The sequence below is a fragment of the Flavobacterium sp. FlaQc-28 genome (assembly GCF_044007415.1).
Lineage (GTDB): Bacteria > Bacteroidota > Bacteroidia > Flavobacteriales > Flavobacteriaceae > Flavobacterium.
Genome location: NZ_JBIPCM010000005.1, coordinates 173015 through 380953, shown reverse-complemented (window position 1 = coordinate 380953; position 207939 = coordinate 173015). Strand labels below are relative to the sequence as shown.

At 34.1% G+C, this 207939-nt stretch carries 218 protein-coding genes, 1 tRNA gene and 1 pseudogene (1 of these 220 running past the window's edge); 133 read left to right on the top strand and 87 right to left on the bottom strand.

Going from position 1 to position 207939, the window contains the following annotated elements; translation table 11 throughout:
• The 3 genes from istA (ACHRVL_RS15550) to ACHRVL_RS15540 all read left to right on the top strand — a co-directional run.
• On the top strand, positions 1–1347 hold a 1347-nt coding region (gene istA, locus ACHRVL_RS15550; RefSeq protein WP_395414195.1), incomplete at its 5' end, for an IS21 family transposase.
• Between the two features lie 12 nt (positions 1348–1359).
• Positions 1360–2097 (top strand): IS21-like element helper ATPase IstB, encoded by a 738-nt coding sequence (gene istB, locus ACHRVL_RS15545; RefSeq protein ID WP_395414193.1) that lies wholly within the window; start codon positions 1360–1362, stop codon positions 2095–2097.
• A gap of 169 nt (positions 2098–2266) precedes the next feature.
• Positions 2267–4489 (top strand): cation:proton antiporter, encoded by a 2223-nt coding sequence (locus ACHRVL_RS15540; RefSeq protein WP_395414204.1) that lies wholly within the window; start codon positions 2267–2269, stop codon positions 4487–4489.
• 205 nt (positions 4490–4694) lie between these two features.
• Here ACHRVL_RS15540 and ACHRVL_RS15535 read toward each other — a convergent pair whose 3' ends face one another.
• From ACHRVL_RS15535 to ACHRVL_RS15525, 3 genes are all read right to left on the bottom strand, one after another.
• On the bottom strand, positions 4695–5273 hold the full coding sequence (locus ACHRVL_RS15535; protein WP_289877092.1) for an alkylphosphonate utilization protein: 579 nt from the start codon (positions 5271–5273) through the stop codon (positions 4695–4697).
• Positions 5274–5400: 127 nt separating this feature from the next.
• Complete coding sequence (locus ACHRVL_RS15530; protein WP_395414190.1) at positions 5401–5997, bottom strand: class I SAM-dependent methyltransferase; 597 nt, start codon at positions 5995–5997, stop codon at positions 5401–5403.
• A gap of 914 nt (positions 5998–6911) precedes the next feature.
• Positions 6912–7310 (bottom strand): BON domain-containing protein, encoded by a 399-nt coding sequence (locus ACHRVL_RS15525; RefSeq protein WP_289877090.1) that lies wholly within the window; start codon positions 7308–7310, stop codon positions 6912–6914.
• Positions 7311–7725: 415 nt separating this feature from the next.
• On the opposite strand from ACHRVL_RS15525, the gene ACHRVL_RS15520 reads away from it, so the two are divergent.
• From ACHRVL_RS15520 to ACHRVL_RS15495, 6 genes are all read left to right on the top strand, one after another.
• A complete protein-coding gene (locus ACHRVL_RS15520) occupies positions 7726–8127 on the top strand; it encodes a hypothetical protein (RefSeq protein WP_395414188.1) in 402 nt (133 codons plus the stop codon).
• A 2-nt stretch (positions 8128–8129) separates the two neighbouring features.
• Positions 8130–8819 carry a VIT family protein gene (locus tag ACHRVL_RS15515; RefSeq protein WP_289877088.1) on the top strand — a complete coding sequence of 230 codons (690 nt, stop codon included), beginning with the start codon at positions 8130–8132 and terminating at the stop codon, positions 8817–8819.
• A 113-nt stretch (positions 8820–8932) separates the two neighbouring features.
• Positions 8933–9370: a thioredoxin family protein gene (locus ACHRVL_RS15510; protein ID WP_289877087.1), complete on the top strand. Its 438-nt coding sequence runs from the start codon at positions 8933–8935 to the stop codon at positions 9368–9370.
• A gap of 40 nt (positions 9371–9410) precedes the next feature.
• Entirely contained in the window at positions 9411–10304 is an 894-nt protein-coding gene (locus tag ACHRVL_RS15505; protein ID WP_289877086.1) for an FAD:protein FMN transferase, read from the top strand.
• On the top strand, positions 10301–10534 hold the full coding sequence (locus ACHRVL_RS15500) for a DUF4266 domain-containing protein (protein ID WP_223705957.1): 234 nt from the start codon (positions 10301–10303) through the stop codon (positions 10532–10534). The genes ACHRVL_RS15505 and ACHRVL_RS15500 overlap by 4 nt, the downstream gene beginning before the upstream one ends.
• A 17-nt stretch (positions 10535–10551) precedes the next feature.
• Positions 10552–11736, top strand: a complete 1185-nt coding sequence (locus ACHRVL_RS15495; RefSeq protein ID WP_289877085.1) for a DUF3570 domain-containing protein — start codon at positions 10552–10554, stop codon at positions 11734–11736.
• A gap of 407 nt (positions 11737–12143) precedes the next feature.
• On the opposite strand, the gene ACHRVL_RS15490 is transcribed toward ACHRVL_RS15495, so the two are convergent.
• Both ACHRVL_RS15490 and ACHRVL_RS15485 read right to left on the bottom strand, forming a co-directional pair.
• Positions 12144–12536 carry an MFS transporter gene (locus tag ACHRVL_RS15490; protein WP_255596546.1) on the bottom strand — a complete coding sequence of 131 codons (393 nt, stop codon included), beginning with the start codon at positions 12534–12536 and terminating at the stop codon, positions 12144–12146.
• Entirely contained in the window at positions 12533–13267 is a 735-nt protein-coding gene (locus ACHRVL_RS15485; protein WP_346429613.1) for an MFS transporter, read from the bottom strand. Before ACHRVL_RS15485 ends, ACHRVL_RS15490 begins: the two co-directional genes overlap by 4 nt.
• Positions 13268–13305: 38 nt before the next feature.
• On the opposite strand from ACHRVL_RS15485, the gene ACHRVL_RS15480 reads away from it, so the two are divergent.
• The 6 genes from ACHRVL_RS15480 to ACHRVL_RS15455 all read left to right on the top strand — a co-directional run bounded on the left by ACHRVL_RS15480 (position 13306) and on the right by ACHRVL_RS15455 (position 17047).
• A complete protein-coding gene (locus tag ACHRVL_RS15480) occupies positions 13306–13644 on the top strand; it encodes a hypothetical protein (RefSeq protein WP_276173703.1) in 339 nt (112 codons plus the stop codon).
• 508 nt (positions 13645–14152) lie between these two features.
• Positions 14153–14668, top strand: coding sequence for a hypothetical protein (locus ACHRVL_RS15475; RefSeq protein ID WP_139261751.1), 516 nt, complete (start codon positions 14153–14155; stop codon positions 14666–14668).
• A 73-nt stretch (positions 14669–14741) separates the two neighbouring features.
• A complete protein-coding gene (locus tag ACHRVL_RS15470) occupies positions 14742–15602 on the top strand; it encodes an AraC family transcriptional regulator (protein WP_223705962.1) in 861 nt (286 codons plus the stop codon).
• 101 nt (positions 15603–15703) lie between these two features.
• Positions 15704–15997 (top strand): putative quinol monooxygenase, encoded by a 294-nt coding sequence (locus tag ACHRVL_RS15465; protein WP_395414181.1) that lies wholly within the window; start codon positions 15704–15706, stop codon positions 15995–15997.
• 159 nt (positions 15998–16156) lie between these two features.
• On the top strand, positions 16157–16477 hold the full coding sequence (locus tag ACHRVL_RS15460; RefSeq protein WP_179003776.1) for a hypothetical protein: 321 nt from the start codon (positions 16157–16159) through the stop codon (positions 16475–16477).
• Between the two features lie 132 nt (positions 16478–16609).
• Complete coding sequence (locus ACHRVL_RS15455) at positions 16610–17047, top strand: biotin/lipoyl-binding protein (RefSeq protein ID WP_218651408.1); 438 nt, start codon at positions 16610–16612, stop codon at positions 17045–17047.
• 123 nt (positions 17048–17170) lie between these two features.
• On the opposite strand, the gene istB (ACHRVL_RS15450) is transcribed toward ACHRVL_RS15455, so the two are convergent.
• Complete coding sequence (gene istB, locus ACHRVL_RS15450; RefSeq protein ID WP_256871094.1) at positions 17171–17845, bottom strand: IS21-like element helper ATPase IstB; 675 nt, start codon at positions 17843–17845, stop codon at positions 17171–17173.
• Positions 17846–17919: 74 nt separating this feature from the next.
• Positions 17920–19473 carry an IS21 family transposase gene (istA, locus tag ACHRVL_RS15445; RefSeq protein ID WP_179003775.1) on the bottom strand — a complete coding sequence of 518 codons (1554 nt, stop codon included), beginning with the start codon at positions 19471–19473 and terminating at the stop codon, positions 17920–17922.
• Between the two features lie 153 nt (positions 19474–19626).
• Here istA (ACHRVL_RS15445) and ACHRVL_RS15440 point away from each other — a divergent pair, with 153 nt between their 5' ends.
• The 7 genes from ACHRVL_RS15440 to pgl all read left to right on the top strand — a co-directional run bounded on the left by ACHRVL_RS15440 (position 19627) and on the right by pgl (position 26338).
• The gene (locus ACHRVL_RS15440; protein WP_395414178.1) at positions 19627–19842 is read left to right on the top strand and encodes a hypothetical protein; all 216 of its coding nucleotides are present in this window, start codon (positions 19627–19629) and stop codon (positions 19840–19842) included.
• 332 nt (positions 19843–20174) lie between these two features.
• Entirely contained in the window at positions 20175–21062 is an 888-nt protein-coding gene (locus tag ACHRVL_RS15435; RefSeq protein ID WP_179003771.1) for a helix-turn-helix domain-containing protein, read from the top strand.
• A gap of 284 nt (positions 21063–21346) precedes the next feature.
• A complete protein-coding gene (gene hxlB, locus ACHRVL_RS15430; protein ID WP_179003770.1) occupies positions 21347–21913 on the top strand; it encodes a 6-phospho-3-hexuloisomerase in 567 nt (188 codons plus the stop codon).
• Between the two features lie 38 nt (positions 21914–21951).
• Positions 21952–22590 carry a 3-hexulose-6-phosphate synthase gene (hxlA, locus tag ACHRVL_RS15425; protein ID WP_179003769.1) on the top strand — a complete coding sequence of 213 codons (639 nt, stop codon included), beginning with the start codon at positions 21952–21954 and terminating at the stop codon, positions 22588–22590.
• A gap of 82 nt (positions 22591–22672) precedes the next feature.
• Positions 22673–24082, top strand: coding sequence for an NADP-dependent phosphogluconate dehydrogenase (gndA, locus tag ACHRVL_RS15420; RefSeq protein ID WP_179003768.1), 1410 nt, complete (start codon positions 22673–22675; stop codon positions 24080–24082).
• Positions 24083–24099: 17 nt separating this feature from the next.
• Positions 24100–25635 (top strand): glucose-6-phosphate dehydrogenase, encoded by a 1536-nt coding sequence (zwf, locus tag ACHRVL_RS15415; protein ID WP_179003767.1) that lies wholly within the window; start codon positions 24100–24102, stop codon positions 25633–25635.
• Positions 25619–26338: a 6-phosphogluconolactonase gene (gene pgl / locus ACHRVL_RS15410; RefSeq protein WP_179003766.1), complete on the top strand. Its 720-nt coding sequence runs from the start codon at positions 25619–25621 to the stop codon at positions 26336–26338. The genes zwf and pgl overlap by 17 nt, the downstream gene beginning before the upstream one ends.
• Here pgl and ACHRVL_RS15405 read toward each other — a convergent pair whose 3' ends face one another.
• The gene (locus ACHRVL_RS15405; protein WP_179003765.1) at positions 26339–26950 is read right to left on the bottom strand and encodes a TetR/AcrR family transcriptional regulator; all 612 of its coding nucleotides are present in this window, start codon (positions 26948–26950) and stop codon (positions 26339–26341) included. It lies immediately after the preceding gene.
• 469 nt (positions 26951–27419) lie between these two features.
• Here ACHRVL_RS15405 and ACHRVL_RS15400 point away from each other — a divergent pair, with 469 nt between their 5' ends.
• Positions 27420–27554 (top strand): hypothetical protein, encoded by a 135-nt coding sequence (locus ACHRVL_RS15400; protein WP_256871092.1) that lies wholly within the window; start codon positions 27420–27422, stop codon positions 27552–27554.
• A gap of 13 nt (positions 27555–27567) precedes the next feature.
• Here ACHRVL_RS15400 and ACHRVL_RS15395 read toward each other — a convergent pair whose 3' ends face one another.
• Both ACHRVL_RS15395 and ACHRVL_RS15390 read right to left on the bottom strand, forming a co-directional pair.
• Complete coding sequence (locus ACHRVL_RS15395; RefSeq protein ID WP_129022526.1) at positions 27568–28233, bottom strand: IS6 family transposase; 666 nt, start codon at positions 28231–28233, stop codon at positions 27568–27570.
• A 330-nt stretch (positions 28234–28563) separates the two neighbouring features.
• Complete coding sequence (locus ACHRVL_RS15390) at positions 28564–28812, bottom strand: hypothetical protein (RefSeq protein WP_089057894.1); 249 nt, start codon at positions 28810–28812, stop codon at positions 28564–28566.
• A 345-nt stretch (positions 28813–29157) separates the two neighbouring features.
• On the opposite strand from ACHRVL_RS15390, the gene ACHRVL_RS15385 reads away from it, so the two are divergent.
• A complete protein-coding gene (locus tag ACHRVL_RS15385; protein WP_395414172.1) occupies positions 29158–31332 on the top strand; it encodes a TonB-dependent receptor in 2175 nt (724 codons plus the stop codon).
• A gap of 111 nt (positions 31333–31443) precedes the next feature.
• On the opposite strand, the gene ACHRVL_RS15380 is transcribed toward ACHRVL_RS15385, so the two are convergent.
• Entirely contained in the window at positions 31444–32424 is a 981-nt protein-coding gene (locus tag ACHRVL_RS15380) for a linear amide C-N hydrolase (RefSeq protein ID WP_395414169.1), read from the bottom strand.
• Positions 32425–32793: 369 nt separating this feature from the next.
• Positions 32794–34272: a DUF1254 domain-containing protein gene (locus ACHRVL_RS15375; protein ID WP_395414167.1), complete on the bottom strand. Its 1479-nt coding sequence runs from the start codon at positions 34270–34272 to the stop codon at positions 32794–32796.
• A gap of 196 nt (positions 34273–34468) precedes the next feature.
• On the opposite strand from ACHRVL_RS15375, the gene ACHRVL_RS15370 reads away from it, so the two are divergent.
• A complete protein-coding gene (locus ACHRVL_RS15370) occupies positions 34469–36076 on the top strand; it encodes a class I SAM-dependent methyltransferase (RefSeq protein WP_395414165.1) in 1608 nt (535 codons plus the stop codon).
• Positions 36077–36177: 101 nt separating this feature from the next.
• On the opposite strand, the gene ACHRVL_RS15365 is transcribed toward ACHRVL_RS15370, so the two are convergent.
• From ACHRVL_RS15365 to ACHRVL_RS15350, 4 genes are all read right to left on the bottom strand, one after another.
• Positions 36178–36624 carry a hypothetical protein gene (locus ACHRVL_RS15365; protein ID WP_089055617.1) on the bottom strand — a complete coding sequence of 149 codons (447 nt, stop codon included), beginning with the start codon at positions 36622–36624 and terminating at the stop codon, positions 36178–36180.
• 103 nt (positions 36625–36727) lie between these two features.
• Complete coding sequence (locus ACHRVL_RS15360; RefSeq protein ID WP_395414163.1) at positions 36728–37366, bottom strand: hypothetical protein; 639 nt, start codon at positions 37364–37366, stop codon at positions 36728–36730.
• Between the two features lie 325 nt (positions 37367–37691).
• On the bottom strand, positions 37692–38177 hold the full coding sequence (locus tag ACHRVL_RS15355; RefSeq protein ID WP_395414161.1) for a MarR family winged helix-turn-helix transcriptional regulator: 486 nt from the start codon (positions 38175–38177) through the stop codon (positions 37692–37694).
• A 3-nt stretch (positions 38178–38180) separates the two neighbouring features.
• Positions 38181–38672 carry a GNAT family N-acetyltransferase gene (locus ACHRVL_RS15350; protein WP_089057908.1) on the bottom strand — a complete coding sequence of 164 codons (492 nt, stop codon included), beginning with the start codon at positions 38670–38672 and terminating at the stop codon, positions 38181–38183.
• Positions 38673–38893: 221 nt separating this feature from the next.
• Between ACHRVL_RS15350 and ACHRVL_RS15345 the strand changes: the two genes are divergently transcribed.
• The 11 genes from ACHRVL_RS15345 (at position 38894) to ACHRVL_RS15295 (ending at position 49038) form a co-directional block, all read left to right on the top strand.
• Positions 38894–40204: a DUF389 domain-containing protein gene (locus ACHRVL_RS15345; protein ID WP_395414159.1), complete on the top strand. Its 1311-nt coding sequence runs from the start codon at positions 38894–38896 to the stop codon at positions 40202–40204.
• A 95-nt stretch (positions 40205–40299) separates the two neighbouring features.
• A complete protein-coding gene (locus ACHRVL_RS15340; protein ID WP_395414157.1) occupies positions 40300–40713 on the top strand; it encodes a VOC family protein in 414 nt (137 codons plus the stop codon).
• A 19-nt stretch (positions 40714–40732) separates the two neighbouring features.
• The gene (locus ACHRVL_RS15335; protein WP_395414154.1) at positions 40733–41275 is read left to right on the top strand and encodes a helix-turn-helix domain-containing protein; all 543 of its coding nucleotides are present in this window, start codon (positions 40733–40735) and stop codon (positions 41273–41275) included.
• A gap of 86 nt (positions 41276–41361) precedes the next feature.
• Positions 41362–42300, top strand: a complete 939-nt coding sequence (locus ACHRVL_RS15330) for a hypothetical protein (protein WP_395414152.1) — start codon at positions 41362–41364, stop codon at positions 42298–42300.
• Positions 42301–42451: 151 nt separating this feature from the next.
• Positions 42452–42841, top strand: a complete 390-nt coding sequence (locus tag ACHRVL_RS15325) for a VOC family protein (protein ID WP_395414150.1) — start codon at positions 42452–42454, stop codon at positions 42839–42841.
• 176 nt (positions 42842–43017) lie between these two features.
• Positions 43018–43581, top strand: a complete 564-nt coding sequence (locus tag ACHRVL_RS15320) for a Crp/Fnr family transcriptional regulator (RefSeq protein WP_395414148.1) — start codon at positions 43018–43020, stop codon at positions 43579–43581.
• 74 nt (positions 43582–43655) lie between these two features.
• Positions 43656–44456 (top strand): MBL fold metallo-hydrolase, encoded by an 801-nt coding sequence (locus ACHRVL_RS15315; protein WP_395414146.1) that lies wholly within the window; start codon positions 43656–43658, stop codon positions 44454–44456.
• A gap of 243 nt (positions 44457–44699) precedes the next feature.
• Entirely contained in the window at positions 44700–46157 is a 1458-nt protein-coding gene (locus tag ACHRVL_RS15310) for an FAD-dependent oxidoreductase (protein ID WP_395414144.1), read from the top strand.
• Between the two features lie 140 nt (positions 46158–46297).
• Positions 46298–47326 (top strand): helix-turn-helix domain-containing protein, encoded by a 1029-nt coding sequence (locus tag ACHRVL_RS15305; RefSeq protein ID WP_395414142.1) that lies wholly within the window; start codon positions 46298–46300, stop codon positions 47324–47326.
• 103 nt (positions 47327–47429) lie between these two features.
• On the top strand, positions 47430–47885 hold the full coding sequence (locus ACHRVL_RS15300) for a nuclear transport factor 2 family protein (protein WP_395414141.1): 456 nt from the start codon (positions 47430–47432) through the stop codon (positions 47883–47885).
• Positions 47886–47907: 22 nt separating this feature from the next.
• Positions 47908–49038 (top strand): nuclear transport factor 2 family protein, encoded by a 1131-nt coding sequence (locus ACHRVL_RS15295; RefSeq protein ID WP_395414139.1) that lies wholly within the window; start codon positions 47908–47910, stop codon positions 49036–49038.
• 144 nt (positions 49039–49182) lie between these two features.
• Here the strand turns inward: ACHRVL_RS15295 and ACHRVL_RS15290 are convergent, their stop codons facing one another.
• Positions 49183–50388, bottom strand: a complete 1206-nt coding sequence (locus ACHRVL_RS15290) for a PQQ-binding-like beta-propeller repeat protein (RefSeq protein WP_395414136.1) — start codon at positions 50386–50388, stop codon at positions 49183–49185.
• A 224-nt stretch (positions 50389–50612) separates the two neighbouring features.
• On the opposite strand from ACHRVL_RS15290, the gene ACHRVL_RS15285 reads away from it, so the two are divergent.
• Positions 50613–51281 (top strand): hypothetical protein, encoded by a 669-nt coding sequence (locus ACHRVL_RS15285; protein ID WP_395414134.1) that lies wholly within the window; start codon positions 50613–50615, stop codon positions 51279–51281.
• Between the two features lie 147 nt (positions 51282–51428).
• Here ACHRVL_RS15285 and ACHRVL_RS15280 read toward each other — a convergent pair whose 3' ends face one another.
• Complete coding sequence (locus tag ACHRVL_RS15280) at positions 51429–52544, bottom strand: nuclear transport factor 2 family protein (RefSeq protein WP_395414132.1); 1116 nt, start codon at positions 52542–52544, stop codon at positions 51429–51431.
• Between the two features lie 113 nt (positions 52545–52657).
• Entirely contained in the window at positions 52658–53623 is a 966-nt protein-coding gene (locus tag ACHRVL_RS15275) for a helix-turn-helix domain-containing protein (protein ID WP_395414130.1), read from the bottom strand.
• 446 nt (positions 53624–54069) lie between these two features.
• Here ACHRVL_RS15275 and ACHRVL_RS15270 point away from each other — a divergent pair, with 446 nt between their 5' ends.
• Complete coding sequence (locus ACHRVL_RS15270; RefSeq protein WP_395414128.1) at positions 54070–55587, top strand: amidohydrolase family protein; 1518 nt, start codon at positions 54070–54072, stop codon at positions 55585–55587.
• A gap of 291 nt (positions 55588–55878) precedes the next feature.
• Here ACHRVL_RS15270 and ACHRVL_RS15265 read toward each other — a convergent pair whose 3' ends face one another.
• The 4 genes from ACHRVL_RS15265 to ACHRVL_RS15250 all read right to left on the bottom strand — a co-directional run bounded on the left by ACHRVL_RS15265 (position 55879) and on the right by ACHRVL_RS15250 (position 61164).
• Positions 55879–58257: a DUF262 domain-containing protein gene (locus ACHRVL_RS15265; protein ID WP_395414125.1), complete on the bottom strand. Its 2379-nt coding sequence runs from the start codon at positions 58255–58257 to the stop codon at positions 55879–55881.
• A complete protein-coding gene (locus ACHRVL_RS15260; RefSeq protein WP_395414123.1) occupies positions 58254–60152 on the bottom strand; it encodes a DUF262 domain-containing protein in 1899 nt (632 codons plus the stop codon). Before ACHRVL_RS15260 ends, ACHRVL_RS15265 begins: the two co-directional genes overlap by 4 nt.
• Positions 60153–60269: 117 nt before the next feature.
• The gene (locus tag ACHRVL_RS15255) at positions 60270–60899 is read right to left on the bottom strand and encodes a hypothetical protein (RefSeq protein WP_395414122.1); all 630 of its coding nucleotides are present in this window, start codon (positions 60897–60899) and stop codon (positions 60270–60272) included.
• A 13-nt stretch (positions 60900–60912) separates the two neighbouring features.
• The gene (locus tag ACHRVL_RS15250; RefSeq protein ID WP_395414119.1) at positions 60913–61164 is read right to left on the bottom strand and encodes a hypothetical protein; all 252 of its coding nucleotides are present in this window, start codon (positions 61162–61164) and stop codon (positions 60913–60915) included.
• A 277-nt stretch (positions 61165–61441) separates the two neighbouring features.
• Here ACHRVL_RS15250 and ACHRVL_RS15245 point away from each other — a divergent pair, with 277 nt between their 5' ends.
• On the top strand, positions 61442–61708 hold the full coding sequence (locus tag ACHRVL_RS15245; protein ID WP_395414117.1) for a hypothetical protein: 267 nt from the start codon (positions 61442–61444) through the stop codon (positions 61706–61708).
• 552 nt (positions 61709–62260) lie between these two features.
• Here the strand turns inward: ACHRVL_RS15245 and ACHRVL_RS15240 are convergent.
• Together ACHRVL_RS15240 and ACHRVL_RS15235 are read right to left on the bottom strand one after the other, a co-directional pair.
• On the bottom strand, positions 62261–62605 hold the full coding sequence (locus ACHRVL_RS15240; RefSeq protein WP_072959210.1) for a DUF2019 domain-containing protein: 345 nt from the start codon (positions 62603–62605) through the stop codon (positions 62261–62263).
• A 157-nt stretch (positions 62606–62762) separates the two neighbouring features.
• Positions 62763–63158, bottom strand: coding sequence for a hypothetical protein (locus ACHRVL_RS15235; RefSeq protein ID WP_395414115.1), 396 nt, complete (start codon positions 63156–63158; stop codon positions 62763–62765).
• Between ACHRVL_RS15235 and ACHRVL_RS15230 the strand changes: the two genes are divergently transcribed.
• A complete protein-coding gene (locus ACHRVL_RS15230) occupies positions 63157–63645 on the top strand; it encodes an alpha/beta hydrolase family protein (protein ID WP_395414202.1) in 489 nt (162 codons plus the stop codon). The genes ACHRVL_RS15235 and ACHRVL_RS15230 overlap by 2 nt on opposite strands.
• A 78-nt stretch (positions 63646–63723) precedes the next feature.
• Here ACHRVL_RS15230 and ACHRVL_RS15225 read toward each other — a convergent pair whose 3' ends face one another.
• From ACHRVL_RS15225 to ACHRVL_RS15210, 4 genes are all read right to left on the bottom strand, one after another.
• Positions 63724–63990 (bottom strand): DUF6520 family protein, encoded by a 267-nt coding sequence (locus tag ACHRVL_RS15225; RefSeq protein WP_248728364.1) that lies wholly within the window; start codon positions 63988–63990, stop codon positions 63724–63726.
• Between the two features lie 88 nt (positions 63991–64078).
• Positions 64079–65593 carry a MauE/DoxX family redox-associated membrane protein gene (locus tag ACHRVL_RS15220; protein ID WP_395414112.1) on the bottom strand — a complete coding sequence of 505 codons (1515 nt, stop codon included), beginning with the start codon at positions 65591–65593 and terminating at the stop codon, positions 64079–64081.
• Between the two features lie 133 nt (positions 65594–65726).
• A complete protein-coding gene (locus ACHRVL_RS15215; RefSeq protein ID WP_395414110.1) occupies positions 65727–66641 on the bottom strand; it encodes a helix-turn-helix domain-containing protein in 915 nt (304 codons plus the stop codon).
• A gap of 27 nt (positions 66642–66668) precedes the next feature.
• Positions 66669–67049 carry a hypothetical protein gene (locus tag ACHRVL_RS15210; RefSeq protein WP_068840778.1) on the bottom strand — a complete coding sequence of 127 codons (381 nt, stop codon included), beginning with the start codon at positions 67047–67049 and terminating at the stop codon, positions 66669–66671.
• Positions 67050–67284: 235 nt separating this feature from the next.
• On the opposite strand from ACHRVL_RS15210, the gene ACHRVL_RS15205 reads away from it, so the two are divergent.
• The 3 genes from ACHRVL_RS15205 (at position 67285) to ACHRVL_RS15195 (ending at position 75677) form a co-directional block, all read left to right on the top strand.
• Positions 67285–69711 (top strand): aminotransferase class I/II-fold pyridoxal phosphate-dependent enzyme, encoded by a 2427-nt coding sequence (locus tag ACHRVL_RS15205; RefSeq protein WP_395414107.1) that lies wholly within the window; start codon positions 67285–67287, stop codon positions 69709–69711.
• A gap of 217 nt (positions 69712–69928) precedes the next feature.
• Positions 69929–70363 carry a DUF1896 domain-containing protein gene (locus ACHRVL_RS15200; RefSeq protein WP_068840776.1) on the top strand — a complete coding sequence of 145 codons (435 nt, stop codon included), beginning with the start codon at positions 69929–69931 and terminating at the stop codon, positions 70361–70363.
• The gene (locus ACHRVL_RS15195; RefSeq protein WP_395414105.1) at positions 70350–75677 is read left to right on the top strand and encodes an N-6 DNA methylase; all 5328 of its coding nucleotides are present in this window, start codon (positions 70350–70352) and stop codon (positions 75675–75677) included. The genes ACHRVL_RS15200 and ACHRVL_RS15195 overlap by 14 nt, the downstream gene beginning before the upstream one ends.
• 8 nt (positions 75678–75685) lie before the next feature.
• Here the strand turns inward: ACHRVL_RS15195 and ACHRVL_RS15190 are convergent, their stop codons facing one another.
• Both ACHRVL_RS15190 and mobC read right to left on the bottom strand, forming a co-directional pair.
• A complete protein-coding gene (locus tag ACHRVL_RS15190) occupies positions 75686–78028 on the bottom strand; it encodes a hypothetical protein (protein WP_395414103.1) in 2343 nt (780 codons plus the stop codon).
• A 167-nt stretch (positions 78029–78195) separates the two neighbouring features.
• Entirely contained in the window at positions 78196–80220 is a 2025-nt protein-coding gene (mobC, locus tag ACHRVL_RS15185; RefSeq protein WP_395414101.1) for a conjugal transfer protein MobC, read from the bottom strand.
• 202 nt (positions 80221–80422) lie between these two features.
• On the opposite strand from mobC, the gene ACHRVL_RS15180 reads away from it, so the two are divergent.
• Positions 80423–80980 (top strand): hypothetical protein, encoded by a 558-nt coding sequence (locus ACHRVL_RS15180; protein ID WP_395414099.1) that lies wholly within the window; start codon positions 80423–80425, stop codon positions 80978–80980.
• 25 nt (positions 80981–81005) lie between these two features.
• Here ACHRVL_RS15180 and mobB read toward each other — a convergent pair whose 3' ends face one another.
• From mobB to ACHRVL_RS15165, 3 genes are read right to left on the bottom strand one after another with little or no spacing between them, the layout of a single operon-like run.
• Positions 81006–82304 (bottom strand): conjugal transfer protein MobB, encoded by a 1299-nt coding sequence (gene mobB / locus ACHRVL_RS15175; RefSeq protein ID WP_395414096.1) that lies wholly within the window; start codon positions 82302–82304, stop codon positions 81006–81008.
• Position 82305: 1 nt separating this feature from the next.
• Positions 82306–82743 (bottom strand): conjugal transfer protein MobA, encoded by a 438-nt coding sequence (gene mobA, locus ACHRVL_RS15170; RefSeq protein WP_395414094.1) that lies wholly within the window; start codon positions 82741–82743, stop codon positions 82306–82308.
• A gap of 11 nt (positions 82744–82754) precedes the next feature.
• Positions 82755–82970, bottom strand: coding sequence for a hypothetical protein (locus ACHRVL_RS15165; protein ID WP_395414092.1), 216 nt, complete (start codon positions 82968–82970; stop codon positions 82755–82757).
• Between the two features lie 523 nt (positions 82971–83493).
• On the opposite strand from ACHRVL_RS15165, the gene ACHRVL_RS15160 reads away from it, so the two are divergent.
• From ACHRVL_RS15160 to ACHRVL_RS15070, 19 genes are all read left to right on the top strand, one after another.
• Entirely contained in the window at positions 83494–84261 is a 768-nt protein-coding gene (locus ACHRVL_RS15160; RefSeq protein ID WP_068840770.1) for a ParA family protein, read from the top strand.
• 4 nt (positions 84262–84265) lie between these two features.
• Positions 84266–84682 carry a DUF3408 domain-containing protein gene (locus tag ACHRVL_RS15155; protein WP_068841428.1) on the top strand — a complete coding sequence of 139 codons (417 nt, stop codon included), beginning with the start codon at positions 84266–84268 and terminating at the stop codon, positions 84680–84682.
• Complete coding sequence (locus ACHRVL_RS15150; protein WP_254796602.1) at positions 84657–84956, top strand: DUF3408 domain-containing protein; 300 nt, start codon at positions 84657–84659, stop codon at positions 84954–84956. The genes ACHRVL_RS15155 and ACHRVL_RS15150 overlap by 26 nt, the downstream gene beginning before the upstream one ends.
• 2 nt (positions 84957–84958) lie before the next feature.
• Positions 84959–85594, top strand: coding sequence for a conjugal transfer protein TraD (locus ACHRVL_RS15145; RefSeq protein ID WP_395414089.1), 636 nt, complete (start codon positions 84959–84961; stop codon positions 85592–85594).
• Between the two features lie 41 nt (positions 85595–85635).
• Complete coding sequence (locus ACHRVL_RS15140; RefSeq protein WP_395414086.1) at positions 85636–86454, top strand: hypothetical protein; 819 nt, start codon at positions 85636–85638, stop codon at positions 86452–86454.
• Between the two features lie 199 nt (positions 86455–86653).
• Complete coding sequence (locus ACHRVL_RS15135) at positions 86654–86959, top strand: DUF4134 domain-containing protein (protein ID WP_395414085.1); 306 nt, start codon at positions 86654–86656, stop codon at positions 86957–86959.
• A gap of 9 nt (positions 86960–86968) precedes the next feature.
• Positions 86969–87301 carry a DUF4133 domain-containing protein gene (locus ACHRVL_RS15130; protein ID WP_149207330.1) on the top strand — a complete coding sequence of 111 codons (333 nt, stop codon included), beginning with the start codon at positions 86969–86971 and terminating at the stop codon, positions 87299–87301.
• Positions 87298–89805, top strand: a complete 2508-nt coding sequence (locus ACHRVL_RS15125) for a TraG family conjugative transposon ATPase (RefSeq protein ID WP_395414083.1) — start codon at positions 87298–87300, stop codon at positions 89803–89805. The genes ACHRVL_RS15130 and ACHRVL_RS15125 overlap by 4 nt, the downstream gene beginning before the upstream one ends.
• A 25-nt stretch (positions 89806–89830) precedes the next feature.
• A complete protein-coding gene (locus tag ACHRVL_RS15120; RefSeq protein ID WP_395414081.1) occupies positions 89831–90463 on the top strand; it encodes a DUF4141 domain-containing protein in 633 nt (210 codons plus the stop codon).
• 3 nt (positions 90464–90466) lie between these two features.
• A complete protein-coding gene (gene traJ / locus ACHRVL_RS15115) occupies positions 90467–91468 on the top strand; it encodes a conjugative transposon protein TraJ (RefSeq protein WP_395414079.1) in 1002 nt (333 codons plus the stop codon).
• Between the two features lie 16 nt (positions 91469–91484).
• Positions 91485–92108, top strand: coding sequence for a conjugative transposon protein TraK (gene traK, locus ACHRVL_RS15110; RefSeq protein ID WP_068840762.1), 624 nt, complete (start codon positions 91485–91487; stop codon positions 92106–92108).
• Between the two features lie 11 nt (positions 92109–92119).
• Positions 92120–92551, top strand: a complete 432-nt coding sequence (locus ACHRVL_RS15105) for a hypothetical protein (protein ID WP_395414078.1) — start codon at positions 92120–92122, stop codon at positions 92549–92551.
• 20 nt (positions 92552–92571) lie between these two features.
• The gene (locus ACHRVL_RS15100) at positions 92572–92862 is read left to right on the top strand and encodes a nitrogen regulatory IIA protein (protein ID WP_395414076.1); all 291 of its coding nucleotides are present in this window, start codon (positions 92572–92574) and stop codon (positions 92860–92862) included.
• Positions 92849–94174 carry a conjugative transposon protein TraM gene (traM, locus tag ACHRVL_RS15095; protein WP_395414073.1) on the top strand — a complete coding sequence of 442 codons (1326 nt, stop codon included), beginning with the start codon at positions 92849–92851 and terminating at the stop codon, positions 94172–94174. Before ACHRVL_RS15100 ends, traM begins: the two co-directional genes overlap by 14 nt.
• A gap of 24 nt (positions 94175–94198) precedes the next feature.
• Positions 94199–95098, top strand: coding sequence for a conjugative transposon protein TraN (traN, locus tag ACHRVL_RS15090; RefSeq protein WP_395414072.1), 900 nt, complete (start codon positions 94199–94201; stop codon positions 95096–95098).
• A 25-nt stretch (positions 95099–95123) separates the two neighbouring features.
• Positions 95124–95684: a conjugal transfer protein TraO gene (locus ACHRVL_RS15085; RefSeq protein ID WP_395414070.1), complete on the top strand. Its 561-nt coding sequence runs from the start codon at positions 95124–95126 to the stop codon at positions 95682–95684.
• A 10-nt stretch (positions 95685–95694) separates the two neighbouring features.
• On the top strand, positions 95695–96135 hold the full coding sequence (locus tag ACHRVL_RS15080; protein WP_395414068.1) for a DUF3872 domain-containing protein: 441 nt from the start codon (positions 95695–95697) through the stop codon (positions 96133–96135).
• 522 nt (positions 96136–96657) lie between these two features.
• Positions 96658–97110 (top strand): response regulator transcription factor, encoded by a 453-nt coding sequence (locus ACHRVL_RS15075; RefSeq protein WP_068840755.1) that lies wholly within the window; start codon positions 96658–96660, stop codon positions 97108–97110.
• A 78-nt stretch (positions 97111–97188) separates the two neighbouring features.
• Positions 97189–97743, top strand: coding sequence for a sigma factor-like helix-turn-helix DNA-binding protein (locus ACHRVL_RS15070; RefSeq protein WP_395414066.1), 555 nt, complete (start codon positions 97189–97191; stop codon positions 97741–97743).
• Between the two features lie 262 nt (positions 97744–98005).
• Here ACHRVL_RS15070 and ACHRVL_RS15065 read toward each other — a convergent pair whose 3' ends face one another.
• From ACHRVL_RS15065 to ACHRVL_RS15030, 8 genes are read right to left on the bottom strand one after another with little or no spacing between them, the layout of a single operon-like run.
• A complete protein-coding gene (locus ACHRVL_RS15065) occupies positions 98006–98812 on the bottom strand; it encodes a PRTRC system ThiF family protein (RefSeq protein WP_149207307.1) in 807 nt (268 codons plus the stop codon).
• On the bottom strand, positions 98809–99534 hold the full coding sequence (locus tag ACHRVL_RS15060) for a PRTRC system protein B (RefSeq protein ID WP_149207306.1): 726 nt from the start codon (positions 99532–99534) through the stop codon (positions 98809–98811). Before ACHRVL_RS15060 ends, ACHRVL_RS15065 begins: the two co-directional genes overlap by 4 nt.
• On the bottom strand, positions 99531–100706 hold the full coding sequence (locus ACHRVL_RS15055) for a hypothetical protein (protein WP_149207305.1): 1176 nt from the start codon (positions 100704–100706) through the stop codon (positions 99531–99533). The genes ACHRVL_RS15060 and ACHRVL_RS15055 overlap by 4 nt, the downstream gene beginning before the upstream one ends.
• An 18-nt stretch (positions 100707–100724) precedes the next feature.
• Positions 100725–100943 (bottom strand): PRTRC system protein C, encoded by a 219-nt coding sequence (locus tag ACHRVL_RS15050; RefSeq protein ID WP_149207304.1) that lies wholly within the window; start codon positions 100941–100943, stop codon positions 100725–100727.
• A gap of 17 nt (positions 100944–100960) precedes the next feature.
• The gene (locus ACHRVL_RS15045) at positions 100961–101590 is read right to left on the bottom strand and encodes a PRTRC system protein E (protein WP_395414062.1); all 630 of its coding nucleotides are present in this window, start codon (positions 101588–101590) and stop codon (positions 100961–100963) included.
• Between the two features lie 42 nt (positions 101591–101632).
• On the bottom strand, positions 101633–102028 hold the full coding sequence (locus ACHRVL_RS15040) for a hypothetical protein (protein WP_149207302.1): 396 nt from the start codon (positions 102026–102028) through the stop codon (positions 101633–101635).
• 53 nt (positions 102029–102081) lie between these two features.
• Positions 102082–103155 (bottom strand): DUF932 domain-containing protein, encoded by a 1074-nt coding sequence (locus ACHRVL_RS15035; RefSeq protein ID WP_149207301.1) that lies wholly within the window; start codon positions 103153–103155, stop codon positions 102082–102084.
• Positions 103156–103199: 44 nt separating this feature from the next.
• Positions 103200–103577: a single-stranded DNA-binding protein gene (locus ACHRVL_RS15030; protein WP_149208506.1), complete on the bottom strand. Its 378-nt coding sequence runs from the start codon at positions 103575–103577 to the stop codon at positions 103200–103202.
• A gap of 426 nt (positions 103578–104003) precedes the next feature.
• Between ACHRVL_RS15030 and ACHRVL_RS15025 the strand changes: the two genes are divergently transcribed.
• The 57 genes and pseudogenes from ACHRVL_RS15025 to ACHRVL_RS14745 all read left to right on the top strand — a co-directional run bounded on the left by ACHRVL_RS15025 (position 104004) and on the right by ACHRVL_RS14745 (position 148956).
• Positions 104004–104276, top strand: coding sequence for a DNA-binding protein (locus ACHRVL_RS15025; RefSeq protein WP_245178996.1), 273 nt, complete (start codon positions 104004–104006; stop codon positions 104274–104276).
• The gene (locus ACHRVL_RS15020) at positions 104273–104569 is read left to right on the top strand and encodes a hypothetical protein (RefSeq protein ID WP_315242510.1); all 297 of its coding nucleotides are present in this window, start codon (positions 104273–104275) and stop codon (positions 104567–104569) included. Before ACHRVL_RS15025 ends, ACHRVL_RS15020 begins: the two co-directional genes overlap by 4 nt.
• 479 nt (positions 104570–105048) lie before the next feature.
• On the top strand, positions 105049–105822 hold the full coding sequence (locus tag ACHRVL_RS15015; protein WP_149207299.1) for a hypothetical protein: 774 nt from the start codon (positions 105049–105051) through the stop codon (positions 105820–105822).
• Between the two features lie 11 nt (positions 105823–105833).
• Entirely contained in the window at positions 105834–106025 is a 192-nt protein-coding gene (locus tag ACHRVL_RS15010) for a hypothetical protein (protein WP_149207298.1), read from the top strand.
• Between the two features lie 212 nt (positions 106026–106237).
• Positions 106238–106726, top strand: coding sequence for a hypothetical protein (locus ACHRVL_RS15005; protein ID WP_149207297.1), 489 nt, complete (start codon positions 106238–106240; stop codon positions 106724–106726).
• A gap of 9 nt (positions 106727–106735) precedes the next feature.
• Positions 106736–106954 (top strand): hypothetical protein, encoded by a 219-nt coding sequence (locus ACHRVL_RS15000; RefSeq protein WP_149207296.1) that lies wholly within the window; start codon positions 106736–106738, stop codon positions 106952–106954.
• A 38-nt stretch (positions 106955–106992) separates the two neighbouring features.
• Positions 106993–107664, top strand: coding sequence for an HNH endonuclease (locus tag ACHRVL_RS14995; protein WP_149207295.1), 672 nt, complete (start codon positions 106993–106995; stop codon positions 107662–107664).
• Between the two features lie 202 nt (positions 107665–107866).
• Complete coding sequence (locus tag ACHRVL_RS14990; RefSeq protein WP_395414058.1) at positions 107867–108568, top strand: hypothetical protein; 702 nt, start codon at positions 107867–107869, stop codon at positions 108566–108568.
• A 380-nt stretch (positions 108569–108948) separates the two neighbouring features.
• Positions 108949–109407, top strand: coding sequence for a peroxiredoxin (locus ACHRVL_RS14985; protein WP_187775437.1), 459 nt, complete (start codon positions 108949–108951; stop codon positions 109405–109407).
• Positions 109408–109476: 69 nt separating this feature from the next.
• Positions 109477–110457, top strand: coding sequence for a bifunctional methionine sulfoxide reductase B/A protein (locus ACHRVL_RS14980; RefSeq protein WP_149207292.1), 981 nt, complete (start codon positions 109477–109479; stop codon positions 110455–110457).
• A 16-nt stretch (positions 110458–110473) separates the two neighbouring features.
• The gene (locus ACHRVL_RS14975; protein WP_395414054.1) at positions 110474–111859 is read left to right on the top strand and encodes a beta-propeller fold lactonase family protein; all 1386 of its coding nucleotides are present in this window, start codon (positions 110474–110476) and stop codon (positions 111857–111859) included.
• Positions 111860–111880: 21 nt separating this feature from the next.
• Positions 111881–112174 carry an antibiotic biosynthesis monooxygenase gene (locus ACHRVL_RS14970; protein ID WP_149207290.1) on the top strand — a complete coding sequence of 98 codons (294 nt, stop codon included), beginning with the start codon at positions 111881–111883 and terminating at the stop codon, positions 112172–112174.
• Positions 112175–112897, top strand: coding sequence for a hypothetical protein (locus ACHRVL_RS14965; RefSeq protein WP_395414050.1), 723 nt, complete (start codon positions 112175–112177; stop codon positions 112895–112897).
• A gap of 16 nt (positions 112898–112913) precedes the next feature.
• Positions 112914–113357: a hypothetical protein gene (locus ACHRVL_RS14960; RefSeq protein ID WP_149207288.1), complete on the top strand. Its 444-nt coding sequence runs from the start codon at positions 112914–112916 to the stop codon at positions 113355–113357.
• 26 nt (positions 113358–113383) lie between these two features.
• Positions 113384–113665 carry a DUF427 domain-containing protein gene (locus tag ACHRVL_RS14955; RefSeq protein WP_223121594.1) on the top strand — a complete coding sequence of 94 codons (282 nt, stop codon included), beginning with the start codon at positions 113384–113386 and terminating at the stop codon, positions 113663–113665.
• 1 nt (position 113666) lies between these two features.
• Positions 113667–114269, top strand: a complete 603-nt coding sequence (locus ACHRVL_RS14950) for a hypothetical protein (RefSeq protein ID WP_149207286.1) — start codon at positions 113667–113669, stop codon at positions 114267–114269.
• Positions 114270–114284: 15 nt separating this feature from the next.
• Complete coding sequence (locus ACHRVL_RS14945; RefSeq protein WP_392389471.1) at positions 114285–114851, top strand: uracil-DNA glycosylase family protein; 567 nt, start codon at positions 114285–114287, stop codon at positions 114849–114851.
• Positions 114848–116002 (top strand): ergothioneine biosynthesis protein EgtB, encoded by a 1155-nt coding sequence (egtB, locus tag ACHRVL_RS14940; RefSeq protein ID WP_149207284.1) that lies wholly within the window; start codon positions 114848–114850, stop codon positions 116000–116002. Before ACHRVL_RS14945 ends, egtB begins: the two co-directional genes overlap by 4 nt.
• A 27-nt stretch (positions 116003–116029) precedes the next feature.
• The gene (locus tag ACHRVL_RS14935) at positions 116030–116485 is read left to right on the top strand and encodes a DUF2007 domain-containing protein (protein WP_149207283.1); all 456 of its coding nucleotides are present in this window, start codon (positions 116030–116032) and stop codon (positions 116483–116485) included.
• A gap of 108 nt (positions 116486–116593) precedes the next feature.
• Complete coding sequence (locus ACHRVL_RS14930) at positions 116594–117817, top strand: bifunctional alpha/beta hydrolase/OsmC family protein (protein WP_149207282.1); 1224 nt, start codon at positions 116594–116596, stop codon at positions 117815–117817.
• 14 nt (positions 117818–117831) lie between these two features.
• The gene (locus ACHRVL_RS14925; protein WP_149207281.1) at positions 117832–118143 is read left to right on the top strand and encodes a phosphoribosylpyrophosphate synthetase; all 312 of its coding nucleotides are present in this window, start codon (positions 117832–117834) and stop codon (positions 118141–118143) included.
• On the top strand, positions 118130–119527 hold the full coding sequence (locus ACHRVL_RS14920; protein WP_149207280.1) for a VCBS repeat-containing protein: 1398 nt from the start codon (positions 118130–118132) through the stop codon (positions 119525–119527). The genes ACHRVL_RS14925 and ACHRVL_RS14920 overlap by 14 nt, the downstream gene beginning before the upstream one ends.
• Positions 119528–119574: 47 nt before the next feature.
• On the top strand, positions 119575–120273 hold the full coding sequence (locus ACHRVL_RS14915) for an alpha/beta hydrolase (protein WP_149207279.1): 699 nt from the start codon (positions 119575–119577) through the stop codon (positions 120271–120273).
• A gap of 957 nt (positions 120274–121230) precedes the next feature.
• Complete coding sequence (locus ACHRVL_RS14910; RefSeq protein ID WP_149207278.1) at positions 121231–121692, top strand: carboxymuconolactone decarboxylase family protein; 462 nt, start codon at positions 121231–121233, stop codon at positions 121690–121692.
• A 7-nt stretch (positions 121693–121699) separates the two neighbouring features.
• Positions 121700–122101, top strand: a complete 402-nt coding sequence (locus ACHRVL_RS14905; protein WP_395414043.1) for a hypothetical protein — start codon at positions 121700–121702, stop codon at positions 122099–122101.
• Positions 122085–122705, top strand: coding sequence for a lactate utilization protein (locus ACHRVL_RS14900; RefSeq protein WP_149207276.1), 621 nt, complete (start codon positions 122085–122087; stop codon positions 122703–122705). Before ACHRVL_RS14905 ends, ACHRVL_RS14900 begins: the two co-directional genes overlap by 17 nt.
• Positions 122706–122707: 2 nt before the next feature.
• On the top strand, positions 122708–123034 hold the full coding sequence (locus tag ACHRVL_RS14895) for a DM13 domain-containing protein (protein WP_149207275.1): 327 nt from the start codon (positions 122708–122710) through the stop codon (positions 123032–123034).
• 37 nt (positions 123035–123071) lie between these two features.
• Complete coding sequence (locus ACHRVL_RS14890; RefSeq protein WP_149207274.1) at positions 123072–123365, top strand: GNAT family N-acetyltransferase; 294 nt, start codon at positions 123072–123074, stop codon at positions 123363–123365.
• Between the two features lie 4 nt (positions 123366–123369).
• Positions 123370–124821 carry an aldo/keto reductase gene (locus ACHRVL_RS14885; protein ID WP_149207273.1) on the top strand — a complete coding sequence of 484 codons (1452 nt, stop codon included), beginning with the start codon at positions 123370–123372 and terminating at the stop codon, positions 124819–124821.
• A gap of 1 nt (position 124822) precedes the next feature.
• Entirely contained in the window at positions 124823–125587 is a 765-nt protein-coding gene (locus ACHRVL_RS14880; protein WP_262410435.1) for a DUF1223 domain-containing protein, read from the top strand.
• Between the two features lie 4 nt (positions 125588–125591).
• Positions 125592–126962: a mercuric reductase gene (locus ACHRVL_RS14875; RefSeq protein WP_149207272.1), complete on the top strand. Its 1371-nt coding sequence runs from the start codon at positions 125592–125594 to the stop codon at positions 126960–126962.
• 209 nt (positions 126963–127171) lie between these two features.
• Positions 127172–128068, top strand: a complete 897-nt coding sequence (locus ACHRVL_RS14870) for a M43 family zinc metalloprotease (protein WP_149207271.1) — start codon at positions 127172–127174, stop codon at positions 128066–128068.
• A gap of 207 nt (positions 128069–128275) precedes the next feature.
• Positions 128276–128572: pseudogene (gene trxA / locus ACHRVL_RS14865) on the top strand (thioredoxin); the annotation flags it as partial.
• A 9-nt stretch (positions 128573–128581) separates the two neighbouring features.
• A complete protein-coding gene (gene msrA / locus ACHRVL_RS14860) occupies positions 128582–129103 on the top strand; it encodes a peptide-methionine (S)-S-oxide reductase MsrA (RefSeq protein WP_149208504.1) in 522 nt (173 codons plus the stop codon).
• 97 nt (positions 129104–129200) lie between these two features.
• On the top strand, positions 129201–129548 hold the full coding sequence (locus tag ACHRVL_RS14855) for a hypothetical protein (protein WP_149207270.1): 348 nt from the start codon (positions 129201–129203) through the stop codon (positions 129546–129548).
• Positions 129532–130461: a VPGUxxT family thioredoxin-like (seleno)protein, type 2 gene (locus tag ACHRVL_RS14850; RefSeq protein WP_149207269.1), complete on the top strand. Its 930-nt coding sequence runs from the start codon at positions 129532–129534 to the stop codon at positions 130459–130461. The genes ACHRVL_RS14855 and ACHRVL_RS14850 overlap by 17 nt, the downstream gene beginning before the upstream one ends.
• 46 nt (positions 130462–130507) lie before the next feature.
• Positions 130508–131518: a sodium:calcium antiporter gene (locus ACHRVL_RS14845; RefSeq protein WP_149207268.1), complete on the top strand. Its 1011-nt coding sequence runs from the start codon at positions 130508–130510 to the stop codon at positions 131516–131518.
• A 22-nt stretch (positions 131519–131540) separates the two neighbouring features.
• On the top strand, positions 131541–132086 hold the full coding sequence (locus ACHRVL_RS14840; RefSeq protein ID WP_149207267.1) for a hypothetical protein: 546 nt from the start codon (positions 131541–131543) through the stop codon (positions 132084–132086).
• Positions 132052–133536 (top strand): BCCT family transporter, encoded by a 1485-nt coding sequence (locus ACHRVL_RS14835; protein WP_149207266.1) that lies wholly within the window; start codon positions 132052–132054, stop codon positions 133534–133536. Before ACHRVL_RS14840 ends, ACHRVL_RS14835 begins: the two co-directional genes overlap by 35 nt.
• A complete protein-coding gene (locus tag ACHRVL_RS14830) occupies positions 133533–134783 on the top strand; it encodes an acetyl-CoA C-acyltransferase (protein ID WP_149207265.1) in 1251 nt (416 codons plus the stop codon). Before ACHRVL_RS14835 ends, ACHRVL_RS14830 begins: the two co-directional genes overlap by 4 nt.
• A gap of 6 nt (positions 134784–134789) precedes the next feature.
• On the top strand, positions 134790–135734 hold the full coding sequence (locus tag ACHRVL_RS14825; RefSeq protein ID WP_149207264.1) for an L-histidine N(alpha)-methyltransferase: 945 nt from the start codon (positions 134790–134792) through the stop codon (positions 135732–135734).
• Entirely contained in the window at positions 135731–136396 is a 666-nt protein-coding gene (locus ACHRVL_RS14820) for an aspartate/glutamate racemase family protein (RefSeq protein WP_149207263.1), read from the top strand. Before ACHRVL_RS14825 ends, ACHRVL_RS14820 begins: the two co-directional genes overlap by 4 nt.
• Positions 136397–136415: 19 nt before the next feature.
• Positions 136416–138047 (top strand): L-glutamate gamma-semialdehyde dehydrogenase, encoded by a 1632-nt coding sequence (pruA, locus tag ACHRVL_RS14815; protein ID WP_149207262.1) that lies wholly within the window; start codon positions 136416–136418, stop codon positions 138045–138047.
• A gap of 9 nt (positions 138048–138056) precedes the next feature.
• Positions 138057–138887: a helix-turn-helix domain-containing protein gene (locus ACHRVL_RS14810; RefSeq protein ID WP_149207261.1), complete on the top strand. Its 831-nt coding sequence runs from the start codon at positions 138057–138059 to the stop codon at positions 138885–138887.
• Positions 138888–139088: 201 nt separating this feature from the next.
• A complete protein-coding gene (gene msrB, locus ACHRVL_RS14805; protein WP_392389470.1) occupies positions 139089–139544 on the top strand; it encodes a peptide-methionine (R)-S-oxide reductase MsrB in 456 nt (151 codons plus the stop codon).
• Positions 139545–139560: 16 nt separating this feature from the next.
• Positions 139561–140016, top strand: a complete 456-nt coding sequence (msrA, locus tag ACHRVL_RS14800; RefSeq protein ID WP_149207260.1) for a peptide-methionine (S)-S-oxide reductase MsrA — start codon at positions 139561–139563, stop codon at positions 140014–140016.
• A 20-nt stretch (positions 140017–140036) separates the two neighbouring features.
• The gene (msrA, locus tag ACHRVL_RS14795) at positions 140037–140576 is read left to right on the top strand and encodes a peptide-methionine (S)-S-oxide reductase MsrA (protein ID WP_149207259.1); all 540 of its coding nucleotides are present in this window, start codon (positions 140037–140039) and stop codon (positions 140574–140576) included.
• On the top strand, positions 140548–141165 hold the full coding sequence (locus ACHRVL_RS14790; RefSeq protein ID WP_262410434.1) for a peroxiredoxin: 618 nt from the start codon (positions 140548–140550) through the stop codon (positions 141163–141165). The genes msrA (ACHRVL_RS14795) and ACHRVL_RS14790 overlap by 29 nt, the downstream gene beginning before the upstream one ends.
• Before the next feature lie 99 nt (positions 141166–141264).
• The gene (locus tag ACHRVL_RS14785; RefSeq protein WP_149207258.1) at positions 141265–142335 is read left to right on the top strand and encodes a bifunctional methionine sulfoxide reductase B/A protein; all 1071 of its coding nucleotides are present in this window, start codon (positions 141265–141267) and stop codon (positions 142333–142335) included.
• Positions 142335–142610 carry a GNAT family N-acetyltransferase gene (locus ACHRVL_RS14780; RefSeq protein ID WP_262410433.1) on the top strand — a complete coding sequence of 92 codons (276 nt, stop codon included), beginning with the start codon at positions 142335–142337 and terminating at the stop codon, positions 142608–142610. The genes ACHRVL_RS14785 and ACHRVL_RS14780 overlap by 1 nt, the downstream gene beginning before the upstream one ends.
• A gap of 15 nt (positions 142611–142625) precedes the next feature.
• The gene (locus tag ACHRVL_RS14775; RefSeq protein WP_149207257.1) at positions 142626–143507 is read left to right on the top strand and encodes a transglutaminase-like domain-containing protein; all 882 of its coding nucleotides are present in this window, start codon (positions 142626–142628) and stop codon (positions 143505–143507) included.
• A 47-nt stretch (positions 143508–143554) separates the two neighbouring features.
• Positions 143555–144529: a glycosyl hydrolase gene (locus ACHRVL_RS14770; protein WP_149207256.1), complete on the top strand. Its 975-nt coding sequence runs from the start codon at positions 143555–143557 to the stop codon at positions 144527–144529.
• A gap of 175 nt (positions 144530–144704) precedes the next feature.
• Complete coding sequence (locus ACHRVL_RS14765) at positions 144705–146261, top strand: YdiU family protein (protein WP_395414026.1); 1557 nt, start codon at positions 144705–144707, stop codon at positions 146259–146261.
• A 44-nt stretch (positions 146262–146305) separates the two neighbouring features.
• A complete protein-coding gene (gene ytxJ / locus ACHRVL_RS14760; RefSeq protein WP_149207254.1) occupies positions 146306–146665 on the top strand; it encodes a bacillithiol system redox-active protein YtxJ in 360 nt (119 codons plus the stop codon).
• 9 nt (positions 146666–146674) lie between these two features.
• Positions 146675–146956, top strand: coding sequence for a DUF427 domain-containing protein (locus ACHRVL_RS14755; RefSeq protein ID WP_149207253.1), 282 nt, complete (start codon positions 146675–146677; stop codon positions 146954–146956).
• A gap of 16 nt (positions 146957–146972) precedes the next feature.
• Complete coding sequence (locus ACHRVL_RS14750; RefSeq protein ID WP_395414022.1) at positions 146973–147851, top strand: M43 family zinc metalloprotease; 879 nt, start codon at positions 146973–146975, stop codon at positions 147849–147851.
• Positions 147852–148161: 310 nt separating this feature from the next.
• Positions 148162–148956 carry an alpha/beta hydrolase family protein gene (locus tag ACHRVL_RS14745; RefSeq protein WP_395414019.1) on the top strand — a complete coding sequence of 265 codons (795 nt, stop codon included), beginning with the start codon at positions 148162–148164 and terminating at the stop codon, positions 148954–148956.
• 687 nt (positions 148957–149643) lie between these two features.
• Here the strand turns inward: ACHRVL_RS14745 and ACHRVL_RS14740 are convergent.
• From ACHRVL_RS14740 to ACHRVL_RS14610, 27 genes are all read right to left on the bottom strand, one after another.
• Positions 149644–149808: a hypothetical protein gene (locus ACHRVL_RS14740; RefSeq protein ID WP_163409605.1), complete on the bottom strand. Its 165-nt coding sequence runs from the start codon at positions 149806–149808 to the stop codon at positions 149644–149646.
• An 11-nt stretch (positions 149809–149819) separates the two neighbouring features.
• Positions 149820–151964, bottom strand: coding sequence for an ArdC family protein (locus ACHRVL_RS14735; protein WP_395414016.1), 2145 nt, complete (start codon positions 151962–151964; stop codon positions 149820–149822).
• A gap of 1 nt (position 151965) precedes the next feature.
• Complete coding sequence (locus tag ACHRVL_RS14730; protein ID WP_395414014.1) at positions 151966–152436, bottom strand: hypothetical protein; 471 nt, start codon at positions 152434–152436, stop codon at positions 151966–151968.
• Positions 152427–152963, bottom strand: coding sequence for a hypothetical protein (locus tag ACHRVL_RS14725; RefSeq protein ID WP_395414012.1), 537 nt, complete (start codon positions 152961–152963; stop codon positions 152427–152429). Before ACHRVL_RS14725 ends, ACHRVL_RS14730 begins: the two co-directional genes overlap by 10 nt.
• A gap of 108 nt (positions 152964–153071) precedes the next feature.
• Positions 153072–153374 (bottom strand): hypothetical protein, encoded by a 303-nt coding sequence (locus ACHRVL_RS14720; RefSeq protein ID WP_395414011.1) that lies wholly within the window; start codon positions 153372–153374, stop codon positions 153072–153074.
• Between the two features lie 10 nt (positions 153375–153384).
• On the bottom strand, positions 153385–154098 hold the full coding sequence (locus ACHRVL_RS14715; RefSeq protein WP_395414009.1) for a glycoside hydrolase family 19 protein: 714 nt from the start codon (positions 154096–154098) through the stop codon (positions 153385–153387).
• On the bottom strand, positions 154098–154241 hold the full coding sequence (locus tag ACHRVL_RS14710) for a hypothetical protein (RefSeq protein WP_395414008.1): 144 nt from the start codon (positions 154239–154241) through the stop codon (positions 154098–154100). Before ACHRVL_RS14710 ends, ACHRVL_RS14715 begins: the two co-directional genes overlap by 1 nt.
• On the bottom strand, positions 154241–154951 hold the full coding sequence (locus ACHRVL_RS14705) for a peptidoglycan-binding protein (protein ID WP_395414007.1): 711 nt from the start codon (positions 154949–154951) through the stop codon (positions 154241–154243). Before ACHRVL_RS14705 ends, ACHRVL_RS14710 begins: the two co-directional genes overlap by 1 nt.
• Before the next feature lie 2 nt (positions 154952–154953).
• Positions 154954–155376: a hypothetical protein gene (locus ACHRVL_RS14700; RefSeq protein ID WP_395414005.1), complete on the bottom strand. Its 423-nt coding sequence runs from the start codon at positions 155374–155376 to the stop codon at positions 154954–154956.
• Between the two features lie 2 nt (positions 155377–155378).
• Positions 155379–155876, bottom strand: a complete 498-nt coding sequence (locus tag ACHRVL_RS14695; RefSeq protein ID WP_395414003.1) for a hypothetical protein — start codon at positions 155874–155876, stop codon at positions 155379–155381.
• A 214-nt stretch (positions 155877–156090) separates the two neighbouring features.
• Entirely contained in the window at positions 156091–156285 is a 195-nt protein-coding gene (locus tag ACHRVL_RS14690) for a hypothetical protein (protein WP_395414001.1), read from the bottom strand.
• A complete protein-coding gene (locus tag ACHRVL_RS14685) occupies positions 156282–157091 on the bottom strand; it encodes a hypothetical protein (protein ID WP_395413999.1) in 810 nt (269 codons plus the stop codon). Before ACHRVL_RS14685 ends, ACHRVL_RS14690 begins: the two co-directional genes overlap by 4 nt.
• Position 157092: 1 nt before the next feature.
• A complete protein-coding gene (locus ACHRVL_RS14680; protein ID WP_395413997.1) occupies positions 157093–157392 on the bottom strand; it encodes a hypothetical protein in 300 nt (99 codons plus the stop codon).
• A 1-nt stretch (position 157393) separates the two neighbouring features.
• Positions 157394–157768 carry a hypothetical protein gene (locus ACHRVL_RS14675; RefSeq protein ID WP_395413994.1) on the bottom strand — a complete coding sequence of 125 codons (375 nt, stop codon included), beginning with the start codon at positions 157766–157768 and terminating at the stop codon, positions 157394–157396.
• Positions 157769–157824: 56 nt separating this feature from the next.
• Entirely contained in the window at positions 157825–158388 is a 564-nt protein-coding gene (locus ACHRVL_RS14670) for a hypothetical protein (protein WP_395413991.1), read from the bottom strand.
• Positions 158389–158425: 37 nt separating this feature from the next.
• Positions 158426–159082, bottom strand: coding sequence for a hypothetical protein (locus ACHRVL_RS14665; RefSeq protein ID WP_395413988.1), 657 nt, complete (start codon positions 159080–159082; stop codon positions 158426–158428).
• An 11-nt stretch (positions 159083–159093) separates the two neighbouring features.
• Positions 159094–159828, bottom strand: a complete 735-nt coding sequence (locus ACHRVL_RS14660) for a hypothetical protein (RefSeq protein WP_395413985.1) — start codon at positions 159826–159828, stop codon at positions 159094–159096.
• 11 nt (positions 159829–159839) lie between these two features.
• Positions 159840–160694, bottom strand: coding sequence for a transglutaminase-like domain-containing protein (locus tag ACHRVL_RS14655; RefSeq protein ID WP_395413982.1), 855 nt, complete (start codon positions 160692–160694; stop codon positions 159840–159842).
• 173 nt (positions 160695–160867) lie between these two features.
• The gene (locus tag ACHRVL_RS14650) at positions 160868–161563 is read right to left on the bottom strand and encodes a hypothetical protein (RefSeq protein ID WP_395413979.1); all 696 of its coding nucleotides are present in this window, start codon (positions 161561–161563) and stop codon (positions 160868–160870) included.
• A 21-nt stretch (positions 161564–161584) separates the two neighbouring features.
• Positions 161585–162022, bottom strand: a complete 438-nt coding sequence (locus ACHRVL_RS14645) for a hypothetical protein (protein ID WP_395413976.1) — start codon at positions 162020–162022, stop codon at positions 161585–161587.
• A 34-nt stretch (positions 162023–162056) separates the two neighbouring features.
• Positions 162057–163040, bottom strand: coding sequence for a hypothetical protein (locus ACHRVL_RS14640; RefSeq protein ID WP_395413974.1), 984 nt, complete (start codon positions 163038–163040; stop codon positions 162057–162059).
• Between the two features lie 135 nt (positions 163041–163175).
• Positions 163176–163445, bottom strand: a complete 270-nt coding sequence (locus ACHRVL_RS14635; protein ID WP_395413971.1) for a hypothetical protein — start codon at positions 163443–163445, stop codon at positions 163176–163178.
• A gap of 225 nt (positions 163446–163670) precedes the next feature.
• Positions 163671–164012 carry a hypothetical protein gene (locus ACHRVL_RS14630; protein ID WP_395413969.1) on the bottom strand — a complete coding sequence of 114 codons (342 nt, stop codon included), beginning with the start codon at positions 164010–164012 and terminating at the stop codon, positions 163671–163673.
• A gap of 238 nt (positions 164013–164250) precedes the next feature.
• The gene (locus ACHRVL_RS14625) at positions 164251–166017 is read right to left on the bottom strand and encodes a hypothetical protein (RefSeq protein WP_395413966.1); all 1767 of its coding nucleotides are present in this window, start codon (positions 166015–166017) and stop codon (positions 164251–164253) included.
• Positions 166018–166148: 131 nt separating this feature from the next.
• Positions 166149–166430, bottom strand: coding sequence for a helix-turn-helix domain-containing protein (locus ACHRVL_RS14620; RefSeq protein ID WP_149207252.1), 282 nt, complete (start codon positions 166428–166430; stop codon positions 166149–166151).
• A gap of 406 nt (positions 166431–166836) precedes the next feature.
• On the bottom strand, positions 166837–167736 hold the full coding sequence (locus ACHRVL_RS14615) for a hypothetical protein (RefSeq protein WP_395413963.1): 900 nt from the start codon (positions 167734–167736) through the stop codon (positions 166837–166839).
• A 303-nt stretch (positions 167737–168039) separates the two neighbouring features.
• On the bottom strand, positions 168040–169257 hold the full coding sequence (locus ACHRVL_RS14610; protein ID WP_395413960.1) for a tyrosine-type recombinase/integrase: 1218 nt from the start codon (positions 169255–169257) through the stop codon (positions 168040–168042).
• 268 nt (positions 169258–169525) lie between these two features.
• On the opposite strand from ACHRVL_RS14610, the gene ACHRVL_RS14605 reads away from it, so the two are divergent.
• The 10 genes from ACHRVL_RS14605 (at position 169526) to ACHRVL_RS14560 (ending at position 182689) form a co-directional block, all read left to right on the top strand.
• Positions 169526–170482: a hypothetical protein gene (locus tag ACHRVL_RS14605; protein WP_149207245.1), complete on the top strand. Its 957-nt coding sequence runs from the start codon at positions 169526–169528 to the stop codon at positions 170480–170482.
• Between the two features lie 471 nt (positions 170483–170953).
• Positions 170954–171811, top strand: a complete 858-nt coding sequence (locus tag ACHRVL_RS14600) for a phospholipase D family protein (protein WP_149207244.1) — start codon at positions 170954–170956, stop codon at positions 171809–171811.
• A 185-nt stretch (positions 171812–171996) separates the two neighbouring features.
• Positions 171997–172464: a hypothetical protein gene (locus ACHRVL_RS14595; protein ID WP_149207243.1), complete on the top strand. Its 468-nt coding sequence runs from the start codon at positions 171997–171999 to the stop codon at positions 172462–172464.
• A 155-nt stretch (positions 172465–172619) separates the two neighbouring features.
• The gene (locus ACHRVL_RS14590; protein WP_149207242.1) at positions 172620–174203 is read left to right on the top strand and encodes a hypothetical protein; all 1584 of its coding nucleotides are present in this window, start codon (positions 172620–172622) and stop codon (positions 174201–174203) included.
• A 168-nt stretch (positions 174204–174371) separates the two neighbouring features.
• Positions 174372–175151: a hypothetical protein gene (locus ACHRVL_RS14585; protein WP_149207241.1), complete on the top strand. Its 780-nt coding sequence runs from the start codon at positions 174372–174374 to the stop codon at positions 175149–175151.
• 562 nt (positions 175152–175713) lie between these two features.
• Positions 175714–176091 carry a hypothetical protein gene (locus ACHRVL_RS14580; protein WP_395413955.1) on the top strand — a complete coding sequence of 126 codons (378 nt, stop codon included), beginning with the start codon at positions 175714–175716 and terminating at the stop codon, positions 176089–176091.
• A 120-nt stretch (positions 176092–176211) separates the two neighbouring features.
• Positions 176212–178590, top strand: a complete 2379-nt coding sequence (locus tag ACHRVL_RS14575; RefSeq protein ID WP_149207240.1) for a TonB-dependent receptor domain-containing protein — start codon at positions 176212–176214, stop codon at positions 178588–178590.
• 6 nt (positions 178591–178596) lie between these two features.
• Positions 178597–179397, top strand: coding sequence for a DJ-1/PfpI family protein (locus ACHRVL_RS14570; RefSeq protein ID WP_149207239.1), 801 nt, complete (start codon positions 178597–178599; stop codon positions 179395–179397).
• 49 nt (positions 179398–179446) lie between these two features.
• Positions 179447–181579, top strand: a complete 2133-nt coding sequence (locus tag ACHRVL_RS14565; RefSeq protein ID WP_149207238.1) for a TonB-dependent siderophore receptor — start codon at positions 179447–179449, stop codon at positions 181577–181579.
• Between the two features lie 21 nt (positions 181580–181600).
• Positions 181601–182689 (top strand): PepSY domain-containing protein, encoded by a 1089-nt coding sequence (locus ACHRVL_RS14560; protein ID WP_149207237.1) that lies wholly within the window; start codon positions 181601–181603, stop codon positions 182687–182689.
• Positions 182690–183012: 323 nt separating this feature from the next.
• On the opposite strand, the gene ACHRVL_RS14555 is transcribed toward ACHRVL_RS14560, so the two are convergent.
• Both ACHRVL_RS14555 and ACHRVL_RS14550 read right to left on the bottom strand, forming a co-directional pair.
• The gene (locus tag ACHRVL_RS14555; RefSeq protein WP_149207236.1) at positions 183013–184323 is read right to left on the bottom strand and encodes a site-specific integrase; all 1311 of its coding nucleotides are present in this window, start codon (positions 184321–184323) and stop codon (positions 183013–183015) included.
• Between the two features lie 267 nt (positions 184324–184590).
• Positions 184591–184668, bottom strand: a tRNA-Val gene (locus ACHRVL_RS14550).
• Positions 184669–184934: 266 nt separating this feature from the next.
• Between ACHRVL_RS14550 and ACHRVL_RS14545 the strand changes: the two genes are divergently transcribed.
• A complete protein-coding gene (locus ACHRVL_RS14545; protein ID WP_395413949.1) occupies positions 184935–186725 on the top strand; it encodes an ABC transporter ATP-binding protein in 1791 nt (596 codons plus the stop codon).
• A 72-nt stretch (positions 186726–186797) separates the two neighbouring features.
• Here the strand turns inward: ACHRVL_RS14545 and acs are convergent, their stop codons facing one another.
• The 7 genes from acs to ACHRVL_RS14510 all read right to left on the bottom strand — a co-directional run bounded on the left by acs (position 186798) and on the right by ACHRVL_RS14510 (position 197456).
• A complete protein-coding gene (acs, locus tag ACHRVL_RS14540) occupies positions 186798–188705 on the bottom strand; it encodes an acetate--CoA ligase (protein WP_395413946.1) in 1908 nt (635 codons plus the stop codon).
• 504 nt (positions 188706–189209) lie between these two features.
• A complete protein-coding gene (ilvC, locus tag ACHRVL_RS14535) occupies positions 189210–190679 on the bottom strand; it encodes a ketol-acid reductoisomerase (protein WP_129053830.1) in 1470 nt (489 codons plus the stop codon).
• A gap of 87 nt (positions 190680–190766) precedes the next feature.
• On the bottom strand, positions 190767–191288 hold the full coding sequence (ilvN, locus tag ACHRVL_RS14530) for an acetolactate synthase small subunit (protein ID WP_089056006.1): 522 nt from the start codon (positions 191286–191288) through the stop codon (positions 190767–190769).
• 86 nt (positions 191289–191374) lie between these two features.
• Positions 191375–193063 carry a biosynthetic-type acetolactate synthase large subunit gene (gene ilvB / locus ACHRVL_RS14525; RefSeq protein ID WP_395413943.1) on the bottom strand — a complete coding sequence of 563 codons (1689 nt, stop codon included), beginning with the start codon at positions 193061–193063 and terminating at the stop codon, positions 191375–191377.
• Between the two features lie 73 nt (positions 193064–193136).
• Positions 193137–194810 (bottom strand): dihydroxy-acid dehydratase, encoded by a 1674-nt coding sequence (gene ilvD / locus ACHRVL_RS14520; RefSeq protein WP_395413940.1) that lies wholly within the window; start codon positions 194808–194810, stop codon positions 193137–193139.
• 270 nt (positions 194811–195080) lie between these two features.
• On the bottom strand, positions 195081–196199 hold the full coding sequence (gene leuB / locus ACHRVL_RS14515; protein WP_395413937.1) for a 3-isopropylmalate dehydrogenase: 1119 nt from the start codon (positions 196197–196199) through the stop codon (positions 195081–195083).
• An 81-nt stretch (positions 196200–196280) separates the two neighbouring features.
• Positions 196281–197456: a 2-isopropylmalate synthase gene (locus ACHRVL_RS14510; protein ID WP_089055993.1), complete on the bottom strand. Its 1176-nt coding sequence runs from the start codon at positions 197454–197456 to the stop codon at positions 196281–196283.
• Positions 197457–197611: 155 nt separating this feature from the next.
• On the opposite strand from ACHRVL_RS14510, the gene ACHRVL_RS14505 reads away from it, so the two are divergent.
• Positions 197612–199156, top strand: a complete 1545-nt coding sequence (locus ACHRVL_RS14505; RefSeq protein ID WP_395413936.1) for a hypothetical protein — start codon at positions 197612–197614, stop codon at positions 199154–199156.
• Positions 199157–199204: 48 nt separating this feature from the next.
• Here ACHRVL_RS14505 and ACHRVL_RS14500 read toward each other — a convergent pair whose 3' ends face one another.
• The 5 genes from ACHRVL_RS14500 to ACHRVL_RS14480 form a co-directional block, all read right to left on the bottom strand.
• The gene (locus ACHRVL_RS14500; protein ID WP_129053834.1) at positions 199205–199411 is read right to left on the bottom strand and encodes a hypothetical protein; all 207 of its coding nucleotides are present in this window, start codon (positions 199409–199411) and stop codon (positions 199205–199207) included.
• Positions 199412–199709: 298 nt separating this feature from the next.
• A complete protein-coding gene (locus ACHRVL_RS14495) occupies positions 199710–201365 on the bottom strand; it encodes a M1 family metallopeptidase (RefSeq protein ID WP_395413935.1) in 1656 nt (551 codons plus the stop codon).
• A 196-nt stretch (positions 201366–201561) separates the two neighbouring features.
• Positions 201562–201798 (bottom strand): hypothetical protein, encoded by a 237-nt coding sequence (locus tag ACHRVL_RS14490; RefSeq protein WP_395413934.1) that lies wholly within the window; start codon positions 201796–201798, stop codon positions 201562–201564.
• Positions 201799–201860: 62 nt separating this feature from the next.
• Positions 201861–202865, bottom strand: coding sequence for an SPFH domain-containing protein (locus ACHRVL_RS14485; protein WP_395413932.1), 1005 nt, complete (start codon positions 202863–202865; stop codon positions 201861–201863).
• Positions 202866–202975: 110 nt separating this feature from the next.
• Positions 202976–204223 carry a hypothetical protein gene (locus tag ACHRVL_RS14480; RefSeq protein WP_395413930.1) on the bottom strand — a complete coding sequence of 416 codons (1248 nt, stop codon included), beginning with the start codon at positions 204221–204223 and terminating at the stop codon, positions 202976–202978.
• Positions 204224–204548: 325 nt separating this feature from the next.
• Between ACHRVL_RS14480 and ACHRVL_RS14475 the strand changes: the two genes are divergently transcribed.
• Positions 204549–205007: a carbohydrate-binding family 9-like protein gene (locus tag ACHRVL_RS14475; RefSeq protein WP_395414199.1), complete on the top strand. Its 459-nt coding sequence runs from the start codon at positions 204549–204551 to the stop codon at positions 205005–205007.
• Positions 205008–205151: 144 nt separating this feature from the next.
• Here ACHRVL_RS14475 and hisIE read toward each other — a convergent pair whose 3' ends face one another.
• The 4 genes from hisIE to hisH all read right to left on the bottom strand — a co-directional run.
• Complete coding sequence (hisIE, locus tag ACHRVL_RS14470) at positions 205152–205748, bottom strand: bifunctional phosphoribosyl-AMP cyclohydrolase/phosphoribosyl-ATP diphosphatase HisIE (RefSeq protein WP_089055996.1); 597 nt, start codon at positions 205746–205748, stop codon at positions 205152–205154.
• Positions 205749–205792: 44 nt separating this feature from the next.
• Positions 205793–206548 (bottom strand): imidazole glycerol phosphate synthase subunit HisF, encoded by a 756-nt coding sequence (gene hisF, locus ACHRVL_RS14465; RefSeq protein WP_395413928.1) that lies wholly within the window; start codon positions 206546–206548, stop codon positions 205793–205795.
• 82 nt (positions 206549–206630) lie between these two features.
• Positions 206631–207356 (bottom strand): 1-(5-phosphoribosyl)-5-[(5-phosphoribosylamino)methylideneamino]imidazole-4-carboxamide isomerase, encoded by a 726-nt coding sequence (gene hisA, locus ACHRVL_RS14460; RefSeq protein ID WP_395413927.1) that lies wholly within the window; start codon positions 207354–207356, stop codon positions 206631–206633.
• Positions 207357–207455: 99 nt separating this feature from the next.
• On the bottom strand, positions 207456–207939 hold the 3' portion of the coding sequence (hisH, locus tag ACHRVL_RS14455; protein ID WP_395413924.1) for an imidazole glycerol phosphate synthase subunit HisH. The gene runs 98 nt beyond the window's last position; the window shows 484 of its 582 coding nt (coding positions 99–582); its start codon lies beyond the right edge, outside the window; its stop codon occupies positions 207456–207458.

Here is a 207939-nt window from a genome sequence, read left to right as displayed (position 1 = left end):
TCCCAAAGCACAGAAGAGGTTACGACTCCAAGGATGCAAAAGGTCTATGAGTTTTTCCCCCAAATGGAACGGGAATTAAAGAAAACAGGCGTAACCATGTATGGCATGTGGGAGCGTTATCTCTCTTTAAATCCTGATGGATTTAGAATCTCTCAATTTAGATTCCACTACTTCAAATGGAGTAATAAAGTCAATCCTGTGATGCATATGATTCACAAAGCCGGAGATAAAATGTATGTGGATTATGCCGGAAAGACACTCTCAATTATTGACAAATCAACATCTGAGATCAAAGAAGTACAGTTTTTTGTAGCTATTCTTGGAGCAAGCCAATATACTTATGCTGAAGCTTCTATGAGCCAGCAAAAAGAAGATTTTGTTGCTTCAGTAGAAAATGCGATACGCTTTTTTGAAGGTACTCCTGCTGCAATTGTGCCGGACAATCTAAAATCTGCCGTAATCAAAAGCAGTCGTTTTGAACCCACCATTAACGAAACTCTTGCAGATTTAGCAGAACACTATGAAACTACCATTCTGCCTGCTAGAGCCTATAAGCCAAGGGATAAATCTCTGGTTGAAGGAGCGGTTAAAATACTCTACAGAAGAATTTATGCAAATTTAAAAGACATAGATTTTTTCAGCATAGAAGAGTTAAATCAAACTATATGGTACTTACTTGATGATCATAATAAAAGAAAGCTCACAGGACGTCCATACTCTCGTTTTGAGTTATTCATTGAAGACGAAAAGCATGAATTACAACCACTTCCTCAAGAGCGTTTTGAAATTAGATATCATTCAATGGCAACAGTTATGCAAAACGGACATGTTCAATTAAGCCAGGACAAAAACTACTACAGTGTGCCTTATCAATATATAAAGAAAAAAGTAAAGCTGTTGTACACAAAATCAACCGTTGAAATCTACTTCAAATACAATCGTATAGCTACTCATAGCAGAAATCCCAAGCCTTACATCTATACCACAAACCGGGAACATCTTGCAAGCACACATCAATTTGTATCAGAATGGAGTGCCTTTAGATTTATTGAATGGGCCAACAGCATTGATCCGGCAGTAGGAGAATATATTATGCAAATAATCGACAGCAGAAGCCATCCTGAACAGGCATACAAAAGCTGTTTGGGAATATTATCTTTTGAAAAAAAAGTAGGTACAGAAAGATTAATAAATGCCTGTAAACGCGCACTTGACTTTAAAATTTACAATTTTAAAACTATAAATAACATCTTAGAAAACAGTCTGGATAAAATACCTATTGAACAGGAGAAAGAGCAGGATCTTCCTGAGCACAATAACATTAGAGGGAAACATTATTTTAATTAAAATCAACAAACAATGAATGAATCTACCGTAACAAAAATGAAGCAAATGAAACTTCATGGAATGCATAACGCTTTTAAAACAGCCATCGAAAGTGGCAAAACTGATCATTATACGCTCGATCAGTTTATATCAATGATGATAGATGCCGAATGGGATGAAAGACACAACAGACGTATTGAACGAAGTATTACAAATGCACGCTTCCACTACAAATCCAATATTGAGAGTATTAATTTTGATGAGTCACGCAATATTGACAGAAACCTTATACTTCGTCTTGCAGAGTGTAGTTTTGTTGAAAAGAACGAAAATGTCCTAATAACCGGAAGTACTGGTGTAGGTAAAAGCTTTTTAGGAACAGCTCTGGGTTATCAGGCTTGTATAGAAGGATATAAAGTAAGTTATTTTAATACTTCAAAACTGTTTGCAAAATTAAAAATGGCAAAGGCAGACGGCACGTACTTACGAGAACTTATTAAAATACAAAGGCAGGATGTTATAATTCTTGATGATTTTGGACTGCAGGCGCTCGACAATCACAACAGAATTACACTCTTAGAGATCATTGAAGACAGGCACAATAACGGTTCTATCATCGTAACATCACAAATACCAGTTCAGGGATGGTATGATATCATTGGGGAGAAAACCATAGCAGATGCAATCTTAGACCGGTTAATACATCAATCGCACAGGGTTGAATTGCACGGAGAATCTATGAGAAAGAAAAAAAGCATAAATAAGGGATAATTATTTATCTATATTTGAATATAAATTAACAAATGAAAAAAGTAGTTTTTTGAAATAAATGGAGGTGCTCACTTTGCACCGAAAATAGGTGGTCAATTTAAACCGAAACTAGATGGTCAATTTAAATTGAAAATAGGTGGTCAATATCACTGGTTTTTACACTATTTTAATGTATTGGATTATTTTATTGGGTGTAAAACTTGAAACAGGAAGAAATATCACTATTCCGAAGTCAGAGAAAAGTCATTGGAGCGAATTTATGAGTTCACTTCTGGACAACCTGCAGCATCCTTTGGCGCTGCTGCTGGCACAAATTGTTACCATCATTTTTGCTGCCCGTATTTTCGGCTGGATCTGTATAAAAATAAAACAGCCCGCAGTAATAGGAGAAATGATTGCAGGGATTGTAATGGGGCCTTCCCTGATAGGGATGTATTTCCCGGGGTTTTCCACAATTTTATTCCCTTTGGAATCCTTAGGAAATCTTCAATTCTTGAGTCAAATTGGATTAATTCTCTTCATGTATATTGTAGGGATGGAAATTGACATGAAAATATTAAGAAATAAAGCCCATGATGCCGTAGTGATTAGTCATGCCAGTATCATCATTCCGTTTGTTTTAGGAATGGGACTTGCTTATTTTTTATATAATGAGTTTGCCCCTGTGAATGTTCAGTTTATTTCTTTTGGATTATTTACCGGTATTGCCATGAGTATAACCGCTTTTCCGGTCCTGGCAAGAATTGTGCAGGAACGAGGTATACACAAGACCAGATTGGGTACTATCGTTATTACTTGTGCGGCGGCTGATGATATTACTGCCTGGTGTATATTGGCAGTGGTTATTGCTGTCGTAAAGGCCGGTTCCTTTACAAGTGCTGTCTATACTATTATTTTGGCATTGGTATATGTTGTATTAATGATAAAGGTCGTTCGCCCATTTTTAAAACGAATAGGTGATCTATATACAAACCAAGAAAAATTAGGCAAACCAATTGTTGCTATATTTTTTCTGACTCTTGTCCTTTCCTCTTACTTAACAGAAATAATAGGGATTCATGCTTTATTTGGAGCTTTTATAGCTGGGGTAATCATGCCTGAGAACATCAAATTTAGAAATCTTTTTATAGAGAAAGTAGAAGATGTAGCCTTGGTTCTCCTGCTTCCATTATTTTTTGTGTTTACGGGACTTCGAACACAAATAGGTTTATTAAACGAGCCTTATTTATGGAAAATTGCCGGACTTATTTTTCTGGTTGCCGTGGCAGGCAAATTTGTCAGCAGTGCTTTGGCTGCAAAATTTGTAGGACAGAACTGGAAAGACAGCTTATCTATAGGAGCATTAATGAACACAAGGGGATTGACCGAATTGGTTGCGTTAAATATTGGGTACGATTTAGGGGTATTGAGTCCTGAATTATTTTCTATGATGGTAATAATGGCTCTGGCAACTACATTTATGACAGGACCAGCCTTAGATTTGATAAACTGGATTTTTAAATCCGATCAGGTCAAGGTCAAAAATGATGCGCAGCTGACCCATAAATATAGAATTTTATTATCATTTAATAAACCAGAATCTGCAAAAGCATTATTAAAATTAGCAGACAGCCTTACTCATAAACGACAAGATAATTCTGAAATTACGGCCATGCACCTGCTGCCTGTTGATGAACTGCATCATTACGATACTGAAGTTTATGAAACAGAAAGTTTTAAGGATGTTATTGAACAGTCAAGAATTCTAAAAAGGCATATCACTACTATGTTTAAAGCCTCTTCAGACATTGATAATGAAATTGTAAATGTAGCTAATAAAAGTAATTATGATTTACTTCTGATTGGTTTAGGCCAATCTATATACGAGGGCAGTTTATTGGGTAAAGTACTAGGATTTACAACCCGAATGATCAATCCTGAAAAACTGATCAATACCGTTACAGGAAAAGAAAATATAATTGACAGCTCACGTTTTGATGAAGGCACAAGACAAATAGTATCCAAATCGCAAATACCGGTAGGTATTTTTATCGATAAAAATTTTACAGATACTTCACGGATTTTTATTCCACTATTTGATACCAAAGACTGGGATCAGATTGTAATTTATATTCAGAAGTTTATTTATAATAGCCCTGCAGTAATAATAGTTCTAGATGTGGAAGGACAAATAATGGCAGATTTACCAGCCATGGAAAAAATACATTCGATTGAACAGAGTACTCCAAATCAATTTACATTTAAGAAGAAACAAACAATTGAGAAAGATTTTTTGGTTCAGCAAAGCCTTATGCTGATAGGCGCAGAAGGCTGGAGACATTTGGTTAATACAAAAAGTTCCTGGTTATCTGATATTCCGTCAACATTGATTATTGCAGACGAAAAAAGATAAAAACTTCCAAAATAAATTCATCCCTATATAATAAATATTCCTAATCAATACAGGGATGAATTCTTTAATCAAATCTTAAACCTTTTCCATTTCTATATATTAATTCTAATATCATCTTATGAAAAAGGGCTGATCTAGAACAATTTTAATATACAAGGGTTTATAATCATTTATGTTATAGCAAACCTATAAACATATAGTAATATTATTTCTTCACAAATTTAGTTAGAATTACTATTGCCTGCCCGTCTATTTTTCCTTCAATTTGCTCATGATTGTCATGAACTAAACGAATATTTCGCACCGCTGTACCAACTTTTGCATTTAAAGACGAGCCTTTTACATCCAAATCTTTGATAAGCGTTACCGTGTCGCCGTTTTGCAGGATATTACCATTGCTGTCTTTATGGAAATTAATAGATCCGTCACCAGTATGGTCTCCGGTTGCTTTTGCCCATTCCAGATTTTCATCCTCCAAATACATCATATCCAGCGCATCAGCAGCCCAGCTTTCATTACGAAAACGGTTAAGCAGACGCCAAGAAACCACCTGTACGGCCGGCACTTCACTCCACATAGATGTCGATAGAAAATTTTTCCAGAAAACATCATCCAATTCCTCTTTCTTTTCAATTTGGCGAAGGCATTTCTCATTGATTAAAATCCAACTGTCCACACCTTTATTTTGAGCAGGCGGAACTTCATAAGCAACTAGATTTTCACCGATACCGCTTAATTCACATACATTTCCACTTCTCTTTTTTAATAATTCCTCTAATTTCATTTTATTTTATTTTATTTGGAAATAAAGTTTAAAGACTTCTCAGAACATATTCTAAATCCATATATCCTTCACCGTCCCTATTTTAATTGATTTTATTTGGCAGCGTTTATAGATTTAATGCTCCAATTTAAGCCGTTTTTCTCCAGAAGCTTAATATCCCGCCGTGCGAAACGGATTCTAGGCTGAAACTTTTTGGAACCTCTCTGCAATTGCTCCAGTAGGTAACCAGTTTTGTGCCAATGGGAGTTTTCTCCAGCTGGTCTTTAAGATAAGCTGTATATAGATTATATAGTTCCTCACTTGGATCAATTGATTTGTCAATACGGGCCGTCAAATCTATATTTTCCTGAAATGAATTGAAAAAATAGAAAGCGTCATAATCCAACAAAGATATCTCCATAATATTTGAGTGTATGAATTCTGCATTATCAATCTTATATTTTTTGGCAATTTTTCGCGATAATTTTATAAGCGATTCCCTTTGCTCCACCCCATAAAAAATTCCACTTGTTAAAGCGGCCCCCACAAGGCAGAATTTCCCAGCCCCCGAGCCTATATCCAATACCCTTTTATTGGGTTTGTCCACCAAAAAAGCAGCTGCTTTTCTGGCTATTTTTACGGGGGTCCAATGACGGGCCGCCAGCTTCTTTATCCTAATAGGGTACACTTGGTTAAACTCGTTATCATCAATAGATTTATTTTGCTTGAGTTGTTCAAAAATCATTTTATAAATACTTTTGCATTTGCTGCAGTTGGCTTAATTTTCCCTGTTAAATGGAATAATTTAACAAGTAGCAAAAGTATGGAGAGTCCCAATATATTTAACTGATTAATATCTTTCTAAAATTTGATTTAAATCAAAAAAAAAAAGCAGGGACAGAAAATATAATTTTAATAGATAATTATAACAAGCTGCTTCATCAGGTCAGACGTGCCGTCTGCCAGTTTGAAAAAAAAAAAAATACTGGCATATTTTCCGTTGGGAAGATGCCCCTGATTTTTCAGGTGGGCCCTAATGGTAAGAGCACAAATAATACATCAGAATTACCCGCTAAAAAATCTATTCTAAAGTTTGCATATCAAAATCAAATGCCCATTTTAACATTAATATGACTAAGAATATATCCTTAGAGACACAAAACTTTAGATATAGCCATTTTTATAAAAACATCAAAAATATGCGTCTAAATCAAAAAGATCAGATTTACTTGATTTAAATCAAATTTCTATTTCATAATTTAATTGTAAATTTGCCACTAGAAATTTTAATTAAGCAGCTGTTTATTGAAGATAAGTATAGGGAATATATTCTTGGATCTAATAATTTAAAAAGCCAGAGGTTTGCTGCTTTGCCTCTGGTTTTTTTATTTTTTATCAGTATGCAGGACGAAAAACAAAAAATATCCATTATTCCATCCGCAAAAAATAGTGCCTTTATATAAAACTGGCCTTAAGACTGTTGATATTTGGCAGGTAAATCAAAACTGCCCAAAACATTGAATTGATCTCATTTTTTCTGACTGTTTTTTTGCTATCTGACACCCAGCTGTGGCGAAGTGCCTTTTCAACAATTTCTTTCTCAATTTCATTTTTGATCTCAGCTTCTATTTTGATCTCATCAATAAGCCCCTCACTCCATTAATAGCGAATTGCCTCATCAGTTGTTTTTCTCTGGAAATTCCAGTGTAGGATTCCTTTAAGAGTAACCCAGCCGTCTTTTACTGTAATTGTTAATCTATGGTTTGGGACTGCCCAGTTTTCCTTTAGGGTTTTAATGACTAAATCTGTTATCTCCTTGTCACTTCTAATATCTGATGTAAACAAATCAACTTTTACATTATTAAACACATCCCTAACCCCTGGAATTTTTTTAACAACATGTTCCGCTTCCTTTTTCTGAGCATAGGTATCTACAGTCCCTCCCAGATCAACTGCACCTTCGTTGACATGCACATCAATTTCAGTACTATGTAAAATAGGCTCCCATTTTAGGGCTTCTTTTACTTCTTTTCTTAAAATGTCATTATTCTTTTTCATGGCGCTTTTTAGTTTAAAAAATTAATTCAGTGCTGCAGATCAAACCTCTACAGCAAACCTCCTGTTTGTGATAAAACAAAATTGATTAAAGAATACGGGGAAAAAAATGATGTACATCAATCTCAAAAATGACCTAAATCATTATTGGAATTGTTACTTTTTTTTTACCACAAAAAGTTAACACGGTTCTTTAATTTTTTGGAAATTCTAAATTTTAGTCAAAATCTTAGCACAACGAATTATAAAAGCAGAAATTCACCTAAAAAATAATCAAAGAGATCAAAATACTAATAAGCAACATGCTGTAATTGAATGCTAAACAAAAAATAGAAAATAAAAATTTAGAATCATTCTAATGCAATTGCTCTAAAACGGAAGGCATTTTGAGTTAAATTTACTTGGAAAAAAGATTGAAATGAATGTCATTGATAAAGAGCTCTTAGAAGGCACACTTAAAAACATTGATAAAAAAATTGACCGGCTAAACAATCAAAAAATAACAGCTTTTTTTGAATCTCTGGCATTAGACAAGAGAAATGATATTAGCAAGGACTATCTGAATTGGGAAAATATACTGATAGTGGTTCCCAGCCGCAGTATTTTGAATGAAGTAATAAAATATAAAGACTTAATATCACGGATTTCTTTTATAACAAATCCAAATGCAGTAGAAATTCATATTTATGATTTCAATGATTGGAAAAAAAGCACCAAGAATAAAACAAAATTTCAAATTAGGGAATTGCTGAAAACAAATTTTGGAGGTACCGAAAAAATGGCTGAAAAGCGTGACTGGGTTAAACTGTTATTCAAATAAAAATGCACGTAGAAAACCATTTCATCAACAGAAGCGGCTGGTTAAGGGCAGCGGTCCTTGGAGCTAATGACGGGATTTTATCCACTACCAGTTTAGCAATCGGCGTGGCTGCCGCCAGTGTTTCCAGAGAACCAATTTTGCTGGCATCAGTCGCAGGGCTGGTTGCTGGTGCACTTTCAATGGCTGCTGGTGAATACGTATCGGTAAGTTCTCAATCTGATATTGAGACAGCAGATTTAAAAAGAGAAAAACTGGCGCTTGAAACCCAGCCGGAAGAAGAACTGAAAGAACTAACGGATATTTATATCCAAAGAGGATTAAATAAAGAATTAGCCCGACAGGTTGCCGTCGAATTAACAGCTCATGATGCACTTGGAACCCATTCAAGAGATGAACTCGGCATTAATGAAATAACGCAGGCCAATCCGCTTATGGCTGCTTTTGCATCAGCAATATCTTTTACCATCGGAGGATTATTACCGCTCTTGGTAGCCATTTTCGCTCCTATAAAGCAAATGGTCTTTTATCAATATGGGTTTTCAATTGTATTCCTTGCATTTTCCGGCTTTTTAGCTGCACAGGCAGGAGGTTCAAAAATATTTACCGCAGTTCTTCGTATTTGTATCTGGGGAACTTTTGCAATGGTGATGTCAGCATTGGTAGGTTATATCTTTGGTGTTCAGACCTCATAAGATAGAATGTGCTTTTTAACTAATTAAAAAATTAATTCAATCTTAAGCAATAAAAGAAAATAAGACCACTAACAATCCGTTATTTCGTAAATATCTAAAAACTAAACTCTGAAATGAAGCTCATTAGCCTGTTCCTTTTATTAACAACAGCAATTACCATAAACTGGGAACCTGATTTTAATAATGCTAAAAAAATTGCAAAGGAAAAACACGAATTGATTCTATTGAACTTCTCAGGCTCAGACTGGTGCGGTCCATGTATAGTAACACGTAGAAACTATTTTGAAAGTGAAGTTTTTACTGCCATGGCCAATGAAAATCTAGTGCTGGTTAATGCTGATTTTCCAAGAAAAAAGAAAAACATTGGAACTCCTGAGCAGGTTAAACGAAACGAGGATTTAGCAGAAATTTATAATAAAGACGGAAGTTTTCCTTTAACACTTCTTTTGGATGCTGATGGCAAAGTAATCAAAACCTGGCATGGAAAACCAGAAACTACTCCTGAACAATGGACTGCCGAAATAAAAGCGATCTGTGACAGCCGAAAATAACATACTGCAGAAACAAAAATATTCGCAATCCCTGAAACTCATGGGGAACAACTTTACTATAACAGTTGTTGCTGAAAATGAAAAAGCTGCAAATGAATATATCAATCTGGCTATTGAAGAAATCAGACGGATTGAAAAACTTTTAACTACCTATAAAGAGGACAGCCAAACCAATCTGATTAACGAAAATGCAGGAATCAAGCCTGTCAAAGTAGATTTGGAAGTTTTTAATCTTATCGAAAGATCTATGGGAATTTCGAAAATTACACAGGGAGCATTTGACATTTCGTATGGAAGCATTGACAAAAATTTATGGAATTTTGACAAATCCATGACTAAATTACCAGATGCCGAAACAGCATTAAAAATGGTATATCTCATTGATTATCGAAATATTATCCTTGATAGAGAAAACACAACCGTCTTTTTAAAAGAAAAAGGAATGCGTATTGGTTTTGGAGGTATCGGAAAAGGATATGCCGCAGAAATGGCAAAGCAGATTCTTATAAAACATAATGTACAAAGCGGTATTATTAATGCCAGCGGAGATCTTTGCGCATGGGGACTGCAACCGAACGGTAAAAAATGGACAATAGGTGTGGCTAATCCTGATGCGCCAAATGCGGCATTTTCGTTTATGGAAATATCCAATAAAGCAGTGGCAACATCAGGCAACTATGAAAAATTCGTGACCATTAACGGAAAAAAATATTCGCATACCATTGATCCAAAAACAGGACTCCCGATAACAGGAATAAAAAGCGTCACCATTATCTCCTCAAATGCAGAATTTGCAGATGCAATGGCAACTCCAATTGCGGTTATGGGAATTAAAGCAGGCTTGTTTTTAATAGATCAGATTCCTGATTTATACTGCATAATAATTGATGACAATAATAAAATTTACACATCCAAAAACATCCGTCTAAAATGAAAAAGCCAAAGCAAAAAATTCTCGTATTGTTATGCAGTACTGCTCTTGCCGGCCTGCTGCTTACCTCCTGCACTTCGGTTAAGGAATACCAAAAGGGGAAACTCAACGATTCTGAAATGGTGCTTTCTAACAGAAAAATTGAAAAGACAGAACTCAGTTTTCAATCCTACCGTGAAGGAGCTTCCGGAGCAAATTCAGGAAAAAGTGGTGGTGGCTGCGGTTGTAACTAATTTTCATACTATAAAAAATGAAAAGAATATTCATAACAGGATTTGCTTTATTGGCATTATTTCAGACAAGGGCGCAAAATGTTCCCACCGATTCTACCAGTTATAAAAGCAAAAAATTAAAATTGGAAGAAGTTAATCTAGTTTCGAGCTATTATAAACAAGATGGAGATAATTCAGCCGTTACGGGCGGAATTGGTTCTGAACATTTAACCGATATTGCAAACACGATCGATGTTAAACTGGTAAAGTACGGCGAAACCGGAATCAAACATACTTTTGATATAGAAGCCGGAATTGATCATTATACCTCCGCGTCGTCAGATATGATTGATTTGAGTGCGAATTCATCTGCTTCTTCATCTGATAACAGATTTTATCCTTCATTGACTTATTTAAGAGAAAATGAAGAAAAAGGAAGAACCTATGTCTTTGGGATTTCATCATCAACCGAGTTTGATTATCAGTCTTTTGGAGGAAATATTGCTTTCTCGCAAAAAACAAAAGACAAAAACGGGGAATTTACCGCTAAATTCCAAACTTATATTGATCAGCTTAAATTAATTGAACCCATTGAACTCCGTACACCAGGAAACGAAGGGTATGATAGTGCCAACAGAAACACTTTTGCCGGAACTTTAAGTTACTCACAGGTGGTAAACAAAAATCTGCAGTTGATGATCGTAGGTGATGTTATCAGCCAAAACGGGTATTTAAGCCTTCCTTTTCATAGGGTTTATTTTACTGACGGTTCTGTTCATCAGGAGAAAATGCCTGATACAAGACTTAAAATTCCACTGGGAATAAGAGCTAGTTATTTCTTTAGTGATAATGTGATTATCCGCGCTTATTATAGATATTATACAGACGACTGGAGCCTGAAAGCACATACTGCTGATCTGGAGATTCCTGTAAAATTAACTCAGGCATTTTCATTGAGCCCTTTTTATAGGTATTATACCCAAAGTGGAACCAAGTATTTCAAACCTTACGGCGAACATACTGCAGCCGATGAATTCTATACCAGCAACTATGATTTATCAAAGTTTGACAGCAGTTTCTTTGGAATGGGAATGAAATTTACTCCTCCAAACGGTATATTTGGTTTAAAACACTGGAACACTCTAGAAATACGCTATGGTCATTATACCAGAACCACTAATATGACTTCTGATATTATCTCCATTAATATAAAATATAAATAGTCAAAGTTAAAAAACGCCAGCATCAAGTACATTCCTATCCTAAACAAATTTTGCTATATATTTTCTAAAAAGTTTTATATTATTTTAAATATTATTTGAATCAAATTCTTGCAATAATAAATCAAATAATCTTATAGATTTTAATCTAATAAATATTCTTTAGAGATTCAATTATATTTTAAAAATAGCCTTTTTAACATTTAACCTCTACGATACATACAAACCGCTTCCTAACAAAAATTTAAAATAATTATCTTACAAATTTACTTGAAAGTAAGCCAATTTCTTTAAATCATTCATAAAATGGTTTGTAAATTGTATCTTTGAGGTCACAAAGCCAAATGGCGCCAATTGAAGACAATTTGACGCCATTTTTTATTTGTTTGAAATGATTCGCTTTCTTGGCGTTAAAAACCAGCCACTCTTTTTTCTCTTTTATGTTTCGCTTTCATAATTGCAAAAGCCCCGAGAACAATTAGAAGCATTGGAATTGCAGCTATGTTTACTCCTTTCCATCCCCACCTGCTCAGAAGGTCTCCTGCTGAAAGACTCGAAATGCTCATGATAATGTAAACAAAAAAATCATGAAAAGCCTGGACTTTTTCTTTTTCATCTTCTCGATATACCTTTGACAATAAAGTTGAGCCGCCTACAAACATAAAGTTCCAGCCTATTCCAAGAAAGATAAGACCGGACACAAAATGAAGAAAATCAGTGCCTGTCAGAACCAGATATAAATGCAAAAACAGTATGCCTACACCAGACAGAATTATTCTGCCCGTGCCAAATTTCTCAATCAAAGTGCCGGTAAAAAAAAAGGCACATACATTCCAAGCACATGCCACTGTATCACAACAGACGAATCATCGCCGGAATAGCCGCAGTGGTGCATTGCCAAAGGTGTTGCGGTCATAATCATTATCATCACGGAATATCCTACTGCCGAGGATAATAAAGCCAAAATGGTTTTATTCTGTCCCATAATTTCCCCCAGCGGTGTTGATTGCTTAAACTGAAAATCCTTCTGCTGCGCCGTTATACGTTTTTTCTCTTTTAGACCAAAAATAACCAGAAAAGAAATGATACTCAAAAAAGAGATGGATAAAAAGGAATAGGCAAATGAAACCGCGCCAATATTCTGGGTAGATCTGACTAAGGCCGGTCCCGCAATTGCGGCCACAACTCCGCCTCCGATCACAAATGATATTGCTTTTCCTTTGATCTTCTGAGGAACCGAATCGGCGGCGGCAAAACGATAATATTGTGTAAAAGCCTGGCAGACTCCTATAAGGGTGTTTCCTAAAACAAATAGAACAAATGAGTTTTTTAAAATAGCGTAAAATGAAAGCATTCCCGCAAGCACGCCGATGATTGTCCCAATAAGAAATGCTTTTCTCTGGCCCATCTTTTTAATAATAAGAGAAGCGAGAATCATCATAAGAACGGTTCCAACTGAAATCATAGCAATGGGCAGCGTAGCCAGACTTTTCTCTGGCGCAATCTCTAAACCGACAAGACCAGATAAAGCCATAACCAATATAGAGCCCGTCTGAAAAAGAGCTTGGGCAGATGAAAACAATAAAACTGTACTCCATCTTTTTTTTATTTTATTCCTCATACTTTTTTTTAAAATTAAATGACAGTTCCGCAAAAAGCGATTCCCCGCGATCATTGTTGTACCAGTTTTGCAGAGCAGCCTTTCCAGTTTCAAAACTGGCATTCTCAGCTTTCATCTTTTCCATAGGTTGGGATATATCTGGCGAAATTGTAGAAAAAACGGTTGGTGCCGATGGTTTTGAAGTAGGCGAAGCGGTTTTTGCACTTTCACCAAATGCCCGTGGCTATGCCGAATATGTAGCGGTGAAAGTCGATTTTTTAGCTAAAAATATTAGGAGAAAGCAAAAATAAGCAAAACGGTTAAGACCGTTCATATACAGTGGTTTATAAAACGTGAGGCAAAATTTGGAAGTAGGTGTCCGACAAGTTTTGGACTTAAAATGACAAGGTTAGGTTACTAAATCGTTCAGGCAAATCGGTTTCTTACACCAATGCCGCCCCAACAGAGTTTATCGAAAAACTAAAGCAGTTTGGCGTTCCCGAATTTGCCATTTTACTAACCGCCGGTTTTGCCGAAGATCAGAAAAACCACCAGTTTGAAGAGGTAACAAACGATCTGGAAAACCTTTTGGGAAGAAAACCTTTGGCATTGAAAGAAGCATTAAAAGAAATCTATGAGTTGTAACAGCCCATACGACCTCATTAATGGTAAAATCTTACACCACCACACTCAGAATTTGCCGGGTGTGGTGGTGTATTTTAGACTGTTTTTTTTTGTTAGTTTTGCATATATAATTCATCTGACAGATTGATTAAGAATATCCAATATTTCGTCCCAGGTCAGATGCACATAAAAACGATGCAAGATTTTGAGTACATAAAAATTGTTCCTGACAAACGGCTCTCCGGTTTTGTGGAGAGTTTCCTGCTATGCGCCAATCATACCGATGAAGATAAAGAAGTCATTATTTTTCCCGATGGAAGAGTGGACATTATGTTTAGCTGTACAGATCAGGAACCATTGGTAGCCGAATTATTTAATCTGGATAAAAAAGCAAGGCGGTATATTTTCAAAAAGCAAACAAAGCTTTTTATGGTATGTCTTACCTTGCTCGGTGCCGAATACCGGCTCGGATACAACGGGACAGATTTTGGAAAAGATGAGATTCGGCTTCCCGCAGGTTTTTGGGATATTTCTAAAGAAGACCTTACAAGCTTAGATAGCTTTGCAGAAAAGGTTTCGGAAAAACTTTTGGAAATATTCCCGAAAAAGATGGATGAAAGAAAGCAACAGCTTTTTGAGCTTATCTATTCGTCAGGTGGTAAGGCGTTATCAAGTACCCTCCTTACAGCAAGAAAAAACTCAAATGGCTAAAATCGCTTTTGGAACGAATTTTTTAATGACACAACCAAAGAACACTCCGTAAAAAATCAATTTAATTTTGACGATGGACATTACAAACCTTCCCGAAGATCTATGGGAACATAACGAAACTCATACTTCGGATTTGCAAATTTTCAATTACGAAGTGTATAAGAACGGTTCTAGAAACAGGATTGGCCTGAATAAAAATGTATTCAGTTTCTTATTGGATGGTCAAAAAAACATTCACTTTTCTAATGATATCATTTCAATCAATGAAACACAATCGCTACTTATCACATCTAATAATGTTTTGGTTACCGAACTGGTAGGTGTAAGCTCATACCGTTGTTTACTCTTCTTCTTTTCTCACAAAAACATCACCGATTTTTTATTGAAACATTCCCATTCTTTCAGTCAGAATGCCTCAGATAAAAAGATAACGGATATACCTTATTTCCTCTTAGAGAAAGACAATTTTATCATCCATTATATTCATTCGCTCCAACAGATTTTTGGTTTGCAACAATCTATCTCTCAAAAGATTTTGGAACTGAAATTTGAAGAAATAATGCTTTATCTGGCTGATAAATATGGGACGGTATTTTTAGATTACTTACATTATTTACTAATCAATGAAAGAGAATTATCATTTAAAATGGTAATTGAAAAGAACCTTTATACGAACTTGAATATTGACGAAATAGCCTTTCTGTGCAATATGAGTGCCTCTACTTTTAAGAGAAAATTTATAAGTATATACCAGAAATCTCCAGGGAAATGGTTTCAGAAAAAACGGCTTAACAAGGCCAAAGAATTGTTACATAATAACCAAGTCACACCTTCCGAAATTTTTATGGACTTTGGCTATGGCAGCTTGTCAAATTTTAGTGCAGCCTTTAAAAATGAATTTGGGTATAGCCCCAACCACATCCACTCTAATTGACCTCTTTTCATAACTTATTGAACCAAACTAATAAACGAAGCAGCACTGGTTTTTTCTAATTTTGTCTGATTAAAGAATTGTTTAACTAAAAAATAAAAACAATGAAAAAATTAGGATTGTTAGTTCGGTTGGAAGCAAAGGCCGGCCAAGAAAAAAACGTTGAAGATTTTATTACAAGAGCATTACCGCTTGCTCTTGAAGAAGCCGGTACCGTTACGTGGTATGCATTCCGTATTGATGCTTCTACCTTCGGTATTTACGATACTTTTTCAAACGAAGAAGGCAGAGAGGCACACCTTGGCGGTAAGATCGCAAAAGCATTAATGGAAAATGCACCAGACCTATTGGCAACACCTCCGTCTATTGAAAAATTGGACATTTTAGCTGCCAAATAGCCTAAGATAATACCATTATATTTAAGGGAGGATTTTGCAAAAACTCAGCAAAATTCTCCCTTAATTGTTCAAAAAAATATCTTCTCTTCCTCATTTTTTAGGTATTTAAAAAATCAACCCAAAAAAGCTTACGTCCTTTGCATTATCAAATTTAAAGAGATGCAAAAGGTAAAAGAAACCACGGATAAACACCTTGTCCTCGTTGCCGACAGCGATGGGATCAATACCGTTTTCCTGATGCTGGTGGAGCGGCTCAAAGATGACCGTTTGTATGGGGAGCATTTAACGCTGCTCTATGTTTCCGACAATTATGGGTTTGTCTTCAAAGAAGAACTGGATATCCTGACCAAACGTTTTCCAACTCGTTTTTTGACCTGCTACGAAAGTTCCCACCGACAGGAAACACTGGACCCTATTATCAATACCAACACCAAAAAACAAATGGAATTCCATCTTGATCTGGCAGAGGAAGAAAGATAGAGTATATGTTCCGAACTCCACTTTCTCGGCATTGACAACCGCAACATTCATATCATTACCCATCAATTATATCAAAATCATTAAAAAAAATAAAAATGAAAGCAAGATAAAGCAAGATTAGGTTATATCTCCTTGATCGTAGGTTCTATACTGACATTAGGTTCATGTAAGAACAAAGAAGGAGACACAAAAGAGGAAACGAGCCCCTTTTCGGTAGTTGCCCAGAAAATAGAGGAAAATTCATATGCCTCCAATATCTCTGTAAGCGGTAACATCGAAGGAAACAAGACGGTACGACTGGGCTTTATGGTTGCCGGGAAGATTGACAGGATCAACGTGAACGAAGGACAGAACGTCGGACAGGGACAACTCATCGCAACACTCGATCCTTCCAACTACAGCATTGCCAAAGAGATTACCGATGTACAGGTGAACCAGGCAAGCGATGAGTACAGCAGGCTTAAACTCATGCACGACCGAAACAGCCTTAGCGAAAGCGATTTTAAAAAAATCGACTTTACCCTGCAAGGTGTAAAACTCAGTGATATTGACCACCTGATTACAATTTAAAGTGACCACCTTGTTTTGGTTTAAAGTGACCATCTAATTCCGGTGCAAAGTGAGCACCTCGATTTATTTCAAAAAACTACTTTTTTTCGTGTGTTAGTTATTATTTCAAAGATAGATAAATAATTATCCTTTGTTTATGCTTTTTTTCTTCCTCATTGATTCCCCATGCAGTTCAACTCTATGTGATTGATGTATTAGTCTGTCTAAGATTGCATCTGCTATAGTTTTCTCGCCAATTATATCATACCATCCCTGAACCGGGATTTGCGAGGTTACGATAATTGAGCCGTTGTTATGTCTGTCCTCAATGATCTCTAAAAGTGCAATTCTGTTGTGACTGTCAAGAGACTGCAGGCCAAAGTCATCGAGTATGATAACATCCTGTCTTTGTATTTTCGTGAGTTCTCTTAGATAAGTGCCGTCTGCTTTTGCCATTTTGAGCTTTGCAAACAATTTTGCGGAGTTAAAATAACTTACCTTATAACCTTCTATGCAGGCCTGATAGCCAAGTGCTGGTCCTAAAAAGCTTTTGCCGACACCCGTGCTTCCTGTAATTAAGATATTCTCATTCTTTTCTACAAAACTGCACTCTGCAAGCCGGAGTATAAGATTTCTGTCGATGTTTCGGGACTGGTCAAAATTGATGCTTTCAATATTTGATTTGTAGTGGAATCGTGCATTGGCAATACTCCGTTCTATACGTCTGTTGTGTCTTTCATCCCATTCGGCATCTATTATCATTGATATAAACTGATCAAGGGTATAATGATCAGTTTTGCCACTTTCGATAGCTGTCATGAAGGCATTGTGCATTCCATGAAGCTCATCTGCTTCATTTTTGTTACGGTAGATTCATTCATTGTATATTGATTTTAGTTATAATAATTTTTTCCTCTAATATTATTGTGTTCGGGAAGATCCTGTTCCTGTTCCATTTCGTGTTCAATAGATATTTTATCCAGACTGTTATCTAAGATGTTCTGTATAGTTTTAAAATTATAAATCTTAAAGTCCAGAGCGCGTTTACAGGCATTTACTAATCTTTCTGTACCTACTTTCTTTTCAAAAGATAATATCCCTAAACAGCTTTTATAGGCCTGCTCCGGGTGGTTTCTGCTTTCGATTATCTGCATAATGTATTCTCCTACTGCCGGATCAATACTGTTGGCCCAATCAATAAATCTTAGGGCATTCCATTGGGATACAAATTGATGTGTGCTTGCCAGATGTTCAGGATTTGTAGAGTAGATGTAAGGCTTGGGATTTCTGATGTGAGTAGCTATACGATTGTATTTGAAGTAGATTTCAACTGTAGAGTTTGTGTAGAGTAGTTTTACTTTTTTCTTTAAATATTGATAAGGTACACTGTAATAATTCTTATCCTGGCTTAGTTGAACATGTCCATTCTGCATAACTGTTGCTAGAGACTGGTATTTAATCTCAAAGCGTTCCAGAGGAAGCGGTTGCAGTTCATGTCTTTCATCTTCAATAAAGAGTTCAAAACGAGAGTAAGGTCTTCCGGTAAGTTTCTTATTGTTATGAGCATCCAGAAGAGTCCATATCTCCTGATTTAGTTCGTCTATACTGAAGTATTTAGTGTCTTTTAAGTTTGCATAAATTCTTCTGTAAAGTATTTTAACCGCACCTTCGACCAAAGATTTATCTCTTGGTCTATATGCTCTTGCTGGGAGAATAGTAGTCTCATAATGTTCTGCTAAATCTGCCAGAGTTTCATTAATGGTAGGTTCGAAGCGGCTGGTTCGGATTACAGCAGATTTTAAATTGTCTGGTACTATTGCAGCAGGTGTTCCTTCAAAAAAACGCATTGCATTCTCTACCGAAGCTACAAAATCTTCCTTTTGCTGACTCATGGAAGCTTCTGCATAAGTATATTGGCTTGCTCCGAGTATAGCTACAAAAAACTGCACTTCTCTGATCTCTGATGTGCTTTTGTCTAAAATTGAGAGTGTCTTTCCAGCATAATCTACATACATTTTATCACCAGCCTTGTGGTTCATATGCATCACAGGATTTACTTTATTACCCCAGTCCCTGTAACGGTTTCTGAATTGGGTAATTCTCAAGCCATCGGGATTTAAAGCGATATATCTCTCCCACATGATTTGTATGGTAATGCCGGTTTTTTTTAATTCCCGTTCCATCTGTGGAAAATAAGCATAGAGATCCTCGATTCTTGAGGAAAGAACTTCTGCGGGGCCTGGGGAAAACAGTTCATCTAATTCAGTATCGGTTTTCTTGTTGACAGACTCAAGGCTTAATCCAAGCACTTCAAATAAAGAGATGTATTTTTTTACTGTGTTTCCGGAAAGCGATAAATACTTGCTTATAAACAGCTTGTTTTTGCCGTTACAATGTAATTTAATAACTTTTCTAATTTTATTCATGTCTAGTTTGTTATTTGCCATAGCCTGTAGTTTTTATATAGATCCATGGTTTAACAACATGAAAAAGAAGTAGTTTTTAGTGGTCAATTTGAACCGAAACTATGTGGTCAGTTTAAATTGAAAAGTGGTGGTCAGTTTGATCCGAAAGCGGTGGTCACTTTATGCTGAAAAAGCGTGGTCAATTTGACCGTTTTTTCCAGCCAAAGGCTTGCAGATAAAAATATACGTGTTACCCCGCTGCATCCAGGATGGGTACAAACCAGAATGGGGGGCGATACAGCTCCGGTAACTCTTGAGAAATCGGTAAATGGCATCTACAAAGCAATTACTGAAAACACCCAGACAGGAAAATTCTGGAATATTGAATTGGACGCGGTTGAAGAATTTTAAGGGCTGATCAGAATAGATTCCTTTTATAAAATAGGATATTTTCCATATCTCAATTTTAACAAATGAAATTAAAACCTGAAATAATTCTGTTTCGGGTTTTAATTTTTATGCCTGTCTGCGCAAAGCCAGTCTTTTAAATATTCTTAATGTAGTTTAAGATAAATTCTTAAACTGGATCATTCCTGTAAAAATCAGAAAAGCGTACTTTTGTCCTTTGCTTTTTTTAATTGAATTAGCAATGCTTCATTAGTATGGCCAAACCTAATTTTTAAAAAGTAACAATTTGATTTACCCCCTTGAGGGTTGCCAGTTCAATAACACAAAAATATCATATGGATTTAATGCGGTTAGAAATTAAGAAAAATATTCAAAAATTGGAAGATACAAATTTGTCATTCCGGGTTTTTGACTTGACCCAAGCCAATATTGAACAATATCTGCAGCCCCATAAAAAGGATCATTTCTGTATTATTTTAGTCGAATCCGGAGATATCAGCATACATATTGAAGACAAAATTTATGCATTAAACTCGGGGAAAATCTCAATTGCATTTCCTGAACAGATACACTTTCTTTCCAATTACAGCAATGATATTACAGGTAAGATCATTTTGTTTGAAGAAGTATTATTTTGTTCGGACATACTTAAAAATGAACTAAGCGCTTACAACGTTAACCTATCGGCACACCTTAACTGCACTGCACTTTCAAAGCCCGAATTCGAACAGGTGCTTCCCATTGTTCAGAACATCCACGATATATATAATATTCCAAGCCTTGTCAGGAAAGAACAGGCACGTTTTTACATTAAAATTTTCCTTCTGGGTCTTATTGAATCCGTTCATGGCCAGCACCCTGTACTCAATCAGGAGTCTGCTTTGACAAACCAGCATCTTTATATCGCTTTCAAAAAATTACTGAACCAGAAGTATAAAACCCAGCGCACCGTTCAGTATTATGCACTGGAGCTTGCAGTCAGCGCCAAAAAACTCAATGCAATAACCAAAAAGCACTGCGGTGAAACTGCCATAAACGCCATCCATAACAGAATTCTTACTGAAATCAAAAGACAGTTACTATTTTCTCACCTCTCACACAAAGAAATTGCATTTGACCTGGGATTCAGCTCCCCCTCTGCCCTAAATAAATTTGTAAAGGCAAAACTAAAAGAAACTCCAACAGATCTTCAAAACGAACTGGCGCAAATTTATACCGCATAGTCCTGTTTGTATAACATCCATCCTTTTCTCCTGTCCTATCTTTGCATCAGTAAATACTACTGTTTCAAAGATGTACAAATTCTTATTGCCTTACAGGCACTGCAGCTTAATTATTTTCTTTAATTCTACTGATCAGGAATTAAAATTATAATTCAAACCTGCCTGTAAAACTGGCAGTATCCATAATCAGAAAATCGCACTAGTATCATTCATCTAACCTTTCCAAAGGGTAAGCTATTTGAATGATAGCAGGCATTTATACGCTTATTTTTAAATAATAAAATATGAATTTCAATAGTTTGATAAAAGAAAACCTGCACAAAATTTTAGAGGAAAACTTAAAATTAGCAGACCAGCTCGACCCTCAGCAGATTGATGCATTGGTGAGCAATATTAAATCAGCCAACCGAATCTTTGTAATGGCAGCCGGCAGAAGCGGACTTGCCTTAAAAATGGCTGCAATGCGTTTTATGCACTTAGGCTATAGTGTATATGTAGTTGGTGAAACTGTTACCCCTGCTATCCTTGAAGGGGACCTGCTGCTTGTAGCATCAGGATCCGGTACGACTTCAACAGTTTTATCCGCGGTAGAAAAAGCAGTAAAACAAAAAGCCGGCGTTGTAGCCATTACCGCCGATGCAGACAGCACCCTGGCCAAATTAGCAACAAATATTCTGCTGATTAATGCTGCCACAAAAACAGATTTTGGCGTATCGGTTTCTAACCAGTATGCAGGAAGCCTTTTTGAACAATTTACATTATTTATACTCGAAAGCGTTTTTATGACTCTTTGGCAGGAATCTGGTTTAACCAAAGAAGACCTGTGGCCGAAACACGCTAACCTTGAATAACTTTTTTTTACAATTAATTTTTTTAAACATTTTTAGACATGACAAAATTACAAGTCGCAATTGATTTACTTACTACAGAAGCAGCATTAGAACTAGCAGCAAAAGTAGCACCTTACGTAGATATTATCGAATTGGGTACTCCCCTTATTAAAGCTGAAGGCCTTAGTGTTGTAACAGCGATGAAAGCAGCATTTCCGGACAAATTGGTTTTTGCTGACATGAAAACTGCCGATACCGGTGCATTGGAAGCAGAAATGGCATTCAAAGCTGGGGCTGACCTTGTAACAGTTATGGGGGCTGTCGATGATGCAACCATCAAAGGAGCTGTAGAAGCAGCAAAAAAATACGGCAGAAAAGTAGTCGTTGATACGATCGGGGTTAAAGGCAGAGTGCAGAGAGCAAAAGAAGTTACTGCTTTTGGAGTAGCTTTTGTTGAATTACACGCAGGTCTTGACGAGCAGGCACTGCCTGGGTACTCTGTACAAACACTGATCAGTGAAGGAAGAGAAGCAAAAGTTCCATTTTCTGTTGCTGGTGGTGTAAACATCGATACAATAAAAGATGTTGTAGCCGCAGGTGCAGATGTAGCTGTAGCAGGTGGTGCAATTTATGGCGCTAAAGACCCGGCTGCTGCCGCAAAAGCATTAAAAGATGCTATAAACAGTGTAACTGTATAATACTTTATCCTTTAAGGCTGGACTATATCTATAGCTTCCAGCCTTAATTTTTCAATAATAAATTTAGATTACTATAACCATTATGAACAATACATTCGATTTTGGCATTGTTGGCTTAGGTGTAATGGGCCGCAATCTGCTGCTAAATATGGCCGATCAGAAATTTGCTGTTGCAGGCCTGGATTTAGATACAGAAAAAGTGTTGTCCCTTACTAAACAGGCAGACGCACAACAGCTCATTAAAGCCACAACAGAAGTGCAGGAATTTGTTTCACTCATCAAGCAGCCCAGGGCAATCATGCTGCTGGTACCCGCAGGAAAACCTGTAGATAATGCGATTGAAAACCTGCTGCCCTACCTTGATAAAGGCGACATCCTTATCGACGGGGGAAATACTTACTTCACCGATACGGACCGCAGGTTCACAGAATTATCATCCAAAGGCATTCATTTTTTCGGGATGGGAATTTCAGGAGGTGAAAAAGGGGCACGATTTGGTCCAAGCCTTATGCCCGGCGGTGACAGAAAGGCTTATGAAAGACTTCGTCCTGTTTTTGAAGCCATAGCAGCAAAAGTTGATGGCGAGCCATGTGTAGCTTATCTGGGTAACGGATCGGCAGGCAACTATGTAAAAATGGCTCATAATGGTATTGAATACGGCATCATGCAGCTTATTTCAGAGATATACGATCTTATGAAACGCGGCTGCAACATGGACGACGATACCATCCAAAAAACATTTGAAGACTGGAATGGCACTGAACTTCAATCCTACCTTATTGAGATCACAGCAGATATTCTTAAAAAAACAGATACCAACGGAAAGAAGCTTATCAATGTAATATCTGATTGGGCTAAATCTAAAGGAACCGGAAAATGGACCTCACAAAATGCGATGGACCTGCAGGTGCCCCTGCCTACGGTAGATGCTGCCGTGGCCATGCGTGATATGTCCAAAAACAAACCCGAAAGAATTCTTGCTGCCCAGAAATTGGTTTGGAATACACCGAAAAGCACTACAGATCTGCCTTTGTTGATTGAAGAACTTAAGGGAGCTTTGCATTTTTCCATATTAATTACCTATGCGCAGGGACTGGCATTGCTGACCACGGCCTCACAAGAATACAAGTACGGGCTGAACCTTGAAACAGTTACAAAAATCTGGCGTGGCGGCTGCATAATCCGTGCCGCAGTTCTGGAAGATTTCAGACTGGCCTATTTGAGAAATCCGGAGCTTCAAAATATACTCCTTGATGACAATATAGCCTCATCACTGAATGATAATCAGATCAGCATCCGAAATACCATACAATCAGCAGTTCAAAAAGGCATTCCTATTGCCGGGCTCATGAACTCATTGGCCTATTTCGATGCTTACAGATCAGAGTATCTGCCTACAAACCTTATACAGGGACAACGCGACTACTTTGGGGCACATACGTACGAACGTACTGATCGTCCGGGTATATTCCACACGCAGTGGAATGACTAAATTTTAAACGCAGCAAAATGAATAACGTCAATACTATAAAGCCAGCCATCATAATTGTTTTTGGAGCAACCGGTGATCTGGCTAAAAGAAAGCTTTTCCCGGCTTTTTACAACCTTTACCTTGATGGCCGTATGCCGGAAGAATTTAAGATCATTGCATTGGGAAGGGCCGAAAGCTCCGATGAGCAGTTCCGCGCCTATGTCAATGAAAACCTGACAGCGTTTTCCAGAAATAAAATAGATTCCCCGGAAAATTATCAGCAATTCGCTTCCCATATCACCTATCTCCAGAATGATATTAATCAGCAGGAATCTTATCAGGCCTTAAAGCAAGACATAGATCAGACAGACAAGGCATTTGGCAAGCGCGCCAACAGGCTTTTTTACCTTTCCATTGCGCCATCTTTTATCGCGGCGATATCAAATAACATCAAGAAATTAGACCTGGCTTCCAATGCTGACCAGGACCGCATTATTGTTGAAAAACCTTTCGGTTACAATAAAAGTTCAGCCGTGCAGTTAAACAAGCTATTGTCGCAGACTTTCAAGGAAGAACAGATATACCGCATAGATCATTATCTGGGTAAGGAAACAGTCCAGAATATCCTGGCTTTCCGCTTTGGCAATTCCATGTTTGAGCCTCTGTGGAACCGCAACTTCATTGATTCTGTTCAAATCACCGTTGCAGAAGAAGTCGGGGTTGAAGATCGAGGCGGCTTTTATGAGGATGCCGGTGCATTAAAAGATATGATACAAAACCACCTGATGCAGATTTTGACTATGGTGGCCATGGAAGCCCCTACATCACTGCAGGCAGATGAAATACGAAACCGTAAAGCTGATGTTTTAAAATCGATCCGCCGGATTACACCTCAGGAAGTCGAACATTATACTGTCAGAGGCCAGTACGATAATGGTGCTATTAAAGGAAAGTCTGTAAAGGGGTACCTTCAGGAAAACGGTGTTGCGCACAATTCTGCCACCGAAACTTTTGTGGCCATGAAATTTTACCTGGATAACTGGAGATGGCAGGGTGTGCCTTTTTATGTTCGTACCGGTAAAAGAATGAAGGAAAAACAATCCTCTGTCGTAATTCAGTTCAGGCCTGTTCCCCATTCTACCTTTTCTTTTGGAAAAGAAGGATTAATGCCAAACCGCTTAATTATAAACATTCAGCCCGCAATGGATATAAGACTGCAGTTTATGACTAAAAAACCAGGGCTTTCCTTATCGCTTAAACCGGCTGAGATGGTCTTCGACTACTTCTCATGCTCGGCCAAATCCCCGGAAGCTTATGAAACGCTGATACTTGATGCGCTGCTTGGAGACCCTACTTTATTTATGCGCTCAGATCAGGTCGAAGAAGCTTGGGACGTAGTGACAACAATTCAACAAGCATGGGAAAATGATAAGTTCTTAAACCTGCATAAGTATGAGGCCGGAAGCTGGGGTCCGCAGCAGGCAGATGCTTTGCTTGCACGTCAGGGACATGCCTGGATATCAAATACCTGTAATGAAGTCAAAGAAAAAGTAACAGATGATCAGTATTTTTAACAATAAGGAAGAGATGACGATACCTGCAGCTGAAATTTTTATCGCTGCGGCACAAAATTCAATACAGCAGCGCGGCCGATTTGTAACTGCCCTTACAGGCGGCACATCTCCTGCAGCCATTTACAAACTTTTGGCGACAAAATCCTACAAGGAAAAAATAGACTGGAATAAGGTCTTTGTATTTTGGGGTGACGAGCGATGGGTGCCGCTGGATAATGAGATGAGCAACGCAAAAATGTCTTCTGATTACCTTTTAAATCATGTAAGCATACCCAAAGCAAATATATTTCCAATGTACAGCTCTGGTGTGACAGCTGAAGATTATGCCTTTCAATACGAACAATTCATTAGAAATGTTTTGGGAGAGGACGGAAAATTTGATTTTATATTTTTAGGAATGGGAGACGACGGACATACGGCTTCACTTTTTCCAGATCAGGAGGTTTTGAAAGAAAATACGAAATGGGTATCTGCCTATTATCTAAAATCTCAAAATATGAATCGTATTACCCTGACAGCTCATTTAATTAATAAAGCCAGAGAGATTGTGGTACTCACTTTCGGGGAGAGTAAATCACAGGCACTGTACGAGGTTTTACACGGAGAATATAATCCGCAGAAATATCCAATGCAGTTAATTAAACCTGTAGATGGAAAACTTTTGTTCCTGACTGATAAAAACGCCGCACAAAAGTTTTCATAATTATCCGTTGCGCAGAATAGTATAAAAATAGTCCTTTAATTCTGTATATACTGTCTGCTTATCGCGGAGTTCTGATTCCTGCCAGTCAAGCAGATCCGTGATAAATGGGCTTCCCGAAAAAATCCTGGGTACAAAGGCTATTATATTGAGTGTTACAACATCGACATTTACCGTTTTAAAAAGACCCTCTGCCATACCCTCAAGGATTATAGTTTTAATCAGTTCATACTTTTTGCGGGTAGCCTGCGTAATTACTTCTTTAATCGAATCGTGATGTAAAAGGGTTATCTCCCGGCTAAGCAGGCGATGGAAGCTGCGATGGCTGTCAATATAGCTGCCATAAATTTCGAGGAAAGCATCTAATTTTTTATCTGCAGGTTTGCTGTTGTCCATTTTTGTGAGTGCCAGTTCATAGGCCGAAAACCTTCTCTTAAAAATAGTAAGATACAAATTCTCCTTCGAGCCAAAATGATAGTTGACCAAAGCCAGGTTCACACCTGCTGCCTTTGCTATGTCCCTAATGGAGGTATCGCTGTAACCTCTATCTGAGAATAAAGATTCGGCAGTTTCCAGAAGAACTTTTTTTATGGCCGTAATATTGTCTTTTTCCATGTTATTGTTACTTGTAAGGTCTCAGATCAAACTTTTTTTCAAATGTTATCACAATGTTTTTTTAAATAAGCATCTAAAAATGCCCTGAATAATAAGAAATACTACTGTGAGGCTAAGTTAAGGCGATATCAGACAGGTACCAATAAACTAGATTAAGAAAAATTCAAATAACATCCTGTAAAAACGAACAGATTTGAAGTACAGAAAAGCCTTGTATAATAGATTTTCCTTAAGCTAGATTAAGACTTAATCTTAAAATAGTTTAAGCACCAGCAGTTTATGATTGCTTAATTTTGAAGCATTAGAGTTACACTGGATAATTACAGGGATTTTAACTGAATTCCATGAATAAGTACAAATACTCAAGTACATCTAAAGTGGTTCAGATAAGCGTCTCAACAAGTTTAAGCTGCTCCTTATGCTTTAACTCTGCAAAAAAAATAAACTAAAACTAATAGGAATTAATTAAATGAAACGTAAAGAAAATATTGTGATCATTGGTGGGGGATTTGCAGGTGTAAATGCTGCTAAAAAAATACTGCAAATCAATACAAACAGTTTTGTCGGTTCTGTCGCATCTGTCAGAATCAAATATAAAAATTGAAGTAATTTAAAAGTTAGCCCGCCAATTTACAGAATGATTTAAACATAGTCATCCCTGGTCTAACCATTTGATTCTTTCTCAGCATATGCACAACTTCAATTCCGCTCAATGTTCGTCTTGCCGATTCAAAACTTTTAAAGCCTAACCCATTTTGTATCCTCCATTTTATAAATCGATGGTCCTGTTCGACAATATTGTTGAGATATTTACACTGCCGGATTTTAATCTTTGTGAATGAACGTTTGTTATAGACTTTGATAGCGGCAGTATTAGAACCGCTTTTATCAATGTTTACTACTCTTGGTCTGTAGTTATTACTAATTGCTTTAATTAGAAATGACTGCGCACTCATTCTTTGTCTTTTTCTGGTCAAAAGAAAATCAACCGTATTGCCTAATTTATCTACTGCCCTATATAAATAACACCAAATACCTTTTACTTTGATGTAGGTCTCATCCAATCTCCAACTCTCCCCCACTCTGCCTTTTCTCTTCTTCATTTCTGCCTCAAGCAAAGGTGCAAACTTGTAAACCCAACGCTGAATCGTCGCATGATCCACAATGACTCCTCTAATCTTCATTAGTTCTTCAACATCACGGTAACTAAGTGTAAATCTTAGCTTGAAATATACTGCCTGAAGAATTATGTATTTTGGATAACAATGACCTTTAGTATTCATCTTTTGATCGGTTTAAAATTCTAAAGATAAAAGTTATTCCCAGATGCGACAGAACCTTTAAAACCAACATTAAAACTATTACACTTACAATCAAAATTATGCCATTCATGCTTTTATAATCAGCATTATTAAAGACATAAACATAGAATGGTAAATGAAAAAGAAGAAAATTTAAAAAACTTATAAGGAGAACAAAATGGGTTATTCTCCAATTTTTTTTAAACATGAACTGCTATAGTTTTATATAGTAAAACAACTGTTATCTGCAAACGAAACCCTTATAATAACAGCTTATTATGCCTATAAGTTAAATTTTATCATCAATATCATTTATCTAAAAAGTGATATTGTATCTGCCAGATTCTCTTTAATTATAAATGCATTAATAAATTCCTGCACTTCCATATTTGTTTCAACAGGAGTTTCAAAAGAGTTGATATGAAACTCATCATCTTGATCCAGAATATGTATAATTTCTGTGTAGCCCTTAGTAATTAAACTTCCTTTTAATTTAATTATATTCAACTGTTGTTGACTATTCAACTCCTTGCGGACTTTTAGTTTTATAGCTTTTTCCATCGTAAATATTTTTAAATTAATAAAGATTCAATTCCTATCAAATGTAGAAAATTTTTATTTTTTGTTCTGTTAAAAAAACAGATATAAATCATTATTTACTAACATATTAACATTAAAACCTCAACTTAAAAAATATCTTAATGAAAACGTTTAAAAAAGAAGCTAAGTTTTTGAAAAAATAAAAACAGTCAATACAGCAATAAAACTAGATCTGTCTAATAAGTAGTTTTTCAAAATATTTTCTGTCAATCAAACTAATTTAGAGAGAAACTGTACTGATATTAAGCTTTCTATTTTATAACATTTCATATATTTGCACTTGTTTTAATTAAGTCTAAATAAATAATGATAAAATTTTCTACTCTACTACTTGTGTTCTTTTCGATAAGTACACTTTCTGCACAACAAATTTCTAAAACCAATACAAACAACGAAAAAGACAAAACCACAAAAAGCAAAGACAGTATCTTAAACGATAAATCGAAAGCTGATAACGAATTGCAAGAAATTATCATTTCTGCATCTAGAAAGGCCGAAATTCTAGATGAGGTTCCTTCCTCGGTAACATTGTTATCTAAAAAACAAATACAACAGCAATTAAGCATAAGCTCCAATCTTAGTGACATATTAGGTGCAACTGTGCCGGGTTTGGGTTTTACGACCAATAGAACTCAAAATTTGGGTCAGACATTACGCGGTCGACGTGTTTTGGTTATGATTGATGGAATTCCGCAATCAACACCGTTGAGAGATGGTGCCAAAGATATGCGTTCACTAGATCCTACTGTTCTAGATCGCGTAGAAGTTATTAAAGGCGCAACTGCTATTTATGGTAATGGTGCCGATGGGGGTTTGATAAATTATATTACTAAAAAATCAAATCCTGACAAAGTAATAAGCGGATCAACAGAGGCTGGAACAGCTTTTTCTCTAGTTAAACCCGCCCAAACTGCAGGTTTCTTTGTATCGCAGTTGTTTACTGGAAAAATAAAAAAGTTCGATTATGTGGTAAGCGGACGTTATGAAGAGACTGGACTTTATCGTGATGCCAAAGGACGTGTTCTTTCTCCTGAATACGGAATGAACGATCTTAAAAATTGGAATGCTTTTGCAAAAGTCGGTTATGATTTTAATGCCAATAATCGGTTAGAGTTAATGTACAATTATTTCGAAAGTACACAGCATACAGATTACGTTGCTAAAGCTGGTGTTTATGGCAATTTTGATTCGCCTACAACTGGTGTAAAAGGACAACGTCCCGGAGAACCTGAAGGAACGCCGTATAATCATAATGCTAGTTTAAGCTATATTGGAAAAAACTTCATTGGAAAAACAGATGTTAATGCTTCTCTTTATTTTCAAGATTATCTTACGCTAATTAATTACAGTGATTTTTTTGAAAACAACGGACAACCTGCAACTCAAAGCAAAAAACTTGGTTTTCGTTTAAATTTAAATACACCATATGAATTCAGTACTCTTATATCAGGTAATTTAACTTATGGTTTAGATATTCTATCAGATGTAACTGATACTCATCTTACTGATGGACGATTGGTAATTCCAGAAATGAAGATGAACAACATAGCTCCTTACTTCCAGCTTAAAAATATGTTTGGACCAAATTTGGTTTTAAAAACGGGTTTAAGACTTGAAAATGTAAATATTGATGTGCCGGATTATACTACTATTGGTATTCGTAATTATGTAAACGGCACTTACGTAGGCGGCGGAATTGCTGTAAATGGCGGAGAACTGGATTTTAATGCACTTATGTTTAATGCAGGACTTCGCTATACAAAATGGTCATTGTTTAAACCTTTTGTAAGTTTTTCTCAAAGTTTTAGTGTTGCTGATTTAGGTTTGGTATTGCGTGCTGCCAAAGAAAATACGGTAAATAATACTTCGATAAAAGCAGTTACGGCAAACAATTACGAGTTTGGTTTCTCTGGAGCTTGGGCTAAACTTTCTTATGATGCTGCTGTGTATTACAGTACTTCAAAATTGGGAGCTTCATACGTATACATTGATGGTAATCCGCAGATTTCGCGCTCGCCTGAAAAAATTTATGGTTTTGAACTGTCGGCAAAATATCGTCTTCACTCCAAAGTAGATATTGGGGCTAATTATTCTTTTACTGAGGGAAAAAGAGAGCTTACAGACAAAAAAGTATATTTAGGAGGTGATCGTATAAATCCACCAAAAATTACTGCCTTTACTGTTATCAGACCTTTAGAAGCTTGGTCAATCTATTTACAAATGATAAATACACCGGGAAGAGATCGTTTTGAACCTGTAAATGGTGCCTATACTTATGGAACTGGTCCTATAAAATCGTTCACGGCTTTTAATCTTTCTTCAAGCTATACTTTCTTAGAAAAAAGCACTATTCGTTTAGGTGTCGAAAACCTGTTCAACAAAGATTATTATTCTGTTATCTCACAATGGCAGTCAAGCAATATGAACTATGTTAAAGAAAATGGGACTCGTATGACGGTTAGTTTTACGCAGGCATTTTAATAACATAATAATATACTTAGTAAAAATCCTCAATAAATTAAATTTATTGAGGATTTTTCTAAACACAAAAGAGCTTCTAAAATTACCTGATTTTGAAGAACAATTGTAAATCTACCTTGGACTGCCTTTAATTTTATAAGGCTCACATACTTCAAATGAAACAGCAGTGTTGCCTGCATAAATTTCATTATTAGTTAAATTAAGTTTCTTAGCAACAGCACCAGCAGAAAAATCAATCGTTTTAAAATCTACCCAAAAAGTATTAGGCGTCTGAGAAGACTCAAAGTAATAGATCAGATTTTTTTGATCTGAGATGGTTCTCCATAAAGTAGACGAAATATTAGGCTGATCAGGTGTCGATATTCCAAGAGGCACAGAGCAGTTTCTTATAACACTTAAAAGAGCAGCCACAGCAGGAGAAGCTTCTTTAGTTTTTGGTAAAATACTACTATAAAAAGACGCTCTCACAAATCGATCTGCCGCGCGATTTGTACCTGGCAGCATTGTCAGTCCGCCTATAGAATTCCAATATTCATTTAATGCGAGTTGTTTTTCAAATATAGGGGAATTAGTCATAACCGTGTATTTTTGGTCATGATGAATTACTAGTTCTCCGTTGATATACTCAAATATTGCATTATCTCCTGAAATATCCGAAATTGACAAATGTAGTGTTGCCTTTGGTCCTTCTCCCGGCATTGCACCTGTCATAAGCACAAAAGGCTCTTTTTCCAATGCTGTTACAGCTTCGTTTACAGTTGCAAAATTATCTAATACATACTGTACCCATCCTGCCATAGACAACTTTGACTTTTTTTTGTCCCACTCTGGGTATCTGGATTCTGCAAGCCAAAGTAAATTTGCTACTAATCCTTTTTCATTCATACCATCAGTTGCTGCCATGTCATAAACTGCAGAAACGACACTTCCGTATTTCGATGTCCATTCGATAGATTGAGGACCTTCTTCTCCTGTACGATGAATCCCTCTAGGAAGTAACCAGAGATTAGTGTGAAGATCTGAGCTCCAATCCATAGATCTAGCAGTTAATACCAATTCGTCTAATCCTTTGTAAAGTACTCTTGTACACATATTTAAGCTTTAACATTAATCTTATATCTCACAAATAAAAATACTCTGTTTTCCTTCAAAATATTAGTCAATTCTCTCTATCCATAATTTCATTTTACGGAAAAACATTTGAGCTAAAATTTAATAAAATCAATGATATACTATATTTGCTAACATAAATCTACTAAATAATCATAATAAGTAAGCTTTTACCGCCATATTTATTGCTGTTTTTAATACATTTTCTTTTTTTGTTATCAAAATAATATCTTAGTAGATAACTTTATTTTAAGAGAACAAAAAATCCCAAAAATCAAATATTTTTTGGGATTTTAAGCTGTTGCTATTGATTCTAACAAAAAAACAATGAAATATTCTTAAAAACGTCGTTTACTTGACTTCTTCAAAATCACCCGGCTGCCAGCTTCCATTGAAAGCACTTGCTTCTGGTCCGTAAATTCGAATATAAGCAAACCATCCCCTATTTGGCAATGTTTTTATCCATTGCCCTTCTTTGCCAGCTGGAGCTTTGGGCCCAAAATATAAATCGACACTTTTACCATTTATTTTGTCTTTCAGCTCAAATAACGAACGTAATGCCGCTTTGTTTTGATCTGTATCAACTTGGCTTCTTGTTAGCGCATCATAAATCGTTACTGACCAGAATAATTTTGCAGGAACTGGTGTAGGTATTGTTAATTTATAGGTTTTTCCGCCATCAACATATTTGCCCGTATTATCCTTAAGTCCAAGCCAATATAATGAACCACCGCCTTCTTTTCGTCTAAACATCGATGGTGACGCTCCAATTGCTTGATAAAACCAAGTTTCCCTTCCATCAAGATCTACATAATTTGGCGTATTAAAATCTCCATCTTCAAATCGAAGTGCAACCCATTCCCACTGACGATCTTTCCAAACAATACGATCAGAACGACGGTCTGCAAATGATTGAACACGCATTTGCGCATTTGCTATTTTAGCTGCTTTTTCTAGTATAGCTTTAAGTCTCGCATCGGGTTTAAAAGGCTGTCCTTTTTTGATGCCTAATATAGAAAGTTCTCCATAATAATTTCTATAACCTTCATAAGCAGGTTCTCTTTGAATGACATCATTTAAATTTTCCCAGTATTTTATATTATTCTCCCAGCCAATTGGTGTGGTATTTTGAGGTTTATTCGTAAGATCAAGCCATTGTGGTTCTTTCCAATCTGATGGTTTATTTAACGGATAAACTTTTACTGTTTTAATACGTTCTATAGCGGCATTTACATCTCCTCCTACAGGAAGTGACCGTATACCAACTGTTAAATTATTTGATGAAGATTTCCATACATGAAAACCAGAAGAGGGAACTGTACCTTTATATCCTGGAGGCAAAAGCAAATGTTTCCCGCCATTTCCTGCATCAGGACCCGGAATTCCCATATCGGCAACCCAGCGTTGATTTACATCCATTGCAACTACAATAAGCGGTCCTTTTGGAATATCTATAATCATTGGTCCTTTTGATAAATCAATCGGAATTGGCCCGTAAGGTGTATCTGAATTCAGCGTAAAACCAATTTGTTTCGGTTTTGTATCTAAAGTTCCAAATGATTTATTGGGAACAATATTAATACTATCATTTCCTTTAACTAAACCTTCTCCTGAAACGGTAGGATAGAAAAATTTATAGGCTTGTATAGCACGCGCCAAATCTGCATCATCATAAGCTTTTTTGATAGTTGCTTCAGTTGGATAACCGCCTACAAATTCATAATCCGAACTTGTATCTGTAGAATCAGCGGTTCCTTTTGTAATTTCTGTTTCATTTTTACAACTATAAATGAATAGTACTAAAAACAGGAAGGAAAATATTTTTTTCATAAATCGATTTATTTAGGTTGTTAAATTCGAATCAAATTTATAACAACTTAATATCTAGCTAGTTTCATTAAATCTTATTTTGGTTTCAAATTATAATATGCTACCAAATTGATGTGTCAAAACAAATTTTCAATTGGCATTACCTTAATTTTAATTAAAAAAATCACTATTTTTAATAAACTTTCATTCTTTCGCTATGACTGATAAATCACAACTTCGCAGCTCTATTTTCAGACATTTAGATGGTTTGGCTGTTGCTCCTGTAGCAATAGCATTTAGAAATAATGCCGTTTTAGAATTTATCTTAAACAAAAAACAAGTGCAATTATCAGAACTTGCCGCCGTTTTTAAAGCAAATGAAGGTTATCTGAATGTGGGTTTGAGAATTTTGGCTTCGCAAGGTTTTCTAAATTATACGGTTGACAATCAAAAACAAGAAATTACGATTTCGATAGACGAAAAGACAGAAACTGCTTTTTCATTGTTTTATCTCTATCAAGATGTCGTTGATTTGCTCCAATTGTCTGTTCAGTTTCATCCTCGTCTTTTTGAAGATGTTCCGTTTGAGAAACTCAATACTATCTTCGAAAAGTATAAAGTAAAATACGGCATAGAACAATCTGATGATCTCTTGACAAACAGTATTCAGGATCAAATTTTAAAACATATTGAAGGGCATTTAATTGGCCCTACAATAGTTCGTTTGGCAATGAACGGCATGTTTCATAAATATTTTATGGAAACTTCTTTCAAACCAGAAGAGTTTCATAAATCGCCAGAAAATTTTAAAAAAATATTAGACTTTTTTGCGCATCTTGGATGGTTTTTAGAAAAAAACGGCAACTATCAGTTTACCGAAGACGGTTTGTTTTTTGCCAAAAGAGCCAGTGCTTATGGCGTTACAGTTTCTTATCTGCCAACATTTGCTAAAATTGAAGAACTAATTTTTGGCAATCCAGATGTTTTACGAATGGCTGCTGATGGAGAAAATGAAATTCATGTTGATCGCGTTATGAATGTTTGGGGAAGCGGCGGTGCACATGATACTTATTTTAAAGTTGTAGACGAAATTATTATTAAGCTTTTTAATCTGCCAATTGAAGAACAGCCAAAAGGAATTTTGGATATGGGCTGCGGGAATGGTGCTTTTTTACAGCATATTTTTGAAGTAATCGAAAGACAAACTTTAAGAGGGAAAATGCTGGATGAATATCCGTTGTTTTTGGTTGGAGCCGATTATAATCAGGCTGCCTTGAAAGTAACCAGAGCAAATCTAATAAAAGCTGATATTTGGGCAAAAGTAATTTGGGGAGATATTGGACGTCCTGATTTGCTATCTGATGATCTGAGCGAAAATTATAATATTGACTTAAAGGATTTACTTAATGTGAGAACTTTTCTAGACCACAATCGAATTTGGAAAGATCCGAAACACATTAATAAAGATAGAATCAGCTCTTCTACCGGAGCATTTGCTTATAGAGGAAAAAGAATCAGTAACAATCTTGTAGAAGATAATCTCTTAGAACATTTACAAAAATGGTCTCCGTATGTTCGCAAGTTTGGTTTGCTTTTAATTGAATTACATACTATAAATCCAGAGCTTGCAGCCGCCAATTTAGGAAAAACTCCTGCCACAGCTTATGATGCTACTCATGGATTTTCAGATCAGTACATTGTTGAAATTGATGTTTTTAATGCCATTGCAGCAGAAGCAGGCTTATTTCCCGATCAATCCACTTTTAAACGATTTCCTGAAGCGGATATAGCAACAGTGAGCATTAATTTATTGAAAGGAAATTAAATAGATTCGTCTTAAACGAATTATGATTAACAAAATTCTTTACACAAAAAAAGCTCCAAAATCAAATGACTTTGGAGCTTTTATATTTTATTAAATTACATTTAGTTCAAGTCATTGAACTCGTGTAATGATTTTAAAGTGCTTTCGTAAAACAAGATTGCAGCAACAAGATTTCCTTTATCTGAGTAAGGCATCATTTTTCTTTGAAACTCTACTGTAGTGTCTAAGAAATTTGTAGTTCCTACTGCTTGACCATCTAGTATTTTTTTATGATCACTATCGTCTGGAATACCTAAATCAGCCATTGTAACACCTGGTTTAGTTACCAAAGCAATATAAGGAAGTGTTTTTACTAATACTTTAATACGCTCAATGTACAATTCTAAAAGTTCACCTTTTTGCATACCGCTCAATTCTTTTTGATCGTGGTATTTACGGATTATAGCTGTTGTACTGATAATACTTCTTGGAGCGTTTTTTGCCTGAGCTGATACAGCGCCAGTTGTCAAGAAGAAAAGGAAACTTAGTAAAATAATCTTACTCTTCATTTTAATAATAGGATTTGGGTGTTGTTCTTAAAAACAAAAATATATAAATTAACTTAAATTACAACTTAATAATTTCTTTTTTATGTCTAGAATTTCATAACTTCTACGTTTTGATTATTCTAAAACGTCCTGGATACTTTATCCAAATGCTTTTTCTAGTGCCATAATAGTCCATAAATTCTTCACAAACAAAAACGGCATGTGCTTTTGACCATGCAACAACTCCGCAGAATTCGCTTCCAGATTGCCGCTTTAATTTTTGTATTTGTTTACCAACCGTAAATCCTAAATACTTATAAATGGTTGGAGTATAAATAGTACCGTCTTCCAAATCTTCTAATGCTTTATCAAATACAGCGTCTTTGTCGATAATTTGTTTGTATTTTGCCATTACAGCATAGGTAAGTATAGCATAATCTGTAATTTTTTCACTTTCGCAATTGTCTTTTATATAAACAAAACCAGCAGAAATTTTGGCTTTGTTAATTTCATCACTATTCAAATTAAATGATGCATTATTCTTTAAGGTAATTTTAAACAAACTGTCGTTTATCTTTTCAGTTACAAAAAGATTATCTAATCCGTAAACATTTAAAGATGCTTTTATGAATGCAATTGAGGAACAATTAGTACGTTCGCCCTGTTTAAAACTTTCAAATATTTTATCTGAACTCAATTGAGAGTAAGCACTTGAGCATATAAACATTAAAAATAAATATATTGAAGTAATCGATTTTATCATTAATTAGATTTTGTAATTGTTTTCCAATTGATCTCTTGGGAATATTCAGATTATACAAATCTATAAAAATCAACTCGTAATTGTTTTCATTACTTCTTAACTTTTTTCGAAAATCATAATTGACTTAAAAATTTTACAAAATTTTATGACAGAACATAAAACCAATATGTAATTTTTATCGTACATTTAAGAAACGACATTTAGGACTGCAGTAAATTCAAATGAAGTAGTTTTTGGAGCATGTTGGCTTTATCATTCTTAAATTATCGTTTATCAAGTTGAGTACTTGAAACAAAAAAGCGATCTAAAAAAGATCGCTTTTTTATTACTTTTCTTCTTCACTTTTTAACTGCAATGCTCTTTGAAGAAAGCTTTGATGTAAGATCTTATTTTCGGCTTCATTGATCGCCTTAAATAAATTGTTCTGATTGTCTGTAATTTCTGTAAGTACATTTTTCATAATCTCCCATACAGGTTTCATCTGCTCTATCAGCTCCTGCCCTTTTGACGTAAGCTGAATGAGTCTTTTACGCTCGTCAATTTTATCTTTTTTAGAACGAATCAGTTTTTGTTTTTCCAGTTCTTTAAGTAAACTTATGGTTGATGGATGTGTGTAACCAATTTCATTGGCCACTTCCACTACACTCAAAACTCCTTTATGATATAAAGTATAAATTACCGGAAACCATTTTGGTTCAAAATCAATTCCATATGACTTATAAAACAATGCGCCGTCTTTTCGCAATTGTTCGCTTAGTCGCTGCAATCTTGTCGAAAGGGCTAATATTCCTGATTCGTCTATAATATTCATCTTTTATTTCTTTAAATTTAAATGGCAGAAAACATTATCTGGAGCCATTAATGGAAATGTTTTTGGAAGCTCTCCTTTCTCGATTCGTACAAAATCATTCTTTTCATAAAAACGTAATGCAGCTTCTAATATTGAAACAGTTCCTAAATATAGATCATCAATTTTATTCTGCTGACAATATTCAATTAAAGTTTCTAATAATTTTTGAGCAATTGAAAATTCTTTTCCTCTAAATTCTTTCTTAACAAACATTTTTCTAATGGCTCCTGTATTCGATTCAAACTTAATTAAAGCAATTGTTCCTACTAATTCATCATTAATAAAACAACCCCAAAAGCTTCCGCCTCCTGCATGATAAAAATTAGTTATGTTTAGCAAATCCGGCTGATCTTCAATTGTAATTGCAACGTTAAACTCATTTTGCTGAATGTTTAATATCAAATCTACAATGTCGTTTGAATATTGATTGTCGACAGGTTTAATAACAAGTTTCATATAGTATAAATTTTATAATGCAAAACTACGTAGTTAAATACATAAATAAAAACAAATTTGAAATTTTATGATTTATTTTCGATTATTTTTAATGCCTTTGTCATTTAATATAAAAAAAGAAAAACGAGAATAAATAACACCTTTTCTAGTGTTTTATCCCTTAAATTGTTTTAAATTAGTAAATAAAGTGGTTTTAAGGTCAATTAAATTTCAGGGAAAACATGAAGCAGATTATAGATATTTTAAATTTACGTGAAGGCGAAAATGACAGAGCTTTAACTCTTGAACAGGTAAAGAAAGACATTGAATTTAAAGGGGCTAATTTATGGATTTTGGCGTGTGCAATTATGGTCGCTTCGGTTGGGCTAAATGTAAATTCGACTGCAGTAATTATTGGTGCTATGCTTATTTCTCCATTAATGGGACCTATAGTTGGAGCTGGGTTTGCATTAGGTATTTATGATTTTGCACTTTTAAAAAAATCATTACGAAATCTTCTAAATGCTACTTTTGTAAGTTTAGCGGTTTCAACACTTTATTTTTATTTAAGTCCTTTTAAAGATGTTCAATCTGAACTATTAGCACGAACTTCTCCCAATATTTATGATATTCTTATCGCCTTTTTTGGTGGTATTGTGGGAGTTATTGCAATTACAAGAACTGAAAAAGGAAATCCTGTTCCAGGAGTTGCAATCGCAACAGCATTAATGCCGCCTTTGTGTACGGCAGGCTATGGACTGGCAACTGGACAATGGACATTTTTTCTGGGAGCATTCTATTTGTATATCATAAACTGTGTTTTTATTGGCATTGCGACTTTTTTGATCATAAAATACTTGAATTATCCACCGGTAAAACAAATTGATGAAAAACAGCAAAAAAGAGTAAAACTTATTATAGTTGTCGTTACTACAAGTATGTTAATTCCTAGCAGTTATCTTGCCTTTTCATTATATGTAGAACAGCAGTTTAAAAAAAATGTAGATCTTTTTCTTGATGATGAATTTAGCAGTAAGGGATATACTGTGGTTTACAAGAAAACGGAGTTTAATCCGCAGAAGAAAAAAATTGAATTGGCTTTTCTTTCTAAAAAATTTGATGCCCAAGAAATAAAGGAACTCAAAACTAAACTTAACAGAAATAAATATTTAAAGGGAACTGAACTTCTTATCAGACAGGACAGCGATGATAAACAGGATCCTTTGAAAAATGATCTTTTAAATAAAATTAAAAGCAGTGAAAACGAAATGGATGCGAAAGATTTAAAGGTTTTGCATCTCGAAAAGGAACTTGCTAAAAATAAATTTGATAACGAGCAACTTTTAAAGGAGACTAAAACTTTGTTTCCTGCTATCTCTTCATTATCTGTTACAAAAACAAATTTCGTTACTGAAAGTGACAGCACCTATGCGATTACTGCTGTAATCTATGACGGCAAGGGAACTTTTAATGAAACTGATCAGAAGAAATTTAAAGATTGGCTTAGTGCAAGACTTGCTGTTAAGGATGTAGAAATCTTTAAGAAGCAGTAATGATAATCTTATTTTTTAACATCCTTTTTTTTAAATTATATTAGATTCAAAAAGATAAAAATTCATACTTTAGTACTTATAAATCCAAAAATAATATGGAAACATCAAAAGATCAATCAGATAATACTACACCAAAAGTTACCGGAATTGGCGGTGTTTTCTTTTTTTTAGATAATCCTCAGGAAACCAAAAATTGGTATGCTGAAAATTTAGGTTTTGAAATCAACGAATGGGGTTCTGCAGGTTTTGAATCAAGAAATATCGATAAACCTGAACAAATAGAATCGACACAATGGTGTCCTTTTAAAAAAGGAGATGAATATTTTTCTCCATCCAAAAAAGATTTTATGATTAACTATCGTGTTCAAAATATTGAAGCATTTGTAGAAAAACTTAAAGAAAACAGCGTAACAATCCTTGACGAAATCGAAACCTACAGCTACGGGAAGTTTGTACATATTATGGATATAGAAGGTAACAAAATTGAACTTTGGGAGCCTATTTACTAAATATAAATCAACCTAAAAAATGAAAACAAAAGTTCAAATATGGAGAGAAGAAAAACATCTGACTCAGACTGAACTTGCACAAAAATCAGGACTTTCATTACGAACTATACAAAGAGTCGAGGCAGGAAATATTCCGAAAGGTTTTACACTGAAAGCATTAGCAAAAGCATTTGAAATTGATCCTGAGAGCCTAATTATTAATACACTAGAAAATCCTGAAATTAAACGTGCAAAACTGATTAATTTCTCAGCCTTATCATCCCTTGTACTCCCATTTGGAAATATTATTTTTCCTTCTATTTTAATCTACAAATCAAAAGAGCCAAAAGCAAAAAAACTTGGAAAAAACATATTAACAGTTCAAATTATTTACACTTTTATCCTTGGCACTTTAATGATTGTGAGTCCCTTTATTCAGAAAGTATTTTCGATACAATTTCCACTATTTATTGTCTTTTTAGTGGTAATGAAAGCAGTAAATATTTTTATAATTTTTAAAAATGGTTTGAGTTTGTCTCAAAAATCAGACTTATGTATAAAACTAAAAACCAATATTTTATAACTATTGTCATAAAAATGACATAAAAAAGTCATATTCTTTTTTCTGCCAGACTGCATAATAATTCTCAATATTGCTCAAAAAAAGTTATGAAAGTAATAAAGAGAATTCTACTAATTTTTTCTGCAATAATTATTTTATCATTAGCAGGCGGGTATTTTTATTTTGATAAGAAATTCAGCCCTCCCGAAAACTATCTAAAAGTTTCTGGAAATGCTGTTAATCTCCCTATAAAATGGATTTCTGATGGAGACAATCCATGTACAGCACTTCTATTACCTGTTCAAATAAAAGGAATTGAGAAAACATTTTATATGCAGCTTGATTTTGGCTCACCTGTTACCATTTTTTATAAAAAATCAATACAATCAGTACAAGAAAAATTTCCAAAACAAATACAGTTTCATCACAATCAAAAAGAGATTCCATTAAGTTTTTCAATGAAAAACCTGAATGTCACATCAGAAATTTTTCAAGTATTGGATTACGGTAAAAAAGTCGATTTTGATAACCAAGAAACATTGAACATTATAGGAACAATTGGAACTGATTTATTAGAAAAGAAAACTGTTATTCTTGATTTCACTAAGAACTTATGCTCATTTCAAGATTATAATATCCGAAAAAACTTTACTCTCTTTGAATTTAAAAAACGTAAACTTCTACTTCCTGCAAAAATCGAAAATCGAAGTTTAAAATTGTTATATGATTCTGGAACCAGCGGCTATGAATTGATTGTAAACAAAGAAGAATGGCAAAAATACAGAACTAAAAACAGTAAACTAAAAATAGAAAAAGGAAACTCGTGGGGAAATGCATTAACCGTTATTTCATCACCTGCAAATAAAGAAATGGAATTTGGAAGTGTAAAATTAAAAATATCCGAAGTGACTTACATAGAAGGAGTTTCTAAAATTCAGACCTTTTTAATGAAACGTTCAGGAATGCAGGGAATGATTGGAAACAAACTTTTTTTAAACCATAAACTCATAATTGACTGCAAAAACGAAAGATTTAAAATTGAGTAAAACTGATAATTGAGTTTCTCCTCAGCAACTAAATAAAAAACAGCACAAAAGTATTACTTACTGATTATCAGTGATATATTTTTACTTTTAATAGTTTTGTGACCAAACAAAATCAATAAAAGCTTAATTTTATGTTTTTAAAATCAAGCTTATGGAAACGAAACAAATATGGGCAAATTTAGCTGTAAAAGACCTCAAGCGAACTACCAAATTTTATTCAGATTTAGGATTTAAATCAAATGGAAGTTCAAAAGAAATAACCAGCTTTTTTGTTGGAGATAACAAATTTATTATACATTTCTATTTAAAAGAACAGCTTGAAAAATTCATGCCTGAAATAGCCGATTTATCTAAAGGAAATGAAATTCTATTTTCGCTGTCAGCAAATAGTAAAGAAGAAGTCGATCAATGGGCAGAAGCAGTCAGAAAAGCTGGAGGAAAAATTTTTCTTGAACCCTCAAACTATGATTTAGGCTACACTTTTGGTTTTTCAGATTTAGACGGACATAAATTTAATGTTTTGTATTGGCCTGGAATGTAACGAATGTCTTTAAAACTGTTTTCAATTATTTGCTTTTAAATTGTAATTTATCTTTTATCAATCAATACAACATTGTTTTCGAGCACAAAATTGTTATGGCAAAGAATAATTATTATTTTAGTTCAATATTTTTTTAGCAGCCTATTGTTGTTAAACAAGCAGTGTAAATAATTAAAATGACATCATTAATAGCATATTTTGCAAAACTTGGCTTTTTAGAAAGTGATTTATCTGAATTTTTAAATTGTATAAAAACACGTAAATTTTCAGCAAATGAATTGATTTTAGCCGATGGACAGTTGGAGAACTATTTGTCATTTATAGACACAGGAATTGTTCGATATTATGTGATTGCAAACGAAAAGGAAATTACATTTGATTTCGCCTTTAAAGATTCATTCTATTGTGCATACGATTCCTTTTACAATAGAACAAAAACTAAAATTTACATTCAAACTTTAACTGATTGTGAACTGCACTCCATCTCATACGAAAATTTACAAAAGCTGTATACGAAATGTGAAACAGCCAAAAAACTAGGCCGCATCGCAACAGAATATTTATTAGATAAAAAAGTAAAAAGAGAATTAGATTTACTTACTAAAACACCGCAAGAACGATACAGTAAACTGCTTCTTGAACAGCCAAAATACATACAGCAAATTCCATTAAAATATCTTGCATCTTATATAGGCGTAGTTCCAGAAACCTTAAGCCGAATCAGAAAACGTATTACTTGACCAAAGTCAATTCTCAAAACTTTTAATAAACTGAGCTTTGTATTACTATTTTAAAAACTAAAATTTAATACAAAATGAAAGTTACAATTACGCATATAGACACAGCTTGTGTTTTAATAAACATTAATGGTTTCAAAATTCTAACAGACCCAACATTAGACAAAAAAGATGTCTTTTTTCCTAAGTATGTCAGCAGTCCTCTAGCCTTTTCAAAAAAATATATTGATCCATCGTTGTCAACAGAGCAAATTGGCAAAGTCGATTTAGTTCTATTAAGTCACGATCATCACAAAGACAATTTAGACCATCAAGGTAGAAATTTCATCAAAACCGTTCCAGTTGTTCTCTCCACAAAAGACGCCGTCAGACGTTTAAAAAACAACAACACAATTGGCCTAGATAACTGGGAAGAATATCAAATCGAAACTCCAAAAGTAAAACAGCTGAAAATAACTGCCATACCTGCACAGCATACAAACATTAAAAGATTAGACAAAATCATGGGTAAAGTTCTTGGTTTTACGATAGAATGGGAAGAACAAACAAACGGCTGTATCTATATTTCTGGAGATACAGTATTTTTTGATGGTTTAGTACAATTAGAAAAAAAGAAAAAAGTAGACATTGCCATTTTACACTTAGGTGCAGGTGCATTTCCCTATTTAAAAAAGAACTTGCGAGTAACAATGAATGGCGAAGAAGCCTTAAAAACAACCCAGCTTTTAAATCCAAATATTATAATTCCAATACATTATGAGGGATGGTGGCACTTTAAACAATCTGTAAAATCTTTAAAAAACGAAATTGAAAAATCTGAGTTTAACGAAAAATTCCTATGGCTTACAAGCGGAATCGAAACGAAATTGACAGAATAAAACAAAGAGAGCAAAACAATAAAAACCTTCAAAATCAAATGACTTTGAAGGTTTTGAAAAACTGAGATTCTTACGATAGTAAGAATATTTCTTATCTTCGCACGATAAAAAGTCAACTACTATTAATCTTGTAATTGTTATTCTTAATAATACAAACCATTCTTGATTAAAAAAAATGTCTATTTATAGAAAACAGAATAAATCTTAACTTATTTAGACAGCAAGTTGAAAAATAAAGAAGAAGTGAATAACGTTGAAAATGAGAAAACAAACTGGGCTGTCTGCCAAGAATGTCAAGGACGCGGCAAAATAACCAAAAGACTAAGCAAAAAGGTACGACTGCGCTACCAAGCAGCTTTAGATCAGTTTGAAAAAACAAATAAAGAAGGAACTGCTCCCGCTCGTCCTAAAGCTCCGCAGCATCCTTGCACAAAATGTTCAGGTTCAGGCTTAATTCCTTCTTTAAATCACCCAACACCAGATACCGAAAACTATCCTCATGTTGCCATTATTGGAGGCGGCATAGGCGGTGTTGCTCTTGCAACAGCTTGTTTACACCGCGGAATCCCTTTTACACTTTATGAACGAGATCATAATTTTGATGCTCGATCTCAAGGTTATGGACTTACTTTGCAGCAGGCCAGTAAAGCGATCGAGGGACTAGGAATTTTTACCTTAAAAGAAGGAGTAGTTTCGACCAGACATATCGTACATAATACCGATGGAAAAATAATTGGAGAATGGGGAATTAGAAAATGGATACAATCACACGAAAAAATTTCTCCAAAACGTAATAATATACATATCGCCAGACAAGCGCTGCGCTTAGCAATGCTGGAGCAATTAGGCGGACAAGATAAAATACAATGGAACCATCAATTAATAGATCTAAAAGAATCTAATGAAGGAGTCAGCCTAAGTTTTCAAGTAAACGGAAATATAATAGAAACCAAAGCCGATCTTGTAGTTGGTGCAGATGGAATTCGAAGTTCTGTACGCAGACTTTTAATTGGCGATGATAACACTCCTCTGCGTTATCTAGACTGTATCGTAATATTAGGAATTTGTCCTTTAAGTGCTCTTGAAAATCTTGAAAGTTCTTTATTAGATTCAGCAACAGTATTTCAAACCGCCAATGGAAATGAACGCATCTACGTTATGCCTTATACAAGAGATTCAGTTATGTGGCAGCTTAGTTTTCCGATGTCTGAAAATGAAGCCAAGGCATTAAGTGCTTTAGGACCAAAAGCTCTTAAAGAAGAAGCACTTCGCAGAACACAATGGCACAATCCCGTTCCTCAGATTGTAGATGCCACTTTAGAAGCACAAATTTCTGGTTACCCTGTATACGACCGAGAATTGCTAAAACCAGAATTGCTTCAAAAAGCAGCATATGCAACCTTGATTGGAGACGCCGCTCACCCAATGAGTCCATTTAAAGGACAAGGAGCAAATCAAGCTATCTTAGACGCACTCTCGCTCGCTCGCAAAATACTAAAAGGATGTAAACCTTTGTCGCAATGGAGAAAAAAAGGCATCAGACAAAGTGTGCTGACAGATTATGAATCAGAAATGTTAAAACGAAGTGCCGTCAAAGTAAAAGATTCAGCAGAAGCTGCAGAATTCCTGCATTCAGAAATTGTGCTCCATAGCGGAGATGAACCAAGAGGCAGATGTTTAAAGAAGAAAGACTTAAAGTAAGTAAAATCTACTAAAAAAGAGTATTAATTTGAATTCAGAGGTTAATTATAGTGAAGATATTACTTATATTAGCTCAATAAATAGCACTCCTTTTTTTGAGAATTGGTGTTGTATTAAATAAACAGCTATTTAGATAAACAATGACAGAATCAAATCAGTTGCTTTTTTTCTTTAGTGCATTAGGAGCTTTTAACGGCTTACTGCTTTCATTGTATTTTGCAATAAATGCAAAAAAAAATAATACAAACTACTTTCTATCTCTGCTTTTATTAGTTCTGAGCATTAGAATTGTTAAATCAGTTTTTTTTTATTTCAATCCAAACTTATCAAATATATTTATTCAAATTGGTCTTTCGGCCTGCGTTCTTATTGGTCCCTTTCTTTTTTTATACTTAAAAACAAACACATCAATAGAAAAAACATATTGGATAAAACATGTAATACCTTCCTTTGCAATAGTTGCTGTAATAGGAATTTTATATCCCTATGTTGAGTATCGTAAAATTTGGAGTACTTGGATCGTAAAAGCAATCTACTATCAATGGTTTATTTACATTCTATTATCTTTTAAATCTATTTTACCCATTATTCAAAAAATTAGAGTAAAAGAAAGTTTAAAAAAAATAGATGTTTGGTTTCTTAGTATTTACATCGGAGTTACCATTATATGGCTGGCATATAATTTTGCAGCTTATACTTCTTATATAATAGGTGCTTTATCATTTACATTTCTGTTCTATTTAATTGTGCTCGTTCTAATATTTAGGAATAATAATGAGCCTGCTTTTTTTAGTGAAAGAGAAAAATACAAAAACAAAGAAATTGATAAAGCAACTTTAAGTCTTATAGATCAAAAACTATCAATAATGATCGAAAAAGAATTATTCCTTAATCCAAATTTTAACCTTGAAGAAGCAGCCAAAGAACTAAACATAACGAAACATTTATTGTCTCAATATGTAAATGAAGTATTAGGTAAATCCTTCTCAAATCTTATCAAAGAATATCGAATTGAAAAAGCAAAAAAATTATTAGAGACAGAAAAAAACTTAACACTTGAAAGTTTGGGTTATGACAGCGGCTTTAATTCTAAATCAACCTTTTTTACAACTTTTAAAAAAACAACTGGTTTAACTCCTGCAGAATATCAAAAATCATATTCAAAATAAGTTAAATATTGCAAAATAGGAGTTCTACTTTATAAAGTAAAACTTTTAAACTGTTCAGATCTAAGATATTTGTTCTCATTATTAACAATTTAATTTTTTAAAAATGAGAAAAATTCTTTTATCAATTTCCTTTAGTTTATTCTTTTTTACTGCAAATGCTCAAGTAAATAATGATGAAAATGATTGGCTTTTAATTCAAAAAACACTTAATCTTTATTTAGACGGACAAGCTACAGGTGATTCTGCAATGGTAGCAAAATCATTTCATGACTCTTGGCAATTGAAACTTTTTGCTGAAGACAAATTTACTATTGTACCAAAATCAAAGTATATAGTAGGTTATAAAAAGCATCCAAAATCAAATAACTGGTCCGGACGCATTGTTTCTATCGACGTAACAAATAATGTAGCCGTTGCAAAAGCCGAAATAAGCACTTCAAAACTGTTGTTTACAGATTACTTTAATCTTTTAAAAACCAATCAAGGCTGGTTTATTGTCGACAAAATATCAACCAGAACACCTCATAAAACAATTGAAGTACCAGCTGTAAAACAATAAGAATAAATCAAATATACTTTTTATGATGAAAAACACAGCACTCGTATTTCTTATTCTTATAGGTTTGTATTCGATGAATATTCATGCCCAAAACAAAATACTCTTTGTAACTTCAAATCAGGATTTTTACGGCAATACTACAATTGCGACAGCCAATCATTTTGAAGAAATCATAAAGCCATATGATGTATTTATAGAAGCAGGATATACAGTCGACTTTGTAAGTCCTAAAGGCGGAGCTGTTCCTATTGGATACATCAATACCTCAGACAGCTTACAAAAAAAATACTTGTACAACGGATGGTTTATGGATAAATTAGAACATACAAAGAAACCAACAGAAGTTATTATAGATGATTATACTGCGATTTTTTATACTGGCGGTGGTGCCGCAATGTATGGTGTAGCCGAAAATTCTGTCATTCAAAAAATAGCACGAAGTATTTATAATAAAAATGGTGTTATTTCTACCATTTGCCATGGAACTGCAGGAATTGTTTATTTAACAGACGAAAACAAAAAACCACTTTACAGCGGAAGAAAAATCACAGGTTTTCCAGATAAATTCGAAAATAGAAATGCTGAATATTATAAAGCATTTCCTTTTTCAATTGATAAAGAGATTAATCATAATCAAGGTAATTTTGTATATTCTGATAAAGGAGGCGATGCATTTTATATTGTTGACGGAAGATTTGTAACAGGACAAGACCCTACTTCAGCCTCAAAAGTGGCTAATGAAGTTATCCGAATTTTAAAAACTAATTTTAATAATTCTGATACAAGCAAGAAAGATGATTTAGAACAAATTACAGAAGTTCTGCTTAATTATATTGAAGGAACTGCAAACGGACAACCAGAAAGATTGCGAAAAGCCTTTAATCCAAATTTTAACTTATATACTGTTGAAAAAGATACTTTATGGGTACGTTCTGGAGAAAAATATATCTCTAATATAAAAGCTGGTGAAAAGTCAAATAGAAAAGGGAGTATTATTTCGATCGATATTGAAAAAGATGCTGCAATAGCAAAAGCAGAAATCATTGTGCCAAACTGGCGCGTTTTTACAGATTATTTCTTAATTCTTAAATATGAAGGTACTTGGAAAATTGTACATAAAAGTTACACTTGGAGAGAATTATTAAAAACCTAAATAAACTAAAAAACCTCCAGAATCATTTTATTCTGGAGGTTTAAATAAGCATTTACAATCGAATACTTTACGCAAGATTAATAGTTTCATATAATCAAAAACTCTTTTCTTAATCGTTCAAATTCTGATTGTATTAAGATTTTTTTATTGAATTAACTTTAAATACGCACTATAAGCATCATCTTTAATAGAAGTACGCAGATAAATTTCGTTTTCATCTTTTGTTTTAAACTCAAATTGAATCAAAGCGGCATCCGAATAATAATACAAGAAATCATCCACAGCAAATTCTAGATTTGAAATAGGTTTCGTGATTAGTTTTACTTCAAATGCAATTTCTCCATTTGTTATGTCTATTTGAAAAAGTTTTCCTTTACTAGTATATCCCCAAATATTATCACTTTCCTCAATCATATATTCTACATTGTCGTCTTTAAAATCTGTTTTCCAAATCTGAGCTCCCGTTTTTGAGTCTACAGCATATATTGAAGAAACCTCAGAACCTTGAGCCGCAAAATATACTTTTTTGTCCTTGCAAAATATACGATCCTTAATACTACTTTGGTTTTCAGCTAGTTTAAATTGCCATAAAACATCTAGTTTATCAGGACTTAAAGCAAAAACCACGTCTTTTTCATTTGCAATAAATACATTTTCACCGTCCGTTACAGGTTTTCCAGTCATAGCTTCCTCAAAGCTTTTTTGGTTGAGAAGTTTACCAGAATTTGCTTCAAAACTATACAAATTAGACGCACTTTGCACAAAAACTTTGTTATCAAAAAATAGAACTGGATTGTCGTTATATAAACTATCCAGCTTATAATTCCATATTAAACTGCCGTCTTTTATATCAAGAGCATAAATGTTATTATTTGGAGTTTGAGTCGTAATAAACAATTTCCCGTCATTAATAATTGGAACTTGATTTTTTAGTACAATTTGATCCTTAATATTTCCCAGTCTTGATTTCCAAAAAACAAAACCTGTTTGACTATCAATTGCAAAAATTTCACCGTTAACAAACGGAATGTATATAACTCCATCAAGCAGCGTTACTTGATTTGCACACATTTCGATAGTAAGATCTGTCGCTTTTACAGTCCAATTAAAAGCTTCTTTTTCTAAATTAAATGACATCAAAGATCCATCGTAATCATAAATCAAGATTGATTCTTTATCTAATGGAACTTTTTTAAGCGGTTTTATGGCTTTATGAGTAACCATATCATTATCCGTTAAAACCTTATTATTAGAATAATTAGTTTTCTCTGACTTCGATTGGGCATTAGCTTGACTAAATATATTTATTGCAGTAAATACAAATAAAAGAGTTATCAGTTTAGTTTTCATTTTTAAAATTTGGGTTTCATAATTTGATTTCTTTTTCAACTCTAAAGCTGTCAAATAAGACAATATCGATGCCAAATATAGTTAAAAATTACTACCCTGTTTAAGAAGTAATAAAGCCTTCGTTATCTTAAACTACGTTAATAAATTGTAGTAAAAATATTTCTTATATTCGTTTTAAAGAAAAGCCTATTAAACTATAAATAATTTGTATCCAATTCAATAAAATGAAAAAAAGTATTTTATTATTAATTCTCGCAACTACTGCACTTTTTTCTTGTAAAGAAGGAAGTAAGTCAAGACTTGATACTGTTGATACAAAAGCTTTAGATTCAGTAAAAAATATCGAAAACAAAAAACAAGCAGCTCTTAATAAAGCCATTTACACTAAATATGAGTATAAGGATTCTAAAGGTGCAAGTCTTATAATAGAAAACAGTTTACCAAAAGGAGGATTAAAGTATGTAAATGGCAAGGAATATGTTTATGTTGTATTTTGGACTCGAATAAACAATCAAACAGCTAATCCTCTTGAATTAAAAATGGACTTTCCTGTAGATTCTTATGAGATTCCAGCTTTACCTGACCAATACTTTAAAGTTTTGCTTCCTCCCAACGAAATGACATATGAGAAAATCCCCTTATTTAATTATGGCTTGAAAGATTTAAATTCATTCTTAGATAAAAATACTCATAAATCATCTTCATTAAAAAGAACTATTAATTCGAAGCAATCGAGTAGTTTTTATGTTGTTTTACTTTGCGTAACAAAAGGTGCACATGGTACTTTGCGAACTGGACTCAGTTTAAAAGGACAAAATCTTTTTTATACAATTAACGATAGAGAAATTCATTGTGGAAATATCAATTTGAAAGATTTAACACTAGAAAAATAAAGGCAATGATATGCTGTCAAATTCTTCTAAAAAAAACTCTTTAATTTCTTAAAGAGTTTTTCAATGCCTTTTACAATACAATTTTAAGATACGAAGTTTAAATCCTCACATTTCTATTCAACCTTTGCGTTAACTGAACAAATCATCCTAATTGTTCTTCTCAATCAATTCAATAATTTTTAAGGCAACACCATTTGATGATTGAAAATTTTGTCCTGTAACAATGCGGCCATCTTGTTCAACAAAAGATTCATTTCGCTTAGAGAATTTAAAATCTCCACCTCTCTCTTCTATTGTCTTCTGAATTAAGAATGGAAAGTGTTTAAAATATTCGCCATCTTGTTTTTCGAAAGAATCAGGATAACCACTTACTTTTTTTCCTTCAACCAAGAATTTCCCATTTTTAGTTTTCAAGTTAACAATCCCTGCAGTTCCATGACAAACCGAGGAAATAATACCGTTATTGTCTTCATATACTTGCATAGAAATGCGTTGAATGTCTAAGTTTTCAGGAACATCATACATAGCGCTTCCACCGCCGATATAATGAACAGCTTTGTAATTTTTATAATCAATTTCTTTAGGGCTCAGCGTATACTTTATGGCATACATAAAATCTGGATTATATAAATACTTTTTTTGTATGGCATCAGAAGTATTAATATAAGCTAAAGGAATATCACCTCCATTTGGACTTACAAAATCAACAGTATAACCTGAATTTACAAAAGTATCGTAAGCATTTACGATTTCGGCAAAGCTGTTTCCTGTCGAAATTGTTGAATTTCCATAATAACCAGTATTAGAAACAATGAATAATATTTTCTTTCCAGATTTATTACTCGCTTTGCTGCTTGCCGATTTACTAATTATTTTCCATTCACCTTGAATTTTTTTGAGTAGAAACATATCCATAAATTCTTGCTTTCTTTCAGGAATGAGAATTTCAGCCTTCGCAATAGCAATATCATTATAATATTCTATCGAAATGATTCTCCCTATACGACCATTAAATTCTCCTTTTTTTCCTTTTTGAAACCAAGAGACATATTCTGAACTAGGAACTACCCATAAAGGTTTTTCTTTATGACTTAAAAAAAGGTTGGCTTCAGTATAAAAAGCCTTACTTATACTGTCGGGATTATTATAAGATGTTCCATCAATATAGTTTTGAATACAACTCTCAATCAAAGACTGCTCTGATTGTGAAAAAGATAAATTTGATAATAATACAAATAAGATTGCGAAAAAGATTCTTTTCATAAACACTGGATTTTAAATGATTTAAAAATATTCTTCAAAACTATATTGATTAAGTTTTAAATCATTCCAAGTTTATAATAATGGACTCCAAATGTATATTTTAGGAGTAGAAATTATTCTTTTTGGTAATTTGAAGGCGTCGTACCGGTGATTTTTTTAAATGAACTGTAAAATGTACTGCTGGAATTAAACCCAGATTCAAAACCCACAGCCTCAATTTTTAACTGAGTACTATCTTTTAAAAGCCGTTTTGCTTCATCAATTCGATATTCATTGATGAATTGAGTAAAACTTTTATTCAAATTGTCATTAATAAATTGTGACAGCAATTGCGGACGAATATTTAATTCCTTTGCTAAAACTGATAATGTAAGGTCTGGATTAGTATAGATTTTTCTTGCTTCGAAAAGTAAATCTATTTTTTTCTGAATTTCTTCAACCAACTTTTCATCTATTTTGTTTGCGTATTTTTCCTTATTAATCGTCGAGATTAGTGCTTTGTTTTTCGCATAATAAATAAGAAGAAAGGAAATATAAAAACTGAAAGAAAAAGTCAAAGCCCCTGAAATATATGAAGTATATCTCGCTAAAAAATACGAAAGCCAAATTGCAAAAACACCACAAATAATTGACAATATCCAAATGTCATAATAGCTTATTTGACTGCGATTAGTTACCAACTTCTTAAAAATGTATCTAGATTCATAAATGGATAATACAATAAAAATAAGCCATTGAATATTTATAAGGTAATAAACTACTCCTCTCCATAAAACAGGATTCTCCATGTATGGAAAAAGAAAACCAAAAACACTTATTGTTACAACTATTAAAATGATTGTGCGTTTTGCAAAAGAATCATTAAGATTTTGCAATATTGAGCGAACATAAAAATATAATAAAGGACCAATTAAAAAACACGCTGACAAACCTATCTGCAAATACGTTTTTGACAATTGCGGATTAAAATTATAAAATACCGATTTCCCTATCCTTATACTTAAAGACAATAATAAAAGTCCAAGAAATAAATCCGATTTAGCTTTGTCCTGTTTGAAGAATAAAAAATAAAAACTCAAAACAACGCTATTAAAAACACCTAGAGCGCTTAAAAAAAACAATATTTGATTGTCAATATTCATTAATTGGAAAATGTGCTTTCTTTTTGGAATTGCTTAGCGCTAACTTAAATATACCCGCTAAAAATGTCCAAGCAAGTTTTTTACAATACTACATAAAAATATCAATATGTTAAGTACGTTTTTCATAAAGAGAATATTATTTTTCGAACATGATCCCTTACAACAATAAAGAGTTTTTTGATTACGAACCTTTTTACGAACCATTTTTTTTGCACGATTTAAAGAAGCTTTTGTATAGGATGCTTAAAAATCATAAAACCTCATTATTATTATTGTAATTTTCGTACCTAAATAAGCACATTTCATACCTAATCCCTGATTACATAATGAATCAGGATGTTTTTGAATTTATTTTTGTCTCTCAAATCTAAAATTAAAAATTTATGAAAAAACCATGGTTTAAGATATTGTTATACACTGTTATTATAATATTAGTTGTTTTTATTAGTGCTTTTATATGGACAGATAATGAATTAAATAAAGTCTTAGGTAAATCTACTAAGGTTATAAATATTTCATCTATTGTCAAACCATCTAGAGCAACTCAAATAAAAAATGTAAACGTCCTTTCAGAAGATTGCACTTTTTTTTTAAACAATCAAGATGTACTTATTAAAGATGGTATGATAATTCAACTTGGAAAAAAGCAACTTTTGGACAATACGATTGACATTATTGATGGAACTGGAAAATTCTTGATTCCAGGTCTTGTAGACAGCCATGTTCATCTAAAAGAAAGCAAGAATGATTTGTTTTTATATTTAGTAAATGGTGTAACTTCTGTCAGAGAAATGGCAGGAAGTTCTACAATATTGGAATGGAAAAAAGAAATCTTAAATAATAGCATTGGACCGAGAATGTTTATTGCCTCTCCGCCAATATTTAGCGAGAGCGGATTAACAGGTTATTATTACAGCTGGACAAGGCATTCTATTAATTATTCAACTCAAAAAGATGCTCAAAAAGCAATAAAAAAGATAAAAAAAGAGGGTTATGATGCTATTAAAATGTATGGTTTTGTTAACCCTGAAATGTTCAAAGCCACGGTAACCGTAGCCAAAAAACAAAATATCCCTGTTATTGGTCATATTCCGCTTGTCACTCTAGATGATTTTTATCAATCAGGTCAGGTCGAAGTAGCTCATATTGAAGAACTGACCATAAAAACTATTGATGAATTTGGAAAGTCAATCTCTAAAAACCCCAAAGAATATCTTCAATTTTTAAAAGTACGTTCTGACCAAATTGCAAAAAAGCTCAAAGAGAATAATATAAGTGTTACTTCGACAGTTTGGTTATGCGAAAGTTTTTCGAGCCAAAGATTTGATTTAAAGTCAAAACTCCGAGATATAGAATTACAATACGCTAATCCCAAAATTATTGAAGGAACTCCACTTTACAAATTAGGCTGGCTGCCTGGCGGGAATGGTTACCAATATGATGGGAAGGATGACTATAAGGCAAAAAGACTATCCAAAATTTTTTGGAACATGTACGCCAAAGCTATTCATATTATGACAAGAGCATTGGCAGATAATAAAGTTACAATTATGGCTGGAACAGATTCTAATGTAGCCACTGTTGTTCCTGGATTCTCACTTCATAACGAATTAGAATCTTTGTCTAAAACAGGAATGACTAATTCACAAGTACTTTATGCCGTAACAGTTGCACCAGGTAATTGGATGAAAAGAAATACTGGAAAAATAAAAACAGGATATAAAGCTGATTTGGTTTTGCTCACAAAAAATCCACTAGAAAATATTTCAAATACAAAGACTATTGAATATGTGTTTTTTGATAAATATAGAATCGATAAAACCCAAATCAAAATTATTCTAAAAGCTATAAAAGATGCAAATAATCAAAATAGAGATATAAATATTGATGAATATTTATAAAAAAAAACTCCTTAATTTCTTAAGGAGTTTCTTGGTGGGCGATGAGGGGTTCGAACCTATTGAACGAAACCCGCACTAATACCGTCTTTTTATTTTTAGAAAATAGCTGTGCCATGAATCTGCCACAATTATCATTTTTTCTACAATATCTTAAAAAAAAGCTTCTGCAAGAAACTTCTTGAGTTTTAAAGAACGTTATAATCCTTTTTTATTAAGCAAAAATACAACTTATTTTTAATAAACTACATTCAACAACAAAAGCTTTAGGTTAAAGTAATCTATATCTATCATTTATTCAAATAATCTAAGTGGTTCTTTATCAACATTAGTTTCTAATTTACTTTTATAATTATTCATGAAAATTCTCAATTCATCAATAGTATTGATTTGCGTATAGTCTTCAGAAATTATTTCTGTCCAAACTTCTTCAATTTTTTCTTTAATTGTAAAATATCCAGTTGCTCCAAAAATTATTACAAATAGACGCTCCCCAATATGTTTTGTAAATTTTATATTTTCTTCTTTGAAAAACATACTATTCCCGCACTGTTTACCCTCAGAGTTTAATTTAAATTCAACCAAGGCAAGAGTTATTAATTCATTTCTAGAACAATCTATCATTACTTTGTCATACCAAGCACCTGGGCGCACTATATATATATGTTCTTGAAGCCATTTTATTTTATTTGCACCAGTTTTTTGCATCCAAGAACAAAAATCAGCATAAAAGTAAAGATTGGTATGTGCTTTTCTTACCTTAAAAAGGGAATTAGCATTCCAACCAGTAGCCGAAGATTCAATTAATAAAGCTGCTGTAATATGCTCTTTTATTTTATCAATTGATTTAAAAGAACAGATTTCTTTAATGTAGTGTTTGTTTTTATAATCAGTATCACGACGTAAAATTAATCTCCAATTATTTTCAGAATCACTATAGATAAAATTTTCAATTTGATTCCAAGTCGAAAATTTACTTATCAAGTATCTAAACAAATCGTGTTGCTTACTAAAACTTTTGTTTGACCCAGAATAGTCAAATAACAGAAATGCATTTTCAATTCTTTTTTTAAATAAATCTATATCAGGATTATCATTAATTAAAAAACCAATGTTTCCAAGGAATAAAGGATGCGATTCACCTTTAAGAATATATTCTTCCCAGTTAGGGTTTATTATTAATGAAGCTTTAATCTTTTCTTCTTCAAGTTGCGTTTTGAAAAAATCTTTTCTATTATTTATAATATCTTGAAATTCTTGAGTAGCAAAGTAGGCATAGATATTTTCACTTCCGATTGACAACTCTTTAATTAATTTCATTGTATTGATCATCGGGCTAATACTTCTGATATCAGGATCAATAGCTAAATTCCATACAACCCTTATCCAATTAGCAAAGTACGTTGGTTCAAAGGTGTTTTTTTCAAGGTATAAACATATTCCGCAAAATAATATTCTTTGTTGTTGATTAATTCTTTCGTCTGTAAGTGACCAATTTGGTCCTTTATTCCAAATAGGCTTAATGATTTCTGCTATTTCTTCATAATTCTGAGCTAATGTATCTAATGTTTTTTCTAAATTTTCAATAACTTTATCTTGCTTAAAGACCTCCTCATATAACTCAAAGGAATTATATTTTGGATTACCCGCCTCATTATAAAAGAATCTAAATGTTATCGAAAGTTCAATTTCTAAATTTGTTTTTGTGCTTCCTAAAATATGTGTATTAATAATATAACGAGATATGAAATTCATAAAGAATGGATCAATAACCATCTTCAGCTTATTTCTGTTCTCTTTTTCCTTAATTGTTTCTTTTACTTTTAAAAGTTGATTCCAGAATATATTCGTCCAGGTATTATCAATTTTAGAGAGTAAAACAAGGTAATAAGGAATTGAAAGATTATTATAAGTAATTTCTTTTTGAAAGTTCTCTTTCATTTTATTTGAATCACTAATCATCCAATTATTTAAATCTGCTTTGAGATTTTCAAAATCGGTTAATTGCTTTCCACGAGCATTCATTTTTATATATAACTCATCTGTTAGTTCAAAGCCATCTAGAGGAAGTATATAGAAGCAAAGTTTATTAAGATTATTAAACAATGGTTTGTTGATTTCTTTATACTTTATTTTAATAGCATCAAGCATATTAAGCATAGCTATAACGGTTGGATCCTTTTCAAACCTTTTATGGAACCAATAAGATTTTTTTATTTCTTTTGATGGATCTTCGTTAAACGAAATTTCAGCTAGCTTTTCACAAAAAGCGGTTGCAGTTGTTCTTGTTGCATAAGTAAATCCTAATAATTTTTTTCTAAGATTTGTTAGCTCTTGATCTTTCAATTCCTTATTTCCAACAAACCAATATAAGAGGTAAAGTGTTGTTAATCTTTGTTGACCGTCTAAAGGAAGAAATACATTTTCATCATTATTATTCATTATTATAGAGCCGTAAACGAAGTCTAACTCAAGTTCTTTGTTATTTTCTAAAGCATCGAAGAGAGCTTCTAAAAAACGATTTCTAATGATATTTTCATTTTTTCGTCCTTGAGCATAATCACGTTGAATTATAGGGATTTTTATTCCGTCAAGTTTTACTTTTTTTATTGTTTCTCCCTCGCTTATCTCAATTACATCTGAAAGTAAGTTTATTAAATTATATTTGTTCATTTTGTCAAATTTTTTGTTGGTAGAAATTTTTGTAAAGTATTTTCTATTTCGGTTCTATAAGCTATAATATCTTCTGCTGTCCATTTACCTGTAGTGTTTCCGTCAAAATATTTTAGAAAAACATTTTTGGTACAGATTGGAATAAACACACCTTTTTTATCTTTTTCTATAATTATCCTTCTTTTGGTAACAAATAAAGCATTGCCATAACCCCTATTTGTTCCAGCGTCTAAAAGTGTTAGATTTCCTAAACTATTTTTAAGTTCATCAGTCAATTGTTCCTCATTTGAAATTGCTTGGACTTTTTTAAACAGCTGATCAAAATCTCCCTTTTGACTAGTTATGAAATTATTTATCTCTGCAAATAAGACTTTATCCTTATTAATCTCTGGAACATCTATCAGTGCATTTTTAAGCCAGATATTTTGATCATCATTTTTAGTTAAACTATTTTCTGTTGCAGAATCAATGTGTTCAATATCCCAAGCAGTATTTATATCATTATTTTTTTTATTTGCTTTAAATGCCTTGAAAGGGAATTTATAAATTAGATTTTGTTGGTTAGTTTTTTTAACAATGTATTCTAAATTAAATAATAATAGTGCTTTACGCAGTAAATACTTATCACTAACATAGCATAGATTTAGTGCAAATGTTTTTTCATTATTATCATCAATTTTCTCTATCCAGCTAATTCCTTTGAGATGTTTATTTTTTATTCGCTGAACTAAAGCATCAGTTACATCTTCTTTAGTTTCAATTTCAGGAACTGTAAGAAGATTGAATATGTCTAAAACACTTTCTCCACAATAAACCAAAAAACCTATATAATGATACCAAATTGGATTTTCATACCATTCAACAAAAGTTTCAAAATATTTTTTTATGGTATCCCAATTGTACTTTATAGTCTCATAATCTATTTCCTCACCAAACAGTAAATTGAAATATCTAAAAGTAACAAACTTATCATTACCTAGTAATTTTGCAATATCCTCATCATTTTTTACGGCAATTTTGCACATCATGTCAAAAATGAATTCAATATGAGAAGAGGCTTCATTATTCGATTTATTGAGAAACCACCAAAAATCTTCATCTTGTAGAAAATTTTCAATTTGATCCCATTCATGAGCTATTTGTAATTGTTTTAATTTTGCGCCATCTCCAACTCCAAAATTTCTCTCTTGCAGAAATAATGCCTTAATAAGTTCTGAATTAGTAAGTGATATTTTTCCTAAATTAATTCTGATAAAAGTTTCTATTTGATTTGCCTTTTCATCTACCAATTGATACCAAATTACTTGAACAACACCTTCTTCTTTCTGGTTAGTTTTGTTGTAAACCAATAATTTTGTAATTGAATCACATAAATCATCAAACATCAAACCATCACTCTCAACTTTTTGATTAAACCATTTTGCTATAAAGTTGTATGCTTCACTAATGTGATAAAAATCTATATTAGAATGATCCTCCTTTTCAGGATTATCTAGAAATTCATAGAATTCAGGTCTGGTTTGATATTCTATTGTAAATAAGTCTTTGTTATACCGTTGCTTTAAACTACGACCAGTTAAAAACTCATTTAAAAGATATTTAAAAAGTATTCTAATTGTTGTTAGTCGTTGTTGACCATCTACAACATCCCATCCAACTATTGTTTCTTCCTTATCATTGCTGGTTCTAATCCAAGAATGTTTTTTTACTATAATAGGTTGTAAGCAATAAAACTCTTTTTCAGATTTGTTTTTCTTTTTAGCAAATGAATAGATATCATTTAACAGATCAAAAATTTGTTGTTCAGTCCATCTATATCCTCTCTGATACGCTGATATATAAAAGCTTTCCTCTAATAATTCGCTTATTGATTTTAAGCATATTTCGTTATTCATTTTGATACTTTTTACTTATTTTTTTTGTAAACTCTAACTGTAAACTCTTTGATAATTAAGGAATTATAAATTTTATGGAATCGCTGAAGTATTCTTTTAAGTCTTTAAAATTTGACGTTAATTTGCGTTTTCAATTATTTGATTAAACTCGATTATGGTTACCCGTCCTTCAAATTCTTTATAAATTTCACCAACTGTAACTAAATATTCTTTTTTATTCTCAATTATAAATTTTTCCAGCTTTTTAAAACCTGATGGATTTTTATTCAATACGTTTCTCCACGTTGCTTTTCCACTCATAAACTTTATGAATGCTACTTTGTCTTCAACAACAAAATATTTAATGCGAGGATCATTTGCCGCTAAAAGACTAACATAATTACCCAAATAACCTCGACGTCTTATACCATTTGCACTTTTTTCATTCCATTTACCAAATTTGAATTCAGCGATTCTCAAATTGGTTTCCATATCAAAACGTTCTTTATGATTTCCAGCACCAAGTGACAAATATTCTACTTTCTCATCTTCATTTAGCCAAACTTCTTTTGCTATCATGATACCCGATGCATGAACTATTTCATCAATTTGTGATGAAGCTTCTTTGATTATTTTGGCTGCCAAATAAATGGTTTCGAAATTAGAAATAGAAATTGTCGTTTCTAATTTTTGTAAATCATTAAGGGTTTCTTTGACACTTTCGTTTTTAAAAATTTTAACGATGTTCATGGCTTCATTAAGGTTCATAATCAGTTTTTAATTATCTTACTTCCGTACATTTTTGTTTTTTTTCTATAATTTTTTTTTCTTGCTCTTCTTCAATAAAATCTTGCTCTTTCTTTTTTGAAATCACTTGTTTTAGATAGATTTCTCTATTTATTCTAATACGCTCTTTTTTTAGTATGACAGTCTTCTTATAATTATTAATAAAGAAAACTACCAATAATATAAAAGAGATTAAAGTGAAAATGTATATTATCTTTTCACAATTGAGTCTTTTAATTTTTTTCATTCTGAAGGATAATTTGGAAAAATGAAAAAGTTAATAAAATAGTTTCTTTCATCTTTTTGCTAAAGTCGAAAATTGAAAGGTTGCGAACCACACACCATTTCAAAACACTAAAAATTTGGGCAGTATTACAAAAAATGATGAAACCATAAAAATATAATTTAATGAAATTTAAAACATCTTCTCAATTCTGATTTTCGCACTTATTAGTTATAAAAATCAAATATAGCTATTTAAATATTAATTTTTTACTTTATAACTTTACAAAAAAACTAATAAAATGACTAAAACTATAAAACTCCGCGTGAAAAAGGAAATAGACAGAAATAGTGAGTTTAAAGTATTAAAATTAAAAGGCAGTTTGATTACTAAAGGATTTACCGAAATTATTCACATTGAGGATGAAAATGAAAATTTTTATCTTAACTCTTTTTCCACTTCTCCTGAAAACAAAAAAGAAGCAGACGATTTTATTTTAGATTACATATCGGTAAATAATTTAAGTGAGATTATTACTTTGATTAGCACTATAAATAATAACTTTTGATGGCAAAACTTTAAATCAAAAAAATGGATTGTTAATATTTTCTACGATACTAATCTAAAACTGGGGTAAAAAAACTAATTAAACAAATTAAAACAATTAAAAAAGTTGCGTAGATAGTAAACATAGTGCGTTTATAGCTACGATTAATTTCAGCTAATTTTAAATTTAATTTGGCTTGTTCCTGGTCGATTATATCTTGATATCTATCATTCATATTTCAAATATATTAAACTTTCCAAAAATATTATTACGGATTTCCGTAACACACGTTTTATTTATAATAAATTGATTGTATTGTAATTCCTCCATTTTCCCAGTCATTTAAGAAGTTAAGTCTGAATTCCTTGGATGGAAATAAAAAGATTATTCTCGTGCGACCCACTTCCAGTAAAATCTTCTCATGCTTTTAGTGTTGTAAGTTCGACAGGTGAACCAAATTGTAATGGCGTTCCAGCACATCATCCGGTTGCATTGAACACTCCGTTCTTCCAGTAGTTTCTTAGTTTTCTATCTACAGATTTTTAATAATTCACAGGATATTCCCCTTAAAAGTTATAAATTTAAATTTCCTTTTCGCCATTCACTCAATGTAGTTTCTGCAGTAAGTGAATGTATTCCTGATGTTTTTTCAATACTTTCCAATACTTTTATGGCGTCTTTTTCATTATACGACAATAAGTAACTAGCGGACCATAAGCGAACACCAATTGATTCATGCAACAAAAAATTTTCTAATTTGTTGATTGCATTTTCATCTTTTAAAAAATTTGCAGCTAATACAATTTTAGCATAAAATTTATTTCCTGTTTTATAATCTCCTGTCTCTATTGCTTCCGATTGTTTAATGGAAACTTCTTCAAAAATTGATAGTGCCTTTTCTACGTTTTCTATTTTCATTACTGTTCTAATATTTTCACTAATACATTAAGAACCTTACCTAGTTTTTACTTACAAAAATAAATTTATGGTCTTTATGTTGGCGCCAGAAATGGGACAATACCCATCCGATATTCCTAGTGATAGCATAACGTGGATACACTATATCACGTTTTTACTATTCAAATAAATTCATTTTAAGTAAACTATCTATATAATCATTGCTTGTCTTACTTAACATATCAAAATAATAAAATGCGTGTCTTTTTAAGTCCTCCCCAAATTTTTCTGAATTATATAATCTAATCATCCCATTTCCTATAAATTCTTTATCTGTTCCTCGATCAATGACCCATTCCATAGGCGAAACTCGATTAACTGTTTTTATAGCAAAGTAACCTCCAAAATTATACGCTGGTTGATGAAAGTAAGGATGTCCAAATATGCCCAAATTACTTTTTTCTTTTAATTTAAATTTTTCGTTAAGTTTAAATACAATTAAATTAAAAGAGGGTGTCTCCCAATCACCATGCTTCATTTCTTTAATCGTTTTGCTATAATTAACCGGGCTCATTGGTCATTCTTTCGGAGGTTATGAAACCGATCTGGTTATTACACAAACGAATCGTTTTGCCGCAGCTGTTTCCGGGGCAGCTTGGACTGATTTAGTAAGCAGTTATCTCTATGTTGGGGCCACTTTCAGGCGACCGGATTTTTACCGGGCAGAGCACGATCAGCTTCGTATCGGTAAATCGCTTTTTGAGGACATAAATAGTTATTTAAAAAATTCTCCGGTTTTGCAGGCAGTCAATGTAAATACTCCTTTATTGGGTTGGACAGGTGAAGAAGACCGACACATCCACTCCCTGCAAAGTATGGAATTCTATATGGCACTTCGCCGATTAGGTAAAACACATACATTACTCGTTTATCCTGGAGAAGAGCATAATTTAGACCAAAGAAAAAACCAAAAAGACCTGACCCAGCGCATTGGACAATGGTTTGATTATTATCTTAAAAACGGCAAGCAATACCAGTGGATGAAAAATGATTTTCAATAATTAAAATATAGTATTCCCTTTCATAAATGTAGCCGCCTAATTAATTAGGCGGCTACATCATTTTTGCTTCAATTTCAACTATTGTACATCTCTTTTAAGAGGTGTAAGACATGTTGAAGCTGGTTTAGCAAAAAGCTGACTGCCATCTGGAGCCGTACAATTAAAGTTTCCAGTGTTAGAACATTCCTGTACAGCCACACAACTGTTTGGATTCGAGATATGCTTGTAGCCCATAATAGCTACAGTTTTCCCGCTTTTATCCATTGCACTTGTGTTGGCAGCACCAGCCAATCCCAGTGCAACCACTGCCATTGGCAAAACGATTTTGAAAATTTTAGTTTTCATAGTAATAGAAATTTATGGTTATTGATCTACTCTTTTTTACAGGTTTTCGATCTAATCCCTGCTATTTGGCCAATAGATTGTTTGTAACTTATTTTATGTAATTTGAAGTAATCCTTTCGTCTAGAAAATATCGAACGATATGGTTACCGATAAGGGCATATAAATTATCATTTTGGACAACAAAACTTTTCATTTTCTTTCCATCAATATTATAGATACAAAAGCTAAACAGGTAGCCGTTTTTTGACAAATCGTATACATCTATGATACTGGCTTCTTTCCACATTTGATCCTCTTCATACCGCCCAGGAATAGCAGAATTTACAAATAGAAGATTACTATATGCAGCACTGCTTTTATTCACAAATAATGGAGGCTTGGAAAATTTTCTCTGATGATGGCTTTTAACTTTGACAATACTTAGTTTGGCATGAGAAATTGTATCGATCGTATTTCCTCTGAAATCAATTTTTAAGGTGGTATCAGCAACAGTAAATTGGTTGCGATAAGCATACAGGTAAATGATTCTTTTCAAACCGCTACTATATAACAGTTGTCCGTCGGTATCAAAAACACCATCAAATTGCTTTTGCAAAATTTCAGGATTTAAAATTGTCTTTGAACTGTCTTCAAGATGTATGACCCCTAGTACAGCTTCTCCATTTTTGGAACTATACGTGCATACAGCGATTGTATTAGAATCAATAGCTTCTGCTGTTGTAAAATATTCTCCGTTTTTTTTTATTAATTTACCTTTCCAATCAGAGATACTGCCTCGGTATACGCAAGGTACTGTCCCATCGACAACAAAAAAATTGGGTGCCTGAACGATGATTTTTACTCCTTTAAATGGTAAATCTTTTTGGTTTAAATCGATTAGTTTCTTTTCTGTCTGAACCAGTTTATTACCGAACACTGTAATGAGTAGCGGTGCTGTAGTATTTCCAAGATATATGTAATCTTGATCTGCTCCGGCAATATAATATGAATTCAATTTCAGGTCAGAAGTAGTCATTGTATGAATGGGAGTATGTGGAAATCGTCTGGTTAACTTATTATGATAATGAATTATATTCTCAGACATTAGAAATAGTGCAATCACTATTGCAAAAGCAGAAACTGAAATACTAAAAAAAAGTGCAAATATTGATCTTAATCTTATTTTACTTCCTGCATCTTTATTGTTGAAAAAGTGAAAAAGTATTGCTAGTATCGCTAAGAAAACAAAGATTATATTGAAAATTAAATGTTGTTTCCAATTGAGTTTTTCCAAAACACCTCCACACGAGCACGGTACAAAAGAAGTATAATGAAGAATTATAAATATATAGATTGTAAACATTGCCATTAATCCATAAGCTGCAAAAAGTCCTGTAAGACGAAGTTTCGGAATTAGAATCAGTATACAAATTAAATATTCAATAGCAGGAACTACTATAGAAATCCAATCCGTAAAAGAGCTTAATAATGGGGATTGTCCCAACTGTACGCGGAAGTTTTCAAAATCGAACAATTTACTTGTTGCTGCATAAACAAATAACAGAATGTAAAGCAAACAAACTACTTCTACAAAAATATACTTATGACGCTGGCTAAATTTCATGGCGGGGGTGATTGAGAATTGGTGATGTAAAATTCTCAAAACAGTTTTACATAACTGTTATCCAATCAGGAGATTGACTTATCAATTCGGAATTCTTTTTAAAGTTAGCTTCTATAAAACCTCTATAAAATTGTTATAGCATTGGATTGTCACTTGTAGAGGAAGATCTCCTTTCAAAATGAGTTGGCGGATATCCGAATTTAATTTTGAAAGCCCTTGAAAAATTTGGATAGGTAGAAAACCCGATCATGAATGCGATATTTTTTAAAGGTATCTTGGTATGCTGAATCAAGTGCAAAGAGCGTATGAGTCTTTGATTATTATAAAATTGATAAATCGAGGTTTTAAACAGGTATCTGAAACCAACTTTCAATTTATTTTCATTGGTGCCAAAAATCCTGGCAAGTTTTTGTACTGTTGGAAAGGACGCACCATTATATTCCAGAACATAATCGTACACGGCCTGTATTAATTGGACATCGAGCTCATTTTGTATTTCATTTTGCTGCCCTATAATGCTATTGTGTTCTACCGGGGCTGCCTTAAATGAGCTTACTATTAATTGTCCTGATGTTAAAAGTTTAGATACGCTGCAAAAAGTGTCAATAATTAATTTTTCAGATGTTAGAAATATAAGGGGCAGCGTGGTGTAATGTAACCCTCCCTGTTGCAGTTTATTTGTTATGATCCTCCATACCGGTACTGATTCGGGTGCCAGAATTTCATCAAGTTTTTTTCCAAGTATTTTACTTGGTTCCGTGCCTAAAAGACTTGGAATATCATTGCTAAAATCTTTTATAACAAAATCTAAGTCCAATAAAAATGTACTTTGTACCACATAATGATAGGCTGCATGAGGATTAATATAGCCCAGATGGAATACCCCTTCCTTTATCTCCTGTGCCAGCCAATTGATTAAAACAGTCAGAACCTCAAGCTCATCATCATTTCCTGTTCGGGGTATCCGATAGAAAAAATTTCCTGCCGCCATTTCCAGAAGCATTTCATTAATGTTTTTTACGCGTTGCTGATTGATCTCCTGATGCATATACTTTATTATTTGTGCATTTAAATATTAAACAAAAGGTTTTAGAAATTCTAGTGCAGATGATCTGTCGGTAAATACTTTGGTGGGAATCTGAGGCCTGCTGATTTTCATGTAAAATGAAATCATATAAAAAGACACACTTTTCTGATCCGAGGCAATAATTCCAACCGCTTTAGCTAAAATTGAACCGTGTTGTGCCAGATAGTTTCTGGCAGCTTTGTCCGAATCGATAATTCCACGGATGTCACAAAGAATAGGATATGCTGTTCCATCTTGAATTTCTATACGGTCCGCTACAATCTGCTGGGCTGACAAAAGATCAATGACCACATTAGGCTTGTAGTTAAAAAAAAGAATCTTTTCACTGATCCAGAATACGGCAAATTCGTTTTCAAAATAGCGTTCCATACTTATGCTTTTAGGACCTGGCAAATTATCAAATACCCAGCAAAGGATTGTTGCAAAAACAAGGCAAAAAGCAATAGTAAGCAATCATTTTTACTGTGGCTTATCAATTCAGGAGTATTGTTTGTCAATTCGGAATTTTTAACTAAAATCCAGTAATACCACTATTTTAAATTCGGAACTTTATAATCCTTTTTTCAAAAAACAAGACAAATTCATCAACTTTAATCCAATAGTAATGGCAAAAATTAAGCACAATGATTTTATTCAGACTATAGATGAAATCCTTTCTGTTGCTAAGCAGCAAGGCACAATCCATCTTTATGCTGAAGATACGGTACTCGATGGACGAACCATAAAAATTAATGGCAGGAACCTGTTCCACTTTGCCACTACCAGCTATCTGGGGCTGGAATATGACCATCGGCTGAAAAATGCAGCTATTGCTGCCATTACAAAATATGGAACGCAATTTCCACTTTCTAAAACTTATATTTCCCATCCGGTATATCAGCAGCTGGAAAGCAAGATTGAAACCATGTATGGTATGCCTGCAATTGTAACTAAAAACAGTACACTTGGACATCTGGGCGTAATACCAAATCTGATAAAGGATGAGGAAGGAATAATTTTGGATCATCAGGTACATTGGAGCGTTCAGAATGCCAGTCTCCCTTTGAAACTAAGAAATATTCCAGTGGAGATGATTCGTCACAATAACCTCCAAATGCTGGAAGACAAGATAAAAGACTTGTCTGCAAAATGCAATAAAATATGGTATATGGCAGACGGTGTGTATTCCATGTTTGGTGATTACGCACCGGTAAACGAACTGCTTGCATTGAGCAAAAAATATCCGCAGCTGCAGCTTTATTTTGATGATGTTCATGGAATGAGCTGGAGAGGAAAAAATGGTACAGGATTCGTACTGGATATTTTAAAACAGCTGCCTGAAAATGTTTTTTTAATGAGTACGCTCAGTAAATCATTTGGAGCGAGCGGTGCTGCATTTTTTTGTCCTGATAAAAAACTATACGACAGGATTAGAAATTTTGGAGGACCATTGACGTTCTCTGCCCAGCTGGAACCGGCCTCAGTCGCTGCTGCCTGCGCTTCTGCAGACATCCATCTTTCAGATGAAATTACAATATTACAACAGGAATTGGAACAAAAAATATCCCTTTTCAATGATCTGATCACCAAAAGCACCCTGCCTGTAATAACCCCAAATAATTCACCAGTTTTCTTTTTGGGTACTGCAATGCCCCTGACTGCCTATAAATTAGTACAACGTCTTTTTAATGAAGGTTATTTTGTCAATCCTGGATTGTATCCGGCAGTTCCTGTAAAAAACACCGGTATTCGTATTACGATATCACGAAATAATCGCAATGAAGAAATTAAAGGGCTCACAGAAGCTTTGGAATATCATTATCCTTTAGCACTCGAAGAAACTTCCAATACCCTTAATAAGGTTTCAATGGCATTTGGAATTCCACAGCCTGACTCTCAGGAAAAAGAAAATACGATAAAGCCGGCATTGAATTACCAGTATAAAACGAGTATCAAACAAATTGATGCAGCGTTATGGAATAAGCTCATTGATAAACAGAATATATTTGACTGGGATGGACTGTGTTTTTTGGAGGATGCATTTACAAACTGCAGTGAAATTGAAAATAATTGGGAATTTCACTATTTTATCATCAGTGATAATTTTGGTAATCCAATAGTGGCCACTTTTTTTACTTTTGGACTCTGGAAAGACGATATGCTTGCACCAGTGTCCGTTTCTCTACAGCTTGAAGAAAAAAGAATGAAGAACCCATTTTGCATGACCTCCAAAGTGCTGGGGATGGGATCACTTTTTACTGAAGGGAATCATTGCTATATAAATAAAAAGCATTCCTTATCCAAAGAGGCTTTACTGCTTCTTTTGGAAAAGGCAGAAATGCTGTATCAAGACTTAAATGCTGATATGCTGGTGTTACGGGATTTCGAAGAAAACCAATGGCTTAGTGATCTGTTTCATAATCTGGGTTTTATAAAAATAGCAATGCCACAAACCTGTGTTATCACGGATATAAACTGGAATAACAATCAGGAATTTGCTGCAATTCTTTCCCCACGCTCTAAAAAGCACTTTACCAGAGAAGTATTGCCATATGAAAAAATGTTCCGGGTTATTATCAAAGATCGGTTAACTGATAATGAAGTTGCGCACGCATACAGCTTGTATAAAAATGTAAAAAATAACAATTATGCCGTAAATACCTTCACGTATCCCATTGCTGTCTTTCAAAAAATGGGAGCCCATCCATTTTGGGAATTTATCCTGCTTTATCTTGAGGAAGATACAGATCAGGAGCCTGTTGGAGTGCTTTTTTGTTATAAGAATTGTGCACACACTTATGTACCTTCGCTAATAGGAATGGATTATACATTATCCAGAAAATACAATTTATACCGCCAACTCTTATTCCAGGGAATTAAACGGGCACAGGAACTGCATTATAAAAGAGTAGAACTTGGAATTACAGCCACATTTGAAAAAAGAAAACTGGGTGCACAGCTAATTTCAAAATTTGCTTACCTGCAGGCTAAAGATAATTTTTCAATGGAATTGCTAAGTACGATGCAAATTGAAAATAAAGCACCTTTATGAGCTGAATTCTTTTAACACCGATATAATTTAGTGGGATTAAAATCGTTTTGTAGAGTTTACTGTATGTTTTGAATATGTTACTGGTGTTAATACTACTAGCAAACGCCAATCAAAGCCGTTTGAAGCCAAATAATGCCTGAAAACTATTCAGTAACATACTTCTTTATATTTTTACTCTGCTTAGTAAAGTAAAATATAATCCTCTAATGATATACTTATGGCTTCAGAGAATAAAATATCCTATTATTCATTACTATTAAAGGAATTGCTCAACAGCAGCTTTCCTGAGTTATCAGGGGACAAAAAATTCATTGAACAACGCGGGCAATCAGCTGCTAAAGTGTACAATGATGCCTTTATGGCCGGCAATACAATTGAGCAATGCAATGAGATTGCGCAATATGTATTATTTGAAGGATTACACTTTTCAAAATTCGATACTATATTTAAAATCGTCTGCAACGAGTTTGACACGATCATGGCTGACGAGGAATTGCGACCATTTGCCTTAAAAATGATGGCTGTCAGCATCCCTGTATTTGAGCAATACCGAATTACGGATGACTTTGCCGACAGCCAGGAATTTGAATTGCTCTACACCGAACTTACCGGCACTATTCAAATCTGGATAGAAGATAATGGGCTACAATAAAAGAGAACATTTAAAAAAGAATATCGAGGCGTTGCAGCTAGTTTTCCTGCTGGAAAAAGAAAAACGCCAAGCTACTGAAACCGAGAGGCAATTGCTCATGAAATATAGTGGTTTTGGTGGTCTTAAATTTGTACTCAATCCAGCTGATAAAGCCAATGATATTGACCGATGGGTAAAATCCGAACAGGATTTATTTGGAATGACTCAGGAACTTCACTACCTATTACGGGAAAACGCACAGGACGAAAAACAATACTATCGTTATGTAGACAGTATAAAAGCTTCTGTCCTGACAGCCTTTTACACCCCGCCTTCAGTCATTGGAGCCATTGCAGATTCCTTTCAGGAAAATCAAATAAATATCGAACGCTTTCTGGAACCATCCGCCGGAACAGGATCATTTATAGAAGCATTCAGGAATGAAAGTCTATCACATATAACGGCATACGAAAAGGAATTCCTTACAGGACAACTATTAAAACAGCTTTATCCTGATAACAACATCCGGATTGCCAGATTTGAAGAAATCCCGAATAAGGACAAAGAAAGCTATGATGTAATTGCCAGCAATATTCCATTTGGAGATGCATCAATATTTGACCTTTCTTATATACGCAGCAAAGATCCGGTTCGCGTACAAGCTGCCCGAAGTATTCATAATTACTTCTTTCTAAAATCCATAGACATGCTTCGGAACGGCGGTCTATTGGCATTTATCACCTCACAGGGAGTTTTGAACAGTGCCAAAAATGAACCCATACGTCAGGCTTTGATACAAAACTGCAATCTGGTTTCTGCCATACGCTTACCCAATAATTTGTTTACCGATTATGCCGGAACCGAAGTGGGGAGCGATTTGATTGTACTGCAAAAAAACAATGCCAAATCAAGACTTTCCCAAAGGGAACAGCAGTTCTGCAGCACCTATAGCACTTCTGACAATACTTCAAACAGTATGTTATTTGAAAACGTTCAGCATATAGTGCAGACCACATCATACCAAGCAACCGATATGTATGGCAAGCCCGCCTTGATTTATGAACATGAAGGAGGCATTGAAGGAATAGCAAAAGATTTAAAAAGAATATTGTCCGACGATATCTCCAATCATTTGGATTCCGACTTATATAATGGACATAATACCACAGAAATTATTTCTGAAGATTCTATAGCTAAGTCCATTACACCTGTAATTGCCATTAAAAAAGAGGAATCTGCTACCGATAAATCAATAGTTGAAGTGAATCTTTCAGCAGCTTCACAATTAAGTCTGTTTGGTTTATATGAGAATACGTCTGAGATAAAATACAAACCTCCAAAAAAGAAAACGGTTCATCAATCGAAGCGAAAAACAATGTCACCCATTCAGCAGGGAAATTTGTTCGATATACCCATCAGGCAAAATGATGTAATGCCATCGCTTACAAAAAAGCTCGATAAAGAAATTAAGCCCGTATTGGGAGATTTATTCTCAGATAATGCCGAGCCACAAAATGTAACCACTGCGGAATTACGTATTTATACGGACAAAATACAGTCTTTTTACCGAAAGGATTGTCTGGTGACCTACAAAGGCTATGTCGGCTATCTTACCGCTGTAGATCCCGAAGAACAAAAAGCGGAATTTGAGCCGTTGCCACTTCCTCCAATGCAAAAAATGCGTGCGGAGTCCTATATTCAGATACGTGATGCCTATCTGGAATTGTATCAGAAAGAAGCCGAACAACAAACCGAACACACACCTGAAAGAGAAACATTCAACCGTCTATATGACTCCTTTGTCAAAAGATATGGAAATCTCAATAACGCTGAGAATATTCAGCTTATCAAAACCGACAGTGCCGGAAACGAAATTCCTTATCTGGAACGTGTGGTTGGCGGTGTGGTTCATAAATCAGATATTTTCCACCATCCGGTGAGTTTTTCAGTCAGCACACTAACAGCCAATAATCCTGATGAGGCATTAGCCTCATCACTGAATAAATATGGAACTGTGGATTTGGAATATATGTCGCAGATCAGCGGATTATCAGTTGATAATCTGAAAGAGAACCTGCAAAGACGAATTTTCTACAACCCTTTGGAAGAGGTATATGAAATATCGGAGCGATGGATTTCAGGGAATGTGGTGGAAAAAGCCCAAGCAATAAATAATTATTTAGAGCAAAACCCTGAAGACCTGCAAGCAAGGGATAGCCTTGCCGCTCTGCAGCAAGCTTTTCCCAGACGCATTGAATTTGAAGAACTGGATTTTAATTTAGGCGAACGCTGGATACCAACTGGTATTTACAACCATTTTGCCTCTCATCTGTTTGATACTGATGTACGGATTCATTACACGGAAAATACGGATGATTTCTCCATTAAATGCGATAGCAAAAATATCCGTATAACGGAGAAGTATGCTATAAAATCTCAAAGCCGTACTTATGATGGAATTGCATTGCTTAAACATGGTCTGGTAAATACCACACCTGACATTACCAAAAAAGTAATGCATGGCGATCAGGAAATAAAGGTGCGTGATATGGAAGCCATCCAGATGGCCAATACTAAGATTGATGAAATCCGTAAAGCATTTTCTGAGTGGTTATTTGCTCAAAACGATGAATTTAAGAAACGTCTCACCGATAAATACAACGATACCTTTAACTGTTTTGTGCGTCCACAATATGATGGCAGCCATCAGGATTTTCCTGGGCTTGACAGAAAAGCGCTGGGGATTGAAGACTTGTATTCCAGCCAGAAGGATGCGGTATGGATGATCAAACTAAACGGAGGAGCCATCTGTGACCACGAAGTGGGCGCAGGAAAAACACTCATTATGTGCACAGCTGCCCAGGAAATGAAACGTTTGGGGTTGACACACAAGCCTATGATTATCGGACTGAAAGCCAATGTTCATGAAATAGCGGAAACCTACCACAAAGCGTATCCACATGCTAAAATATTATATCCGGGCAAGGAAGATTTTACACCGCAAAAACGTCTGCGTATTTTCGGGGAGATTAAAAATAACAATTGGGATTGTATTATCCTGACCCATGACCAATTTGGGATGATTCCACAATCACCGGAAATGCAAAAAGAGATATTACAGGCAGAACTCGATAGTGTTGAAGAAAACCTTGAGGCATTACAGTCACAGGGAAAAGAAATATCACGGGCAATGCTCAAGGGAGTTATCATACGAAAACAAAATCTGGAAGTCAAACTCAAAACACTGCAACATGATATTGAAAATCGCAAGGATGATGTAGTCGATTTTAAGATGATGGGTATTGACCATTTGTTGGTGGATGAAAGCCACCGCTTCAAGAACTTGATGTTCAATACCCGCCATGACCGTGTTGCAGGACTCGGTAATATGCAGGGAAGCCAGAAGGCATTGAACCTGCTATTTGCCATTCGCACTATACAGGAACGAAGCGGAAAAGATTTAGGAGCTACTTTTCTTTCTGGAACCACCATCAGCAACTCGCTGACCGAACTATATTTATTGTTTAAATACCTGCGCCCACAGGCTTTGGAAAAACAAGGCATCAATTGCTTTGATGCATGGGCAGCTATTTATGCGCGAAAGACTACCGACTATGAATTCTCAGTAGCCAACAATATTGTTCAGAAAGAACGTTTCCGATATTTTATCAAAGTACCGGAACTGGCTCAGTTTTACTCGGAGATTACGGATTACCGCACAGCAAAAGATATTGGTATAGACCGTCCTCAGAAGAATGAAATACTGCACAATATTCCACCAACCCCTGAGCAGGAAATATTCATCCAGAAACTAATGGAGTTTGCCAAAACGGGAGATGCTTCGCTTCTTGGAAGAGCAAAACTGTCTGCCTCCGAAGAAAAAGCAAAAATGTTAATAGCTACCGACTATGCCCGTAAGATGTCGTTAGATATGCGCATGATTAGTCAGAAGTATGAGGACCATCCCGATAGTAAAGCCTCCCATTGCGCAGCAAAACTGGCACTATATTACAATCGTTTTAATGCTCAAAAAGGAACCCAGTTTGTATTCTCTGATTTAGGTACCTACAAACCAACTGAGTGGAATGTGTATTCGGAAATCAAACGCAAACTGGTGGAGGATCACGGAATTCCTGCACATGAAATACGCTTTATCCAGGAGGCAAAAACCGACAAGATGCGCAAAGAGTTCATCAGCGCTATGAACGAAGGGAAAATCAGAATATTATTTGGGTCAACCGATATGCTGGGAACGGGAGTCAATGCCCAGAAACGTGCAGTTGCGGTACATCATTTAGACACGCCTTGGAGACCGAGTGATTTAGCTCAACGGGATGGCAGAGCCATTCGCAAAGGAAATGAAATTGCCAAATTTTTTGCAGATAACAAAGTAGACGTTATCATCTACGCAGTTGAAAAATCTTTGGACAGCTACAAATTTAATCTGTTGCACAATAAACAATTATTTATCGATCAGCTCAAAAACAATAGTCTTGGTAAACGTACCATTGACGAAGGTGGTATGGATGAAAAATCCGGAATGAATTTCTCGGAATATGTCGCCATTCTTTCCGGTAATACCGATTTGCTTGAAAAAGCCAAACTGGAAAAAAAGATTACTTCTTTGGAAAGCGAAAAACAGGCTTTCACCCGTTCCAAGTCTATGTCAAGATATAAGCTCGAAGACTGCATGGCAACCGTTGAAACTGCAAAATCGATGGTGGAAAGATTTTCTGCGGACTGGCAGAACCTTCAAAAACGCATTCGAAGGGATAAAGAAGATACAGTACTAAATCCAATTGAACTGATTGGATTGTCTCCAAATGCAGATATAAAACAAATCGGTGAAAAACTACATCTGCTCGCTGATAAAGCTCGTACCGAAGGACAGTATGAAGAAATCGGTACCTTATATGGTTTTACACTTTTGATAAAAACGGAAATGACACAAAAAGAAGGGATTGACATCCGCGACAACCGTTTTTTTATTGTGGGAGAAGGAAATATAAAATACACCTATAACAACGGGCAGATAGCAAACGATTATAAATTAGCATGCTTGAACTTTTTAAACGCATTGGAAAAAATACCAGCATTGATAGAACAGGAAAAGAAAAAGATTAACGCCATTGAAAAAGATATTCCTGTACTTCACGAAGTAGTAAACAGCATTTGGACTAAAGAGAATACACTTGTGGAACTAAAAAACGAATTGGCAGCGCTTGAACGGGCAATACAATTATCAATTACTCCGGAACAACAAGTAGAAGATCCTGAACAAAAACTACAAGAAGATCAGATATCACAGCCTATTCAGAAACTGAAAATTTCCTGATTGCAGGACTAATTATCTGTCAGATCTAGTTTATCAAACAAATTCGTTTCTAAATTTCCTGCAATAAAGGAATAGGGATAATTTGGATTATTAAGATTATAACCCAAGACAACGACTCCACGTAAATTCTCTTTACTTTCCAGTTCTAATATCTGGTCTAACACATTATTCCTGGTGGCAGTATCAATATCTTTATAAGGATACCCAACTATTGCATACTGTCTTCTTTCGGGCCCGCAGGTAAGGCTTACCCAATTATGAGGTTTACTCATTTTGCCTCTTACTATGCTACTTTTCAATTCATTTAATTTCTTTTCAAATAGTGCTTGATCTTGTTTTGGTAAGTTTAATAAAATAAAGGATGCCACCAGCCAATTATTACCATTGCTGTTGATATAATTAAGAGTGTCTGACCAATACTGTGTTTTTTGCAAAAAAGGTTTTTTTACCTGTATTCCTCTTCCTTTTCCGATCATATAGGGGTCGAGCTCTTTTGATAATAAAGTAAGATTCAAATAGGTGGAGTTATTGTACTCATCTTCCCCTATATTAAAACCATTTTTTAAATAAAAACCAAATAAATCAAGCTCATCACCTTGAAAGTTAACATGGGCTTCAAACTCCCTTCTTCTTGAAAGATAATGTACTTTCTCACTTTGTAAAGGAAGGATATCAAAGATAACTTCAAGATCTGTGAAACTTATTGATGGTGCTAATTCTTCTAATTTATGTGTGACCACTTTTGCTTCAATAAGTTTCTTTAAATTACATCCAATTGATCCTAAATTAGACAGGGTCACTCCAAGTGGAACATAGTAATTTATCAGATTGGAATCAAGCTCATTTTTCGCGCCCGATTTGGTCTTAAAAATATGTAATTTTTTATTATTCTGCAGGTAATTCTTAAACCTTATAGCTTGCTCAGATGGTGCCACCACTAAATCCTTCAGTGTTTGAAATAATCGTTCAGGCGCACCACGTTTTGCCGGATTACTTACCGTTCCGGATTTAGCTTCAACAATTATAGCGAAATCTTCAATTAACACAATCAGATCATTCTCAAATATTTTGTTAGTTGTTGGGCAAGTCCATAAACTTCCACTAAAAATTTTTGCATCAGGAAATGCATCTTTAAAAAGTTTCTCTATCTTTTCTTCCAGGTATTTTCCTTTTTCCTTAATATAAACATCTTTAAGGGTTTTCTCTTTCATAATAAAACCTTCAAGTAAATCAATTCCCAGATGCGAGAATAAAAAAGACACTGCAGAAAAATACTTATTCTCATCAAGCCTGATAAAAGGTTTTGAATGAATTGGATTATTTAAAAAAACATGGTTTTTGTCTTCGTTAGATAAGTCCCCAAAACGATATGCCAGCGGATCAAAAATTCGGCTTATATCTTCGTTGCTCAGCGAAATATTTGTTAAGGCTTTAATTTCTTCAAAATCAATAGTGAAAATATCTTTAAGTTTTAAATCCGAATGCTCTATAAAGAAGCTTTTTAACATTTGCAGATTCTTTCCGAATTCTTCCCATAAATTCAATCTTGATAGAGCATTAGTTGGGCTAACACCTGGCATATTATTTTCATATGCATCAAATACTGCATTAAAGTTCTTAGCTATAATTGCCGGGCGGATATTATTCTTATGCGCATTAAGTTTTTTGGTACTTAGATCAGCCAGACCAAATAAAACATCAAGAAATACTTCAGGCTTAAATCCTAATTTATCTTCGAACTTAGCACTTATACGAGCTGATAACTCATAAGCAATTTTTTGCATTTGTCCCTCATATGCCCAATTACGAACTGCAAGAGTATTATGCATCATTTCCAATCTTAACATCACAGGACCAAATTCTTCCTCAGTTGTTGCTTTATTGGAAAGTTTAAAATAGGCAAACGATTGATGTTGATTTAAATCTTGTAATAATTTTTTAAAATCCTCTTCTTTTTCATTTAATGGCATTGCACTAAGAGTCCTCTCTTGATATAAGGAATAACACTGTAGAATCTCTAAATAAAACATATGAAAATCTAGTCTACCATCAATTGCTTCTTTATCTATTCCTTCTTTTTCAGCAATAAAATAAAAAACGCAAAAAGAACATAAGTATAGAGGATCATAGTCTTTAAAATACTCTTGCAATTTTTGAAACTCAATTTCAAATTCAATAGTCGATCTTTCAGCTAGCTCTAAAAATGGTTTTATTCTTTGCTCAAAACTTATTTCTTCTTGAAAAGGATTGTCAATTCTGTAAAGATTTTGTGTAACTGCTTCGTAAGGTTTATATTTTTTCTTAGAAGATTTATTTTTTTTTACAATCTTTCTCTTACGGCTTACTGGCATAGTACAATTATTATATATTAAAAGAGCTTAAATATATAATAATTCATCAACAAATCTTAAGTTTTTGAATCATAGATGAACTTATAATAGCAATTATTTGACAAATTAACATTAAATTATTTAGTCAATTATTGAATATAAAATTCTTTATGTCAAAGGTTTTGATTCTATTCATCTTTACTTTTTTTATCAGTTGTTTTTGGTATTAAATGCTGCAGTTTCGGATCGTTCTTAATCCGTTCCATTTCATCTGCTACTATTGAGACAATATCCAGTTTGATTTGTTTGTAATTGGCCTCAATTTCAGCCTTCATCCTATCTTCTCCTTCTTCATTTACAAATGAAAGTATTTCCGGGATTTTCTGGTATGTTTTAGTTTCAGCAGCCACTTTCTCATTATCGACCACAATCTCCGCATGAAAGATCTTTTGTTCGATACGCTCCTCAAAGTTATCGGAAACTGCCCCAACAAACATTCCTTGTGTAAGGGTTGATATTTTGGAAGCGGGAATTAGGCTTTCCAGCTGCGTGGAAATAGAAGTTGATTTATCATTCCGATTGATGGTCATACTCTGACGCTGCTGCAGTATTTTTCCGAAGCGTTCCGAAAGGCTTTTAGCTGTTTCCCCGACAACCTGACCGCTGAATATATTCCCTACGGTATTCTGAATTACCTTACTTTCTTTATCCCCATAATCTCGGGTCAATTGGGAGTAATCCTGAAATCCCAGACATACCGCTACCTTATTGCTCCTTGCCGTAGCAATCAGATTGTCCAGGCCCCTGAAGTAAATTGTGGGAAGCTCGTCAATGATTACCGAACTTTTGAGCTGTCCCTTTTTATTGATGAGTTTTACGATTCGTGAATTGTACAAACCCAATGCAGCGGAATAAATATTCTGCCTGTCGGGATTATTGCCCACGCAAAGGATTTTTGGCGCTGCAGGATTGTTGATGTCCAATGAAAAATCATCACCAGTCATTACCCAATAAAGGCTTGGAGATATCATACGTGACAATGGTATTTTTGCTGATGCTATCTGGCCTTGTAATTGGTCCTGAGCACCTCCCTGCCAGGCATCCATAAACGGCGATAGATAATTTTCCAGTTCGGAATAGGTAGTTAAAATGGTAAAAACATCTGCATATTTTTTGTTAAGCAGTTCAATAGCATGAGGAAAAGTACAATACTTTCCATTATCATAAATCTTTAAAAACCAGATGATAGCCGCCAAAAGAATAATCGGGCTTTCGACAAAGAAATCACCCTGTTTTTGAATCCACGAACGGTTCAGGTTCAGCATAATGGTATAGGCTGATTCGTAAGCATCAGATATGTCAGTCATAAAATCAGGATTGATCGGATTGCATCGATGGCTTCTTCTGGGATCATCAAAATTGATGACGTAAAACTTTGGTTTGACTTTGTATTTGTCGGTATGTTGTAATAGATGGTTGTACGCAATGGTAGAAAGGTCATCAAACTTGAAATCATAGATATACATCGAAAAACCTTTCTCGATTTGCTGTTTAATGTAGTTGTTTACAATGGCATAGGATTTACCAGAACCAGGGGTGCCTAATACGATAGTCGCGCGGAAAGGATTTACAATATTTATCCATCCATTGTGCTGTTTTTTGCGATACCAGAATTTAGTAGGCAGATTTATGGAATACTCATTTTGCAGCAACCGGGTTTCCTGCATGAAACTTTCATTTTCCGTATTAAATACATCCTCCATAAGGTTATTTTTGAGTAACCTGCTCATCCATACACCTGCCATCAGCAGTGAAATATACCCCAAACTCAGGGTGAAAACATATAAAAATGCGGCCATTTCAATGGGCAGTCTAAGTAATGGCGTATTGAGGAAGAAAAAAATAAAGCCTATTACAAGCGCTATATAGATTTTGCTCCAGGTAATCTTTTCATTTTTAACACCCTTACTGCCCAAACAGCTTAATGCCAGAAGAACCAAAGCAAATAGTTTCGTATACAGCGTGTTGGAAAACAGTCCTGCTGTGCGCTGAAAATTTCCCAATATTTTATCAATGACAGATAATGTCCATTGTTCTTCTTTGAAAAATTCGTAACAAAACCAATAGCAGTGCATCAGTACTAATAAAATACTGACTGCTCTCATAAACTCCATAATTTTGGCTAATCCTCTTAAGTCATCTTCTCCCTGCATTTTCTAATTATTAAATGTTTGGGCGTGAATTTAAAGGCTTTGAAGCATGGATATAAAAATATGGTAGGCATTGGAGGTGCGTGGCAGTGTTTGGCGCTCAAGTGGTTCCAATCAGGTTTAGATTTTAAATCGCTTTTTTTATTAAATTTATAGGCCTGAAAATTATTTTGGGTATCTCAGATCAACATTAAAGAAAAATAATATGAATTACTATAATCCTGATATGGATCCAGGTGAAAGTGAACAAGAATATGAGGCGCGGAAAAATGAAGAAAGTAAATCTGCAACAGGATTAATGTTTGGTATCGCCGGGGTTTTTATTTTCGTTTTAAAAATGGCTGCAATTTTCGGCATGTTCTTTTATGCCGGATTCTTGCTGTCGCAAAAGTTGTGGGAAGAAGAAACCAACAATTTCAAATTTTGGGTTTTCTCTCTATTATTTACCTATCTTCTTTTCTGCATCATTTATTTCTTTAAAGGAACTATCATCGGATTGCGGGCAAACAACCGTAATTTATGGATATTACCATGGGTAATCTGCGTGTTATTATGCTGTATTGTCCCCGCATTTATAGTAAAATCAGTAGTTGCTGGTATGTTCCATGTGAGGGATAGACAAGGTATGCTGTGCGTAGGGCTTAGTTGGGCAGCATTTATACTGTTTTCATTATACGTCTATGATATCTATCAGTTCAAAACACCAACCGTTCCGAAGGTTTTGCATTGGAGCTATGCTTGGGGATTGAAATTGTCTTTATAACCGAAAGTTATAACGAATAACAAACCTATTGACCTCTCTTACGTTTCTTTTTCTTTTTCATCTTATTGGCAAAATCCTGTTCCTGGTAATCTTCTCCCTGAGCTTCCGGCAATAACCCTCCAAAACCTTCTATACTACTATGGATATCGTTAGATTGAATAGTACTTTGATTACTTAGAAAATCAAATAAATCGTGAGGCTTCTCAGCTGGTAGACTTTCCGATACTGTTTTGATTAAAATTGTTTTGGTATCCTCACTATTTTTAATTTCCGGTTGTAGCCCATTATTCCACCAGTCGTTAAATACATTCGCTGAAAATTCTTTTCCCAAACGCGAACCGTTCCATACCGATTTGGAATTGTGGTCAATAAATGTAATTCCATAAATACGTCCCATATCATTTTTGCGAGTAATCACATTAATGCCTTTTTCAGTCAGCTGTTTTTTAAAGTCCTGTTCGTCAATGGCCGCCCGCAGGGTTGTTTCAATTGTTTTTCTAATTGTAAGTCTCGCATCACTTTCTTTAAGTGCCACTTTGGACGATGCAAAATGATTTTGAAGTTCAATGTATCCTGCGCCTTTTCCAAAAAGAGACGCTTTAAACGGGTTACTTGATTTTTCTCCATTTTCGTTCAAGGCAACGTAGACTAGCCCTTGTTTGAGCTTTCCGTGCAGTTCACCCTTAACCTCTTCTGCAGTAATATTAAACAGAGACAGCAAAGCATTGTATTCTCCCAAACTTTGGAACTGATAGGATTTGGGCAGATACCTTACTACTGAAGCGATCTGGCTTTTAATGTCATTGGTCTTGTAATCTACCGGGCGAAATGCTTTTTCGTTTTGTTTGTATGTTGCGTCTTTTGCACAGGCTAATCCATATTTTCGTTCCAGATCACGACATATATCCATTGAACGTTTACGCTCATAACTGTCCGAAATTTTCCTGCCTTCTTCGTTTATGCAAACCGAAACGATATGGATATGGGTACGTTCAATATCAGTATGCTTGAACACTACGTAGGGCTGCTCGCCGTATCCCATTTTTTGCATATACTCCTGTGCAATAGCATTAAATTTTTCATCACTTACATTATCTTTTGGGTCTGGATTAAGAGAAATATGCAGAACCATTTTTTCTGTTTTACGATTCGCCAGCAAATAAGGTTCAAAAGAGCCCAGCAGCTGGTCTACAGAATAATGTCCATCAGGAGTTTCCTGCATCTTATGGGTAAAGAGAATTTCCCCATTTTCCTTCTCGACTTTTAGCTGATTATAGTTAAGTATGCCTGTCAAGTTTTGTCCTCTGCCAATTTTAGCTACCATTTTACTTGTTGTTTTTAATATATTTTGCTTCAAATTCTCCGGTAATCTGAATGATTTTTTGACATAATACTGCCATTTCAACTGTATGCTTTTCGAGTTTATAGAGATAAGCGGCCGCTTTTTTCTCGGAGAAATTGCGATAAAGCAGTTTTACGATTTGGTTATAATTCACTCCAACGCTCCGGAATTGTCCATACAAAGTGGTTAACCGCATATAATAATCCATTGCAGCTTTATCGATTTTGACTGTTTTAATGGTCTTCTGAAAGATGCAGGCAGTGATAAAATGTGCCATTACATTCATTTGGGACTGTTCAAAAAGAGAAAGAAAACGGGCGTTTTCTTCCGCATTCAATGATATGGAATAGCGAAATATGGCAGGATCCTTTTTAGGATTACGCCCTGATTTGCGGGGTTGTCTGTTATTATTTTGATCCATGATAAATCCAATTATAGTTTTATAAAACATCGACTTTGGAGAATGTTTTCCAGCCCCCGGCGGGGCAAGTTGTTTTGAGCAGCGGAATTCATTTCCAGCAGCTCAAAACACAACTTGCTCCTTTCTGGTGAAAGGAAAATCCGCTCTTTCAGGCGGATTAAAGTAAGCAGGGAAAACGGCTTTTGGCCGTTCACTTTCTTACCCGATATGGCATAATGCTTTCTCATAAACATGTTAGTGAAAATCATTTTACAAAGTAAAGTGCTCTTTATAAGAGTAATGCAATGTGTTGCAGTGCCAAAAACAGCCTTTGAATGCCAAGGACTGTCGCATTAATAAAAGCACATAGATAACTACATTCCTTTGTACAAGAAAGCAGATGCAGGTAGGCAGCAGGATTGCAAGGTAGTTTTAGAACTACCTCTGTATTTATCTACAGAGCAGTGTAGATATTGAAATTGGAATGTAGATAAGCTGCTAATTGTGTTTATAAGTATAAAGAAAAGCAGCTTGCTGATTATCCACCTACAGATTGGTCTATATGTACGCAGATGTAATTGAATAAATATATCAATATGCCTAGTGCTATCTCAAAGGGTATTACTATAGCGAGGCAGTTGATTAGGATGATACAAATGTAATGAGTTACGCAGTTCCATACAAAACTACCCGTGTATAGGAATAGACAAAGATTTACCTGCCTGATTACTTACATAGTTACATAAGTATTAATAATTAAAAACAATAAAAATGGAAACAAAAAACAAACCCGTATTTATCGCCTTTTCTTCTCAAAAGGGAGGCGTAGGGAAAAGTACTTTTACAACACTTGCTGCCAGCACGCTTCATTATCGTTTAGGTTACAATGTTGCAGTATTCGATGCCGATTTTCCACAACTCAGCTTAATGAAAATGAAAGCCCGGGACTTGGCAATGGTCATGGAAAATGAGGTTTTAAAAAGAATAGCCTATACGCAGTTTACCACGATTAACAAAAGAGCCTATCCAATTATCCAGCATAAAGCCGAAGGCGTTTTGGAGGCAGCAAATGATTTTTTAGAATCCTCAAAAGTTCCAATAGACGTGATCTTTTTTGATCTTCCCGGTACGGTAAATACACCTGGCATTTTGAATGCCCTGGCAGGGATGCATCACATTTTTACCCCAATTACTGCTGATCGTTTTGTGATGGAAAGCACCCTTGTTTTTACACAGTTGATGCGGGATATCATTATGAAAAAAGGTGAAACGTCCATTAAAAGTGTTAATCTTTTCTGGAATCAGGTAGATGGCAGGGAACGCTCCCCTTTATATGATATCTATAACAAACTTATCGATGATTTGGGATTTAGCCTTATGCAGTGCAGCATCATGAACAGCACACGCTTTCGAAAAGAAAGCGAACTCGATGCAAAGTCTGTTTTCCGCTCCACTTTAATGCCTCCGGACAAACACTTGATGAAGGCCTGCCGGTTAGATCAGTTTATGGAAGAATTTTTAAACATTGTTCAATTATAATGCTATGGAAAAAGATAACAAGAAAAAAATCACGCCAGAGATCGACGAGGCGCTTATGATGGATATAATGGCAGATGGCGTTAAAAAGGAAGGATTAACCCCTCCGCTGGAAGAACACAAAACTTCACCAGAGCTGCTGCAGGAAAAGTCTTTGATAAAGGAGCGCACAAGAATGAAACGAGGAACCGATGCCGATTATGAAGCCATTTTTTTTAAGAAGACTCATACCAATGCGCGAGATGGCAAAACGGTGTATATACAACCTGATTTTCATGAAAAATTATCCCGGATCGTTCAGGTTATCGGTGAGGACAAGCTGGCGATTTATGCCTATCTGAATAATGTACTGGAATATCATTTTCAGGAATTTGGAGAACAGATTACCAAAAGTTTTAATGAGAAATACAAACCTATTTTATAAACTAGCCATGAAGATAAAAATTAAAATCCAAGAGACAGGTAAAGAACAATTTCAAAAATTGTTTATGGTCAATCGATTTCCCTCAGGACGAAGCGGAAAAGTTGTATATCTGCGTCCTGAGTACCATGAGCGTCTGCTGCGCATTGTTCAATTGTCACGGGAAGAAAAAATTACGCTCTATTCCTATATTGACAACATTATGGAACATCACTTCAGGGAATTTGGGGAAGAAATCACAGCTTATTTCAATGAACGCAACAAACCAATTCTTTAATTATGGAAACAATTATTGTAATATGCCTGTTGATAATTATTGTCCTGCTGGTAAAGGATAAAGTTCTTATCAAGAAAAAGACAAAGCAAAAGTCGTCTCAGGCAAAAGTCAATCCGAACCTGCCCGATATTATGGGGCAACCCAAGCCCTTAAGAAGCCTTTCAGTGCCAAATACTACCAATGAAAGCCAAATACAGGAACAAGAGATAAATCGCTATAATTTTGAGATTGAATGTAACGAAAATGAAAACGTTGGTATTCAAATTCCGCAGGAAGAACTAGATGGCGTTTTTGGAAATATGCCTGATTTGGAAGAGGAAGAAGAAGAATGGAACAGGTATAGAATATCCAGTGGAAATAACGGTTTTGCTCAAGGGGTTACCTTTGAAGAACTAAGCTCCGTGGGGATGCTGCTGCAAAAGGAAAAATTGGAGCCGTCCCAAAAGGAAACAGCGGCGCTCATAGTCCAGAAAATACAGGGAACCGAATTATTTATCCTGCTGGAGAATTCTATGGAGGACGCTTCCCGAAAAATAGCCGAGCTATTGGATAGTAGCCTTTTTTCTGAAACTGATTTTGGTTCTTCTACTTTGCGGAAAAATGATTTAAGTGAATTTGATATCGGGGACTTTGTCTGAAAAGATAAGTCCCCTTTATTTTATAACGAAAAATAAAGTATATGATGGAAAGAGAACTGCCGGTTATTACTATTGAGGGTACCGACTTTATAGTAGATGTAAACAAACTTGAGCTTATTGAAAAGGCCAATCATAAAAATGTTATACCGTTTGAAGATATGCGTGATGTCGGCGATGGCTATACTTTTGAATACAACCTTAAGAATAAAAACCTTCCAGGGATGTTTCACAATGAAAGCACAATGGTCAGGATTCCTGAATTTATTATTCTAGATCCAATCGGCATGGCGAATAAATACAGCTATCCTGTGAACGAGATAATGGATAAATCAGATTTTGGCCTTATGGTAGATCAGCAGGCTTTTGATCTGCGGGTAAACAAAGGAATGCTGCCTACTGTGGATATCGCCGGACATACCTTTTATGTTGATATTAGAATGGATAAGCTTCGTCCAAAAGACGATTTCCTTTCCAATGGTATTGTATTCTCGGATATAGAAACATACTACGATTTAGAAAAAAGGACCTACACCATTCCTTATAATCCCCAGACACACGAATTTCAGGAACCTGATTACCTAAATATAAAAGAACTTCCCAAAGATTTAATCGCTGTCAGATTTCCCTCTGAAAGATTACTCGACAGAATTGGCTGGAACAGAAAATATGGATTTGAGATTAGACACGGTCTGGTACGGCACGGTTTAAAATTGCAGTTTGCGGCAAAGAATGTTCCTTGGAAAAACACTTTTCTTGTTGATCTGATTAAAAGCAATCTAAAAGCAGAAAAGAAGCAGGAAAAAGCTACTGAGAAAAAAACATCTAATCTATCCAAAACAAATAAAGGCCGAAGAATATAATTCTGTAATTCCAAACTTTCAAACGTCAAACATAAAATGTTTGACGTTTTTTTATGCTCAAACACTCAAAATAATGCCACTGATAGCCAAGTAATTCCACTGACTGCCAATTTGTTACAACGACTTGATTTCCATAAGATATTTGTCCCGATAACCTGCAAGGCGCAGGTATAAATGAGAAATTTAACTCGGTTTAATCATGAAAAAACAAAGAAAAAAAATCCTGCCGACAGCAGTGGCAATGCTGGCAGGTTTCGGAGCACTTGCCCAGGGAAACGGTACGGCGGGCATCAACGAAGCAACCCAAATGGTAACTTCTTATTTCGATCCCGCCACACAGCTTATCTATGCCATCGGTGCAGTGGTCGGTCTGATCGGCGGAGTAAAAGTGTACAACAAATTCAGCAGCGGAGATCCCGATACGAGCAAAACCGCCGCAAGCTGGTTTGGGGCCTGTATCTTCTTGATTGTAGCGGCTACCATCCTGCGTTCCTTCTTCCTTTAAAACTGATATATGAACAATTACAATATCAACAAAGGCATCGGAAGAACGGTCGAGTTTAAAGGTTTGAAAGCACAATACCTGTTCATCTTCGCAGGCGGACTTTTAGGGACACTTATCCTGGTCATGATACTTTATATGGCTGGGGTCAATTCTTATATCTGTTTGTTTCTGGGAGCTGGCGGTGCTTCACTAATCGTCTGGCAGACCTTTTCCCTGAACAAAAAGTATGGAGAACACGGACTCATGAAAGTGGGCGCGAAAAAAAGACATCCCCGCTACATCATTTGCCGCAAGCCTGTACATCGCTACCTAAGAATCACTTCTAAACCCGATGCCTTATGAGAAACACAGCTAAAATAACAACGCTGGAAAGTAAATTTCCACTCTTGGCAGTAGAGAACAATTGTATCCTGTCAAAAGATGCGGATATCACGGCCTGCTTTGAGGTTCGTTTGCCGGAACTCTTTACAGTTGCATCTGCGGAATATGAAGCCATTCATTCCGCCTGGCACAAGGCTATCAAGACTTTGCCTGATTTTACGGTAATCCATAAACAGGATTGGTACATCAAGGAAAACTACGCCCCTGATCTGGCAAAGGATGACCAAAGTTTTTTGGCGAAATCCTATCAGCGTCATTTTAATGAGCGTCCGTTCCTGAATCATTACTGCTACCTGTTCCTTACCAAGACCACTAAGGAAAGAATGCGCATGCAGAGCAATTTCTCTTCGCTATGCAAAGGTTCATTCATACCAAAGGAAATCAGGGACAATGAAGCGATCCATCGTTTTATGGAAGCCGTCGCACAGTTTGAGCGTATCATTAACGACAGCGGACTTATCAAGTTGAACCGCCTGAGCGAAGCAGACATTATTGGTAAAGATGAAAAGCAGGGATTACTGGAACAATATTTAACGCTTTCCAGGGAAGCCGTGGCACCGATGCAGGATATTGTATTGGGCGCTGAAGAGGTTCGTATCGGAAACAAAAGGCTGTGCCTGCACACCTTGTCCGATACGGATGACCTGCCCGGAACCGTTTCGGCAGATACACGTTATGAAAAACTTTCTACAGCCCGAAGCGACTGCAGGCTTTCATTTGCTGCACCCGTTGGACTACTTCTGAGCTGCAATCATATTTACAACCAATACCTGTTTTTAGACAACAGCGAAGAGAGCCTTCAGAAGTTTGAAAAATCAGCGAGAAATATGCACTCTTTGGCTCGTTACAGCCGTGCCAACCAGATCAACAAGGAATGGATAGAAAAATACCTGAACGAAGCACATTCATTCGGTCTTTCTTCCATCAGGGCACACTTCAACATTATGGCATGGTCGGATGATCCGGGGGAACTCAAACATTTAAAGAACGATTGCGGTAGTGCATTGGCGCTAATGGAATGCAAGCCACGACACAATACCACCGATACCGCTACGCTGTATTGGGCAGGAATGCCGGGAAATGCCGGAGATTTTCCAAGCGAGGAAAGTTTTTACACCTTCATAGAACCTGCTTTGTGCTTCTTCACAGAAGAAACTAATTACCACAATTCGCCATCACCGTTCGGCATCAAGATGGCAGACAGGCTCACAGGTAAACCCATCCATCTTGATATTTCTGATTTGCCGATGAAAAAAGGAATTATTACCAATCGTAACAAATTCATATTGGGTCCTTCGGGTAGCGGTAAATCTTTTTTCACTAACCATATGGTAAGGCAGTATTACGAGCAGGGCGCACACGTACTGCTGGTTGATACCGGTAATTCCTATCAGGGATTATGTGAACTCATCAAAGGAAAAACCAAAGGCGAAGATGGCGTGTATTTTACTTATACGGAAGACAATCCCATTGCTTTTAATCCTTTCTATACCGATGATGGCGTGTTCGACATTGAGAAGCGTGAAAGTGTCAAGACTTTGATACTGACACTCTGGAAACGGGATGACGAGCCGCCGACCCGTTCGGAAGAAGTAGCATTGTCCAATGCGGTAAGCGGCTATATCGAACGCATCAAGCACGACGAGGCATATCCTTCATTCAATGGTTTTTACGAATATGTGCAGGGTGATTACCGTAAGGTGCTGGAAGGAAAACAGGTAAGGGAAAAAGACTTTGATATTGCTAATTTCCTGAATGTTTTGGAGCCCTACTACAAAGGAGGCGAATACGACTACCTGCTCAATTCCGATAAGCAGTTAGACCTGCTTTCCAAACGCTTCATCGTTTTTGAGATTGATGCCATTAAAGATCATAAAATCCTCTTTCCAATCGTGACCATCATTATTATGGAAGTCTTTATCAATAAGATGAGAAGGCTCAAAGGTATCCGTAAGTTGATACTGATTGAAGAGGCCTGGAAAGCCATTGCCAAGGAAGGAATGGCAAATTACATAAAGTATCTTTTCAAGACTGTCCGTAAATTTTTTGGGGAAGCTATCGTAGTCACGCAGGAAGTGGATGACATCATCCAATCGCCCATTGTAAAAGAAAGTATCATCAATAATAGTGACTGTAAGATCCTGCTTGACCAGCGCAAGTACATGAACAAGTTTGATGATATACAAGCAATGCTTGGTCTGACCGATAAGGAAAAAGCGCAGGTACTTTCCATCAATATGAACAACGATCCGGCGCGGTTCTACAAGGAAGTATGGATTGGACTTGGCGGAACACACTCTGCGGTATATGCTACAGAAGTTTCCGGCGAGGAATATCTCGCCTATACCACCGAAGAAACCGAAAAACTGGAAGTGATGCAGCTTGCGGCAGAACTGGACGGCAATGTAGAACTGGCCATTAAGCACATCGCCATGAGGCGACGCGCGAAAGAAAATCAACAATGATTACTAATTTAAAAATAGAAGAACAATGAAAAAAATATTATTTATGGTGTATACGGCGCTTATCCTTGCCGGTGCACAGTCCGTAAAAGCACAATTTGTAGTAACCGATCCGGCCAATTTGGCATCGGGTATTCTCAACAGTGCCAATGAAATAGTACAGACCTCTAACACGGTGTCCAATGTCGTAAAAAATTTCAAGGAAGTAGAAAAAGTGTACAAACAGGGCAAGGAATACTACGACAAACTCCAGTCGGTAAACAATCTGGTCAAAGATGCACGCAAAGTACAGCAGACTGTACTGCTGGTAGGTGATGTATCGGAAATGTATGTAAAGAATTTTGGCAAAATGATGAATGACCCCAATTTTTCTGCCCAGGAATTGGCAGCTATTGCCAATGGCTATTCGGCTCTTCTGGGTGAGAGTACCGAGCTGCTGAAAGAACTCAAACAGATTGTAAATTCCTCCAGCCTGTCCCTGAATGACAAAGAGCGTATGGATATTATTGATCGTGTGTACAAAGAAGTCAAAGAATACCACAGCCTTGTGCGCTACTATACCAATAAGAATATTTCGGTAAGCATTCTAAGGGCAAAGAAGCAGAACAATACCAAAAGAGTGCTTGAACTCTATGGAACTTCAAATCAAAAATATTGGTAAGCCATGGAATTTAATAACCTTCACCATGTCCTTCGCTCCTTGTATGATGATATGCTCCCGCTGTCCGCCGATATGGCGGCAGTGGCCAAAGGCCTTGCCGGGCTGGGTGCTTTATTCTATGTGGCACTAAAGGTTTGGCAGGCTCTCAGCAGGGCCGAACCAATCGATGTGTTTCCGCTCCTGCGTCCGTTTGCCTTGGGACTGTGTATTATGTTTTTCCCGACAATGGTATTGGGAAGTATCAATTCAGTTTTAAGCCCTGTGGTTACAGGAACTCACTCCATCCTCGAAGACCAGGTACTTGACCTGAACGAGTTACAGTCAAAAAAAGACCAGCTCGACCACGAAGCAATGATCCGTAATCCGGAAACTGCCTATATGGTGTCGAATGAAGAGTTTGACAAAAAACTCGATGAATTGGGGTGGTCACCCGCCGATGTAGGTACAATGGCAGGAATGTATATGGACAGAGAAGCTTATAAGATAGAGAAAGCCATAAAGGAATGGTTTCGCAATCTGCTGGAAATACTCTTTCAGGCCGCGGCACTTGTCATTGACACTATTCGAACCTTTTTTCTGATTGTCCTTTCCATACTCGGTCCGATAGCCTTTGCCATATCAGTCTGGGATGGATTTCAGTCCACACTCACGCAGTGGCTTTCCCGATACGTTAGTGTGTATTTATGGCTTCCGGTAGCAGATTTGTTCAGCTCGATGCTAGCTAAAATACAATCCCTGATTATTGAGAGGGACATTGAAATGCTTGCCGATCCGACATTCATCCCTGATACTTCAAACACCGTTTATATAATCTTTATGATTATTGGTATTGTGGGCTACTTCACCATTCCGACGGTAACAGGCTGGATTATTCAGGCAGGAGGAGCAAACAACTTTGCCCGTAATGTTAACCAAACGGCGATGAAAAGCGGAAATATTGCCGGAGCCGGAACGGGTTCCGCAGTAGGAAATATCGGTGGCAGGCTGATAAACAAACAAAAATAATTAATCACAGAAGAAAATGGAATTTAAAACGCTAAGAAATATCGAAAATAGTTTCAGCCAGATACGCTTGTATGCCATTGTGTTTGCCGTGCTCTGTGCAGGTGTCGCAGGATATGCCGTATGGCATTCCTACCGTTTTGCAGAACAGCAACGGCAGAAAATCTATGTATTGGACAATGGCAAATCACTCATGCTGGCACTCGCACAGGATGCATCGATCAACCGTCCGGTAGAAGCACGGGAACACGTCAGACGTTTTCACGAACTGTTTTTTACGCTCGCCCCCGACAAAAATGCCATTGAGAGCAATATGAAAAGGGCTTTCAATCTTGCTGATAAAAGTGCCTTTGATTATTATAAGGACCTTTCGGAAAAAGGGTATTACAACCGTATTATATCGGGTAATGTGCAGCAGCGCATCGAAATAGATAGTGTGTCCTGCAACTTCGAGACCTATCCCTACACCGCCCGTACCTATGCCAAACAGTTTATCATTCGTTCGAGCAATGTGACAAAACGCAGCCTTATTAGTTCCTGTTATCTCGTAAACTCCGTTCGTTCAGACAACAATCCGCAAGGTTTTAATATTGAAAAGTTTGCAGTACTAGAAAACAAGGATATAGAGATCATCGAACGCTAAAAATCAAGATTATGAAACGATTACTCGATTTAGACACATTCACAAAAGCCCTAGTCGATAAGGGTTACGATGGCTACTTCCAAACACAAGCCGCCTATGGAGACAAAATAAAAGACAGCATCAGCAGGTTTTTGGAAGCTTGTGATAAAGGAATGGATAAACCAAGGCTACACAACATCCTTATGCTGAAAACTTACCTGCAATGGAATGGTGAGGATAAGCCAAAGGTTGAGTGTTATATGTGGGTAAAGCATGAAGACGGTCTTTTCGATGTAGAAAAAATGAATATTGAAAGAACCGACCAGTACGGACATTCACTGAAAAAATCTGAACTGACAAATCTTACAATGAGGTTAGTTCCTACACTGGAAGAAGCTATTGACCAAGTGTCCGAAAAACTTAATGAACAGCTTTCTTCCCAAAAAAGAGGATTTAGAATGTAACAGCTTAAAAAATGAGAAGTATGAAAAAATTAAGAGTAAATATGGACAATTGGTTTCATAGGCTGGATGAACGATGGCGGGCATTGCCCATTAGGATACAGCATAAATACATGATGTACTTTTTCGCCGCTTACCTAATTCTCACAGCAGGAGTACTATTTAAAGTATGGTATGATGTCGGAAAGCCAGATAACAATATGGTGGTCATTGGGCATATTGAAAACCCTGTCCTGAAAAAGAAAGAAATTCCTGCAGTCTTGCAGGTCACATTATCAACAATTTTAAAAAATAGGATTTATGAAAGAAAATGATAACAAAAAGACGGTTGTTCGGGTTACGGAAGGAAACCCGGCGGCAACCGCTGAGGTACTGCAAGACAGTACGCAGAATAAAGCCGATAAATTGAAAAAGCCATTAATATTTTGCTTGATGGGTATTGTTTTCGTTGGTTGTATGTACCTCATCTTTAAACCGTCAGATGACAAGAAGGAAATTGAGAACATCGGTATTAACGATGCGGTTCCCGAGGCTACCGAAGCTGGAATGCAGGCAGATAAGCAAAAGGCTTATGAACAGGAAATGCTGGAACAGAAGGAAGCTGAAAAACGCAGTGTAATGACAACACTTTCTGATTATTGGAATACCGATAGCACAGAAGATACAACAGATCAGTCGATTGATGAGAAGGAGAACTATGATAGCAAAAAATCTGGTGAAGACAGCAATCCGACAGTTAACAGCTACCGGAGCGCACAAGCTGCATTAGGTTCTTTTTATCAGGATGACAATCGTGAAACGATGGAACTCCGCAGGCAATTGGACGATTTGAAAGAACAGCTGGCAGAAAAGGATATGCCTAAAACAGCAACCGTAGACGACCAATTGGAATTGATGGAAAAGTCCTATCAGATGGCGGCGAAGTATCTTCCGACAGGTGCCAATTCACCGGAAGTTGTGCCTGCAAAGGATGCAGCTGCATCTCCAAAGATCTCCACGCAAAAAGAAGATTTTGTATCGTTCACTTCAGCCAAAAAAAATATTGTATCGGCCTTATACCGTGAGCCTTCAGACAGTACTTTTTTAGCCAATTGGAGCGAAACAAGAAACAGAGGATTTTATAAAGCAGGTTCTACCCAGCAATTGGTACAGCCCAAAAACAGTATAAAAGCCTGCGTAGACGAAACGCAAACAGTTATTGGCGAGACAGGAGTTCGATTACGTCTGCTTGAAACTGCCCAAACGCCCAGCCATACTATTCCAAAAGGGACTATTGTGACAGCAAATGCTAAATACCAAAATGGTCGTTTACAGCTAAAAGTAACCTCTGTTGAATTGGATGGCAATATCATTCCCGTTGAGATTACCATTTACGATCTGGACGGACAGCAGGGCTTGCATGTTCCGTACTCTCCTGAAATGAATGCCCTTACAGAAATGGCCGGCAATATGAGCCAGCAGTCAGGAACAAGCCTGATGCTTACCCAATCTGCCGGACAGCAGGTTGCCGCTGATCTAAGCCGTGGTGTGGTACAGGGTATTTCAGGTTATTTCGCCAAAAAGGTTCGCACACCAAAAGTTACGCTAAAGGCAGGACATCAGGTCTACCTTGTTTCCAAGCAATAATGTTGAATTCAAATAAATAAAACAATGAAAAATCTTTTTAAAAACTTAGGGACATTAGCCCTGACCATTGGCCTGACCGTAAACTCTTTTGCGCAGGATAGTGCAAAATCTAAAACTCCGCTTGCATTGGGCAAGATAGAACCTTATAAAATGGAAGTTACCTATGATAAAACTTCACATTTGATTTTCCCGACTGCCATCCGCTATGTAGACTTGGGTAGTGAGTACCTGATTGCCGGAAAAGCGGATGATGCAGAAAACGTATTGCGTGTAAAAGCATCGGTAAGGGAATTTGAACCCGAAACGAACTTTTCGGTCATTACCAATGACGGACGGTTTTACAGCTTCAATGTGCATTACAGTTCCTTCCCGGAAGCAATAAGTTATGACCTGCTAACCATGCAGAAAACGTTGGATAAAGCCAACGGAAACGATGTGCTTTTTGAAGAATTGGGCAGCAATTCTCCGTCATTGGCGGGTTTGCTTTTGGAAACCATTTACAAAAACGACAAGCGTATCGTAAAGCATATTGGGGCTAAAAGCTTTGGGATCCAATTTATACTGAAAGGAATTTACATCCACAACGGTAAATACTACTTTCATACGGAACTCGGAAACCGCACTAATGTGCCGTTTCAGATCGACTTTATCAATTTCAAAGTTGTCGATAAAAAGGTAGCAAAGCGTACCGTAGTGCAGGAACGCCCGATGATACCGTTACGCATTTACAAGCCATTAGACGCAATTAGCGGAAAATCAACGGAGCAAAATGTATTCCTTTTAGACCAGTTTACCATTGCCGATGACAAGGTACTGCAGATCGAAATTTTTGAGAAAAACGGCGGCAGGCATCAGGTACTTCAGGTGGAAAATTCGGATTTGATAAGAGCACGACTGATTAATGATATGCATCTGAAGTTTTAGTAATCCATATAAACAAAAATATAAAATGAAAAAATATATCTATACCGTGATACTCGTTTTGATAAGCATCACAATGGCAAAGGCACAAAGAATGCTGCCTAAACAAAAAGGACTGGAGGTAAATGTCGGAATTTTGTCCGATGATAAAATCGGCAATGATTACTTCATCAATATTGGAATGACCGTTAACGTAAAAAACGGCAATTATCAGATTTTGGCATTGGAATATACGCACCAATACTACGACTATAAAGACCTCCGCATACCTCAGGAAACCTACACCGCTGAGGGTGGTTATAGTTTGTTCCTCCTTGGTGATGCCCTCAAGAACGTTACCCTTAATGCAGCTATAACAGGTATAGCAGGCTACGAAAGTATCAACCGAGGCGGTGATTTATTATATGATGGGGCTAAAATACTAAGCGAGGATAATTTCATATACGGAGCTGGTGGGCGTTTGACTATTGAAACCTACCTGTCTGACCAATTAGTGATAATCCTTCAAGGCAGAACAAAAGTCCTATGGGGTACGGATCTGGAACAATTCCGACCATCGGCAGGTGTGGGATTAAGGTTTAATTTTTAAAACAAAAACGATGACAGCATTTTTTAATAAGTTCAGAATAGGATTACTGCCGCTATGGCTTGCAGTCCTGATAAGCACTGTTATATTTTTGTCCTGTAATAAGGACGAACTGGAAATACAGAATGACTTCCCTTTTGAGGTAAAGGTGATGCCAGTACCTAAAGAAATTGTAAATGGAAATACCGTAGAAATAAGGTTAACAATTGAGCGGACAGGTAATTTTATTAATACGGAGTATTTCATTCGCTACTTTCAATTTGACGGTCAGGGTACGTTGCAGTATTACAATGAACCACCTTACCAGCCCAATGATTTATATGGGATACCAGCAGGGCAATTCAGGTTGTATTATACTTCAAACTCTACCGTTTCCCAATCCTTTGAAGTATGGATTTCGGATAATTTTGGAAATGAAAAACAGTTGAGTTTTGAATTTAACAGCAGCGATTAGCAGTAACGTGCTGGTTTATGCCAGCAGTAAAATTTCATATTTTAAGCACAGTCCGGATCCGATCTCCGGGTTGTTTTATTTGCAGTCTGTTCTGGTGTTCGGAAATATAAACATTGGATTACTGGACAAACGTTACTATATTTGCCCAAAATATAGAAAAACTCTTATAGTGTTTTTGCTTAGGACTCGGTAACTGAAAACTGGTAATTTTTAAAGACTGCGAGACAAATAAGTAAGGACGCTCATGCCATTGGCGTGGGCGCTCGCTTATTCGTGGTCGGGTATACCAGTACCTCAGTTCCGGAAAGTGTAGTGGTCTGCGCCATGTTTTTTATAATGGTACTCATGCCACTTAAACTTAAGGGACATATTTGCGTTATCGGCAGGTAATTTGTAGTGCTCTTTTATTTTTTGCTATGAGGTATTAATAAAGTTTTTAATCACTACTACAGGATCAACGTCTTATAATGACAAATTATCAGTCATTATTTTCTATAATTTGTTCAACATTAAAAAGGAATAATGGAAAAAGAAAAACAGATTACTATTAGTATAATTGAGGACCATTCAGGGCTTAGGGTATCCCTTCAAAATTTTTTACAGTACAGTAATTTTAAAGTGGTGCTTGAAGCTGCCAATGGTCAGCTGGCTATAGAGAGTCTGCAGATGCTGGAGGTACTGCCGGACATTTGTATTTTGGATATTAACATGCCTGTTATGGATGGCTACCAGACTGCTAAGGAATTGGCAGAGAGATACCCCGGAATCAAGATATTGGTCTTCAGCAGTCTTGACAATAAGAGAAGTATAAGGGAAATGCTTAGTCTGGGGGTCAAGGGATATGTACTTAAAGGATCCGCTGCTGAAAAACTTAAAACAGCTGTAATCAAACTTCATCAAGGGGAATATTATTTTAGTGAGACAATAAGTCAAACTGCCGTAAGCTATTTAGCAGAAAACAGTAATTTGCACTAATACAGAATTACTCTTTGTAAATATAATGTTCGGCACTACATGTAATTGTGACGGCACTTAATTATAATCTTACCAATAATGTTAACTAACCCGCTGATAGACCGCACTAATAGATTTTATATCGAAATATCCAAAAAAGTACTTTCTGAAAAGGAACATGATATACTCCAAAAGCTTTTGATAGAAAAAAAGACTCTTACCGAAGTAGGAGATAATTACGGGATCAATGGCGAGAGCGTCCGCAGGATGTACGAAAGAACATTTGAAAAAGTGAAAAGTGTTACTGAGGTACTTGCTGATATAGATTTCTATAAGGAAAAATTAGAGCAGCTAAAACATGATTTTGAATATGAGACAGGGCGGATTAAAAAAAGAAGAATTACACCTGACACTGACCTGAATAAATTGCTGTATGACAGCCACTTTCCTTTTAGTAAGAGAATGTATAATATAATCGAGTCTTTAGGGATCAGTACCATAGGAGAACTTGCTGTTATCCCACTCAAGGATTTTCAGTGTTTAAGGGGATTTAAAGGAAAGTGTAAAAATGAACTGATCTCATTTATTGAGTTTGAAAACATTGAACATCTTTTTAAAGGCTTTTCTGTTTGGAAAACAGTACCGATTAAATAGTGGCAACAATTTATAAAAGCTGTCCTAAATTGCGGTCTTCTTTTGCTTCTTTTCTTTGACCGCTAATGTGGAAAGAAAAGAAGTCAAAAATGTATTTTTAGGGATGTGTGTCCCTAACAAAACACACACAACCGCTTTGGTAAAATGTCAATAGAAGGACTACGGAAATGTACATTTTACCAATGTGGATGTCCCTATTTTATGCAAAAAGACTGTCCCGACCATCGGAAGGGTCTGTCTTTTTGCCGCCGAAAATTGGTTTTCAGGCTATTTTTATGGGCTGTGAGCGAAAATCCTTGAGGTTAAGAAAAAAGCCCCTGTACTGGGTCATTCCGTTGCGAAACAAACCCCAAAGCAATGAGCATCCCATCTGCGCCAAAGAGGAGTTAATGAACAAGTCCTGTTTTTCCAATGCTTCGGACAAACTACAGCTTGGCGTATAGTCCTGTTCTTCGGACTGTTGGAGCAGTTCTGCAAATTCATCGGTCACCATTGGCAGGCTTGCCACCGTTTGGTATTTCTCTGAACTGGGTTGCTTTATCTCTGTTACAGTAGAAAGAAGTACCTGCCCTGTGTGCTGGCTGTTACCAAAGTCAAGCCAATACTTTGGCGTATCGCTGTAATTTCTGCAGGTGCTGATATCTTTCAGAATTTCAGCCACCCCAAACCTTGCCTGCACGTTGTCCACACAAGTAATAGTAATAATTGCCTTTGCATTTTCGGGCAGTCTGCCAAATTTGTCCTTTTCAAATTTTACCGTTTCGGCTTTCCAATTTGTCCCTGACCATCGGTTTGCGCGATTGATTAAAGAAACGGATTTGTACAATCCTGTTTCGCTCTGCGCAAAACGCTGTCTGCCTAAATTGGCACTCGTGATACTATCATCATCCCAAAGGCGGACTTGCAGACCTGCGTGTCCGAGTTCAATTAAGCTGTGGTTCATTTCCATTAGGGCGGTCAATACTTTTGAGCCTGTACCGCCTGCTCCGATAAGGTTTACGCAAATCGGATTGGTGGGATTAATCAAATAGTTGTCCATAAAATGGACTTTTGTTTTTTCGGTGTTCATCTCAGTAGATTTTTAAGTGTGTTATTATTGGGTTTTAATACTTCTTTCGGAAAGTATTTATCTGCATCAATTAGGTCTTTCCATAGGTTTACACAATTTCCTTTCATCGGATTGTAGTTTCCTAATAAATGACTGAAATAGCTGTTAAAAAAATAACTTTCCCAAGCGCAGATAAATTCCTCTACTGAAGCCGAATTTTCAATATCAACATTTACCGTTCCCATACATACACTGCCGTTTTCATAGATATTGAAAAAAGGGGCATAATACAATGGCGTTTTTTCTGTGGGTCTTCTCTCGCTAAGCAAAGCAAAAACAGAAAGGCTGTTTTTATTGGCAGACCAGACCATTGGCGGTACTTGAGCCTTGCCGTTAGGAATGCCCAAACCATTGATAAAATACATCTGCCTTTGCTGAGATTTGGTGTACCAAATCACCGTGCCTTTTTCGCTCGGGTTGATATGCAGAATGCTTGTTGGTAAGATTCCCTTTGGCTTTAAAAAAGCCTTGCTTTTTTCTTTATCTGTATGTAAAGCCTTGGCTAATACACTGGCTTCCTTTACCGTTAGTGGGTGTGCATTTATCGGATTTCCGTATTTGTCCATATCAAAATGCTCTACATACATATCGCTTTGCATTCCTTTGGTTTCATAAAAGACCAATGCGGATTTCGGGATGTATAATGTTCCGAAATTCTCGGTTATATCGTTTATATTGTTCATTTTGATTCAATTTTATATTCATATAGTAAACCGCATAAATCGTTCAATAGTGCAAAGAGGCGGTTCTCAAAATCAAGGCTTCCTGCTGTTATTTCACTTCCATCAAAGGATTTGCTAATGACGGGTTCTTCCATTGCTCCGTACTCATTAAATTCATTGTTGATACTCTCGGAAATGCTTTCGTAGAGCCAGCCTTTTGTATCGGCAATAAAGGAGATGTACTTTTCCATTCCGATGGTTTCATTATCAAAGTCATCATTATCGGGATCTTCTTCAGAAATGGGTGCATTTCGAAAAATGCCTGCTGTGGGATATTCCGTAAAAAGCGCAAAGGCATTGCACGCCATTTCCCTGCAGTTCTGGTCAAAGGCATCAGGGCTTTTGAAGTTGTTTAAACGCTGTTCAAAAAGCAGTAAATTGATACGGTTGAATAGTTTCTGTTCTATCTTATCGCCAACCTGTTCGGCTTGCCTTAACTCACTTTTACAACTTTCGGTTTCGTCCGTTTCATCGTCTTGTTCTAACCAGTCTTCCATCATTTCATACATCCCGTACAAATAGGTATTTTCTTGCCTGTAATACGGAATATCGGCTATATGGTACAGATAACTGCAAACCGAAATAAGTAACTGTGCTGTCTTTTTCCGCTTTGGGTCGTGGAGCATTTTAAAGAGCGGAACTATGGGAATATAATACAAGGTGGTTCTTGTATTGTATCGCTCCTCACTTATAAAGAAGGTTTTTCTGCTGTCCTGGACCAATTTAAAACCATCCCAATTGGTATGGGTACGTTTTAATTTGGTTTTCATATCCCACATCGCCAAAGCCAAATTATAGGGATAACTGTAAAGCTGTGTCTGCATTGGTTCAATATTGTAATGCTTTGCAAGTTTGCAAAGGGACTTGTAAAAATCTCTCTGTGTTTTTGCCGTTTTCTTACAAGCCTGTACAGATTGCTCCATTTTCAGTTTGGGCAGAAAACTACACTTTAGAAAACCATTGGCAACATGGCTGTCGGCACGGATTTCTGTTTGTCTTTGCGCACCTCGTTTGCATCTTTGGGTCTCTGTATCCAATTGGCGAACCCGCTGAGCTGTCGGTGCAACTGCTGTTGTCGTTTCTGCTTGGGCAGTCTGATAACTCCCGATATGATGTTGTGTTGCATAATTCATCGTTTTACTATTTTTTGTTTAACCTTTCGTACCCATTACACTTTCAAATTTGTACTCTATGGCATCGTCTTTTATCTGCGGTGCAGATACTTTTGCCGTTGTCAAAATCGGGTACGTACTGGCGTAAAAATTCATTACGGCTTCCAAGTTCCAACGTGGTTCGGGGTCTGTCAGTCTGATGTCCTGTCCTTTGTCTCTGATTATAAACACTCGTTCTAATTGCGTTGCTAATAACATAGTTTCTGATTTTGGTGTTAATACTCCTGCTGGTTCTCGTTTTCCAATTCCATTTCCTGTTCTGTTTCCTTTGCTGAGTAATCGGGATACAGTCCCTCTATAGACGGTTCGGGTTTTGCTTCTTCCATTCCCCCGAAAAGGCTCGGTGCAGAAAACTTGTCAGACAATGCTGTTTTACGTCTGCGTATCTCATCAGCCTTGTCGGGAAACTCTGCCATCTCGGGAACTTTCATCCATGCTTCACGGAATCTGCCTTCTTTTTCAAGTTCGTCCGCCTTTGCCATTGCGTCCTTAAACTTCTTGTCTTTGGTTTCCTGTTCTTTCTTATGCCTGTCTTGTTTTTCTTTCTCCATTGCGGATTGCTTTTTGGCTTCTTCCACTTGCTTCATAAAGCCTTCCATATCTACCATCAAGCCTGATGCAGTCTGTATAGGCGTGGTTATCTTCTCAAAAAAACCGTTGTCAAGTTCTTCGGCTGTTCCTCGAAGATTAAGGGGCGGTATGATATTCTTTGCAGTATCTGCGCACCCATCATTTTGGAGCATTATCGATACTATAATTTTATTTTCTGTCCCCTTTGCTATTGTCAGTTGTAGATTACCTGTAAAATTCAACTGTGCTATCTGATTGAAAAAATTTGTGTTCATCCTTGTAAGATTTTAAAGTGTTGTTTAATCATTTTTTTAAGACTATCTGCGGTCAACGAATGACTCAATTTTTAATCCTGCCTTTCTGTTTTCCCAATAGACATATTCAAGGGCTCTTTTCTTGATTCTGAACTTTGCACCGTTTACGTTCCAACGCACCTTTATCCTGCGGATAGTTGATGGTGTTCTGAATGCATCATAGGTAATTCCCGTAATTTCTTTTTCTTTTTCTACTTTGACCACCTTGATATATACTCCCTTTTGCTCTACATGGGGATAGTGTGTAGACAGTAATAGATTATTGTTTCTGTCAAAAATTTCAAAGCGTACAAAATCTTTGTCATTCAATATAATACTGAACAGTTCTAATAAGTTGAAATTCCAATTTAACAGTAGGCGTTCCTCGTAATTTTTGTATGTTATAATTCCTATATTCATAGCTGTTGTTTTTATAGGCTACCACCATTTAAGGTAGTAGCCTTTTGGCTATTTTAATTAAGATGCAGGATTTCAGCACCGTCCGTTGCAAATGAGGTACATAGTTCAAAAGCCTTTTGGGACTTTAACTGTGCCGTACCCCCTAATACAATACTCTGTAGTTTGGCTTCATTATTTTTGTAACTGCGTACATTCTGATAGTAGCCAGTCACAGCGTTGTATGCACCAAACAAAGTACCTTTTGTGGTCTCCATCTGCTGTGTTTCGCTTATCATCGCATAGGAAAAAGCATCATCAACGGTATTTTTGAACACAGTAGAAATTTCATCTTCCGCACCTTTTCGGATTAGGTCAAGGGTTTCCTTGTTCGGGCATAGAGCCAATTCAATAAGCTTTCTTATCTCTCGGTCTGTTACCTTTACCTTTGCCCATTCATTAAAAATGCCTTCTAATTGACTACTGAGTGTGTTTGCCAATCCCATAATCTTGTGGGCATTCTCGATACGCTGTTTTGCCCCCGAAGTATGTTTGATACGCACTACATTGGTCATAGAACGTAGTGAAGCATTAAGGGTGTTTTGACAGACAATTCGGATAGGTGTAAATGCAGCTGTGATACTTCCACTGCCATCGTGCGAAGTGGTAAGGAAAATGTAACGCTCGGTTACATCATCACCATTGCCTACACGGATATAATCGGGCAGTTTGGCTGTGATAAATATGCGTTCTCCATTGCCTAATGCCCCTGCGGTTTCATAGAGAATTCCCTCGCCACCCCCTACAATGGCATCGAAAAAATTGAAGGCTTCACGGTTCTGTACGATGTGATAATCTTTACCCACAACGCCCAATACTGCATTGTTATCGGTACGGATGTTAGCAAAATAGTTGGGTACTTCCAATTCGCTGTTGCCTATCTCAATACTGTCAGAAGTTTGTATAATGCCCGAACCTTTTGTGTATAGCGGGCTTTTAGCAACCTCATAGTCTAATCCTGCGTGTTTGATTGCCTGCTCGCTTGTCGGGTACTCTGAAACAATCTGCCCCAAACCGTGCCACGCTTTTTGCTGAACACTGAAAAATGAATACTTGCCTGTTTTCTCGTTGAAATTGATATTATGTGCCATGATAAAATGATTTAAAAATTGATAATTGTTTGAATACTTCTTGATTAAAACGGGAGGTCGTTCTCCGGCTTGTCATTACTTGTTGCAGTGGTAGCCTGTGCTCTTTCCGATTTTTTACCGCCCCCGTGCAGTTTGATTTGGGAGGTGTTGAAATTAAGTCCTGCCCGTGCTTCTCCGTTACTGCCTGTCCACGCCCGTGCACTTACCCTGCCTGTGAGTTCCACAAGGGAACCCTTAGTGAGTATCTTGGCAACCTTGGAGCTAATCCAATACGCACAGTCAAAATACGTTGTCTGCTCTACTTGTTCGCCCGCTTTGTTTCTGTAGCTGTCGTTGATGGCTACTGAGAAGTTTACTACCTGTTTGCTGTTTGACACGTTGCGTACCTGCGCATCTGATGTCACTCTTCCAATAATGTTCATAATCGTTTTTTTTAGTGTTCTACAGTCTTTTTTTTCTTCACCCGCCTGCCTCAAAAAATATTTATCCAAAAGAAAAAACGGAAAAAAAGAAAGCAACAAAAAGGTATGGACATTGCGGAAGGCCAAAAGGAAACGGAATAATTGGAGGGGTACCCTTTAGGGGAGGAAACCGTTTATGCCGTAGTCTTTTGGCGGGGGATGCGGCTGGTGTCCATAATACCTTAGCTGCCTTTTTATCCTTTTTCGTATTGGAAAGCGTTCTGGTATGTGGTTTCTATTTTTATTCTGCGCATCAATACATCAATAACAAAACACTGGTGCAGGTGACTCAGCCGGACAAATAGTTCCATGAAAAGACACTGCTGTAAGGTGTGGTAAGTTCTGATGTACTTTTAAATTCTAATAATCAGATTAAAAAAGAGGCAGATGATGAATGATAGTGTAACAAAGGATGACTTGAGGCAATTTGGATTGCTGCTGTTAAATGATATTCGTAAGATAATAGACGAAAGTCAAACAAGTGAGAAAGAATCCCTGGATCCTGAATGGCTCAAAAGCCGGGTGGTAAGAAAATTGATGGATATGTCTGCGGGCTCACTGCAAAATTTGAGAGTGACAGGAAAAGTAAGGTTTAAGAAAGTATTGGGTTCCTATTATTATAATAAGACCGACCTAAGAAAGCTGTTTGGCGAAGAATGACAATCATGGACTTAGGAGAATTATTGGACTATTTGACTGTCATTGAGAATGACAGCAGACTGAATGTCTGGCATTTTGCCCTATTGAGTGCTATTCTGTATTTAGGATATCGTCAAGGACAAAAAAAATCTATAAGTGTTAGCAGAAGCAAAATTATGGCGTTATCACATATCCATACTTTACCCACATATCACAAGTATTTTAAGCAATTGCAAGAAATGGGATATATCAGTTATGTACCATCTTACCATCCTGGTTATAGAAGCAAAATTGATTTACTGATAAAACTATAAAATTTCGTTTGTAATATGTCCAAAAGCACTAAAAGATAATTTGTGTTCCAGATAAAGGGACAGGATCCCCAGTTGCAAAAGGAGCTAAAAAAGCAACAGTAAATGTCACTGAAAACCCGAAATAGTCAAATGCCTTTATTTTATCCGAAACTTGTAAAAGGATTCACAGTTATGCGACGCACCTGCTTGAAAGCGAAACTGATTTACGCTATATACAAGAACTATTAAGTGATAACAGCAGCAAAACAACGAAATACCCACCAATTTAAATATAAAAAAACTTACAATAAATTAAAAGGGCGTTTGAATATTTGTAAAAATTTATTTATACATTCGCATCCCAATTTTTCGTGCATTTGTCACACATATCTGACCTATCAGGTGACTTTGTGTGATTCTATCACATATATAAGTAAGTTATGGGCAAGTTTGCCTCCGAAACTAAGAAATCAACCAAAAAACCAAAATAAACTAAATCAATGGAATACCAAGAATTTTTTGTGAAAACCGCATTAGAATGTGAAAAAACAGAAACCTACATTGGAACAGGAAATCCAAATAGTAAAATTTTAATTGTTGGAAAAGAAACCGCAACTGATATTGAAAACAAAGCAAATCTTGATGAACTTTATGTTAGATTTCAAAGAGAAAATTTACAAGATTTTAATGAAAATGCAATTAAGTGGAATTTAAATATTAAAAATAATGTTGAAGTAAATTCAATTCCTAATTGGATTGGCGGAAAAGATTCTCCTTTAAGTTCAAATCCATTATTTCCATTTAAAAGTTTACATCCAAAAATAAACAAACTAAAAGAAGGACATACTTGGAGCAAGTATCAAAAACTTCACGATTCTATTTTCTTAAATAATTTATCATCAACAAAGGAAAAAGAAATTGATTTTCACAATAATTTCTTTTTGACCGAAATGAATAGTTCACCAGCTAAATTTACAAAAGACGCAAACAAAAGTGGAATTCCAAGTAGAAAACAATTTTTTAAAGAAAACAAGTTTTTTCAAAATTTCCCAGTTATTATTTTAGCTTGTAGCAACTATATCAGTGGAAATGAAATAGAAAATATTTTCAACGTAAATTTTGACAAACAATGTGGAGATGGAAAACAATTATTTTGGACTCATTATAATTCCGACAGAACAAAATTGGTCATTCATACAAGACAATTAAGTACAAATGTTTCAGATAACTTATTAAAAGAAATTGCAAACGAAGTTCGCAATTTCACAAACTAAAAATTAAAATTATGGCAGTTTATAAATTAAAAGCAAAAGGTAATTACGGAAATATGTCTAAAGGATATGAATTTCAGGTTAATTCTTCTACAATTCCGACTCCAAATGCAAATGACATCGAAAAAGAAATTGAAAGATTGGGTTTTAATTCTCAGGCAAAGTCATATAAAAGCTCAGGAAATTTTGAAGTAACAAAACTTTAGTACTAGTACTAAAAACAAAACCTGCCCATAACTCGCTAGAAGCAATTTGGGCATTTGGCTTAATGGAAAAATTGGTTTGTATTTGGAAGATTTGGCAAATCCGAAGACAAGGCTTAATTTAAAACCAAACTGCGTGTAACGCGAGAACGTCGGGCTCAAGCAAAATCATATCACTTAAAAAATCAGCAATTTAACTTAAACAAATAATAAAAATGAAAATAAAATTATTACTTCTTTTATCATTAATATTTTTAATTTCTTGTAAAAAGGAAACTCCTAAAATCAAAATAAGCAAAAAGGAAACTCCTAAAATTGAAATAAGCAAAGATGAAATTATTAAACAAAATATTGAAAACAAATTAAAAGGAATATTAAAAAATCCCGATAGTTATGAATTTGTTAGTTTGAATTTAGCAAAATCTTTTACTGTGAAAGAGAGAAAGGAAAACATTACTAAAGCAAATTTAGAAGAAATGAGGGAGCTTAATAAAACAATACCATCGGCTGACTTTTTAGATAGAATGGAAACAGAATACTCATATTTGGAAAAACAAAAAGATGAGAATAAAATTGCTTTGTATCGTTACAATTTTGTTGCAAAAGGTACAAATAGCTATGGAGGAATAATTCAATCTAAATATTCTACTGATGTTTTAAATGACAAGAATTATACTGTATTAAGTATTAGTAAAAATGATTAAAATTTAAATATGTCATATCTTAATAATTTAGCGAAAGGATTTGTAAAATCAGCAGTAAACCAAGTTGGAAGAGAAGGTGGAAAAGTTATAAGTAATCAGATTTATGGAAATGTACATTCTAAACCTTTAAGAACAAATTCAAACGATACAGCAATTGAATCAACAGGTTTATTTGAAGAAAAAGAATACATATCTGATTTGGCTTTCTTAATACCAAACTGCTTGTAACGCAAGAACGTCAGGCTGTAATACAAAAAAACTGAACGATGAAAAATACTTTACCAAAAATATGCTATTGGTGTGGAATAAAATTAACAGATGAAACTAATAACAGAGAACATGTTCCCCCAAATGGTTTTTTTCCAAAAGGCTACCGTGAAAAATTGTTAACTGTTCCTTCATGTCAAGAACATAATAACAAATTTTCATTATTAGATCAAAGATTTCAAATTTATATAAAAGGACTAGGAACAAATCTAGTAGCTATTGATGATTTTAAAGATCGTGTAGTTCGCGGTTTAAATAGAGAACAAAATAAATTTTTAGTAGCCAGTTTAAGTGAAAAAAGTTTTTATGTCGATATTGATGGAGAACAAAGACTTGTGATGGAAATTGACCATGGACATTCCCAAACATTTATTGAAAAAATAATTAGAGGTATATATTTCTATCATAAAGAAATACCCGCTGAAGGAATTGTTCAAAGCTTTTCTCCCCTCTTCCAAAGTCCAAACATAAATACTGAAGAATTAGCTGATTTTTTACTTGATGATTTAAGTCCCGAATTCATGATTGAAGGTGATTATAGTAATCCAGATGTTTTTAAATATCGATATCAAGAAGTTCATAATGTTTTTGTTTTGGTAATGAATTTCTACAAAGGAGCAGAATTTATTGGTTGGATTTTACCTAATAATTATACAAATGTAGATGCTTGATACTAAAGTACCACAGCTAACACACACACACACACACAAGCAATTTGGGTTTTAGACTTAATTTTAAGTTGGTTTTGTACCAGAAAGATTTGGCAAATTCGAAAAGTTAGGCTAATTTAATCCCAAACTGCTTGTAGCACAAGAACGTCAGGCTGTGAAAAAACGCAGAGTCAGGAATTTAATGCAATTTTTAAGACTGAAAATGAAAAAAAATATAATAATATTGAGTTTCGTAACAATAGGACTTTTTTCCTGCGTACAAGGTAGTAAATCGACGCCGGAAAGTGTAAATATAGAAACTTCCAAATCAGTAAAGAATATCCAAAATGATAAGAACATATACACCAAATATGAGTATGCTGATTCTAAAGGTGGAAATCTGATAATACAAAACAGCTTCCCAAAAGGTGGAACAAAATATATTGCACCAACTGGCGAGGTATATTATTATACTGTGTTTTTCACTCGAATAATTAATGAAACTGAAAATCCACTAGAATTAAAGATTAAATTTCCGGCAGATTCATATGAGCTTCTGTCTTTACCTGGTAAACATTTTAAAATATTGCTTCCCCCTAACAAAATGTCACTTGATAAAGAACCAATGTTTAATTATGGTCTGACGGAATTAGAATCTTTTCTTGATAATAATCGTAATAAATCGTCTACGTTGAACAGCATTATTAATCCAAAAGATTCGACTTGTTTTTATGTTTTAAAACTTAATATTAGCGAAAAATCGGGTTTGCGAAATAATGGTTCAATAAGAGCAGAATTTAAGTTAAAAAATCAAGATCTTTATTATAAAGTAAAAAATGACGGTTCAAAAACTAATAGTAAATCAAGCGATATAGAAATAAATTGCGGAAGTATAAATTTTAAAAACGTTACATTACAGAAATAAATATAAAGCCAGCTGCTAACAGCGGTTTAGGGAAACAAACATCCTTAAATACTTGTTTCATTGGCATTCTTAAAAATAAAAAAGAGCTAGTACAACATAAGTACAACAAAAACATAAAACATCCTCATTAGCAGAACGTGCTTAGGAAATTTAAACAAAAATCGAGGAGTTTTTACCAACACAAATAAAATAATATTTAAGTAACTTCCCCCTTCATAAAAATATGCCTGCAAGAAATAATTATTTTTCAAATTGTCGAAAATTAAGAAAAAAAAAAAGGGGGGGGGGTATAATTAAAAAACTAAATTTAACTTACTATTTAAGAGAATACTATATTTTCATAATTTACAAATTGCTTAACTTAAAATACAAACATTATTTTGGAATTAGAAAAAAAAATTAATGAGTGGTCTATTTTGCCAATCACTGGTAACATAAAAATAAATCCTGTAGACCACTACCTTGGGAAACCTCTTGTAATTCTATTCTTTAATCTTGGATGCCCTGGATGCAAAGGGCGAGCCATCCCTTTTGCCAACTGGCTAAACATAGAATATAAAAACAAGATTAACGTAGTAGGAATTCATACAAATTTTGAAGGAGTTGATTTTTCTGACCAACAACTTATTGATTGCAAGTCTGAATTTTATATTAACTTCGAATATTTCCGAGATGCAAATTTCAACACCACTTTCCTCGATTATCAAGCAGGTGGGACACCTCATTGGATAATCACCGATGAAAAACTAAATGTAATATATTCCATTTTTGGCTCTGATCCCAACAACGCATTATTGCGGATTGATTTGAAAGTTCAAGAGTTGCTAAACAACAAATAAAAAGAATTGTTAAAGATAAATTTAATAACTAACTTTCCGCAAATAAAATATCATAAAAACAACAAAACTATGCTAAAGTGGCTTGACGTAATAAAATATGCAAATCATGGTAATCCCGTACCAGATAAAAAAGTAGTAAAAACTAACGAAGAATGGAAAAACATCTTAACAGAAGAACAATATTATATTACAAGGAAGAAAGGCACAGAAAGAGCTCATAGCTCTGATTTATGCACCTTTTTTGAACCTGGACAATATAATTGTATCTGCTGTGATACTCCCCTTTTTGATTCTGGTGAAAAATTTGATTCTGGAACTGGTTGGCCCTCTTTTACTCAACCTATCAAAGATAATGCAATCGCTTATCATAAAGATTTATCACATGGTATGTATCGTATAGAGGCTACTTGTAACACCTGCGATGCTCACTTGGGTCATGTGTTTCAAGACGGCCCTATGCCAAGTGGATTAAGATATTGTATGAATGCAATATCATTAAAAAAAGTTGAAAATGCACTTAAAAAAGCAACCTTTGGAGGCGGATGTTTTTGGTGTACAGAGGCTATTTTCCAACAACTTAAAGGTGTTGAAAAAGTAGAGAATGGGTATAGTGGAGGAAAAATCTCTAACCCTACGTATAGAGAAGTCACCTCTGGGGTTACAGGACATGCTGAAGCAATTGAATTTACTTACGATCCAAATGAAATTTCATACTCAGATCTTGTAAAAATACATTTAACAACACATAATCCCACAACTCTAAACCAACAAGGGGCAGATAAAGGAACGCAATACAGAAGTATAATTTTTTACAGAAACGAAGAAGAAAAAACAACAGCTTTAAACGTTATTAAAGAAGTCCAAAAAGAGTATGAAGATATGATTGTGACTGAATTAGCAATGTTTGAGCAATTTTATCCAGCAGAAGAGTACCATCAAAATTATTATAATGAAAACAAAGACAAAAATGTTTATTGTGCAGTTGTTATAAATCCTAAGTTAAGAAAATTTAAAGAATTATATAATAGCAAATTAAAAATAGAACAATAAGTTTAATAAAATAATTATGAGAGTTAAATTATTACACAAAAAAAACAAAGGCCTTATCGCACTTGCCACAATCGCTAGCCTTTTTATGAGTTGCGATAAAAAAAAAGGACAAGACAACACAAACAATAATGAGTCGCAAAAGATAGTAGGGTACGTCTATACTTCCACAAATGGTGAAGGGGGAAATCAAATTATTAAACTAGCTCGATATTCTGATGGCACTTTGGGTCAAGAAAAAGTATACGAAACGGGAGGCAAAGGAGGGTCAGATAGTTCTGCCCCTGTTAATGGCGATTATGATAGTCAAGGAGCCATCCAAATAATAGACAACCATTTGTTAGCGGCTAACACAGGAGACAACACTGTAACCGTTTTTGATTTGGATAAGAAAACAGGGGAACTTAAAAAAAATATCGTTGTTTCTTCTCATGGCGAAAGGCCTGTAAGTATAAGTTATACTAAAAGTAATCAAGAACCAAATATTTATTGGGTAGCTGTTGCAAATCAGTGGGGGATCCCAACTGCGCTATATGATGGCAACAAATATGTTGAACTTCCTAGTAAAGACTTTTTTAAACAAGACTTAAAAAAAGAAGACCCTTCTGACAAGAACAGAAATATATCTCTTTATAAATTTAATGCTAAAACTGGTGAGCTAATTTTTACAAAATTGCTAGACACCTACAAACGCTATTGGGGTGGTCCAGTTCAAGTAATTTTCAACCACGCTGGCGACCAGCTAGCGCTAACTACCTGGGGGATTCCACATTTCTTAACCGAAAATCCAGATCCAAAGTTTGTTAAACCTAGCCAAGTAATCATTTATGATTTCAAAGAAGGAGAACCCTCAAACAAAAGAGTTTTTGAAGAAGAGGGGTTAATTGGTGCAGTAGGCTTTAATTGGAGTAAAAAAGATAATTTGTTGTATGTAACGTATTTTAATCCTATTAAAGAAAAAGATAATCAAGGATTAGTAGTATTGGAAGTAACTTCTGACAAGATAAATAAAATTAGTAGTCATGAAACTGGGGCTTCCGCAGATGTTGATGAAGCTTGTTGGACTGCTATTTCACCTGATTATAAGCGTTTTTATGCCGTAAGCTTTGGCACGAATGTTATCACACCTTATGATTTGGACGAAACAGGTAAAATTGTTAAAACCCTTTCATATACTGGAGTAAATAACAAAGGACATGACCCCGATTTAAAAGATATGTATATTAGTAGTGATAGTAAATACGCGTATTGTTTGGGTTCGTTCCAAACCTTTACAATTAAATATTTTTCTATTACTGATAATGGACTAAAATACTCTGGGGAGTATAATGTTGAAACAACAAAGGCATACCAAGGGAAAACAGGAAAATTCAATTTTCAAGGTTTTGTCGGGTATGATTTATAAATTATTAAAATTTTTAAATATATGATAGTAGCTGCATTTAAATATAAAGTTAATCCAAAATTTCAAGAAGAATTTGAAAGATTATATGGATTTGCCAGGAAACATGTTGGTATGATTGATGGATATGAAGGTCACGAAGTTTTTTCGGGAGAAAATGGGCATCATATGCTTGTTGTCTACTTCAAAGACAAAGACTCCTTCTTAATTTGGGACGAACATCCTGAACATAAAAAATATAAAGAACGTGGGAAAACAGACATTTTTGAAAGCTACGACGTTTCTGTTGGTGAAATATTTGAAAGGCACATAAAATAAATGGAGTCTAAAAATCGTGATAATATATATGCAAAGTGGACTTTGATTCTAGGAATTATTCTAACATTGATCCTTCCCTTTTCTATTCATCTCTTTAATCTTGAACAATTAGGGAAATATGGAACTGTGGGCGATACAATTGGTGGAATAACTTCCCCTGTTTCTCAATTATTAGGATCAATACTTATTTATTTAGCGCTGAAAGCTCAATTAGACGCAAATAAAATAATTCAAAATCAAGTAAACGAAGACAATAAACAATCTTTAATTAGACACGATTTAGAACAAATTCATGAATTGTATTCTTTTTTCCAAAACAACATTAAGAGCTTTGGTTACGAAAAAGAAACTAAAGGGAAAAGAGAAGTTGTTTTTGGGAAAAGAGCAATTAAAAGTTTTTTTCAAGATATCGAAGAAATGAATATTAACATTCATTCTGACGAAGATATTTTGAAAATAGATGGTGTGAGAGAAATATTAGGCATAATTAATAGTGCTAAATTAATTTTGCAAAAAAACAAGAATTCTAAATTAGAAAATGAAGACAAGGAGTTCTACAATACTTTAATATACCATGAATTAGTTTTTAGTATTTTCCCTGCCAGAGAAATAGAAAATGAAGACCCTTTATCGTTAAAAAAATGCACTATGTGCGAAATTTATCATGGAAATTTTCCGCCATTAATATTCCATAGAATACAAGAATTAAAAAATGAACTTTAAAAACAAACTAATTATTATGAACAAAAAAGATTTAAAAAAGTTTTTAATTGAAAATGAATCTCACACAATTGAAAATACAGAAGAAAAACTTCTATCTTTTGTAAAAGGCACTATGCTAAATAGAAATGATGTTATTGACCAAGACGACCAATCACATCATAGACAAGAAGAACGATTACGCAATCAATTGGACAAACAAGTGCATGAACATCATCACCACCTTGAAGAAATTGAAGCCCTAACCTTTAATCCTTCTGAAGTTGTTGAACCGGGTGCCGTTATAAAAGTCAATGATAATTATATGGTAATCGCCACAGCAGATGCAAACTTTACATTCGAAGGGAAAAATTTTATTAGCATATCAACAAAAGCTCCTATTTATCAATGCATGAAAGGGAAGAAAAAAGGGGATATGTGTAGCTTTAATGGGAATGATTTCATTATAAATGAAATTTATTAAAAACAATTAGCAAAATACTTTAAATTATGAAAGCAATATACAATAATATCGTTATAGCAGAAAGTGATAAAACTATTGTTATCGAAGGAAATCATTATTTCCCACCTGATAGCCTAAAAAAAGAATTTTTTAAAGAAAGTAGCACACACACCACATGCCCATGGAAAGGTCTAGCATCATATTACACAATAGAAGTTGATGGCGTTGAGAATAATGATGCGGCTTGGTACTATCCATCTCCATCCCCACTAGCTGAAAGCATCAAAAATCATGTAGCTTTTTGGCGTGGCGTTAAAATCGAAGAATAACATGTACAACAAAGTCCTATTAGGGAATATAGAAGCCTTAGTTAAGCTCCCTGATAATTACTTAGATACTATGAAGTATCCAGTGTTTATTGGGTTGTCAGGAGGAGAGCAAACGATAGAAACAGTAACTTTTAGTGCTAACACCTACTTCAGTTTGGAGCTATTTAAAGATTATATTCATATCGTTCCTATAAACACAAATCAAAAAAACTTTAAAGATTATTCTGCAGAAGAAATTTTTGCTTTAATAGATACTATTAAACATTTATTTTCTACAACCGATGCAAATTGGACTGTCAGCGGAATTTCCAATGGAGGGAAAGCAACTTTTTTGTTCGTTGCTGCAAATCCTAAGCTTTTTGAAACAGTTTTTACTTTCCCTGGGGGACTTTTTGATGTTGTCCCTACTAATGAGTGGGGACATTTGAAAATTGTTCTTGCCAATGGCAAAAAAGATGGCTATGGCTGGTTGCAAGAATCTAAAAAATCTTTTGAAATTCTTTTGCCAATAGCTAAAAAAGTAGAACTGATGGTGATTTCGGGACAAAAGCATATTATTAGTGAAGATTATGATATAAATCAGATATACAATGTGATATTATAGAATATGGTCGAGAAATTGAAAAATGATATTAATGCTTGTTTAATTTGCAAAGATTTTTTGCCTTACCTACCGCGCCCCATTTATCAATTTCATAGTAATGCTAAAATTATAATAATAGCACAAGCACCAGGACAAATAGCTCACGACAAAGGAATCCCTTTTGATGATTTGAGTGGGGATAATTTAAGGTCTTGGCTTGGTGTTACCAAAGAACAGTTTTATAATCCAGAGCTTTTTGCTATTATGCCTATGGGGTTTTGCTTCCCTGGGAAAGGAAAATCAGGGGACTTGCCCCCCAGAAAAGAGTGTGCTCCACAATGGCACAATAAAATAATAGCACAATTAGATCATCTAGAATTAATCATTCTTGTTGGTAAATACGCTCAAGATTACTATTTAAAAGATAATCCTTATAAAAATTTGACTAAAACAGTAATTAACTATCACGAATTTTTACCAAGATTTTTCCCTTTGGTGCACCCCTCCCCTCTTAATTTTAGATGGCATGGAAAAAATAAATGGTTTAAAGAAGAAATAATTCCCGTGCTACAAAATACAGTTGCAAACATTTTAGCTTTATGATAGAAATTATAACCGATAAATTTATAAAAACTCGCAAGTACTCAGAAGAATTGTGTGAACCTCTTCTTACAGAAGATTATTCTGTGCAACCAATTGAGTTTGTTTCTCCACCAAAATGGCATCTAGCTCATACTACTTGGTTTTGGGAAGAATTTGTTTTAACCAAATATAAAAAAGGATATAAAGTCTTTAAAGAAGAATTTTCGTTTCTGTTTAACAGCTACTATAATAATGTCGGGAAAAGAGTGATAAGACCTTCTCGCGGGCTTATGACAAGGCCATCAGTGGATGATGTTTATCAATACCGATTATACGTTACGCAGCAAATGATTGATTTTTTGGGGAGTAATCCTCGAAAAGAGATTTTAGATATTGTGGCAGTTGGAATTAATCATGAGGAACAGCATCAAGAACTTTTTATCTATGACATAAAATACATCTTTGGCAACCAACCATTGTTCCCCATTTATAACAATAAATTTCAAAATACGTCAGAGCTGAAACACCCCGAATTTATAAAAATTGATGAAGGGCTCTATACTATTGGCCACCAAGAAGAAAGTTTTTGCTTTGATAACGAATTAGGGGTTCATAAAGTGTTTATCCCTTCATTTGAAATTTCATCAAATTTGGTTACTAATAAAGAATATATTAAATTTATTGAAGAAGGCGGGTATCAAAATTTTAATTTTTGGCATGATGAAGGATGGCATTGGGCGAATAATAACAAAATCGAAGCTCCTTTGTACTGGCATAAAATTGATGGAGAATGGTACCATTATGATTTAAATGGGCTAGAAAAAATAGAATTAGATCAACCCGTACAACATATTTCATTTTACGAGGCGTTTGCATTTGCAGAATATAAAGGAATGAGACTTCCTACTGAATTTGAGTGGGAAGTAGCATCTGAGTATTTCTCTTGGGGCAAACTTTGGGAGTGGACATCGAGTGCCTATCTACCCTACCCAAATTTTAGCAAAGCAACAGGAGCTTTGGGAGAATACAATGGAAAATTTATGGTCAATCAAATGGTGCTACGAGGAGCTTCAATAGCAACTCCAAAAAATCATAGTAGAAAAACATATCGCAACTTTTTCCAAACAAATATGCGTTGGCAATATTGTGGATTGCGATTAATAAAAATATAACGTGCAACATTCTTAACAAAAAACATTATGGAAAAGGTATATAGTGGACAATATTTTGAAGCAATGAATGTGAAAAATCTATTAGAGAATTTAAACATTCATGTATTTGTAGAAAATGACAATATGTCGCTAATTGAACCATTTGCTGTATCCCCTGGGGGAACAAGCCCCGTTGTTCTTAAGGTTAATAAACAAAATTATAATCAGGCTATTGAAACTATTAAAGCATATGAAAATGGTGAATTAGCTTTAGGAAAAGAAATTGATAAATCAGTTATTATTGCTATGCTCAAAAAAGAAGGATTTGTTGTTGATTTAACCCTTCAAGACGATTGTTTATATTGTGCTGCAACTGACACAGCTTATTTGATTAACACCTTTAAAACAGTTAAAGAAATATCATATAATGAAGACGGGATTGCAAAAAAAATTCGAGCGGTAGCTTCCGAAGAATTCGGCATTAAAGGGTATTATATTTACTGATTTTATTTAATATGAATCCCTCAACCAGTTAGCTCGTTACAAAACAAGCGCCAATGAAGATAAAAACATTCTGTATGATTTTGAAAAAAACCGAATAAGAATCTAAATATGAAAAAAATTAATCTCGATATAAAAAACAATAATGGGGATACGTTAGCCGCGCACCTGGTAACCCCCATGAATGGGCAAATTAACAACATTGCTATTTTTGCTCATTGTTTTACTTGTTCTTCAAGTTTGGCTGTAGTTAGAAATATTTCTAGCGAGTTAACAAATCAAGGAATAAGTGTCCTGAATTTTGATTTTACAGGGCTTGGAGAAAGCGATGGGGACTTTAGCGAAACTACCTTTTCAAATAACATTTCAGATATTATTGCGGTTAATGATTTCTTAACTCAAAATTATGTATCTCCATCTATATTAATTGGTCATTCCCTTGGTGGAGCTGCTGCCATAATAAGTGCGAACAAACTCCCTAACATTCAAGCAGTGGTTTCTATTGCAGCACCATCATTTGTAAAACACGTCACAGCACATTTTGGAGGCCTCGAAGAAACCATTACAAAAAAAGGAGAAGCCACATTATCAATTGGTGGAAGACCGTTTAAAATAAAAAAGCAATTTTTAGAAGACTTGGAGAGTCATAATTTAGAAAATGAAGTAAAAAAATTACGAAAACCATTACTAATAATGCACTCCCCACATGATCTAATTGTAGGGATTGAAAATGCGGCATCTTTATATCATCAAGCGATTCACCCAAAAAGTTTTATTAGCTTAAATGGAGCCGATCACCTTATTACCGAAAAAAAAGATGCTTTTTACGTAGCCGAAGTCATAAGTAGTTGGGTCAAACGATACGTAGAAATCAAGGATAACTCAATAAAAACATTAAAAGACACTAATGGGGAACAAGTTTTAGTATACCACGAAACTTCTGTCCCATTTACAAACCACATTTATACTAATTCCCATCATATTCTTGGAGACGAGCCCAAAGATTTTGGGGGTGATGACTTAGGGTTGTCTCCGTATGAATTACTAAATTCTGCAATTGGTTCTTGTACTGTTCTTACTTTAAAATTATATGCGCAAAGAAAACAATGGGATTTACGCGAAGTATTTGTGTATTTAAGCTATTCTAAAAAACACGCTTCAGAACTAGGGCTAGAAATAGAAGATATGGGACAATTAGATCACATTTCTAAAAAAATTAAACTAGTTGGAAATCTTACAGAAGAACAAAAAGGGAAGCTAAAAGAAATAGCCTCCAAATGCCCTGTGCATAAAACCGTGGCAAGTCCAGTACATTTTACAACTGAGCTATTATAAAAGAATCTAATCTTATGCATTGCGACAGCTTAACAGAAGCAATAAATGAACTTAAAAAACAAGGATTTCAATATGATTTCAATATTGATAAGGAGCTTATCCATTGCACAGCGCTGAACAAAGATTTTCAAACGGAAGATTTTCAAGTAGCCTTTCACCAAATTTTTGATGATGGCGATGACGCTGGAAGTCAAAGTGTTATTTACGCACTAGCAACTGAAGATGGGCATAAAGGAATCTTAATCGATGCTTATGGAACTTACACTAGTGCAGTTGCTACTAAACTTCTAGAAAATATATCATTTAAAAAACATGGAAAAAATTAAAAAACGCAAGACTATTATGCAAATCCTCTTACTATTATTACTATTGATAATTGCAATTCCTTTTGGAATGTATTTTTATAACCAATATCGATACAACTCGGTACAAAATAAATTCAAGGAAAAATTCCTATCAAACAAAGCAAATAAAATACCAAAATTTGTAAGCACAACCTTACCTTTTTCTCATCAATATGTAGATAATGGTGAGTCAATGCCTTTTCTAGATCAAATATTAGTTCACCCTTTTCAAGATGAGCGAGTGGTGGTCATGCAAACTGGTGGCGCTGGACAAAATAATCCTGTTTTAGAATATAAAGACGGCCGATTTATTGATATTGCAGAGCAACTCAATTTGACAGGACTTAAAAATGAAGCGGCTTATTGTATTTCAGAAGGCGATATTGATAAAGATGGAGCTAAAGAAATCATTGTAGGGTACGCCTCAGGAATCTATGTCTCAAAATATGATTCTGCTCAAAAAAAATATGCTGATCCTGTAAAGCTTTTTGAAATTCCAGATGCATCCATCCCTGTAAATATTGCATTGGCAGACACCAGAAACTCAGGAAACCTAGATATGTATGTATGTACTTTCGTAGATAGAAAACATTTTGTATCAGCTCGTTACCACGATTTATCTAATAAACGTAGAAATCTGTTTATGGTGAATAATGGAGATGGAACCTTTACCGAAAAAACAAAAGAAGCGGGATTAGAATTAATTGAAAACACTTATGTAAGTAAATTCGTTGATCTGAATAATGATGGCAAACAAGATTTGGTTCTTTCGCTCAATACCAATGTTGGAATCCTTTATGAAAACTTAGGGAACGGAACTTTTAAAAAACATAATCTTCCTATAGACTATGGTTTTTGGATGGGGCTTTCTGTAGAAAAATTAGATAATAAAACTAATAAATACCATATCTTGTTAAGTAATATTGGGGATAGCTATCCTGAATTTATAGTAAGAGGAGACATGAAAAAAGATGAGGTTTTTGATCCGAATTATGCCCTATTAGAACAGGTAAATGGATTTGAATTCAAAAATGTAACCAAAGAAAAAAATCTCTATTCTAATGTTTTTGGGTGGGGTGTAGTTCTTGCTGACCTAAACAATAACGGAAGAAAAGATGCTATTCTTACAGAGAATTATATAAAATTCCCAGCAAAAATCCACGAGAAATTTCCTTCCAAAGGCAAAGTATTACTGCAAAATGCAGATGGTACTTTTGCACCTTTCCAAGAAGAAACAGGATTGCTTAATCCGCATTTTGGCTTTAGAGTAATTACTCATGATTTTACTGGGAATGGCTACCAAGATGTCATAATTGGCAACATTCAAGGACCTATGATGTTTTATAAAAATAATGGAATCAAATAAGACAAAACAGATAATACGATCAATAGCAACTCAATAATTGAATAAACATGGAGAGTAAAGAAACATTGCAAACGATATCTTCTGACGGAGTTAAAGTCACATTCGACTACTACAAAAGCCCTCACATAAACTGTCCAATTCTTATATTATGCCATCAAGCTGGATATAGCAGAGGCGAATACATTGAAACAGCTGAATATCTTACCCAATTAGGGTTTTCATGCATAGCAATAGACCAACGCAGCGGTAACGAGGTCAATGATATAAAAAACCAAACTGCTTTGGATGCACACAGCAAAGGCAAATCGTTACAATATGTAGATGCCGTACCAGATATTGAAGCAGCAATAGCATATGCAGATAAAGAATTCCCACATGCAAAAAAAGTACTCGTAGGAAGTTCTTACTCCTCTTCGCTAGCAATTATTTTAGGCGTTAAACATGCAAAAAGCTTGACCGCAGTTGCCTCTTTTTCCCCTGGCGAATACTTTACCTACGAAGGTAATACTGTAGCAGAATGGGCTAAAGAGTTAAAATTACCCATATTTATTACCTCTGCAAAAGGAGAAGTATCGGGGTGGAAAAATATATTTTCAAATGCTGCAAGTGAAACTAAAGTAGGATATGAACCACAAGGAAATGGTATCCATGGTAGTAGAAATTTATGGTCAAGTACTACAAATCACGTAGAATATCGAAATGCTTTTGAATCATTTTTGGAATCACTAAATTTATTTGAATTTTAATGGAAAATATAGAATTTACAAATCTAAATTTTGATTCCAAAGGGCCAAAAATTTTAGAAGCAGTGATTTATAGCCTTGTCACTATATCAACTACTAAATTCTGCGAATGGCTCTTGTCTCGTTCTCGCTTAAAGACTGTACCTATTGAGAAAATAATGAGATTTCGTTAAATATTTGTACATTTAAGCTTTTGCAAAAATTTGTGCCAGAACTGGAGCTGGAAATAAAAACATGGGGCCTTTGAACATATTTTAAAAAAATTAGACGAATTGAGAATCTTACAGAAAAACAAAAAAAATCTAAAAGAGGTACTCCCTAAATACCCTGTACCTAACCCTGTGTAAGCCTGGGGCATATTACAGCAGAACTAATATAAAATAATATTTTTATGTGCTATCGTAACTTATTAACTAATAATGGTTTATAAATACTACTTTTTTAAATTTCATCATAACTACAAATCAAATATTATGATTTACGCTATTATCCTGTTAATCATCATTCCTGCTTCTGTTCTAATAATTTATATATATAATAAATATAATCCAGCTCTAAATAAATTCAAAAAACAAATTATGTCTATTAATATTCATCATTTTATGATAATTCGTGCATTGAAAAGAAAAAACTACTTAACCAATATTAAAAAACGGATGGGATTGGCTATCCCCTCAAATTTCCCCAAAAGGAGAACCCTAAATAATAAAATAGAGCAAAATCCTTTAACGATGGGGGATATAAGCGTGTCTCAGAAGGAAAAAAATGAAAAAAAAAAGGGTCGGAAATACCCGGATGGATTTCATTGGGGTGCTTATTGGCTAATTCTAGTTACATTTCTCCTAAACTGAAATCATCACATATTTATAGTGATTTATAAAAAGAATCATTGACTGTATTAAATGATATGTTTGTCAGTAATAAAATAACCCTATTTTAACAAAAACAACCAAGAAAGAAATGGAAAATATAGAATTTACAAATCTCAATTTTGATCCAGAAGGCTCTGACTTTCTATCAATTGCCTCTGAGATGGCTAAAGCATACGGGTATACAGCCAATCTATCTGTAGAGAAAGAATTGGCACAATTGATTAGACTTAGAATTGCCACACTTAATAAATGTAGCTACTGTAGCATTTTGCACTATGATGCCACTAGAAAATTGGGAATCTCGCCAGCTAAAATTGATAACTTGGGAAGTTATTGGCACTCTAATTTATATACCAATAAAGAGAAAGCCGCGTTAGAATATACAGATATTCTAAATAAGGGGGTCGCTCCTAATTTTGAAACTTACCACCAAAAGATGGCACAACATTTCTCAATCCAAGAGATACAAGAAATTGCTTATATTGTAATTAACATGAACCTTTGGACAAGACTAAAATTAGCTCAAGGACAAATCCCAAATTATAAATAAATTACTCATGGAATGGTATTTACCTATAACGATTATGCCTGGAATTGGGATGCTTATCTTTTCAACCACCAACCAAATGCTTAGTATTAGCTCTGAAGTTGGAACATTACTTAGCGTTGAGTGCACCGAATTTCAGCATCATATTGCAAGTCTCAAAATAAAACAGATAAAAAGATTAACCTACGCAGGGACGCTATTGTGTAGTTCTGCTGGATTTTATGTGCTTTCTGGTATTTTTGGCGTTTTTGCAACAATCAATACTAATATGCCTGAAATATTATTGATTTTAGGAACCCTCCAGTTGTTCCTTGCATTAATACTATTAGTAATATTTTCCTTTAACACTATTAAAATAAGACAATTACAATTTAAGAATAATCATTTACAAACCCATGAACGAAAAATTTAACCAACTTGCCAGCCAAGAAAGGATAACCGCAGTGATAAGTTCTTTCTCCGAAAGAAACATTAAAGGAGTTTTTGTAGAAACCAAAGAAGACGCTTTGAAAGAAATTTTTGCAATAATTCCAGAAGGTGCAGAAATTGCTACTGGCTCTTCAGAAACATTGAGAGAAATAGGTCTATTAACTGTTTTAAAAGAAAAAAGTCACCCTTGGAAGAATGTGAAAGACAACCTTTTTACTGAAGTAGATCATTTAAAACGAGAAGAATTACGAAGAGAAAGCATTCTGGCAGATTATAATTTACAAAGCTGCCATGCCGTTACTGAAAATGGACAGCTTTTAATTGCTTCTGGAATGGGAAACCAAATTGCTGCAATTGCGTATGCTAGCAAACATATCATTTTTGTTGTAGGCGTTCAAAAAATTGTTAAAAATTTAGATGAAGCTTTTGAAAGAATTCACAACTACGTAGTGCCTCTAGAAAACGAAAGAATGAAAAAAACAGGGTTCAAAAAAGGAACTACACTAGGGAAACTATTAATCTTTGAAAAAGAAATTAGAGATCGAGATGTTCACGTAATTTTAGTAAATGAAAAACTTGGATTTTAAAAATGAAACTCATAGCTACAGCAAAAATTGACGGTCCAGAAGCTAAAGGCAATATTGAATTGTATGAGTTGGACGGGGTAAAAAAAGTTGTTTTTACAGACGGGTTTTGGGTGGCTCCTGGTGCTCCAGATGTAACCTTGGCTCTTACGGAAGATCAAAATGGGAAAGTTTTAACAACAAATATTGATATAGGGAGATATTATTACAAGAAGCCCAATGATAATATTGTAATTACACCAAAAATAGATATAGAAACACATCATACCTTTTTGGTCTATTGCAAAAAATTCACGGCTCATTTTGGGCATGGGAGATTTGTAATTCGCTAAATAAAAATTGGACTTGGTTCCTAATTAAAATTTAAAAATGGAGTATAATTTTATAAAAAATGATGAGCAAAAAAGGTTTGAGCTAAACACAGAAAACCAAACGGCTTTTACTGATTTTTATTTTATGGCAGGAAAACTATGCTTAACCCATACATTGGTTCCTGAACAATTAGGTGGGCGCGGCGTTGGAAAGAAGCTTGTGGAAAATATTCTAGAATTTGCAAGAGAAAATGATATGGAAATTTTCCCTTTTTGCCCATTTGTTTCATCGTATATTAAAAAAAACGAACAGTGTATGCCTATCGTAGCAAAAGGATTTAAATGGAGATAAAACTATGAGTATAATAAAAATTGGGTTTGGAGGAAGTTGCCACTGGTGCACAGAGGCCATTTTTCAGTCATTAATTGGGGTCAAAGAAGTTAAGCAAGGCTGGATTAGCTCTGTAGATGAGAATGAGAGTTTTTCTGAAGCGGTAATCGTTTCATTCAACCCAGATGAGATTTCATTGACTGTACTTATAGAAATTCATTTGCATACGCATAGTTGTACGGCCAATCACAGCATGAGAGAAAAATACAGATCAGCTATTTATTATTTTAATGATGAAGAAAAAAATTCTGCCATTGATATAATCAAACAACTACAACCCGACTTTAATAACCAAATTATTACACAGGTCTTGCCTTTTTCTAATTTTAAATTAAATATAGAGGAACAATTAAATTATTATCACTCAAATCCTGAAAAGCCCTTTTGCCAAAATACAATTAACCCCAAGCTAAGTTATTTAATAAAGAATTTTTCGAAGGTAATCGACAAAAAAAAATTATCTCATCTAGATGTATCTGACATCGGCTTGGGGACAGCAGCCATTGGCAGGCCTGTTTACATAAATGTAAATGAAAACTCCGAAAAAAAAGAGTACAATACCGTAGCCGAATACAAACAAAACGGGGTGAACTTTATAAAAAATGCACATAAGTTAGGGATAACACATTTTGACACTTCACCTGGTTATGGCATTGCAGAAGATATGCTCATCGACTTTTTAAAAGAAAACAATACGTCAGGTATAACGGTTTCTACAAAATGGGGCTATACTTATGTTGCTAATTTTGAAAAAGAGGCAATTCAGCATGAAATAAAAGACCATAGTTATGAGAAATTAATAACGCAATGGGAGAAATCAAAGCAACTTCTGCCAAATTTAAATCTGTACCAAATTCACTCTGTTACTCTTGAAAGTGATGTTTTAGATAACTTTAAAATAATTGAAGAACTTTATAAAATTAAAAAAGAAAACAATATTGATATTGGACTATCAACAAGCGGCCCATTTCAAAAAGAAGTCGTCGTAAAGGCCAGTCAAGTTAAAGAAAACGGGGTGCCTTTGTTTACATCATTTCAATTTACATTCAACATCCTAGACCAAAGCATGAAAGAAGCAGAGGATTTACTAATGGATAAAAAGATAATCATAAAAGAGGCACTGGCTAATGGGCGATTACTTTCTAAAGAATTTCAACAGTATGATGCTATAAGAAAAAAGCTAGATGAACTAGCAAATAAATACAAAACTACACAAGATGCTATCGCAATTCGATTTTGTATGGATAGCTATCCTGGAAGCATTACCCTAAGTGGCGCAAATTCGGAAGAACATCTCACTTCTAATTTAATAGCGAAGAAATTTAAATTAACAATGAATGAACTAGAATCTTTCAAAGAATTTGCTTTAGATTCAAAAATTTATTGGGACGAAAGAAAACAGTTAAAATGGAATTAAAATGATAAAATCAATATTTTATATGCTGCCTTTACTGTTGGTTACTTTTTGTAATCAAGCACCAAAACCAACTGTAGAAACCGAAACCGCTAATCTTAAAATTACAAATGAAATGACTTCAAATAAATTAGTAGTTGCAGAATTATTTACTTCACAAGGATGTAGTAGTTGTCCCCCAGCAGAAGAATTGTTAGGTAGTTTTTCAAAACAAAACCCCAACCTTGTTCTACTTTCTTTTCATGTAGATTATTGGGATTATCTAGGATGGAAAGATGTTTTTGGGAATGCAGATTATAGCAATAGGCAAAAACAGTACGGAACTATATTTAATATAAGTAGTATATACACTCCACAACTCATCATTAATGGAAAATCAGAATTCGTGGGTTCAAATCAAGGTAAATTGAACACTGAGTATTCCAATAAAGCCATCGAAATATCCAATGAGAATGAAATAAAAATTCTAAATTTAAAAAAATCAGAAGAAACAGTCTCATGTAGTTATTCTATAAATAATTTGAGTAAGCAAACAAAATATCTCAACGTTGCTTTAGTGTCTAATGAAGAAACAACCAAGGTGGCAAGAGGAGAAAATAGAGGCGAAACGCTCAAAAGTTATAATGTGGTTAAGTATTTTAAAGTAATGACACCAAAAACTTCAGGAGAAATTATATTTGAACAAGTATCTAAAAATATCGACAAAATAATTATATATACACAAACCGAAAATCTAGAAATTTTGGATTGTACTTTAAAAACACTTTAATAACATGAAAACATTTGATTATATTATTATAGGTTCAGGACAAGCAGGAACCCCTTTAGCTTTTTCTCTATCAAAAAAAGGAACAGTTGCACTTATTGAAAAAAGCAAAATAGGTGGAACCTGTTTGAATTATGGTTGCATCCCTACTAAGACGTACATTGCCAGCGCAAGAAGAGCTTGGGATGCAACTCATGGTGAAGAGTTCGGAATTGAAATCCCAAGCGGTACAATTACAAACTTATCTAAAGTAAATTCTAGAAAGGACAACCTTATAAATACGTCGAGATCTGGGATTGAGAAAGCTATAAGCGAAAACCCCAACATTAGCTTGTACCTAGGAGAAGCAAAATTTAGTAGTAATCATGAAATAGAAATTAATGGTGAGATAATCACTTCTAAGAATATTTTCATCAATGTTGGAGGGCGTGCTTTAGTACCTTCGGAGTATTTAAACGTTCCTCATTATACAAACATAGAATTACTTGAAGAAAAGCGCCTCCCTGAACATTTAATAATTGTAGGAGGAAGCTATATTGGATTGGAGTTCGGGCAAATGTTTAGAAGATTTGGCAGTAAAGTAACAATAATAGAACGGGGGCCGAAACTAATAGGGAGAGAAGACAAAGAAATAAGCCAAGCTGTAGAAGAAATTTTAAAATCTGATGGGCTTGATATCATCTATAATGCCGATGCAATAAGTGCCCAAAAAAACCAAGACGATACCATAACTGTGACAGCAAAATCAGATGGAACATCAATAACTGGAACTCATTTATTATTAGCGATTGGTCGATTGCCCAATACAGATGCTTTAGGACTTGAAAACACAAGCATAGAGATAGATAAAAGAGGGTATATTAATGTAGATGATTATTGTCAAACCAATGTAGAAGGCATTTTCGCTCTTGGTGATTGTAATGGGAAAGGCGCGTTTACTCATACATCTTACAATGATTATCAAATTGTGGAAGACTATTTATTTGGAGGCAAAAACAGAAAAATAAGTAATAGGATCACTACTTATGGATTGTTTATCGACCCCCCGCTTGGTAGAGTTGGCTTAACAAAACACGAAGCGATATCTAAAGGTTATACTATTTTAGTAGCGCATAGACCTATGACGAAAGTGGGTAGGGCCAAAGAAAAAGGGGAAACATTTGGCTTTATGGAGGCCATAATTGATGCCGAAACCAATTTGTTCTTAGGTGCTTGTGTACTTGGTGTAGGGGGCGACGAACTTATTAATGGCTTTACCAATCTCATGTACGCTAAACAGCCTTATACTGTTTTTAGAGATGGTGTGCACATTCATCCCACAGTGAGTGAATTAATCCCAACAATGTTAGAAATATTAAAGCCAGTGGAGAAAGAATAACAAAAATATTTTAAATGGCCCAATCAATTTTATCACTATATTATTAAAGTTATAAAAGCTTAATTTTTAATAAAATATAATTGTCATATAATTTAATCCTAAAATAGTACCTCCCCGTTAAAAGATTTTTTTTTTAAACTGTGAATTGACAATTAGCACGAAGAGAATGTTACTATAATAATTAAAACTCATAAAGAGTAAGTATTTTCATGTTTACGTTAAGAAAAATAGTTGTTTTTTGCTACATCCTTCTATTGGGGGTTCTCCTATTTAAACTTGTTAGAACCCAGACAAATCAAGAATCTCAATGCGGGACCGAATTTTGCACTGCAACAGCGGCAAAAGAAATTAACGCATTAATTAATCAAAAAACAGAATCAAAAAACACGATGATATTTAAAATTCAAGTTGTTTATGGCTCGGTGGAGATTAAAGATTTATCAGAAAACAAAATAGATGATGAAATAAAAAAATTAAACCAACTTTTTGCTGTTTCGAAGATAAAATTCATTTTAAATAAAAGACGATTGATTAAAAAAACAAATCTTTCAATAGATGAATTTTATTTCAATACAACGGAAAAAGAGAAATACATAGCAAAACTTGAAAAGAATTATATAAATTTAATTTTTGTAAAAAAAGGGGATGATTATTCTGGGTTTACCGCTATTCCCAAAACTTCATTTTTACGGTATTTGGCATTAGAGAACTCATTTAATAATATTTTTATTTCTGCAAATCTTGAATATCCTTTAGGAACCATTGCACATGAATTTGGGCATTTTTTTGGTTTACAACATACTTTTGGATCAAACCTTGAGTCATATTCAACTAAGGAAAAAACAGAATTGAATAATTGCAATACAGAAGGTGATTTTATTTGTGATACCCCTCCAGATAACAATACTGGAGCTTTTTCTAATTGTGATATTGTCATAAAACTTGATGGAAACAATATTGAAAAAGATTTTGAGTATCCTCCTGTACTAAATTTTATGAGCTATTCACCTAATAAATGTAGGACAGAATTCACACCAATGCAATATTCCTTAATGGAAAAATTTGCTCTAACATATAGGAAAAGACTGATTATGGCCAACTATTAATTAATTTATTAACAAAAATGCAGATTACTCAAACTTTAATTTGATTATATTTAATGCAATATCATTTTGCTCTTGTGGAATTACAATAATGAATTTCAAAAGTGAAAAATTTGCAAATAAATAGGAATTTCAAAAAAACAATAAAGATTATAATGGCGGTATCTTTGCATTGTAAAACAGTAATAACAATCCTTAAAAAACAAATAAATGATAATTAACATTTCAAACAAAGAAGATTTTCAAACTTTATTAAAAAGTGAAAAGCCAATTTTATTAGATTTTTATGCCGATTGGTGTGGACCATGTAAAGCATTACTCCCAATTGTAGAAAAATTAGCCGACAAACACAAAGATGATTTTGCAATAGCAAAAATTAATGTGGATAACAATGGAGAACTTGCTCAAGAATTTGGGGTAAGAAGCATACCTGCTTTGTTTTTTTTGAAAGATGGGAAAATACAAGAACGCTTAGCAGGGTTACAGCCAGAAGCTGAATTAGAAAGTAAAATACAAATGTATTTGACTAAAACAAACTCAGACAATTCAAGTTTAAAAAAAGCATATATCGCCGGGGGCTGTTTTTGGGGAATGGAAGACCTTTTTAGAAAAAGACCTGGTATAAAAGATACTGAGGTAATTTATTTAGGAGGTCAAAATGAAAACCCAACCTATCGCAACCATCCAGGACACGCAGAAGGAATTGAGTTGACTTACGATTCATCTGTAACCAATTTTAAAGAAATACTAGATTATTTTTTTAGAATCCACAATCCAACAACTGTTGATAGACAAGGAAACGATATTGGAAGTAGCTATCGCTCTGCCATTTTTTTTCAAAACGAAGAAGAAAAACAACAAGCGCAAGAAGTGATAGATTTGGTAGACCAAACTAATAATTGGGGTGCAAAAGTTGTAACTACACTAGAGCCATTCACAAAAGCTTGGCCTGCTGAAGAATACCACCAAGATTATTTAGAAAAAAATCCAAACGGATATACTTGTCATTTTGAAAGATTTGGCACTTTCCTTAAATAAATCCCCAATTAAAAGCTAAGTGAGAAAAACACTTAGCTTTTAAATTTAATTCCACTATGAACAAATTATATAACTAAAAACAAAAAGTAACTTTATTTTGGACGAAAGGTTCTTCGAAAAATTTATTCCCCACTTAGGATTTAGCTACATCAGCAAACAACAAAGTAATAATTCTAATGTTTTAAAATTTGTTGGAGGGTTAGATTTAGGTGTTCTTTACCAACAGTTTTATATCGTTGTTTTCCTTAATCAGGAAAAAATTACGCTGGAGGAAATGCTTTTTGTGAGGAATGAAATGAGTAAAAATATAGATAAAGGGCTTATTATAGCAAACGCTATAATTACTCGCGAGGCAAAAAAAAATTCTCGCAAAAAAAATGAAGTCCCTATCGATTTTATTGACTATAATGAATTAAAAAAAAGGACAAATGAATTTGAACACTGAAAAAACGAACCCCAAAAGTCAAAATATAGAGCTAGGGAAAGTCACTTGGTTTAGAGATTATAACTATGCTTTGCATCTAAGTTCTAAACTATCTAAACCAATACTATTGTTTTTTCAAGAAATTCCAGGATGTAGCACTTGCGTGAATTTTGGGAGAGAAGTACTATCTCATCCTATAATGGTTGACATTATTGAAAATGAGTTTATCCCATTAGCCATTTATAATAACAAACCGGGGATTGATGCAGACATACTTAAGCGTTATGACGAACCCGCATGGAACAATCCTGTCGCTCACTTTGTTGATCAAAATGGGAAAGATATCGTTCAAAAGTTAGCAAACAATTATCACCCCCTTTCAATGCTAGATAAAATAATTGAGGCGCTACGAGGAATAAAAGTTGAAATTCCGGAGTATATCTTAAATTTTAGGAAAGAATTACAAATCCATTATGGGTTTACCAAAACAACGATCTATGAAACGCCTTGTTTTTGGTCTGGAGAGACTTCATTTGCTTTGAATGATGCTGTTTACTCTACGATGGCTGGATTTATTGGTCACAAAGAAGTGGTTAAATTAGAGTACGACCCTACAAAAACAATATTAGAAGAACTAAATGAATATGCACTCGCTCAAGGCTTTTTTTTAGTTGAGAATCATAAACCGTTTCGTATCGATAAGGACCCACAATATTACCTTAAGAAAACGAATTTTAAGTTTTTGCCTTTAACGTTAGCGCAAAGAACTGCCATTAATCTAGCGCTCCCTTATAAAAAAGATGCTAAAAAATACTTAAGCCCTACGCAATTAATGTGGTATAACCACAATAAGCTTTCCGAATTAAGTCATCCAAAAGCCTATGAATTAAACATTGTCCAGTCTTGGGATTTTTTAACAAATCAAATAAAATAAGTATATTTAATTTTTCTAGACCTTTTTTTAATTTAAATCAAACATTATGCTTGAAGGATTTAACATCTCCACACAAATCATTATATTTCTCCTCTCTGGAAGTATAATTTGGTATTTTAGTCATAAGTTATCACATATTGTTGACTTTTTAAATGATGAATTTAAATTAGGAGCTGCATTTGGGGGAACCATTCTACTTTCATTGGTGGTCAATTTACCTGAAGTTGCCATTGTAATTAAAGGGACTTTGCAAGGGGATACTTCATTAGCCATTGGGAACATTTTAGGAGGCATTGCAATTCAAACGGTTTTATTAGGCTTTTTTGATTTTATGACTCGAAAAGAAGCGCACCCCATTACAACAATAACATCAAATACTAACGCCATTTCACAGGGCATTTTTTTAGTCCTTATTCTGTCTCTTGTGATTCTAGGCTCGCAACTGGATCAGATGCATGTAAACTTGAGAATTTCGCCAATAGAAATCTTGATAGTTATTGCTTGGGTTCTTAGTTTGCTAACTTTAAAAAGATGTGAAGCAGGGAACTTAATACCTATGCCAGAGATTAATCCCGAGCATGGAATAAAATATAGTAGAAAAAAAGCAATTTTTTATATGATGCTCATTTCGATAATTATCTTATTCTTTGGTTACATCCTTGCTGAAACAAGTGAGCAAATTGCTACTCATTATCAAGTTTCTGGAGTAGTATTTGGTGCAACAATTCTCTCTTTAGTTACCGCATTACCTGAAATATCTGGCGGATTAGCATTTATAAAAACGAAAAAGTATAATATCTTAGTTAGCGATATTTTTGGAGGAAATTCATTTTTACCGTTATTATTTTTATTGGCAAATATTTTAAATAGCGCATCAATTCTACCAGAAGCGAGAAAAACCGATTTGTACCTCACAGCCCTATCCATGATACTCACACTTACCTTTGTCCTAGGAATGGTCATAAAATTCCCTAAAAGATATTTTGGAATTGGCTTGGATTCTTGGATTGCTATTGTTATTTACATTACAGGAGTTTTTGGATTATACTTTATATAAAAATTAATACCCACCATATATTATGAAATTAAACGAAAACAATCTGCTAGGAGCAGTAAATGAATTACGAGAAAAAGGATATCAGGATAATTATGAAGTAAGAGATGAACATCTTATTTGCACTAACACAAATAAGAAGGTAGCTGTTGATGAGTTCGATGTAGAAAATGGATTTCAATTTGAAATTTCTGAAAATGCGGTTGATTCACAATTCTTGTTCACCATAAATGATAAAAAATCTGAAAAAAAAGGATTATTAATTGATTTAATGGGAGAACATTATTATGACGATTCTATGATTTCTAAGAAATTGAATATTCCTATCGACACGTACGTGTGTGATGATCCTGTCCCTATGAAATATGGGATGAGAAAAGTTTTTAAAGAAGAATTTAATGCCAATCCTGATAATTTTGAATTGAGACAAGGATATAGTAATATGCCAGCTTGCCCATTTGGCAACAGTTTTAAAGCACTTGGATATGATAAAACAAAAAAAGAATATGTATGGCTTGTTACCAGCATCATAAAAGATGAAAGACTTAATAAGAATGAGTTTACAAAATAAAATAGCATTGAAAGGGAATAAATTATTTATATCTGCTCTACTTTTTAGTTTCGCGTTTTGTTTAATTGGTATTTTGTTCCCGAAAAATGTGGTTGGGGGGCTATCATTTGTTAACGCTTTTATACTTTCTAAGTTTAGTATATTTTATCAATACTTGGGACTAATCATCGTATTAATTTCAGTCATTGTCTTCTTTGTCCCGTTTAGTAAAAATAAACTTGGAGCAGAACCTCCAGAGTATTCATTTTTTTCATGGATAGCCCTGCTATATAGTACTGGTATGGGATCTGGTCTTTTGCTCAGAGCCGTCCAAGAACCTATGTTTTATTATCAAAATTCGCCCGTTCAGGGAATTGAAAAAAAATCTTTGGCTTTACAATATACTTTTTTCCATTGGGGACTTACACCATGGGCCATGTATAGTCTTTTTGGCTTAATCGTTTCTTATGGATTGTATATCCAGAAAAAAGAAAATTTTTTAGAGGCTATTACTGGATTTTCCCAAAAGAATTATGTAAAAGTAGTAATCCCTGTTTTTATTATTATAATTACAATTGCTGGCGTTATCGCATCATTAGGATTAGGAACAGGGCAATTTATAGCGGGAATTAATTATTATTTTAAATGGAATCTAGGCTACATAAGCTTGTTGCTTACTGCTCTGTTTATAGGTGTTGTGGGAACTTTGTCGGCGCTTACAGGAATTTCAAAAGTAATAAAATATTTAGCTGATTTCGATGTTATTGGCTCATTAATTCTCCTGATATTCGTTGCTTTGTTTCTCGATTTTGGTGAATTCGCTACAAACATGGCAAGCGCATTTAAAAGGTACATTTTACATTTCTTTGAAATGAGTTTATCCATTGGAGATTACCACGCTTCTGAAGATTTTACTAATAATTGGACCGTTTTTTATTGGGCCTTTTGGCTTGCTTGGGTTCCTTTTACAGGTATTTTTATTGCAAGAATTTCTAAAGGGAGAAGTATAAGAGAATATCTAATTGCAACTATTTTTATTCCAGCGATAGCCAGTATGTTTTGGTTTTCTGTATTTGGGAATAATGCTTTTGGAAAGGTTAAAGATTTTTCGGACCCCATTTTTAAAGATGTTTTCTCATCTATGTTTGTGTTTTTAGAGCTTCACCCTTTTAGTTCCATAACTGTTTTATTAGCAATCGTGCTTATTTTGATTGCTATTATTAATTCGGTAGATTCTGCCATATATGTTCTTTCAATGTTTAGTGATGGAGGGAACGAAAACCCTTCTAAAAATCATAAACTTTTGTGGGGTGCAATTATAACCACCACTTCTATCGGTTTAATGGCGTTGGGGACTGATGATTTACTCAACGCAATTAGTAATTTACTAATCATTTTTGCTCTCCCATTCAGCATTTTATACATTTATATGATTACGCTTTTCTTAACAAAATATTTCAAAAAGACATGAGAATAAAAAATGAAATTTGGATAGCCGCTGGCCTTAGAACTCCTTTTGCAAAAGCAGACAAAGAGTTAAACTCTTTCTCAGCTTTAGATATGTCTAAAGAAGTTCTAAACAAAATGAAAAATCAAAGTACACAATTACCCAATATGGTTGTTTGGGGAAGCGTAGTCCCTACCTTAAAATACAGCAATTTGGGGCGAGAAATAGTTATGGACTCAGATTTGCCAGAAGAAACCATTGGTTTTTCTACTGTTTTAGCCTGCAGTAGCTCACTTCTTGCCGCTATTGAAGCCGCGAGCATGATTACTGACGATGAAATTGCTATTGCTGGAGGGGTTGAATCTTTTAGTAATGTACAAATTGGTTTGAACGATAAATCATCGCAATGGTTAAAAAAAATAAGTACTGCTAAAAAGCTTTTAGAGAAGACAAAATTACTCCCTGGCTTCTTTTCTCTAAGAATACAACCGCCGGCCCAAAAAAACAGAAGTACTGGGAAAAGTATGGGTGAGCATGCAGAAATCACTGGGCAAAGACTAGGTATCAGTAGAATAGAACAGGATAAACTGGCTATTGATAGCCATACTAAATACTTTCAAGCCAAAGAAAAAGGCTTTTATAGTGATTTAATTTTCCCCGCTTTCGGATTGTCGAGCGATACAATTCCAAGAAAAGACACTTCCATTGAGAAAATTCAAAACTTAAAACCAGTTTTTGATTTTACGGGGAAAGGAACCATTACAGCAGGGAATTCTTCTTTGTACACTGATGGCTCTGCTGCTGTTTGGATTGCAGGGAAAAAGGCAATAAACAAAATTAACTCTCCGTACAAAGCTAGGTTTGTCGATTGGGAAATGGCAGGAGTAAATATTGAAGAAGAAGGGATTTTAATGGCTCCAACTGTAGCAATTTTAAAATTATTATACCGGAACAACTTAAAATTTGATGATCTTGATTTGTGGGAAATCCACGAAGCTTTCGCTTCACAAGTTCTTGCAACCATAAAAAAAATTCAAGACAAAAATTTTACAAAAAAATTAGGAATTGATTTCGATTTTGGCCCCTTCCCTATGGGAAAATTAAACCCTAACGGAAGTAGTATTTCAATCGGTCATCCATTTGGTGCAACAGGCGCAAGAATTTTAAGCCAATCAACAAAACATTTAACACAATTAGGGACTGGAAAAAAAGCAATCATCAGTGTTTGTGCTGATGGCGGTTTAGGGGCTGTCGCACTCATAGAAAATTAACAAAAAATGAACGAACAATTTAAAAAAGACATTCTACAAGGACTACAAAATCCAACGCAAAAAAAATTACCTTCTCGCTATTTTTATGATAAAAAAGGAGATGCCTTATTCCAACAAATTATGGCGCTCCCTGAATATTATCTTACCAGAGCTGAAATGGAAATTTTTGAAACAAAAACCGCTGAATTAATAGAAAGTTTAGGTTTTGATAATCAAAATCAATTTGATGTAATCGAATTAGGTGCTGGCGATGGAACCAAAACCATTCATCTATTAAAAGGATTAACAAATCGTAATATAGATTTTCAATACTTACCAGTAGATTTTTCTTTAAATGCGCTACAAGGACTAGAAAAATATTTGAAACAAGAAATCCCAAACTTGATAATTAAACCTAACAATGCTGATTACTTTAAAGCACTTGAAAATATAAAAAAAGACAGCAGGATAAAAATAGTTTTTTTTCTTGGTTCCAGCATTGGTAATTTAGATGATGAAATGGCAACAGAATTTATTTACCAATTAGGGTCTCACCTTAGTAAAGGGGATAAAATATTATTAGGTGTAGACCTAAAAAAGAGCAAAGATGTTATATTGCCGGCATACAACGATAGCCAAGGGATTACTGCAGAGTTTAATCTAAATCTACTTGATAGGATAAACAATGAATTAGGTGCAAATTTTGATAGATCAAAGTTTGTTCACAACCCTGTTTATGATGAAGAAGTGGGGATGGCAATAAGTTATCTTAAAAGTTTGTGTGACCAAAGCATTGTCCTAGATGGGAAAATAATTAAATTCACAAAAGACGAACTAATTCATACTGAAATTTCGCGGAAATATGATGATACGATAATGCGTAAAATACTATCTAAAACAGATATGAGATGGGAGTATAAAGTTACTGATTCTAAAAAGTTTTTTGCAAACTATATCTTAGAAAGAAAATGATAAACAAACTGGGGATACTTGGGTTAGGGACCTCATCTACTCTACACTATGTAGATGAGCTCAATAAAAAATTTCTACAAAAATTTGGGGGATATAGTACTTGTCCATTCATAATGGTTAACACAAATTTTAATACGATAAATCCCTTTTTGCCAGATCAAGAAATCGATTTGTATAAAAATCTTTTACCCTACTTGTACTTCATAGAACAAATAAGCATAAAACACTTGTTGGTTCCTAATATTACCATTCACGAAGTTTTAGATAAAATTTTAGAGAAACATCATTTTAGCTTTACCCTAATTCACCCTGTTAACCTTATTATTGCTAAATTAAATAAAAATGCAGTTACGAAAGTAATAATCCTTGGAAGTCTATACACAATGCAAGGGAACTACATTCAAAATTTGCTCCAAGAAAACAAAATAACAACAATTGAACTAGACATAAAAGATCAAAAAAAAGTTGATGATTTAAGGAAATCTATTTACAACGAGGATACTGGAGACTCCTCACTTTTAGAAAACCTCTTAAAAAAACATCCAAATGTAACCTTTGTCTTAGCTTGTACAGAATTGTCGCTTTTAAAGTATAAAAGTCCTTACATTATTGATCTCCCAGACTTACAATTAGATAACGCAATAACATTATTTAAAAACTAATCTATAAAATAAAACAATTATGGCAAATGCATATTTTACAATTAAAAAACCCTTTAACGAACCAGTTAAAAATTACGAGCCAGGAAGCTCTGAGCGTAAAGATTTACTAAAAGCTTTAAATACGCTTAAAACTACAGAAACAAAAATACCTATGTATATAGGAGGAAAAGAAGTAATTAGTGAGGAAAAAAGCAACATTTATTCCCCTCACGATCATAATCAATACTTGGGGTATTTTTACAAAAGTTCAAAAGAACATATCACGCAGGCTATAAATGCAGCTCTCGAAGCCAGAGAAAAATGGGTCGAAATGCCTTGGGAGCAAAGAGCAACTATATTCTTAAAAGCTGCTGATTTGATGGCAGGTAAATACAGAGCAACCTTAAACGCGGCAACCATCTTAGGCCAAAGTAAAACAATTCACCAATCTGAAATTGACAGTGTATGTGAATCAGTAGATTTTTTAAGATTCAACTCTTATTTTATGTCACAATTGTATCAAGAGCAACCGGAGTCAAGTGATGGCGTTTGGAACAGAATGGAATGGAGACCTTTGGAAGGTTTTATTTATGCCTTAACTCCTTTCAATTTCACTTCCATAGCTTGTAATCTCCCAACAAGTTGTGCATTAATGGGTAATGTTGTCGTTTGGAAACCAAGCAATTCTCAAGTTTATACCGCTAAAATATTAATGGATATTTATAGAGAAGCAGGAATTCCTGACGGGGTTATTAATCTAATATATCCTTCTGGCCCCGATGCTGCCGATGTTATCTTTGAACATCCTGATTTTTCAGGCATTCACTTTACTGGAAGCACTGGTGTTTTTCAAAATATCTGGAAAACCATTGGGACCAATATTCATAAATACAAGTCCTACCCTAGAATTGTTGGGGAAACTGGCGGGAAAGATTTTATTGTAGCACACAACACTGCAAACATAGATGCATTGGTTACGGCGATAATTAGAGGTTCTTTTGAATATCAAGGGCAAAAATGTTCAGCTTCTTCTAGAGCTTACATCCCTAAAAGTATTTGGCCTACTGTAAAAGACAAGCTTATAAAAGAAATGAGCACAGTAAAAATGGGAAGCCCAGAAGACTTTACTAATTTTATGAGTGCTGTTATCGATCAAAAATCATATGATAAATTGTCATCTCATATTGAAGCGGCAAAAAACAACCCAGAAATAGAAGTTGTTTTTGGAGGTGAACATTCAAATGAAAAAGGATATTTTATTCAACCAACCATAATTTTAACCAAAGATCCAAAATACGTAACGATGTGTGAAGAACTTTTTGGCCCATTACTAACTATCCATGTCTATGATGATCTTAAGTTTGAAGAAATTTTAGATATTGTAAATTCGACTTCTATTTACGCTTTAACTGGAGCTTTTTTTGCTGATGACAGAGAAATAATAAACATAGCGAATAAAAAACTAACAAATGCTGCTGGGAATTTTTACATTAACGACAAACCTACAGGCGCAGTTGTAGGGCAACAGCCTTTTGGTGGGGCTAGAGGTAGTGGGACTAACGATAAAGCGGGATCGAAAATTAATTTATTGCGTTGGACATCTGCTAGAACTATTAAAGAAAACTACACGCCTCCAACAAATTATAGATACCCATTTATGAATCAAGAATAAGTATAGTATATGTTTTTTAAAGGTAAATTAGACGAGTATTTATTTGTGTCCGAAATTGTCCCGGAGCGAAAATATATGTTCAACACAGATTTAAAAAAAGGTTTAACTATATTATGGAATACTGGTGCAAAATTTAATCTTACGATAGACAACATTCCGTATGAAATAAATACGAATTGCTTTGTGTTTTTAACTGCTTTTCACAAAATAGCCGATTTTGATTTCGAAAAATTACGAGTAATTCAATTCAACCAACCGTTCTATTGTATTGAAAACCATGATAGTGACGTTGGCTGCAAAGGATTACTTTTTTTTGGAGCATCTAGTGTCCCTAAAATAGAAGTAAAAGACAACATTTATGCCTTTAATCTCATCTGGGAAGTGCTTGAAATGGAAATTGATCAGCATGACAGTTATACTTTAGAGATGTTAAAAGCTATACTAAAAAGGGTGCTAATTCTTTGTGTTAGAATTTATAAAAAACAAAATTTTACTCTTAAGGAAGATTCTAAAGCAATTGGACTAATTCGTGAATTTAATTTTCTTGTAGAAAAACACTACAAAACGCACACCACTGTTGCTGCATATGCAGATATGCTTTTTAAAACCTCTAAAACATTAGCGAATCTATTTAAAAAGCATATAGACAAAACGCCGCTAGAAATCATCAATAATCGTAGGTTATTAGAAGCAAAAAGATTGCTTAACTACACAGACTTTCACATTCAAGAGATTGCAAACGAACTCTCTTTTAATGACGTACAATCGTTTAGTAGCTTTTTTAAAAAACAAACGAACATGTCCCCTACTGAATTCAGAAACAACACCAAGGGAGTTTGAAACAAAAATAAGGAAGTATAAACAAATACTTCCTTATTTTATTTTATAATTTTACTACTGCAAATCAACATTATAAATATACAAATTCAAAAAACTCTAGACGACCTTAAGGAATTATAGACAATCATAAAGGAAATTTGAATTATATATTTTAAAGAGATTGGATGTAACTTTGTATAACAAATCAAAATACATATAATTATGGAAAATAAAATAATAAACTGGGCAGATGTTATTAGATTCGCGAATAAAGGCAACTTAACTCCAGATAGAAGAGTTGAAAAAACAGATGATGAATGGAGAAATCTATTAACTGAAGAACAATTTTATATCACTAGAAAAAAAGGAACGGAAGCTCGTTTTTCAGGAGAACATTGTTCTCGACATGAGCCTGGTGTTTACAATTGCATCTGTTGTGACACACCTCTTTTTGATTCTACCGAGAAATTTAACTCTGGAACTGGATGGCCAAGTTTCACCCAGCCAATAAAAGAAAATGCAATTAAATACGAAAAAGATGGAGCGTTTGGGATGATTAGAGTAGAGGTTATGTGCAACGTGTGCGATAGTCATTTAGGGCATGTTTTCCCTGATGGCCCAAATCCAAGTGGATTACGCTACTGCATTAATTCGGTATCTTTAAATAAAAGCGAATAATAAGAAAGGAGTATTTATGAAAAATTTACAAAAAGCAACATTCGGAGGAGGTTGTTTTTGGGGAGTTGAAAAATATCTCCAAGAAATTCCAGGAGTAATCGACGCAGTTTCTGGGTATGCTGGAGGAGATTTTATTGACCCAAGCTATTCAGATGTGTGCGGAGGAAGAACTGGACATGCCGAAGTGGTAGATGTTGAATTTGATACAAATCAAATTAATTATGAAGCCTTACTAAATTTGTTCTTAAAAAAATATGGAACGACGTCCGACAGTAATAAAACTTCTATTTCTCAGTACCGATCGATTGTTTTATATCGAGATTTAGAACAAAAAAACACAATAGATAAAGTTTTTGAGGACTACAAGAATAATAGTAAAGATTTAACTACTCAAAGCATAAAATTAGAACACTTCTATCCCGCCGAAGACTATCACCAAGATTATTATGGTAGTTGTCGTATTAATGAATAATTAAACAAGAAGTTTCAACCATGAAAAATAAACAAATCGCAACATTTGGAGGTGGATGCTTCTGGTGTATAGAGGCAGTGATTCAGAGATTAAAGGGCATTGAAGAAGTTGTTTCAGGCTATGCAGGAGGGACTTCTAAAACACCTACCTATCGAGAAGTATGTAATGGTGATTCTGGGCATGCAGAAGTAATTCAAGTAACTTTTGATTCAGAAATATTATCATACGAAGAATTGTTAATCATTTTTATGACAAACCATAATCCTACAACGTTGAATTATCAAGGAGCTGATTATGGGACGCAATATAGATCGGTTATATTTTATCATAATGAAGAACAGAAGTTAATTGCAGAAGAAGTTATTAAACAACTAAACCCATTGTTTGGGAACAAGATAGTTACCGAACTTGGCCCAATGGAAAGCTTTTACCCAGCTGAAGAATATCATCAAGATTATTATAATCGAAATACCTACGCGGGGTACTGTCAGGCTGTTATTACACCTAAAATAACAAAACTAAAAAAAATGTATGCAGACAAAATTAAAGAAAGTGCTTAGTAGATATTTTTATACAACACTTACGATCTTGCTATTCATTAGTTGTACAGAAGCACAAAAAAAAGAAAATTTTAATATAAAAGGAAAAAAAATGAACACAACAAAATCATACGGAATAGAAGGGCTTAAAGCTCCTGAATGGAATATTAAAGATTGGGTAGATGGAAATGGAAATAAAATAGCACCCATTAATTTATCTGATTTAAAAGGAAAATTTAAAGTTATTTATTGTTTTCAAAGCTGGTGCCCAGGGTGCCACAGCATAGGGTTGCCATCTCTACAAGCAATGACCGAAGCGTTGAAAGATAACGATAATGTGAAATTTCTAGCAGTGCAAACCGTGTTTGAAGGCTCAAGTAGCAATACTTACGATAAAATGTTAGAAGTTCAAAAAAAATACAACTTAAAAATTCCATTTGCTCAAGACAATGGAGACGAAAGTACTAGGAACATTTCTAATATTATGTATAATTATAGAACAGGAGGCACTCCTTGGTTTATATTTATTGATCAAGATGATAATGTAATATTCAACGATTATCATTTAAATACAGAAAAAGCAATTGAATTTTTGCAAACAATAAAATAGTTTTTTCATAGTAAGTTTAGGTTAATTGGAAGTATCCCTCCGAGGGTAAAAACTTGGAGGTTTGCTTTAAAAAATAATAATTACAAAATAAAAAGAATCATGAAAAATAGAGATAATTTTATAAAATTTGTAATGATGGTATTTGTTACTCTCACAATACAATCATGTGCACAAAGCACTTCAAAATCTGACGGAGATAAAATAAAAAATTTGGCAGTAACCTCTGTAAACAAAACAGAAGACCAATGGAAAAAGGAACTAACTCCCCAACAATACTATGTATTGAGAGAAAAAGGAACAGAAGCTCCTTATACTGGGGAACTTTTGATGAACAAAGAAAAAGGTGTTTATAAATGTGCTGGCTGTGGGAATGAACTTTTTACAGATAATATGAAGTTTGACTCTCACTGTGGTTGGCCTAGTTTTGACCGTGAAATTGCTGGAGGTAAAATCACAACAAAAGAAGATAGAACGCTAGGCATGTTAAGAACTGAAATTAATTGTGCAAAATGTGGTGGTCATTTGGGGCATATTTTTGACGACGGGCCAACTGATACTGGCAAAAGATATTGTGTAAACTCAGTTTCTTTAACTTTTGAGCCTAAACAAAATAAAATTGAAAAACCTAAAAAAGCACAATTAGAAACCATCACTTTAGGCGGAGGATGTTTTTGGTGTATCGAGGCTATTTATGAAAAATTAGAAGGAGTAAAATCTGTCGTATCTGGGTACGCAGGCGGCACTGTATCAAATCCTACCTATGAAGAAACCAGTTCTGGAAAAACAGGGCATGCAGAAGTTACTCAAATAACTTTCGACAAAAATAAAACTTCTGTTGAAGAAATATTAAAAGTTTTTTTCACAGTTCATGACCCTACAACTACAAACCGCCAAGGGGCTGATGTAGGATCACAATATCGATCAATTATATTATATAATAACCCTGAACAAAAGAAAATTGCAGTTGACATTATAAATGCTTTAAATAATGAAAAAGTGTACGATAACCCTATTGTGACACAAGTAATGCCTTTAACTGGATTTTATAAAGCCGAAAATTATCATCAGGATTATTACACAAATAACAAATCACAACCTTATTGTGAAATGGTAATTCAACCAAAGTTAGAGAAATTTGAAAAAGTGTTTAAAGATAAAATTAAAAAGTAATGATCATATCAAATATAGAGCATCATCCAGAATTTAGACTGTTTGTAATGAAAGTTGGGGATGATTTTGCCAAAATAGAATATACAGAAAGAGACAACTGTTATTATTTAGTTCACTCAGAAGTTCCTAAGCATCTTAGAGGGCAAGGGATTGGGAAAATATTGGTAGAAAAAACATTTGAGTACCTCCACAACCATAAAATAAAAGGAATTGCTGTTTGTTCTTACATAAAAGCAATTGTTGATAGAAGCGAAAAACTTAAAAAAATTTCATAAAGAAAGGAATAAATTATGAAAACTCTCAGTTTTGATAAAAACAAAATAAAAGCATTAATACAGCTATTAGACGACCCTAACAATGAGGTTTATGATTTGGTGGAAAAAGAAATTCTTTCTGGAGGTAGCGAACTTATTCCGTATTTACAAGAAGGATTTGATCACTCAAATAATGAGCTTCAAAAGACTCGCTTAGCAACATTATTAGATAATTTTAAATTAAACCATTTGAAAAGAGAAATCGTTAAATGGAGTAAAAACGAAACTCATGATTTACTTAAAGGGTTGTTGCTAATCGCGAAATTTGGTTATCCAAGCTTAAGTGAAAATGAAATAACAAAAACAATACAATTGCTTGCACAAGAAATCAAACCATTAGTTGAAAACAAAAGCAACTATGAAATTATGCAAGCAATGAATATGGTTATCTTAGACAATCACAAGTTTGGAGGAAATTATAAAAACTATTCTGGAATCAACAATTCCTTTATTAATAAAGTTATTGAAGATAAAGTAGGGAACCCAATTATGATTTGTGTAATATACCTGTTGGTTGCAAAAGAGTTAAACATCAACTTAATAGGAATTAACTCCCCTAAGCATTTTATCATGGGAATTTTAGAAGAAACGGGCAAAGACATATCTATTTATAATGATGAACTTATCAATCAAATAGATTTTTATATTGATCCTTTTTTTCAAGGTATATTTTATGGCAATGACAAATTTGACGAGTTCTTAAAAGAAATTAATTTTAATTTAAAAGATAAAGTTTTATTGCCTGCTACAAATTTAGACATTGTTAAACGAGTAATGAATAATCTAATATACGCCCTTCATACTAGTGGCGAAAAAAAATCAGCAACTGATTTGCTAAAAATTGTAGATTTGTTATAATGTAATTGTTAGCTGTAAATTCACCTAACACTACAAAACAAGCGACAATGAAAAAAACAATAACAGCAATAACTCTACTTCTTTTCTTTTTAACAACAAACTGTCAAACAATCAAGGAGAAGAAAAATAAAGAGAAATATACGCCAAGCGTTGAAAATCCTAGAAAGGTATTAATAGGTTTTAATCAAAATTTCTCGATGATGCCAAATATGAATGAGGCAATATATAAAAACATTCAACTATTAAAACCACAAATGCTACGTTACCCAGGTGGTACAGTTACCCATAGTTGGAATTGGAAAGAAGGAGTTATAATGACAAGAAAAAACAAGTCAGTTCACCCAATTGTTGAAATTAAAACTTTGACTGATTATACAAACGCTGACTTTGTTTTTGTGTTAGATATTTTGAACAAAACCCTATCAGACCAGATAGAGATGCTAACCGCAATTGAAAAGTTAGGTGTGGAAATAAAGTATATTGAATTAGGGAATGAATTATATGCTCAAGATGACAATTATAAAAAAGTATTCCCAACAGGAAAAGATTACGCTTTAAGAGTTAATGAATGGCTTCCTGAACTGAAAAAGAAGTTCCCAAATTCAAAAATTGCAGCACTTTTATTAGGCAGAAAAGTTAAAGAATCTAATGATAGAATGTATAACTGGAATAAACAAGTGGTTGAAAATACAATAAATAAAATAGATGCCTACACATATCATATTTATATAAATGAAAACAAAACATTTGAGGACAAAAAATCTGAATTTATCTCGGTAACTCAAAAGGCAAACACAAAAGACAAAGAACTTTGGATAACAGAATATGGGAATAATCAAGATAAGTCTAATCCAAATTACTATGATGAATTAACCAAACTCGCTGACTTTGTAGAAAATTATCCTAATGTGACAATTGCATTAAATCACCAAATTATAGACGGAACCAAGAACAAATTAACGGCTGATGGAATAGACTTTGTGGAAGAGGGAAAAATGTTTTTAAAACGAGTGAACAAATAAAAACACAGCTACCGAGCAGTCATAATATGTAGGTTAAAGTACCACTATGGAACACTTAAACCAGGTTTTCAACAGAAGTAATTTTATTAAGCCTTTGTACTAAAATTCCGTGACATCGCTAAGTTGCGTTCTATTCGAATCATCAATAAACTATAACAGTAAAATCAAAAAGCAAATGAAACTAAACATCAAAGATACATTCAATAAAGAGTTGCCTGCTGACAAAGAAACAGAAAACTCAAGAAGGCAAGTAAATAATGCATGCTTCTCTTATGTTACGCCTAAAAGTCCTAGCAACCCTGAATTGGTTCATTATGCTTCTTTTTTAGCGAATGATTTAGGTATCGCTAACGACGTGCAAACAAAAGAGTTTCTCGATGTTTTTTCTGGTAATTCTGTTTACCCTGAAACAAATCCGTTTGCTATGTGTTATGGTGGACACCAATTTGGTAATTGGGCAGGACAATTAGGTGACGGTAGAGCTATAAATCTTTTTGAAATTGAAGCAAACAACAAACATTGGGCATTACAATTAAAAGGAGCTGGTGAAACACCCTACTCTAGAACTGCCGATGGATTGGCAGTGCTACGCTCCTCTGTAAGAGAACATTTATGTAGCGAAGCCATGCATAGTTTAGGGGTTCCAACTACACGATCATTAGCATTAATCCTATCAGGAGATGAGGTTTTAAGAGATATTCTATATAATGGGAATCCAAAACTGGAAAAAGGAGCAATTGTAACCCGTGTCGCTCCTAGCTTTATCCGATTTGGTAATTTTCAAATCTTTGCCTCTCGCAGAGACAATAAAACACTTAAAGAACTTACTGATTATACAATCGCACATTATTTCCCAAATATAAAATCTGAGGGCAAAGAAAAGTATTTGGATTTTTATCAAGAAGTAGTAAACAAATCTCTAGAAATGGTTGTAGAGTGGCAAAGAGTGGGTTTTGTACACGGTGTTATGAATACTGACAATATGTCTATATTAGGATTAACCATTGATTATGGCCCGTATGGTTGGTTGGAAAATTTCGATCCGGATTGGACTCCAAACACCACCGATAGACAAAATAAAAGATACCGATTTAGAAATCAACCAGACATTATACTTTGGAATCTTGTTCAATTAGGAAATGCATTATATCCACTAATAGAAGACATCCCTGCGATGGAAACCATTTTAACCGCTTACAATAAAACGTATGATACAAAATACCATAAAATGATGGCGGCAAAACTGGGCTTATCTTCAACCTATACGACAGAAAACCATGACGAACTAATAAATTTATTGACACAGTCTAATATTGACATGACAATCTTTTTTAGAAATCTGAGTTCTGTTACTAAATTAGATACCCCAAAGGAAGCCTTTACTAAAATAAAATATGCTTTTTACAATATCGAAGAATTACCTAATGAAATAATAACAAAATGGGAAGTTTGGCTAAAAAGCTATTTAGAAATGATTAATGCAGAAGAACAAACAGACTCTGAACGCAAAGCATCCATGAATCGTAATAACCCTAAATATGTGTTACGAAATTATATGGCACAATTAGCAATAGAATCTGCGGAAAAAGGCGATTATTCATTAATAAACGAGCTCTATCTGTTGCTCCAAAAACCGTACGAAGAACAATCTGAACATGAAAAATGGTTTGCTAAAAGACCTGATTGGGCTTTAGAAAAAGTGGGTTGTTCAATGCTTTCTTGCAGCTCTTAAATAATTGCTAATAATTTATATCTTTACTAAGAAATTTAAAATTTATGAAAACTACAAACTGGAACACAATAAAAACGGAAAAAGATGTCCTTGATATTATTGAAAAATCAAAGGATAAGCCTCAAATTATTTTTAAAGATAGTGTTTCGTGCGGTATTAGTGCCTTTGCAAAAGAACGCCTTAAAAATGATTCCCCTCTTATCGAAAGCATCTCAGCCTTTAATTATCTTGATTTACTTTCTTACAGAGAAGTATCAAATTTTATCGCTAAAAAATTAAATGTAATTCATCAATCCCCACAAATTATCGTTTTAATAAAGGGGGAAGTAATTTATAGAGATTCACATCATTCCATTGAAGCAAAAAAAATTGCGAATAAAATTACTACTTTTGTAGAAGGATAAGAACAAATTATGAAAGCAACTTTTAACAACAAAATAATAGCAGAAAGCGACCAAACAATTAGCTTCGAAGGGAACACTTATTTCCCACATCAAAGTCTAAAAAAAGAATACTTTAAGCCAAGTAAAATAAGCTCTGTTTGCGATGAGAAAGGCGTTGCTCATTATTACAACGTTGAAGTAAATGGGAGATTTAGAGATGATGCTGCGTGGTTCTACCCTGAAGCAACGAGTCAGGCAAAATTAATTGAAAATTATGTAGCCTTTTGGAAAGGTATAAGAATTGAAGAATAATCTATATTTAATTTAAATGTATTTAATAGTAAACAACAAATTGGTCTTTCAAAGTATGGGATTTTATTTGTTGTTTCTTTTTTTCTTGGTTGCTTGTCAAAATAATCATCCTGAGGATTCTCAAACTATCTGTGCGTCACAATTCTGCAATGCACAAGGGAAGAATGAAATACTGGCAACAAAAGACAAAGCATACACTCCATCAATTATACAATTTCCTGCTAATCTTGTTATTGCTTCCCCAAACACTAACGATTACTCTAAATACATCAAAATTATTGATACGCTTAATACTAAACTAAACAAATCAGGAATAAACATCCTCCTAAATCCAAATATTTTACGTGTAAATCAAAAAAAATCAATTGACAGAATAGGATATAGTGATAAAATAAGAAAAGAGCTTGAATCTAAAATTAAAACAAAGTATTTAACGTTTGTAATTGTTCCTTCTGGACAAAAACTAAATGGGTTTACTTATACTCTTAATCAAAATTTTTGGTATTATTTAGGATTCGGATATAATTATATTTATATTTCCGATAATCCTAACGTTAGTGTGGCAACTTTCGCTCATGAAACGGGGCATTTTTTTGGTCTCCAACACACCTTTGGTTCTTCATCTGAGCAATTTACTACAAAAGAGAGCATCTTGGAAAACAATTGTAATACCGAAGGGGACTTTATATGTGACACTCCAGCAGATTACAACACACCTATAGATAAAAATTGTAGATACGTTGGCGCTAGATATAAAAACTACAATCCTCCCATAGAAAATTTCATGAGCTATTCTCCAGGTTTTTGTAGGAATCATTATTCTAACGAACAATTAATTTTCATGGGGAAATTCGCTAAAAGTTACAGATTTAACATTGCTAAATCCTCACAATAACCCTCCTCACTTAAAAAAGCATTCTCACTCAATATTATTTTAGGGAAAGAAACTTAATGGAGTTTTGTAAAAAAAATGCATGACGATTCAACCCCAACGCAAAGCTTGCATTTCTTGTAGTTTCTAATTTGCCACTGAGACTTCGCATAGTTTGCATATTGGTTTGTTAATATTAATGCGAATTAATTTCATAGAAATGGTCGGATATGTCGTTTATCATTGCATTTGTTAAAAAGATTGGCAATGTTTTATATTAATTTTGTATTTTTAAACAATTTTTTGCTTCTAAAAAGCGAGACTACGACAAAATATGACACTATTGCCCCCTATTAAAATTAAGATAATTAAAATACTGCCTTTTTTGGTAATGCCCCTTTTGGCGAGTTGCTTATCATTTAGACAATCTGATGACAACAAGTCTGTAACTACATTTAGTCTGGACACATTAAAACTATATGACCAAAACAGGCAAAGAGAAATTCCTATTGCCATCTACCACCCTAAGATCGATATTTCAGGAAAACAAAAAATTGTCATTTTCAGTCACGGTTATGGGCAAAACAAAGGGGGAGATTATTTGGCGTACTCGTACTTAGCAGAGTTTTTAGCTTCAAAAGGCTATTTTGTTGTAAGTATCCAACATGAACTTGCCACGGATAGTTTATTACCCTTGACAGGAAATCCACAAATATTAAGAAGGCCTTTTTGGGAGCGTGGTGCAGACAATATTTTATTTGTTGTTAACGAACTTAAAAAGACAAATCCCGATTTAGACTACAAACACATTACGCTTATTGGTCATTCAAACGGTGGCGATATGACTGCTCTTTTCCCACAGAAATACCCAAACGTAGTAGAAAAGATTATTACATTGGATAACAGAAGGATGGCGCTCCCTAAAACAAAAAAGGTCAAAGTTTATTCGTTACGTTCAAGTGATCAACCCGCTGATGACGGGGTTTTGCCTACTGAAAAAGAAATTAAAAAAAATAAAATGAAAATAATAAAGTTAGCAAACACGACACATAATGAAATGGACGACAATGCTGATGACGAACAACGAAAAGAAATTCAAAGCGAGATCTTAACTTTTCTAAAAGATTGATTGGAAAAAGCCTTGTCCCCAATCATAATAAATTAAATTTAGACCAGATGTCACAGGATGGTATTAGGCTAGCGCTACGAGAATTCTTATTAAACGGATATGTTATCGAGAATACTAATTATAAAGAACAGAAACAATGCAGATACATGTAACTAACAATTCAAAAAAAGACAATTTTAAAAAAATACTACTTTAACTTTTCCCATAAACTATTCCTTTTGTAGATTGCTAAATGTATTTAAAAAGATAGACTTGAAATAAGTGATAAATATTTTTTATTCTTCACAAACTGATTCCAAAAATCATTGAAACAAAATGGTTAATGGCATCTTATACAACTCGGAGTGATTTGTAACCATAATAAAGTATATGGGAAACAACATGTCTTATTAGGATAGTGTCGAAATGCCCCCGCCCTTCTGACAACGCATTTTTTAATCTGATTACTTAATATTAAAGAAGTTACTAAAAATGGCTTGTGTCAATAATTGGGAATTATTTTTAAACAAATTTAATATTACATTTTAAAAAGGCTTAGGGTAAAAAATCTAAGCCTTCCTTTTTAACTTGCAAACTTTGTGGAATCCTGTCAATATTAAATTATTTTACTTTTCTTATTATACTAAATATAGCCAAAACTGTCTTTCACGCCCACAATCTGACTTCGCAACCACCCAAAATTAAAACCTATTTCTTTGCTTTTGCTTTTACAACTTTTCCTCCTTTGACATACCGATAACCCTTTTTAAGAGTTCCATCTTTTTTAACGCCTTCACGCTGGATTACACCGCTACAAAGCTTTTTAGCTGAGATTCTTTTTTTACCTTTTGATTTTACTTTTTTTGCTACCATGATTTCATATTTTAGTTATTTGACTTTAAATGATAATTTCTTTTTTTTTTGGGTTCGTTAACTACTTTTTTATAGAGCATCGAATATTTTAAAGTGAGGTCATTCCCTCTGTTTTTCTCCAGTGTAGCAAATCGCTGTTTTGGATCTTGATGTGAAGAACAATGAATTACTGAAGTTGGATTGTGAGCCATTTTATTACCTCCGTACATTGCTCCATTCTCTTTTACTTGAGAAATAAAACACCAAATAATTTTCGGGTATTTGGTTCTCAAATAATTTAGCTGGTCGGCAGTAATTTTCAAATCCGTAACAGAATCCGCAATAATGACTTTGACCACCTTGCAGAATCCTTGTAATTCCTCAAAAGGGTTTTCTAAATAACCTTTTATGGCTATATACTTTCTTCCTGCTTCAGTAGTATTTCTGTTGATACTATCTACTGTGTCCTTGCTTTCAATTCCTCCTTGCTCATAATCAATATAAGCTACTGGAATTTGTGCTTCTCCAAAAGCATTGGCAATCTGCATGGCCAACTGTGATTTTGAACTGTGCTTGTTTCCTTTTATTAGGATTAAAGCTTTATGAGGCTGTTGTTTTTGTAAAAACTTCCCAATTTCGCCACCCAGTACAAAAACATCTTTTGCTTCCTTTGGTACAGAATTAGCAGAAATAAAACCAAGTTTTTCAAGCGCATTAAGGCTTTTATCCTGATTGGAAGCAACTTTACTATCTCTTTTTTTAACTACAGTTTGTACAGTTCTCTTTTTGGTTAATTCAGTATTTTTACTTGCCACAATTGAAGCTGATAGTCCGATTTTTTTAGCTTTGGTAACTTTAGGTTTTACCTTTTTCTTTACTGGTCTTTTCGATGTTGCTTTTTTAACCTCTTCTTTCACTATTTCTACTTCTTCACTCTCAGTATTTCTACCTAATATGTAGTTGACTGCTTTTTGAGATTGTGCTGAAGCTTTCAAGAAAAAGCGGTTGTCATTTTCTAATTCGCTCACCAAAACAGTATTCCAATTTTTAAGATACTTAGCCGAGTTCTCTTTGGTCTGAAATAGTATTCCAGATTCAGAACACATGAATACCGCTCCGAGTTCCGCAATGAGTTCCTCAAAAGCATAAGGCTTACTACCAAAAGTTCCAGTCATATCCCTGTTCAACCTTTTTTTCGCTCCAGATGAATGTGTCAATTCGTGAAAATATGTGCAGTAATACGAAGCTTCTTTTTTAAAAGCTTTGATATTTGGCATATTAAGTTTATCAGTTGATGGTTGATAATAAGCTCTATCTCCAACAAAAGTGTAAGTAGGGGGGTCTTTATAACCATCAATAAGACTTTGGGCTTGCTCAATCGGATTTACATTTTTATTGCCTGTTGCTTCAGGAAATTTCAATCCTGTACAGTCATCTGCTCTGAAAACATTGTAATATTTAATTACTGGAATCTTGGTAAGATGCTCTCTTAGATCTTCTTTGGTTAAGCCATTCACTTTTACAAACTCAGTAAACTTTTCTCTGTCGGTAGTTTTGAATTGCAAAACACCATTATCGAAACTGAAAATCATGGTGTAATAAATTACACGTCTTGCTTTACTGTCTTTCTTTAAACTTGCACCAGTTTCCTTAATCTGATTGAATGTTAGATAATAAGGCTGAATGAATTTTATCGGCACTAAATAACCTTTTCCGTCTTTATCAAACTTTATATCAAAATTCAACAGAAAGTTTGCTCCTGTATATTCCTTCTTACTAACATAATTTTTAGCGGCACCATCAGATCCTGAACCAACCCAATCTTTTTGCCAGGGCAAATGCCCGACTTTCTCAATAGTATTGATAATCAAATCTGTAATATAGCTGTAAATATCATCAGGGGAAACTCCGTTTAGACCACCTTCTACATCTTCTTCAGATATATATTCTAGTGTTGGTAGAATGATTCTTTGCTCAGTTCCACTAAGTCCCGCAGGTTCTAGCAAGTCCTTTAGTTCAATAGTGAAAAGCGCATCGTTGTTTTGCTGCAAAACTTTACTGATTCGGTTGAAAATAACCAAATGCTTTTGTTTTCTAGCTCTAGTTAAGAGGGATTTCAAAACGGAACGTTTTACTGTTTTACCGTTAAGATTATTGAAAGAGGTTATTAAATCCATACTACTTGATTATTGAATACTCTTTACCTAAAACTCCCAAAATCGTTTCAGTTTGAATATCATTTATACTTTTAATCTGTATCAGGTTTTGCCAATTAGAAACGTTCTCCAGTATTGGAATTTCCACAATCAGATCCTTTAGTACATGTTTCCCTTTGGCAGGAATGGATAGAAATGATTTATTGACTGTGATTGTAGCAATTCGCTTGGCAGTTTTGTCTTTGAGTATGATTCGTTTTACTGATGCAATAACTCCGTCAGGACTGAAATTATCATTTGTCGGATTGTATATGGTAACATCTAAATTAAAACGCATCCGTTTGAAATTTATATCGAAGTTTCTAATTCCAGTAGGGAGTGCTTTTAATTTTTTCATCGTTTCTTTCCATTTATTGAGTTTACTGCTGTACCATAATGCGCCAATGCCTAATAATGCGCCAGTGATTACAATATGTTTTGCTCTTATGCCCATATACTTGTTTTTTTCTTGATTAGGGCTATTGTTTTAAACCCGATATAGAGCATTGCCAAAATCCCTAATCCAATGAGAAACTTTTCCAATTTTGAAAGCGGTTTTTCTACTACTATAGGTATCTTTTTAACTTGGATAATAGTCTTGACTTTTTGATTTTTAACTGCTGTATTTTCATTCTTTGTTTGGGCAATTTGAGCATAAAACTCCAACTGCTTTTTGAGTTTATCATAAATGAGTTTATAACCATTATCCCCAGATATTTTGGAAGTATTTAGTTTGGAAAGTATTTCATCTACCTTAGCATTCACTAAGCTATCAAAAACAGGGTTTCCTGTCTCACTTTGTACAATTGGAGTAATCAGTTTATCATCGATTGCTTTATTGATAATCGTATTTTTAATACTGTCCCTTTTCTGAATTTCACTCTTGAGTAAAGTGTTTTCTTCTTCAAGTTTTTTAATAGAAGAACAGCCTGTTAGCAGAATACAAAAAATGAGAATCAGTAATTGGATTGACTTTTTCATGATTTAGGTTTGTTAAGATGAATTTTGATTATGAAAAGAATTAATTGGCTGGTTCCTATTACTTGAAACAAATCGATTTCATAATATAGACTGACAGCAAAAATGATTTTATTCAGAATTTGTTTTTTCATTATTCTTATTGTTCAAACAGCTGGCACATCGCCTTTGATATTCTTGCAATTGTTCTTTTAGGTTTCTAATCTCAATCGTATTTTCATCAATAACTCGCTGCATTTCTTCAAACTTCTTATCTGTTACAATTGACATTTTGGTGTAAATCGAATCGATTGCTTCCAGAGCTGATGCTTCCGTTTTTTTCAGTTCGGAATTCCTTGACCTCCAAGCGATGTATATTGAAATCAAGGTGGTTGAACCCAAAAAGTAGTTTAGTATTGTTTCTATCGGTAACATAGTTTATCCTTTATTTAGTTTTAGAACCAAAATCGAGCACCCGAGTAAAAGGGTTGTAGTAGCTATAAACAGATTTATTCTTCGATTTGACCGGTCTCGGACTCGCTTTTTTTTTTAATATCCCCAATGTGTCAATGCTATTGTAATAATTTAGTTGTTTAACCCTTTCGGAAAAATTGGTAAGTCCGCCATTGATTTTTTTAGTAATCGAAGTGATATTGTTGGAGTCTGCAATTGGATTAAGCTTGTATCTTACGCTCCAAAACCAACCTGAAATATCTATAGCAATATCAGGGCGAGAGGCTAAATCAGGATTGTTTATAACATCAATTCCTGAATAATCTTTGTAAGCTTGATAGTTTGCCCGGCCTGTCAATTGAATTAGTCCACGCCCCCTAAATCGCCAACCGTCACCAACTTGTGTATTACCCAAATTGGCCTTTCCCCACTTTCCCCCATACACAATGTTTGCGATGGCTTCCTGATTAGCTTTACGCTTAGTAGTTCTTCCGTAAAGATTAGCTTGAGCAACCGAAATTTGATTCGTACCAAAAGTTTCAATCAGTCCAGCAGGTGTGTAATTCAAATTCTCTGACAGTTTAATGAACCCACCCGTTTCTTCGTGAAGCTGTGCCAAAAAATGAGCAACACGCTTTGGAGTATTGATGGCATACTTTTTAAAAACCTTCAAAAAAGGGGTACTATTTGATAATAAAAAATCCATTACAACTGTACTTTTTTAGGTTCAACACTGGGTTTTTCTTTTGATTTGGAATCAGGTTTAGGCTTAGTTTCATCACTCATTGAAGCGATAATAATTGCACCCAGCACACCTAAACCAATCCATACTCCTGTATTTGCATTCATTATCTCCAGTCTTTAAGTTTGATTTGTTTTATTCCTTTTTGAGTGAAAAGAGCATTTTCGGTATTTCTACCAAAATCACCATCAACTTTGACTTTCAACAAAGCCTGTAATGTTCTTACTTCTATTCCTTTACTTCCTTTTTTAAGAAGCATGGTTTTGTCAACTCCTGAAGTTTCAACTACAGATGAAATCATTGGCAAAATTTTCCCTACTGGCTTTATAACACTATGATCTGGAATCCAATAGATATCATTCATAAAAGTTCCATTTCTTTGTACTACGTAGCGATAAGTTCCATCAGGTCTTTTTCCAACCCAAATGATTTTACCTATTTTATCACCTTTCTTGAAAGTGGCTTTTCTGATTCCTTCGCTTGTATAATTACCGTCTTCCATCTTCCGGGCATCGTAAGTTTTTGTTCCATTAAATCCCGAAGCCATAATTTCCTGACCGATACTGTATCTGAAATTATCAGCTGTTCTGCCTGGTGGCTCTGCAATAGTTTTGACTGGAACAATTGGAGCAGTTGCCAATGTTGGTGTTCTTATAGGCTTTGGTGTTGCTACTGGTAAAGTTTCATTACTCAAATCCGCTTCAACTTCTTGACTGATTTCATTATCATTCTTGTTTTTTTGAACGAAATAATAAATGCCACCACCTATAGCAAGTGCGATACCGCCACCAATCCATATTTTATCTTCTGTGGTCATTTTTATAAGTATTTTGGATAATTTGATTTCAATAATTTATAATCACTGTCACTTAATTCCTCTTTAAGCCAAACTCTTAAAGGATGTCTCACAGGTGTTTGCCAAAAAGCGAAATAGGTGTTACCTGTAAGTGTGTTATAATACCTACTTCCAAAGGCTTTTATTACCCAAGAAAACTGCGCTTGACTTACACCTGTTAGTGTTGTAAAAATGGTCTTGCGTTTTTCAGAATTAGTAAAATTGGCTTCTTTCATAGCATCATAAATCACATTGGCTATTTCTTTTGCATTGAAGCTATTGTCTACAGATCCTTGATTCAAAAAAGCATTTCCGTTTTTGTCTTTATTTGCTTGTGCTATAGCAAAAAAGAGTATTCCCAATCCCGCTACACTAACCGAGATAGGTAATAATTTTGAACTGTCCATGATTAAAAAAAGTTGGGAATTAAAAAGCGTAACTCCATCAATTCGTTTTGACTAAACTGATCTCCAAACCATTCAATCAATGTCATTTTCTTGGATAAGGGATTGATACCTTTTCTAAGTCCAAATGCATTATGGATTCTCACAAAGCCATTAGGATTAACTCCCATAAGATTTTGCTTTACCGATTTAAAACCATTTCCAACCCCATACATAGCACTATAAATCGCCTCAGCTTTGTTCTTTGCCATTCCAGTTGAGATATTACTTGGTTTATCTCTTTTGTTCTCTTTGAGAGGTGAAAAACCGTTAAAAATCTTTCTGTAAGCAAAATAACCTACACCTAAAAAAAGTCCCATTTTCAGAGCACCTTTAACTATTGAAACTGTAGCATTTACTCCTGCACTTGTATTCTCAAGAGTAGTGGCAATTGCTTTTTGACCTTGTGGGGATGATGCCACTGCTGTTAGCACTGCTGGATTATGTAAACCTTGTCTTTTCATAGTCATTTCTTGGCTGTAGTATTGCTCCCAATTTCATTTTTACTCCGAGAATTTTATTTTAAACCTTCTAAAAGGATTTCCTAATAGTTGGCTCAACTTACTTTTCTTGTTTCATCTTTACTTTCTTAGCTTGGAGCAATGCCTACAACTGTGTTTTATCATTGTTTCGCCCGTTCCGTAAATGGAGCATACAAAAACGGGCTACTCCAACTTTCTACATTATGAACTCTTTAATTGTTTGCCAACTTTGCGAATCTGTAACCATTGCAATGGCTTTTTTGGACTTCTTCAGCTCCACCAGTTTTTCCAAAACTTCATTATCCAAATCTGCCAATTCCTGAATCAGCTTCGTTTTCTTCTGTACCTTGAAAGGATTGGACTCTTTTGTTTTTATAGTTATTACACTCATACTAGCATTTGATGTTTTTGTAATAAACCGAACAGTTCCTGTGAAAAGAAGTTGTTTTCGGTTTTTTCGTTGATTTTTTGATAAATAACTGAAAGCAAAGCAATGGTGTCATCATCGAGAGTTCTGACAATATCCATGAAAGCTTTTTTAGCATCTGAAGAATTTTCATCTTCCAAGTCTTCTGGTGAAGCCATTGCTAAACCACTATTTTCAACTGGAACATTGAACCCTAATCCTTTTAAAATTATAGGAGCTTGTTTAACTACTCCTAAAAGCATGTTGTTTAGACTGTCATTACTTTCTTTTGTGTACTTCCTTTGTAATTTTTCTTCTGTCAGTTCTTCGTTTTTTGCTTTCAGCTCACGATTATATTTTTCAGACTCTTCCAATTTTCTTGCTAGTTCATCCCGATCTCGAGCTTGTAATTTCAAGTCGAAGATGTCGGCAATTCCCAATCCCATTAGACCAGCACTTTTTTTCTTTTTCTTCTTCTTTTTGGCTGTCTGCTTTGGTTCATTATCGGAATTACTTGTATTAGAAACAATCTCACCAAATGTTACATCGAAAGGATCTCCCTCAAGCTTAAAAGCATTCACTCCATTTTTACGCTTTTCCTGGATGGTGAGTTTTGTAAACCCATCACTGTAGAGTTTTTCAAAGAATTCTTCACTTGTACCATAATCATTTTTTATCTGTTCATGGGTTATGTTGCGAAAAATTGGCTTTGAAGTAGTCCTATCGTAAACCGTAACAGCGCAAAATTTATCGCTAGCCAGTTTATCCATCAAATCATCTAATTGCTCCATTTTAAATTAGTTTTTTGTAGATAAGTAAAATCCTGTTTCGTTCTTCCTCAATAATGATTCTCTTTACCAATTTTGGATCAAAAGTTGAATCACTTGTCACATAATTGACTTCTAACTTTACCTTTGAAAAAGTACCATCGGGTGGAATTAATATTTGCTTCTGTGTTGGGTAAATAGTAACGCCGTTGATAATTGCAATTGTAGTTCCTGTATTTACAACCGAAAGGCAGGTAACTCCCTCTAAAACGGGAATTTGTTCTTCTTTGAACTCTCTTGTTATAAAAGCAGATTCTACAAACATGTTATACTTTACTAATGTTATTGTTATATAAAAACACTACATGAAATTTTAATGGGACATCACTTTTTAATGGCTCGTCTAGAGCGAAAATGAGTGAATAATCTTTGTTTCCAGTGTCGAAATTTAAAGGCTTGAAACTCTTTTCATATTCGCCTCCATTTGATTGTCTCCAATTATCAATATGAACCGATGGAATAATTGCAATACTGTTATCGTCCTTCATTTCTACAGATATCATCGCACTGATCTTTTTATCTACTCCGTTAGTATAAATAGCTACTCCTGTGGTAAAACCGATAGGAAGTTTAAAATTTTCGGAAGTATTACTTTCTCCTGGCTTTATAATTGCTTTTACTACGTGTTGAATTTGTCGCATACTTTTCAAGATTTAAAAAGCCGAAGCCTTAATGAATTCGGCTTTTAATTATTCGATTACTTTTTAGCCTCAGTTACTCTAAACTCCAATCTTAAATACATTGAAACTCCTTCTTTTATAGGAACATTAACCCCTTTTGGGAATTCCAATTCTAATTTAAATTCCTCTTTAGCTCGTAAAAGAGGTGTCGTTGCAATTGGACGGTAATCATCGAATTTGAAATTCTGAATGTCCGTTAATGGCAAATCAATAAGCATATCATTGGTTTGAATTAGACGTAAATCAGCGTTCTGCAACTCGGCTGGTAAAACATCTCTACTTTGCCAATCAGCACTTTCCATTTTTGTTCCTCTAGTTGTAAATTGTATTCGAATAGCATCAATAACAACATCACGTCCTGAGTTTAATTGATTTCCATCAAAATTGGTGATCCCTACAATTTTCTTAGTATTGGCATCAACAAGTTGATTAATACCACTCATTCCATCAACCTTTATATTCAAGTAAAAAGTTTTATCGACCAATTTTGTTGCTTGTGGTCTTGCAATATGACTTGTTTGACGTTGTCTAGCACCTAATACTTTAATAGCTCTTTGCAATTGTGAATTTCTATTTTCCATTTTCCTTTATGAATTAAATTTTACTTCTTAGTTTTGGTTAAAGAATGTAATTACCATTTTCATCGATATAAGCTCCTAAGCCATCATCCTCGTAAGCACCTAATCCGTCATCGTCATAGCCGCTTAAACCATCTTCAACATAGTTACCATTCATATCAATATAGCCTCCTAAACCTTCGTCTTGATAATTTTCTGTTTGCGGTGCATATCCATTTAAACTATTATCTTCATATGCTCCTAAACCACTTCCTTCATGAGCATTTAAACCATTTTCTACATAGTTACCGTTGATATCGATATAACCTCCTAAACCGTCTTCATGATAGTTGCCATAGGCATCGATATAGCCCTGCAAGCCATTTACTGCTCCTGAAAGACCAGCTGTCTTTTGCATAAATCTTCCGATTGTTGTTTCTGGATTTAACTTGGCAGCAATTTTCTCTGATGAAAAAATATTTTTTACTAATTCTAAACCATGAGCAATGGAAACTCCGATTGCCGAACCTCTTAAAAGCGAGCTTTTCGTATCGCTTCCGTTTACTTTTACCGCTAAAAATCCTGCACCAACGGCAACAACTCCATTAACAACACCTTTTACCGTGTTGGAAGATGTCTCGGTCATAGTGCCTGTAAGACCTCTTGATAGAGCGCCTACAACAACGGCAGAACTGATTGTTATTAACTCTTGTTTCATTTTTATGTTTATTAATTACTTTTTGAACTTGTTACTAAAAGAATAGCACCTACTGCGCCGACACCAATGATAATTGGAATCGTATAATTAGGTTTATGACCAGTGGTTACACCACTTTCAACTTGACTGGCTTCTTTTTGCGCTTGAACCTCTTCTTTTAAATTCTGAATTGGAATATCCTTGACTTTGGAAATAGTCTCAAGCTGTGCATCATTTGGAATTGCCTCACCAGTTTCAGTTGTGCCTGTAGTTAAGGATTCCGCCGGAACTCCTTTTACTTCTGCAATGGTTTCTAATTGTGCAGGTGTTGGAGTTGCATTTGGCATAACATCTGCTGGCTGGGCAGTTTCAAATGATTGTATATCATTAATGGGTTGAGACCCATTACTTATTTTGGAAACAGCATTATTGACAACAGGTTTTACAATATTGTTCAGGGCAAATTGTCCCACTTTTGTACCTGCAATTTTTTTTACTTTCATTGCAATTTTTCCAATCTTACCCGCATTGGCTGCAATTTTGGCCAGTTTACCTGCTTTAGCAACTTTTGAAGCTATTCCAATAGGGGCAGTAGCGGGAAAGAAACTCATAGCTGCCGTAGCTATCGGAACTACAGCTTTGCCTAATTTAACAGCATTCTTTATTGATACGTTTTTTAATCTGACATTCTTTTTAAGCATTTTGCCTATTTTCAGCCCTCGGTTTAAACCCGCATTTAATCCTGTTTGTTCTTCTAATATTATCATAATCAAATTATTTAAAATGGAAATCTTCTACGGGATTGAGTTGTTTTTTTTACTGCTCCTTTAAGCCCTCTTTTGCTGCCATAAACACTATTCCTTTTCACATAGATATTGTAAGCTCCACCTTCACTTGTTGATTTATGTGCTATTGCATCACGACCTAGTGATTCTAGCATGTGCTTCGCTTGTTCTGCACTTCTAGCAAAATCATATAATTCATAAGCTTTTTTGCAAGGCTTCTTGGTTAAATACCAACCCTTTTTTTTAGGGGCTGGACAATTCAGACCAATATGTGGTAATTTCTGATCCATAAAAACATCTTTTTTATCCGTATAACTTGGCTCTTTGTTGCTCATTATTGTTCCGTCAATAATTGTATGACCTTTATCTAATTTCCCACTTGCTTGATCAAAAGGCACAACTACATAAACATGGGTGTACTGCTTAGGATTGAACTTGGGCTGTTTGATTTGCCTGATGTAATGCTTAATCCCTAAATTCATCAAAACTGAACTTGCGAAAATCGAATAGCTTTTACAATCAATACCTTCTCTGCGGTTGAACCAACTATTGGCAGGACTTCTTAAATTCTGTATAACCCCATCAGCTTGATACTGAATGTCGTAATACAGGAAGTAATGAATCTTATCACAGGTCTCTTGAATTGTTTTCCCTTTGAGAATTTTGGATAGTTTTGCGACCTGTTTATAGAAAGTCTCTACCCAAACTTTCATCATCGAAACCGAATAAAACGTATCGCCTTTTTCCAGTTTTATCTTTTGATTTTTGGGCTTTTCAATTAAATGGTTAAACTCATCACCGTTTTTTATCCTGCGCTTTAGAATTAAGTTGATTTCATCCTTTGTCATTTTCAATTGCTGTAACTTTCTGAAGCAAATGTTAGAAATAAAAAAAACTCGCCTTGAGGTATGGCGAGGTATTGTAAGGTATTGTGAAGATTTTTTAGGTATGAGGAAGTATGCTAAAATAACATTGCAATTCTATCGCAATTATTAGAAGCTGTTTTTTTTCATTTGTTACCTTACATTGTCCAATTCAATTTAATTTCTGACAGTTTTTCGTGCTCCTTTATTTTCTGAACTATTGACCTTTGATGCTCGGCTCCAATTAAAAATACAGCTTTATTATATTGATTTTCTTTACTGTAATTATAAATATTTTGAAGCATCACATTTTCACGGTAATCATATTGCTGTGAGTAAAATAATTTGTAAATACTAAGCAACCTATTTTTCTGAACTTCAGATTCCATAATATTTTTTTCCATAATCTCCTTTTTTTCTGAAAACTCTAAAAATTTGTTGCTATTGAGAAAATGAAAGCCTTCCTGTGCTATCAAATTTTCTTTCTCATTATCCAGTATTGCATAATCTTCATTTTTGAAGAAAGTAGAAAACAAAAAGTTTATTTCCTTTTGGTTTTCATCTAATTTTTGTCTTAAATCAATATCGACAGGGATAATTTCAATTTCATAATTTTGCCTATATTCTCTCAGACATTTTACTTCAAGAGGTACTACAGGATAACGCCCATTACGCAAAATGCAATTGATGCAATATGTATCAAAAGAGTCGCTAAAATACAACTCAGCAAAATGGTTCGGTAATTCATCAAAAATGACCTCGGGATTTATATCTTCCAAGATTTTATACAACGTATCAGGATTACATTTTCCATGTTCCGAATGTATAGTACCAATAAGAGTTATATTGTACATCTGTAAGCTGCGGTATTTGTTCTAAAAATGTAAACTTTTTTTAATCAAAACTATATCTTCATTATGAATTCCAACTGGAATTTTTTCCAACCCTAAGAAGTAAGATAATTTTGCCCTGTGTTGCCCATCACGAAATGATATTATTGAGTTTTGAGTTTGATCAATACAAATTGTAGGTGGATCAACAAATTCATTGTTATCCCAACGCGACAGTATTCTAGTTATTCGCATATCATTTTTTTCTTTCCCATTAAATAAGAAATCTAATTCTACATCAGCAAATATTGAATTTTCAATGAGTTTAGAAGTGTTTACCAGAAATATTCTATATTCTTTGTTTCTACCTTTTAAAGCAATATCGAGAATTTTATTTCTGTTCTCTCCATAAGCCCATTTTGGATTAATCAACTTAAGTTGCTCTAAAGATTTATTTCGGTAGTATTCAAATTTCTCAGACATATTATTTTAGTGAAGCTGCCAAAAATTGCAACTATTAGCAGTTATTTTTTCTATACTTTTCGTGTAATTCAATCATTTGTTTGAATTCTGCTTCTTCATCATAATTTATTTTATTGTTTATAAAATCAAAATCTGATGTTTTTATTATTAATGGAGAAACTTTTATTAATTCATTACTGTGAACATTATTTTCGTCATAATTAATTTCCATTACATCGTAAATAGTTATCGAGTTCAAATTCAGTTTTTTTAATACTAAATCATTTGATATTGCGAGATTGGTTAATCCGTATTGCATTTTAACACTTGGATACGCAATTGCTTCAATTTTAAAACCGTTTTTATCTTTTTTTGCTTGTAAAAATCTTGACGATAGAATACTTGAAAACAGATAGTTTTCTCTTTCAGTATAAATTACAATTTTCATGAATTCTTCAGTAAAAAAGAGCATAACATCTTCGAAAATTTCACCTAAATTTGGATCAATCGTATTTTTTGAATTTATCCAAGCATTATATGCGTCAATGCTTTCTTTTGATAAATTATTGATATTTGGATTGAAGATATTATGAGTGTTTAATTTCTCCCCTTTTTTAATTTCCCATTCACTTACAGTTATTAAATCTCCAACATTTGGTTTAGTTTCCCAAATTGCAGTTTTGAAATCTAATGCTGAATAAAAAACACTTTCATTAGGTAAATTACATCTTCCATAATATGATTTATTCAAAGGCGGACCAAGTAAGTCATCAATAAGTTGTAACTTAACTTTAGCACCTTGGTATAAATGTTTATTGTTGGTAACTCTAAATAATTTAGTTGGATAAGTATCAGCCCAAAATGTCATATTTATGTTGACAAATTTTATGAAGCTAGCTTTAATTTCTTCAATTTCCTTTTCAGATAAGTTATGAAATCCCTTTTCACTGATCTCTCTAAAGAAATTTAATTTCTCTCTAATACTCGCTGGAGAATTAAATAAATTTTTGGTATAATCTTTTACTATTTGTTCAATCATAAGTCTAGGTTTCAGGGGATTTTCAGGAAAATAGCAACTAACTTATTTATATGCTAAACAAGCATTCATAAAGCTATTCAAAATGGATGTCTAAATATCCGGTTATATTCGAATATAAGAAATAATCTCCATAAATTATCTAATAGATTTTTTATTTATTGAATCATTATTAGATATATTATCTTCATCATCAATATAATATCCTTTTGGCAACCCGTAAGTTTCCACAAATTCCATAAACTCTAAGTGAGGTATAATTTTAGTATCTTTTGATATATTTTTCTCATTTAGAATTTCATTGATTTGCTTTCTAATTTTGGCGTCACTAAACTGATTACAATACATTTCAACCAGTACCGCTTTTGTAACAGAATGAGGAAGCGGTTTTTTATTATTCTTATTCATTTGTTTTTTTTATATTAAGCACTCTTTCTCAAATCATTGATATGGAATAAGATTCTGAAAATCTTATCTTCCAATGGTCTTACTACTTTTTTCTTGCCTTTAAAAAGGAAAATGACAAATTGCAATGGCAGGACAATAACAATTGAAATGCACAAGAGTATCACATAAGCATTGCACAGCAGTATTGTAAGGCGGTTTTTTAGTTTGATTCTCATAATTTGTGCTTTAAATATTAATTAATTTTTCGTGCAAAAGGTCTGACATGGATTGCATTGTAATTCTCTGTTCTTGCGTTCTTTTCTCTCTTTCCCATTGACAGCAGAAAAGAAGTATAACTGCCTGTGTGGGAGAAAGAGTAATGTTTGATTCCTGTTTTTTGCTTTCAATCTTTGTCCTAAATATGAAAAACATACTTTGGAGTGTATCGATTACAATAATTTTATTGCAATACTTTTCATAATCTTTGCAATGGGCTATTTCGTCAACTTTATGTCTAATGAATTTGAGCAGTTTGGATTGTATAATTTCAATATCTTCTATCTTGATTTTCTTTAAGGCTATTTTCATAATTGAATTTGAATTGAGAGATTAATAGATTGTTTTCATAAAACTGTACCACGTTGGTAATGGTAAAAAGTTTGCTTTTTTCAAACCTCCTGAGCATACTTCGGATAACAAGCTCACTCTTTCGTTTGTTCTGATTAATGGGTGACCACCAAACTGCATTACTCTGTTTGTTTTGGGTTAGGATTACCATTTTAATTTTCGATTTTGTGTTGTCAAAAACTGGCATATTCTTTAGATTTTAAAATTCAAAAAAGCTGTATTTTACCGCATCATCGCCCGTTATTGCAATGGTCTTTTCGTTGTCTTTCAATGATTTTTTAAGTATTAAAACAGGCAGTTTTTCCAGGTATTCTTTAGGGAGGTTCTTTTCCACATAATCAAACAATTGCGTGTAGGTAACTTTGTTTTTAAAGAAGCGGTTAAGCACCGTTTCACACTTCTTGGCGTGGTTTATCGTCTCTTTTCTTCTAACTGCGTTACATTCCTGTTTCTTCTTCAAAGCATCATATTTGGCTATGGACAACAAATGCTCATTCCACTTGGCTTTAGTATATTCAAAGCCGACTTCTTTTGAAGTTTTACGGGTCATATCAAAATACTCGTAGGGGAATAATGGTGGTAACTGATTTTTAATAAACCATTTTCTTGCCCACTCAATGCGCCAACGCATCTGCTGTATTTCATCAACCAGTACGCTTTTATTGAAACTGTTATCTGTAAAGGCAATCCATTTGTTTTGATAATACAGGGTAATTGCCTTTTTCCAACTTCCCACAAAAGGCGTGGAAAACCTGTAAATCTTGGATATGGATTTAAAGAAATCCTGTATCGCCAGCTCCCTAAACTCATCATTGGTCAGTGTTCCTGAAAAAGCCTCTTTGAACAGATAGCGAATGTCAATAGGCTTGTAATTCATATACTCCCCATTGGCAAGGTTTACCGCCAATTCCTGTGGGTGGACAATCAGGTTTTGCAGTTTTTCGGATAAAGTATTTTGAACTTTAACATTTTTTTCGCCCGCCCCCAAGTTTGAAATCTCTTTCTTGCTGGTATGTGTTCCTGTAAAAAACAAATAAGAAGGCGTGAGGGCTTCGCCCGAACTCCTTTGAAATTGAGAAATGTTTTCAACATTCTCATTCATTTGATATTCATTTATAATAGTTCCAGTAATTTCATTGTTATCAGGTAAAAGATTCCAATACACACATTTAAGTTGCTTATTTTCAGCACTTTTCAATTTTGAGGTTTTGATGTCCAAAACCACTAAAATTTCAGGGTTGATATGCACCTCTACGGGCTTGTTTTGCCCTGCAAAATGATATTCAGTAAATACACCTGCTTCTTCCAGTCTTTGTCTGTGATTGCGTACCGTCTTGGTACAGATGTTAATACTGTGAATCTCTTTTCGCTTTAACTGGGTAACTAAAAAAGAGTTTATTTTAAACTCCTGAATAGGTCTTCTTGCGGTTATGCCTCCTTTGATGAATTTTTCATTGCGCTTCATTAGTTGCGAATTGTACAGATGCAACAGGTTTTGAAAAACAATTTCGGTGGCATATTTAACGCTTTGGATTTTCTTTTTCTCCACAATTAAGCCATAATCATTGCAGAACTCATTTACTGCCTCGTTGTATGCTCTTGGCTTTAGGTTTTTCTTATTCAGCAAAAAGACTTTTCTAAATTCCGTCTGTACTTCTGTAAGAGCATTTTCCTTGCAGAATTGCTCTACTGAAGTATTGTGTCTTTGGATAAGTTCGTTTTCTGCCTGTGTCTTAAAATTGTAACTGGCAATGTACTTGCGGTAGTTGTCCATCGTTGTAGAAAAAGCTTCTTCGATTATGGCGGGATAAACCGCAATGATTCTGTTATCCAATTGTAATGTTGCGTTTTCTATTGCAATGGTTTCTTCGATTTGCTTTTTAGCCTCTGTATTGCCAAAACCAAAGAGATTCGAGGCAAGGGAGAAAACTCTGTCGTCTATTTTTTGTTGTGTACTGGCTCTCATAGTATTTTTGTTTAACCTTTCAGCAAGGCGTAAATGTTTACGCCTGTGCGTCAAGGAAATTCAGCGAATTGCTGTCTATGTATCGTGTATTGCAATGCTTTAGAATAAAATTGCAATGGGATTGCAATGGTTTATTTGCTTCTGAATGATTTGTTGTAGTTCTCTGCCAGCAGTTTGTCAACGTCCGAGAGCTTGTAAAAGATTTTTTTACCTACTTGACTAAATGAAATTTTGCCTTCATCACGCCAACCTTGGGCGGTACGTTTGGAGATACCCATTAATTGTATAAATTCCTCATTATCCATAAAGGATTTTTTCGAGGCATTGGTTTGGGTGCTTAATTGATTTTGCAGGGAATCCAACCTTGAAGTTAATTCTGCGAACTGTGCTTTGGACAAGATAAATACCTCCATGATTTTGCGTATTTAAAAATTATGAAGCAAATGTGCGGGGTATGAAAAAGTCTTTTAGTCTTTTCTTGGTCTTCAAGGACTAAGTTTTCTTTTTAGGCTTTGGGAAGCCCTTATTTTAAAGGGGTTGAAGTTTTGGGCTTCTTATAAAAACAGGGAGTGAAAAAAGACCTTTTTTATTTTGTGTAGAAATGGGTGAAAATCGCCTCTAAAATGACATTTTTTGACCCTTTTTAAGCCAAAAAAAAGGCATTTTTGAAAAAGTCTTTTGAGGTCTTTTCATTTTAAAAAGACCTTTTTCATTTATAAAAAACCTTTATTCTACAAGGGTTTACAACGATTTTATTGATGTAGAAAATGTGAAAAAATAAAAAAGTCCACAGGGAATTTGTGGACTTTTTGTGTTTGATTATAAAAGTTTGCTTATATCTATTCTTTTATGGGTATTGGGGCGTTTGTCTTCCCTTGAGGGTTGGAGGATAGTTTTAACGCTAAGGGGACTTAGTTCCTTTCCGTCTTTGTCAATGAATGTGTTTACAATCATTTCCGCAATATCATTGATATTGCCCTCAACCATTGGCTTACCCTCAACCAATATTTCACGGGACATTTGATAGAATATGTCCACAAACTGATTGACATTGCAATTGAATTGCAATTTAGTATGTGGGATTGGATTGCCCGGAACAATAGGCTTAAATTTATCAATGGAACTTTTGATGCTCTGCAATTCATAAATCTGCTTAATCTCCTTACTGCATTGCACATCAAACAAGGGCAATTTTTGATTGATAAACTCTATATTCGCTTGTCTGTACTCGTGCTTTTCTTTCGTGAGTAAAAGTATCTTCTCATTATCATCGTCAAGGCTGTCGATTTGCTTTTTGACTTCACAAAATGAAAAATGCCTGTCCTCACTTTCTGCATTGATAAACCTTTTAGCTATTGTCTGTTTGCTTTCTTTTGAACTCGAAAACTGTATTTCTTTTCGTTTGGATTCTATCAAATTGAATAGTTTGTTATAACGGCATAAGGCTTTTTTACTGGTAAATAAATCCTCATTATTGGAAATCAATTCTTCAAAACGATTTAACCAAACAATCGGCTCTTTAACCAAGCTGGTTTGATAATTTAGAAAAATGGGGTAATCGGAGTAGTGTAATTCAAAAATCTTATTAATTAGTGCGGTACAATAGTCTTGTACTGTAACTTTTTTATCGAGAATAATATCAAAATCGTGATTGGAAACTTTTGTAGAATGCACCACTACCATTTCGAGAAACGAGGTAGTTTGAAAATTTTGCTCCATAGAATTTTAATGCTACAATTAGGGTTATGTTTTTGCATTTTCTTTGAAATGGCAATTTTAAATTTATCCCAGTTCAAATTCGTTTTTGAAGCCTCTGTTTTGGCTGTTAAGCCTTTACTATTGCGGAATATCTATTTAAAAGAACTTCTTTCTTTGGCGCTAAAATAGAGGGAAAAAAATCCTTTTTTTTAAAAGGATTTCATAAATTTTTATTAAATATTTAGCAATATTTTAGCTACGATACTACTTATTTTTCAATAACGTGATTAACAGTATTTTATTATTCTCACTTTTTTACACAATTTAATAAATATAATTATCTACTGCCTTATCCAGTTCTTCTCCCAAGATTTTTGCATATACCTGTGTGGTTCTAATATCCTGATGATCCATTAACTTTGAAACGTGTTCAATTCTCATGCCATTATTCAGAGCGTTGGTAGCAAAACTGTGTCGGCTTAAATGAAAAGAAACGTGGATTGGAAACTCTAAAGCTTTGGCAATCCTTTGGATTTGAAAATTAGCCGACTTATTTGCTTTTTGGGTTATCTCATAACGATATTCGGCATTCTTCAAAAAGAAATCCTTATTGGTTACAATCGGGAAAATAAAATCATCGGGCTGTGGGTTTTCTTTTTGGTATTTTTTGATAATATCCAAAGCTACTTTACCGATTTTAAACTGATGGGGTCTTCCTGTTTTACGAATGACTTTTTTAATTCGCTGTTCGTCTTCAATAAAGTCCTTGTTTTGGATTTCCAAAGCATCGCTGAACCGTAGCCCTCCTGCATAAATGGAAAAAATAAACATATCCCTGTAAATATCTCCTTTTGTTCCTTCCCCTGCATTGTAATTAATCATTGCCTCAATTTGTTCCTTGTTCAAAAACAATCGCTTGCCTGTTTCTTTTTTTAAAGTCAGTTTACTTATTGGGTACATATATTCGGGGATAATATCCTCTTTAATGGCTTGTTTGAACATTATCGCCAGTATCATAATGGAGTAGCGCTGTGTGGTTAATCCATTACCTAATTCATTTACCATATATGCCATATAGTCCATTAAGAGCGAAACGGTAATATCATCAAAGAAAACATCTTTTGTGCCTAACCAGTTTTCAAACTTCTCTAAATACAGCTTGTAATTATTATACGTTCCCACAGAAACACTCCCCCTGATTTTTTCGCAATACTTATAAGAGTATTCAAAAAAGTTAGGCACTTCTTTACCCTTAATAGCTTCTTTAAGTTTCTTTGCCGAAACCGTTTTTACCTTTCTTTCCAAGTCCGCAACCTGTCCTTCCGCATCTGCTACTTTTTGAGCAATGGAAGCGTTCATTCTTGCGCTATTTGGGTGGTTCTTTTTTACCCTCTGTTTTGCCTCGTCCCATTCGCTCTCTTTCAACTTCACGCCAACAGAAATAAATTTTGCTTTCCTGTCTTTAATAACTCTTATATATAAAGGACAATGTCCCGCTTGGTCTTGCTGATGTGTTCTTAAAATTAACTTAATAGAAGCCATAAATTGCAAAAATTAAAAAGTTGTACTATATTTACAAAAGGAAGCAAATGGGTGAAGTCTTTAAAAACAAAGCGTTTCATTTGAGTGCAACCTGAAACGAAAGTACAACATTTGGTACAACAAAGCAAACATTATATTGCTTTTTTTTGCTTCAATTTGCATCATCAAAAATAAACAAGTCAATAAATACGGTACTTTAGAAGCAAATCAAAACATATAATATTATAATAGTACTAACAGCGGTTTTTCACAACAAAACGTAAAACAAATGACTTTAGAAAATAAAATTATTAATTTAAAACAGTCCGCTATTTTGGACCACGAAATAATTGTTAAACTCTCCAATTTTGAAGATTTTTATAAAACTTTTGGTCGATTTGAGCATTTTTTTATTTCAAAAAGTTTTTTAGAAAAAATATTATATTTAAAAAACCAAGTAATTGAAAATCCCAATTCTTTTATTTTAAACTCCTCAACTCTTAGATTTGTTTTAGAAACATTAATTCACTCAAAATTATTTTTAATGGAGGAAAAATATATCTATACTTTTTTCTATTCTATATATTCAGAGCAAATCAAAAAATGTGAAAATTTTATTTCTAGACTTGAATATGAAATTCAATTAATTGATAAATACAAAATCGAAGAAGAAAACACGAAACCGGACAAAACAAATCTATCTAATAATAGCGAAGAGGATATACAAAAATATTTTAATAAAATAAAAAAAATAGAACGAGAAATAGATGCCCGAGCAGAAAAAGAGTTAACCATATTTTGGGGAGATTTCAAAAATATGGGTTACTTTTTACAAAAAAGTTTGATGGAAGAACAACTTCTTCAAAAATATGAAAGTCAGTTACAACATTTACAACATTTAAAAAACAAAAAACAAGAAGAACTTTTTAAAAAAGAAAATTTAAAAGTTCTATTCAACTTTACTAATGAAGACGATGTTTTCAATAAACTCAAAGAAACACGTAGAACTTGGAAGACAAAAGCTGAAGTTACATCTTTAGAAAAAGAATATGAACTAGTCTATGAAATTACAAGTGCATCACTTCATTCAACTTCATACAGCATTATAACTAATTCAGAAACCAATGAACAAGAGCAAATTTTTGCATTAGAATTAATTTGTAAATATTCAAAAGAAATTACTGAAAACTTACTTCAATTCTTAGAATTCGATAGATATTCGAAAATAGAAGTTGTGAATATATAAAGCTGCTGCTAACAGCTACAAGCAATTTGGGTAGATTGCCACGCAGAAACGCAAAAATTAGCTAAAAAATCTAGATTTTAAAATTATGACAAAAAGAATAATAATTAAAATAATAAATATCTTGAGTCTCAGACGATGTAACAGATGTCAAGAACTTGAACACGATTGTGGTTGTTGGTTTCCTGATTTTGATTAATTAAAAACGAACTATTGACAAAACTGACAACGACTTAGCAAATCTATAAAACGTACTTGATTATCGAGTGCGATAGCTTCTTCTAAACTTGAAATACGCATCTGGTTGCAGGAAGTTCCATGTATATGTTGCATTACTAAAAAATACGAAAAATCCTGTTTTAAAAGCAATACTTTCCTATATTTGTTTACAACAAAACGAAAGTTTTTCCACAGACTGACGTTGGCAGTAACTTTAGCACAGAGAATCGTAGAAAAAGACAATTGAAATAGAAAATGGCAAAATTTATTACCGGAGAAAATCTTGAAAATGCAGTTTATGAAATAATTTGGGAAGCAGAAAGCAATCTTTTAATTGTTTCTCCATTTATTAAACTTGATGATTATTTCAAAAGACTTTTTGACAAGCATATGAATAATCCGAAACTACATATTCTAATTGTTTTTGGTAAAAACGAAAAAGAAGTAAGTAGAAGTTTAAGCAAAAATGATTTTGACTATTTCAAAAAATTTCTTAACATAAGTATAGTTTATATTCCAAATCTTCACGCAAAATATTATGGAAATGAAAAGAAAGGGGTAATTACTTCAATAAATTTATATGATTATTCATTTAAAAACAATGTTGAATTTGGTGTTTTTTCTGAAATAAATATTTTATCAAAATTCACAACAAATACAGACAATGAAGCTTGGCAAACTTGTTATGAACTTGCCGAAAAAAGTGAAGCTATTTTCATAAAAAGACCAGTTTTTGAAAAGAAAATATTGAGTTCATTGCTTGGTAAAAATTATATAAAATCTGACACTTTACACGACACAACTGAAAAGTTTTACTCTTCGTGGAATAGAAATCGAGATAATCAAATAAAAACATTAGAAGATTTTCCTTTCGAACTGGAATTGGGTTCAGTACAAAATATTAGACCAAACAGAGCGGAAATAGAAAATCCAATAAATGGTTTCTGCATAAGAACTGGAGAAAAAATAGAATTTAATTTAAAAAAGCCATTTTCATATCAAGCATATAGAAGTTGGGCTTCTTTTGGAAACGATAACTATCCTGAAAACTTTTGTCACAAAACAGGAAAACCATCGAATGGAAAAACATCAATGCGTAAACCAATATTGTAAAAGAAAAAAAGCTACTGCCAACGGCCGTTTGGCGAGATTGGGGTTTTAGGCTTAATGGAAAGTTGGTTTTGTGTTTGGAAAATTTGTATTTAATCGAAAAATCCAAGCATCTTTAATCACCAACCTCGCCATGCGCCAGAACGGTATGTGCAATTTGCACGCAACAATTAAAAAATTTAAGAATTATGAGAATTATTGAAAACTTATTAGAATGGCTGGAAAACCAAAATACAAATTCTAGAGATACTGTTCTGTTTCAAATCCTTATGCTTGCTCCAGATTATGACCTTACAAAATTTAATTACACAACAGATAATTTTTTAAATTTTAAAGAATATCTAAATAATGATACCGGAGACACAAAAAAAATCGGAAAACTTATTTATATAATTAATGCAATAAATTTCACTGTTCTTGATTACGATGAAATTGATAATTTAATTGACTCTCAAGTTTTATTAAAAGATATTATTGTTTCAGGAGAATCTGAGGGGAAAGATATGTCTTATTTAAGACAAATACATATCAATGGAGGTGAAAATTTTGAAGCAAAAAAGGAATTTAAAAATAATTGGATTGAGTATCGCGACGAAAATCTAAAATTTGAAATCCTGAATAAAATCTTAAAGAACAGTCTTCTGGATAAAAAATAAAAGTGCACATAACAGTTACAACGGATTTGGGCATTTGGTTTAATGGAAAAATACTCTTGTATTTGGAAGATTTGGCAAATCCGAATAATCGCCTTAATTAAGTCCCAAACCCGCTGTAGTTACAGAACGTTATGAGGCAAATTAAAAGACAGACAATGCAGAGTATTCTAATTGATTTTCCAAATAAAACAAGTAATGACTATTTGTATATATTACCAATAGAACGATTTTCAATTAATCAAAAATCAAGAGTTAAGAATTTAGTTATTTATCCAAAAGGTGCAGTTGATATAAATGAACTTTTTAAGAATCATTCATTTTTAGAAGATAACTCCAGAGAAATTAATAAACTAAAAGAGAATGCATTAATTGCGTTTCTTTCAAGTTCACCTGTGAAATTCCCTGCTCAAGTAACTAATAATTTGAATCTTCTTAATTTTGCTTTAGAATATACAATTCCAATTTTAGACTTTTATATTTTCAATTATTGTAACATTAATAATAACTCAACACTACCTGGTAGAGTTGGACAAATTGAAACGGGAGAATCTATTTTATTAATGTTTAATGATTATGGTAGTCCATTTACAAGAATTATATGCGAAAAAGTAAATACAAATACAATATCATTGGGTAATGGATTAACAATTAGTGAACCTGACTTATTGAATTCTTTCCCACTATTGAATAATGACATAAGTGAAATTGGTAATGTTGCAAGACATGCTTTGAGAATGTATACTCAAATCCTCGAATCAAACTCAAATACCGAAAAATTTATCCAAATAATTAGACTGTTTGAATTTATCGCGTCACCTGATAAATATGAAAAATTTCAAAATGTAAAAGCAAAAATAATATCTCATATTGCTAAAAATATTCATCAAATACATGAAATTAGTGAAGAATTTAAGTACTATTCAAGTGGTAGTAATGGAGATGGTTTACGAACCCAGATATTTCATAAGGGAAAGAGAATTGAAGAGCTTGTTGATGAAAATAAGAGTAAAGCTCTTTTTGAAAAATTACACAAATACATTTTTATTTGTTTAACTGACTTATTAATCAATTACAATAAAGATTGGGTGTTTATCGAACAGTTTAGAGCTAAGAAACACGAGATTGCAGAAAAGAACAAGACTCTCATTATAACTGATGACTACGCTTCAACAATTGTTCTAATAGATGGTGATTTTTTAAGTCGTTCCATTATTCGATTTCAAGAAATGTATTTAGAAGTTTATCCACAAAAGGAAATGAGTAAAATTAGCTTGGCGAGACTTTGTTATGAAACATTATTGAATACAAGAAAGTGGGAAGAAGGCAAAATATTTGGTTTTCTAATTTTCTACTCAGGAGTATCTAAGTTTCCTTTTGTAGATGAGACTTTTAGTGAAATAGATGGAAAAAAAATAAAAATTGACAAAGCCGAATTTGAATTTCATGCATTTCAATTTGAAACAAACGAGAAATTGTTGACCGCAGTAAATAACTTATTAAAGGATTTAAATGAAAATAGAAAAGTAATTACTGATAAACTTTCGATATTTGACAATATCGTTTTTTGTGGAGACAATAAAAACTACGAAAACGCTATTACTGAAATTCAAGAGACAGGGACAAAGGATATTGTTTTGATTCGAAATACTCATGATTCTGAAATGGAATTAGGGACTCAATACTTTGCCATTGGAAATCTTGTAGGGAAATCTTTAGGATTAAAATCAAATGAATTATAAAAATTCGCCCCATAACAATGTATAAAAATAATAGCCAGTTCAGTAGTAAATTCAAGGGCCCGCTTCAATCTTTTCGTAACTTGACAGGAATTAAGCCCACAATCGGCTACTATTCTTATACTTAACGTTAGAAGTAAACCAAAGAAACAAAACGTCTAAACATAAACTATGAAAGATTACTTAAAAAACAATACTCAAGTTAGAGAAGATATTTTAAACCAAAAGTTATTTTTTGAATTGAAAGAAGCCTCTGCTAAAAGACAAGTTCATTTAAAACTATTTAGATCAGATGTTGATGTTGACGGATTTGATATAATAATAGACAATAATGATGATAACACTTTAAAGTGCCAGGTTAAATCACGATTTGATGCTACAACATCTTACTTTGACATACATAAAATAATGCTCAAACCAAGTTATTATTTTTTTGACTCTTTTGAGTTTATACAACTGATTGGTTGTCCTAATGACTTTCGTGGAATAATATTAATTGACGGAGAAGTAGAAAATGGAAAAATTCAGACAAAGTATTATTATTTAGACATTTTTTTGTTAAGAGCAATGGAATTAGGTATCTTTAAATTAACTAATCAGAGCAAACGAATTTCGAGTGAATTATTAAACTCATTAAGAGTCGATAATGATAGCGAAAATAAAAAAATATCTGTTTTGCATTCTTTATTTTTTCCAGTTAAAAATATTGATGCCTTGTTAGCTATTATGAGTTTCCATTCTATTTATCATCACAATTTATCATTCAATATTTTAACTATTTCTAAAATAGTAAGTGGAACATATGATGTACGCTACGAAACTAATGCAGATAAAATTAAAGAAATGCGTGGTCATTGGGATATAATAAATAAAGGATTATCTGAACTAATTCATGAAGATTCTACAATTACACCTGGAACTTTAAATAAAAATTATTTCAAAGGAACATAATTAACTATCTAGCATGGCCTACTGCAATTTGTGTTTTAGACTTAATTTGAAATTGGTTTTATATTTGGAACATTTCGCAAATCCGAAAATAGAGATTAATTTAGTCCCAAACTGTTTGTGGCGCGAGAACGTGAGGCTGTGAAAAAAACTTTTTTTAGTAAAATTGTAAAATTTCACAATACTACAATTCAAATTAAGCCTTCTAAGAAAGTTCTTTTTCAGGCAATTAATTTCATTGAATAAAAATAATGTCTTGTATTTAGAATATAAAAAATAAAAACAGAGGTTTTTAGACAAACATATGTCGCAAAACTCGCACCAGTGGTGCAAGAAATTGGATAAGATTGTAAAATTTATTTTAAGCCACAAGTCATGTCCATCTATAACTATCATTTTAAACTAAGTTTTTAACAGAGAATAATGGAATTTACACAACACAAAGTTTTAGTCTTAAGTAATTCTAAATAATCAAAATGGTGTTTTTTAAGTTAAGTAAATAAGACCTTTCTTCAAAATAAAAAGAAAAAATGGTACTTTCGCGCTCATAAACAAAATAGCAACGTTGAAAAAGTATCTAATCATATTGCTTAGCTGCATTATTTTAGTACCATCATTTGGTAGTGTGTTTGTTTATGTATCTTTTAAACTAGAGCAGCAAGAGATTGTAAAAACCATCTGCGTACAGCGAAAAATGGTTTTCAATAGCTGTAACGGTCGATGTGAACTTCAAAAAAGTCTAAAGAAATACGACGATAACGAAAAGAAAATGCAGGACAACCTGAAGGAGAAAACAGAGTTGGTTTACATTTTATATACTTCAAATAATACTTTCAAATTAATAGCACCTATTGGAATCAAAGCAGACTTTCCGGCTAGATTCGATAATAAGCCTATTTCTGTTTCAACAGATACTTTTCGTCCCCCTTCTCTTTTTATATAAATTATAATTTTCATTTCAATTCGTATTGGAATAATTTTTCATTGTTGTATAACAATGAAAGAGTGCTTGCACTTTAATAAAATTACAATTATATAAAAATTACAAAACAAAAAACATACAATGAATTTTAATAAACTAATGGTAACTCTACTGTTTTTATGTGCAAATATTATGTCTGCACAAAGCATTACAGGAAGGATATCCAATGAAAGTGATTCGTCGATAAATAATGCCGAAATACGAATTCTGAATTCTGAAAGCAGAACATTTTCAGATAAAGAAGGTAATTTTACATTATCTACCACTAAAGAGAATTTTACATTGGCGGTAACGGCGCAAAATTATGCTTCGAAAATAATTGTTGTTGATGCCAAACAAATGCAAATCCTCAACATTGTTTTAGAAAACAATGAAACTATTTTAGATGAAGTAGTTGTAACAGCAAACAAGCAGGAAGAGGGACTTAAAAATATCCAGGGTGCTGTAACTTCATTATCTGCCAAAACTATCGAAAATTCTCGAATTGTAGATTTGTCCGGACTAACTGCTATTGTACCAAATTACCTTTATCAGGATTTAGGTGTAGGTTTTACAGGGATACAATCTATTAGAGGAATTCAGGTTTTTAGTCAAAATCCAGCGATTTCAACCTATGTAGATGATGTTAGTAATTTAGATATTATTGCCAACGGTCTTGTCTTTTCTGATCTTGAAAGGATTGAAGTGCTTCGTGGGCCTCAAAGTACATTATTTGGTAGAAATGCAATGGGAGGCGTTGTGAATATTTTTACAAAAAAACCAACCAATAAACTTTCAGGATTTGCAGAAGTAGAAGCTGGAAGTTTTGGCCTGCAGAAGTATTCGGTAGGAATTAAAACGCCGCTTATTAAAGACAAATTATATTTTGGAATCAACGGATTATTTCAGAAAAGAGAAGGGTATTTAATAAATAGTATTGAGGGAACTGCCAGCACAGACACTTCATTAAACGGAAAAAAAGTGGGTGGTGAAGAAAATACGTATGGCAATTTATTTTTAAAATGGCTAGTTTCTTCTAAATTTAGTTTGACAGCCAACGCAAAAGTTCAAAAAGACTGGTCTGATAATTCAGGGTATATGGTTTCACAGATGAGTGATGTTGCCGGTTTTGAAAACCCTAAAACAATTAACCTTACCAGAATTGGAAAACACCAGAGAAATTTTAATAATTATTCATTAGTTGCAAAATACGAAGCGAATCAATTTAATATTACTTCAATCACAGCATACCAAGAAATTAGCTTTTCTTTAAAAGACCTTGATTTTCCGGGATATTATCATACTTTCTACCACCGTGAAATTGGAGAAAAATTACCTCCACAGGAAGTGATCACACAAGAGGTTCGAATTAATTCTACTGATAAAACCAAAAAAATTCAATATACCGCAGGAGTATATGGTTTTAAACAAATTGGATTTGAACCTACTGCTAATTTAGCCTACGAAAATACACCAACGGACTTTACTGTTTCCAGAAACAAGAGTGACAATAAAGGCTATGCTGTTTTTGGAGAAGTCAGCTATAAAATTACCGAAAAGTTAAAAGCTACTGCTGGAGCCCGTTATGATTTTGAAGAAAGAAAAAGCATTTTTAACGGTTTTGGTGATGCCACTTTTGTTGATGGCGTATTTACCATCGTAAATCCTGATGTTGAAAAATCGGCATCTTACAATTCGTTTTCTCCAAAAGTGGCTCTGTCCTATCAATTTAATGAAAATAATAGCATCTATGGAAATTTTACTAAAGGCTTTAGGGCTGGTGGTATCAATGCAAGTGTAGTGCCTAACGAAATTAATCAGGAATATAGTCCTGAATATTCTGATAACTTTGAAGTAGGGTATCGTACTTCCTTTTGGAAAAACAAAGCCTCACTTTCGGCAACCGCTTTTTCAATTAATTGGAAGGATCTACAATTGACCAACTTGGTAGGTCCTGGTGTTTATGCGTTGGAAAATGTAGGAGATGCGTATTCTAAAGGGATCGAAATTGAGGGAAGTGTTCTTCCTCTAAAAGGGTTGCAATTTGATATTTCTTATGCGATCAATGATGCTGAGTACAAGGATTTTGATTTAAAAAGAGTCAATTTTGTAACTGGGGAAGAAACCAGTACATCGGTAAAAGGAAATAAATTATCCAATGCACCAAAAACAACTTTATTTGTTGCCGGACAATATTCTATTCAAACTTCAGAAGCTGTTGGGTTAATTTTTAGAACAGAATTACGCAATATTGGTGGTTATTATACTGATATCCAAAACGCATTGTACCAACAAACTTATATGCTCATCAACACCAGATTTGGAATTACCTATAAAGAATATGGTGTTTTTCTTTGGGCAAAAAACGTAAACAATGCAGTCTACATGAATTATGGTAGTGGGGATACGAGCTTTGGTGGCCGAAATGTAAGAATGGCCGAACCTGCCAGTTTGGGAGTAACATTAACAGCTAAATTTTAAAAAAAAATGAAAAAATTAATCCTATTAGTTTGTGCAACATTATTGATAAGTTGTGACAATAAAGAAACTTCAAAAAAAGAAGAGCATAAAACCCATGAAGAGCAAATGGCTGAAATGTTTCCCAAGCCAAAAGTGCAAATCAAAACAGTAGGGATTTTATTATATGATAATTATGCAGTGCTAGATGCAATGGGACCATTTCACGTATTTAGTGACATGATGGGTGTAGAAGTCTTTTTTGTTGGAAGGCATAAAGGAATTGTTACCACTATGAATGGAATGAAAGTGCAGTGCGATAAATCAATTGATGATGTAAAGCAGTTGGATATTTTGCTTATTCCCGGAGGTCTAAATGAAACTTATGCATTAACAAAAGATAAAGTTTTACTTGATTGGATAAAAATGATTGATAAAAATTCAAAATATACAACGAGCGTTTGTACAGGTGCTTGGGTTTTGGCTGCAACGGGTCTTTTAGATGGTAAAAATGTATCTAGTCATTGGTACGGAAAGAAACTTTTAGCTGAAAAATACGATGTAAAAGTAGTGGATCAGCGTTATACAAACAGCGGTAAATACTGGACGAGTGCCGGTGTTTCTGCAGGGATCGATATGAGCTTGGCAATTGTTCGAGACATTAACGGAGATAATTATACCAAAGCGGTAATGCTAGATCTGGAGTACGCTCCAAAACCACCTATTGAAGGAGGCACTGTAGAAAATACAGATCCTGCAATTGTTGAAAGTATGCGAGGAATGTATGATTCCGTATTACTTCCTTTTGTAAAACAAACTGATAAAAAATAATTATTGGTCTATTTGACCTATTGACATTACATTAAAATCATTACTAATAATGAAAAAAAAGATATTTTTTGTGTTGGCTTTGGTGGCTTCGCTACAAATCTGTGCACAAAAAAAGGACAGCATCCCGGGCAAATATACCCTAATGGACGAAGTGATTATTGAAGGTGTCAGAAAATCTAAGGACGTATCGAGCGAACTGGCCTCAAAACTCCCAATTAAAAACTTAGAAAACCCCCAGGTTACTGCTTCGGTTTCCCCGCAGCTGATTAAAAACAGAAATTTTTACACCCAGGGCGAAATGCTGCACAATGCCGCTGGTGTTGCCCCGAGCTGGGCCGGTATTTCACCTTATTATTCCATTAGGGGATTTCGTACGCGTTCGAGTTTTAGAAATGGCGTAAACGGTTATGTCGCCTCTGATATGGATCCGGTCAGCACAGCACAGCTTGAGGTTATCAAAGGACCAAGCGCCGTAATTTTTGGAGGAGGCGGTGCTACTATGATTACTTTTGGCGGACTGATTAATCGTGTAACCGTAAAACCCCAGCATACCACTTTTGCCGACATTAGTGCAACGGGCGGATCTTACAATCTGCAGCGAGCCACCCTTGATATTAACAGACCACTTGATAAAGACGCAAAGGTTCTTGCCAGATTAACTGGTGCTTACACCTACAACGGTTCTTTTCAGGATCAGGGTTTTTCAAAAACGTTTTTTTTAGCTCCCAGTATTTCTTACAAGATTAGCGATGATTTAAATATCCAGCTTGATGCCGAAATTTTAAACAAAACCGCTACGAATAATCCACTGTACCAAGTGGCTTTGGGGACTGCTAAATCGGCTGATGAACTCAATTTGGATTATCTGCGTTCCTTCCAGGACAATACGGTAACTTTGAATAATAAGGCGGTAAATATTTACGGAAAAATCATTTACAGGCTTTCAGAAAATTGGAAATCTGAAACCAATTTAATTTCCATCAACAATAAAACTCCGGGAGATTATATAAGGTTGAGACTCGATGATGACAGCCAGAATGTGACACGAAGAGTGTATAGAATGTATCCGGAAAATATTACCAGTCAGCAAATTCAGCAAGACTTTGTAGGGAATTTCAAAATTGGCAGTATTAAAAACCGACTAATTACTGGTGTTGAGTATTATCATTATCTCTACGGGATTGCCAGTAAATCTATGAATTTCACTAAAGTTTCGGCTACTGCTGCAGATCCTCAAAATGCTTATTTCAATAATGAATATATTTCTGATCAACTGGCTTCAAAACCTTATGGAGAGAATTATAATGCGATTCAGGATCATTATTCAGTATATGCTTCAGATGTTATCAACCCATTGGAGAATTTAAGTGTAATGCTTAGTGCCCGAATCAATTATATCAATAACAAAGGGACAGACGATTTGCTAACAGCAACAACTACTGGGGCTTATACACAAACGGCTATTTCTCCGAAATTAGGAATTAATTATCAGATTATTCCTGAAAGAATTGCATTGTTTGCCAATTATATGAATGGTTTTCAGCCGCAGGCACCTCAATCAGTAAACGGGCAGATGACCAATTTTGAGCCCGTTTATGGAAATCAATGGGAATCGGGAGTTAAAATCTCTCTGCAAAAGAACCTATTGGATGCCGTTTTGAGTTATTATAATATAGATGTAACCAATGTGGTAAGGCAGGACCCAAATGATACGGCTTCCTATCTGCAGAATGGCGAGCAGCGCAGTAAAGGATTTGAAGCAGATTTAGAATCAAATCCGATGGCAGGATTGTTTTTGCATGCAGGTTTTGCTTATAACGACAGTAAACTTATAGTCTCTGATGCACTTACTCAAGGTTTAAGACCTGTAGATGCTGGTCCTAAACTTTCCGGAACCTGGTATATCAATTACGCTCCGCAATCAAAAGCTTTGAGCGGTTTTTCTTTAGGCTTGGGCGGGAGTCATTATGGTAAAGATTTGATGATTAACAACACTAATGGTTCTTTTTCCACTAATGCTTATACCTTAATCAACTCAGTTATAAGTTTTGAGAAAACAGGATATGTTTTTTCTCTTTCTGCTAATAATCTGCTCAACGAGCATTATTGGTATGGCGGCCGCGGTATGATTACCCCGGGAGTCCTGCGTGAGGTTATCTTATCTTTAAAATTAAAATTATAAAGCTGTTATTTAGAACTTAAAGTGAAAAAAATCACAAAAATATCATTTCAGCTGCACAGCTACCTCGGATTATTTTTCGGGGTGCTGTATTTGTTTTTTGGAATTTCGGGCGCTTTGCTGGTTTTTAAAAAAGACATTGAGTATTTCAATAACCCACCCATGCATTACTGCGTGAAGGGCGGCAAAACCATTTCATTAAACCAGATGTATCATAAAGTCTCTGAGCGGTATCCTCAGGCACGACAGATTATGCTGCACACTTTTCCAAGAAATACGTGCGATACTTACGAATTTATGATTTTTAATTATCAGGATAATGTAACTGATAATTATCTCTACTGCTGCATGGTAGACCCCTATACGGGAAAAATTGTAAGAGAGGGCGATTTTAGCTCTTTTGAATCCCCATTTTTTCGCTGGCTGTATCTTGCGCACTACTCACTTTTAATTGATAAACCAGGCAGGCTTATAACAGCCATTGCGGCCATTGCTTTACTGCTAAACTTAATTACGGGTATGATCATTTATCGTAAAAAGATATTTTCTACTCTAATATTTAGAGAGAAGTTAAATCGTAAATCTGCCAGAACCCTTAATTCATCACTGCACAGGATTATCGGTGTCTGGACTTTGATGCTTAATTTCATTCTTTTTTTTACGGGTTTCTGGATGAACAAAAGCCTTTTTTTACCAGCCGAGTGGGAATTAATTCCAAAGAAAGAACAGAATTATCAGGCAAAGGCAGATATAGACCAAGTGATAAAACAGGCCCGGGAGATTCCCAATTTCAGGCCAATTGCCGTAAAAATCCCCGCTGATAAGAAAACGGACATTGTTGTAAGCGGCGAGTTTTCCGATACCCAAAACCCGCTGTATTTCGGTAAAGGCAGCGACGTTTATTACGACAGTGATAATGGAAATTGGATCAAAACGATACGGATTGAAGAAAAACCATTTTCAGACCGGTTTTATTGGATGATGAAACAGCTTCACCGGGGTGATTATGATAATTTATTTATTAAAATTCTTTATGTATTTGTCGGATTCAGTCCTGCAATTCTTTCCATTACAGGATTTTTTCTTTGGAGAAGAAAAAGGAGAAAGCAATAACTGCTTAAAAACGGTTTGAACTTGATTATGAAAATAATAGGTTTATATTATATTGTAATGGTTTAATATATTAAAAGTTAAGTGGTCTAAACTTAAAAAATATATTGTACCCCTCGTATTTACTCAGAATTACTTATAGAGCCATAAAGTCTCTAGATAGACTTTATGGCTCTTTTTATATCTCCTTAACAAAAATGGGAAATACTTAAATCAGTTAAGTGTAAGCCTAAGATTTTTTTTACACGTTTATGTACGTATTAATACGTGTTTTTTTTTAGTTAATACTCTAATTACTTTATTTAACTCGTCACATTCCATTATCTCTATAGACCAATCAAGATTTTTTCTTTCATTGATGCGATTTCTTTTTCAAGTCTTTCCAAGATTAATAAGCTATTCTCAGGTTCTAAGGATGCTTTTTTATTCAATTTATTTCTCAATTCAATCATCTGCCGACCAACCGTCTGCTGCTCGGTTATTGCATATTCTTCAGTCTGTTGTACTGATCGATGCCCGAGCATTTCTTTGACAATATGAATTGGTACATCATTAGCAAGCGTAACAGTACTTCCAAAAGTTCGTCTTGCCTTATGGGTATTTAATACACAAGTAATCCCACACAGATCAGCAATTTCTTTTAGGTAAGCATTCATTTTTTGATTTGATTTTACAGGAAGAACGGTTCCTCTGTTAAGACAAAGCGGATGATCTTTGTATTTTTCTATAATTTCAAGAGCCTTGGGCAGTAATGGAATATTTGTTTCTGATTCTGTTTTTTGGCGGTCAGACATAATCCAATATTCACCATCAATACCTATCTTAATATCTTCTTTTTTAAGTTGGAATGCATCAATGTATGCAAGACCAGTATAACATTGGAAAATAAATACATCGCGTATGACAGCCAACCTTGGAGTAGAAAAAACATGATTTTCAATCTTATGTAATTCCACTGCCGTGAGTGGTTTTTTCTTCGTTTTTGTTTTTTTTCCTTTAAATTTCTTAAATGGATCTTCCTTAATAATTTCCTTATCAAGTGCTCGTCTCACAATTTTCCTGAAATTTGTAATGTACTTTAATGCAGTGTTGTTATTACAGTTCTTAATGGTTTTGAGATAAAATTCATAATCTTTTATAAATTCGTAGTTTAAGTCCCTGAATTCCATATCTTCCAAGTTGAATTTAAATGATAGAAATTCTTTTAGGTGTTTTTTAGATATTTCAAAACGTTCATGAGTACCAATAGCATATTCTCCCTTGCCTACAAGAGCTAGTAATTCGTTATTATGCTTTAGGAATTCCTCAAGGATTTTTACTTTTGGGGCTATTCGTCCCATAATAAAATCTATTATTTTTTGAGATGTAATAGAACTTTCCGCATAAAGTAAATCATTTCTATATTGATTAACTTTAGTCTCAATTGTAGTAAGAAAAAAATTAGTGGTCTTGGCATCTTCTTTTGTACCTACAGCTCTTTCGGCTTTTTGATCCCACCTGTTAATATCCCATTTGCGTTTGGTGGAAGTTTCCTTAGGGATTCCATCAACGATAACTCTTAGGTAAATATACCTGAGATTGTTCTTTTTACGTGGAGCCTTCAAAAAGAAGGTTAATCCAAAACTGCTTTCTAACATAATTCAACAATTTAAATTAGTAAATGTCGAACTATAGCGTCTTAAAATCAAGTCGTTAACGTATTTTACATGTTGATAATCAGTTATTTGAACTTTATTTTGTGGCACATTTTTTTAAAATTTAAAAGTGCCACAAAAATGCCATGTAATTTTGAGCGTTTTTGAAAATTTTGGAGGAAACAGGTAGAAATAAAAAAACCTGCAAATCCGAAATTTGCAGGTTTTTAGTAAGATTGTGGAACTTTATAATATCATTCCTAAAATAGGTGGTGGGCGATGAGGGGTTCGAACCCCCGACCCCCTCGGTGTAAACGAGGTGCTCTGAACCAGCTGAGCTAATCGCCCTATTTTACTAGGCTGCTATCATTTCGTGATTGCGAGTGCAAATATACAGCTAGATTTCGTATTTGCAAGCATATTTTCAAAAAAAATGAAATATTTTTTTGCTTTTATATTTACCACTCTATTTTTCAGCTTTTTAAACAAAACATAAAAAGCACCGTTTTCTTACTATTTAGTTAAAAAGCAAAATCTGAATGTCTAATTTATAATAACACTTTGTATTCGCTTGCTATAGTCATACATTTGCATTACTTTAATTGTATATACAAATGGCAAGATTTCAAGAAAACGATTTACCTAAAGCTAAATTAGACTCTAATTCTCTTCAAAAAGCACTCAGAATTTTTAAATACGGTAAAAACCATAAATGGAAATTTTTTCTAGGCTTAATTTTTCTACTACTAACCAGCGCCACTGCCCTCGCCTTTCCTAAATTAATGGGAATGCTTGTAGACTGCGTAACTAAGAAAGATTTAAATAGAGCCAATGAAATTGCTGTAGCATTAATGGTTATATTGACACTACAAGCGATATTCTCCTTTTTCAGGATTTCACTTTTCGTAAACTTTACCGAAAACTCATTATCTAATATTCGTTTTGCCTTATACGAAAATTTGGTTAAGCTGCCAATGTCATTCTTTTCACAAAAACGCGTTGGAGAATTAAACAGCCGAATAAGTGCTGATATATCGCAATTGCAAGACACTTTCACCACAACAATTGCAGAATTCTTACGTCAGCTTATATTAATCATTGGAGGCTTTATAATATTAGGGAGTATTAGCCCGAAATTAACTCTTATGATGCTGGCAATTGTGCCGGTAGTTGCTGTGGCTGCAGTCGTATTTGGAAGGTTTATTCGCAAATACGGAAAGAAAACTCAAGATAAAGTTGCCGAAAGCCAAGTAATCGTTGAGGAAACATTACAAGGAATCAGCAATGTTAAAGCTTTTGCTAACGAATGGTATGAAATTCAGCGTTACAAAAATAAAATCAAAGAAATCGTAAAAATTGCTATCAAAGGCGGTCAATATAGAGGTTACTTCGCTTCCTTTATTATACTATGCCTTTTTGGATGCGTAGTAGCTGTAGTTTGGTATGGTATTACATTAACCATAAAAGGAGAAGTTGAAGGAGTTGGAGATTTAATTTCTTTTGTCCTTTATACTACTTTCATTGGCGCTTCTTTTGGAGGAATTGCCGAAATGTATGCACAGATTCAAAAGGCAGTTGGAGCAACCGAACGTGTTTTTGAATTGTTAGAAGAAAAACCGGAAGAAATTAATGCAAAACCAAATGCATCAACTTTAGAAAAAATAAAAGGAAATGTTACTTTTAAAAATGTAGCATTCAGTTATCCTTCTCGCAAAGAAGTTCAAGTTCTTAAAGATGTCAATTTCTCTGCTGCTTTTGGACAAAAAATTGCAATTGTCGGTCCGAGCGGTGCAGGAAAATCAACAATTTCCTCTTTGCTCCTTCGTTTTTACGATATTACTTCGGGAGAAATTACGGTTGACGGAAAAAACATTTACGACTACGATCTAGAAAATCTTCGCGGCAATATGAGTATCGTACCTCAGGACGTAATATTATTTGGAGGAACCATAAAAGAAAACATTGCTTATGGTAAACCAAATGCATCTGAGGAAGAAATTATAGCAGCTGCAAAACAAGCAAATGCTTTTAATTTTGTGGATGGTTTCCCAGAAAAATTTGAGACTTTAGTTGGAGAACGCGGTGTTAAGTTATCTGGAGGACAACGTCAGCGAATAGCAATTGCACGAGCATTGCTTAAAAACCCAAGTATTTTAATTTTAGACGAAGCAACTTCATCATTAGACAGCGAAAGCGAAAAGCTGGTTCAAGAAGCTTTAGAGGTTTTAATGGAAGGAAGAACTAGTATCATCATCGCACACCGACTTTCGACAATCAGAAATGCAGATAAAATTTTGGTATTAGACAATGGTATAATTACTGAAGAAGGTACACATCAGGAATTGATAAATTTAGAAAACGGAATTTACAAAAATCTTAGTAATCTTCAATTTAGCAATTCTTAATTTATAAAATTCAATAAAAAAATAAGCCGTCTCATTTGAGACGGCTTATTTTTTTATTATCTGTTTATTTAATTAAACTCTTTCTTTTGTAATAATTTCTACAATCTCAGGATTTAATAAAGTTGAAGTATCTCCAAAATTAGAGAAATCACCCTCAGCTATTTTACGTAAAATTCTACGCATAATTTTTCCTGATCGTGTTTTTGGCAAACCAGAAACAAATTGAATCTTATCTAATTTTGCAATTGGCCCAATGTGATCAGAAATATATTGGTTGATCTCTTTACTCAAGTTTGATCTATCTCTAACCTCTCCTGTTTCTTTAAGAATAACGAAACCATACAAAGCATTTCCTTTAATGTCATGAGGGAATCCAACAATTGCAGATTCTGCTACCGCAGGATGCTCATTAATCGCATCTTCAATTGGAGCTGTTCCTAAATTATGCCCGGAAACAATTACAACATCATCTACTCTACCAGTAATTCTGTAATATCCAACTTCGTCTCTTAAAGCTCCGTCTCCTGTAAAATATTTTCCAGGGAAAGCAGAAAAATAAGTGTCTTTATAACGTTGGTGATCTCCCCAAATAGTTCTAGCAATTCCCGGCCAAGGAAACTTAATACATAAACTTCCAACTACTTGATTTCCTTCAATTTCATTACGTTTTTCATCCATTAAAACTGGCTGAATCCCCGGCAATGGCAAAGTTGCATATGTTGGTTTTGTTGGCGTTACAAATGCAATTGGCGAAATCATAATTCCTCCAGTTTCAGTCTGCCACCAAGTATCAACTACCGGACATCTTTTATCTCCAACGTGGTCATTAAACCAGTGCCAAGCTTCTTCGTTAATTGGTTCTCCAACAGATCCAATAACTTTAAGTGATTTTAGAGGATATTTTTGAATATAATCTAAACTTTCTTTTGCTAACGAACGTATTGCTGTTGGCGCTGTATAAAATTGTGTAATTTTATGTTTCTCGATAATATCCCAAAAACGGCTGAAATCTGGGTAAGATGGAACTCCTTCAAAAATTACAGTAGTTCCTCCATTTAATAACGGTCCGTATAATATATAAGAGTGACCAGTAATCCAACCTATATCTGCAGTACACCAGAAAATATCATTTTCTTCATAGCTGAAAACATTTTTGAATGTATATGCTGTGTAAACCATATATCCAGCTGTGGTATGAACCATTCCTTTTGGTTTCCCAGTTGATCCCGAAGTATATAAAATAAACAACGGATCTTCTGCATCCATAATTTCGGCTACACTATTGTCTAAAGCAGCATCTAATAAAGGCTGTAACCATTCGTCACGACCTTCTTTCATTGCAACTTCAGTTTTAGTTCTTTTTACAACCAAAACTTTAGAAACTGATGGACAGCTGTCTAACGCCTCATCAACAATACCTTTTAAATCAATAGTTTTGTTTCCTCTGTAACCTCCATCAGATGTAATAACCATTTTACATTCACAGTCATTGATTCTTGCAGAAACTGCTGAAGCAGAGAATCCTGCAAAAACTACAGAGTGAATAGCACCAATTCTTGCACAAGCCAAAACTGAAACAGCCAATTCTGGAATCATTGGCAAGTAGATGCAAACTCTATCTCCTTTACGAACTCCTTGCTCACGCAGCACATTCGCCATTTTTGAAACTCTTTCGTATAATTCATTATACGTTATATGTAAAGCACTTTCAGACGGATCATTCGGTTCAAAAATAATTGCCGTTTTTTCTCCTCTTTTACTTAAGTGTCTATCAATACAATTTTTAGTAATATTAACTTTCGCCTCTGTAAACCATTTTACTTCAGCATCAGCCATATTAAAATCAACTACTTTTTCCCATTGTTGGTACCAAGTAAAATTTTCTTCTGCAATTTTCCCCCAAAATTTTCTTGGCTCCCTTATTGACTTATTGTAATGTTTAAAATATTGTTCTAAATTTTCAATTTTATAATAACTCATATGTTTGTGGAATTTTTTTATAAAAGTATTAAATCTCAGTCTATTCTTAAAATTATTTAATTTATAAATTTTATCAAAAAAAAACACATATTAAAAAAAATACTCGCTTTTTTTGAAGTTATTCTAAAAAAATACATTTTTGAAATAAAATGTAAATTGAAAAAAGGTATGACAAACTAAACTATCATACCTTTTTACATTAACAAATTTCAATAACAATTAATTCTGTAATTCTGCATTACCACGCTTTTTTCTATTTTGAAAATAGCAGCATCCTTATTAATTAAAAAAGAAATTTCAACAAGTACATTTTCCTAAAAAAACATACCCTTTTTAAGGGATCTGCTTCACTTAACTTACTTAAATCATTGAAGTTAAGTGAATGCATCATGCATCTATATCTATTTTTTTTTAATAAGTGCTTACTAATTCAAAATATTAATTTAAAACATTGATACAGTGCAAACTCCACAACATTCGTATGTATGGAAATTCCCAAATTTATTATCCAATTTTTTTCATTGCTGTCATAGACTCTCTTAACCATGCTCCTACTTCTTCGATAGGATGCTGACGGATTTCTTTATTTACAGCAATTAAAACTGCATTATCTACTCCGTTTGTAGTCGAGAATGATTTACCAATTATATTAGTATCAACAGTTTTCATAAATTCTGTCAATAACGGTTTACATGCATGATCAAATAAATAACAGCCATATTCTGCAGTATCAGAAATTACGCGGTTCATTTCGAACAATTTCTTTCTTGCAATAGTATTTGCAATTAATGGCAATTCGTGAAGAGACTCATAATAAGCAGATTCTTCGATAATTCCAGCTTCAGTCATAGTTTCAAAAGCCAATTCAACACCAGCTTTAACCATTGCAATCATTAATACTCCATTATCAAAATATTCTTGTTCTGAGATTGGAGCTTCTTGTGGAGCTGTTTTCTCGAAGTTAGTTTCTCCAGTTGCAGCTCTCCATTTTAATAAATTAACATCATCATTTGCCCAGTCAATCATCATAGTTCTTGAGAATTCTCCAGAAATAATATCATCTTGGTGTTTTTGAAATAACGGACGCATAATATCTTTCAATTCTTCTGCTAATTCGTAAGCTTCAATTTTTGCAGGATTTGATAAACGATCCATCATATTTGTAATACCACCATGTTTCAAAGCTTCAGTGATAGTTTCCCATCCGTACTGAATTAATTTTGAAGCATAAGCCTTATCGATTCCTTTTTCAACCATTTTATCAAAACATAAAATAGATCCAGTTTGCAATAATCCGCAAAGAATAGTTTGCTCACCCATTAAATCTGATTTTACTTCCGCTACGAAAGATGATTTTAAAACTCCTGCTTTATGACCTCCAGTTGCTACAGCGTAAGCTTTTGCCTGATCTAAACCAAATCCGTTTGGATCATTCTCTGGGTGAACCGCAATAAGCGTTGGTACTCCAAAACCTCTTTTATATTCCTCACGCACCTCAGAACCTGGGCATTTAGGAGCACACATAATTACTGTAATATCTTTACGAATCTGCATTCCTTCTTCAACAATATTAAAACCGTGAGAATATGCTAAAGTCGATCCTTGTTTCATTAATGGCATAATAGCAGTTACTACAGCCGTGTGTTGTTTATCTGGTGTAAGATTACAAACTAAATCAGCAGTTGGAATTAATTCTTCATAAGTACCTACTTTAAAACCGTTTTCAGTTGCATTTTTGTATGAAGCTCTCTTTTCAGCAATTGCATCTGCACGCAATGCATAAGAAATGTCTAAACCAGAATCTCTCATGTTTAAACCTTGATTCAAACCTTGTGCACCACAACCTACAATAACAACTTTTTTTCCTGCTAATGCCGAAATTCCGTCTGCAAATTCTGATTGCTCCATAAATTCGCAAACTCCTAATTGTTCTAATTGTAATCTAAGCGGTAATGTATTGAAATAATTTGCCATTTTGTTTTAAAATATTTAATGAAATGAAATTTAATAATTGATTAATCTATAAATGTTTGTGATCGCAAAATCACGGTTTAATTGTTATTATTTAAAAGTTTCTAATAAAGATGAAATTTCCATTTTTTCTTTAGAAACCGAGATCCTTCCAGAACGTACAAACTGCATAATTCCGTAAGGTTTGAACTTTGCATATAATTCCTCTATTTCAGAACGTCTTCCCGATTTAGAAATCACAAAGAAATCTCTAGAAACTGTTACAATCGTAGATTGACTGTCTTTGATGATATTCTGAATTTGCTTTTCATCAAACAACAAACTTGATTGTATTTTAAATAAAGCATTCTCTAAATAAATAGTTTCTTCATCTGTATGATAGAAAGCTTTTATAACTTCAATTTGTTTTTCGATTTGTCCAACAATATTCTGAACCCATTTTTCAGTTGTATTTACCACAATGATAAACCTAGAAACATTTTCTATTTCTGATTCTGAAACGTTTAAACTTAATATATTAATGTGACGCTTTAAGAATATCCCAGATATTCTGTTCAACAATCCAACATTATTTTCTGAATATACCGATATGGTAAATGTTTTATCTTCCATTGTTTTTTTAGTTTTATTTGTTTCAGGTTTAAAGTTTCAAGTTTTGCTTAACTTGGAACATGAAACCTGAAACTTGAAACCTTTTTTTAGCTTAATCTAATTTCTGAAACACATGCTCCGGTTGGAATCATTGGAAAAACATTGTTTTCCTTTTCCACCATGACTTCTAAGAAGTATGAATCTTTTGAAGCAAGCATTTCCGCTACAGCTTCGTCTAAATCTTCACGTTGCGTTACTTTTTTAGATTTAATATGGTATCCTTCAGCAATAGCAACAAAATTTGGATTAATCATTTTTGTTGATGCATATCGGTTGTCAAAGAACAATTCCTGCCATTGACGTACCATTCCTAAAAATTCATTATTTAAAATAACAATCTTTACTGGAACCTGAGTTTGAAAAATAGTACCCAATTCCTGAATTGTCATTTGGAATCCTCCATCACCAATAATCGCTACAACTTCACGTTCTGGTTTTCCCATTTTAGCTCCAATTGCAGCCGGAAGTGCAAATCCCATTGTTCCTAATCCTCCAGAAGTAATATTACTTTTTGATGAATTAAATTTAGCATATCGACACGCAAACATTTGGTGTTGACCAACATCTGAAACAATAATTGCATCTCCTTTTGAATGTTTGTTGATCATTTCAATAGTTTCTCCCATTGAAATTCCTTTTCCATTCGTTGGGTTTAATTCTTCTTTTATAACCGAATTAAATTCTACTTCCTGTAAAGCTTTAAATTCATTATGCCATAAATCGTGAGATTTTGCATCCAACAATGGTAATAATGCTGCTAATGATTCTTTTACATCTCCTAAAACAGCAACTTCAGTCTTAACGTTTTTATCAACTTCTGCAGGATCAATTTCGAAGTGAATTACTTTTGCTTGTTTCGCATAAGTAGCTAATTTCCCCGTAACACGGTCGTCAAAACGCATTCCGAAGGCGATTAGAACATCACATTCGTTAGTTAATAAGTTTGGTGCATAATTTCCGTGCATTCCTAGCATTCCAACGTTCAACGGATGATCTGTTGGTAAAGCTGAAAGTCCTAGAATTGTCCATGCTGCCGGAATACCTGATTTTTCTACTACCGCTTTGAATTCTGCTTCGGCCTGACCTAAAATAATTCCCTGACCGAAAACAATAAAAGGTTTTTTAGCGCTATTGATTAAAGCTGCAGCTTCAGCAACTTTATCTGCATTTAACTTAGGAACAGGAACATAACTTCTGATTCCTTTGCATTTTTCATAACTAAAATCAAACTCGTCAAACTGAGCATTTTTAGTAATATCAATCAATACCGGACCCGGACGGCCAGAACGAGCAATATAAAAAGCTTTAGCAATTATTTCCGGAATTTGAGAAGCTTCAGTTACCTGAAAATTCCATTTTGTAACCGGAGTTGAAATCCCGATAATATCAGTTTCCTGAAAAGCATCAGAACCTAATAAATGTCTTCCAACTTGTCCTGTAATACAAACCATTGGTGTTGAATCGATTTGCGCATCTGCAATTCCAGTTACTAAATTTGTAGCACCCGGTCCTGAAGTTGCAATTGCTACACCCACTTTTCCAGTAGCTCTAGCATAACCTTGAGCGGCATGCGTTGCACCTTGTTCATGACGAACTAATACGTGATGCAACTGATCTTGAAATTTATATAATTCGTCGTAAACTGGCATAATTGCTCCACCTGGGTAACCATAAACCAAGTCTACTCCTTCTTCTAACAAACATCTTATAACGGCTTCTGCCCCTGATATTTTCATAGTATATTGTTTTTCAAGAATCAACTTCAACTTTTCAATGATTCAGCTGATTCTTGATATTATTATTTTAAAATTAATTATCGGTAACACATCCTGTTGATGCACTCGAAACCGACTTAGCGTATTTAAGTAAAACCCCTCTGTCAACTTTTAAAGCTGGCTGAACCCATGCCGCTTTTCTTGCCGCAAATTCTTCGTCAGATATCTTCAGGTCGATTGTATTTTTCACCGCATCGATGGCAATTATATCACCATCTTTTACTAGTGCAATACCTCCTCCGTCATATGCTTCTGGTGTAACGTGTCCTACCACGAAACCGTGCGAACCTCCGGAGAATCTACCATCAGTGATTAGTGCACAAGTGCTGCCTAATCCGGCTCCAATAATTGCAGATGTAGGTTTTAGCATTTCAGGCATTCCCGGACCACCTTTTGGTCCACAACCTCTAATGACGACTACATTGCCTGGTTTAATTTTTCCGGCCTGAAGACCTGGAATTACTTCAAATTCACCTTCAAATACAACAGCTGGGCCTTCGAAATATTCTCCTTCTTTTCCGCTGATTTTCGCCACAGCACCTTCAGAAGCAAGATTTCCGTATAAAACCTGAATATTTCCAGTTGGTTTTAACGCTTTTTGAATTTCATGAATTACTTCTTGTCCGTCTTGTAAATCCGGAGTTGAAGCTAAATTCTCAGCAACTGTTTTCCCTGTTACAGTCAAACAATCTCCATGAATCAATCCAACTTTCAATAGATATTTCATTACTCCCGGAATACCTCCAACTTCATGGATATCTTCCATCATATATTTTCCACTTGGCTTCATGTCAGCAAGAACAGGTGTTCTGTCATTAATTGCCTGAAAATCATCCAAAGTAATTGTTATTCCAACAGAGTGCGCCATTGCAATTAAGTGCATAACTGCATTTGTAGAACCTCCTAAAACTGCTACGATTGTAATAGCATTTTCGAAAGCCTTGCGAGTCATAATATCTCTTGGCTTAATATCTTTTTCTAATAAAATTTTAATAGCTTCTCCTGCTGCAAGACATTCGTCTCTTTTTTCCTGACTTAAAGCAGGATTTGATGAACTGTATGGCATACTCATTCCTAATGCTTCAATTGCAGAAGACATAGTATTTGCAGTATACATACCACCACAAGCACCAGCTCCTGGACAAGCATTTTGAATAACTCCTTTAAAATCTTCCGGAGTAATTTCTCCTTTTACTTTTTTTCCTAAAGCTTCAAAAGCTGAAACGATATTCAAAGATTCACCTTTCCATTTTCCAGAGTGAATAGATCCTCCGTAAACCATCATGGATGGACGATTTAATCTTCCCATTGCGATTAACGCTCCAGGCATATTTTTATCACAACCAGGAATTGCAATAATACTGTCGTACCATTGTGCTCCTGCAACTGTTTCTATAGAATCTGCAATTACATCACGAGAAACCAATGAATAACGCATTCCTTCAGTACCGTTAGATATTCCGTCACTAACACCAATGGTATTAAAAATAAGTCCGACCAGATTCGCATCCCAAACACCTTTTTTAACATCTTTTGCTAAATCGTTCAAGTGCATGTTGCAAGTGTTACCATCGTAACCCATACTTACAATACCCACTTGTGCTTTCTTCAAATCTTCTTCAGTTAAACCAATACCGTACAACATTGCTTGAGCCGCAGGTTGTGTTTGATCTTGAGTGATGGTTTTGCTGTACTTATTTAATTCCATTATGTATTATTTTATTTTAATTTTTATTCAAAAAAAAACCTTCCAGTATTTGGAAGGTTTATAATATAGTTTTTCAATTATATTTATAACATTCCCTTTGCAGATGTGATTACCACATTGACAACAATGACAGAAGTTATAATAATTGAGTTTTGCATTCTTTTCTATTTTTAGTGTGACAAAAGTATAAAAACTTTAAGAACTAAAAAAATAAAATCTCAACATTTAAACCACTTCTTGTTATTTATTCTACATTTTTAACAAAATTAACTAAACAATTGTCGATTGTCCGATACTTACATTGTCATTATTGAAATAAAGTAAGTCATCTTTGCTGAAAATAAAATTGGAAACAAACTCCCCTACTTCATTCGTACCAAATTTTGAATCTGGTTTTAAATCAACTGTAACTACTTTAAATTCGATTGCTTTTTCAACAGCTTTATAAATTACATTTGCCTCTTTAGTTAATCCAAAATGCTCTAACAAAAGTGCTGCTGCTAAAATTGAAGCAATTGGATTGGCAATATTTTTTCCTTTTGCCTGTGGATATGATCCGTGAATTGGTTCGAACAAAGCATTTTTTTCTCCTAAAGATACTGATGGCAATAAACCAATAGATCCTGTAATTACACTCGCTTCATCAGATAAAATATCTCCGAACAAGTTCTCAGTCAAAATCACATCAAACTGTTTTGGATTCAAAATCAACTGCATTGCCGCATTATCAACAAATAAGAAATCTAATGTTACATCTGAATAATTTTCGCTCACTTTCTGAACTACTTTTCTCCATAATCTTGAGGTTTCCAAAACATTTGCTTTATCAACCAATGTTAGCTTCTTACGTCTTTTTTGTGCCGATTTAAAAGCTAAATGCGCAATTCTAGTGATTTCTTCTTCTGAATATTCACATAAATCTGAAGCATGTGTTCCTTCTTCATTTAATGTTTTAGCTCCAAAATAAGCACCTCCAGTTAATTCTCTAAAAATAGTAAAATCGGCTCCTTCAATAATTTCTCTTTTTAAAGGAGAAGCTTCAATTAAGGCTTTATAAGGTTTAATTGGACGAATATTTGCAAACAATCCTAATTCTTTTCGCAGTTTTAACAATCCTTGTTCTGGTCGAACTTTTGCTTTTGGATTGTTATCATATTTTGGATCACCAATAGCACCAAGCAAAACTGCATCTGTATTTAAACAAAGATTCAGCGTTTGTTCCGGGAGCGGGTTTCCTGTTTTGTCAATAGCAACAGCACCCATAAGTGCTTCTTCAAAAACAAATTCATGATTGTACACCTCGCCAATTGCATATAATGCTTTTTTGGCCTGTAAAATTACTTCTGGTCCAATTCCGTCTCCTGGTAAAACTGCTATTTTCAAATTCATAATGCCTCGTTCTTTATGTATTTAAATCTTATTTATTTATTTATCTTTCTTCTTTGTTCTATTCTCTAATTTTCTTTTCAACTAACTTCTAATTAAATCACCTTCGATTTTAGAAGCTTCAATAATCTGGTGAATGTCTGCATCCAAAACTTCTTTTTTAATATCAGCAAACTTCAAAAATTCAATGTAAACAATATCCAATTGCACTTTTGTAAGCTCGTAACCTACTTTTTTAGCACGATAAGCCAAAGCAGCTCTTCCGCTTCTAGCTGTTAAAATAATAGACGATTCGTTTACACCAACATCAAGCGGATCCATGATTTCATAAGTCGCTCTGTTTTTAATAACACCGTCTTGATGAATTCCTGAACTGTGTGCAAAAGCATTTGCTCCTACAATCGCTTTATTGGGCTGCACAATCATTCCCATACTTTCAGAAACTAAACGACTCATTTCGTTCAATTCTCTTGTATTAATATTAGTATCTAGATTTAAGTAAGGATGTTGCTTGAAAATCATTACTACTTCTTCAAGTGCAGTATTTCCAGCTCTTTCTCCAATACCATTAATAGTACATTCTATTTGTCTTGCTCCATTTATTGCTCCTGCTATTGAGTTTGCAGTTGCCATTCCTAAATCATTATGACAGTGACATGAAAGAATTACGTTTTCGATTCCTTTTACGTTTTCTTTTAAATATTTAATTTTTGCTCCATATTCTTCAGGTAAACAATATCCTGTTGTGTCAGGAATATTTAAAACCGTTGCTCCAGATTTAATTACTTCTTCGCAAACTTTTGCTAAAAATGCATTATCAGTTCTACCAGCATCTTCTGCGTAGAATTCTACATCTTCTACATATGTTTTTGCATGAGCTACAGCATACTTTGCTCTTGCGATAATATCTTCTGGTGTGGTATTTAATTTGTGGAGTATATGAGATTCAGATGTTCCGATTCCTGTGTGGATTCTAGGTCTTTTAGCATGCTTTAAAGCAGCTGCAGCAACATCAATGTCGTTTTTTACGGCTCTTGTCAATCCGCAGACGGTTGCATTTTCAACAATTTTACAAATCTCAGAGACCGATAAAAAATCGCCCGGACTTGACACAGGAAAACCTGCCTCGATGATATCAACTCCCATTTTGTCTAAACGTTCTGCGATAACTAATTTTTGCTTAGTATCTAACTTACATCCTGGAACTTGTTCACCATCTCGCAAAGTGGTGTCAAAAATTTGAACTTTCTCTCTATTCATATTCATTTATTTAATGTAATTTCACATCTTGATAACAAATATATATTGTACTTCTCCAGTACGAAATTCATTTTAATGAAATTATACTGTATATAACACAATTTATAACGATCTAAATTACTAATAATCAATAAGTTATTATATTATTTTTTACAATGGCTAACCATCAAAAAGATTTCTTATTTGTTCTTATAAAATCACTTTCTAAATCTGAAAAAAGGCAGTTTAAAATTTTTGCGAGTCGATTAGAAACAAGTTCGAATACTAAATTCATTGAATTATTCAATATTTTGGATAAATCTGAAACCTACGATGAAAAACTTATTTTGAAGAGCGGAAGCATCAAAAAGGTACAGCTATCTAATTTAAAATCATACTTATACAAGCAAATTCTGGTAAGCATTCGTTTGAATATTCCCAGCCAAAACATTCGTTATCAACTTCGTGAACAAATAGATTTTGCCGTTATACTTTATAATAAAGGTTTATACAAACAAAGTTTAAAGATTCTGGATAAGACTAAACATCAGGCGTTAGAGAATGACGAAAAATATATGGCGTATGAAATTGTTGAATTCGAAAAACTTATTGAGTCACAATATATCACACGAAGTATTCAGGGTCGCGCAGACGAATTGGTTGTACAAGCTAAAGAATTAAACTACCGTAATACAATTTCCAGCAAATTATCAAATCTTTCTCTTCAGTTATACGGAATCATGCTTAAAACGGGATACGTAAAAAGCGACGAAGAATACAAGTACATTGATGATTACTTTAATAAACATATTGCCAAATTAGATGAAAGTAAATTTGGTTTTCGAGAAAAATACTGGTTCTACAACGCCAATCTTTGGCGAAGTTTTCTAGTTCAGGACTTCTTAGCTAGTTATAAGTTTGCTTATAAATGGGTTAAACTTTTCTACGATAATCCAAATATGATTTATCTTAATCCTGTATTTTTCTTAAAAGGAAATCATTATTTTCTAGAATCGCTTTATATGTTAAAATATACTTCGAATTTTAAAAAATATCTTTTGTTGTTAGAAGAAACTATTGAAGATCCCAAGTTTCCTGTAAACGATAATATTGCATCGCTTTCGTTTTTATATGTATATAATAACAAACTAAACTTACATATTCTGGAAGGTACTTTTGCCGAAAGCGAATATTTAATTCCCGAAATTTTAGAAAAAATTAAACTGCACAGTGAGCATCTTGATGAACATCATGAAATGTTATTCTTTTACAAAATTGCTTCTATCTACTTTGGAAACGAAAAATACAATGAGTGCATCAATTACTTAGATAAAATCATAAACAACAAAAATCTATCGATGCGCGAAGATTTAATGTGTTTTGCCAGACTATTATCCTTAATTGCACATTATGAGCTGGGAAAAGATTATTACTTAGAAAATCATCTTAAAAACACTTATAAATTCCTAATCAAAATGAATGACTTACATGAAGTTCAAAAGGAAATTATTAAGTTCTTAAGAAACCTGAATAATTTCTATCCAGCGGACATAAAGAAAGAATTCAAAAAAATGCATGCACGTTTTGTTGAACTTGAAAAAAACACTTACGAAAAAAGAGCCTTTTTATATCTAGATATTATTTCATGGCTTGAAAGCAAAATTGAAAATCGCAAGATTGCTGATATTATAAAAGAAAAGGCGAAATTAAATAGTCGTTAAAAACAAAAGGCTTCCAGTGTTTGGAAACCTTTTTATTGTTTAAATCATCTATCTGCAATAGCAGCATGTAGAAGTTCCTGTAAGGCAAACATCTCCTTTACCTGGTGTGTTCGATAAAACTCCGCCAGCTTCTCCGCACAATCTGTCACATAAACCAATTGTTGGATTTACATATGGAAGTACGCCCCCAATAATAAATTTCTGTGCATTTTTAGTCAAAATCTCAATGTTTTTTAGGTTTTTTAAATTTTTCATAATTGCATGATTTGTTTGTTTTTCCTACTCTTTTAGCTTTTCAGATTACGCTTTAAACTTGATTGAATTAACTGATTTAAATTCAATCGACTGTCGTCTAAGTTAAAAATAAAAAGGTAATATTCGTACAAAAAATTAAAAATAATATTATAACAAATTCAATTTAAAAAAGTTACCAATCAAAACAGAGGATTCACTTTGATTCCAAAAGAAAATCAAAAGCGTTATTTAAATAAAAAACCCGATAAGTTAATATAACCTATCGGGCTCACAAAACTTCGAATTGAAGTTTTTAATTTTATTCTATAATATTAGAACTCGTTACATAAAAATCTTTATCTACTTCAATAGTTCTATTTTCATTTGTTGTTTTTTCTGATTTCCATTCTGTAGTAGGCTTCAACCAAGTTTCAACGCCATTTAATTTCACTCTTATCGGCATATCAAAATTAGCTACACAGTTTGTCCAATGATATCCGAAAGTTCCATTTTTAAACATATATTCAAAAACCGGAATTTGAGTTGTCGTTAGATATTGCGCATAAACTCTATTAAAATTAATTCCTGACTTTTCATTAATATAATCCTGAATTTGCTTACCGGTAACGGTTTGATGATAAAACGTTTTATTCATACCTCTTAAAATCGATTTCCATTTTGCACCGTCATTAATAACCTGACGAATCATGTGCAGCATATTTGCACCTTTTGGATACATATCACCTGAACCTTCATTGTTTACATCATAATGCCCAATAATAGGTTTGTCATTTTGAATATTTCTTCTACATCCAAATACATACTCTGCCGCGGCATCTTTTCCATAATAATATTCAATAAATAAACTTTCAGAATAGTTGGTAAAACTCTCGTGCACCCACATATCAGCTATATCTTTATAGGTAATATTATTTGCAAACCACTCATGTCCTGATTCATGAATAATAATAAAGTCAAACTTTAAGCCCCATCCTGTACCGCTTAAATCTCTTCCTTTATATCCCATTTTATAATCATTCCCATAAGTTATACTGCTTTGGTGTTCCATTCCTAAATAAGGAACTTCTACCAATTTGTAGCTGTCTTCATAAAAAGGATACGGACCAAACCAGCTTTCAAAGGCTTTCAGCATTCGCGGAGCATCTTTAAAATGCTCTTTAGCAATAGCCAAATTATCTCTTAAAACATAATAACTGCAATCTAAATCTCCTTTTTCGCCTTTAAATTTCTCAGAAAAATTAACGTAATCTGCAACATTTATATTTACACCATAATTATTTATAGGATTTGAAACATACCAGTTAAAAGTTTTAGTCCCATCTTTCTGTTTCTTAACACTTTGAAGTCTTCCGTTTGAAACACCAGTCAAATCTCCTGGAACATTCATACTGATCAGCATATTCTCAACTTCATCGTACATATGATCTTTATTTGGCCACCAAACACTTGCACCCAATCCTTGACAAGATGAAGCAATAAAATCTTTACCATTTTTATCTTTTTTCCAGCTGATTCCGCCATCCCAAGGAGCATTAACTGCTTCTCTAGGTTTTCCGCCAAATGAAATCACTATTTCTTTGACCTCACCAACCTTTTGTTTTTCTATTAAATCAATAAAAAAAGCGTTTCCATCACGTTTAAATTTCAAATCTTTTCCGCCCTGCGTAACTTTATAAATCTGCATTGGTTCCTGCAAATCAATCTGCATCTTATTATACTCTGATAATACGGTGTAACGAACAGTATTTAAACCTGTAATTGTTTTTTCCTTTGGATTTATTTTTACATCCAAATGATAGTATTTTAAATCCCACCAAGCTCTTTCCTTTGTAATACTTCCGCGTAAAGTATCCTGATGTGTAAAAACCGTTTCAGACTTCTTCAAAAGTCCTTGCGCATTGGCAGTAAAACCAATTAGAAAAGCAACTACTATACCTGTAAATCGTTTTTTCATTTCTCTAGAAATATGTGATTAATTAAGGAAATAATTTTAAAGACCTATTTTATTTAAGCTTTAAAGATTATATTTTACATATAAAAACCCTTACGGACAAAAATAAGTAAAGATTTCGTCATGTAAAAATATCTTAACGATCAAAGAAACAAAAACATTACTTACTTTTTAACAATGTCAAATAATCCATCAGACTTTAATTTATTGGCTTTACTCGTTTACTACTCTCTTTTTTATCTTGAGAATGTTTTTTAATAAATAATGAATAAATCAGACAAATCAACAAACTTGAAATTGCTATAACAGCTATCATTACACCACCTTTAGATACAGTATGCCATGAGATTAGCTCATATCCCCAAAGATCTAATATTATAAGGATTGCTAAAACCAAAACAATAATTATACTCACTATGCCAAGTAATAGTTTCATAAGTTTAAATATTTTAGTATTAAATGAATTTCGAAAAATTTATAGAATTCTCTTTTTAAGTATTATATTTTATTTAAAATATCTCTTTTTTTCTGATCAAATTCTTCCTGCGTTAGAATTTTTTCATCTAATAAAAGCTTTAATCTTTTAAGCAGTATAACAGTATCATCCTGACTATTTACTGTTGTTAACTCTTCTTTTTTAGAAAAAAGAGATTTTCCTAATTCCATTCCAGCACCTACCTGAAGACCTGCGCCAGCCAATCCTCCTTCATTCTTTGCCGCATCTCGCAATGCTCTAAGCTTTTCAAGTTCAACATAATCCAGTCCCACTTCAGTAGCTGCTTGAGATTCTCTGGTCATTGTAGTAATTGCATTAATATTATCTTGGGTTTTCTCATCAAAACTAGTGGCCTCTATTTGGAAATCTGTCAACAAGATTCCTAGATTATCGATTATAAAGCCAATTTTTTCTTTAATATCAGAAGACATCTCGGTCAAATGAGTATCGATCTCCCGATATGAGTATTTTGATTTAGCTAAATACGATGTCAGTTCTGAAGTAACTCTTGAAATAATGAGTTGTCTTGTATCATCAGCAGTAAAGATGTTTTTCGAGCCTATAAGATTAGTAAATATTTTACGGGCATCTTTGAGTTGTATTGAAAAGTTACCATAAGCTCCCAAAGAGACTGGAAAATTATAAAAGCTATCTACATACTTAATAGGATTTGCAGTTCCCCATCTCTGCCCCACTAATTCTGCTGTTCTGAAATAATAGAGTTGCATTTTATGCTCACTCTCAAAATTCTGGCGGAGTTTTAAAAATGTTGTAATAAATGGATGATTATCAGTTTCTAAAAAATAGGTTCCCTCAATTGTTAAAATATCCTCAATTTTACCTTCATATAATACAATGCAACCCTGACCTGGTAATATGATTAATTTACTGGCATTTTTTATTTCGTCCGTATCAGATTCATATTTATAAAATAAAAGATCCGCGCTTTGATTGCGCCATTCTATAACCGAACTTAATTGCTTTTTAAATAAATTACCAAATCCCATATTTTTCTTTTTTTACAAATTATTACTTTTTCTAAAAGATTAAAAACCAATTTTATATTCTTCTTTTCAATTTATACATTTACTGGTATTTGTCTATTTATCATACCTAATTATAAATTAGAAACTGTAACATATTTTAAGTTTTTACCGTCATCATCTACTACAGCATAATAATTATTGTCAAGCTTTAAAACAAACTTCTTATCAGCATGAATATTATGCTTAAAAAAATAAGTATAACGATCATTTTCAGGCTTGATTGGAACAGTCCATAATAGTTCACCTGTTTCTGTATCTATTCTCTGCAGTAATAATCGTGACTGCTTAGAAGCTGAAGCAGAGCTAATGATTAATAAATGTTTAGCATCGAAATAAGCCAAATATGCATTCATGTATAATCGATTTGGCGTAAAATTCTTATAAGTGATTAAACTAGGATTATTTTCAAATTTATTATAAAATCTTCCTAATGAAGTTATCGGGTCACAAGGACCACCACCATTATATCTATAAGTAATTTTAAAGAGATTATACTGAATTTCATTTTTTTCAGATACAGCTTTAACTGTATACACTATGCTGTCTTTTGCTCTTTTGAATTGTTCGCGGTTCACTATTCTATAAATCGTGTCCGAAGGAAAACTTCTTTTTACTAATGGATAATAGTAATAACTTTTCCCTAGATTTGTCATTGTCTTAAAGCTCTCTCCATAACTTTGTCCAAAATAAGAACTAATTTCAGCAATACCTGAGGTGTATAAAGTATCTTTTTCAAACATACTAACTGTCATATCTTTTATATTCAAACCATTAACATCAACTTCATATACCTTTTGATTGTTGAAAACGATATAAGTTTTATTATTTGAAAACTTAGCCAATTCAATTTTTCCCGAGTCTAACTTATCCAATCCCTCAATTTTTTCTCTTTTCTCGACTTTACCGCTATTTATATCTTTAAAAGAAAAATAACATTCCTCAGTTTCTTTATTATTGAGCGAAGATTTACTAAGAAATTCTAATAAAAGAATTTTATTATTAACAACAACTGGTGTATTAAATACGGAATTGCCAAAATAAGGTTTACTTATATCATTACCTTTTGTGTTAAGAACAGAAAAAAGAACTATAAATGCCACCAAACCAAAAATGATAGGTATTACCTTAAGGAGTGTATTTGGATTAACCGAATTTGAAGAAGCTTGATCAATATGATGATTTACATTGATATTTATATCATCATTATCTAAAAAAAATTGTGTATTACAACTACTACACAGATAATTATCTTCTGATAGTATGGTATGCAGACTGCTTCCGCATTGTGGGCATTTTATTGCCTTAATTTGTTTTGCCATTTGTAATTATTCATTCAAATATTCAGATCTTTAAACTATTTTCTACACTTAAAAAAAACTATTAAATAGTTTAAAAAAATTACAGCAATATTATTCTTAAAAAAAAGCATAAATTACCAGTATGAGACATAATAATATCATTTTAAGCTTATGTTCATGCTAAAATTATTTAGATAGGAAATATTATTTTATAAAAATCAATTAAATATAAAACCCAATCTAACTTATAAAATTTGAGTACTTTATTACTGCTATCATTATCCTTTGTTTAATCCCTATTTATTCACAAACATTAGATATTCATAAAGCAACCCAAGAAACTTAAATTAATAGCGATATTGGCTCAAAACAGAAGAAAGATTCTCCAATTTTTAAAACAGATGACTTAGTCGAAATTTTTATCGATCCAGATGGTGATGGACAAAATTATGTAGAAATTGGCGTAAATGCTTTTTCTACCAATTATGATATGCTTTTAAAATGTATTTCTGCTGAATGCGGCGGATGGAAAACATCTATGGCTTTTGATATTGAGGAATTAGAAACCATAAGTAAAATAACTACTGAAGGTTATTGCACAGAAATTAAAATACCTTTTTCAAGTCTAGTAAAAATCGAAAATGGCAATTTCAAAAAACCCGAAATTGGAACAAAGTGGAAAGGAAATGTTTTTAGAATCGATTATGACAGCAATACTGAATACCTTTCATTACAGCCTTATAAAAGCTTGAAATTTGGTTTTCATCAGCCAGAAGAATTTGCTGTTTTTGAGTTTATGGAATGAGACTTCGTTAATCTTTAATTCAGTATAATTTTGTCATTTCGACCGAAGGGAGAAATCACACTCGAATCTAGACAAAGATTAGATATGCTTTGCAGAGTTTCTTGTGTGATTTCTCCCTTCGGTCGAAATGACAAAATTCAAATCTTACTTCTGACGTTTCTTCAAAACCTCAATAACATCATTCAACTGAAAACCTTTTGCCTGCAATAAAATCAGATAATGAAAAAGTAAATCGGCGCTTTCGCTAAGAAACAAATCATCATTATCATCTTTAGCTTCAATCACCACTTCTACTGCCTCTTCTCCGACTTTTTGAGCAATTTTATTGATTCCTTTTGCAAATAAAGAAGCTACATAACTCTGTTCAGAATCAGCATTTTCTCTGCGGGTTTTGATTGTGTTTTCTAACTGAGAAATAAATCCGTAATTAGCATTGTTTGGTTCTTGCCAGCAAGTATCCGCCCCTGTGTGACAAGTTGGCCCAACTGGTTTAGCTTGAATTAAAAGTGTGTCGCCGTCGCAATCATTTTTTATACTTACTAAATTCAAAAAGTTACCACTCTCCTCGCCTTTCGTCCAAAGTCTTTGTTTTGAACGGCTGAAGAAAGTCACTTTTTGAGTTTCTATTGTTTTTTGAAGCGATTCCTCGTTCATATAACCCAGCATCAATACATTTTTTGTTTCTGAATCCTGAATTATTGCAGGAATTAATCCGTGTGCACTTTTAATATCGATTTCCATAATTGTAGTCTAAAATTGTAAAGTCGAAAGTCTTAAAGTTAAAACTATAATCGAACTTCTATGTTGTTATTTTTTAATTCTTGTTTTAACGCTTTAATTTCAATCTCTTTAAAGTGAAAAACGCTTGCCGCTAAAGCTGCGTCTGCTTTTCCAACTTTGAAAGAATCCACGAAATGATCTATGTTTCCTGCGCCTCCCGAAGCAATAATGGGAATATTCACTAATTCTGAAAGTTTAGCCAAAGCTTCGTTTGCAAAACCATTTTTCGTTCCGTCGTTATCCATTGATGTGAATAATATTTCTCCTGCGCCGCGTTCTGCAACTTCAACTGCCCAATCGAATAGATTTAATTCTGTTGGCACTTTTCCTCCAACTAAATGTACAATCCATTGTCCTTCAATTTGTTTAGCATCTATAGCCACTACAACGCATTGACTGCCAAATTTCTGCGCCAAATCATTAATTAATTGCGGATTCTTTACTGCCGATGAATTAATCGAAACTTTGTCAGCCCCATTATTTAAAAGGATTTCTACATCTTCAACAGATGAAATCCCGCCGCCGACAGTAAACGGAATATTGATTTTTTCTGCTACACTTCGCACCATATTTACCAGCGTTTTACGTCGTTCTTCGGTTGCCGAAATATCTAGAAAAACCAATTCATCAGCACCTTCAGCCGAGTAAATTTCTGCTAATTCAACAGGATCACCGGCATCACGCAAGTCAACGAAATTAACACCTTTTACGGTTCTTCCGTTTTTTATATCTAAACAAGGTATGATTCTTTTTGCTAACATATCTTTAATGTGTCAATTTGAGAATTAGATAATTAGATAATTTTCAGCGCAATGCAAAGAATTATCTAATTGACTAATTATCTCATTTTCTAATTATGAAATTCTCCAGTTGTTTCAAAGTAATTCTTCCCTCATAAATTGCCTTTCCAATAATAGTTCCCTCGCAACCTAATTCGGCTAATTTAGGCAATTCATCAAAAGTTGAAATTCCACCAGAAGCGATTAGTTTTACGCCATTTGCTTCCGCTAAAATTTTGGTGTATAAATCAAAACTCGGCCCTTGAAGCATTCCGTCTTTGGCAATATCAGTACAAATAACATACTGAATTCCTTTTGATTGATAATCTTGAATAAACGGAACTAAATCTTCATTAGATTCTTCTAACCAGCCAGAAACTGCAATTTTTTCATCTTTTGCATCAGCGCCTAAAATGATTTTTTCTGAACCATATTCTAAAATCCATTTTTCAAAAATTGTTCTGTTTTTTACCGCAATACTTCCACCGGTAATTTGATTTGCACCGCTTTCGAAAGCAATTCTCAAATCATCATCTGACTTTAATCCGCCTCCAAAATCAATTTTCAGGCTCGTTTGCGATGCAATTTGTTCTAATATCTTATAATTGACAATTTTACTTGATTTTGCACCGTCAAGATCTACTAAATGCAAATATTCAATTCCGTGCGCTTCAAATGATTTTGCTACTTCAAGCGGGTTTTCATTGTAAATTATTTTGGTATCATAATCACCTTTGGACAAACGAACGCATTTTCCGTCAATGATATCTATGGCTGGTATTATTCTCATTTTATTTTAGTCTTAAAGTTTGAAAGTCGAAAGTCGTAAAGCCTTCTCTGATTTTCAAAATTGATATTTTGATTGATTTTTGATATTGAAATTGGAATTTTACATTCTTAAAAAATTCCCCAAAATCTTTTCCCCAACATCACCACTTTTTTCTGGGTGAAACTGAGTTCCGTAAAAATTATCTTTTTGTAAAGCCGATGCGTATTCAACATCATAATTTGTCGTAGCAATAGATTCTGCACAATTTGGCGCATAAAAACTGTGCACCAAATACATAAATTCATTTTCAGAAATTCCTTTAAACAAATCGGTTTTTAAATCATAAATCTGATTCCAACCCATTTGTGGCACTTTTACGTTGTTTGAAAATTTCAAAACGTCAACATCAAAAATCCCTAAACCTTCTGTATCTCCTTCTTCTGTTTTATTACACATTAACTGCATTCCGAGACAAATTCCTAAAACCGGCTGTTTTAATTGCGGAATCAAACTATTCAAACCGCTTTCGCAGAGTTTAACCATCGCCGAACTCGCCTCGCCTACACCAGGAAAAATCACTTTATCTGCTGACGAAATTTCATTT

What these genes read in the sequence shown, in the direction of transcription:
- ACHRVL_RS15395 (WP_129022526.1), bottom strand. Translation starts at nt 28,233, where the DNA reads ATGAATACTAAAGGTCATTGTTATCCAAAATACATAATTCTTCAGGCA.
- ACHRVL_RS15385 (WP_395414172.1), top strand. Translation starts at nt 29,158, where the DNA reads ATGATAAAATTTTCTACTCTACTACTTGTGTTCTTTTCGATAAGTACA.
- traN (WP_395414072.1), top strand. Translation starts at nt 94,199, where the DNA reads ATGAAAAATCTTTTTAAAAACTTAGGGACATTAGCCCTGACCATTGGC.
- ACHRVL_RS14490 (WP_395413934.1), bottom strand. Translation starts at nt 201,798, where the DNA reads ATGAAACTATTACTTGGCATAGTGAGTATAATTATTGTTTTGGTTTTA.
- ACHRVL_RS14980 (WP_149207292.1), top strand. Translation starts at nt 109,477, where the DNA reads ATGCTAAAGTGGCTTGACGTAATAAAATATGCAAATCATGGTAATCCC.
- mobB (WP_395414096.1), bottom strand. Translation starts at nt 82,304, where the DNA reads ATGGTAGCTAAAATTGGCAGAGGACAAAACTTGACAGGCATACTTAAC.
- ACHRVL_RS14845 (WP_149207268.1), top strand. Translation starts at nt 130,508, where the DNA reads ATGCTTGAAGGATTTAACATCTCCACACAAATCATTATATTTCTCCTC.
- ACHRVL_RS15260 (WP_395414123.1), bottom strand. Translation starts at nt 60,152, where the DNA reads ATGAATAACGAAATATGCTTAAAATCAATAAGCGAATTATTAGAGGAA.
- ACHRVL_RS14565 (WP_149207238.1), top strand. Translation starts at nt 179,447, where the DNA reads ATGAAAAAAAAGATATTTTTTGTGTTGGCTTTGGTGGCTTCGCTACAA.
- ACHRVL_RS14695 (WP_395414003.1), bottom strand. Translation starts at nt 155,876, where the DNA reads ATGAAAAGACAAGGTTTACATAATCCAGCAGTGCTAACAGCAGTGGCA.
- msrA (WP_149207259.1), top strand. Translation starts at nt 140,037, where the DNA reads ATGAAAAATAAACAAATCGCAACATTTGGAGGTGGATGCTTCTGGTGT.
- ACHRVL_RS14785 (WP_149207258.1), top strand. Translation starts at nt 141,265, where the DNA reads ATGAAAAATAGAGATAATTTTATAAAATTTGTAATGATGGTATTTGTT.
- pruA (WP_149207262.1), top strand. Translation starts at nt 136,416, where the DNA reads ATGGCAAATGCATATTTTACAATTAAAAAACCCTTTAACGAACCAGTT.
- ACHRVL_RS15365 (WP_089055617.1), bottom strand. Translation starts at nt 36,624, where the DNA reads ATGAAGAGTAAGATTATTTTACTAAGTTTCCTTTTCTTCTTGACAACT.
- ACHRVL_RS14555 (WP_149207236.1), bottom strand. Translation starts at nt 184,323, where the DNA reads ATGTTAGAAAGCAGTTTTGGATTAACCTTCTTTTTGAAGGCTCCACGT.
- ytxJ (WP_149207254.1), top strand. Translation starts at nt 146,306, where the DNA reads ATGAAAACTACAAACTGGAACACAATAAAAACGGAAAAAGATGTCCTT.
- mobA (WP_395414094.1), bottom strand. Translation starts at nt 82,743, where the DNA reads ATGGATCAAAATAATAACAGACAACCCCGCAAATCAGGGCGTAATCCT.
- hisF (WP_395413928.1), bottom strand. Translation starts at nt 206,548, where the DNA reads ATGTTAGCAAAAAGAATCATACCTTGTTTAGATATAAAAAACGGAAGA.
- ACHRVL_RS15025 (WP_245178996.1), top strand. Translation starts at nt 104,004, where the DNA reads ATGATGAATGATAGTGTAACAAAGGATGACTTGAGGCAATTTGGATTG.
- ACHRVL_RS14770 (WP_149207256.1), top strand. Translation starts at nt 143,555, where the DNA reads ATGAAAAAAACAATAACAGCAATAACTCTACTTCTTTTCTTTTTAACA.
- ACHRVL_RS14870 (WP_149207271.1), top strand. Translation starts at nt 127,172, where the DNA reads ATGTTTACGTTAAGAAAAATAGTTGTTTTTTGCTACATCCTTCTATTG.
- istB (WP_256871094.1), bottom strand. Translation starts at nt 17,845, where the DNA reads ATGACAGCTATCGAAAGTGGCAAAACTGATCATTATACCCTTGATCAG.
- ACHRVL_RS15435 (WP_179003771.1), top strand. Translation starts at nt 20,175, where the DNA reads ATGGATTTAATGCGGTTAGAAATTAAGAAAAATATTCAAAAATTGGAA.
- ACHRVL_RS14720 (WP_395414011.1), bottom strand. Translation starts at nt 153,374, where the DNA reads ATGTTACCGATAGAAACAATACTAAACTACTTTTTGGGTTCAACCACC.
- ACHRVL_RS14820 (WP_149207263.1), top strand. Translation starts at nt 135,731, where the DNA reads ATGATAAACAAACTGGGGATACTTGGGTTAGGGACCTCATCTACTCTA.
- ACHRVL_RS15235 (WP_395414115.1), bottom strand. Translation starts at nt 63,158, where the DNA reads ATGAGCCCGGTTAATTATAGCAAAACGATTAAAGAAATGAAGCATGGT.
- ACHRVL_RS14825 (WP_149207264.1), top strand. Translation starts at nt 134,790, where the DNA reads ATGAACGAACAATTTAAAAAAGACATTCTACAAGGACTACAAAATCCA.
- ACHRVL_RS14975 (WP_395414054.1), top strand. Translation starts at nt 110,474, where the DNA reads ATGAGAGTTAAATTATTACACAAAAAAAACAAAGGCCTTATCGCACTT.
- mobC (WP_395414101.1), bottom strand. Translation starts at nt 80,220, where the DNA reads ATGCAGGGAGAAGATGACTTAAGAGGATTAGCCAAAATTATGGAGTTT.
- msrA (WP_149208504.1), top strand. Translation starts at nt 128,582, where the DNA reads ATGTATTTGACTAAAACAAACTCAGACAATTCAAGTTTAAAAAAAGCA.
- ACHRVL_RS14835 (WP_149207266.1), top strand. Translation starts at nt 132,052, where the DNA reads ATGAAAGACTTAATAAGAATGAGTTTACAAAATAAAATAGCATTGAAA.
- istB (WP_395414193.1), top strand. Translation starts at nt 1,360, where the DNA reads ATGAATGAATCTACCGTAACAAAAATGAAGCAAATGAAACTTCATGGA.
- ACHRVL_RS15535 (WP_289877092.1), bottom strand. Translation starts at nt 5,273, where the DNA reads ATGAAATTAGAGGAATTATTAAAAAAGAGAAGTGGAAATGTATGTGAA.
- ACHRVL_RS14775 (WP_149207257.1), top strand. Translation starts at nt 142,626, where the DNA reads ATGAAAACTCTCAGTTTTGATAAAAACAAAATAAAAGCATTAATACAG.
- ACHRVL_RS14850 (WP_149207269.1), top strand. Translation starts at nt 129,532, where the DNA reads ATGAATTTGAACACTGAAAAAACGAACCCCAAAAGTCAAAATATAGAG.
- ACHRVL_RS15285 (WP_395414134.1), top strand. Translation starts at nt 50,613, where the DNA reads ATGAAAAAAAGTATTTTATTATTAATTCTCGCAACTACTGCACTTTTT.
- ACHRVL_RS14680 (WP_395413997.1), bottom strand. Translation starts at nt 157,392, where the DNA reads ATGTTTGTAGAATCTGCTTTTATAACAAGAGAGTTCAAAGAAGAACAA.
- ACHRVL_RS15390 (WP_089057894.1), bottom strand. Translation starts at nt 28,812, where the DNA reads ATGGAAAAAGCTATAAAACTAAAAGTCCGCAAGGAGTTGAATAGTCAA.
- msrB (WP_392389470.1), top strand. Translation starts at nt 139,089, where the DNA reads ATGGAAAATAAAATAATAAACTGGGCAGATGTTATTAGATTCGCGAAT.
- traK (WP_068840762.1), top strand. Translation starts at nt 91,485, where the DNA reads ATGGAATTTAAAACGCTAAGAAATATCGAAAATAGTTTCAGCCAGATA.
- ACHRVL_RS15055 (WP_149207305.1), bottom strand. Translation starts at nt 100,706, where the DNA reads ATGAATTATGCAACACAACATCATATCGGGAGTTATCAGACTGCCCAA.
- ACHRVL_RS15295 (WP_395414139.1), top strand. Translation starts at nt 47,908, where the DNA reads ATGATGAAAAACACAGCACTCGTATTTCTTATTCTTATAGGTTTGTAT.
- ACHRVL_RS15520 (WP_395414188.1), top strand. Translation starts at nt 7,726, where the DNA reads ATGAATGTCATTGATAAAGAGCTCTTAGAAGGCACACTTAAAAACATT.
- hisA (WP_395413927.1), bottom strand. Translation starts at nt 207,356, where the DNA reads ATGAGAATAATACCAGCCATAGATATCATTGACGGAAAATGCGTTCGT.
- ACHRVL_RS15190 (WP_395414103.1), bottom strand. Translation starts at nt 78,028, where the DNA reads ATGCCAGTAAGCCGTAAGAGAAAGATTGTAAAAAAAAATAAATCTTCT.
- ACHRVL_RS14615 (WP_395413963.1), bottom strand. Translation starts at nt 167,736, where the DNA reads ATGGAGCAAAATTTTCAAACTACCTCGTTTCTCGAAATGGTAGTGGTG.
- ACHRVL_RS15350 (WP_089057908.1), bottom strand. Translation starts at nt 38,672, where the DNA reads ATGAAACTTGTTATTAAACCTGTCGACAATCAATATTCAAACGACATT.
- ACHRVL_RS15515 (WP_289877088.1), top strand. Translation starts at nt 8,130, where the DNA reads ATGCACGTAGAAAACCATTTCATCAACAGAAGCGGCTGGTTAAGGGCA.
- ACHRVL_RS15380 (WP_395414169.1), bottom strand. Translation starts at nt 32,424, where the DNA reads ATGTGTACAAGAGTACTTTACAAAGGATTAGACGAATTGGTATTAACT.
- ACHRVL_RS15540 (WP_395414204.1), top strand. Translation starts at nt 2,267, where the DNA reads ATGTATTGGATTATTTTATTGGGTGTAAAACTTGAAACAGGAAGAAAT.
- ACHRVL_RS14750 (WP_395414022.1), top strand. Translation starts at nt 146,973, where the DNA reads ATGTATTTAATAGTAAACAACAAATTGGTCTTTCAAAGTATGGGATTT.
- pgl (WP_179003766.1), top strand. Translation starts at nt 25,619, where the DNA reads ATGATCAGTATTTTTAACAATAAGGAAGAGATGACGATACCTGCAGCT.
- ACHRVL_RS15485 (WP_346429613.1), bottom strand. Translation starts at nt 13,267, where the DNA reads ATGGCTTTATCTGGTCTTGTCGGTTTAGAGATTGCGCCAGAGAAAAGT.
- ACHRVL_RS14620 (WP_149207252.1), bottom strand. Translation starts at nt 166,430, where the DNA reads ATGGAGGTATTTATCTTGTCCAAAGCACAGTTCGCAGAATTAACTTCA.
- ACHRVL_RS15155 (WP_068841428.1), top strand. Translation starts at nt 84,266, where the DNA reads ATGGAAAAAGATAACAAGAAAAAAATCACGCCAGAGATCGACGAGGCG.
- ACHRVL_RS15375 (WP_395414167.1), bottom strand. Translation starts at nt 34,272, where the DNA reads ATGAAAAAAATATTTTCCTTCCTGTTTTTAGTACTATTCATTTATAGT.
- ACHRVL_RS14765 (WP_395414026.1), top strand. Translation starts at nt 144,705, where the DNA reads ATGAAACTAAACATCAAAGATACATTCAATAAAGAGTTGCCTGCTGAC.
- ACHRVL_RS15335 (WP_395414154.1), top strand. Translation starts at nt 40,733, where the DNA reads ATGAAAACAAAAGTTCAAATATGGAGAGAAGAAAAACATCTGACTCAG.
- ACHRVL_RS14700 (WP_395414005.1), bottom strand. Translation starts at nt 155,376, where the DNA reads ATGGACAGTTCAAAATTATTACCTATCTCGGTTAGTGTAGCGGGATTG.
- ACHRVL_RS15010 (WP_149207298.1), top strand. Translation starts at nt 105,834, where the DNA reads ATGGCAGTTTATAAATTAAAAGCAAAAGGTAATTACGGAAATATGTCT.
- ACHRVL_RS14890 (WP_149207274.1), top strand. Translation starts at nt 123,072, where the DNA reads ATGGAGTATAATTTTATAAAAAATGATGAGCAAAAAAGGTTTGAGCTA.
- ACHRVL_RS15105 (WP_395414078.1), top strand. Translation starts at nt 92,120, where the DNA reads ATGAAACGATTACTCGATTTAGACACATTCACAAAAGCCCTAGTCGAT.
- hxlA (WP_179003769.1), top strand. Translation starts at nt 21,952, where the DNA reads ATGACAAAATTACAAGTCGCAATTGATTTACTTACTACAGAAGCAGCA.
- ACHRVL_RS15005 (WP_149207297.1), top strand. Translation starts at nt 106,238, where the DNA reads ATGAAAATAAAATTATTACTTCTTTTATCATTAATATTTTTAATTTCT.
- ACHRVL_RS14630 (WP_395413969.1), bottom strand. Translation starts at nt 164,012, where the DNA reads ATGAAAATAGCCTTAAAGAAAATCAAGATAGAAGATATTGAAATTATA.
- ACHRVL_RS15085 (WP_395414070.1), top strand. Translation starts at nt 95,124, where the DNA reads ATGAAAAAATATATCTATACCGTGATACTCGTTTTGATAAGCATCACA.
- ACHRVL_RS15060 (WP_149207306.1), bottom strand. Translation starts at nt 99,534, where the DNA reads ATGAACAATATAAACGATATAACCGAGAATTTCGGAACATTATACATC.
- ACHRVL_RS15465 (WP_395414181.1), top strand. Translation starts at nt 15,704, where the DNA reads ATGAAAAAATTAGGATTGTTAGTTCGGTTGGAAGCAAAGGCCGGCCAA.
- ACHRVL_RS14645 (WP_395413976.1), bottom strand. Translation starts at nt 162,022, where the DNA reads ATGTCTGAGAAATTTGAATACTACCGAAATAAATCTTTAGAGCAACTT.
- ACHRVL_RS14810 (WP_149207261.1), top strand. Translation starts at nt 138,057, where the DNA reads ATGTTTTTTAAAGGTAAATTAGACGAGTATTTATTTGTGTCCGAAATT.
- ACHRVL_RS15505 (WP_289877086.1), top strand. Translation starts at nt 9,411, where the DNA reads ATGGGGAACAACTTTACTATAACAGTTGTTGCTGAAAATGAAAAAGCT.
- ACHRVL_RS14710 (WP_395414008.1), bottom strand. Translation starts at nt 154,241, where the DNA reads ATGAATGCAAATACAGGAGTATGGATTGGTTTAGGTGTGCTGGGTGCA.
- msrA (WP_149207260.1), top strand. Translation starts at nt 139,561, where the DNA reads ATGAAAAATTTACAAAAAGCAACATTCGGAGGAGGTTGTTTTTGGGGA.
- ACHRVL_RS14955 (WP_223121594.1), top strand. Translation starts at nt 113,384, where the DNA reads ATGAAAGCAATATACAATAATATCGTTATAGCAGAAAGTGATAAAACT.
- ACHRVL_RS14660 (WP_395413985.1), bottom strand. Translation starts at nt 159,828, where the DNA reads ATGATAATATTAGAAGAACAAACAGGATTAAATGCGGGTTTAAACCGA.
- ACHRVL_RS15305 (WP_395414142.1), top strand. Translation starts at nt 46,298, where the DNA reads ATGACAGAATCAAATCAGTTGCTTTTTTTCTTTAGTGCATTAGGAGCT.
- ACHRVL_RS15245 (WP_395414117.1), top strand. Translation starts at nt 61,442, where the DNA reads ATGACTAAAACTATAAAACTCCGCGTGAAAAAGGAAATAGACAGAAAT.
- ACHRVL_RS14505 (WP_395413936.1), top strand. Translation starts at nt 197,612, where the DNA reads ATGGCTAACCATCAAAAAGATTTCTTATTTGTTCTTATAAAATCACTT.
- ACHRVL_RS14735 (WP_395414016.1), bottom strand. Translation starts at nt 151,964, where the DNA reads ATGGATTTAATAACCTCTTTCAATAATCTTAACGGTAAAACAGTAAAA.
- ACHRVL_RS14900 (WP_149207276.1), top strand. Translation starts at nt 122,085, where the DNA reads ATGAACGAAAAATTTAACCAACTTGCCAGCCAAGAAAGGATAACCGCA.
- egtB (WP_149207284.1), top strand. Translation starts at nt 114,848, where the DNA reads ATGATAGAAATTATAACCGATAAATTTATAAAAACTCGCAAGTACTCA.
- ACHRVL_RS14960 (WP_149207288.1), top strand. Translation starts at nt 112,914, where the DNA reads ATGAACAAAAAAGATTTAAAAAAGTTTTTAATTGAAAATGAATCTCAC.
- ACHRVL_RS15525 (WP_289877090.1), bottom strand. Translation starts at nt 7,310, where the DNA reads ATGAAAAAGAATAATGACATTTTAAGAAAAGAAGTAAAAGAAGCCCTA.
- ACHRVL_RS15200 (WP_068840776.1), top strand. Translation starts at nt 69,929, where the DNA reads ATGGCTTCAGAGAATAAAATATCCTATTATTCATTACTATTAAAGGAA.
- ACHRVL_RS15080 (WP_395414068.1), top strand. Translation starts at nt 95,695, where the DNA reads ATGACAGCATTTTTTAATAAGTTCAGAATAGGATTACTGCCGCTATGG.
- ACHRVL_RS15300 (WP_395414141.1), top strand. Translation starts at nt 47,430, where the DNA reads ATGAGAAAAATTCTTTTATCAATTTCCTTTAGTTTATTCTTTTTTACT.
- hxlB (WP_179003770.1), top strand. Translation starts at nt 21,347, where the DNA reads ATGAATTTCAATAGTTTGATAAAAGAAAACCTGCACAAAATTTTAGAG.
- ACHRVL_RS15220 (WP_395414112.1), bottom strand. Translation starts at nt 65,593, where the DNA reads ATGAAATTTAGCCAGCGTCATAAGTATATTTTTGTAGAAGTAGTTTGT.
- ACHRVL_RS15045 (WP_395414062.1), bottom strand. Translation starts at nt 101,590, where the DNA reads ATGAACACAAATTTTTTCAATCAGATAGCACAGTTGAATTTTACAGGT.
- ACHRVL_RS15225 (WP_248728364.1), bottom strand. Translation starts at nt 63,990, where the DNA reads ATGAAAACTAAAATTTTCAAAATCGTTTTGCCAATGGCAGTGGTTGCA.
- ACHRVL_RS15135 (WP_395414085.1), top strand. Translation starts at nt 86,654, where the DNA reads ATGAAAAAACAAAGAAAAAAAATCCTGCCGACAGCAGTGGCAATGCTG.
- ACHRVL_RS14970 (WP_149207290.1), top strand. Translation starts at nt 111,881, where the DNA reads ATGATAGTAGCTGCATTTAAATATAAAGTTAATCCAAAATTTCAAGAA.
- ACHRVL_RS15355 (WP_395414161.1), bottom strand. Translation starts at nt 38,177, where the DNA reads ATGAATATTATAGACGAATCAGGAATATTAGCCCTTTCGACAAGATTG.
- ACHRVL_RS14895 (WP_149207275.1), top strand. Translation starts at nt 122,708, where the DNA reads ATGAAACTCATAGCTACAGCAAAAATTGACGGTCCAGAAGCTAAAGGC.
- ilvN (WP_089056006.1), bottom strand. Translation starts at nt 191,288, where the DNA reads ATGGAAGATAAAACATTTACCATATCGGTATATTCAGAAAATAATGTT.
- ACHRVL_RS14655 (WP_395413982.1), bottom strand. Translation starts at nt 160,694, where the DNA reads ATGACAAAGGATGAAATCAACTTAATTCTAAAGCGCAGGATAAAAAAC.
- ACHRVL_RS14885 (WP_149207273.1), top strand. Translation starts at nt 123,370, where the DNA reads ATGAGTATAATAAAAATTGGGTTTGGAGGAAGTTGCCACTGGTGCACA.
- ACHRVL_RS14880 (WP_262410435.1), top strand. Translation starts at nt 124,823, where the DNA reads ATGATAAAATCAATATTTTATATGCTGCCTTTACTGTTGGTTACTTTT.
- ACHRVL_RS15475 (WP_139261751.1), top strand. Translation starts at nt 14,153, where the DNA reads ATGCAAGATTTTGAGTACATAAAAATTGTTCCTGACAAACGGCTCTCC.
- ACHRVL_RS15000 (WP_149207296.1), top strand. Translation starts at nt 106,736, where the DNA reads ATGTCATATCTTAATAATTTAGCGAAAGGATTTGTAAAATCAGCAGTA.
- ACHRVL_RS15240 (WP_072959210.1), bottom strand. Translation starts at nt 62,605, where the DNA reads ATGAAAATAGAAAACGTAGAAAAGGCACTATCAATTTTTGAAGAAGTT.
- ACHRVL_RS14840 (WP_149207267.1), top strand. Translation starts at nt 131,541, where the DNA reads ATGAAATTAAACGAAAACAATCTGCTAGGAGCAGTAAATGAATTACGA.
- ACHRVL_RS14905 (WP_395414043.1), top strand. Translation starts at nt 121,700, where the DNA reads ATGGAATGGTATTTACCTATAACGATTATGCCTGGAATTGGGATGCTT.
- ACHRVL_RS15130 (WP_149207330.1), top strand. Translation starts at nt 86,969, where the DNA reads ATGAACAATTACAATATCAACAAAGGCATCGGAAGAACGGTCGAGTTT.
- ACHRVL_RS14685 (WP_395413999.1), bottom strand. Translation starts at nt 157,091, where the DNA reads ATGGAGCAATTAGATGATTTGATGGATAAACTGGCTAGCGATAAATTT.
- ACHRVL_RS14575 (WP_149207240.1), top strand. Translation starts at nt 176,212, where the DNA reads ATGAATTTTAATAAACTAATGGTAACTCTACTGTTTTTATGTGCAAAT.
- hisIE (WP_089055996.1), bottom strand. Translation starts at nt 205,748, where the DNA reads ATGGAAATCGATATTAAAAGTGCACACGGATTAATTCCTGCAATAATT.
- ACHRVL_RS14740 (WP_163409605.1), bottom strand. Translation starts at nt 149,808, where the DNA reads ATGGTAGCAAAAAAAGTAAAATCAAAAGGTAAAAAAAGAATCTCAGCT.
- ACHRVL_RS15265 (WP_395414125.1), bottom strand. Translation starts at nt 58,257, where the DNA reads ATGAACAAATATAATTTAATAAACTTACTTTCAGATGTAATTGAGATA.
- ACHRVL_RS14675 (WP_395413994.1), bottom strand. Translation starts at nt 157,768, where the DNA reads ATGCGACAAATTCAACACGTAGTAAAAGCAATTATAAAGCCAGGAGAA.
- ACHRVL_RS14495 (WP_395413935.1), bottom strand. Translation starts at nt 201,365, where the DNA reads ATGAAAAAACGATTTACAGGTATAGTAGTTGCTTTTCTAATTGGTTTT.
- ACHRVL_RS15165 (WP_395414092.1), bottom strand. Translation starts at nt 82,970, where the DNA reads ATGAGAAAGCATTATGCCATATCGGGTAAGAAAGTGAACGGCCAAAAG.
- ACHRVL_RS14480 (WP_395413930.1), bottom strand. Translation starts at nt 204,223, where the DNA reads ATGGCAAAACAAATTAAGGCAATAAAATGCCCACAATGCGGAAGCAGT.
- ACHRVL_RS15315 (WP_395414146.1), top strand. Translation starts at nt 43,656, where the DNA reads ATGAAAGTTACAATTACGCATATAGACACAGCTTGTGTTTTAATAAAC.
- ACHRVL_RS14500 (WP_129053834.1), bottom strand. Translation starts at nt 199,411, where the DNA reads ATGAAAAATTTAAAAAACCTAAAAAACATTGAGATTTTGACTAAAAAT.
- ACHRVL_RS15100 (WP_395414076.1), top strand. Translation starts at nt 92,572, where the DNA reads ATGAAAAAATTAAGAGTAAATATGGACAATTGGTTTCATAGGCTGGAT.
- ACHRVL_RS15500 (WP_223705957.1), top strand. Translation starts at nt 10,301, where the DNA reads ATGAAAAAGCCAAAGCAAAAAATTCTCGTATTGTTATGCAGTACTGCT.
- ACHRVL_RS14755 (WP_149207253.1), top strand. Translation starts at nt 146,675, where the DNA reads ATGAAAGCAACTTTTAACAACAAAATAATAGCAGAAAGCGACCAAACA.
- ACHRVL_RS14745 (WP_395414019.1), top strand. Translation starts at nt 148,162, where the DNA reads ATGACACTATTGCCCCCTATTAAAATTAAGATAATTAAAATACTGCCT.
- ACHRVL_RS14910 (WP_149207278.1), top strand. Translation starts at nt 121,231, where the DNA reads ATGGAAAATATAGAATTTACAAATCTCAATTTTGATCCAGAAGGCTCT.
- ilvC (WP_129053830.1), bottom strand. Translation starts at nt 190,679, where the DNA reads ATGGCAAATTATTTCAATACATTACCGCTTAGATTACAATTAGAACAA.
- ACHRVL_RS15070 (WP_395414066.1), top strand. Translation starts at nt 97,189, where the DNA reads ATGTTAACTAACCCGCTGATAGACCGCACTAATAGATTTTATATCGAA.
- ACHRVL_RS14915 (WP_149207279.1), top strand. Translation starts at nt 119,575, where the DNA reads ATGGAGAGTAAAGAAACATTGCAAACGATATCTTCTGACGGAGTTAAA.
- ACHRVL_RS14635 (WP_395413971.1), bottom strand. Translation starts at nt 163,445, where the DNA reads ATGAATAAGAATAATAAAAAACCGCTTCCTCATTCTGTTACAAAAGCG.
- ACHRVL_RS15065 (WP_149207307.1), bottom strand. Translation starts at nt 98,812, where the DNA reads ATGAACACCGAAAAAACAAAAGTCCATTTTATGGACAACTATTTGATT.
- ACHRVL_RS14625 (WP_395413966.1), bottom strand. Translation starts at nt 166,017, where the DNA reads ATGAGAGCCAGTACACAACAAAAAATAGACGACAGAGTTTTCTCCCTT.
- acs (WP_395413946.1), bottom strand. Translation starts at nt 188,705, where the DNA reads ATGAGTTATTATAAAATTGAAAATTTAGAACAATATTTTAAACATTAC.
- ACHRVL_RS14590 (WP_149207242.1), top strand. Translation starts at nt 172,620, where the DNA reads ATGCAGAGTATTCTAATTGATTTTCCAAATAAAACAAGTAATGACTAT.
- ACHRVL_RS14650 (WP_395413979.1), bottom strand. Translation starts at nt 161,563, where the DNA reads ATGTACAATATAACTCTTATTGGTACTATACATTCGGAACATGGAAAA.
- ACHRVL_RS15075 (WP_068840755.1), top strand. Translation starts at nt 96,658, where the DNA reads ATGGAAAAAGAAAAACAGATTACTATTAGTATAATTGAGGACCATTCA.
- ACHRVL_RS14570 (WP_149207239.1), top strand. Translation starts at nt 178,597, where the DNA reads ATGAAAAAATTAATCCTATTAGTTTGTGCAACATTATTGATAAGTTGT.
- ACHRVL_RS15480 (WP_276173703.1), top strand. Translation starts at nt 13,306, where the DNA reads ATGAAAACAATAAAACTGTACTCCATCTTTTTTTTATTTTATTCCTCA.
- ACHRVL_RS15340 (WP_395414157.1), top strand. Translation starts at nt 40,300, where the DNA reads ATGGAAACATCAAAAGATCAATCAGATAATACTACACCAAAAGTTACC.
- ACHRVL_RS15035 (WP_149207301.1), bottom strand. Translation starts at nt 103,155, where the DNA reads ATGGCACATAATATCAATTTCAACGAGAAAACAGGCAAGTATTCATTT.
- traM (WP_395414073.1), top strand. Translation starts at nt 92,849, where the DNA reads ATGAAAGAAAATGATAACAAAAAGACGGTTGTTCGGGTTACGGAAGGA.
- ACHRVL_RS15290 (WP_395414136.1), bottom strand. Translation starts at nt 50,388, where the DNA reads ATGAAAACTAAACTGATAACTCTTTTATTTGTATTTACTGCAATAAAT.
- ACHRVL_RS14925 (WP_149207281.1), top strand. Translation starts at nt 117,832, where the DNA reads ATGCATTGCGACAGCTTAACAGAAGCAATAAATGAACTTAAAAAACAA.
- ACHRVL_RS15460 (WP_179003776.1), top strand. Translation starts at nt 16,157, where the DNA reads ATGCAAAAGGTAAAAGAAACCACGGATAAACACCTTGTCCTCGTTGCC.
- ACHRVL_RS14640 (WP_395413974.1), bottom strand. Translation starts at nt 163,040, where the DNA reads ATGATTGAACAAATAGTAAAAGATTATACCAAAAATTTATTTAATTCT.
- ilvD (WP_395413940.1), bottom strand. Translation starts at nt 194,810, where the DNA reads ATGGAATTAAATAAGTACAGCAAAACCATCACTCAAGATCAAACACAA.
- ACHRVL_RS15040 (WP_149207302.1), bottom strand. Translation starts at nt 102,028, where the DNA reads ATGAATATAGGAATTATAACATACAAAAATTACGAGGAACGCCTACTG.
- ACHRVL_RS15280 (WP_395414132.1), bottom strand. Translation starts at nt 52,544, where the DNA reads ATGAAAAGAATCTTTTTCGCAATCTTATTTGTATTATTATCAAATTTA.
- ACHRVL_RS14510 (WP_089055993.1), bottom strand. Translation starts at nt 197,456, where the DNA reads ATGAATAGAGAGAAAGTTCAAATTTTTGACACCACTTTGCGAGATGGT.
- ACHRVL_RS14610 (WP_395413960.1), bottom strand. Translation starts at nt 169,257, where the DNA reads ATGGCTTCTATTAAGTTAATTTTAAGAACACATCAGCAAGACCAAGCG.
- ACHRVL_RS14715 (WP_395414009.1), bottom strand. Translation starts at nt 154,098, where the DNA reads ATGGATTTTTTATTATCAAATAGTACCCCTTTTTTGAAGGTTTTTAAA.
- ACHRVL_RS15255 (WP_395414122.1), bottom strand. Translation starts at nt 60,899, where the DNA reads ATGAACCTTAATGAAGCCATGAACATCGTTAAAATTTTTAAAAACGAA.
- ACHRVL_RS15495 (WP_289877085.1), top strand. Translation starts at nt 10,552, where the DNA reads ATGAAAAGAATATTCATAACAGGATTTGCTTTATTGGCATTATTTCAG.
- ACHRVL_RS15400 (WP_256871092.1), top strand. Translation starts at nt 27,420, where the DNA reads ATGAAACGTAAAGAAAATATTGTGATCATTGGTGGGGGATTTGCAGGT.
- ACHRVL_RS15330 (WP_395414152.1), top strand. Translation starts at nt 41,362, where the DNA reads ATGAAAGTAATAAAGAGAATTCTACTAATTTTTTCTGCAATAATTATT.
- ACHRVL_RS14600 (WP_149207244.1), top strand. Translation starts at nt 170,954, where the DNA reads ATGGCAAAATTTATTACCGGAGAAAATCTTGAAAATGCAGTTTATGAA.
- ACHRVL_RS14605 (WP_149207245.1), top strand. Translation starts at nt 169,526, where the DNA reads ATGACTTTAGAAAATAAAATTATTAATTTAAAACAGTCCGCTATTTTG.
- ACHRVL_RS15215 (WP_395414110.1), bottom strand. Translation starts at nt 66,641, where the DNA reads ATGCATCAGGAGATCAATCAGCAACGCGTAAAAAACATTAATGAAATG.
- ACHRVL_RS15270 (WP_395414128.1), top strand. Translation starts at nt 54,070, where the DNA reads ATGAAAAAACCATGGTTTAAGATATTGTTATACACTGTTATTATAATA.
- istA (WP_179003775.1), bottom strand. Translation starts at nt 19,473, where the DNA reads ATGGCAAATAACAAACTAGACATGAATAAAATTAGAAAAGTTATTAAA.
- ACHRVL_RS14595 (WP_149207243.1), top strand. Translation starts at nt 171,997, where the DNA reads ATGAGAATTATTGAAAACTTATTAGAATGGCTGGAAAACCAAAATACA.
- ACHRVL_RS15020 (WP_315242510.1), top strand. Translation starts at nt 104,273, where the DNA reads ATGACAATCATGGACTTAGGAGAATTATTGGACTATTTGACTGTCATT.
- ACHRVL_RS14545 (WP_395413949.1), top strand. Translation starts at nt 184,935, where the DNA reads ATGGCAAGATTTCAAGAAAACGATTTACCTAAAGCTAAATTAGACTCT.
- ACHRVL_RS14485 (WP_395413932.1), bottom strand. Translation starts at nt 202,865, where the DNA reads ATGGGATTTGGTAATTTATTTAAAAAGCAATTAAGTTCGGTTATAGAA.
- ACHRVL_RS15125 (WP_395414083.1), top strand. Translation starts at nt 87,298, where the DNA reads ATGAGAAACACAGCTAAAATAACAACGCTGGAAAGTAAATTTCCACTC.
- ACHRVL_RS14780 (WP_262410433.1), top strand. Translation starts at nt 142,335, where the DNA reads ATGATCATATCAAATATAGAGCATCATCCAGAATTTAGACTGTTTGTA.
- ACHRVL_RS14790 (WP_262410434.1), top strand. Translation starts at nt 140,548, where the DNA reads ATGCAGACAAAATTAAAGAAAGTGCTTAGTAGATATTTTTATACAACA.
- ACHRVL_RS14930 (WP_149207282.1), top strand. Translation starts at nt 116,594, where the DNA reads ATGAAAAAAATTAATCTCGATATAAAAAACAATAATGGGGATACGTTA.
- ACHRVL_RS15120 (WP_395414081.1), top strand. Translation starts at nt 89,831, where the DNA reads ATGAAAAAAATATTATTTATGGTGTATACGGCGCTTATCCTTGCCGGT.
- ACHRVL_RS15140 (WP_395414086.1), top strand. Translation starts at nt 85,636, where the DNA reads ATGATGGAAAGAGAACTGCCGGTTATTACTATTGAGGGTACCGACTTT.
- ACHRVL_RS15210 (WP_068840778.1), bottom strand. Translation starts at nt 67,049, where the DNA reads ATGGAACGCTATTTTGAAAACGAATTTGCCGTATTCTGGATCAGTGAA.
- ACHRVL_RS14965 (WP_395414050.1), top strand. Translation starts at nt 112,175, where the DNA reads ATGGAGTCTAAAAATCGTGATAATATATATGCAAAGTGGACTTTGATT.
- ilvB (WP_395413943.1), bottom strand. Translation starts at nt 193,063, where the DNA reads ATGAAAATATCAGGGGCAGAAGCCGTTATAAGATGTTTGTTAGAAGAA.
- ACHRVL_RS15150 (WP_254796602.1), top strand. Translation starts at nt 84,657, where the DNA reads ATGAGAAATACAAACCTATTTTATAAACTAGCCATGAAGATAAAAATT.
- ACHRVL_RS14705 (WP_395414007.1), bottom strand. Translation starts at nt 154,951, where the DNA reads ATGACCACAGAAGATAAAATATGGATTGGTGGCGGTATCGCACTTGCT.
- ACHRVL_RS14920 (WP_149207280.1), top strand. Translation starts at nt 118,130, where the DNA reads ATGGAAAAAATTAAAAAACGCAAGACTATTATGCAAATCCTCTTACTA.
- ACHRVL_RS15320 (WP_395414148.1), top strand. Translation starts at nt 43,018, where the DNA reads ATGACATCATTAATAGCATATTTTGCAAAACTTGGCTTTTTAGAAAGT.
- ACHRVL_RS14665 (WP_395413988.1), bottom strand. Translation starts at nt 159,082, where the DNA reads ATGAAACAAGAGTTAATAACAATCAGTTCTGCCGTTGTTGTAGGCGCT.
- traJ (WP_395414079.1), top strand. Translation starts at nt 90,467, where the DNA reads ATGGAATTTAATAACCTTCACCATGTCCTTCGCTCCTTGTATGATGAT.
- ACHRVL_RS15160 (WP_068840770.1), top strand. Translation starts at nt 83,494, where the DNA reads ATGGAAACAAAAAACAAACCCGTATTTATCGCCTTTTCTTCTCAAAAG.
- ACHRVL_RS14950 (WP_149207286.1), top strand. Translation starts at nt 113,667, where the DNA reads ATGTACAACAAAGTCCTATTAGGGAATATAGAAGCCTTAGTTAAGCTC.
- ACHRVL_RS14990 (WP_395414058.1), top strand. Translation starts at nt 107,867, where the DNA reads ATGAAAAAAAATATAATAATATTGAGTTTCGTAACAATAGGACTTTTT.
- ACHRVL_RS14730 (WP_395414014.1), bottom strand. Translation starts at nt 152,436, where the DNA reads ATGGGCATAAGAGCAAAACATATTGTAATCACTGGCGCATTATTAGGC.
- ACHRVL_RS15370 (WP_395414165.1), top strand. Translation starts at nt 34,469, where the DNA reads ATGACTGATAAATCACAACTTCGCAGCTCTATTTTCAGACATTTAGAT.
- zwf (WP_179003767.1), top strand. Translation starts at nt 24,100, where the DNA reads ATGAATAACGTCAATACTATAAAGCCAGCCATCATAATTGTTTTTGGA.
- leuB (WP_395413937.1), bottom strand. Translation starts at nt 196,199, where the DNA reads ATGAATTTGAAAATAGCAGTTTTACCAGGAGACGGAATTGGACCAGAA.
- ACHRVL_RS14670 (WP_395413991.1), bottom strand. Translation starts at nt 158,388, where the DNA reads ATGGAAAATAGAAATTCACAATTGCAAAGAGCTATTAAAGTATTAGGT.
- ACHRVL_RS15030 (WP_149208506.1), bottom strand. Translation starts at nt 103,577, where the DNA reads ATGAACATTATTGGAAGAGTGACATCAGATGCGCAGGTACGCAACGTG.
- ACHRVL_RS15250 (WP_395414119.1), bottom strand. Translation starts at nt 61,164, where the DNA reads ATGAAAAAAATTAAAAGACTCAATTGTGAAAAGATAATATACATTTTC.
- ACHRVL_RS15530 (WP_395414190.1), bottom strand. Translation starts at nt 5,997, where the DNA reads ATGATTTTTGAACAACTCAAGCAAAATAAATCTATTGATGATAACGAG.
- ACHRVL_RS15050 (WP_149207304.1), bottom strand. Translation starts at nt 100,943, where the DNA reads ATGTTATTAGCAACGCAATTAGAACGAGTGTTTATAATCAGAGACAAA.
- ACHRVL_RS15345 (WP_395414159.1), top strand. Translation starts at nt 38,894, where the DNA reads ATGAAGCAGATTATAGATATTTTAAATTTACGTGAAGGCGAAAATGAC.
- ACHRVL_RS15195 (WP_395414105.1), top strand. Translation starts at nt 70,350, where the DNA reads ATGGGCTACAATAAAAGAGAACATTTAAAAAAGAATATCGAGGCGTTG.
- ACHRVL_RS15205 (WP_395414107.1), top strand. Translation starts at nt 67,285, where the DNA reads ATGGCAAAAATTAAGCACAATGATTTTATTCAGACTATAGATGAAATC.
- ACHRVL_RS14935 (WP_149207283.1), top strand. Translation starts at nt 116,030, where the DNA reads ATGGAAAAGGTATATAGTGGACAATATTTTGAAGCAATGAATGTGAAA.
- ACHRVL_RS14875 (WP_149207272.1), top strand. Translation starts at nt 125,592, where the DNA reads ATGAAAACATTTGATTATATTATTATAGGTTCAGGACAAGCAGGAACC.
- ACHRVL_RS15145 (WP_395414089.1), top strand. Translation starts at nt 84,959, where the DNA reads ATGGAAACAATTATTGTAATATGCCTGTTGATAATTATTGTCCTGCTG.
- ACHRVL_RS14995 (WP_149207295.1), top strand. Translation starts at nt 106,993, where the DNA reads ATGAAAAATACTTTACCAAAAATATGCTATTGGTGTGGAATAAAATTA.
- ACHRVL_RS14585 (WP_149207241.1), top strand. Translation starts at nt 174,372, where the DNA reads ATGAAAGATTACTTAAAAAACAATACTCAAGTTAGAGAAGATATTTTA.
- ACHRVL_RS14830 (WP_149207265.1), top strand. Translation starts at nt 133,533, where the DNA reads ATGAGAATAAAAAATGAAATTTGGATAGCCGCTGGCCTTAGAACTCCT.
- ACHRVL_RS14725 (WP_395414012.1), bottom strand. Translation starts at nt 152,963, where the DNA reads ATGAAAAAGTCAATCCAATTACTGATTCTCATTTTTTGTATTCTGCTA.
- ACHRVL_RS15470 (WP_223705962.1), top strand. Translation starts at nt 14,742, where the DNA reads ATGGACATTACAAACCTTCCCGAAGATCTATGGGAACATAACGAAACT.
- ACHRVL_RS15325 (WP_395414150.1), top strand. Translation starts at nt 42,452, where the DNA reads ATGGAAACGAAACAAATATGGGCAAATTTAGCTGTAAAAGACCTCAAG.
- ACHRVL_RS15015 (WP_149207299.1), top strand. Translation starts at nt 105,049, where the DNA reads ATGGAATACCAAGAATTTTTTGTGAAAACCGCATTAGAATGTGAAAAA.
- ACHRVL_RS15360 (WP_395414163.1), bottom strand. Translation starts at nt 37,366, where the DNA reads ATGATAAAATCGATTACTTCAATATATTTATTTTTAATGTTTATATGC.
- ACHRVL_RS14690 (WP_395414001.1), bottom strand. Translation starts at nt 156,285, where the DNA reads ATGAGTGTAATAACTATAAAAACAAAAGAGTCCAATCCTTTCAAGGTA.
- ACHRVL_RS15180 (WP_395414099.1), top strand. Translation starts at nt 80,423, where the DNA reads ATGAATTACTATAATCCTGATATGGATCCAGGTGAAAGTGAACAAGAA.
- ACHRVL_RS15405 (WP_179003765.1), bottom strand. Translation starts at nt 26,950, where the DNA reads ATGGAAAAAGACAATATTACGGCCATAAAAAAAGTTCTTCTGGAAACT.
- ACHRVL_RS15510 (WP_289877087.1), top strand. Translation starts at nt 8,933, where the DNA reads ATGAAGCTCATTAGCCTGTTCCTTTTATTAACAACAGCAATTACCATA.
- gndA (WP_179003768.1), top strand. Translation starts at nt 22,673, where the DNA reads ATGAACAATACATTCGATTTTGGCATTGTTGGCTTAGGTGTAATGGGC.